This is a genomic window from Methanocalculus pumilus, assembly GCF_055382585.1.
On record NZ_AP042393.1, the window covers coordinates 1,811,481 to 2,042,166 of the forward strand.

Here is a 230,686-nt window from a genome sequence, read left to right on the forward strand (position 1 = left end):
CATGGGATGAGTTTAAAGAGCGAAAAGCAGCAGGCGAGGATCCTAAAGAGATCCTCGATTCCCTCGGTTTGGAACGTTACTGTTGCAGAAGGATGCTCCTCTCGCATAAGGAGATTATTAATGAGCTGTATCCCTACCAGTAAGGGGGGGGGGTCGTGGGGTAGCCTGGACTATCCTATTGCGTTCGGGACGCAGTGACCTGAGTTCGAATCTCAGCGACCCCATTTCTGTTTAAAAAAATTTTAAGGATGATTATCATGATATCCTACACTCGATATGAGCGAGCCAGGATCATAGGAGCACGAGCTCTCCAGATATCGATGGGAGCCCCGGTTCTTGTGAGAACAGGACGCATTGATCCCCTGGAGATTGCACTTGAGGAGTTTGAGCAGGGACTTATTCCCATCACCGTCAAGCGCCATTTCGGGGAGAGGGAAGTCGTGGTGACATGACGGCAATAGAAGCAGTCACACTCAGAAGCATCCTCGACAGCCGGGGAAACCCGACTATTGAGGCTGATATATGGGTGGAAGGGGGATTTGGTCGTGCAGCTGCTCCAAGCGGCGCAAGTACCGGAACCCATGAGGCTGTTGTACGGCCGCCTGAAGAGGCGATTCCTTTCGCATACACCACCGTCATCCCCGAGCTGATCGGCCTTGACTCCCATGACCAGAGGAACTTCGATCGTATTCTCCGCGAATGTGACGGAACAGGCAACTTTGGATCAATCGGTGCAAATATCGCCGTTGCGCTCTCTCTTGCAAATGCAAAGGCGGCTGCATCGGCATATGGCATGGAACTCTTCACGTATCTCGGCGGAGTCTTTGCCGAAGATGCACCACTTCCGCTTGGTAATGTCATCGGTGGCGGGGCACACGCATCAGGTGCAACTGAGATTCAGGAATTTCTGGTCATTCCGATCGGGGCATCCTCCACAAAAGAAGCCGTCTTCACGAATGCCCTCGTCCACAAGGAGGTCAAAAAACTCCTGACTGCACAGGGGATCACCTGTGGGAAAGGTGATGAAGGGGCCTGGGCGCCACAGATCAGCGACACGGAAGCTCTTGACCTGATAGGCTCAGCCATCGACACCGTCTGCGATGAGACCGGCGTTACCGTTGCCATCGGCCTTGATGTTGCGGCGACCGAACTCTGGGACGGGGAGCGGTACATCTACCGTGAACGGAGCCGGACCACCGAGGATCAGATCGCCTATATCGCTGATCTCGTCGATGAATACGGTCTTGTATATGTCGAAGATCCACTCCACGAGGAGGATTTTGAAGGGTTCTCCACCCTCACAGACCAGGTTAATGACAACTGCCTCATCTGCGGAGATGATCTCTTCGTCACAAATCCTGAGCGAATCCAGAACGGCATCGAAATTGGATCTGCCAGTGCCGTTTTAATCAAGCCAAACCAGATTGGAACACTCACCGATACCTTCGAGGCAGTCCACCTTGCAGAGCGGTTTGGCCTGGAGACGGTGATGAGCCATCGGTCAGGAGAGACGACAGATGAAACCATCGCCCACCTCGCTGTTGCATTCGGGTGCATCTACCTGAAATGCGGCATCGTTGGAGGCGAACGAATAGCGAAACTGAATGAATTAATACGTATTTCGGAGAATTTTGAATGAGCGAGAATGAACTTGATATCGAACTGAACGAACCTCTTGTACCGGTTGAGGAGTACCTTGCAGCAGGCGTTCACATTGGGACACAGCAGAAGAGCAATGAGATGATGAACTTCATCTACCGGGTTCGTGGAGACGGACTCTACATCATTGACATCAGAAAGACAGATGAGCGGATCAAACAGGCAGCAACATTCCTCTCCAGGTTTGAAGCACCAAAGATCCTGGTAGTTACCTCACGACAGTACGGCCAGTATCCTGCACGCAAATTCGCTGAGGTAATCGGCGCAATGGCCTCAACCGGACGATTTATTCCCGGAATGCTGACAAACCCGGCCTTAAACGAGACCACGCTGAACAAGTATATCGAACCGGATGTCGTTATTGTCACTGACCCGATCGGTGATGCACAGGTGGTTCGTGAAGCAGTTCAGAGCGGGATTCCGACAATCGCCCTCTGTGATACAAACAACAGCCTGCGGAATATCGATCTCGTCATTCCAACAAACAATAAAGGCAGAAAAGCTCTCTCCATGATCTACTATCTCCTTGCAAAGGAGATGCTCAGGATTCGCGGTGTCACAACATCGCTCACCCCGGAAGACTTTGAGACCGATATTTAAATAGTCTGAAGAACAACTGCCAGATGAGGTGGGGGAGACCTATGGAGATCCGTAACTGTAGAATGGCAGGGATGTTTTATCCGAAAGAGCCCGGGCACCTTGAACAGGTGCTCGAGATGTTCTTTAAGACGAAAACAGACCGGCTTCATCCCCTTGGCATTGTTGTACCTCATGCCGGGTATCCATATTCAGGTGCTGTAGCAGCCCGTGGTTATGGGTGCATCGATCCGGGTTTTTCCGGAACCTTCATTGTCATCGGCCCAAGTCATCGCGGATACCGCACCTGTGTCTCCACACGGCCATGGGAGACGCCACTTGGGATCATCACCAATGATGAGAGGCTCTCTCTGGCACTTGAAATCCCGGTTGATGAGGATGCTCACCAGGAAGACGAGAACTCGCTCGAGACACAGATGCCATTCATAAAATACCGGTTTCCACGTGCCAGAATCACCCCGATCCTGATGGGCGATCAGTCTCCGGAAGAGGCAGAAAGACTATCTGGTCGGATACTCTCGGCACTTCAGACAACGAAAAAAGAAGCAATCATCGTCGCATCAAGTGATTTTTCACATTATATCCCACGAAGCGAGGCTGAAAAACTCGATTCAAAGGCAATCGAAGCAATCCTTTCACTCGACAGCGATGAACTCTACGAGCGTATCATAAAGCTCGGCATATCAGCATGTGGCTACGGCCCCATTGCCACGATGATCCGTGCCACTTCCGATCTCGGTGCCGAGAAAGGTATGCTCCTCTCATATATGACAAGCGGCGATGTGACCGGGGATCCTGAAGTCGTTGGTTACGCAGCCATTGCGGTGGTATAGGTTGGCAACATGGAGCGCGCCAGGTAAAGTCTTCCTCTTTGGTGAACACGCGGTCGTCTATGGGAAACCCGGGATCGCAATGGCGATCAAGCCCCGTGTCATGGTTACAGTCAGGAAGGCGAAACGGCAGAAGAAACCAAACTCCACCTATATAGCCGAATGTTTCAGGCAGATGGGTGTTTCGGGTTCGGTGTATGTCAGGTCCCAGCTTCCAAGCTCTTCCGGGCTTGGCTCATCTGCCGCTGTGACGGTTGCCACCCTTTTTGCTATCAACGATGAATTTGATATCGGAAAAAGCCCGGACGAACTTGCCCTGATCGCCCACACAGTCGAGAAGAATGTCCAGAACGGGCGGGCGAGTGCAACAGACACCTATGTCTCAACAGTCGGGGGCATGGTGCTCATCACCGGCAACACAAAACGGAGGCTCCCCCCGCCGCAGATCCAGCTCGTTATCGGAAACAGCCTCACCCACCACAGCACCTCAGGGATGGTGGCACGGGTTGCAGAACTGAAGAAGACCCGGCCGCAGATCGCCGATCCGATCATCGATGCAATTGCTGCTGTAACAAAATGTTCGATGCACCATTTCAATAACCCGCGTGAGCTTGGTAACCTGATGAATATGAATCATGCGCTTCTTGAGGCACTCGGAGTCGGCCATCCGCAACTCTCCCGTCTTGTCCTTGCTGCACGGGCAGCCGGTGCACTCGGTGCAAAAATGACCGGTGCTGGCGGTGGCGGATGCATGTTCGCACTCTGTTCAAAGAGTGCCAAGACCAGGGTCGCCGGTGCTATCGAGGCATGTGATGCCCGTGCAATCATCACCAGCATCGATACCCAGGGTGTACGGAAAGAGAAAGATGAATAATATGCTTGTACTCAAACTCGGCGGATCTGTAATCACCGAGAAGCAGAGTGCCGGTGTGATCGACCATACCCGGCTCACCGCGATAGCGGAGACGATCGCATCTCATCACGACCATCCGCTCATACTCATTCATGGCGCAGGCTCATGCGGCCATCCCGAAGCAAAAAAATATGGAATTCAGGGTGGAGTCGGGCAGACAAATGCGATAGGTATCGGAGAGACCCACCGGGCGGTAGCAGGCCTGAATGCCACAGTAGTATCGGTCCTGCGGGATGCCGGACTCGATGCGATCGGCGTCCATCCACTCTCCGGATCACTCGCCGAGAACGGCAGGCTTATCTCTTTTGAGACAGGACACCTGGCAAAGATGGCAGAACTCGGGCTCGTTCCGGTGCTGCATGGCGATGTGGTGATGGACCGGGCACAGGGGGCATGCATTGTTTCAGGAGACCAGCTTGTGCTCAGGATAGCAGAAGGTGTGGCACCCTGCCGTGTCGGTCTTGCAACAGATGTTCCCGGTGTCCTCTCGGGCGGGAGTGTTGTCAGGACGATCAGCCGCGGTACTTTGAACGGAATTGATCTTGGCAATTCACATAAGACCGATGTCACCGGCGGGATGCGGGGGAAGGTGGAGGAACTCCTCATCCTCGCAGATGCGGGGATCATCTCTTCAATATTCCATGTTGACCGCCTCGGAGCATTTCTTGCAGGAGAAGAACATGGAGGGACCACCATTATGAGGGCAGATGTATGATCCGGAATGAAACCACCACATCACGGAAGCTCGATCACCTCAGGATTTGCAGTGAAGAAGATATCGAGGCAGGATCAAGTGGGTTTTCTGATATACGGATCGTCCATGCCGCCCTTCCGGAATGCGATATAGATGGAATCGATCTCTCGTGTCAGTTCCTTGGACATTCTCTCTCTTCCCCCCTCTTCATTGCTGCAATGACGGGTGGCCATCCCGGCACAACAGAGGTTAACCGCCGCCTGGCACGGGCAGCGGAAAAGTATGGGTGTGCCATCGGGGTCGGCTCCCAGCGTGCGGCACTTGAACGACCAGATCTTGCCGGTTCATTCAGGGTTGTCCGTGAAGAGGCGCCAACAGCATTCATTGCAGCCAATATCGGGGCTGTCCAGCTTCGTGAACAGGGAACCGGATGGGCAGAGCAGGCCATCTCCATGATCGATGCTGATGCAATTGCAATCCACCTGAATTTTCTTCAGGAGGCAATTCAGCCGGAAGGGGATCGTGATGCGGCCGGGTGTCTCGATGCAATCGAAGAGCTCTGCTCCGATGCATCTGTCCCGGTGATCGTCAAAGAGACTGGATCAGGTATCTCGCGTGAAACCGCACGCCTTCTCTGGAATGCTCGCGTGAAGGCGATCGATATCGGCGGCCACGGGGGAACTTCCTGGGCAAAAATAGAAGGAATACGGGAGAGGGAGATGAACGATCCCAGACTCACCCGTCTCGGTGATGACTTCATTGATTGGGGTATACCAACGGTGGTTAGCCTGATCGAAGTCAGAGAGACCGGAGGGCCGGTTATTGCAACCGGCGGCGTCAGAAGTGGCGTTGATATTGCAAAGGCCCTCGCACTCGGAGCTGATATGGCAGGGATGGCACTCCCGCTCCTTGCACCCGCGATGGAGAGTGATTCTGCACTCGCAGCTGCCATCGACCATATCCACAGACAACTGAAAGCAGCGATGTTCCTCTCGGGGGCACGGACAGTACGCGAGATGCGGAGAGTCCGGACCTATATCACCGGAGAGACTCGCACAATGATACAGAAATACGATTAGAGGTACAATTTATGGAGATAGAAGTAATTACCGTCGGCGGATACGAAGAAGTCGGTCGGAATATGACCGCAGTTCGTTGCGGTAAGGATATTGTCATCTTTGATATGGGCCTGCGCCTTGACCGGATCATGATCCACGAGGATGCCGAAGTTGAGAATATGCATTCTCTTGACCTGATCCAGATGAAAGCAATCCCTGATGATACTGTGATGAACGGGATCGAGGGAACAGTCAAGGCTATCGTCTGCACACACGGGCATCTTGACCATATCGGTGCACTTCCAAAGCTTGCACACCGGTACAATGCCCCGATCATCTCAACACCGTACACCACCGAGCTGATACGGCAGCAGATTGCAGGAGAGCAGAAATTTGGTGTGAACAACAAGCTCTTTGCCCTGAAGTCAGGCGGCAGGTACACCATATCACAGAACCTGACACTGGAGTTTGTCCGGACACAGCACTCGATCATTGATGCTGTGATGGCGGTGCTCCACACACCCCATGGTGCGGTCATCTATGCAAATGACTTCAAGCTCGACAGAACACCGGTCATCGGGGAGCCGCCGGACTTTGCCCGTCTCACCCAGATCGGAAAGGAGGGCGTCCTCCTTCTCATCACCGAATGCGTCAACATCACCTCAAAGGGAAGGGCACCAAGCGAGCGGATCGCCCGCGATCTTGTACGCGATGTGATCACCAGTTTTGAGGATGATAAAAATGCGATCCTGGTCACCACCTTCTCCTCCCATATTGCCAGACTGAAGACACTCACCGAGTGCGCCCACGAGATCGGAAGAAAACCTGTTCTTCTTGGCCGTTCGATGGAGCGGTACTCAACGACTGCCGAACAGATGAAACTGGTTGCATTCCCACGATCCACCTCCGTCTTTGGAAACAGGAGGACGGTTGACCGCATATTCAGGAGAATGATGAAGGAAGGGAAGGAGAAGTTCATGCCGATCATCACCGGCCACCAGGGTGAGCCGGGATCGGTTCTTACCCGGATTGGTGCAGGAGACACGCCGTACCGTCTGGAAAAGGGGGATAAAGTCCTCTTCTCAGCAAAAGTGATACCAAACCCGATGAACTACGGGCAGCGGTACCTCACCGAGACACGGCTCAGGATGACCGGGGCACGGATCTTTGACGAGCTCCATGTCACCGGACATGCATACCGGGAGGATCATTATGATTTCATTCATATGCTCAACCCCCAGCATATCATTCCCTCACACGGAGGTCTCGAGATGACTGCCGCATATGCAGAGTTTGCATCAGAACTCGGGTACACACTCCAGAAGGATGTCCACCTGATGACGAATGGCCAGCGACTTCTGGTCCACAAATAATCCGAGGAGAAAAGAATGGATCTACAGGAATACCTTAAATCAGTTGAGAGTCTCGTAGACAAGTCCTTATTCAGGTACTTCGGGGATGCACCCGGAAGACTGGATAAGGCAAGCGCCCATCTCCTTCTTGCAGGGGGAAAACGGCTCAGGCCTGCAATGGTGATGCTCGCAGCCGAAGCTGTGCAGAAGAGATCATCAGATCGGATCTTCCCTGCTGCACTCGCACTTGAGCTGACTCATACCTTCACACTCGTCCATGACGACATCATGGACAATGACTCATTCCGCCGGGGTGTTCCAACGGTACACACGGTATGGGATGAAGCAACAGCAATTCTGGCAGGCGATGTCCTCTATGCACGTGCATTTGAACTGATCTGTAAGGCAGAGGCAGAACCGGCTGCAAAGGTGCGTGCTATCTCGATGCTTGCCAAAGCATGCGAAGAGATCTGCAGCGGCCAGTCTGATGATATGGCATTTGAGATGCAGGATGAGGTCACACGCGTTGAGTACCTGGATATGGTCAGGAAGAAGACCGGAGCATTGTATGCAGCTGCTGCCGGGATCGGAGCAATCCTCGGCGGAGGTTCACCACAGCAGGCCGAAGCGCTTCATAACCTTGGCATGACGACCGGGATCGCATTCCAGATCCAGGACGATCTGATCGATCTCCTGACACCAAAGGATGCAAGCGGGAAAGATCGGGCATCTGATCTCAGGGCCGGGAAGAAGACCCTGATCGCAATCGTTGCAGCGGAGAAGGGGATCGAACTTGCTCCGTACAAGAGGAGTCTCACTGATGATGAGATCGATCGTGTCATCAAGGAGCTTGAGGCAGCAGGTGTCATTGATGAGGTCCGGCAGATCGCTCTTGATCTTGTTCATAAAGCAAAAGCAGGATTATCAGTCCTTCCCGAGTCCGAAGAGAAACAGCTGATCATCGAGATGGTCGATTTCTTCGTGACCCGGGGGTTCTGAGATGGACGGAGAGATCCGCCGGATCCTCGAAGAGTATGCACTCCAGAATGCAGTAAAGCATAAGAGTGTTCCGCGGGCCGGGGCTGTGATCGGGGCTGTCCTCGGATCGCATCCCGAACTCAGGAGCAGGGCACAGGAACTGAACGGAATTATTCAGTCGGTGCTTGCCGATGTCGAAGCACTCTCCCCCGAGGAGCGGGAGGCGAAGCTGCTTGCTCTTGCACCCGATCTTATCGCCTCGATGCACCAGAAGAAGGAGCGGTCCACCGAACTCCCCCCGCTCCCTGATGCCGATGGCGGGGTGGTGATGCGATTTGCACCAAACCCTTCAGGCCCACTCCATCTCGGTCATGCCCGTGCATCCATCTTAAATGATGCCTATATCCGCCGATATGGCGGGAAGTATATCTACCGGATCGAAGATACCGATCCAAAGAGGGTTGATCCCGATGCCTACCAGATGGTAAGAGAAGATCTTGAATGGCTTGGAATTGGAATATCGGATATCATATACCAGAGTGACCGGCTCGATATCTACTATGAGTATGCCCGACAGCTGATCGAGCTCGGGGGGGCCTATGTATGCACCTGTGAGGCTGAGCGGTTCCGCGAGCTGAAGATTGAGAAGAAAGCATGCCCATGCCGCACCCTTACACCTGAAGAGAATCTTCTCCGCTTCGGGCAGATGTTCGATGGTACCTTCGTCGAGGGGCAGGCAACAGTCCGGATCAAGACCGAGATCGACCACCCCGATCCGGCGATCAGGGACTTCTCGGCGATGCGGATCGTAAACAGCACCATCCATCCCCGTGTCGATGCAACCGTCTACCCCCTGATGAACTTCTCAGTGGCAATAGACGACCATCTCCTCGGGATGACTCATGTGATCCGGGGAAAGGATCATATTGCCAATACCCGGCGGCAACGGTATATCTTTGATTATTTCGGGTGGAAACCACCACACTATCTCCATTATGGGCGGATGTCCATCGAAGGGCTTGTCCTTTCGACCTCATCGATGCATCAGGGAATCAGTGAGGGAATCTACTCGGGATGGGATGATATCCGGCTTGGAACGCTCCGTGCTCTCGCACGCCGCGGAATCCGTCCTGAAGCGGTGCGTGCTGTGATCACCGAGATCGGGATCGGGGAGACCGATATCTCGTTCTCATGGGATAACCTCTTTGCAAAGAACCGCGACATTATCGACAAGGAATCGAACCGCTACTTCTTCGTTCCTGAGCCGGTATCTCTCCGGGTTGAAGGAGCCCCAAACCAGATTGCTGAGGCACCCCGCTATCCGGGTGATGAGGAACGGGGATTGCGGAAGCTTCACTTCACGGGAGAGGTGCTCATCCCTGCATCCGAGATAAAAGATGGTGGCGGGATGATCAGGTTAAAGGATCTCTTCAATATCAGGATCACCGGCGATCAAAATGCTGAGTATGCCGGGGATTCGCTTGCCGATGCGAGGGCTGCGAAAGCCCCAATCATCCAGTGGCTCCCGCCGGAAGCGGCAGTTCCCTGCCGCATCCTCACTCCGGAAGGAGTTCTTGAAGGATTTGCCGAGGCTGAGGCGGCAGACTTTGCAGGCAGAACCATCCAGTTCGAGCGGGTTGGTTTTGTCCGGATCGATTCTGTGGAGAAGAACTCGATCACTGCCTACTTCACCCACAGGTGAACTCTTTTTCCATGGATGCCATCTGCCTGCTGAGAGAGACAGGAATGGACAGGGAAGAGGCGCTTCGTGCACTCCGGCACCTTCCGCTTTCGATGCGGGACGCGCTGCTCTCACCCGATCATGAAACACGCAGGCGGGCTCAGGGGAGGTTCTTTGAGGCGGCAGCCTATGAACTCCTCAGAAAAGCGGGAGACAAAAGCCGGTGTATCGAAAGAATCGCTGCGTGGGGAGCTGATGTTGGTGACTATGGCGGATCAAAAAAAGGGATCTGGTACTCACGGGATGGCGGGCTCCGGATCTGCGCAGATGGTGCGATTGCCGCTGAAGTCGATCTCCTCTTTGAAGATGATTGTGGGGTGGTATTCTTTGCTGAAGCAACAATCTCCCACCCTTCTGCATCTGCGTTTTTCGGGGAGGTGGAGAAGAAGAGAGCGCTTCTCTCTGCTCTCGCCAAAGGACGTACGGTGCAGTTCCTCTATATCACTCCTACTCCTCCGCCACAGGGACTCTCCCCCCTCTTTGCAGCAGGCGGGGAGGTTATTGTCAGGCCAGATCTCCTTGCCCTTGTCGCTGAGGTTGAAGACGTGCTTCAAACACCCCGGAAGAGGCGGGCGGTTTTCCATCCAAAGGTGGTTTCCGGAACTGCGTTCTTCCGTGAGGATGCAGGGGCCGAAAAGAGGAAGAGAAGAGATCTCCTCTCCTATATCCAGCGTTTCTTCCTGAAATAGCCGAGCATCAGAAGAGAGAGACAGAGCATCAGGAGAAGGGTTGCCGGGTACCCGATCTCCCAGTCAAGCTCAGGCATGTATGCAAAGTTCATCCCGTAAATTCCTGCAATGAAGGTGAGCGGGATGAAGATCGTCGCGATGATGGTGAGCACCTTCATCACTTCGTTCATCTTGAAGGAGATGGTGGAGAGGTAGAGATCGAGCATGCCTCCGGTGAGATCACGCTGGGTCTCAACAGCATCAATCACCTGGATCGTGTGATCATAGATATCGCGGAAGTAGATCCCGGTTTGATCCGAGATGAGCGGGGTATCGGATCTCTCAAGTGAGGAGAGGGCTTCCCTGAGTGGCCAGACCGCTTTTCTAAGGGCGATTAGATCACGTTTGAGGCGGCGGATCGAGACGACGGTATCGGGACCAGGGTTCTGGATAAGGGTATCTTCAAGCACCTCGATATCTTCGCCAAATGATTCAAGAACCTCAAAGTATGCATCGACGATCGTATCAATAAGGGAGTGGCAGAGGAAATCAGCCCCATATTTGATCATCTTCCCTTTGTTTCGGATCCGCTGCCGGATGGGATCGAAGACATCGCCGACCCGCTCCTGGAATGAGAGGACACAGGTTTTTGTTACGATCAGGCTCACCTGTTCGGATCGGATCTCGCCATCTGATCGTGTGAGCATCCTCTGGACCAGGAAGAGGTATTCGGGGTACTCTTCGTACTTTGGCCGCTGGGTGGTGTTCATCAGATCCTCAAGCGTCAGCGGATGGATCGAGAAGATCTCGCCTATCATCCTGATGATCTTCGTGTCATAGATACCATTGATATCGATCCAGGTGACCGACTGGCTATCCCGGTACCTGCTGATGATCGCGGGATCACGGGTACACAGTTCGGTAACATTGCCTCCTGCATCGTAATCCATCACTGTTATGGTGATGGGATCACCCGTTTCTTCGCCGATATGAATGAGTGAGCCGGGGGGCATCCCGGCCTTCTTTGAGATCCTTGGGAAGAGGGGCATGATCATCTCCGGTTGTAAATTGTACAGGAGTTACTCTTCTGTGACCTCGCTGATGTACGCCACCCCGATCTTTCCACGGCGGAACCGGGTGCTGTTTAAGAGGTGGCGCATATCCGCAACCTCAGCTTCCTGGAGCAGGGTCTGGATCATCTTCTCAAGAGGTGCGTTTTTGTCCCATGGGACTCCCCGGAAGATAACGCCATGGTTATGGAGTATTTGATCGGCGGTGCCTTTGTGTGCCGGATGGAGATAGGCGAGGGAGTGGAGGGCAACCGGATCATAGAACGAGAGATCGGCGGTTGTATCCACCCCAACCCCGAATGAGACGAGAGTATCACCGGTATGGTGGGGGATCGAATTCACCGTGCACCAGTCTTTGATTGTATCCTCATCCATGATCGTTCCTTTGAGCCCGCCGGAGTACTCTTTAAGGGGAGAGCGGGCAAGCCCTGAGCCGGTCATCCCGGCGGTGACTCCGGCGATCGCAAGGGCGATGATGCCTCTGAAGTCCTTCTGTTTCTCCTTTGCACGCGAGAAGAGCTGCCGGTAGAGATCTTCAAGGGAGATGCCATCCGGATCCTCGGACTCAAAGGAGATGTACTCATGGAACGGCCCTTCCAGCGTGATATTAAAGACGGTATAAACAGGTATCCCAGAATCCTCTCCTGCGGGTGCGAGGAAATCCGGGGTATCATTTCCATCGGTCGGAAGCCAGACCATCGCACCATGGAGGGTGATCATCTCCCCAAGGAGCGGGAGTGCGGATTCTGCATCAGGACTGAGCGCACCAAGACCGATTGAATACCGGATCGACGAAAACATGGATTCCACCAGATCATCCCCCGTGATCCGTGCATGGAGAAGGGTGGATAAGCTCCCCCGCACCTTCAGGCGGGCGGCGGTGCCGGTTCCTGCACGCTCCACCTGGTATGAGACAGTGCCGTGCTTCTCAGACGATGCAGAGAGTTCATCGATGAGGGAGAGGACAATCCCGTCTTTCCCGCATGCCAGAAGACCCTCAGGAACGGTGGATACGATTCGAAAGACCGAATGAAAACCCGCCATCTTCAGTACTTTCATCGGATACTCCTGTACCCCGGCAAGTGCCATGATACCTCCACGCCTTTTCACCTCCTTTGCAAGGGCAAGAAGGGTGCGGATGCCTGCACTTGAGAGATACTCAACCGACGACAGATCCACAACAGCCGCCGAATCGTCGTCATGGAATCCCGACTGTATCGCCTCATCAAAGATCCCGGAGCCGTGTCCGTCAAGCCTGCCATCCGGTGCAAAGACGACCACCCCATCCTGTCGTGAGATTGCAATATTCATCGTTATCATGGTAGCTTGGAGAGGAAGAGATAAATAATTCCCCTTCACTTTCGCACTCCGGACATTGCCTCTCAATACCCCGGGCATCCAGATCTGTTGGTATGGAGATCAGACTTGCACCATATATCACCCTTGGATCCGGAACATTTGCAGCGATTGTTGCCCCGGAAAAGGATATTTTAAGGCTCTTTACAGAGCATCCCGAACTGAAGCGGTACCTGTTCCTGTATATCTCAGGCAATGGCTCCCGCCTGCTGACACGGGCCGGAGACAGGAGCGCCACCTTCGATGTCAGGCGGGCATTCACCGCTCACCAGCTCCTTACGATCCTCAGGGAGGCAGGCCATACGATCGTCTTCATCGAACATGATCCAACCCTCTTTGAATCCGGGGGAAGGGGTATGGCTGCTGCAATCGGGAAGGTGATCGCGGAGGTGGCCATGGGATCGCTTGTGATCCTGTACACACCTGCTCCGGATCGGTTCTTTGGCGAGATGGCAGCCTATGCTGACCGGATCATCACCCTTGCACCCGAAGCAGCACCGGTGCGGAAACAGAACATCCGGGCCCGCCGTGTAGGTCAGGCGACACTGGAGGCATTCTGATGGGCAGGAGCATCGGAAGCGTCCGGCAGGGAGTCAACGAGATTGCCCGGCGGTGGGAACGGGCAGGCCGGGCACTGCGGAGAGAAGATCAGCCCTATGCTGCCCGGCTCGCCGCTATGGCCCGTGCCCATACGGGTGAGGGGTTCTATGCATTTGATGACCCGCTTGAGGCGGCGGTCTTCTCGGTCTTTATCGAGCTATTGAAGGAGTGCGATGTGGATCCTTGATGCCTCGGCAGAGAGGGGAGGTATCCGGTTCTGGGGAAGGGGCGGTGAGTCGAAACGGGTTGCCTATACTCCTTCATTTCTCTTCACCCTTGATGATCCCCATCTCCACCGGGATATGTTGGATGGACTTGAGGAGCGGTTTGGTCTTGCCCCATGCCGGGTACAGACGATCTTCTCAGAGGAAGAGGGATATTCGATCGCTGCGTCCCGGAAGGTTGCCGGACTGATCGAGGAGCAGAGCGGGTACAGCGCAAAGATCTACAACCTTGATCTCCGACCCGAACAACGGTTCCTTGCCGAAAAAGGGCTTACCGCCTGCTCACTCCCGGGAGAGGACCGGTTTGCCACCTCCTTTGACCGGAGCCTTGCGGGGATGGAGATCAGTGTGGCTGATCCCCCGTACCGGAGCCGGGTGGTGAGCAGGATGGCAGTGGATGGGAAGACGATCACCGGATCTCTTCCGGAGATGCTTCAGGAACTTGCCACAGCCCTTGATGATAGGAACCCGGATCTGATCCTCTTTCCCCATGCCGACTACTGGATGCCGTTGCTCGTCTCTTCCTCAGAAGAGCATGGGATACTGCTCCCGTTCAGCAGGACAGGGAGATACAGCCGCCTCTCGGCACGGTCATACTGGAGTTACGGACGGATGGTCCACCGGGAAGGGGCGCTCATCCCGGAAGGACGATGCCTCATCGATTCGTCCCGGAGTTTCACATACCGGGAGAGCGGGATCGCCGGGGTGCTGCTTGCCTCCCGGATGACGGGGCTTGCCCCAAACCTCACCGCCCGGCTCACGCCCGGCACCCTCATCTCCGCATATGAGAACTACGAGGCGATCAGACGGGGTATTGCAGTGCCATTCCGGAAATGGGATCCTGAAGAGAGCCGACCGATTGCCCGCCTCCGTGAGGCTGATAAAGGCGGGATGATCTTCCAGCCGCATCCGGGGGTCTATGATGATGTCATGCAGGTCGATTTTACCTCGATGTACCCCTCGATCATCGTCGGCAGGAACCTCTCCCCCGAGACGGTTGGCGGGGGTGGGGAGGCGGGGTTTCTCGCATCGGTGCTTGCGCCGGTTGTAGGGCTCAGGCTGAAGACAAAAGCCATGAAGAAGGAGGATAAGCGGTATGCGGGTATGGACAGCCTCCTGAAATGGATGCTGGTCACCAGTTTTGGCTACACTGGATACCGGAACGCGAAGTTCGGGTGTATTGCAGTGCACGAGGCGATCACCCGGCATGCCCGCGAGATCCTGATTGCGGCAAAAGAGTGCGCCGAGGAATGCGGCTGCCATGTCCTCCACGGGATCGTCGACTCGCTCTGGGTTGCGGGTGGTGATATTCCACGGTTTGTCCGGGAGACTGAGGCTGCCACCGGGATTCCAACCGAGTCGGAGGGATACCGCTGGATCGCGTTCCTCCCGATGGCTGATGGGACCGGTGCCTATAACCGCTATTTCGGGAGGCTTGCAGACGGTACCATGAAGATCCGTGGGGTTGCCGCCCGCCGGGGAGATACACCCCCGTATGTGCGATCGTTTCAGGAAGGGATCTTCTCGATGCTTGAGCAGGCGGAGTGTGCAGCAGAATTGGACGATCGTGCCGGGGACGTGCAGGAACTTTTCAGTGAGGCGGTATCCGGCCTTTCATCTGCGGCGATTGCGGATCTCGTCATCACCCGGCGGGTGAGCAGAACCGAATACAAAAACCGGTGCATCGAGGGATCGGCGATCCGTGCATATGGAATGGCGGGTGTTGCTGTTGAAGCCGGGATGGAGATCGGGTATGTGGTGCGGGACGGGAAGCGGCTGATTGCTGATCCCCCCTGGGAGGCGACGACTGCGGATCCTGCATATTACCGGGTGCTGCTGGAACGGGCATATGAGGAGGTGATGCCGGTATTCTCTCCGGAGATATCCCCCTCTTCGAAAGGTGGCAGTTCATAGTATGTACGTTTATTTTCAGAAGAGGGCTGCGACCCGGAAGGTGATGGTGATAAGGAGGGCAACCGGGATCACGTACCTGCAGAGGATAGGTACTGCCCGGATGAGGGGAGAGCTTTCTGACAGGTCCCCCCAGAGGGCTTTCTGGTCAAAGAGCCAGGCAAAAGCGATCGAGAGGAGAAGGGCAGAGGCAGAGAGTCCTATCGTCCCGAAGATCTCGTCCATTGCATCAAGGATGGGGATTCCCTGGAATGAAAGGGAGAAAGCGCTATAGCTTGCAGCAGCTGGCAGGCCGAGGATGATCAGAATTGCGGTGACAAGAGCAGCCATTGATCGTCTGGATCTCCCAAAGACTCCTGCCAGGGCGGCTGTTGGAACCTCAATGAATGATATGGCAGAGCTTGTTGCGGCAAAGAAGAGGAGAAGGAAGAAGAAGACCGCAAAGACAGCACCAAACGGCATCAGTTCGAAGGCATAGGGGAGGGTGGTGAAGACGAGCTCGGGGCCGGCTGCTGGTTCGAGGCCATAGGTGAAGACGATCGAGAAGATGATGATACCGGCTAACAGGGAGACACAGATATCTGCGATGGTGACGATTGCCGCAGATACCGGGATCTTCTCAGCCGATCCCAGATATGCCCCATAAGTGAGGAGTGTTCCATACCCGACCGATAGCGAGAAGAAGGCCTGGCCAAGGGCTGCCCCCCAGATGAGCGGGTCTGTTAAGACCGAGAAATCAGGAGTGAAGAGATACGCAAGGCCAGATGCAGCACCTGGGAGCCTGATTGTGACGATAAGCATGGTAAGGAGGAGGATGAAGAGCAGCGGAACGAGGATGGTCGTCGTCCGCTCGATCCCTTTTGTGACGCCGGCTGAGACGATCGCCCCACAGAAAATGGCGGCAAGAATGAAGAAGAAGATTGGAAGGTACGATCCCGTAAAGTCTGAGAAGGACTCGATGGTTCCGGTTGCGGAGAAGACAAGGTACCCACATGTCCATCCCGTGATGACAAGATAATATGAGATAACCCCGATCACCACGAATAAGACGATCCAGCCCGCCCACCTGAAGGAGGCTTTCTCGAAGGCAGCGATGACGGCACTCCGTGTATGCTGGCCCGCCTGCATCTCAAGGATCATCAGCGGCAGGCCGACGAGGAGGACGGCGGTGAGATATGGTATAAGGTAGGCGCCGCCGCCGTTCTGGCCGACGACGGTTGAGAAGCGCCAGATGTTCCCGATGCCGACAGCTGATCCTATTGCTGCGAGGATGAAGCCGGGGCGGGAGGACCACTCTTCCATAATGAGGAGATTAGTATTTGGGGAGATATTTGTTGTGTCATGGATGAACTGGAATTGAGAGTATCACCTCACAAAACATTCTTATGTGAGGATTTCTTAAGTAAGGGTATGCCACTATCGTCGATCATAAACACAATCAAGAAAGCAGTAAAATCCGGGGGCGGAGGAGGCGGACAATATGATCCGTACTATGACGAGTCCCGGCCGCCGGCTGTTGAGTATGCAGAAAATGAGCCCTCGGAAGAGCCAGATGTCGAAGAAGACGACCAGGACGACCCCATTGATGACGACTGAGGTCTCAGTTACAAAAGCCTGAATGCTTTTACAATTTTTTATCTCTTTTCGTCGTTATAACCCAATTCAAGACTGAGATGTGACACCCGGATCCGGCAGGGCCTCCAGAACCAGAAAAAGAGAGTGATTGTTTTTATCATTCCAGCCGGAAAAGTACCCGTCATGGAGATACATGCGGATATCCTCACCACCTTCCCCGGACTCTCCGTAGCTGAAGGCGATATCGGACCACTCACTATCGGAACAGAAAATGCCCGGCTTAAAGTCCTCTCAGATGGGATCATCAGATGGATAGAGGAGCGGTATAGCTTGGATGGTATCAGGGACGAACCGCTCTTCAGGGCATACCGCGACTTCTTCTGGAGTGTCGGCGTTGATCCGACAAAGACCCGCCCCGCATCTGAAGCCCTTGTGCGGAGGGTGCTTGCAGGAAAGCCGCTCCCCACCATCAATTGCGCAGTTGATGCCTATAACCTGGCATCAATCCGATCAGGGATCCCACTCGCTGCATTCGATGCCGATTGCTTAAAAGGCGATCTTACCATGCGGTTTGCCGTAAATGGAGAGAGATTCCTTGGAATCGGCATGAAGAATCCTGTCATCTTAAAAAGTAACCAGATTATTCTGGCTGATTCAGATGATATCGTCGCAATATACCCCTATCGCGACTCGGATGCAACAAAGATCACTCAACACACCAAGACGATTCATCTCGTCGCCTGCGGGGTGCCGAAGGTGGAGCCCGGGCAGGTGAGAGAAGCATATGATCTGGCCAAACGGTTTCTGGAGGAGTATGCATCAGGGGAGTGAGTGAAAATGATACATCCATTCATCAAATACAGAGGGCGTTAGCGTCTTGAATCACGTACATACAAGTCAGTTTTCACTTTCGCACCCCGCTCCTTTTATTTATATACCCCCAAGTCAGAGTAGTATATGCCGGAGCATTACGGGAGTTCCGCTTCATTGATCCCGTGCTCTGGTCAGGGTTTCCCGCTGAACCCAAAACAAAAATCGACCCCTCTTTCTTTTCTTTTTAAGCACTGTATTTCAGTAAGTCCTACAGTATTGGAGTCGCCAGGTATTGCATCCGGCATACTGTATCCGTCATCCGGGATACAGTATCAGGAATAATACATGACTGATATCATGAGAGAGAAGAATAAAGAGACGCAGGCGTCTTGTGTGTAATCATGTGAGAAGAGTTGTTTCATAATAGGGGGGTGGTATTGGCAGCGTTGAATAGTTCCCGGGGACTCTCGTACCTCAGTACCGTATTCGACGCAGGTGGGCTTAACTGCCGGGTTCGGAATGAGTCCGGGTGTATCCCCACCGCTATGGCCGCCATTACCACAAGCCAAGGCCCAGATTTGAACTGGGGTGTAGCTGATCTGCAGTCAGCCGCGTGGCCGCTCCGCCACCTTGGCGCTGTGTAATCTGTGGAGTATTAGTATATACTCTGCAGATAGTTAAGGTATTGCATCTGGATTTCGTCTGGGTTCAACAGTAACGGTCTGTAACTGTTCCTGGATTTGGGCGTTAGTACCCGCCGGACTGAACACGTCGTTGCCTTCGTGCGTACATCCCGGGCCTATTAACCGGGTCTTTTACCCGTGCCCTATAACGGAGTCTCTTTTCAGGCTGAGTTTCAAGCTTAGATGCTTTCAGCTTTTATCTCTTGCCGCGTAGCTGCTCGGCGCTGCCCTGTCGGACAACCGATACACCAGAGGCGACGAAAGAAAGTTCCTCTCGTACTATTTCTTTCTTGCCCTCAGACTCCGAACACTCCTGATAGATAGTAACCGACCTGTCTCACGACGGTCTAAACCCAGCTCACGATCCCCTTTAATAGGCGAACAACCTCACCCTTGGCTGCTGCTGCACAGCCAGGATGGAAAGAACCGACATCGAGGTAGCAAGCCGCCGGGTCGATATGTGCTCTTGCCGGCGACGACTCTATTATCCCCGGGGTAGCTTTTCTGTAGTCAATAGCCCTCATCAACAGGGCGTATTGGTTCGTTAGACCCGAGTTTCCTCTCGCCATGACTTGCTTTGCGTCATAGCGTCAGGCCAACGTATGCTCTTGACACTCTTCTGTGAGTTTCTGACTCACATGAGTTGACCTTAGGGCACCCTTGATATTTTTTCGAGGGTGTGGCGCCCCACCCAAACTGCCCACCTACCGATGTCCTCTTCATTGAAGAAGAGTGAGTAGTACAGCAGAGCAAGGATGGTGTCTCATTGTTGACTCCCCGTTCCCCGGAAGGAACGGATCGACATCTCCCATCTACTCTGCGCATGCAATACCGTACTACAACGACAGGCTGCAGTAAAGCTCCACGGGGTCTTCACTTCCCATCAGGAGTCCCTAGCCTCTGCACTAGGATAAAAGGTTCAACGGATTTGTGGTAGGGACAGTAGAACTCTCATTGTTCCATTCATGCAAGTCGCCAATTAAGCGACAAGGTACTACGCTACCTTAAGAGGGTCATAGTTACCCCCGCCGTTTACGGGTCCTTCGTCCGATTGAACTCGGTGTTCAGATACCCGCACTGGGCAGGATTCACAGACTATACGAGTCCTTACGGAGTTGCAGTCTGCTGTGTTGTTATTAGACAGTTGGAGTTCCCTGGTCACTGCGACCTGCCTGATCACCAGGCAGGCACCCCTTCTCCCGAAGTTACGGGGCCATTTTGCCGAGTTCCCTTACCACAATTAGCTCCGATACGCCTTGGTCTTTTCAACCAGGGGCACCTGTGTCGGTTCTCAGTACGGACATACATTCCCTTTTTCACGGGCTCCAGGAGTCGACCATGTTACCTCATCACGTCTTCAGCGGTTTCTCACCATGACGGTACTCCACCGCTTTGAACGCTTGAACGAAACGACAATTTCGCATGGTATATCCCGAAGCGTCAGGGTCTTACGACTACGAATGTATGGTACAGGAATATTAACCTGTTTCCCATTTGACATGCTCGAGTTACGGCACATCTTAGGACCGACTAACCCTCGGCTGACGAACATTGCCGAGGAAACCTAGCCCTTTCGGCGGAACGGATTCTCACCGTTCTATGCTTCTACTACTGCCAGAATTCTCATTTCTGCACGGTCCACAGGACCTTACGCCCCTGCTTCTGTCCATGCAGAACGCCCCTCTACGCGATCACCGGGTTAACCGGTGCGCCGTGGTCTCTGCAGTAGGCTTTAGCCCCGTCCATTTTCTGCGCCCCAAACCTTGACTGGTAAGCTGTTACGCACTTTTTAAAGGGTAGCTGCTTCTAAGCTCACCTTCCAGTTGTCTTCGGCCTGGGACCTCATTCAGTGTTGACACTTAGCCTACATTGGGGGGCATCAACCACGGTCTGGGTTGTCTCCCTTACGGACTACAAGCTTACCCCGTAGTCCGGACTACCCGTCATCTCAGACGTTGGGGAGTTTGGAGTTTGACAGAAGAGCGAGGGATTTCTCCCCCGGGATCCTCAATCAGTGCTCTACCTCACCAACCATCTCCGACGAGGTCATGCTGCGGCATGTTTCGAGGGGAACCAGCTGATTCCCGGTTCGATGAATCTTTCACTCCTATACGCAGGTCACGCGAATGATTTGCATATCAAAACCGCCTGCGGTCCTCCACGCACCTTTCGGCACGCTTCAACCTGCCCACGCATAGATCACCGGGTTTCGGGTCTTACCCTATAGACTCCACGCACGTTGAATACGCCGTTCCATGCATAAATGCTACGAACCTGTTGCTTTCGCTTCGGCTCCCCTTCCGGGTTAACCTCGCCTATAGAATAAACTCTCTGGCCCGTTCTTCAAAACGTACGTTATGACATCGGCAACTGTCGCCCATACTACCGCCTCGCGACGGGTTCTTTCGCGCAGAAGTTCCTTGCATGCCATAACACACTGTCACCGGTTAGTTTCAGGCGCTTTTCACATCCTTTTTAGGGATACTTTTCAGCTTTCGCTCACGCTACTAGTTCGCTATCGGTTTCGAGAAGTATTTAGTTTTGGAGGTTGATGACCCCCGGATTCATGCGAGAATTCCGACCCGCACTACTCAAGACACTCCCAGGAACAGATATCGGTATACGTACGGGTCTTTCACCCTCTCAGGAACACCATTCCAGGTGACTTCCGTTTGAGATATCTGCACCAGACGGGAGGCTTACAACACCACATCTCCCCAAAGGGATTCGGTTTGAACTCCGTCGTTTTCGATCGCCTCTACTCACGACATCTCGGTTGATTTCTTTTCCTGCCCCTACTAAGATGTTTCAATTCGGGGCGTTCCCCATCCTCAACGGATTGATACCGAAGTATCGGGATGTCCTATTCGGGGATCTCCGGATCACAGACTCCATGCATCTTCCCGGAGCATATCGCTGCTTGGCACGCCCTTCATCAGCTCTCGAACCGAGCCATCCACTAACCGGCATATAGACCAGGTTCAGATACTACGTTTTATGTTGAACCCATTTAACGTCCAGATGCAATACCTATACACAGCATCGTCAGGTTTTTTTGCGAAAACCTTCAGCCCTTCCCCGGTGACTCGCATCTCCGGGTGCATTGGAACCCTTCACATCTCTGTTAAACAGATGTGAGGGGAGTGGACCCAAGGGGATTTGAACCCCTGGCCTCGGCGTTGCAAACGCCGCGCTCTTCCAGCTGAGCTATGAGCCCTAATTCCTGTTGGTATTGGCAATTGTACGGTTCATTGAACGACCGCTGATGGTTCGAAAAGTGATCATTAGGAGGTGATCCAGCCGCAGATTCCCCTACGGCTACCTTGTTACGACTTAACCCCCCTTGCGGAACCTAGATTCGACAGCAGCATAAACTGCCGCCTCATCCAGACCCCACTCGGGTGGTTTGACGGGCGGTGTGTGCAAGGAGCAGGGACATATTCACCGCGCCATCGTGAGACGCGATTACTACGGATTCCAGCTTCATGCGGGCGAGTTGCAGCCCGCAATCCGAACTACGGGTGGGGTTAGGAGATTACCTTCACCTTTCGGTGTCGAAACCCATTGTCCCATCCATTGTAGCCCGCGTGTAGCCCGGATAATTCGGGGCATGCTGACCTACCGTTGCCCATTCCTTCCTCCCCTTTAGCAGAGGCGGTCCCAACAGTGTCCCCATCAATCCGGAGATTATGCTGGCAACTGTTGGCGTGGGTCTCGCTCGTTGCCTGACTTAACAGGATGCTTCACAGTACGAACTGACGACGGCCATGCACCTCCTCTCAGCTAGTCAAGCAGAGTCTTCAGCCCGGCTATCATTCCGCTGTCGTATCCGGTGAGTTGTCCGGCGTTGAATCCAATTAAACCGCAGGCTCCACCCGTTGTGGTGCTCCCCCGCCAATTCCTTTAAGTTTCAGCCTTGCGACCGTACTTCCCAGGCGGTGCGTTTCACGGTTTCCCTTCGGCACCTCAGCGACTCGTGGTCACTGACACACCTAACGCACATCGTTTACGGCTGGGACTACCCGGGTATCTAATCCGGTTTGCTCCCCCAGCTTTCGTCCCTCACTGTCGAAGCCGTTCTGGTAAGATGCCTTCGCCATCGGTCGTCCCTCGGGGATTACAAGATTTCACTCCTACCCCCGAAGTACGTCTTACCTCTCCCGGTTCCAAGATCGTCAGTTTCCCTGAGACGCCTTTTGGTTGAGCCAAAAGATTTCCCCAGAGACTTAACGACCAAGCTACGAACGCTTTAAGCCCAGTAAAAGTGGCTATCACTCGAGCAGCCGGTATTACCGCGGCGGCTGGCACCGGTCTTGCCCCGCCCTTTCTCCTGGTGTGTGTTAGACACCAGAACAGCCTGCATTGACAGGCACTCAGGGTTTCCTTATCACGATTGCTCGCATTGTAAAGTTTTCGCGCCTGCTGCGCCCCGTAGGGCCTGGATTCATGTCTCAGAATCCATCTCCGGGCTCTTGCTCCCACAACCCGTACCGATCAAAGGCTTGTTGGGCCGTTACCCCAACAACAACCTAATCGGACGCAGACTCATCCTCAGGCGGCGGACCTTTCGGAGACAGAGCATTCCAGCACCCGTCTCCTATGAGGCATTAGCCCCAGTTTCCCGGGATTATTCCTCACCTGAGGGCAGATTATCCACGTGTTACTGAGCAGTATGCCGAGGTCTTTCACCTCTCGACTCGCATGGCTTAGTCAAACCCTGATAGCAATAGCCTCTGGCAGGATCAACCAGAATGTAAATTGTTAAGCACACTTTGTCTTTCGACTGACTGTAACTTTTCGGAATCAGCGGTCATTCAATGAATGTCCGCATTGCCAATACCAACGTCAGAACCAACACCGGCAAATCCGGGTGCGTTGGTCCTCCACTGAAAGAATCTTGGAGTTATCATATTCGCAGTGTTCCTATTTATACACTGCGGATTGCGTCCACAGACAACGGGTTTGACCCCGAATCTGTGTCTCGTTGCAAGCTACAATCATTGTCTCTGAAGAGTTATATAGGTTCTCATTCAGCGGCAACAACCCCTGCAACCATCCTCTCTGAGGCACGGCAACCTTGATACCGGGCCCCGGGAACTGCTGCCATATCCAAAGCAGCTGTCCCCACACGGGCATGTCACCACCAGACCGGTTTCCCGGCGAGATGGCCGGATACGCGAATCGTTGGGAGAATTGTTCCCGGATTCGTTGCACCCCGTTGCCCTGCGACTTAATTAGATACGCAGAAGTCCCATTTATACCCTCTCTTTTGATCACCAGAAAACTGGCATTCAGACCGATGCCCGACCCCCGGAATACCACAAACCGGGGAGATAGCTAACGATCATACCAGTCCCGGAGGCGATCGCGCAGAGAGGATGCATCTGAACTGACCACCAACACCATCACAAACGCGGCTCCGCGCATCCGGGATCAGATCTGAACCATCCATCTCAGAGGGCAGGAACCGGAACCCGTGCAACCAGAATCTCCCCATAAAAGTCCTCCTGAATGAGATCGACGCGATCATCAAGCATCAGAAAGAGCGTGGGGATATAGACATCATACAGGTGGCACCCGATCTCAGATGCTATACGGGAGAGAGGGACCGGAGTACATCCATCAGGATCGAGGAAAAGGAGCGTCGCATAGATCATGGATGAAGCCTCCTCAAAAGCCTCCTCATGGGCGATCTCGACAACATCCTCGGCGATCACAAAGAGGTCATCATCATCTGCCAGATGCCGTCGCCTCTGCCGCCTTCGCTCCTCCTTCTCTGCCAGTTTCAACTGGGTGATCAGTTCATAGAGGGTAACAGGGCGTGTCCGGTACTCCTTCCGCTTGATCCGCCGCTGGATTTCGCGTTCAAGCACCTCGATCGGACCGAGATGTGACTCGATCCCCTCTCCATCCTGATCCCCGTCAAAGAAGAGATCATCGCCAAAATCTTCACCCCCTTCCTCTTCAACATCCGGATCAGGCACCCGTTCGATCAGGGCATCGGATTTCATCCTGAGAAGAATGGAAGCATAGAGAAGTGTCCGGCCGGAGATGCGGAGATCGAGTTCTCGCCTCCTCTCAAGCTCGCCGAGGAAACGATCTGTTAAAAGAACAATATCAACATTCCATGGATCAATCTCCCCGCTTTCTGCCATACGGACGAGAATCTCAATCGGCTCTTCGTTGATCGATTCGTCAGGCATTGCACTTCACACCGGTAACAAGGGTACTCTTGTCCGGCCGTATGGTCACCCCGATGATACGGTCTGCACCCTGAATCATCGGCTTCCGAAGAGATATAGCAATAAACTGTGAGGTCTCGGAGAGACTTCTGATCATCTGCGAGATCCCCTCAACATTGGATCCGTCAAGATGCATATCCACCTCATCAAGACCATAGAAGGGGGCAGGCATATGCCGTTGGATCGAGAAGATCAGGGCAAGTGTCACAAGCGACTTCTCCCCACCACTCATCATATTCAATCTCCGGACATCCTTATCCTGTGGATGCACCTCAAACGTCAGGCCACCGGCAAAGGGATCCTCCTCATTTTCCAGGATGAGCCGACCCCAGCCCCGCGCAAGCCGCCCATATATCTCCTTGAAATTCGAGTTGATAGCCTCAAATGTCGAAAGAAATGCCTCGCGTTTCATCCGCTCGAACCCTTCGATCCGCTCAATAAGATCTGATCGTTCACGGGAGAGGATATCTTTTCTCTCAGTCCGCTCCTCCACCCGTGCCACAACACGATCATACTCCTCAATCGCAAGCATATTGACCGCCCCGATCTTTCTGATCTGCCGCTCGGTGATCGCAATCCCCTCCTCGATCTCCTCAGGAGAGAGATCACATTCGATCTCCTCTGTCTCCGGGGCGAGCGCGGCAATCTCAGCGGCAATAGACTGTGCCCGCTCTCTGAGCGCTTCTGCATGGATCGTATGCCGTTCTTTCTCATTGGAATGGCGGATGAGCTGTCGTTCGATATCGGCAACCTGTTCGTCAAGCGCACTCCTCTTCTGGCGGAGCGCCTCTATCTCATCCGAGAATGTCCGCTGCTCCTCCTCAAGCTGAAGAATCCGTTCGCGGGAGATCTTTATCTCCTCTTCATATGATTTGTTTTCTGTTTCAAGCCGGATATTAGCACCGACTAATTCCTCCTTCTCTTTAGTCATCTCTTCGATGCGTTTTGAGAAGTACTGGCGTTCGCGCTGGAGATCTGCAATATCCGCCTCTTTATTCCGGAGACGCCGCTCGAGATCCTCGATGGACCGTTTCAGATCAGAGATGATCTCAGCAAGCCTGACCGCCTCGGATGCCTCCATCCGCTTTTTGATCTCATCCACCCGTGCATTGATGGTGTCGATCTGATCGGTGATCGCATCAAGGGTCTCTTCCAGGGCAGCGATCTCGGCCGCTATCTCGGCTTCACCGCCTTCAAGTTCGGAGAGGGCGCCAGCGAGAACTGAGATATCAGTATCAAGCTGTGCTATCCGCTTCCCGTATTCCTCCACGATCAGCTCAAGCCGTGCCGCCTTCTGCTCTGCCTCCTGTCGGTCTGAGCGAAGTGTTTCAACCGCAGCATTCTGTCGTGCAATCGATGCAGAAAGTTCCTCTTCTTCCTGCCTGAGTCCGGCAAGCCGCTCACGGAGTTCCACCATCTCCCGATCGACGGCGGCTCCAAACCCTTTAATATCACGTTTCACCGAGCCGCCGGTCATCGCCCCGGTACGTTCGAGGAGATCGCCCTCAAGGGTGACCATCCGGTGCCTGCCGAGAAGTTTTCTTGCATGCTCCATCGTATCGACGACGATCGAGGTTCCAAAGACAAGAGAGAAGGCCCGTTCATATGCGGGATCGAATTCTATCAGCCGGATCGCATAATCGATGACACCATCACCTGAAAGCGGCGGAAGCGGGGGCGGCACCCTCAGTTTTGAAAGAGGAAGGAACGTCGCCCTTCCCAGGCGCTGTTCCTTGAGAAACCGTATCGCATCGGCTGCAATGGAATCGTCCTGGCAGACGACATGGTTGAGCCTCCCTCCGGCAGCAATATTGAGTGCGGTTGCATATTCGGGGGGTGCTTTTCCGAGGTGTGCGATAGTCCCATGCACCCCGTCCATCCCGAGTACCGCCTCAACAGCACGGCCCCCTGCCTCGCCATGCGCCTGCTGCCGTGCCTCCAGCTGCATAAGTTTCTGTTCAAGCGATCTGATCTCCGCCCGAACCTCTTCATATGATCCCCGGAGAGTCATTGCTTTCTTCTCGACAGCAGATAGTTGCTGATCGTGGGCCTTCTGAACGGAACGGATCTGCTCGAGATCGGCTGATGCCGCCCGGATCTCCCGTTCCTTTTCGCTCCGTTCATCGCGTGCTGCCTGAAGCCTTGGAGCAAGCCGCTCACGTTCCGAAACCCGGATCCGGCTCCTTTCAATAACCGTATCTTTTTCAGAGAGGAGACGGGAGCGCTCTGCCTTTCGTTCTTCGAGCTGTTGCATGCAGGAGAAGAGCTCGACCTGCGCACCCTCGGAGTCCTTGCTAGCGGCCCTGAGATCAGCCTCAGCCTTCTCCATCTTCGTTTTGAGAGTTGAAAGCTCCATCCCGAGGTTTGCCCGGTCAATTGAGAGATTCCTGATACTCTCGGTCCGCTCCTTTACTGTTGCCTCTGAACGCCTGATATCTGCAAACTTGCGGTTGATCGCCTCAAGGTTTGCTTCACGATCACGGGTATTTCGCTGGATCCCCTGTTCGGAAGTCCGGATAACACCTTTTGCCTCTTCAATCTGTGAGAGAAGACGGAGATATTCAGGTCCGCTCTTCTGACGGATCTCTTCATCAACCCCCTTCATCTCGTCGCGGAGAAACGCCTTTTCATGCTCGTCATGGGCGATATCGTCATTTATTCTGGAGAGTGCACGATCGGTATCAGCAATCATCCCTGTGATCTCTCTCTCTTCCCGCTTCTTCTCACGAAGTTTCACGACATTTCTCTTTGCAATGAAGGAATCCAGCTCCTCCTGAAGGCGGCGGAATGCAAGCGCCGCTTCCCGCTCAACTTTGAGGAGTTCCTGCCGCTCGATGAGTTCGTGGAGAAGGATCTCTTCCCGCTCGATCCTCCATCTCACCACTTCAAGCTCGGCCATCGACTGCTCGCGCTTCTGATCGAATTCAGAGACCCCGGCGATCTCATCAACGATCTTTCTCCGCTCGATATCCGACATCTCCATGATCCGGGCAACATCACCCTGCATCACGATATTGTAGCCCTGGGGTTTGATCCCATGTCCGGCAAGGAAAGAGAGGACATCACCCTGTTTGCAGAGCCGTCCATTTAAGTAATTATATGAATAATAGCCGTTTGCAGTCCGCTTGATCCGGCGCGTTATCCGGGTACCATCTGAAAAACTGACATGCACCTCGGCGGTATTTTTATTTGACCCGGTATTGATGAGATCGGTCAGCCGTTCAGCTCGGAGTCCACGGGCCGATGTGATCCCAAGCGCAAAAAGAATACTGTCTAAGATATTGCTCTTCCCCGAACCATTCGGGCCGGAGACGACTGTAAAACCCGTTTCAAGGGGGATTTTCGTCTTTCGTCCGAATGATTTGAAGTTGTCGATCTCAAGCAGGGTTATGTGCAAACGATCATACCTTCAATATCGGTTATTTTTTCCGCTGGATCGTCTTTGGAGAGGTATCATCTTCCTTCTCTTTTTTAGAGATCGTCACTCCGCTCTTCGGATCAACATCGGGGGCTTCATAGATCTTGCTTTCAATCCTACCCTTCTTCATTCTGGTTGCAGGAGCATAGCCGCTGCTCGCCACAATGTAGTCATTCCGGTTTCGCTTCTCTGGCCTGAGAGTGCCATCCGGCTGCATGATCAGTTCCATATCCGATGCGTCTACCGGAGGTTCTGCCTCGGGACCCGGAGTTGCCACCGGCGGTGGTGGCGTGGCTTGCCGCTCACGGACACGGACAGGTTCCTCTTCAGGAACAATCCTCGAACGGGAACGCGTTTCTTTCCGAAGCGGAGCTTCGGAAGCGGTGTCGCCGCCACGCATCTCCTGATCCTCCAGATTCCGGGTCAGTTTCCGTGTGACTGATTTGAGATCCAGCATCTCAGCAGTCACTCCCTTGAGCAGGGCATCCAGCTCATGGACCTTCCGCTCGAGTGCGGCGATCCTCTCATCCTCATCTGCTGTGGCGGTATGTACCGGTTCTTCCTCGCGCTTCACCATCTTCAACTCCCGTTCCTTCTCTTCCAGCTCATGTTCAAGAAACTTCATACGTGCATCCATTTCCCGCGCACTCCCCCTCTTCTGTACGATCTGACTCACTGATGATAATGGTTTGCCTCACTAATTACAAGAAAGGATATTACCTTTTTACCGCCATTTCTATTTATATGTCATTCCTTCAACGCGACGATCCAGAGGTCGCCGGTATTATCGAAAAAGAACACCATAGGCAGGTCTTCGGGCTTGAACTGATCGCATCTGAGAACGTGGTGAGCCGGGCTGTCATGGAGGCAACCGGTTCAATTATGTGTAATAAATATGCCGAGGGGTATCCGGGCAAGCGCTACTATGGCGGATGCGAGTTCCATGACGAGGTCGAGAACCTTGCACGCGACCGCCTCTGCGAGCTCTTTTCTGCAGAACATGCAAATGTCCAGCCTCATTCCGGTAGCCAGGCAAATCAGGCAGTATACTTTGCAACCATCCAGCCGGGCGATGTGATCATGAGCCAGAGCCTGACCCAGGGCGGCCACCTTTCCCACGGTTCACCCGTCAATATCAGTGGAAAGCTGTATGAGGTGCATAGTTATGGTGTCGATTATGAGAGTGAGACACTTGACTTTGGTGCAATCGCCGAGATGGCACGGAAGACACAACCGAAGATGATCGTCTGCGGCGCATCCGCCTACCCACGCGAGATAGACTTCAAGGCATTTGGTGAGATTGCCGAAGAAGTCGGCGCGATCTGCATGGCAGATATTGCTCACATAGCAGGCCTTGTTGCAGCCGGCATCCACAACTCCCCAATCGATGTCTGCCACTATACCACAACAACCACCCATAAGACGCTCCGCGGCCCCCGCGGTGGCGCGATCCTCTGCAAAAAAGAGGATGGACCAGGAATCGATAAATCCGTCTTCCCAGGCATGCAGGGCGGTCCGCTGATGCATATCATCGCTGCAAAAGCCGTCTGTTTCAAAGAGGCGCTCCAACCCTCATACAAGGAATATGCAAAGCAGGTCGTGAAGAACGCCCGTGTCCTCGCAGAGACCCTTGCCGAAAATAATCTCAGGCTCTGTTCCGGTGGAACTGATAACCATCTCGTCCTCCTCGATCTTTCAGACCATGGAATTACCGGCCTTGAAGCGGAAAATGTCCTTGGAGACGCCGGTATCACCGTGAATAAGAATACCATACCACGCGAGAAGAGAAGTCCGTTTGTCACATCAGGCCTCAGGGTCGGAACCCCGACTGTCACCTCCCGCGGGATGAAAGAGGATGAGATGAAACAGATCGGAGACTGGATTGGTCGTGTGATTAACAATATTCAGGATGCAGCCACCGTCAAAGCTGTGAGGGAAGAGGTTGTTGAATTCGCAGGCAGATTCCCACTCTACCCTGATGCAGTATGATCCTTGACGGAAAGAAGACCTCGGAGAAACGGCTGGCGCTTCTTGCTGAGAAGATCGAGGAGTCAGGCCTCTACCCCCGGCTTGCCACCGTTCTTGTCGGGGAGGATCCGGCTTCGCAGCTCTATGTAAAGATGAAACATAAGGCATGTGAGCGGGTCGGTATCGGGTCAATCGGAATTGAACTTGAGAGTGATGTATCCACACAGGATGTGCTGGATGCTGTACACCGGCTGAATCTTGATCCGATGATCAGCGGGATCCTGGTTCAGCTACCGCTCCCAAAGCAGATCGATACCCATGCTGTAATCGAGGCAGTAGATCCCTTAAAAGATGTCGATGGCTTCCACCCGACAAACCTTGGGCGGCTCTTCTCCGGATCCCCCCAATTCTCTCCCTGCACCCCTCTTGGAGTGATGACGCTCCTCTCCGAATATGGAATCGATCCGGCCGGAAAGAATGCCGTTGTTATCGGACGGAGCATTGAGGTCGGCCGGCCGATGGCCGCACTCCTGACAAATGCCGATGCAACCGTCACCATTGCCCATTCAAAGACACTCGACCTGGCATCGATCACACAGTCAGCCGAGATTCTGGTGGCTGCTGTAGGGCGACCCCGGTTTGTCACCGCCGATATGGTCGGCTGGGGCGCGACTGTCATCGATATCGGGACAAATTATGATGAGAATGGAAAGCTCTGCGGCGATGTGGACTTTGCGATGGTGGAGACAAAAGCAAAAGCGATCACACCGGTGCCGGGTGGTGTTGGGCCGATGACAATCGCCACCCTGATGGAGAATACCTTCGCCGCGGAAACGATGAGGTCATGCGGGCAACTTGTATAGGAAAAACCGGAATCGGCGGAAATAATCCGGTCCGGCTGATGGGCGTCATCAATACAAGCCCCGAATCTTTTTTTTCAGGATCATTTGTTCCCCCTGGCGGTGTACTGGCTGCCGCTGAGAGGATGATTGAGGGTGGTGCAGATGTCATCGATATCGGTGCACGGAGCACCGCACCGGGAAGCCGGGAGATCCCTGTTTCGGAAGAGTGTGAGCGGCTAAAAAAATGTCTTTCAGAGCTTGAAGGGCTGGGCATCCCGATATCGGTTGATACGATGCATGCAGAAGCCCTTCAGGTCGCCCTCAGGTATGATATCGATGCAATAAATGACATTCATGGACTTGCCGACGAGAGATATGCAAGGTTTGCCGCAGAGAGTGGGCTCCCGGTGATCGCAATGGCAGCCTTGCATGCGCCCGGAGATGCACGCGGTACTGACGAGACGATGCGGACATTGGGAATCGTCATTGAACGGTGCAGACAGTATGGAATCCGCGATCTGATACTCGATCCGGGGGTTGGCCGCTGGGTACCGGAGCGGACCTTTGAGGATGACTGGGATATATGCCGCCGTTTCAGTGAATTTGCAACGTTTGGCAAACCCCTCCTCGGTGCGATCTCACGGAAGAGTTTCATCGGCGATCTCCTGGGGAAGCCTGCCGAAGAGAGGCTTTCCGGGACTCTCGCGGCAACCGCCCTCCTGATCGATTCCGGAGCAGATATGATCAGAACCCATGATATCCGGGAAACAGCTGACCTGATTAAAGTCTGTGGGGAGATGAGGAGACGATGAGCATCTCCTTTTCTGTCTTTGGATGTAAAACGGGGTTGATACAGCCGGGAGACGATATTGTTGAGCGGATCCTCGCATCGGTCGGTGAGGCAGGAGAAGTTCAGGATAACGATATCATCGTCATAGCAGAGTCTGCACTCGCAACATCAGAAGGGCGTGTGATAACGCTTGCCGATGTGGTGCCATCGGACGATGCCCTGCGATATGCTGAGCGTTATACCATGGATCCACGGGTTGCGGAAGTGGTCATCTCCGAATCCGATGAGGTGATCGGCGGGATACCGGGATTTCTCCTCTGTTTAAAAGATGGGACACTTCTGCCAAATGCCGGAGTAGACGGATCAAATGCCCCGGATGGCACCATCATTCCCCTGCCCCTTGATCCGAATGCCTCGGCATACCGGATACGGAAGGAGATCTTTGAGAGGACAAACAGGAAAGTGGCGGTTCTCGTCATCGATTCAAGAACCCATGCAATGCGGCTTGGCGTCTCAGGCGTTACGATCGGGTGTTCGGGTATGGCAGCTGTCGGCGACTGCCGGGGCACAAAGGATCTTTTTGGGCGGGAGCTCGAGGTGACCAGGCGTGCTGTCGGGGATTGTATTGCATCGGCAGCCGAGCTTCTGATGGGCGAGGCCGATGAATGCATCCCGGCCGTTCTTGTCCGTGGTCTTGCTATTGAAACCGGTGAGGGCGAAGGGATCGAGACGATCACCCCGGATGAATGCCTCTTTATGGGCGCTGTCAGAAAAAGAGGTTGAAAGGATCAGGTGCGGGAGGGATCGCCCCTCACCACCCCGACCCGGCCCTTCTCATGCATCACGGAAAAACCAAGCAACTCCAGGTACTCCCGTGCATGACCCTTTCCATGGATCAGCACCTCGACGAGATCCTCCTTCTCATCTATATCGGTTGAGAGGCGGAACGAGTCGATCACATCCACCGAAAAACCGCACTCTTCTGCCATTGCCATATGCTTCTGAAAACTCGACCCATAGTACCGGGCATGGAAACACTGCGGGCGTTTCAGAAAGATCACATTCGTCCCTCCCCCACGGCCGGGGACAATTGCCATATCCGCATCAGTTGAGAGAACCCGCTGGAGTGATGTTGCGGTCACGAGCGGAAGATCGGCCATGATGATCAATGCCGGGCAGTGAAACTGCGGAAGCGCCCAGTCGATCGCCTCGTTGAGTCCTTCATCCCTGACAGCTACCAGCGCACTCTCGCAGGCATAAGGGGAAGTCGAGAGGAGGGTTGCCGAGCACCCGGTCCGGTTCACGGCAGATACAACATCCTGAAGCATGGCATATGCAAACCCTTCACGCTCCTGCTGATCCATCACACATTGGAGCCGGGTCTTGGGGTTGATCGGCTTGAAGGGAATCAGGGCATGGAAGTACATTGATCAGGGTATAGCAATCAAGGATTAATACCAATCGATCCGGCTCTCATTCCCATTGGTGGAGATACCCTCTGTGCGGAAGGGGAGTGCCGCCGGAAAGAATAGCCATATCCTCTGTTACAACCCCGATAACCGTTGCATCCACTCCATTAACCGGGAAGCTTTCAGGCGGCACTGTTGCGATCAGTTCAAAATCACCGCCGCCGAAGAGGAAGAGATCAACTGCCCTATCTTTGGGGATACCCGGTAAGAGCGGGAAGAGAGAGAGATCAAGCGAAAAGCCCACTTTCGATGCCCGCCCAAGATCGGCAAGCGAGAGAGCAATGCCATCTGAGATATCCATCATTGCCGTTGCCCCCCCTTCAGAGAAGGCTTTTCCTTCCACAACACGGGGAATTGGAGTGATCAGGTTCTTCCAGAACCGGAGATCTCCCCCAAGACCCGCTTCTGCGCTCCCCGGCATACCGGTGACACAGACGAGATCGCCGGGTTGTGCACCAGATCGCCTGAGGATCTTCTCCGGCTCCACAAAACCGATCGCAGTTGAGACGATCGTCAACTCACTATGGCGATCGATATCACCCCCCGCAAGCCGTGCATCAACAGATCGGCAGCAGGCGTCGGCACCCCGGGTAATACCGGGGAGGCGATCAGGATTATCCAGCCCGACTGCCATCAGGAGATCGGCAGGAGAGGCTGCCATCGAGGCAATATCTGAGAGGGTGACAGCTGCTGTCATCCATCCGATCTCATAATCGGTCATTCCTTTCGGAAAGTCGGTTGTTTCATGGAGCATATCGGTGGTCATCACGAGGAGGCGGTCGCCGAGATCGAGGACTGAACAGTCATCTTCAGTCTCCTTCTCACCAACAATTCCCCGAATCCCATCCAGCAGCATTCGATCATCCACCCCTCTTCACCTCCAGTTCCCGCATCGAACGATACGACTTAAAGAGATCCTCGATCGACTCGGCTTTCCTGCTCCGTTCATACTGCTCCTGCTCCTCCCGCCATCTGGCATGCCGCTCCAGAAGGATGCTTTTTGGGCATGCCCCGAATGATCCCTGAACCCGGATACGAAGTCCCTCTCCCGAAAGGAGGGGAATACCAAGCTCCCGGAAAGCCACCTCAAGATCCTGCGAAGGGGGAGACTGGCCAGTTACGATCACTCCCGCAATCGGGGCATCAGCAAGCTCACGGATCGCATTCATACCCCATCCATCAGTTCTCAGGAGGTAGATCCAGTCGTCTGGTGCCATCCCCATCTCAGACCGCATCCTCCGGATCGCATCACGGGAGAGGGCATCAAGCACCTTCAGCGGTACAAGATCCTCGCCCTGTTTCAGGTCAGCATAGGTCTTCAGCCTCTCGAGCTGTTTCCGCATCCCTTTATTTCTTCTCTCCTCTTTCCGGAGATATCTCTTCTGATTGGCAATGATCCCCTGGAGACGGATCACCTCGGCATCACGCTGTACCGTCTCCTTCTTCTTTGATCGTTCCGCTTTTAAGAGGCGACGGAGGCGGGAGATCTCCTCATCTTTCTTCTGTGATTCCTCATAGAGTTCAGAGACAAGCCCCCGGAGCTTGCAGATCATCTCATCCTGTTCACGGGACTGTTTTGGTCGTAATGGAGCCTCTTCCGCTGCTTCGGCCTCATCAGGTTCTTCGGGATATTCCTTCCCCGATAAATCGGTTAACGCCTGTTCGAGGGAGAGGCCGCGGACGACCCGGGCACGGACCTCATCAAGTGCAATTCCCGGCGGCAATCGTTTGGAGAGGCTTGCAAACTTATTTTTATAATGGCGATATGCCATCATTGCAGCCGCATAGGCATCGCGTTCATGATCGTTTGAATAATTGATATCAGCGGCAAGTTCGTACTTCTCGGGAACCGGGATATCACTTTTGGGAAGGAAGGAGACGGCGTTAAAGGACCTGCGGATCTTCTCCACGGTTCCCGGCATCTCTTTCTTATCAGAAGCGATGATCAGCGGGCGTCCATAGGTTGTGATTCCTGCTATTGCTTCTGCAACTGAGGTGACCCGGGAGCTGGAGAGGTGGATGAGATCTCCATCAAGGCTCAGAAGTGCAAGTGCCATTGTAGTTCCGGGATCAATTCCTGCAATCAGGTATCCCGGCTTGCTGGTCTGGGGAATAAAACGGATCCGCTCAAGCCGCGGCCGGGTGACAGAGACCTGTACATCGGATCCGCGGTAGTTTGAGATCGGAACCTCTGATCGTCTGGCATTGACATGAAATATCACCCGCGAATTGCCGCCAAATGCCCGGAATTCCTTTTTATCATATGGTACGCCTGCTTCAATCAGGGTCATCTCGATCTCCCGGCCTTTTGCCCGGACTGCGCCATGGATCTTCCGCGTATAGCGGTTCTGGCTCCAGCCGCCTTTGCCGGGAGAACGCCTTCGCGAAACGGTGATCAGGCATGCATCGGCAAATGCCACAACCCGGCTCCCGGCACCAAGAGAGGCAACCTGGGCGGATGTCCTCGCCTCTGCAAAGGGATCAAAACGGTTGAAGGTGAGGTTGTACCTGCCTGCAACCTGTGCCAGGCTCTCACGATGGTCACCGGCGCCGGTGACGCAGACGAGCTCGGTCTTTGGGGGGAGAGACTGGAGGAAGAGATAAACTTCTTTTGTATCTGCTGCCACCTCCTGAAGACTGTCAACTGCAAGGATATCGGGCTCTTCTGCATCGAGTATCCTGAGCAGGCGGAAGAGCGAGACCTCGGTCTCAGAGACGATCTCACCATCTTCAATCCGGCAGAGTGCAAATGACGGGCGCCTTGACTGGGAACGAACCGAACCCCTGACGATATCGATCCCATAGACCCGCATACCTATCACCCGGTGATGGCAGAGAGTGCATCATCCGGATCGATACCCATCCGGTATTTCCGGTTAAAGAAGGTGACGATCGTCTCGACATCCCGCCTGAGGAGTTCGTCTGCATTCGGGTGGGAGCATTCAACCCATTGCGGCCAGTCGATGATCCAACAATGATCTTCATTCACCATTACATTGTATTCGGAGAAATCTGCATGGATGATTCCCATCGAGTAGATCTTCTGCATCTCGCTGATCAACTCCTCATAGACGGGACGGGGATCTGTCAGGGTGCACTGGTTCAGGTTCACACCCGGGATATAGGAGATGGCTATTGTGTTTCTGCTCCTGTCAATTGGAACGGGCACCCTGACCTTTCCGGTAAGACGCAACAGTGCTTCGTACTCCTGCTCTGCAGAGAGGGTAGAGGCAAAGATCCAGGGGCAGTGGGAATTATCTGTCATATAGTCCCTTTTCAGCCTGACCGACTGGAATGAGTGCTGGCCAACACGGTGGAACTTCAGGACGATCACCCCAAGGCCAAGGGCTTCGTAGACTTCAGACTCTTTCCCCACCCCGATAAGGGAGCCAAGTGCCGAGATCGTTTTTCTGCCAGCAAGGGTATGGAGGGCAAGGCAGTCATATCCTGCAAAGACGAGCCCATAACCGGGGTAGGGGACGGCATTGTAGCTGATGAGATCTTTTTTCATCAGTTCACCCAGCCGATATTCAAGTTCGTTCTTTGAGAGGCGGGTGATCCGTTTCAGATCATCAAACGGAACCCACCGGTATCGTTTCATGAGACGTTCTATTGCATAGAGGATCGTGTATTCGTACTTGTGGAGATCCCGCACTATATCGGCAGAGGGTGGCATTGTATTTATTATTGGATTGCTGAGATGAAAAATATCATGATACCTGCTTTTTCGAGTATCGTCTGACAAGTTCGACTGCTGTCTGATATGTTTCATCGTTACAGCAGATCAGAACGGGATTTACAAGGGCCTTTCGGGCAATGTAGATCTTCTTCTCATCCGGGATCAGTCGGACAGATTTCACTTCCTTCCAGCGGATTCCTCCGGATGCCTGTCCCCGGGCTATGAGGCCGGCACCTGCGGCCGTTACATTGCCAGAAAGAATACCGAGAACCGCCATAGTATCCGTCATCTTTTTGGCATCCTTTCCCGGCAGATACGCAGCACCATCCGAATCGATGATGAAGTGGTAGAGATGTCCACCCCGTGTAATGGTATGGAGAAGAAGAACAGCAATTCCTGCCAATAACAGGATAAAACCTGTCATGACAATTCCGATTATGAAGTAATCGAAGACAGATGCGGATGTCGGGCTTGCCAGTTCAAGGATAACCAGAAAAAATGTGAGTGCAAGACCGCCGATCCCGATTCCAAGAAATATATGGCGTATCTCTGTCTTCCCGATAAAGGGCATCTTCGCATCCCATTCGATCCTGTCGGGGAGAGAGGCAGATTCCATACGATTGTATTTACTGGTGATGAGATACACCTTTCTAATCAGGGTGTGATCAGGTGTGGTGATGGAGGAGGAGTGTCTGCGCTGTACAAAGTGCAAAAATGATGCGATCATCAGCCAGCGCTATTCAGGACAAATGCTCTGTAAAGATCACTTCATACATGATCTGGAAGCAAAAGCAAAACGGGAGATCCGCAGAAACCGGTGGCTGAGATCAGGGGATCGGATTTGCGTTGCCCTGAGCGGAGGAAGCGCATCCGCTACTGTCCTTTCCATCCTTCTGAAACTCACTGAAAAGAGACGTGATATCAAACTATTTGCCCTTCATATCGATTGCGGCACAGGCGTTGCTCGCAGAAGTGCAGAAGAGATCGCGTCGTCTGCGGGGGTTTTCCTTCAGATCGAAAAGAGAAACCCAGAGCATACAATAGAAGAGGATATTGCAGCATGTGCATCAGGTGCCGGGATCAGAACTGTTGCCTGTGGAAAGACCCTTGATGATGAGGCTGAAGCTGTCTTCAGGGCATTTATATCAGGAAATATCAGATCTCTTGGATCCGAATCCGGAACAGAGGAGATCCGCTGGATATATCCTCTTGAAACCATCCCCGCGCCTGAAGTCCGACTCTATGCCACTCTCCATTCTGACTGGTTTTTTGTTGAGCAGGAGGAGAAAGACAACCTGGGGAGAGATATTCAGGCAGTTCTCGGAGCATACACCGCCCGTCACCCCTCAACACTCTATGCAGTGTACCATATCGGCAAGAGGATTCGATCCTGCATACCCGATACCAAACAGTAGTATCAGAGTACAACCTATCCCTGATCATCATGCAGTGTGATATCGGCTGTGAAATAACCCGAATCGAGAACCTCATCCGGCAGGGGATCTGGTCTTCAGGAGCAGACGGAGTGGTCCTTGGAATATCAGGCGGGATCGACTCAGCGGTGGTTGCCGCTCTGGCGACAGCAGCTGTCGGCAGTGAGCGCGTATTCGCATTTTTCCTCCCTTCTGCTTCTACACCTCCGGCAGATGAAAGGGATGTCCGGGAACTCTGTACCAGGCTTGCACTTACACTTCAGGTCATCCCTATTGATGGTATCATCGAGGCATACCGCCGCACGGACGGCTTTGTTGACAAGCCGCACCTGACCGGTAACCTGATGGCACGGACGCGGATGGCAATGTTGTACTACCAGGCAAATCTCAGGAATTGTCTTGTCATTGGCACCTCAAATAAAACAGAGTATTTCATCGGATATTGTACCAAATGGGGAGATAATGCAGCAGATATCCAGCCAATTCTTCATCTTTTTAAAAAAGAGGTCTATCATCTGGGAGAAGAGCTTGGGATACCTGATGCAATTATAAAGAAGGAGCCGTCTGCCGGTCTCTGGCAGGGCCAGAGTGATGAGAAAGAGATTGGGATCTCATATGCAGAGCTTGATTCTGCACTTGCATTTCTTGAAGGCAATACCTGGAAGGCAGAGAGTGAAATCCAGGAGCAGGTACTTTCACTGGTGAAGAAGAGTGCTCATAAGCGGCTGCCCGCGCTCAGTCTCGCAGGCACTGAACCCAGATCTCCGTGAACAGTTCGGGCCGGTTCATCAGGTCTGCAATCGTCTGATCACCGATGAGGCTGTAGAGCGGCTGTCTCCTGACGATCCCAATCTCAGGATGGTCAACTGCCTCCAGAACACGAAGGTCGGCAACACGGGTATAGAGAGGATTTTTGACAAAGCGGCCATCGTCTGTCTCATAGTATGCTGCTCCCCGGTATGCCTGAAAGAAGGCATAGTCGCTTGAGAAGGTATCTGAGACTATATTTGCCATCACCAGGGGATCGTTACCAGGGTTGATGGTCACGTGCCCAAAGCCGGGGGGGATCAGGACTTTGTCACCCTCAACTGCCGGATGCAGGATAACGTCTGTTAGATCAGCTGCCTGAAGGAGGAAGTGACCCCTGCCGGAGAGGACTTCGTAGACTTCCGGGTACGGAACGCCGGCAGCGTTCTCTGGATGATGGTGCCCTTTTGTCTTGATGAACTCGCCACAGACAGACCCGGGGGTGATCATGGTGATATCATACCTGATCTGCCGTAACCGAAGAAGCGCACGATCTTCATCACTCATGGCCAGATCCCGGTACATATAGTAGAGAGGACCTGAAGCATCACAGGAAGGATTAGCAAGCACCATCCGCATATCATCCACTGTCCTGACATCGGGTTCAGGAAGGGTGCCGTTCCAGATATCCATCAGTGTTCTCTTCGATGTAAGAATATTTAAAAAGCGGGATTGTGGGTGAGGGATATGTGGCATCAGGTGAGGGTGGCGGGATTAGGTAGCCTCAGGGAGCCCCTGTGGATGAGTTGGGATCAGACGGCAATGCGGGCGGTTGCGGATGTATCAAAGAAAGGAGAGCGGAAGAGCTCGTTACTGTTCTTCTCTTGCATGTTGGAAGAATTAACAGGCAGATCTTGTACATTGGGTTGAATCGAAAGAATTGTCTGCTCATCAGAAGTGTGAGATCGGTTCCATCAGCCTGCAATCCATCAGACCTTTGATCGCAAGGGTGGTTACCGGATGACCATCCTCTTTCATTGCCGCAAAGGGGTTGGTGCCCCCCAGGGCGACGATACCAAGGTACTGTGGGCTCACAGAGACGCCAAGGATTGATGCATTGGGCATCCCGACCTCAAGGATACCGGAGAAATGGCTGTCCACGCATTCGTCAAGTACTTCAGCAAGGAGCGTCTCGGCCTCCATATGGCATTCACGAACATTGCCAAGGATATTTCCATTCCCTTCCTTCATCACACGGTTTACTGAAGTGAGATTCTGTGATGCCATCACCTGAAGCGGGTCGAAGGTGGTAGCTTCATAAAGGATCATATGCGTGAACCTCCGGGGAAGATTTGACTCCACCTCAATAATACCGCCACCGATAGGGTTTGTAATAATTCCGCGCCTGAGGAGGATCCCATCCAGCGTGATACTGCAGAGAGTACATATCCCAAGCATTCCTTGTGGTATTGTATACCCGTCAAGAGTCTCACCCGGTTCGACAAACCGGATCATATCCCCGACTGTAATGCCTGCTGCTGCCACGCGCTTCAGGATCTGGATCGCATATTCTCGTTCGGATTTGGGGATTAAAAAGAGATTATAGACAACAATCCCCTCATTCTCCAGCGGGTTATAGGTTACCTGCATGGAATATTCAACAATCTGGTTATGGATGAATTTCAGAGGGGTATCCATTATGTACTAGTCGAGCCGGTTCAATAAAACCCTTCGCTCGCCTGTGAAGTGAATCGAAATATTGTTCTATTTACGGGCACCTGTATGGGTATGGATGAATCAGTACGGAGGCGTGCCATCCGTGAGATTACGCTGATCCTCGAAACCGCAGGATATGATATCGAGGAAGAGGGCGATCCCTTCGATCTCTCTGCAGTTGCAGGAAAAGAGTGTATTCTTGTGATGTGCACCGATGATCCCACGCAGGCACGGATCTTTGATAATAAACCTTATATCCTTGAAGAGGATGGTGAGAAGATACCCTGTAAAAAGCTAATCTTCACCCAGAACGAGAAACTGAACACCTATGAAGCCTCAATCTGGATGCCTGAGGATCTCGGGAGATATGCCGGGGAGGCCGCTGTGGCGCGGATTGAAGGGAGACGCTATCGGATCCAGCCGGGAGAACCACCAGCACATAAACAGCAGAGAAGAGAAAGGCTTTTTCAGGAGAGGGAGATTGGGCATCAGGCACCAACCCCAGGTTCCATTGCCTGCCTGCCGGTGCATGTTGGCCAGCAGGAGGCAACCCGTATCTCCGGGCAGAAAGGAGAAGCGCGCCTCAGGTTGATCCCACACTGGGCATACCAGTACTCCTGTATGGGGCAGGCCACATTCAAGGGAAAGCAGATCTGTTTTGATGGAGAGGGAACAGGTGCTATCAGCGCCATTAATGGTCTGCGTCAGGAGATTGATCCTGAAGGGGCAATCTCAATTGAGATCCCTGACAATGCGGAGGTTGTCAGACCATCGATCCCCGCAAAAGATGCAGAATCCCAGATTCTCCAGTCATTGACAGCCGCACTCTCCCAGCGGATCCGCATTAAGACCGAGAGTGGCGATGCGATCTTTTCAGAGGAGAAGACCTTCAAGCCGAATCGTGAGCAGATCAATCTGAAGGTCTGGCTTGTTCATGTGCCGGTCTGGCAGGTCCGGGGAAGGAATATTGTTGAGGTGAATGCCACCACTGGTGAGATCCTCGCAGAACCAATGGATGAGGGAGTAGAGCTCCTCTAGGCTGGACACATATGATGCTGGTAATCGGAGGAGGACCGGCGGGTCGGATGGCAGCTATGGGAGCTGCCATGGCCGGGGAAGAGGTCACCCTTATTGAGAAGCGCAGCCTCGGTGGCCAGTGCCTGCATGATGGCTGCATGCTGGTCTGCGGCCTGAATGATTGTGCCCGGATGATCCAGTCTGCTGCCCTCTGTGAGAGAGCAGGAATCACCCATGGCATGCCTGAAGTAAGGTTTCCTGAGCTTATTACAGGCATTCATTCCATACAGCAGACAATTGCCACAATACTTGATGAAGAGACGAAGCATGCCGGAGTACAGGTAATCTATGGAGCGGAGGCTTCAGTCATCGATGGGAAGGCGGTTGTGAACGGTGAGATACAGAACGCCGACAGGATTATCATCGCAACCGGTTCAAGACCGCATATTCCAGCAATCCCCGGGATCGCCCTTCCTGGAGTATATACCCCGCATACTCTCAAAGAGATGAACGAGCTGCCGGAGAGGATAGCTATCATCGGAGGCGGGGTGATGGCAGCTGAATTTGCCTATATATTCTCTTCATTCGGAACAGACACCCATATCATCAGCAGAAGCGAATTCCTTCATCAGATTCCCCCCCGCCTGAAGGCAGCAGCCAAAAAGGATCTCCGCGATGTCACCATTCATGAAGAAATAACCGTTTCAGGTATTGCAGGAGATGATACCGCTACAGGAATTGATGGAGATGGGTTTCACCTCGATTGTGACTGTGTCTTCATTACCGCGGGACTTGTGCCAAACAGCGGGATGATCCATGGAATCGATAAGGGAAAGAAGGGAGAGATCCTTGTCAACAGCAGGTTTGAAACCAGTATCCCCGGTATCTTTGCCTGTGGTGATGTGATCGGGGAGCCGGGGCTCACACCGGTTGCACGGCTTCAGGGATTTGCAGCAGCCGATGCTGCTACCGGACGCGATCATCAGGTTGATCTCTCGTACCTCCCCCGTTCGATGAGTCTTGGATATGAATATGCCTGGATTGAACCAATCAGCGATGAGGGGATCACCTATACGCTTCCGGGACCGGCAGGGCCGGGAACATTCTGGTCCCTGCCCGAGAGGAGGACAGGGATCAGCAGCCTGATGGTTGATGAAGGATCTGGACGGATCCTCAGTTTTGCTGAAGCCTCCCCTGATGCCGGGGCAATGGCGATGTACCTTGCATTTATGGCAAAGAGGGGGATACCTGTCGGGGAGCTTGCCAGTATCTTTGAGGTCCATCCAACAGCAGGTGGCATGTATCCGGCAATCCGGTATGCTTCTGCACATCTGAAAAAGAAGCAGAAAGAGAAACCCGACTAGTCCCGGTAAGATTCGTGTTTCTTTGGGAGGACGAGCGAGAGATAGAGGCGTTCGAAGTAGCGGTCCGTCATGCCTGCAATAAAGTCGCGGACCGCACCTGCCGGGGAGATTGAGGCACAGTACTTTTCTGAGAGCCAGGGGGTATCGAGGAAGTCCGTAAATATTTTTGATCTCTTTTCTTCATCTTCCAGATCGTCCTTGAGTGAATAGAAGACCACCTCAAACATCTTCCTGATGATCGGATCCTGTGACCGGGTTTTTGGATGCTCGTAGATCTGATTGTAATTGAACCATTTCAGGCGGATTAATGCTTCTCCAATCTCTTCTGAGAAGCCAATAATTCCACCCTCACTGCCTGCACTTGATGCCATCAGATCAAGGGTGAGCCGGTTGATGATCTCTGTCTCATCTTCGCCAAGAACAGATCTGATATCTTCAGGAAGTGCACCAAAGCCTTCGATGAGCCCGACTTCGGTTGCATCACGTAGATCACGGGCAATATAAGCGATAGTGTCAGAGAACCGGACAACACAACCTTCAGGGGTGGACGGGATCATCTCGTCCCCGGCAGATGCTGCCCTGCATCTATCTTCAAGCAACTCAAAGGCATGATCGCGAGGCACCAGGATGGGTGAGAGGGTTGTTGCATTTGACTCGCCATCATGGCAGAGAATACCATCGAGAACCTGATGGGTGAGATCGAGGTTCTCGATCTCATCCAGAAAGCGGACACCCTGAATATTATGTTTAAATGATCCAAGCTTTTCCCGTTTGCAGATTGAAGTTAGGCATTTCTCCCCGAAGTGACCAAACGGGATATGCCCGATGTCATGGCCAAGTGCAATCGCCTCAAGGAGATCCTCGTTTAAATGGAGGGATCGTCCGACTGTCCGGGAGATCTTTGAGACGAGCTGAACATGGAGGACCCGATGGGTGATATGATCGTTTTCTAGGAGCGAGAAGACCTGGGTCTTATCGATATAGCGGGCATATGCCCGCGAATGGAGGATCCGATCCGCGTCACGGGAGTACGGTGAACGGATATCTTCCTTCTTCCGATCATATCTCCGGATGGCATCACTGCTCCGTGTCGCATTCTTTGAGAAGAGGGCTTCACGTCTTTCAAGGTAGGCACGGGTGCTTGCCAGGAGCTCGTCCGGAGTGATCATTGATGGGAAGAGATCTGTTCTCAGTGATAATCAGGATGCCGGATGGGCTGACATACTCCCACGACTAAAGTCATGGGGTTCTGACGTTGCTTAGGCATTCTTCAAGCATTGCGTCGTGGGGTATCAGTGCTCCCATCGTGTACATCTCTTTCTGTACACGATCAACCATGCCCTTTTGACGGAGTGCGATATTGAATGCTGCATTCACATCGGCATGATCAACGTGCCCACAAACCGGACACTTAAACTCCTTTCCTCGTCGTTGACCCTGTACACCACACCAAGAACAATCTTGCGATGTGTATGCCGGGTCAATGTAGAGAACAGGGACGCCGAGCAGCTTGGCTTTGTATTCTACAAACTGTTGTAGTTGATAGAACGACCAACTGTGCAGGGCGTATTTGAACGAACGGTGTTGTTTCCTCGTTTTACGGATACCGTTCAGATCCTCAAATACGAGTGCTGCGTCTTGGTCTTTTGCCATATCAACCAGTTTTCGACTGATCTTATGATTCAGATCCTTGACGATACGGGACTCGCGATCTTTGTTTGCTTTCAGTTTTCGGAACTTTCCCTGCTTCTGAAGACGTTTTCGGATCACGGAATATTTCCGGTGCGTGTGGAGTGCTTTCTTGCCAAGTTTCTCGATCTTCCCGGTATCGGGATTCGCTGCTACCGCCACATGCCCCGTTGTGTTCCGATCAACCCCGATGAACTGTCGAGGTATCATCTCCGGTTCTTCCAAGACGGTACATGATACATAGGCGTAGTCGGCATCAATCTCAATCTGGTTAACCTTCTCGAACTCTGGAAACTGGTAGTTAAGAGTCAATTTCAACGGGACGATCCGGATTGTCCGAGTATCCCGATCCACTTTAATTGACTGTCCCGGTACGACCAGATTGACGTTCCGTACTCGTTTGATTGCCTTCTGGCTCCCATACTTCTTGAGGATCTGGTTTGAGATGGCTGATTTTAACCCAATCTCCTTGACTGCAGCAGAGGAACGGCATTTCGGATTTCTAACTGCAAACTCCGCTACAGCAACCGCTTTCTTTAATTCATCGCTGAAATCGCGGTTGTGTCGGAGTTTGTAGGTCAGGATCATGTCAATTCCGCTTCTGGTCTTCGATGTATTTTTTGACAACGTCTTCGGAGATGTGTCCGCATGATTCGACATAATAGCTACGAGTCCACAATGACGGCAAACGGGTTCTCAACGGATCGAACTCCTGTCGGAGTACCCTCGACGTATACCCCTTCAACTGTTGTACAATCCAGTGTGGACTCGCGGTAGGTTTTGCTTTGACAAACAAATGGAGATGATCGGGCATTATCTCCATTGTTTCGATGACAACCCCGATCTCATCTGCCTTCTCTCTGAGAAGAACTTCTAATCTACCAGATACCGGATATTGGAGCACTTTACGTCGATATTTCGGGCACCATATGATATGGTATCCGATGTTGTATACCGTTGTATTCGAGTGCGTCCATCGTTCTTTTGCCATCCATATAATTATATGAGTGGATATTAGATAAGGTTTATGGGTCGGCGTTGACGCATTCATCCCATGACTAAAGTCGTGGGCTTTCTGCTGCTATGGTCGTAAGAAGAGAAGAGAAGAGACTTCTTTGATGTTGACACGTATCGGATAGAGACAAGACGTGCAGTTTTTAATTATTCACACCAGCTCTCCCGAGGTCAGATGGCTTCTCGTAACAGATGACTATACGAGGCATCTCAGCAGGAGGATATCAACCGATTGAACTACTGGTGTAAGAGAAGGACGTAAGCAGATACTTTTACCTCTGATCAGGGCAAGTAGAAGTTGATAGGGAGGGGATGGCATCTGGATATCAGGGAAGATGATGAGATGGAGGTCCTCCAGAGGAGAGTGCTCCGGGATGGGAAGAGCATCAATATACTGGTCGAACAGCTCACCCATGTCAGTATACCGTACCGTGTGAAGGCGGCAACAGAACTTGGAAAGATCCACCATCCGCATGCAGCCACCGCCCTGATCCGATCCCTCTCCGATCCAGAGAGCGATGTCATCTTTGTTGTCATCAAGTCGCTTGGTGCCATTGGGGATCCTATTGCAGTCGAGCCGCTGATCAGCTGCCTCGATGGTGCTGATCGCTGGGTTCGAAGGGGTGTGGCCGTGGCTCTTGGAGAGATTCGGGACGCTCGTGCGATACCTCCGCTTACAGGACTGCTCGGGGATGAACGGGCGGAAGTCCGGGCAGCCGCTGCTGAAGCACTCGGAAAGATCGGTGATCCGGCTGTTGCAGAACAGATCCGGCCCCTGCTCGACGATGAGAAGGATATCGTGCAGGACGCCGCATGGGAGGCGCTCAGGGTGCTCTCTGAAAGGACGGAAGGGTGAGGAAGCGGTGTCCCAGTGCCCGGGGTTGGTTCGGTGATAAGAGTAAGGTGCAAAACCATAAAAGCCTCAAATATATAGTATAGTATATGGCATCTGATAGCGCCAGAACAACGCTCTCTATCTCCCATGAAACCTGGTTGAAACTATCAAAATTGCGGAGAGTCAATCAGAGTTACGACTCCCTCATTTCAGAAATCGCAGATCAGGCTCTTATGGTATCGGATAACGATGATGATTGGGATGTTGATAAGATTATCACTGATTTAAAGAAAATCGATAAACAGACCCGTTATCACTCGATTGACGAGGTCTTCTCGGATGTATGATATTATTTTCAGTGACGAAGCAATGAAATACATATCAACGCTTCCAAAGAAACAAAGAGCCCATATCAAAGATATTATCGAATTGTGTCTTGATAGATATCTTCTGCAAGTTCATAAAAGATGCAATAAGAAACTCCTGAAAGGATCCAACCCGAAAACGTACCGTCTCCATATCTCTATGAAACACACCCTTTTTTATTGGATTGATGCAGAAGCCCGATTGGTTAAGATAATAAACGCTATGAGCATAAACCAGGCTCATCAAAGATATAAGCGATTTTAAGATTGGTTTTCACGTATAAACATAGGGAAATTCTCATTTTATCCCACATTCTGATTATCATTGAGTGCTCTTACAGATTCCTTGTTCTAACCCGCAAGACCTGTTCTGTGACATCCGGTACCCAAGGCAACCCCCCTTTGATCCCCCTCTCCTGAGGGGGGCAGAAGGATAGCAGGCAAAAGCAGGCATCGCCAGCTGGCGCCGGTGGGAAATGAAAGAAATGGGTAAGCCCAACAATACGACTGTATCCGGTGCGAGATAAATGGGCGATGCGGGTGGCTGCGGATCCATCGAAGAAGGGGAATGGCAGGGCGCGTTACCGTCCCTCGCATCATCTAATGAGATGCGAATGACAGCAAATCTGGCGCGATAGCGCCATAATCCTCATAGCGGGGCGATCAGCCCCGCGAGGTGACCGCAGGTCGCCCACCCCGACAGGCGAAAGGGGGCAGGCGGTGCCCCCCCTGGAGCCAGGAGGGGTCAGAGCAGGAGATAAAAGAAAAGGAAGGATCAGTGTAGAGGGTACTAACCAGTCACTTAGAAGGTATATTGGACATTTCACGGTTTCCGTCTTGCATTCTCCCGGACATATGCCACCCCTTCCTCATCCTGCACCCGGAGAAGGTAGGTCCCAAAACAGGGCTTTGTATAAGGGAGGATCACCGTATCCCCCCCTTCAATGGCAAGTGCAATCGGAGGCACCCCTATCATCCGTTTCTCAAAGAGGAGGAATCCGGGATCGACATAATAGACCTCGGTATAGTGCTTCTCGATGTATTCCCGGCTCTCCTTGAATGAGGTGTATTCCAGGATCACCTCATATCCAAGGTTCTGTACACAGCTCATGATAGAATGCTCCCCGGAAAAGTTCTTTCTGCTGGAAAGAAGACCCCCTTTACTTTCATCGCTTCTCCCACCCCATCACCAGATCGAGTTTTCTTCTGAGTTTACCGGGGTTATGGACTGCCGGCTCCATGATGAGATCGCAGGAACAATCAAGATCTCCTGCACGGGCTTCTGCATCCCTCCCAAAGATCAGGACAACAAGACGGCCGTGGAAGAGGTACCGGATCGTTGATGCATATGAGATCCCGGCATCGTTATGGATAAAGGCTAAGACCAGAGAGGGCCGCCTTATCTCCTGCGAGAGTTCATCGATACACTTTTCAAGCTCGACAAGCTCCCGAAGATACATCTTTTTTGGATCTGAGATCCTGAGCAGGTTCAGAACAGAGGGATTCCCTGCGATGGTGAGCGTGTATCCATCATCATTCAACCGGTCTGCTGCATAGAGGGCAAGCGCCTGCTGGACAGGAACCTCGGGACAGCCAAGAACGATCAGTGCCTCATTCGCGGTTTTATCCATCAGATCCCCCCGTGATGCCACTCCCTGGCTGAGCATGACTGGAGATTGTTTTCCTGCGATACTTGATGGCATAGCTTTCACTGTTGCTTGGTGCTTCTGATGGATAAACGCTGCTGATCCCGGAGTGAGGGTTCGGTCTGATACGCGGGGGAGAGAGATGAGGGTCACCCATCAGGAGCTTTATGATATTCTATGATCCAGATCACTATGGAATGCAGGTAATTCTCCCAGACAAAAGCCGCCATACTCTCCCGCCGGATCCATTGGATATTCGCAAAATACTGGATGGGTTTGGCTGTAACCCGACAAGCGTGATCGTGATCAGAAATGGAACTGTTGTACCGGAAGATTACATTGCTCGCGGTGATGATGAGATCAGAATCGTTTCCGTCTCTCATGGGGGATAAGAGATGAGTGCGGGTGACAGAGGGGATATTCCCGGCAAGGATGAATCCTGCTCATTCTGCATGAAGCCTGCTGTTGCACGGCTCACCGATCCAGATCGCCGCCTCTGTGCAGACCATTTCATCAGGGACTGCGAAGAGCGGGTGCGAAATACAATCATAGCAGAGGGCATGATTTTAGATTCCGACCGGATCGCAGTCGGGCTCTCAGGCGGAAAGGACAGCACAGCCCTCCTGATGATCCTCTCCCGGATCCTTGGTTCCGCTTGTGATGATGCATCTTCAGAAACCGGTATCGGAGAGATTGATGCTGTCAGGCAAACTGCGGATCTCGTTGCAATAACCATCGACGAGGGTATTTCAGGCTATCGTGAGGAGACGATGGAGGCAGCAGATGCACTTGTCGGGCGCTTTGGAATTCCGCAGCAGATCATCAGTTTTCGTGAGCTCTTTGGATCCGACCTCGACTCCCTGCTCAAAGGCCGCGAAGAGGAGGCATGTACCGTCTGCGGGGTGCTCAGGAGGAGAGCGCTTCTTGAGGGTGCCCGGCGTGCAGGTGCGACGAAGATCGCAACCGGCCATAACCTGGATGATGAGGCACAGTCAGTACTCATGAACCTGCTTCGGGGTGATCTTCCCCGGATGGTTATGGATACTGCATCGGGATACCCGGACTGTTTTATCCCCAGGATCAAACCGCTCCTCCCGCTCTCAGAGAAGGAGATTGTAATCTACCTGATGGTACAGGGGGCATTTACCGATCTCCCCGAATGCCCGTATGCACACACCGCACTCAGGGGAGAGGTGCGTGAGATGCTCAGCTCTCTTGAGTTGCAGTATCCCGGGACACGGCAGAGGTTGATCTCTTCACGCGATGATGTACGGGAGATCATCGGTGCAGGAGAACCGGGGGTGCGGGGAGAAGGAGCGGTGACCAGATGTCGTCGTTGCGGTGAGATCTGTAGCGGGGAGATTTGTGCTGTGTGCCGGGTGATTGGCGAGAGTAGGTTAGTAAGAGAATAAGAGTTTTTTGGGAGGTTTTCCCCACTAATATTCAATCAATTGGTTATTATCGACTGCTAACAAGTGCCCATCCGGGCTTTCCATAAACCGATCCAAGATTAACGGTAATATATGCATCTGAGATACGCATACCAAATGGGACTTCAAAGAGGATTGTGCCTTCAGAAAGTTCATTTCGGTTCAGTGTTTTCTGAACATACATCTCACCAAGTGAAGTATATGCCGATGTCTTAAGTGGAGTGAACTCTTCACCAACTCCATAGAGAGTAAATGCCGAGAGTGCTGGGGTCTGTATCGTGTATGACTTTGCATCACGGTTTCCACTATGGGCAATCCGGAAGTGGACAGAGAGAAAAGACGTTCCTTCAGGAGCATCTACATATATCGTATTGCCAGTACCCTCATCTTCATACCAGTAGCTTGAATGAATGTGGGCATACCGTGGAGAGATAGTGATATCATTGCTCTTTCTGGAATCCATGTATTTAAAGCCCCTTCCCAGGGGGAGGAGATCATCTGGTAGAGGATAGAGTTGTGAATAATCAAGCTCACCATTTGCACGATTGAGCTCCTCGGTTCTATCGACTCGTATCTGATAGACGCCATATGCAGGATGGCTTCCATTCAATTTAAAGGCTTTTTTAGAGATATCAATTCGGACATCATTAAACTGATCGCATACATCCTGAATATCAGTAACCATTTTTTTTTGTTCACCTTCAGAACCTGGGAGGCCACGTGTGAGTAATGAGGCAGTCGCTATCATTCTCACCATTGCCTGTTGAAAACTTCTCTTCTCGGTTGTGAGATGCTCTGAGACATTCAAAGCCTCAACATCATCCCATGTTTCCTCTGAGAGACTTCGGAGCTCCTCACTCTGCTCAATCAGCAGCTGACGATTTCCCCCCTGAACTGCCTTAGTGCAGAGCAGAGCAAGAACCGAAATTTTTTCACCCCTATCTTTGATGATCTCCAAGAATAGATCATCATCATACTCAACATCCGGTTCGGGTTCTTCAGTTTTTGGATTATTTGCCTCTGGCGGAGTCTGAGTTGGTTGTAAGGTTATTACCGTGGTTCCAAAATAACGGTTGAGTGTATCAAAGGCGAGTGGCGTATTATTATTCATAGAATAGATCTGACCAGAATCATGAGACTCAAGCCCCTCTTCGGGTCCATTCTGTGGGGAGGTTCCGATTATGACAGCTGAGATGAAAGCAATACCGATTATAAGAACAATAATATTCAGATACTTTTCTTCCATCAATGAGCACCCATATACCACTTAATCTAATCTAAACTGGCTGGAAAAGTTGCCTGAGCAATACATAGATATATTTCATTTCGTAAGTATATCGTTTTTGTGTTTTGTCGAATAAAAAGGCGGGAGGCTGTCAAAACAATAGAGATCAAATACAAAAAATGATATGATCTCTCCCCTCATACAGACACTATCCAGAGGAAAGAGCCGTGCTTTCACCAGACGAACAGAGACGCTACTCCCGCCAGATCATGCTCTTTGGGGAGGGGGGGCAGGAGAAGCTCAAACAGGCAACCATCTTCATCGCAGGAGCCGGGGGCCTGGGCTCACCAATTGCATTCTATCTCGCAGCAGCCGGGATAGGAAAGATCATTATCGCGGACAATGATCTCGTTGAGCTCTCGAACCTAAACCGTCAGATTGTCCACTCAACCCCGGATATCGGGGAGAGGAAGGTCGAATCAGCACGGCAGAAGATGGAGGCAATGAATCCCGGGATTATCATAGAAGCACATCATACCACCATTGATTCTGAGAATATCTCCACCTTGATCAAAGATGCAGATGGGATTGTGGATGCGATGGACAACTTCGAGACGAGGTACATCCTGAATGAAGCAGCTTTTGAGAAAGGAATCCCGCTCTTCCATGGAGGAATCCATGGCTTCTCAGGGCAGGCAACAACGATTATCCCGGGCAGAACCGCCTGCCTCAGGTGCATCTTCCCCCATGCCCCGCCGAAAGAAAGGTTTCCTGTGCTTGGAACAACTGCCGGATTCATCGGAGTCGTACAGGCAAACGAGGTCATCAAATACCTGACCGGTACCGGGGAATTTCTTGAAAACCGCCTCCTCCTCTGGGATGGTGAGAGGGCGGAGATCGACACAATAGCAGTTGAGAAGAACCCCGCCTGCCCGATCTGCAGGAATAGGACTGAATAGGCAGGCGTATGTACTCTCAGGAGAAAAAATGCCAATGAACAAAAGGAACGATAGTATCAGTAATTTCCTGTAAATTTATTTAAGGCTCTGTACCCAGTTAGAATTGAGAAAGAGGAACAGAGCCATGGATATATCTGAATTAGCACAAGATTATCTTTCCGATCCAAACGGTGCGATACAAACCCTGCTGACCGTGTTCCTGAACATGGTAATGCTCTGTGAAGCTGAACAACAGGCCGGTGCCGGGTATTATGAGCGCTCAGAACACCGTACTGCAACACGAAATGGATTCTCTGAAAGAGGATTTACAACGAGATTTGGCGATTTAACTCTTCAAAAACCTGAATTTCGTGAGAAGCCATTTCAGACGATTCTCTTTGAAAGGTATGCACGAGTTGAACGCGCGCTTATTCTTGCGATAACGGAATCGTACATCCAGGGAGTCTCTACCCGGAATATCAATAAGATGATGAAACATTTCGGGATCACAAACATCTGTCCTGATACTGTGTCCAGGATGGCTACAGAACTTGATTCGGCTGTACAGGAGTTCCGTAATCGCCCAATTGAGCAGCCATTTCCGTATTTAATTGTTGATGCAACCTATCTCAAGGTCCGTCGAGGCACTCGTGTCATCTCCCAGGCCCTTCTCATCACTGCAGGTGTCCGCCAGGATGGATATCGTGAGATCCTCAGCATTGATCTCATGGATAGCGAACGAGAAGGGTTCTGGTTTGACCATTTTGAGATGCTCAAAGAGCGTGGTCTTCATGGAGTAGACCTGGTCATTTCAGATGGACATAAAGGGATTCAGAACGCTGTGAGGCGAGCATTCCTCGGGTCAAGCTGGCAGATGTGTCACGTTCATCTCCACCGTATAATCCAATCCAAAGGGATCAAGAAGAGCGATAAAAAGAAGGTCTCTGAAATCGTCCGTACAGGAATCCAGGGTGATATGGATGATCTCAGAAATGCTATTGCACAGCTGACGGAGATGGGCTACCAGAAAGCTGCCTCAAGTCTTGAACGATTTCTTCCGGATCTACTCAATTATCAGGCATTTCCTGAAGCTCACTGGAAACGGATCAGAACCACAAATATGCTTGAACGGGTTAATCTTGAGATTAAAAGACGTGTAAGGAGTATTGGAGCGTTTCCAAACGGTGATTCAGCGATGCGTCTTATTGGCTCAATCCTGATTGACATCAACGAGGAGTGGATCTGTGGAAAACGGTACCTTACGATGCCACCTGTTGATGAGAAAGTCATATCAGCCAAAGAGTGTTCTGTAGCTGCCAAATAACATTACATGGTTTGAACCGTCGTTGAATCCCGTATAGAAAGAAATACGGTTATCTGGTGCCCTGTGGCTGCGGTCGGGGAGGGGTAAACCCCTCCCCTTGTCATCAGGATAGCCAGTAGTGCCGACATAGGATTTGCAGCAGACGATTGTTGACCATTACTTTTAATATAGAAGATATCCTATTGATGTTAGGTACAGGTCTTACCCAATTCACAGCTAAATACTGACACGACCAAAGGAACAGACCAGAGTAATCAGGTGATAAACAGATGCCGACACAACAGGACGAACATATCATTGAGGCAAGCGGACGGGCACGGATTGTGATCAGAAACGGTATGGTGGTGGAGGTAGGTGATCCGCTTATCCGTGACTGCCCCCTTGCAAAGCGGTTTGCATACCCGATCCCGGAGATGACAAAGGAGCATATTGCCGCAAACATCACCCACCGGATACAGGCATTTGGGATGTGCACCCCGGATCGCGAGGTCGAAGATGACCGGGAGTTCGTCGGGTTCGGGGCATCTGAAATCATCAGTTTCGGGATGAGGGCAGGGATGCTGGATGCCGCAGTCATCGCCTGTGATGGAGCGGGAACCGTGATCGCACCAACACCTTCACTCGTACAGGGGATCGGCGGCAGGATGTCCGGACTCGTCTCAACCACTCCGTATCCATCAGTCATCAGGAGAATTGAGGCGGCAGGCGGTATCGTCGTCTATCCCGAGACAGGAGCGATGGATCAGGTGGGCGGCGCCGCCCGTGCGGTCGCAGAAGGATTCACCGGGATCGCCGCCACCGTGGCACTCCCGCAGGATGCAGAGGCGATCCGGGGCCTGTACCCGAATGTCCTGATCATCGGCGTCCACACAACCGGCCTCACAGTAGATGAGGCGCAGGCCCTCGTGGGTGCAGCGGATCTGGTGACCGCCTGCGCATCCGGACCAATCAGGGAGATCGCAGGTGCAACCGCACTCGTCCAGGCAGGCGTCTCGGTGCCGGTCTTTGCGATGACAGAGAAAGGAAAGGAGATCGTAATCGAGAAGATCCGGCAATCTGATGAACAGATTCTTATCAAGCCGACAAAGCTTCCGGCAGTCGGCGGAATACAACCGGAGCCCTTGATCTGAAGAGAATTACTCTTTTTTAAGGTGCTCGTTTCTGAAACTTACGAGCTCTTCACAGAACTCCCCGAGATAGTCGTCCATCGAGAGGCTCCCTTCCTGGAAGGCACACTCTCCTTCCTCTATCACCTTGTTGATGATATCCCTGGTCGGGAGAATGAGATCGATTCTTACCCCGGCCTGCTCAGCTCCACGGATCAGAGCCTCCCGGAAGATCCCAAGGCAGTAGGCGATCCGGTACCGGTAGACCCCTTTCGTCTTGGCAAGGTACCCGGCAACGCGGCCGGTCTCGATCCTGAGAAAATCATCAAGGACTTTCTGGTCTTTGACCTTGCCGAGCATGTACTTATAATGGGCATAGGGGTACATCTCCTCAAGCTCAGACGGCACGATCCCGCAGGTTCCAAAGACGACGATATGATACTGATCATCTGAAAAGACCTGTGAGATGACCATTTTGATCAGCTGGTGGCTCGGGCTCTGGCTGTAGGGTTTCCGCATCGCACAGGGGAGGAAGATCCCGATATCCTTTGGTTCGACATCATACTCATCGATGATGTACCGATAGGACTCCTCAAACTCCGGCAGGTAAAAAGGAGGGTCGGTGAGGAAGGGCTTTTCAGAGGGGTTATTGCTGGCGCCCATGGTTGTCCCATAGATGTTTGTTGCAGAGGAGGATGAAGGGTGCGGGTTGCCCACAAAGAAGTATCGGTTAGAATGTTCTGTATACTGTTCTTCGAGGTCCCACCTCAACCACGACAATGATCAGACGCTCATTATGGATCTTCAGAATAGCGCGGTATTTTCCTACCCTGAGTGAGAAGAACGGAGGGTTATGGTTCCCTTCCAGACGTTTGATAAACCTGTATGGATTCTCCTCATTTGCAAGATCTGTAAGCGCCTTTTGGATGCGCTGAGCCGAGGGTGGATCGAGCCTGGCAAGATCCCGTTCTGCTGGAGGGATGATGACAATGTCAAAAGGTTTCACAGGAGATCAAGATCCCTCATAGCGTCGTCAAGAGGCCTGAACTTTCCTGCTTTTATATAGATCTCTGCCTCATCCAGACGCCTGAGGGTTTCTTCAGAAAGGGGTTCATCATCACACATTACATCAATCAGGCGCTCAATACAGTCATTATAGGTTTCACGGGGATGGATCTTCAACCTGGTCAATCGCTCTTTTGTTGAAGATTCAAGCTTAATCGTCTGGGATGTCGCCATGATACTATAGTACACCCCAGTATACCATAAAGATTACTACCACTCAAACTCAGGAAGGTAGAAGGGAGGATCGGTAAGGAGGGGCTTATCAGAGGGGTTATTGCTGGCGCCCATGGTTGTCTTTTAGATATTGGTTGCAGAGGAGGATGAAGGGTGCGGATAAGGTTAACGTTGGTCTGACCCTGTTGTCATTCCAGAAGATTTATATTCGCAAACATCCGAACATAATTCATGTCAATCAAATGTGGTGACAAGCCCGGAGAGGGCAGGTATGTATGCAAGAAATGTGGAAAGTCGATCACCCTCGCAAGCAAGGACGAGGCAATCTATCCCTGCCCGCTCTGCCAATTCTGCGAATATCGGCAGGGTTGATCCAGGGATAACGTATCAGAACCAACCCCCATTTTTATTTCCGGCTCAATCAGGAAGAGCTGTATCCTGTCTATAGAAGGCAGAGAGGTCAGCGATATGAATTATACCACTGCTCATATTCCTTATGATCTGCAAAACAGTGGAGAATATACATGGTATCTTCATGAATCTCATATATAATCCGTGCCTTTCGCGTCACCTTCTCAACATGAGAGGGGGTACCATACCTCAAATGACGGCGGGGAGGCATGGATTGTATCTTTTCAAAATGCGAAAGGAAGAGATGCTGAAGATCGTTTGGTAACCTTTCAAACTCTTTCCGTGCTGCATCAAGGAAGAGGATCTCCATTCGATCACTTCGTAATGAGCCGTCTCATCTCATCCAGAGAGGTGAGATGAGTTGTTCCGGCCAGAACCTCACCCATCTCTATAGAGACCCCTCTATGAACCAGCATCAACTCTTCCTCTTCAATCATCCTTTCATATGCGAGTATAGCCTGACGAATAACCTCCGTCTGATTCCCCGCATATCCCTTATCGATGATCCTCCGGATTGCCTCTTCATACGGTCTTCCAATATTAATGTTCATAGAGATCACCCTTAAACATACAATAAATGTATACCCAATAATATATTAATTGATCATTAACCGATTGAGAGAAGGATCAGATATACATTCTGGAACGGCTACCCCTCACAACCCACATAATACACCCATACACCCCAAGGCCAACCAGGCTTGCCCATAGGGGCAATAGCAAAACAAACGCACCCACTCCCCCGGTAGCAATCGCCACCAGCACAACAGAGAGACCAAGGAGCCGGGCAGCCTGCACCCGTCCCCGATCAAGCGGCTCTTTTGTCCGATCACCCACAGACAGGATCGGGCTCTTCCTGAAGAGGACTGAACTGAAGAAGAGAGGGGCTGCAAGCATCCAGATGAGGAGCCATGATGAGGCCGGGAGAGGGAGGGGAGAGAAGATGACACCGAATATGGCTATGTAGGCAACCACCCCGATGATCAGAAGGGCGGCGAACCTGAGCTGCCGGGGATTTGGATCATTCAGATGCCCGTCGAGGATGAATGCCGCTACAGCTGCCGGACCTGCCAGCCAGAAACCCCCAGAAACCAGCCATCCGGCAAGAAGGAGAAGAGCAGCTGAATCAAGCACCCCTGCCGGCTGCCCGGTCGTCCGGTTCACTATCCGGAGAAGGAGCAGCATGAAGAGTGAAGTCATGAAGAGTGAGGTCAGAAGACCGGGCTCTGGAGCAATGAGAAGGAGAGGAATACAGATCAGAGCAGGCAGAAAAGCAGCATACTCTGAGTCAGGGTCAAGCTCACGCGAGATGGCCCATGCAAAGAAGATGGCAAGACAGGCGACAAAACCCTGAAAAATGGCGGAAAATAGGGTTTCACCCAGATAAAGAGACGAAACTGCAGCCCCTGTCGAGACGAGGAGTGTCATGATGATGATCGCACGGTTCGTCTGGTACATTGGATCAATGGGGCGTGCGATAGTCGTCAACTGGTGCATTGTATCCTCTCTTCTATTCAGATGAACTCACGGTGAACCGCAGGAGATGAAATAGCCTTCCCACGGAGATGAGGGGAGCACCCCCAATTCAGCCACCACAACACCAATCCTCGTCACGAAAATTCCCTATGATAGCCACTTTTCCCACCAAGAACACTTATAACCATTAATGCCGTACAAGGAGACAGGGCTCGATAAACAGCCCATAGAGAACAGGAGGAATTTTATGCCTGAATTTGCAAATCCATTCGCAGGAAACAATATCAACCGAAAGATCTCCCATGATGAGCTCATCCGCACCATCCGCTACAGCATGGCAGCCGAGTTTGAGGCTATCCAGCTGTATATGCAGATCGCAGATGCAACCGATAACCCTCTTGCAAAAGAGGTCTTAACCGACATCGCAGACGAGGAGAAGGTCCATGCAGGTGAATTATACCGCCTCCTGATGGAACTCGATCCAAAAGAGGGAGAGTTCTATGCAGAAGGTGTAAAAGAGGTTGAGGAAGAGATTGAAAAGTTAAAAGCGAAGAAATAATTCGCTTAATATCTTTTTTCATTATCAGGAATGCAGGAAAGAGTTCTCTCTCACTCTCGCAATCCGCCCGAAACCGTGATCGTCTTCTCGATGATCGGGATATCCACACCGGCTTCTTCAAGTGCCCGTTCAACCACATACCTGACACCGGAACAGCAGGGCACCTCCATATGGGCGACGGTGATCATTTTGATCTTGTGCAGGGTGAAGATCTCAACCAGAATCTGGATATATCCTTCAATATCCGAATCCAGTTTCGGGCAGAAGTTCACCAGCACACGGTTCTTCAGGAGATCGGCATGGAAATTCCCGTATGCAAACGGGACGCAGTCTGAGGAGACAAGGAGATCCGCATCATCGAAACAGGGTGCTGCGGGATTGATGAGCCGGAGCTGAACCGGCCACTGCCGGAGTTCTGATGGTGTTGGGGCACCACCTCCCATCATTTCATCCCGGATGATGGTGTGTGGAGCAGTTCCCGGGCAGTCCGGGTGAGTGCAAGGTGATTCTATCGGCCCTTTCTCCTTATAGGGCACCGGAATATCATGTTCCTGGAGGAAGGCAACAGCCCGTTCATAGAGATCCATCCGGTCATGTGAATCCAGATGTTCAAGATGTGCCCTGATAACAGAATCACCCTTGGAAACGAGCGTCCTCATCACCTCCCATTCATCATATGGCTCAGCTTCGCGTTCGATAACCGAGATTGCCCCTTCGGGACAGGTGCCGATACAGGCGCCAAGACCATCGCAGAAGAGATCGCTGATCAGCCGGGCCTTTCCATCGATGATCTGGAGCGCACCCTCGGGGCAGTCAGGGATGCAGTTCCCGCAGCCGGTGCAGAGATCCTCATTAATCCTGATGATCTGTCTTTTCATGGTTATTCCCACCTATAAGATGCAATCCTTACAATCCTGCTCGCCACAGGGAAGGTTATCTATCTTCCATTTGAGTGCCCAGCGCTTAATATCTCTGATCACGCCAACCAGGTCAAGGCCGCTTTCGGTCAGGGTGTACTCAGATCTGACCGGAAAGACGCTGGTATCGATACAACGGGTCAGAATTCCCTCATCCTCAAGCTCCCTCAGCCGCTCGGAGAGGACTTTTGGGGTGATCCCATCAAGAGAAAGCCGCAGCTCGGAAAAACGCCGGGTGTACGCTTCACCTTTGTACAGCTCAAGGATGATCAGAAGCATCCATTTCTTTGAGAGGTATCTAACAGACTGGTTAACCGTGCATCCTTCCTGCATGGTATAGTATTGGAAACTCACCCCTATTTATATCATAGTATGTAATAGATATTTTATATCAAAAAGATATCAAAAGGAGAATGGATATGTTCTGTAACCAGTGTGAAGAAACAGCCAAAGGAACCGGATGTACCGTAAAAGGAGTCTGTGGAAAAGAGGATGATATCGCAGTATACCAGGATCTCCTGATATACCTCTGCAAAGGAGTCGCTGTCAGAAACCTTGCGGCGATGGAGATTGGCACAGATGATCCGGATGCGGGAAAATTTATCGCTGATGCCCTCTTTGCCACCCTCACCAATGTAAACTTCGATAAGGCGAGGTTTGTTGATCTGATCAAAAAAGCAATCACAATCCGTGATGCCCTCCCCCCTGCAGGAGATGATGAGCCGGATGCCTGTACCTGGAAGCCTGCTTCCGAGGGCGAGATGTTGGAGAAAGGGAAGACTGTCGGGCTCCTTGCAACAGAGAACGAAGATGTGAGATCGCTCCGCTCCACCCTTCTCTTTGGAATGAAGGGGATCTCGGCATACTACACGCATGCAGAGGTGCTCGGAAAGACCGACGCGGATATCGAGCTATTCCTCCAGAAAGGGCTCGCCTCGACCCTCCAGGATCTCTCTGTTGACGAGATGGTGGGGCTTGTCCTCGAATGCGGGGAGTATGGTGTGAAAGTCCTTGCACTCCTTGACACAGCAAATACCGGCGCATATGGAAAGCCGGAGATAACAAGCGTGAAGACCACCGTTGGATCCCGCCCCGGCATCCTGATCACAGGGCATGATCTGTTGGATCTTGAGATGCTCCTTGAGCAGTCCAAGGATGCCGGTGTCGATATATACACCCACGGCGAGATGCTGCCTGCGCATGCCTATCCCTCATTCAAAAAATACCCGCATCTCTATGGAAACTACGGGGGCTCATGGCCACACCAGAAAGAGGAGTTTGAGAGTTTCAATGGACCGGTTCTTGTCACAACAAACTGTATTGTGCCACCAAAGGACTCCTACAAAGGAAGGATATACACCACAGGAATGGCCGGCTACCCCGGTGTTGCCCACATCCCGGCTTCAGCCGACGGAACCAAAGACTTCTCAGCAGTCATCGCAGCAGCAAAGGCCGCTCAACCTCCCCAGGCTCTTCCGGGGAACGGTATGGATCTCATCACCGGCTGCGCCCATGATGCCGTCCTTGCTCTTGCAGGAACCGTTATTGATGCAGTAAAGAACGGCGACATTAAGAAGTTCATCGTGATGGCGGGCTGTGATGGCAGGCGGAAAGACCGCGAGTACTATACACAGTTTGCAGAAGCACTCCCAAAAGACACCATCATCCTCACCGCAGGCTGTGCCAAGTATCGGTACAACAGCCTCGGACTCGGAACTATCGGCGGCATCCCCCGGGTGCTTGACGCAGGACAGTGCAATGACTGTTACTCGCTAGTGGTCATCGCACAGGCTCTTGCAGAGGCATTCGGTGTCGGGATCAACGACCTTCCGATCGCATACAACATTGCATGGTACGAACAGAAGGCATGCCTCGTCCTCCTCTCCCTCCTCTCACTCGGAATAAAGGATATCACCCTCGGTCCCAGGCTTCCGGGATTCGTCTCCCCGGCAGTTCTTGATGTGCTGGTAAAGAACTTCGATCTGAAACCAAACACGACTGTTGAAGACGATATGGAACAGATGCTTCAGGCATAAATGTTCTGAGGCACATCCCCTCACTTTTTCAGAAATGATTATCAGGATTATCGATGAATTGAGGAGTGGCATGAAGAGCTATGAGAGAGTGCCTTTTCCAATTGATACCATCAGGAGGGCAGCCAATGCAATTTACATGTCCGGGAACAGCAAATCTCAGGAACCCCACACTTGAACTACGAACCTGCCCGCAATGCGGAGAGGAGATTGAGATCTTCTCGGATGAGATGAAAGCCTCATGCGGGAGATGCGGTTTTGTCATCTATAACGACATCATCTCCTGTGTCCGCTGGTGCAGATATGCAAAAGAATGCGTTGGCGAGGAGATGTATCGGAAAATTACCGGGAAAGAAGGAGGAGGAGATAAGTGGTGACGAACACTTGTATTGCTCCCTGACAGACACTTACCAGATGAGTAAGCATCCCTTATTATCGAGAAGAGAAGTGATTTGCCATGCCTCCACATTGTGATACACGAGATGGCCCTGTTGTAACAGCGGCAAAGAAAGCGCTGGAAACGGAGAACCTCCACAAAACGCCGAAGTCATCAGATCACTCAGATACAACTGCTCCTCGTATCCTTTCTGCACCTGAGTAGATATTCATCTTGTTTGATCTGACAAAGCCGATAAGTGTCAGGTTTGCCTGTTTTGCTATCGCAACTGCAAGCGTTGTTGTAGCACCTCGTGAAGCAACAATCGGGATGCCGGCAATAAGACACTTTCTCGCCATTTCCGAAGAGATTCTCCCCGAGCAGATGACAAAGGTTTCTGAGAGATCGATTCCGGCTTCAAGAGCAAAACCTATCGCCCGATCAAGGGCATTATGGCGGCCGATATCCTCAACGATCCGGATCGCCGCCCCCTCTTTATTGAAAAGTCCGACGATATGGATGCCTCCTGTTTCGGTGTGAAGATCAGAGGTGAGCCCCGCCTTCACTGCTGCCCGGATAATATCCGGAGAGAGCACAAAACCTTGCGGTGCATGGGGCAGGTGTGTGGAATCCAGAAACGAACTTGTTCCCCCGCAACCGGAGAGAACAGTCTTCTTTGAAACAAGGATCTCAAAAGGATTCTTCGTCAGAACACTTATCTTCGTATCCTCAATCCGGATCGACTCGATATCTTCGAGTGAGCTGATGATCCGCTCGGTATAGAGGTACCCGATCACAAATTCGCGCAGCATCACCGGGCTTGTCATTGCAGTGAGGATATGCCTGCCATTCACAAGGACGGCGATCGGCACCTCCTCGATGACCGGGTGAAGGATCTCAGTGACAGTATCATCTATGACACGAAGTGTCGGAAGTTTCAGAAATATCATCTCACCATCCTTGTTATCTCTTCAAGCGTCTTGAGAAGGAGATCTATCTCTTCATCTGTTGTATAAATATAGGTGCTTGCCCGAACCGTTCCCTCTGGAAGAGCAAGCAGATCCATCAGAGGTTTGCAGCAGTGATCTCCTGATCTGACCATAATATCCGCTGCCTCATCAAGGATATGGGCAACATCATGTGGATGCATTCCGGAAATAGTAAAGGAGACGACACCGATCCGATCATTGGGATTCTCTGATCCATACACCGTTACTCCATCAATATCCAGGAGACCATTGAGAAGCCTCCGGGATAAATGTTCTTCATGACGTTTGATATTCTTCATCCCGATCGACTCAAGATACCAAACCGCCTTTCCAAGACCGATTGTGCCTCCGATCGGAGGGGTGCCTCCCTCGTACCGGCGGTAATCCCCGAGATACGTATATCCATCAACTGATGCCTGCTCAACAGACCCTCCTCCAGTCAGCAGAGGTTCAAGAGCCATCTCTTTCATCCAGAGTACACCTGTTCCGGTTGGTCCGAGCATCTTGTGTCCTGAGAAGCAGAGGTAGTCACATCCAAGATCTTTCACATCTATTGGGAGATGAGGAACAGATTGCGCACCATCCACGAGGAGTTCGGCACCATGTTCCTGGCAGATCTGAGCAATTTTCCTGACAGGAAGAAGCGACCCGAGCACATTTGATGCATAGGTGATCGCAACGAGGCGGGTTTCATCAGTTATAGCAGCCTCAAATGCTCCTATATCGATCAATCCATCTGCATCCGGCATGATTACGTCAACGATAACACCCCTCTTCCGGAGCCGTAGCCAGGGAAGGAGGTTTGAATGGTGTTCAAGTGCCGTCGTTACGACCCGATCCCCCTTCTTCCAGTGAATACCAGAAGCGACAATTCCGATTGCCTCAGTCGTATTTTTTGTGATCACGGTCGTTCCTGATTCTCCACCAATGAAAGAAGCAATACGATCATGTGCATCAAGGTATCGCTGGGTTGCAATGACAGAAAGCCGGTGGACACTCCTTCCAATATTTGCCCTGTACCTGAGATCGTACTCAGAGATCGCCTCTGCAACCTGCCGGGGCATCAGGCTGGTTGCAGCAGAGTCGAGATAAATAAGGTCATCAGTGATTGGAAAGTCAGAACGGATTGTATCGGCAATCATGATTATTCATCCATACTCCCGCTCCGATATCCCATAAGATCAAGGGTGACATAAAGAAAGCCAAGACGCCTGAAAGCATCGGTTATCTTCTCACGGCAGGAGATGAGATTCAAAAGCTCATCTTCAGGGACTTCAATTCTGGCGATATCGCCATGAACACGGAGACGCAGTTGTGAAAAACCACATTCAGAGAGGATCTCCTCCCCCTCCTCGATCATCCTGAGTTTCTGAGGAGTGATCGGTTCATCATAGGGAATCCTGGTGGCAAGACAGGCATTTGAGGGTTTGTTCCAGAAGCTCAGATTGCATTCGCGTGCCATCTCACGAATTCCCGCTTTATCGACACCTGCCTCAATGAAAGGATGGACGACTCCTTCCTCATCAGCGACGGCAAGACCGGGGCGGTACTCCCCGAGATCCGAGAGATTCGCCCCGTCAGCTATTGTAGCACCAGCTGAACGCTCCTTGAAGATACGTGACGAATCGCGCTTACAGATGGCACACCGATCTTTGGGATTACGGCAGAATGCTTCATTTTGAAGAATTGGGAACGGAACGACCTCACAATCAATATCAATCTCCTGAGCTACCCTGAGTGCATCAGCAACTGCCCGCCGGGGCACAACAGGTGAGTCAAGGAGGATATACCGAACCCGGCCCGGGATTGCCTCCTCTGCAATGGCTGCCAGAAGAGAGCTATCCACACCGCCTGAGAAGGCAATAACAAGTGGAGACTTCTTTCTTAATACTTCCCTGACGTTCCTCTTCAGATTATCCATTTCATTCCACATCCTCATAAGAACCGCAGGCCTGTTCACCTTCCCGCATCTTCACGCAGATTTTGCAAATTTGTGATGCCAGATCTATCTCTTTTCCCGAATGGAGATCAGATGCAAGATCCCTGATCAGGGTACGGATATCCTCCTCAAAAACAATTCTATACCCTCGCTTTCCCGAGAGGTACTGCGATATGGCAGAGGGAGCACAATCAAGAATTTCAGCAGCTTCCTGCTGGGTTGAACCGCACGAAATCAGCTCCTCTGCGATCGCAGCCCGGATAGCCGGGAGTACATCCCATACGATCATCTGACAGGGTAACTTCAGAACCATCACTTCCCACCATAGTTATTTCACAATTGTTAAGTCAATGAGCGATAAATAGCTTCGCCAAAGAGCCGGAACAATAACTTTTTTATAACCCTCGGTTCATTCATGTATAGAAGATTCACAATTGTGAAATATCGGGAGAAGAGATATGGCACGATCATTATCAACAACGCACACGATGACAGTCACCTTTGATGAGCCGCTTCTCCTTGAATCAAAAGCGACTCTCAGCCCATTCACCATCGCATACCAGATCTATGGAAAACTGAATCGTGAGAAGAGCAATGCAATCCTCATCTGCCATGCCCTCTCAGGGGATGCCCACGCAGCCGGAGTCGATCCGGAGTCCGGTAAGAAAGGGTGGTGGGAGACGCTTATTGGGCCGGGAAAGGCTTTTGATACCGACCGGTACTTCGTCATCTGTTCAAACGTTATCGGGGGATGCAAGGGATCAACTGGACCCGCGTCAATCAATCCGGAGACTGGGAAGCCATATGGACTGAGTTTTCCTGTTATAACCATTCAGGATATGGTCAGGGCTCAGAAGAGGCTTATCGACCATTTGGGTATCAGGAGACTTGCTGCTGTTGCAGGCGGATCGATGGGAGGCATGCAGGCACTTGCCTGGTCGGTTCTCTACCCGGAAGCGGTCAGTAAGGTAATTGTGATTGCAACCACCTCCCGATCATCACCCCAGCAGATCGCCTTTAATGAAGTAGGACGGCAGGCGATCATGGCGGATCCTGCATGGAAAGGGGGAGAGTATTCACCAGCGGATCCTCCAACGCGCGGTCTTGGTCTGGCCAGAATGATCGGCCATATCACGTACCTCTCGGATGAAGCCATGCATGAGAAGTTTGGAAGGAGATTCTATGGACCAGAAGGGATCAGCTATGAATTTGCAACAGAGTTTCAGGTAGAGAGTTACCTCCATCATCAGGGGGACTCTTTCACCCGCCGGTTCGATCCAAACAGCTACCTCTACATCACACGGGCTCTCGATTATTTCGATCTCTCCCTGGAGGGATCGCTTGCAGACGGATTTACCAATGCTACATCATCGTTCCTCGTTGTCTCGGTATCAAGCGACTGGCTGTACCCGCCATACCAGTCAGAGGAGTTGGTAGCAGCACTCACAGAAAACGGGATAGATGTGCAGTACTGCGAAATTCGATCGAAGTACGGGCATGATGCCTTCCTGCTCGAGTCCGGGCAGCTTAATTACATTATCGGGGATTTCCTCGACCGTCTCCTCGTCAGAAATGTAATGGGGGGCGGAATACCCACTATCGAAGAGTCGGCTTCGATACTTGAAGCATCCAAAATTATGATCAATGAGGGCGTCAATCACCTCCCTGTGCTTGGAGAAAAGAAGCAGATTTCCGGGATCGTAACGTCATGGGATATTGCCAAGGCTGTCGCCTGCGGCTACAGGACCCTTGATGAGATCATGAGCAGGGATGTTCTCACCGCTTTGCCGGATGAGCCGGTTCGGGAAGCAGCACGAAGAATGCAGGAGAGCTCCATCTCAGCACTCCCGGTCATTGATGAGAAGAAGCGGGTCATTGGCATCATCACCAGTGAAGCGATCAGCAGGCTTGTTGGCAGATGCACATAAGGAGGAGAATTATGGGTAAGATCTATAGTGATATAACAGAAACAATCGGAAATACTCCCCTCATCCGTCTGAACAGGATCACGGAGAGGTTATCGGCAATAGTGGCTGTTAAGGCCGAGTCCTTCAACCCGATGCACAGCGTCAAGGACAGGATCGGGCTTGCGATGATTGACTGTGCAGAGAGAGAAGGCAGACTCGGTAAGGGGCAAAGGATAATGATCGTTGAGCCGACAAGCGGAAATACCGGGATAGCTCTGGCAACTGTTGCTGCCGCACGCGGACACCCCATTACCCTCGTTATGCCTGAGACGATGAGTGTTGAACGACGGCAGGTTCTCTCTGCTCTTGGAGCGGAACTGATCCTGACGCCGGGTGGCGAAGGGATGGGCGGAGCAATCCGGAAGGCGACCTCTCTTGCAGAAGAAGGGGGCTGCTTCATGCCCCAGCAGTTCGAGAACCCGGCAAACCCGGAGATCCACAGAAAGACAACAGCTGAAGAGATCTGGCGGGACACAGACGGAAAAGTCGATATCGTTGTTGCAGGGGTTGGAACAGGAGGGACGATAACCGGGATTGCAGAGGTCATCAAAGAGCGGAAACCATCTTTTAAGGCTATTGCAGTCGAGCCCGTAGAGTCACCGGTTCTCTCCGGGGGAAAACCGGGTCCACACAAAATACAGGGGATCGGTGCAGGTTTTGTTCCGAAGATCATCAGGATCGACCTTATTGATGAGATAATACAGGTCACCGCAGACGAAGCGAAAGAGATGGCACAGAAGCTTGCCCGAAATGAAGGCATTCTTGCAGGGATATCATCAGGTGCTGCACTTACTGCGGCCCTAAGGGTAGCAGAACGAGAGGAGAATGCAGGAAAGCTGATTGTTGTTATCCTGCCGGATACTGGAGAGAGATACCTTTCAACTGGTCTCTTCACACCATAGGAGAAAGAGTATGAGCATACGGGAAGATGTCAGGACGGTCTTTGAGAAGGATCCGGCAGCACGATCCACCCTTGAGGTAATCTGCTGCTATCCGGGGATGCATGCCCTCTGGATACATAGAATTGCACACCGTCTCTGGAGTTACAGGCTTCGTTTTCCTGCCCGCCTGCTTTCACATATCTCACGTGCCCTTACCGGAGTCGAGATACATCCCGGCGCAATGATCGGTAGAAGGGTCTTCATCGATCATGGCTCAGGTGTTGTCATCGGGGAGACAGCAGAGATCGGCAACGATGTACTCATCTATATGGGGGTTGTTCTCGGAGGGACATCGCTGACGAGGGGTAAACGTCACCCGACTATCGGAAATGACGTTATTGTCGGATCAGGTGCCGCAGTCCTTGGACCGATCGATATAGGAGAGGGTGCCCGGATTGGTGCGGGATCGGTTGTTGTCCGGCCGGTTCCGGCAGGAGCAACCGTGATTGGGGTTCCTGGAAGAATTGCCGGGCCTGATGAGCAGAGGACCCCCGGAATCCTCGATCATGGAGATCTGCCGGATCCTATGCTCAGGGTAGTGAGCCGCCTCCTCGATCGGCAGAGCAGGCTTGAAGAGAGGATCTTTGAGCTTGAACGCGACCATATTACAAAAGAGGCGAAGAAGCATGAACTGATCAGGGAGGAGGAGGTCAGAAACGCACTCAGGACGGTTATCGATCCCGAGGTAGGGATTGATATCGTCGATCTCGGTCTTGTAAAGGAGGTGCATGTCGAGGATGATTCAGTTCTCGTCTCGATGGTTCTGACGACAAGCGCCTGTCCTCTCGTTGATTATTTAAAAGATCAGGTGAAGAGGACTGTGCTTGGACTCGGCGGAATCTCACATGTCAATGTCGAGATCCTAGACGAGCCCTTCAACTGGGATCGGTTTGTTGCACAGAAAGGAAGACTTGAAGATCTTTAAATTTCAAGCATCCGGGAAATTGCAACCCGTGCTCTCGCAGCTATCTCATCAGGAACCAAAATCCGCGGTGTCAGAGTTTCAAGTGATTGGAGAACCTTATCCAGGGAGGTCTTCTTCATATTCATACATATGGCTTTTTCAGAGAGGGGATAGACCCGCTTGCCGGGGCACTGTTTCTCTATCTGATGAATAATGCCAGGCTCCGTTCCGATGATAAAATCATGTCTGTCGGATGCACAGATATGCCGGATCATCCCGGAGGTTGAATGGACATAATCTGCCAGATCGATCACCTCAGGCCGACATTCAGGATGAACAAGTAACTCGCTATCCGGATGAGCAGATCTCGCCTGTTTGACATCCTCAATACTCATCCTGTCATGGACATAGCAGTACCCTTTCCAGGGCAAAATCTCTTTTTCCGTGAATCGTGCCACATAGCGTGCAAGGTTTCTGTCAGGGAGCATGATCACCTGATCGGTTTCGAGGGATTCGACGACTTTAAGGGCATTTGCCGATGTACAGCAGATATCACTTTCTGCCTTCACCTCAGCTGTTGTATTCACATATGCAACGACGGCTGCGTCAGGGAACCGCTCACGGAGGATCCTCACCTCACCTCCGGTGATCATCCCTGCCATCGGGCAGTGGGCATCAGGTGCCGGGAGGAGGACAGTCTTTTCAGGAGAGAGGATAGCAGCAGTCTCAGCCATAAAATCAACCCCGCAGAAGATGATAGTCTCTTCTCCTCGCCCTGCTACTGCCCGGGCAAGCTCGAGCGAGTCCCCGACGATATCAGCAATATCCTGTACCCCGGCAACCTGATAGTTATGGGCAAGGATCACTGCATTTTTCTCTTCAGCAAGAGAGCGGATTTCTGTTGATATATCCTGTACAGTCACTTCTGGCACCTCTCTTCAATCTGATGAATACACCATCCACATGACTGATACAATCCTGAAGCCTTATGGCTTTTCCCTCCCTTTCTTTTGTACCATCACTACATCTTCTGAGGATATGACACGGAGAAGATAGGTGCCTTGGCAGGGTTTTGTATAGGGGAGGATGACCGCATCGCCATCGATACCAAGAGGAATGGGAGGAACACCGATGATCCGTTTCTCAAAAATTTTAAAACCCGGATCAACATAATAGACCTCTTTGTAGTGTTTTTCAACATATTCCCTGCACTCTTTGAATGAGGCCATCGAGAGGAGAACCTCATAGCCGAGATCTTCTACACAGCCCATCAAAGCACCTCATCCAGTTTTTTACGGAGTTTACCGGGATTATGGACCGCCTTCTCGACGATCAGCTCGCAGGGAATCTCAAGTTGACCTGCAAGATCCTCTGCCTCCCTCCCAAAGACAACGACGATAAGACGGCCTTCAAAGAGATACCGGATGGTGGTTGCGTAACTGATCCCGGCATCATTGTGGGCAAAGACGATACAGGTCGATGGAATTCGTTCCCCTGATGCCAGTTCCTCGATACACCGATCGAGTTCCATCATCTTCTTTGCGTACACCTTCTTCGGATCTGAGACCTTCAGGAGAACCAGCACCGCGCTGTTCCCGGCAATCAGTACATCCTTTCCAGCTTCATTCAGGTGACCTGCTGCATAGAGTGCAAGCGCCTGCTGCACCGGAACCTCGGGGCACCCGAGGATGATAAGCGTTTCATTTCTTTCCTCTACCATACTATACCTCAACTACTAAACATCCCAAAACGGCGTGATATCACAGCCTGTGCATGGGAGGCACATGGTGCGGGCTTTTGTGGCATCGAGCCCATGCTGTTTCAGTATCTCTTTTGTCTCCTTTGAAAGGTACAGGAGACGTTCCTGTGAGGGCCGTTTCATCGTGATCTCACCTTGACGAAGTGGGGATGGTGAGATCGGACGGAGATTTGGGATTACACCCATCTGCGCAAGAGTCATGACACCATCAAGTACTGTGTTATCATCCTCACCAAGGCCGATGATGAAATTTGTAAAGACCGCATTTTTTCCAAAGATTGATACCGCCTCCCTGAGTGCATCAAGGATCTCAGGTAAGGAGAAATCAGGGCAGACAGAAGCGAAGATCTCCGGATCCATCGTCTCCACATTATACTTGATCTCAACTGCACCGGCATCGTGGAGGAGCCGGCTTGAATCTTTCGTCGGATAAACCGAGACGCCGATTGGGAGGTCAAAACGGCTTTTTAACGCCTCCACAACCCTAACCATCCTTTCCACCTCCTCTTCAGGAGAGACGGCGACACCACTTGTCAGGGAGATTGCATTGAGCCTGCCGGTTGCCGATGCCTCTTCAACCATGCCGATGATCGTCCCGATACTTTTTATTCCGCCATGAAGTTTTGGAACCGGGCAGAACCTGCAGTCAAAGATGCAGCATTCGCTGACCGTGATATATGCCTGTTCCGGGCAGTGGCAGAGCGGTGTTTCGAGTTTTCCCCAGATAAACGGCTCATTATTATGAAGAATGAGAACACCATCTTCATCTGGAACAACTTTTAATGGAGAATGTTCCTTTACCGTCAGGCGCACTCTGTGATCCCCTGACCGGATGAAGATCGACGTCCCTCCGGCTCCGGGACCGGCAGTTGCCGATGTCTTTGTTGCAATCGGAACAAGCCGCTCATCAAGCTCCACGGTTCCAATAGCAACAAGAAACGCTTTTCCTTCTGGCGTCATTACAGACATTTCCATCACAGAGTCCTTTTCACAATTGTGAATTATACGATAATTTGTTCTGTGGAGTATTATACCTTCGGATTGAAGATACAAAATGAGGTTTTTTTTGCCGGATTCGAAGCCATTAACGTATCAGAGGGAAGAGTAGATTATGGCAATGTCACAATTGTGAATGCCTGTGCCAAGGTGGCGGAGTGGCTACGCGGTTGACTGCAGATCAACTACATCCCGGTTCGATTCCGGGCCTTGGCTCTTCTTATAATACCCTGTAAAATCCATTTGGAGGGACTCTATGTTTTCGGTTCAGGAACTCGATCGATACAAACGCCAGATCATGCTCTTCGGCGAAGAGGGCCAGGAGCGGCTGAAGGAAGCAACGATATTCATCGCAGGTGCCGGTGGTCTTGGTTCTCCCATCTCCATCTACCTTGCAGTTGCAGGGGTGGGACAAATCATCCTTGTTGATAAAGACAGCGTGGAACTAACAAATCTCAATCGGCAGATACTCCACTTCAACCAGGATATCGGAGAGAGGAAGACGGTATCTGCAGCAGCCAAGCTCAGAGAGATCAATCCCGATATAAGGATTGATGTTATCGATACAACCATTGATGAGACAAATGTCCTCAATCTCGTCGGAGATGCAGATGGTATTGTCGATGCGATGGATAACTTCCCAACCCGGTATCTTTTGAACAAGGCAGCATATACAAAGAAGATCCCCTTCTTCCACGGCGGAATACGTGGTCTCTGCGGGCAGGCAACAACGATAATCCCCGGAAAAACTGCCTGCCTCTCATGTATATTTCCACACCCACCACCTGCTGAAGTCTTCCCGGTCGTAGGAGTAGCACCCGGGTTCATAGGAATGGTACAGGCAACCGAGGTGATCAAGTACCTCACCGGCACAGGGGAACTTCTGGAGAACCGACTCATGCACTGGGATGGAGAGCGATCTACGGTTGATGAGATCGGGCTTGAGAAGAACCCAGGATGCAGGGTTTGTGGTGTGAATGATGCATAAACTGAGAAAAATACATTGAAAAGGATATTCGATCATTATCCCTGAAAATTGTAAAAGAGAGGACATCCGGTCGGTCATTTCCAGCCAGTAGAAACCGGAGTTGAAACTGAAAAACAGGATGATTTCGCCGCTTGAAGAAGATATATATATTTACTGGTTGATGTTCATTATGGCTTTCACAATTGTGAATTATTACCTGGGTTGGAGGAGATGACCATCCGCCATCAGATCAGAATAGATTGAGCGAATAATGCAGTAGAGTCTTAGGAGTGATCATGAATATCAGAGTACAGAAGTTATTCGAGGCGATCTTCACCCTTGAAGATATGCGGGAGATCTATCGCGGATCGATACCCACAGGTCTTGACAAGGTGGAAGAGACGGCATTTGATGAAAAGATCGCTGAACTGAAAGCGATAATACATGAGCTGGAAGAAGACAAAGGGACCGCACGGATCACAAAGATTGCCGGAACCCTTGACATTCGGTCACGGGAAGAGGAGTTCATCAACATCCAGCCGATTCAGGCAGCAGGACGGCTGACTCCGGAGGCAAGGAAGGCAATAGCCGCCTACGGTGACGGCTACTCAACCTGTGACGCCTGCCGAAAACCCTTCCGTCTCGACAAGATCACAAAACCCGGGATTGCTGATTTCCATGCTGACCTTGCATCGTATGTCAATATGGATATTGCCCGTGTGGTGCCGGGAGCCAGGAGGGGATTCCAGGCAGTCGCCCAGAGCCTTGTTGCAAAAGGAGACAGTGTCATCGTCTCTGCTCTGGCTCATTACACCGAGTTCCTCGCAGTCGAGGGGGCAGGAGGGGTTGTCAGAGAGGTGCCTCTCAATGAAAAGAATCTCGTCACCCCCGAGGCAACCGCAGTGAAGATTGAAGATGTGATCCGCGAGACAGGGAAGACTCCCTCCCTTGTGATGATGGATCATGTCGACTACCAGAATGCAAATGTTCATGACATCGCTGGTATTGCCAAAGTAGCACACCAGTACGACATCCCGATACTCTACAATGGCGCCTATACCGTCGGTATCATGCCGGTGGATGGGAAATCGCTTGGCGTTGATTTCATCGTGGGTTCCGGCCACAAGAGCATGGCATCGGTTGCTCCATCCGGAGTACTTGCCACAACTGATGAATGGGCTGAGAAGATCCTGAATACCACTGCAATGACAGGGGACCTGACGAAGAGGAAGTTTGGAATCAAAGAGGTTCAGATGCTCGGGTGCACACTGATGGGTGGAACGCTTCTTTCGATGATGGCGTCCTTCCCCGCAGTGAAAGAGCGGACACTCCACTGGGATGAGGAAGTGAAGCGATCGAACTACTTCATCGATAAACTCCTCTCGATCTCCGGAAGTCGGGTTCTCTCCGAGTACCCACGGAAGCATACCCTTACAAAGGTGGATACAACAGGGAGCTTTGACACCATCGCAAAGACCCATAAACGCCGGGGATTCTTCCTCAGTGACGAGTTGTCAGAGCGGGGAATCATCGGTGAATTTGCAGGTGCCACACGAACCTGGAAGCTGAACACCTACGGCCTTTCAGAGAAGCAGGTACAGTACCTCGCTGATGTCTTCATCGAAATTGCAGAGAAATACGAATTACCGATAACAGAATGAGACGATACCAATGACAGAAAAAACATTCCGATTAGGAACACAGGCACTCCATGCGGGGCAGGAACCAGATCCGACAACCGGATCAAGAACTGTTCCACTCTACCAGACGACATCGTATGTCTTCCGGGATACTGAACATGCAGCGAATCTCTTCGGGCTAAGAGAGCTTGGAAATATCTATACCCGGTTGATGAATCCAACCACCGATGTCTTTGAGAAGAGAATTGCAACAATCGAGGGTGGGACAGCCGCCCTTGCATTCGCCTCGGGAATGGCAGCGATCACCAATGCCCTCCTGACCATAACACAGCCGGGAGATGAGATCGTCTCAGCAGATAATCTCTATGGCGGCACCTATCAGCTCTTCAATTATACCTTCCCGAAATTCGGGAGAAAGGTCATATTTGTCGACTCAACCGACCCGGAAGCATTTCGAAGAGCAATTACCGAGAAGACCCGTGCCATCTATGCAGAGACGATCGGAAATCCGAAACTCGATATCCCTGACTTCGAAAAGCTTGCTACAATAGCACATGAGCATGAGATACCGTTAGTCGTTGACAACACAACAGCAGTCGGACTGGTCCGTCCAATCGACCATGGTGCAGATATTGTCGTCCTCTCAGCCACGAAGTACATCGGTGGCCATGGAAACTCGATTGGGGGTGTTGTCGTTGACTCAGGAAAGTTCGACTGGAGCCGCGGGAAGTTCCCGGAGTTTACCGAACCTGATCCAAGCTATCACGGGGTGAAGTACTGGGATACCTTTGGGAACTTCCCGGGACTTGGAAATGTTGCAGTCGCCTTCAAACTCAGGCTTCAGCTCCTCAGGGATACCGGTGCTGCACTTTCTCCATTCAATGCATGGCTCTTCTTAATCGGCCTTGAGACACTCCATCTCCGGGTTGAGCGGCACGGAAAGAATGCACAGGCGGTCGCAGAGTTTCTGAGCAGGCATCCAAAAGTTGCCTGGGTCAATTATCCGGGGCTTTCGAATCATGAAAGCCACAAAAAGGCTGCGAAATATCTGAATGGAAATTTTGGTCCCCTCGTCGGATTCGGGGTGAAGGGAGGAGTTGAAGCCGGACGCACTGTTATTGAGTCATTAGAACTCTTCTCGCATCTTGCAAACATCGGAGATTCAAAGAGTCTGGTGATTCATCCGGCAACAACCACCCACCAGCAGCTCACCGAAGAGGAGCAGAGAGCAACCGGCGTCACTCCTGATTACATCAGGCTTGCAATTGGAACCGAGGATATCGAAGATATCATCTTTGACCTCAATCAGGCACTGGAAAAAGTCACAGTGTGATGGAATCACTCCTGATTCACATTCAAACTCATTTTTCTAAACATTATTGTGAGATGAAAGCATGGCAACTGAATGGTTGATCAGGTATTCTGAGATATTTCTCAAATCAGATCCGGTAAGGAAACGCTGGGAGAATATTCTGATCTCCAATATCAGAAGAGTCCTTCCCGATATTGACATGAAAAACGAACGGGGGCGTATCTGGCTTACCGGCGGGATAGATCCGGATATCCTCTCCAAAGTGTTTGGGATCGTTTCGTTCTCAAAGGTGGAGACATTTCCCCTGGCCGATCTGGAGAGAGGGGTTCTTGATTTCTGTAGAGAGAAAGGGCTCAAAACCACAGGATCATTTGCGATACGACTGAAGCGTGTCGGCAATCATTCTTTTACATCCCAACAGATGGCAGCTCGTACCGGCAGCATTGTTCTTGCGAAGTATCCCCATCTGAAGGTTGACCTGAGCAATCCTGATAAAGAGCTGTTCATCGAGATACGGGGAGAACAGTGTTACATATACGATACCATTCTAAAAGGTCCGGGAGGTCTTCCCCTCGGATCGGCTGGCTCGCTTGTGGCACTCGTATCGGGAGGTATCGACTCGCCTGTTGCATCCTGGATGATGATGAAGAGAGGCTGCCGGATTATCCCGATCTATGTCGCACTCGATCAATTTCTGGATGAGACGACACTCGCACGGGCAAGAAAAGTAATCGAGGCTCTTCGGCCATACCAGCCAGATATCGAGCTTATTGTCATCTCCGATGGATATCTTGCATCCGCAAAGAAAGAGTTAATCGAGGGCTGGAATGAGAAATATACCTGTTTATTCTGTAAACGAAGGATGTACAGGATAGCAGAAGCTGTCGCACAAAATATTGGAGCGGCAGGGATTGTTACCGGGGAGTCTATTGGCCAGGTTGCATCCCAGACGCTTGATAACCTTATCGTTCTCAATGATGCAGCTGCCATCCCGGTATACCGCCCCCTCATCGGGTTGGATAAAGAAGAGATAATGAATCTGGCACGGGATATCGGGACTTTCACCCCATCGATAGTGCGAACGACCGGTTGCAGGGCGGTGCCAAAAGGCCCGTCTACAAAGGCAGATCTTGATAAAATACTCGAAATAGAGAGGAAAATGATATCATCCACCATCCCGCTGCCAATGATGGAGATCAGGTAATGGAAACCATCACATAAAGTTCATCAAGGGATCGGGTAGACCACCAGAACCCCCTTTTTGATGAAAAAGTTGAATAACTATCCAGTTACTGAGAAAGATTCCTTATGCCGTCGATGCCTGAAGGACACCCTCATCGAGGCTATACAGGCTCTGCCTTGCATCGGTGAAGTAGTATCGTTCAACGATGAACCCTTCTTCTTTCAGACGTTTTATTGCATACCGGATTGTTCGCCCGGACAGCGATGTCCTGGCGACAAGCTCTTTCTGAGTCATCTGCTCTCCTGATTCCAAGATCTTATACAGAAGCTTGGCTGAAGGCGGCAGATGCCGAATACTCCGGGAATTGCCTTGATTCATTGTGGTACTCTCAACAAAAACGATCCCTCATAGTGGAATCACCATAGATCTATTGAACTTCACAATTGTTAACTTTTTCGACCATGATGATATAGCCATCAGGTGAATACTCTGCCGGGAAGGATTCCCATCAATGGACATGATTGTCTGCCAGATGAATAATCACATAACTGATTTAGGTGATCTCTTCCGAAATACTCGATTATAAAGGATCATACGAAAAATACGTATGGAGGAGAAAGGAAAATGATGATCACAATCAAGGCATTTGCACGTTTCAGGGAGATACTCGGATCAGAGACCACCCGTGAAGTAGCTGACGGAACAACACTCGCGGCACTGATTCAGGAGATCGCCCGGAAAAACCCGAAGATGAAGGCATCACTCTATGATGATGACGGCACCCTGCGCCGCTACATCATCCTGATGCAGAACAAAAAGCGGGTGAACCACAGTGAGGTTGAGTCGATCGTCCTCAATGACGGTGATGAGATTGCACTCTATCCACCAGTTGCCGGAGGCTGAAGAGAATGGTTGTTACAGTTACCCAGGAAGACTTTGATATCAACAGGCTGATCGAGGAGAGAAAAGCCCCCGATATGGGTGCAATGGTCTCATTTATCGGGATCGTCAGGGATGACGGGATCGAGCGGATCGAGCTTGAGGCACACCAGGAGGTCGCCGTGGAAGAACTCGAAGCGATCCGTGACGAGGCATTCGCGAAGTTTCCGATCAAATCCATTGATATCATCCATAGGATAGGGGATCTGAACGTCGGTGACAATATTGTCCTAATCCTTGTCGGGGCAGGTCACAGGCGGGAAGCATTTGAGGGATGCGAGTACATCATCGAACGGCTGAAGGAACGGGTCCCGATCTGGAAGAAGGAATATACAAAAGACGGAGAGCGGTGGGTGCCGGGAGAGCACCATTAACCATCCCTACTCCCCTTCACCAGAGCGTCCCGTCTGCCATCTCCGCATACTCGCATTCCTCGCACATACGCCCCAGGGCATCCCACTCACGATCGGTATAGGGTCCAAGTGAACCCTTCCCGCAGTACTCACAGGTGCGATACCGGCAGGGCGAGGTGTCGGTTTTTGGCGAAAGGGTCGAAAGAATGCGTTCAAGGATGCCCATTCGTCACTCTCTCAAGGGGATAGTTTCTCATCCAGAATACGCTTCATTCTTTGGAACGCCACAAGATGATCTTTGAGAACCTCGGGATTGAGCTCCCCTACCAAGTCAAAAGACACTTTGCCCTTTGAATATGGTTGGGTAGTATTTCGTGTGGCCTGCATCAGTTGATCCTGTATGTCATGGCGATTTCGCCCCTCAATCCCTGAGAGGGGCGGAAGAGCAGATTCCTGAAGGGTTCCGCGCCTCCTGTAATACTCCTTCAGAGTATCACGATCTGAAGTGATCCACGTCTCCATACAGGTAGTCATCAGGAGGACATTCTCGTCATCCGAACAATCAGGCCTATCCCAATCATCACGTCCCTTAAGGTGTTCCCAGGGTTTTTCTGGATTCTTCACCGGATCTTCGCTATCAATCAGCATAGCAACATAATCCAAACGGGGCTCTTGTAATCCTATTGTAAAATCAGTATATGTGCTATTACGACTGCCACAGGCCACTAACCTTGGCATCCTGCCTGAATACCCCATTTTTCTGAATAATCTATTGAAGCCTTCCTGACACTTTATCTTCAGAGCCTTTGAATCCTGCCTCCCGCCTCCCCCTTCAAGATAGATTTTGACACTCACCAGCGTTTCCCTCCGATCTCTCCCTTAATCCAGAGGTCACCAAGACTATAGCGTTCAAGCCATTCTTTCAGATCATCTTGTTTTAGTCTCTGCATTTTTGTACCTTTATCTCTCTTCTCACAGACGATTACAGACTCAGGAGTATCAGTAAGCGCATCAACCAGAATCTCAGAATGGGTGGTCACGATCAACTGGCATCTCGTTGATGCAGACACCAGTAAATCCGCAAGTGTCGGGAGAACATCAGGATGCAGACCAAGCTCGGGTTCTTCAATACAGATGAGTGGTGGGGGATTGGGATGACAGAGAATAGCAAGGAGACAGAGGTACCTGAGAGTTCCATCCGATAGCCTTGTTGCAGGGATGTCAATTGATCCTTCTTTCAGGTACACCTGTACACCGCCTCCATCGACAATCTGAACATGATAATCATCGATCTCGGGATACAGAGCATTAAGGGCCGCAAGAATTACGTTTTTATCATTTAATTCAAGTTTATTCAGGATCAGAGCAAGGTTTTCACTACCAGCAGTCAGGTATTGTGATGGCAGGTCGGTCTTTTGTGGCTGGCGTAGAGGAGTATAACGTCCAAACGTCCAGTCACGATATATATGAAATCCGCCATATAAATCTGTCAGAGCAGTCAGAACAGGGTAATAATAGGGATCTTTTACCTGAGAGAGAACTGATCGTTCAGGATCTATTGTATCTCGGGGAAGCTCGCGCACATCTCCACCATCAACTTCAGAGACCTGCATCGATTCGGATCTGGCTCTTCCCTTTAGCCGGATAAATCCTGCATCATTCCGATAGTAATAGTACGGTTCATTATATCCAGAATAGGGTTCATTTGTCTCGATTCGCTCAGCTGTCACTTCAAACCGGCGTCCATGTTCCCGAAATGATATGCTATGGCGAATAGGCATCCTGGGATGATCAGGTAGGGAAACTGTTGCTTCAATAGTGGCTGTCGGGCTTGTTGCACCCTTCCATAACCAGTCTCTGACACCACCTGTCTCCCTGACCGGAGCTGAGAGATCCTTTGGAGCAGCCGCAAGCAGGCTGATTGCTTCGATAAGATTGGACTTCCCGGAGCCATTTGGCCCAATAAGAACATTCAGTGAAGATAAAGGGATAGGTTCGGTATCCGGACCAAATGAGAGGATATTTTTCAGGTATAATTCTCGTAAAACGGGTTCTTTCATATTCGTTTATTCACCCTCCATACACTCTTATAAGATGCACGGATTATAAATAGTCCGCCTCATCATCCCAAAGAGGTGATCTCTCTCCATACCTCCAATCCGAGACCACAACCCTCACTATCGATCCCCTCCAAACACCATTCCAGGCAGACACACCTCCGCCTCATCCTCTATGGAATCCTCACCTGGCTCATCCCCATCAGAATCTCACTCTTCCTGTATGGGCCGGACGGAAACACTCACTATCGGAATATTCGCCTTCAAAAGCCTGATGATCATCTCAGGTGCCGCAACAGGCGCACTACTCATATACCTGTACCTGAGAAGCCTCCCTTCTGGCACGAACTGGCTTACTGCCGGGGCAACTATCGGCATTTCCTGGCTTTTGATCAACTGGGCACTTGACCTTGTTGTGATGGTCGCTCTCTTTGGGATGGGTGGTCCGGAGTGGTTTATTGAGATCGGCTCCCGGCACCTGGTCATCCCTGCAATGGCAATCCTTGCCGGGGCTACGGCTGAGCCTGTTAGAGAGAAGGAATAAGGAGGAGGAGAGTGTGATCGGCTTTTAACCCGATCCCGCAGGAATGCCCATGCTTCCTGAAGTACTGCTGGTGGTACTCTTCAGCTGGCCAGAAGTGAGCGGCAGGCAGAATTTCTGTCACGATCGGCCTGCCAAACCTCCCGGATCGATCCATACGTTCCCGCGACGCTGTCGCTTTCTCCTCCTGCTCTTTGGAATGGGTGAAGATGGCAGAGCGGTACTGGCTCCCGATATCCGGCCCCTGCCGATCCTTTGTCGTTGGGTCATGGAGGGACCAGAAACAGATCAGCAGGTGATCGTACGTGACAAGAGCCGGATCATATGTCACTTCGACTGCCTCTGCTTGTCCGGTTCTCCCGGTACATACCTCCTCATATGTCGGGTTGTCAACGGGTCCACCGGTATATCCGACACGGGTCGATATGACACCGGCAAGATCCGCAAAGGCTGCCTCCACCCCCCAGAAACAGCCCGCAGCAAATGTTGCTATTTCATGTTCAGACATACTAACATTCAGGCGAATCGTTCAAAACGCTCTTTTGACACCTTGCAGATGGGACAGGTCTCGGGCGGTTTCTCCCGTGCACAGAGATATCCACAGACCCGGCAACGCCAGACCGGCAGAGAAAAACCACCCGCCAGACTCCCCGATCCGGCCTTCTTCCGCTCACTCCGTGGAGGGCGGCGTTCCGGGATAGCTCTCAGCTCTTCGCTGCCGCTTCGAACCGCTTCTGTTACATAGAGTGAGCAGTAGCAGGCACCAAAATCATCGAGATCAGAGTCCCGGTAATCACAGGGGCAGATGATATCAAGATCCTCCTCTTTCCTTCCAAAGGAGAGGCGGCAGGGGCAGGCAGGATATCCATACCTTTTGGTATTCACGATCAGCCCTTTGACAAGTGCCCGCACCCCATCCCGATCAGGGCTCAAATGATACCCATGACTCTCAGCATCTTTTGTGAGCTCCTGTTCTAGAGCGTCAATCTCCTCTTCTGTAGGATCATATGTCATCGTCCAAACACTCTCCGAATCTCTTCTTCCTTATACCCGATAATGGCATCTTTTCCATTGATCACCAGCGTCGGAAACGATCCCGCAGGGTTGAATCGCTCAACTTCATTGATCGCCGCCTCAATCTCTTCTGGAGGGAGGAGATCTGCATAGACATACCGAAACTTCACCTTCAGGCTCTGGAGGAGTTCTTTGGTCATCGCACACCAGCGGCAGGTGGAGAGGGCATAGAGCACCAGATCCCCCCGGTCTTCTCCGTCAACAACGGTATATTGCATAATTATCCAGACAGATGTCAGAAGCCTTAAGAATTTCGGAAGAGACAAAACAGTATGACGAAGAGATCGCAGGATGATGCCATCACCGTCCTCTCAGTTATTCTCATCATCCTTGCAGGGGTGGCAGGGACCATCGTTCTCATCCATATCATTGCCCCCCATCACACCGGCACCCCGCACGGTCTTGTCGCAATGGCAGTTCGCGAATCCGGGGACTCGGTTCGTTTGGCCGGAGATCTGGTCGGCTACTCTTCTATTCCACGCACCGTATCAGGTTTTGATATCAGGCCACGGAAGACTGATGAACATGCAATAGGGGCCATACAGGTATCGATCTCACCGATCATCGGAGATATGGCGATCGACATGGATTACACCCGGATCAGTATCATATCCGGCACCACTGAGACGCACCTCACCCGGAAGAAAGCATCACCCCTCAATCCAGGAGACTGGGCGATCATCTCCCGGTATGGCTATCTCCCGTTTGGATCGGCAAATGATGATGATATCCTCCATGCAGGCGAGGCATTCGATCTCCTCATCACCCTGCCAGAACCACTCTATCCCGGGGAGCGCTTCACCCTTGTGATTGCACCCGCCGGGGGCATGCCTCTTCGTATCACAAAAACGGTGCGTGGGAGAGTGACTGCTGTCACCACTATCTCAAACTGACTGACAATCCAAAGGGTTATCAGATATAAATCCGATGCATAATCATACCAGAGGGATCCGATTGACCGATACGAACAAGCCAGGAATATCAGAGTATGAGATTCTGAAACGAACCTTCAATGCAATAGAAGATCCAATCTTCTTCCTTTCACCCGATAGTACCATCCTCCATGCCAACCCGGCATCAGCAACACTTCTCAATATACCGCTTGAAGAGATAGTCGGATCACACTGCTATCAGATCGTCCACCATACACCAGCAAATATCCGCGGATGCCCCTTCATCCAGGCGAAGAAGACAAAGAAGCGTGAGAGCTACACAGTGAATCTTGGATCTCACTGGTATCAGTTTTCAGTCGATCCGGTCTTAGACAATGATGGGGAGTTCATCGGTGCTGTACATATTCTCACAAATATCGACTCAATCAAAAAGATCCACGAACTGAGGGCTGTTCTTGGAGCGGTCATCGAGACAACACCTGATCCGATCATCGGCGAGACACCTGATGGGCATGTCATCTCATGGAATAAGGGTGCTGAGGAGACATTCGGATACACTGCTGAGGAGATGATAGGGGAGAGTATCCAGCGTATCATCCCGGAAAAACTCAGGCAACAGCACCTGGATTATCTTCGAAAAGTGCAGAGGGGAGAGCGGGTTGAGGAGATCGAAACCCGCCGGATCAGGAAAGATGGGGAAGAGATCGAACTCTCACTCTCACTCTCCCCAATCCTTGACGAACGCGGGATCAGCACAGGGATCGCCGTTATCATGCATGATCTGACCGAGATCAAAAAAGCGCAACGGGCACTCCTTGCATACATAACAGAAGCAGCACTCCGTTTGAAGAACCCGATCGAGATCATCGCACGCACGATTGAGGAGATCACCGATCTTCACACAGCAGGTGAGATCGATGATGAAGAACTCAATACAAGCCTTATGATCCAGGTACGCCACGCCGAGAAAGTAATAGAAAATGTCAGGGAACTTCAGCAGGCGATTGTACTTGAACTCGATGAGATCCCACAATCATATCGGAAATTCCTTATGGACGAGGAGTAATCGGATGGATATAATAGAATCAGATGACTCGGCGATATTCCTCTATATATCAGATCCCGCCCGGATGAAGCAGACCAATCTGGATATTGTTGCAAACCTGACAGCCAGAGATAAATCATGTATCATCATTACCACAAACATCCCCTCATCGATTTTGACGAAACTCTATTCAAAAAACGGGATCCCGATGGATAAGATCTATTTCATCGATGCGATCACCAAATACTCGCTTGGCTCCATACCAGCGGGAGTTCCAAACACAACCTTCACCTCAAACCCGGGAAACCTTACAGAACTCGGCATTGCCATCTCGGAAGCCCTGAAGACGAGAAAAGGAGATACTGCACTCATATTTGACTCGATCAGCACCCTCCTTATCTACCTCTCCTCACCAAATATCTCAAAATTCATACATTTTATCTCCAACAAGATCCGGCTCCTCGATTTAAAGGGAGTCTACCTGAGTGCCGAGAAAGGACTTGATCCACTTCTTTTAGCACAGATCAGTTCAATTGTCGATGAGGTCATAGAGCAGCAAAAAGAGTGAGAGGACGAAGGGAGCTCTTAGCCAAAGAGCTCCCATGATGCCTCAAGTGCCGCCACCGCAGGGAGTTTTTTGCCGGTAAGAAACTCGATACAGGCGCCCCCGCCTGTGGAGAGATGTGAGTAGGATGATTCAAGCCCCATCTTCTCGATCACTGCCGCCGTATGCCCTCCGCCAACAACTGAGAACTCGACTGTTGAAGCGGCACGGATAAGCTCATAGGTGCCGATCGCAAAGTCCGGATCCTCAAAAACACCGGCGGGACCATTGAAGACAATTGTCCCCTGTGTCTGGATCAGGGAGACCATTGATTGGATCGAGCCACTCCCGAGATCGAGGATCGGCACATCATCTGGTATCTGATCAACAGGATACTCAACCCGCTGCCCATCTTCCCGGACGGCAACAGACTCCGGCATCACCACTTGATCACCATATGATGAGAGGATATGCTTTGCCTTCTCGATCTCACTGGAATAACCAAGACTTTCGATCAGCTGGCGGGAAGGGCGGCCGATCTCGATTCCGGATGCCGCAAGAAAGATATTCCCGACAACCCCTATTGCCAGGATCTGATCAGCAATTCCGTTTGTAAGCACATGCTCTGCAACTGCAATCGAGTCATCCACTTTTGTACCACCCAGAATGAAGGTGATCGGGTGAGGTGCACCTGAGAAGACCTTTGAGAGCATCAAGACCTCGCGTTCCATCAGGAGTCCGGCAACCGACTTCATCGCCATCGGGAGTCCTACCATCGACGGTTGCGACCGGTGCGCGGTGCCGAAGGCATCATTGACGAAGAGGTCACCCCTCTCCGAAAGCATACGGACGAGATGTGTCTTCTTTGCCTCTTCAGGCTTCATCGTGAGGTTCTCCTCTGCATTGAAGCGGAGGTTTTCAAGCATTATTACCTCGCCATTCCGGAGTGAAGAGACCGCCTCACGGGCGGATCTCCCGATAATATCATCAATATACGTAACCGGCCTCCGGATAAGCCGCTCGAGTTTTTCTGCATGGGATTTGAGTGTTGTAAAATCCTTTTTGCCGGGACGGCTCTGGTGGGTGAGGATCACCACTTTCGCATCTTCAAGAGCCAGAATCGTCGGGATATGCTCACGGAACCGCTTATCGTCAAGAATCGTCTGCGATGAAGGATCCATCGGGGAGTTGAAGTCCACCCTGACGAAAACTGTCTTTCCCTTCGTCTCAACATCCTGCAATGTACCAAATACCATGAAAGAGCCTCCCGAACTCCATGTATACACTATGAAGAGGAAGACATTATTAATTGCGCATTTGTTCCAATACCAGTTATAGAACCAATCCACCAGAAGATCTCTGGAGGTTCTAGGAAGAAGCCTGTCCAGGGATTGAGTCTGTTGAAGAGAGGATCCTGGATGCAGAAGCAGCAGGATATACCGTCATCAGCACCAGGCGTGTTCCGGTGAAGGCATGGGGGATTACTACCGGCCGGTTGAAGCCAGGATCAACGAGTGGAGAGAATGATATATGGATACCGAAACAGCCTCGTTCCTGGAGAAGGAGATTGAAATATTCAGGAACCATGGCTCATACTACGGTTATACATTCTTTATCCTGAAAAAAAGGGTTGATCAGGCCTCTGATCTGGCCTTGATCTTCTTTAAGCGGAAGAGTTCTTCACGCTCCATCTCATCAAGACGCATCTTGATGAAATCGCGTGCCTCGGTGAGTTCAGGGATCACCTTGAACTCCAGCGCATTCACACGCCGCTTGGTGCTCTCGATCTCATCCAGCAGCCGCTTCATCGTCGTCTCGATCTCGGCACTGTGAATGATTGACTCGAGGAGATCCTCGAAGGCATCTGCTGCCTCATCGATGACCGAGGAGGTACCGATAATACCATACCCACGCTCGGTCGGGCCCTTTCGTACACTTGATGATTGGATCTCAGGTACGACAACGCCCATGATGTTCTTGCTCTTCAGCTCGATCCGGGGGACATCCCCGACTGAGAAGGCAGCCGCCTTGACACCGATAGCGCCTTCGACTGTATCTGCGATGGCGATCATCTCCTGCGCCCGCTCGTACTTTCGGGCAAGCTCGTCACGGGTATCCTTGGCCTGTTCAAGGATCTTGAAGAACTCAAGGATGAGTCCATCACGCTTCATCTTCAGGAGCTTGTAGCCGCGCTCAGAGAGCTTGATACGCCGTTTCAGGGCGATCAGTTCAGATCTGGTCGGCTTTACATCGCGGAGCGCCATGGCAGGTTACTCCTTCCGGTATTTCGGATGGTACTTCCTGATCAGGTCACGGTCAATCCTGACGAGCTGCTCCTCAGGCAGTGTTGCCAGAAGCGACCAGCCGACATCAAGGGTATCTGCAATCGATCGGTCTTCATTGATTCCCTGGCGGACAAACTGATCCTCGAAGTAATCCGCAACCTCAAGGAAGAGCCGGTCACGTTCAGAGAGCGCATCCTTTCCGACGATGGCGACAAGACCACGGAGATCGTTTCCTTCTGCATATCCTGCATACAGCTGATCCGAGACCTTCTTATGATCGTCACGGGTCAGACCTTCTCCGATACCAAGGTTCATCAGACGCGACAGCGACGGAAGAACGTTGATTGGCGGATAGATACCCTTCCTGTGAAGTTCACGGGAGACCACGATCTGGCCTTCGGTAATGTATCCGGTCAGGTCAGGAATCGGGTGGGTGATATCGTCACCAGGCATTGTCAGGATCGGAATCTGGGTAACTGAGCCCTGGACTCCCTTGATGATACCGGCACGCTCGTAAATGCACGCAAGATCGGTATACATGTATCCCGGATATCCACGGCGTCCAGGCACCTCTTCACGGGCTGCACCGATCTGGCGGAGCGCCTCACAGTAGTTGGTCATGTCTGTTAAGATAACGAGCACATGGTATCCAAGCTCATATGCAAGGTACTCGGCGGTTGTCAGTGCGAGACGTGGCGTGATGATACGCTCGACCGCAGGATCATCTGCTAGGTTCAAGAAGACAACTGCACGCTCAAGTGCACCGGTCCGCTCGAAGTCCTCCATGAAGTGGTTTGCTTCTTCCTTGGTGATACCCATCGCAGCAAAGACCACAGCGAACGACTCGGTTGATCCCGGAACCTTTGACTGGCGGGCAATCTGAAGCGCAATATCATTGTGCGGAAGACCGGATCCTGAGAAGATCGGGAGCTTCTGACCACGGACAAGGGTGTTTGTACCGTCGATAGTGGAGATTCCCGTCTGGATGAAATCCTTTGGATTGCCACGTGCATACGGGTTGATCGCAGCACCGGTGATGTCAAGCCGCTTCTCGGGAACGATCTCGGGACCGCCGTCGATCGGCTTTCCGCCTCCTGAGAGGATACGCCCAAGCATATCTTTTCCGACCGGCATCTTGATCGCTTCGCCGAGGAACCGGATGCCTGAGTCCCTGCCGATACCGGCAGTCGTCTCAAAGACCTGAACCACAACAAGATCATCGCTTGTATCAAGAACCTGACCACGTTTCACAGTTCCATCGGAGAGCACAATATTGACCAGTTCCTGGTACCCGACCGGCTCGGTCTTCTCGACGAAGACGAGCGGGCCTGCGATCTTTGTAACTGTCTTATATTCCTTCATGCTCCTGCCCTCAGTGTTGTGAACTCAGATTCCATGCCTTTCAGAATCTGTTCAAGCATTGGCTTGTAGTCGCGGACGAACTTGATCTGCGGGAGATCGGACTTTGCCTTGACAGAGATGATCTGTGCAGGGGCAACACCGGCTGCCTGTGCGGCATATGCTGAGTCGGCATAGACCTTGATCGTCTTCATGATATCGAACTGCTTGGTCATGTCACAGTAGGTATCGACATCATCGAATGCATTCTGCTGGAGGAAGATCTCACGAAGCATACGTGCCACTTCGATGGTGATCTGTTCCGATTCAGGCAGGGCATCGGATCCGACGAGCTGAACGATCTCCTGAAGCTCTGACTCCTTCTGAAGAACTTCCATCGCCCATGAACGGAGCTTGTTCCATTCGGGTGAGACATGTTCGTCATAGTAGTCATGAAGCTGGTCAAGGTAGAGCGAGTAGGAGTTCAGCCAGTTGATAGCCGGGAAGTGACGCCGCTGCGAGAGCTTGGCATCAAGTGCCCAGAAGACCTTCACAATACGGAGGGTGTTCTGGGTAACCGGCTCGGAGAAGTCACCACCGGGCGGGGAGACCGCACCGATAACAGAGACAGAACCTGAACCGCCTGCCAGCGTCTCGACAAGACCTGCACGCTCATAGAACTCAGAGAGCCGTGCTGCAAGGTATGCGGGATACCCTTCTTCACCGGGCATCTCTTCAAGACGGCTTGAGATCTCACGCATTGCTTCTGCCCAGCGGGAGGTCGAGTCTGCCATCAGGGAGACGTCATAGCCCATATCACGGAAGTACTCCGCAATGGTGATACCGGTATAAACCGATGCTTCACGGGCAGCAACTGGCATATTCGAGGTGTTGGCGATCAGAACAGTCCGCTCCATCAGGGGCTTTCCGGTCTTTGGATCGTCAAGATGCGGGAACTCTGTCAGTACCTCGGTCATCTCGTTGCCACGCTCGCCACAGCCGATGTAGACGACGATCTCAGCATCAGACCATTTTGCAAGCTGCTGCTGGGTAACCGTCTTTCCTGAGCCAAATGGCCCTGGAATTGCTGCTGTTCCACCCTTTGCAATCGGGAAGAGACCATCAAGGATACGCTGTCCGGTGTTCAGCGGGATCTTCGGGTTCTTCTTCTCTTTCACAGGTCGTGGCACACGAACCGGCCACTTCTGCATCATCGGGTATTGGGATCCGTCATCAAGAACAATCACCGTCTCGTCGACAGTAAATGATCCGGATTTGATCTCCTTCACAACACCGCCGGCTACATTTGGCGGGATCATGACCCGGTGCATCTTGTTCGTCTCCTGTACCTCACCGATGATCTGGCCGGGCTCGACACGGTCACCAGCCTTCACAACAGGCTTGAAATCCCACTTCTTTGAGCGGTCAAGGCCAGGTGCAGTGACACCACGTTCGATGAAGTTCCCCATCTTCTCGACGAGGACCTCAAGAGGCCGCTGTATACCATCGTAGATACTGGTGAGGAGACCGGGGCCAAGCTCAACTGCGAGTGAGAGTCCCGTGTTTGCGACCGGCTCACCCGGTTTGATGCCGGAGGTGTCTTCATAGACCTGGATGATGACGTTATCACCATCGATCTTGATCACCTCACCCATCAGCTCCTCATCACCAACCTTGACCACATCGTACATGTGTGCGTCAAGGTTCACCGCAGTGACCACAGGTCCTGCGATTCTTTTGAGAATTCCTGATTTCTTCTTTACTTCCACAGATCAACACCCACTGATCGCTTTATCCGCTCTCTCAGGGAGAGGCCGCCCGTCTCGCCGCCAATGGAGATAACGGTCGGTTTCACCGAGTTCTCAAGGGCTATCTGAAGCCTTCTTGGAACCTGTTCCATATCAGTGCTCTGGAGGACGAGGATACCGACATTGGGATCTTCCAATGTCCGGCCAATCACCTCCGTGAGTTTCTCCGGAGTCTCTGCCGCATAGGTCTTCTGAAGACCGGCGAGCCTGAAACCCAGAATGAACTCTTCTCTTCCGATAACTGCGATCTCCATCATATCACCAGATAGTTTTCGATCCGGTCAGCCGGAAGATTTGCCTGTTTTCCACGAGCAAGCGCCCTGAGATTGGTCACTTCATACTTCTTCTTCTCAAGGTAGACGAGGATCGGGTAGATCGAGAATGGATTCCTCTTCGAGAGCCGATCCATATAGTCCAGCTGTGCCCTGGTCAGGGAGTTCTCTACTTCATGAATGGGTTTCTCTTCACGAAGTCCTTCGAGTGCATCAACGAGTGCCGGACTCTTCACTTTCTTCCTCAGCGTATCGACAAGCTCATCGATCGTCTCGACCTGAGAGATTCGTTTGAGCTCATCGACTGAGAATGAGGCACCAGGGATCCAGACATCAGCTGTCTCTTCACCTGAAACCGGCTGGCCCCTGAGCCTGAAGATCGTCTTGATATTCCTGATATCGATATCAAGCTGTATCGATTTAAGGAACTGGTTTCCGCCTTTCAGTCCGCTCCGTGCCTCTTCAATGAGATCGGCATAGAACTGGCGGTACAGCTCGTTCTCAAGCCTTCCAAACGATCCCGTTTCAACTGCACCTGAGTACTCGCGTTCAATGACTGAGTAGAGGGGGAGGTTCTTGAGCATCTCGATAGAGCGCTCTGCCGACTCTTCTGCAATCATCCGGTCCAGAAACAGGACATCAAGAGATCCGGCCGGAACAACCACTTCTTTGATCTTTCCGGCAGACATCCCCTGTTTCTTACCACGGATGATGGTGAGGATATTCTGGATATCCCACCTCCGAAGGTACGATTTTGTGAACTGTTTGAGAATGCCGGGGGTGATCGCAAGGATTGCCTGGAATTCCTTTGCCAGGTTCCAGGAGAGCGCCTCTTCGACGAGATCGATGCCGTCAAATGATGACGCAAGCTCATCGATCTCTTTTTTGTACTCCATCTCTTCAATGAGACGGGTGATCTGGGGAAGGCTCATATTCAGCATCCGGAGATATTCTTCCCGCGGAAGCAGTTTGGATTTGCGTACACGCATACGCGTGCAGACATAGACATAGGGGGCCGGACCGCCAATCACCACAGACATCAGCACATACCTCCTATCCAAAGAGAATATCCGAGGCATCTTTCAGCCCGGATTCCCAGACTTCGTCCAGGAAGGTCTGATAGCTGAGATCCACAGTTAATTGTCCGTCTGCACTCTTGACGATGACGCCGCCGGAGATTTCGACGATGCCACCAAATGAGTATCCGCTCAGGGTCTTCAGTTCAGAGAGGGCTGATTCTACAGCCTGCTGATCGCGGATGTTGCAGAATACAACACCGTCCTTGATCTCTTTTGCAACCTTCTTCAGAAGCTCCCGGATCACCTTCTCATGGAAGGTGGCGGGGAGTGACGAAATGGATTCTTTTGTCGCATTGAAGACCTCTTCGAGAAGCTCTTTCTGCGCATTGAGGACTTCACGTCTGACAAGGAGTTTCGCAGCAGAGACCTCCTGGGCCTCCATCTGCTGAACCTGCCGATCCACCTCTGCCTCGGCTTCCTGTTTGATCGATGTTGCACGCTCTTCTGCTGCCGCCAGGATCCGCCGGGCCTCTTCATTGGCCTCATTCCGGATAGCAGTGGCTTCTTTCTGCCCTATCTCCCTGATCTCTTCAACGACAACTTCTAGTCCCATTGTAGACTCCATTTAGAACAGAATCAACAGCGAGACAACAAGGCCGAAGATAACGATTGTTTCGGGAATAACGGTAAGCAGAAGTGCCAGACCAAAGATATCCTTGTTCTCGGCGGTTGCACCGACAGCTGCTGATCCAATACCCATCTCAGCAACACCTGCACCGATACCGGTGAGGCCTACTGCAAGTCCGGCACCAAGTGCCTTTAATCCCATCTGCGATTCAGCTACCATTTCAATTGTTAATCCTGCGACTCCTAAATCTACCATTATTAATCCTCCGTTAAATGACGTTTCTTTCCAAATGGATTGTATTTCTCTCCACCACCTTTGTAAAATTTGGTGAAGAACTCAACATACTGCAACCTCAGGGACTGCAGACCTCCTCCAAGGAGACCAAGTGCCGTATTGAGCAGGTGCCCGAAGAGGAGAACGAAGATCCCTATGATTATGAGAACAATACCAACAGCCGTCAGTTCTTTAAACTGTGGCTCAATCAGCATCTCAATTGCGATAAAGTTGACCACCATTGCAATTGCGACTGATGAGAGGCCAACAGCTGCCAGACGCGTATAGGAGAGCGAATGGCTGATGACTGATGGAAGTTCGATTAGTTCGAGAGGTGACTCAATTCCGATACCAATGACACCCGCAAGGACAAGAACCACACCAACGATTCCGGCGATATTTAATCCCATCACGATCGGTGGAAGCATTGTCAGATCGGGCATCAGCGGGATCGCCGCAATCGACCAGATAAGAAGCAGGGCACCCCACATGAATGCGATCCAGCTCACCTGACCCATAACATGGAGCATGTTTCGGTGTCGTGCATGGTTGTATACACCCATGATCCTGCCGAGGGTCATCTGGATAATACCAAGCCATACCGCAAACACAAGCAGTACTGCAATATCTCCCTGATGATACGCATGAGATCCGATCAAAAGATGCCGGCTGATGAGCGGGTGCCAGAGCTCGATATTAAGGGCACCTGGATGAGCTCCGAATATCTCGGCATACACGAAACCGAAGATGATGGCTGAGATGCTTGCATTTCTCAGAACTTTAAGAAGCTGCTGTATAGTCTCTCCCTTCAGCACCCTTTGAAGACCAAGAGTAAGAATGAGCAGAATAGCACCATACCCGATATCTCCAAGTATAATACCAAAGAATAACGGGAATATGATCGAGACTATGAGTGTCGGATCAAGCTCATCGTACCGGGGCCGTGAATAGATATCCACAATCGACTGCATTGGCTTTGCAAAACCCGGATTGTCATACTCGACAGGCGGTTGGTTCTCAGGGTGATCATGGCTATCATGATGACCATCAGTCTCTTCGACCTCCATGACGAGGATTTTGTCCCCTGTCGCCTGTGCAAGTCCTGATTTCAGTTTTTCAACCTCAGATACCGGTACCCATCCATCAGCGACAAAGATGAGATCGGTTGTGGCAAATCGAAGTGGTGCTTCCGCCTGTTCGACATCAGCTGAGAGCACTTCGTCACAGGCAGCAAGAAAATCACCGTATTTTTCTTTTAAATCAGCAATTTTCTCATCGATATCAGCAATAGTCGCTTTCAGCTGAGAGATCTCGGACTCATAGGTATCGATTGCCTTTCTGACTGATCCTTCTTCCTCTGGAATCGGGATCGGCTGAAACTGTGCTTCTGCAAGTGCGTGTTCAACGGCAGCACGATCTGCTTTTTTAAAGAAGATGACCGTGGTGTTGTTCGCCTTGTCAGATGCGATAAACTTCTCGTGTGGGACAGTGATCTCGATTTCACGGGGTGCTTTCCCCGCAACCACCGATACCGATTCATACCCCCTGTATAGTCCCAGTTCAAGAGGTATGCCAAAGAAAGGTGTAAGTTCGGCGATACGCTGTTCATTCACCTTTATACGTGCTTCTGCTGCCGATCGCTGTGCCGTGAGATTGCTGACTTCCTGTTCGATTGCAGGGAGTTCACGCTCTATAATCTCTTTGATCGAACGCGAAGAACGCTTTTTTGTATCGAGGTAGTCATCGGGAGAGAGCCCAAAGATGCTCTCGATCGAGCGGATCTTGATCAGATCTGTCGAGAGTTCTGTTGCACCCTCCATCGGTTGCCCGATGCGAAAGCCCTCATATCCCTCTTTCCCCTGGTCGGTATAATCGGTGATATGGTATACGTGGTGACGGTAAAGTTCGGTCACAGCTGACGGCATCTGCTCTTTCGATCCTACGATAAGCAGACGCGTCATCGTCTTAGGCTGTAACATGAACTCTCTCCTTGAACCGCTCAACCAGCAGCGAGACGGCTTCATTCATCCGTTTCCGGCCTTTTTCTTTGAGGATAGATGCCTGATGCTTTCCTTCCTCCAGGATCTGGGCGCGTTTCTTCGCTGCGTCATTTCGTGCATCCGCCAGACGCTTCTTTGTGTACTCATCGGCAACGGTTGTTGCCTTGGCAACCAGATTGTCGGCTTCAAACCTGGCATTTGCGATAATCTGCTCACGCTCAAGTTTCGCCTTCTCAACCTGCTGACGATACTCTTCTTCGGTCTTTTTGATGCTCTTCAGAACCTCAGTTTTCATCCAACCCTCCTCTCACGGCAACAGAATAATTGGTTTATCGTATCTCTTATAATTGTTGTTCTGTTTCGGGAGAGTTATCCAGGAGATATTCCCATTTTAAGGCATCTGTAAGCCCATTAATCTGAATAACGCCATTTTCACCGGACAATTCCAATCCGGCGAGTTCTGCCGATGAGCAGATGAGATGTTGCTCCGGATGCGTGCCTCGCACAATTTCACAGGAGAGTAAAATATTCGGCCCTGCCGAGATGACATACCGAAGCCTTCCCGATCCCGGGTGTCCCCTTGGAAGCACCAGCACCGGCTGATCATATCTCCGGACCAGATCGAGAAGGTAGCGTGCCGGAGTCAGCTCCCCCCCTTCCGGTGCCGAGACGGCGATTATATCGTCAGGGTGGATACCCTGGACATATTCGGAATCAAAGGTTTCTATCATGAGAGGGAACTTCCTGCCGGCACGGGCACAAAGAAGAAAAGAAGATTGTCCCCTGATCAGGACAATACGGTCACCGGGGGTGAGGATCATGCCGGAGTAACATCTTCTGACTGGCAGGAGGGGCACATCGGGCGTTTGCCGACGGTCTCGAACTTTTCGCCGCAGGTATTGCAGATGTAGCTCTTTCCCTGCACTCCCTCTTCAATCTCTATATCTGCCGGACCACCAACGCTGCACATCTCTGTATCACCTGATTTTCATTGAACGCGGTCTCACTTAAAGGTTATCGCATCTGGGTTCAGATTAGAGCAAAGATCAGAAATGCTGCAAATACCATGATGCAGGCATGCTTCACACCGGCGGATAACGATGACTCCCCCATCAGGCCGGCAATGAGCCCTGAGCAGATCGCCTGGATGACGACTGCATGATAGAAGAGGCGGCCATAAGTGAGGGCAGATATACCTCCAATGCTTGAGAAAGCCCCGGCACCGCTCATGGATGAATCGACCGGCTCTGCCATCTCGATGACAGGGAGAAACTGCGTCCCGATAACAAGCACAACAAAGATGAAGACGAAGAATGCAAGGTAGACGACCGCGGTATAGAGGAACATCTCCCCCTGCCGCTCCCGTTTGAGGGTCTCGTTCATATCGGCATCACTTGCCGCAATCATAAGTACCTGGCCGATCTCACCGCTCATCGCACTTGCCCGGGTGATCAGCGTCACCGTACGCGAGATGGATGGTGTGGAGAGACGTTCTTCAAAGCGGACGAGTGCATCCTCCACATTTGCACCCCAGTCAAGATCACGCTTGATCTTCTTTATCTCATAGCTGAGGAGGCCGAGATTCGTCCTCACCAGTATGGAGAGAGCCTTTGCAATGGTTAAGCCAACTTCATTGATCCCTGCAAGCCTCTGGAGGAAATCAGGGAGCGATGCTTCAATCTCACTTATCCGGCGACTCCATATCAGTTGCGCAATTGCATAAGGAACAAAGACGATGAGGAATGTTGCGATAACATAATCGTCAAGGACGGTCAGGTAAAACTCGAAATTACCGTAATCGGGGATCTGAAAATACCAGAAGATAAGGTATATGATGCCTGCAGGAATCGAGACGAAGAAGGTGCGGTGGGGGAGGATCAGGAAATAATGGAGGGGATCGGAGACGAATTCACGGAACCGTGTCCAGCGATCATATTTTTTCAATGTCGCGATCAGTCCGGTTTCTGTGGCTTCATCTCCCTCATTGATCTCAATATCAGGATATTCCCTGAGTTCCTGCATAAAGGTGTACCGCTCCACATTCTCGGGCTGGGATGAGATCATATCGATAAAGACGATGAAAATGGCAGTTCCTATCGGAATTAAGGCATAAATGACGATATTTAGCTGCATCAGGGCACCCGGACCCATCAGTCCCATCACCACCATCACGATGATCAAAAAGAGCGGGCCTGCCACAAAGAGCGTAACATACCCCTCGGCAACCAGAGATAGGGTGTTTAAGAACTGTTTCTGTTCAAATTTTGCCTCATCCTGATACAGGCCCACCTTCGCCTTCAGGAAGCCGGAGAGATCGCCGCCACTCTCGATGATGGAGAGGAGATCCTGGATGAAATCCTTCATCTTGGCTGAAGGAGTTGTCATCTGGAGTTCGCGGAGTGCAGAGACGATATCGTGGGCAAAGAGATCACAGTCCCTGACAACCTGCCGGAATTCCAATGCAACTTCTCCATAGACATGTGAGTTCTCTGAGAGGGAACGGAAGATCTCTATCAGTTCGGCTCCACCCCTTCGCATCGCATACATGTATGCAACTGCGTTATGGAGGGTCAGGTTGATCCTGGTTGCACGGGAAGACTTCATGACGCCTGGGAAGGCAAGGACGATCCGGTAGGTGAGATAGGAGATGATGAAAAATATGATGACTGCGATGATTGCCCTGAAAAGGATATCTTCAAGCGGAAGATCAGAGAGCCACGCTATTGCAAGCCGGTTCTGCCGGGTAAACTCATAGGCGGCACTGGGGACGATGATCGGCTCAAATACCCCTGCGATAAAATAGAAGAGTATACCAACAGCAGCTCCTATGCCAGTTCCGAAGACGAATGCGTAATAGTAGAGCCGCTCAACAGTGATACCCAGGCGTGCAGATATAATATCATTCCGCAGGTTTTGGAAACGCATCGGATCGCGCCTGGAAAACCGCCGGAACCGTTCATACATCGGTATCATGAGAGGACCTGTCTGAGATCGCCGATATGGTCAAAGATGAGATCAGGGGTGATGGCAAAGATCGAGAAGATCTCGGATACGGATTTAAAATCCTTGATATCCTGTTCATGGAGCGCGAGGATCACCTGCCTCCGCCTTTCAATTTCAGCATTGAGCTCTTCCCTGCTCCATCCGCGGTTGGCGGCGATGGCCGAGTAGACATGGGATCTGCCGGAGTACCGCATCTCATCTGAGACCGGATCGTACTCAAAGACATTGTTCACAAGAATATTCCCTGAATTCGGTTCAATACCGGTGATCTCAACGATCTCCTGGCAACGCCTGACCCGCTCTGAGCCTCGGAAGATCAGGCCCTGGACCGAGATGATATTAAGTGCCTGGAGCATGTTTCGCGGCACATTTAAGGGTTCGCTCTCAAGACGGTGGATTGTGGCATCCACCCCTCCCGCATGCATCGTAGAGTAGGTGGTATGGCCGGTATTCATTGCCTGGAAGAGGGTCTGCGCCTCAGGCCCCCTCACTTCTCCGACAATAATAAACTCGGGCCTCTGCCGCATGCCTGCTTTCAGGAGATCGAACATATTGATGCTCCGGCTCCCTTCTGAGGTGAGGGATTCACGGGTGACGCTTGCAATCCAGTTCTCCCGGTACAGCATGATCTCACGTGTATCTTCGATCGAGACGACTTTTGCAAGCGGCGGGATGAAGAGGGACATTGCATTCAAGGATGATGTCTTGCCGGATGCCGTCCCGCCGATATATATCAGGCTCTTGTTATTCTCAATTGCAAGCCAGAAGTAGACGAGCTGATCGACATTGAATGTCCCTTTCTCCATCAGCTCGATCGGGGTGAATGGTTCGGGGCGGAACTTACGGATTGTAAAAGAAGAGCCCCTGCTCGTCACCTCAGTTCCAAGCGTCAGCTGGAGGCGGGAGCCGTCCGGGAGGGTGGCATCAAGGATGGGGCTTCCGATCGAGATATGCTTGCCTGAACGCTGTGCAAGCGATATTGCCAGCGAGTTTAACTGCTGTTCAGGAAACTGGATATTGGTTCTTATATTCCGATGTTGACGGTGATAGAGGAAGAGGGGGATTCCATGTCCATCACACGAGATATCCTCTATCTCAAGATCTTTCATCAGGGGATCGATCCGTGACCAACCAAGGAAATTTCGTTTCAGGTAGTACCGTAGTTTATATGTCGTCTCCGGTGTCAGCGAGAGGCCGTACTGGCTGATTAAGGCTTCTGCCTTTCTGAAGAGGAGCTTCTCTGGTTGTTCCCGGATCTCCGAATCCGTCATAATAAGAATATCACGGAGATCCTCGTAGAGCCGTTCGAGGAGTTCGTATTCAAAACGGGTGAGGATTGGCTCAAAGAGGTGGTACTCCTTCAGCCGGGTCACCCTGTTATAGGTGATCATGACAAGCGAGAGACCTTTCTCAACCCAGTAGCTATCAACCTCCTCCTCATTTTCGGCAAGTCGGGGTGTGACAAGCGGACCGGCAGTATCATAATGATATTCCGGCACCACCAGGTCTGCTTCCTTCTTCCGGAAGGCCGAGAGGAGTGACCGGCGTTCGGGGATCTTGTCCTTTGGTGCGGCAGCAGAGACGGGATCTTCTGTTTCAAACGGCAATACCGACTCTTCTGTCTGGGATTCGGTCCTTATCGGATAGCCGGTTGTTTCCGGCATGGATTCTTCTCCTGTATTCAGTAGAGAAGGAGCAGGATGATCAGGCGTCTTCTCATCAGGCTGCGTGAGATCGATGCCGGTATCAGCAGCAGGTGTTTTGCTCTCCTCAGCCGGGATCTCTTCTTCATGCAGTGGCTCTGGTACATCCTCTGGAGAGGGGGTCTCCGGGATCTCATCATGAGTATCGGGCTCCCTTTCTGGAATATGCGTCTCCTCTTCCCCTTCATCCAAAGCGATATCATCCCCGGCTGGGATGCTCTTCTTCTGATCCGGCATCCCGGATGTCTCTTCATATGATGGCGCCTCACCGGCTTTTGCGGAACCAGATGCATCAGATTCTTCCTCATCAGCCAGGCCGACCATTGGGGTGTTCCAGAAACCCGGAGGTGTCCGCGCATCAGTATCACCAACAGGCATGTCAGGCTGCTTTGGATCACCGATCTTTTGGGATTGTTTATGTAGCGGATCCGGGAGAGGGGCAGCATCCCAGGGATTGGTTACCGGCAGAGCACGATCAGAATCCGATCTCCTCTTCAAAAATGAGAGGAAACCGGATTTCTTCTTTTTTTCACTCTTCTTTGATCCGAAGTGATCACTCTCCGGTTCGAAAAGATCACGTTCTTCCTGCTGCTTATCGTCACCATCCACCATAGAAAACCCCATTGAGCTGAAATAATCGCCTGAGCTATTGGTTACCTTACACGGAGAAGAGATATAGCTTATGCATATGAGGATACTACATAACCTTAATTCATTGAATGGAGAGATGAAGTATGGCTGATCAGACGACACGCAGGATGCCAACTGGGATCAACTCACTTGATCCCGTCCTGGACGGAGGAGTTGTACCGGGGTCCCTTATCCTTCTGCTCTCGGATATCGGTGCGGGAAGTGCCGAGTTTGCATACACCTCACTCATTGCTTTAACCAGAATGGGGAAGAATGCCGGGGCAGGAAGAATGATTCCGGAAGATATCCGGTATATCAGCATCACCAGGACGAAAGAAGACGTGATTAGTGAGATCATCGAATCATTCAAGAGCGATCTGACGGCCGGTATCGCAGATCGCGTCACATTTCTGGATCTCTCAAGCGGATACTTCGACAGGAGTGTCGTCCCTGCAAACTGGTATGATGGAGAGGGGGGCATCGTCGCCCGGATGCAGCGGAAAAAGCCTGAGCATGATAGTATTCTTGCCGACCTCATTTCGGTACTGGAAGAGGGAAAAGATCAGAGCCTTATTATCATCGACTCCATCACCGATATCTCCGGACTGCATTACAGCCCGGAGAAATGGAACAGCCTTGTTGCATTCCTCAGGGGACTGCAGCGGATCGCAAAGACCTGGAACTCGACAATATACCTCCATCTCACCAAAGGGATTCTTGATTCGTCCCGCGAACTGGAGATCTGCGACTGTGCGGATGCGGTCATCCACTTCAAATGGGAGGAGGGATCAGGCCAGCGGAGGCAGAGGATCATGTATTTCATGAAGTTCCGCGGGGTGATGCCGTATCTTGAGGAACGTGATCTCGTGAAGTTTGCGGTTCGGATCAGTGCAACAGCCGGGTTTGATGTCGAGAATATCAGGATGGTGATTTAGGTGAGTGATGACTTCTCGGCACTTGTTGACGATGATGATAAACAGCCTCCGGTGCGGAAGATCCCTCCGATCCAGGCAGGAACGCCGCCTGCACGAATGGGAGGCATCATCCAGCAGGCAGATCCTGTAGAACCTGAGTGGGAACCTCCATCTGATGATGAGTGGATACCGCCTGCTGAAGATCAGTGGGAGCCGTCCCGTGATGAGAAGAAAGAGATACCGGAGCCACCGAGACGGGAGAGTGCTGATGACGTAAGAGCTCCTCCCGGTAGAAGGACCGATCAACGGATTAAGCTCGGTATTGAAGGGCTTGACGAGATGCTCGGCGGTGGACTGATGAAGAACTCGGTCACCGGCATCATCGGGACCTATGGTACCGGGAAGACGACATTTGCAATCAATTTTATCTTTGAAGGTCTGAAGCAGGGAGAGACCTGTATCCTGATCAGCCTTGACGAGCGGGCCGAGATGCTGAAAGAGAGTATCAGGCGGCGGGGATATGACCTTGACGCATACCTTGACAAAACCTTCTTTTTGATCAAACTTGATCCAACAGATTTTACGCTTGCGGTAAACAGCATCAAAAATGATATTCCTGACCTCATCAGGGAGACGAAGGCATCCAGAGTCGTCATAGACCCGATATCACTCTTTGAAGGGCTGCTTCCGGATGAGGCGAGCAGGAGGCTTGAGATGTTTAAGTTCGTCGAGAGGATGCGGGATGAAGATTGTACCTTCGTGATGACGAGCGAGACAGATACCCAGATCCCCTATGCAAGCAAATACGGCCTGGTAGAATATCTCGTTGACTGCGTTATCCTGCTCCGGTATGTGAGGACGAGCGACCTCTCCGGCACCCATCTTGCTGTCGAAGTCGTGAAGATGCGGAGATCCCAGCACTCACGGGAGATCAAGCCATATGAGATCCAGCCCGATGATGTGGTCGTCTATTCTGAGGCAAGCGTCTTCTAGAGAGTGCCATGGGATCTGATATGATCCCATGCCCTTTTGAGCGGACTATCGGCTGCATCTTCCCGGTATATCCCGACATCCTCCCGCCCATAGAAGGTGCGATCTGATCCGATGGGACAGACCTTGATGCAGATACCGCAGGGGGAGATCGCTTTTTTATCGAGGCCGGCACTGTATTTGGCGCAGGCGGTTTTATGGGTGAGGCCCTCAGGGTAGCCGTCCGGGCTGACTGCTTTGACCGGGCATCGGTCAACACATTCCATGCATCGTGTGCAGAGATCATCAGTCCGGATGGAATCAGGCTTAATCTGAGCAGTCGTGAAGACCGAGCCAAACCGCACCCGTGGGCCGTATTCGGGGGTGAGGAGCATATTATTGAGGCCGAATGTCCCAAGTCCAGAAAGGTATGCGGCATGCCGGTGCGAGAAGAAAGCTACCGGGTTCTTCACCAGTGCCCCGATACCGCCATACCCATCCCGGGGGATAGGAACAGACTGGTATCCGCCCCGGTTCAGCCATATGGCAATACGGTAGGTGTACTGATCGAGAAGAGCGTTTACTGTTCGGTACATCTCCCGGTACTGGACCGAGGGGGACGATTCAAGTGATGGGAGCGGAATGGGAAGGCCGATGACAATGACCGATTCTGTGCCGGGGAGGATCGAGGCCGGGTGGTATGCATCCGGAATCCAAGGATGAAAGAGTGGTTCTTTCCAGGCTTGTGCAGAAGCAATCCCAAGAAGCGGGATCTCATAGCTATCACACCATGCACGAAGAGCAGCTTTCATAGGTCAGACAGTGATCCCTGCGATTGCAAGGAGTATAAGGATGACGGCACCAGGGATTCCGCCAAACGCACAGATCAACACCGTCGCCCAGGTGATCGGGATATCAGGAACACCAAGAAAAGAGAGGAGATGGAAGGTATTTGTGATGAAAAGGAGGATGAGACCTGCTGCTGCATTTGCAAGCAGTGTCATCCCTTTCTTAAAACAATAGTAGAGTGTGGCGATCAGCGCCACAATGACCAGAAGTGGAATGATGATCTCAAACATGACCCGGCATCACCCGACAAGGCGCATCCCGCTGATCCTGACCGGTGGAACGATCACCGATCCAACCCGCCGCGGAGTCGGGCCCATACCTGTGATCTGGCTGAGCATCTCAAAAATATTCCCGGCGATCATCGCCTTTCTGACCGGCTGCTGGCAGATACCATCCTCCATAATAAAAGCATTCTGAACCTCAACCGAGAAGTCGCCGGTGAGCGGGTTGGCGGTATGTGCGCCGATCACATCGTGAATTGATATGCAGCTGCCTTCACCCGGCTCCTGCATCGTTTCAGCTGAAAAAACCATGTTATGAAGGCCAATGGAGATCCCGCCTGCAACTCCCCCGCGTTCGGCATTGCCGGTACTCTCTTTGCCAAACCGGTATGCGGTCTTCAGATCATAGACAAATGATTGCAGGACACCATCTTCAATGAGAATGTTCTTGCGGGTGGGGACACCTTCGGCATCGAACCGGCAGTTGCCAAGCCCACCGGGATAGAAGGGATCGTCGATTACTGAGAGATCTTCTGTTCCGATCACTTCGCCCAGCTTCTCTGCCAGAAACGATCTCCCCATATGGACCGATCTCCCGTTGACTGCTGATTGAAGCAGTGAGGCAACGAGCCCCGAGAAGGCAACCGGGGAGAGGAGGATATCATAGGTCCCGGTCGGAATCGGAACCCCGTTTCTGGATGTCGAGGCAAGTTCAGCCGCTCTTCGTCCGATCTCAAATGGATCGATATCAAGGGAGAACGAGCGATCATATTCAAAACCGGTCGAGTGATCCAAAATCGTCTCCAGAGATGCTGATACGGAGCTGTGATCCTCTTCATACCAGATGCCTTTTGAGTTTGCAAGAAGAACCGATCCCAGTGCGAGACCAGCCCCACCACCGACAACTTCGGCATCAGGATACGCAGACGCCCCTTCAAGGAGCCTGTTGCAGAATGAGAGGGCGATATCAGGATCGGTTTTAACAGCACTGTCAAATGAAAGGGATTCGCCCTTCAGGGGAACCGGGTCGGGCAGCCCGCCCCAGGGTACCGGTTCTGCAAGATGTGCACTTGAAATTGCCGAATCCAGGCAGACTCGCCAGTCTGCTATGGTGCTTGTACTTGATGATCCGATCCGGCCGGAATCGATTACGCGGATGATCAGCCCTGTTCCAAATGATTCACCTGCATGAGCAGGAACAGAGCGCTTCATCTCTATTGAGACGCTCTCACTGGTAAGGAGGGCAACTTCAACCTCATCTACAGAGGAGAGCCCTGTCTCGATGATCTCAGTTACGATCTCTTTATACATCGCCACTACCTCCGATGATTGCCTCAGAGAGGAGGATGTGAGGAGATCCATCAGAAACAGGGACACTCTGTCCACCTTTTCCGCAGTATCCCGGATGCATTTTGAGATCATTCCCACATAGGGTGATCGCATGCAAGGTCGAGAGGATCTCGCCGGTGAGCGAGACATCCCTGACCATCTCTGTCAGCTCGCCCCCCTCGATCAGGTACCCGAACTCGGCATTAAACTGGAAGACGCCACGGCCGGGATCCACCTGGCCGCCGCGTGAACCGCCAAGGAGAATACCATCCCGGCATTCCTCGATCATCTCATCGTACCGGGCATCGCCGGGGGCGATATAGGTGTTACTCATCCGCACAATCGGGAGATCGCCGGGCATTGCACGTGCATGGCCTGCATCGCCATTGCCGACTGCTGCAAGGGTTTCCCGGGAATGCAGGTACCGCTTCAGGATACCATCTTCGATGATTGCGGTTCTCTTTCCGGCAACACCCTCGGCATCGACGGGCTCAAACCCGAATGCATGCATGGTCGGATCGTCGATGATGGTGACGATCGGGCTCCCGATCGCAGTGCCGATTTGGTCTTTTAAGACCGAAGCACCCTCTTTCACAAGATCCCCCTCGCTTGCATGTCCGACTGCCTCATGGGCAAAGACACCGCCGAGTTCCGGGTCAAGAACTGCCCGCATCCTGCCTCCTTTTGCCGCACGGGCATTCAGAAGAGCCACCGCGCGGGTACCTGCCCTGATACCCTCATCGGTTCTGCCCCTCAGGTTGAGGCCGTCGATCCTGTGATCGCGGACATACCCCATCTGCATCGCACCATTCTGCTTTGCAATCGCCATCACGGAGAATCCTGACCGGCACGTCGTATAGGATGCCTCGAATCCGGTAGAGTCGAGGAAGGTAACCTCTTCAAAGCGTTCCGAATAGGTGCCGCGAGTGTTTGATACACCGGGTACTTTGGCAGCTTCAGTAATCTGCATCAGGAGCGTTCCCTTCTCTTCGAGCGGGATCTCTGTCGGGTCCTCTTTCACCGGAGGCACCGGGAGAAGTTGCCGATCGGGCGCATCCGCAAGCACCACATCTTCTGCAGTCACCACGGCGGCTTTTTCGGCACGGAGGAGGTAATCACGGAGTGCTCCTTTATCATCGGGATTAAATGGTGAAACTGCGACAATTCCCCAGCCGCGTGGGCCGAGTGCCCGGATGATGGCTTTTGAGAAGAAGTTGACCCCGGCTGATTCGATCTCACCATTATCGATATCAATGCCGGTATGTTCTCCGCTGACATGGCGGAGATCCCAGTACCTGAGTCTGGAATCCACGCTTAAACAACTCCCGGTTCACTCTGGATCGGTGGGTTGGGTGGAATAATTGCATGTTCTGCAAGTTTCTTCAGCTTGGCGAGGAATCCTGCACGGTTTGCCGGAACAAGTGCCTGTTCGAGGATCTCCTCGATATGGGAGACCGGGATAATCTCAATCATCTCCCGGTACCGCTCCTCAATCAGTACATCACCTGCATTTGATCTCGGGATGAAAACTTTTTTGATCCCGGCTTTTGCAGCCGCCTCGATCTTGTAGGTGACACCGCCAACCGGGAGGACGTCGCCCCTGACCGAAAGTGAGCCGGTCATCGCAACATCCTGCCTGACAGGAATCCCTTCGATTGCCGAGATGACCGCAGTTGCAACCGAGACTGACGCGGAATCCCCTTCGACACCCTGGTAGGTGCCGATGAACTGGACATGGATATCGATATTTCTGATGTCCTTGCCGGTGAACTTCTTCAGGATTGCCGAGACGTTCTTGATCGACTCCTGTGCAATCTCCTTTAAAAGACCGGTTGCGATCACGGTGCCGGACGCACCCTGCGCAGGAGTGACTTCGGCTACAATCGGAAGCACCGATCCCGAATCACTTCCCATGACTGCAAGGCCGTTTACTTTGCCGACCGCAGTCCCTGAGACGATCGTGAGATCATAATCCCGGCTCCGGCGAATGTATTCATCAGATATCTGGTCTTCGACTGATCGGGCGGTCTCTTTTGCGGCAAGGACATGATGGAGGCTTGTTACCTCGGATCCCTCGCTACGTGCAATATCACCTGCCACCCGGACAAGACCGCCGAGATCACGGAGCTTCAGGGTGAGGTGGCCCTTCCTGTTCGAGCGCCTCCGTGCCTCACGGATCACTTCAGTCATTGCACCCCTGTCAAACGGAGGGATCTTCCCGTCGTTTTTGACCTCCTGTGCGATGAAACGGATGAACTTCTCACGGTTTGCGCGAGTATCGTCGATCGTCTCCTGCATGAAGACCTCGTATCCATATCCCCTGATACGGGAACGGAGTGCCGGGTGCATCCCCTGCATTGCATCGAGGTTCCCTGCTGCGATCATCACAAAGCGGCAGGGAACCGGCTCGGTCCTGACCATCGCACCGCTTGAGCGTTCGCTCTGGCCGGTGATCGGGAACTCGCCTTCCTGGAGGGCGGTCAGGAGGTTCTGCTGGGAATGGGGGGTGAGGGTGTTGATCTCATCGATGAAGAGGACACCTTTGTGTGAGCGGTGGATGGCACCTGCCTCCACTCGGTCATGCGAGGGGGTTTCCAGTCCGCCGGACTGGAAAGGATCGTGGCGGACATCACCGAGGAGGGCACCTGCATGTGAGCCGGTTGCGTCAATGAACGGGGCTTTTGAATCCGGGGATGTCGAAACGAGGAGCTTTGGAACCATCACATCATCCCGCGGCATCATCGTCCTGAATGCGAGGAAGATGAAGGCAACAGCGATGATACCCATCAGGAGCATACCCGAGATAAGAGCATACCCGATGATACCAAATATGAGCATCAGCATCAGCATATTCCGCATCTGTGCCCGTTTCCGTGACTCCATCTTATGGGCGGCTACGATCTCCTTGCCCCTTCCGGCGGGGACAGTCCGCACGAGCGGATTATTATTGTCATCGGAGTTTGGATAGACGAGGATGTCCTGCATCTCTTCTTTTGGAAGGAGTTCGGCCATTGCCTTGGCGAGCATCGATTTCCCGGTACCCGGTGTCCCGATCATCATCACATGCCGACGCTGGATTGCAGCTTTTTTAATTACCTCGACGGCATGTTCCTGCCCGATCACCTGGTCAATGAGGCCTGGCGGCACCTCAATGTCGGCGGTTGTTGCTATCTCGATATCGCCAAAGAGAAGCTCTTCGTTGAAATCTTCTTCTGAAAGCACCATAGTCTCTGTCTCTGTACCCATTCTGAAATATACCTCACACATATGTTGAATGCTTATATATCGGAGACCGATAGTTTAAGTAGTTTCAGTACCGGGAGATACAAGCAATGAAGGTCATATACACAGATAAAAGCCAGATTATCGCTTCAAGAGTGGCAGAAAACCTGGGGGCACCCCTGGGGGAGGTAAAATTGTCCCGGTTTCCTGATAATGAGTTATATCTCCGGGCAGCGGGTCTTGATGAGAGAACGGTAATTGTATCGTCCCTCCCCGATGCAGAATCCATTGTCGAGCTGCTGCTCCTAATCGATGCCTGCGAAGGATCAGAGGTCACCCTTGTGATCCCGTATATGGCATATGCACGGCAGGATAAGCGGTTCAATGCAGGGGAGCCGATCAGCATTCGTGCAATCTCAACAGCACTCAGCAGAGGGGTTGCCCGGATCATCACGGTGAATATCCACGAACCCGAAGTGCTGAAGTACTTCGGTGCTTCTGCTGAAAATATCTCGATCGCACCTGCAATCGGTGATTATCTGGCAGGGACAGGGATTGATGATCCCCTGATACTCGCCCCGGACGATGGTGCATGGGCATTTGCGAAAGGAGTGGCCGCAGCCAATGGCTGGGATTGTAATTATCTCAACAAGACGAGGCATTCAGGTTTTGAGGTTTCGATCGAGGAGAAAGATGTCGGGGTTTTTGGGAGGGATGTCGTCATCGTTGACGACATCATCTCAACCGGAGGAACACTTGCAACTGCTGCACAGATGCTTGCGGCTGAGGGGGCAGAGAGCATCTCGGCCGCCTGCGTCCACGGTGTCTTCTCGGGGGGAGGGTATGCCCGCCTGATGGCAGCCGGATTTTCAGCTATTGTATCGAGCGATACGATAGAGCGGGGCTGTTCCCTCATCTCCGCAGCTCCGGCAATTGCAGAGGCGCTCAGGAGATGATCAGAATTGACGGTGGCATCCTTGAAGGGGGAGGCCAGATCGTCAGGACCGCTATTGCCCTCTCTTCTGTTTCGGGAGAGCCGGTCACTATTCTGAATATCCGTAAGAACCGATCGGCTCCCGGCCTCGCCGCCCAGCATGTCGCTGCGGTAAAGGCGGCAGCCGCGATTTCGAATGCCACAACCAGCGGGGTTTTTATTGGATCTGGTGAGATCACCTTCCTTCCCGGAAGACCAGAGAGGAAGGATATTACTATTGATATCGGGACAGCCGGGAGTATTCCGCTTGTCCTTTCAGCCTGGCTTCCCCTCGCACTCCGAACCGGGGGCAGCATCACCATCACCGGCGGAACCGAGGTGCGTGCTGCCCCGACGATCGATTACTGCGATCGTGTCTTCCTCGAGTTCCTGAGATCGCACGGGGGCCGGATCTCGCTTGAGATACTGGCACGGGGATACTACCCGGAAGGGGGCGGCAGGGTCAGGGTTATGGTTGAGCCATCCCGGATCACCCCACTTGGGACGGCAGACCCAGTCGGCTTTGGGATTGTATCTGCCTCATCTGGACTCCCCGATCACGTGGCATCAAGGCAGGCTGAGGCAGCTGTATCGGTTGCCGGAGATCTGCCGGTTCGTATCTACCGGCAGGAGGGGCCTTCGGTTGGATCATCCTGTACGGTCTTCTCAGGAGGACATGGGGGATCTGCTCTTGGAAGACGTGGGCTTCCTGCCGAAGCCGTCGGGAGAATGGCAGCAGAATCTTTCCTTCAGGGGAATTCATCTGATCTCGATTTCCATGCCGCGGACCAGCTCCTCCCCTACCTTGCACTCTATGGCGGATCATTTGGCACAAAATCGCTCACCTCCCATGCGAGGACCATTATCTCACTGCTTGGGCATTTCGGGCACTCGATCTCTGTTTCCCGGCGGGAGGGTTGTGTGGAGGTATCGGGATGAAGATCGTCTGTGATGCATCTTTTTTCTTTGGGGAATACCCGTTTGAAGGCGTTCTCTTCACCACCCCCGGGGTCGTTACGGAACTCTGTGATCTGCGATCGAAATGCCGCTTTGATACCCTGAAAGAGTCCGGGCTGACTGTTGCTGAGCCGGCACCCGAATCGATTATACAGGTTCGGGAGGCAGCCGGGAAAACAGGGGATCGTGGTGTACTCTCTGAAACAGATATCAGCATCCTTGCCCTCGCCTCTGAAATCGGAGGAGAGGTGGCAACAGATGACTTTGCAGTTCAGAATGTTGCATCTGCTCTTGGAATCAGGGTCAGGCCGATGCTTCAGCGGAAGGCAAAGCAGCGTGCCTGGAAGATGGTCTGCACCGGCTGCGGACGGGATGTTGAAGAGGGAGCAGACTGCCCGGTTTGCGGTGCGTCGCTGAAACGAAGGCATAAATAGATCGGTATCACTTTTACAGATATGTCATCCCTTGAGGATCTGAAAGAGCGGGCACGCCTGCTCCTCGAAGAGGGGCATAGCCCCGGCCAGATAGCCGATGAGCTCTCCCTCTCCATCGAGACGGTCACCTGGCTTTTAACCCAGCCAAAGGGAGATGCCGCCCCACGTGATGTGCATATAGACTGGACACGGGTCAGTTGTGATGCGCAACTGATTGAGGCCGTGGCAGGGATGATGATCGATGCATACATCCCACCAGCAGATCGTACCGAGCCCCTTGATGCCGATGTGATCGTCGGGATTGCAATCTCGGGCATCCCGCTTGCCACCCTGATCGGGGCACGTGAGGGATGCAGCCTTGCCGTATACCATCCTGCAAAACATGCCACATCAGAGACACCGATTGGTTCAATCTCAGGAAACTTTGCAACTGTGAAGGAGAAACGCTGTATTATCGTCGATGATGTCATCACCTCTGGCAGGACAATCCAGGAAGTTGTTGCCTATCTCAGGAGACATGGCGGAGTTCCGGTGGCGATCTGGGTCCTCTTCGATAAGCGCGGTATCACCGAGGTTGAGGGGGTTCCTGTACACTCACTCTTCAGAATCTCCAGAATCGACTGAAGGGGTTCCCAACACAGGATATATTTATATAGAAGTTCAATTCAATTTTTATCACTACAGGAGGATTACAGAGTGGCAAGTCAGAATCAATTAACCGGACAACCTATCATTATTTTGCGGGATAACGTCGAACAGACCCGCGGACACGAAGCACAGCGATCAAATATCCTCGCGGCAAAAGCGATCTCAGAAGCAGTCAGGACGACCCTTGGGCCACGAGGCATGGATAAGATGCTCGTTGCCGGAGACGATATCACCATCACCAATGATGGAGCAACCATCCTGAGCGAGCTCTCTGTTCAGCACCCCGGCGCCAAGATGGTGGTCGAGGTAGCAACCGCACAGGATGACGAATGCGGCGACGGAACTACCACCGCTGCCATCATGGTCGGTTCATTCATGGAGCAGGCCGAACGGATGCTCAAGATGGGAATCCACCCGACAAATATCTCAAAGGGCTATTCCCTCGGTATGAAAAAGTCGCTTGAGATCCTCTCGGAACTCGCCATCAATGTCACCCCCGACGATAAGGAGAGCCTGAGGAAGATCGCAAAGACCGCAATGATCGGAAAGACGATCGAGGCAGTCATGGAGAAAGCAGCTGATATCGTCGTTGATGCGGTTGCAACAGTCGCCGATGGTTCATCAGGTAGGATCATCATCGATGAAGATGACATCCTTGTCAAGACCCAGAAGGGTGACGCGATGGATGATATCGAGCTTGTTCGGGGCGTTATCATCGGGAAAGCCCGTGTGGACGAACAGATGCCAAAGATCGTCACCGGTGCAAAGGTTGCGATGATTAGCACCCCCCTTGAGATCACAAAGACCCAGACCAAGGCAAAGATCAAGATCTCCTCATCCGAACAGGTTGCGGCATTTGGCGATGCTGAGAGAGCTTCTTTGAAGAAGATTGCCGATCAGATCATCGCATCAGGTGCAAATGTGGTCCTCTGCCAGAAAGGCATCGCCGATTCTGTGCAGTTTTACCTCGGAAAGGCCGGTATCTACACTCTCGAAGATGTGCCTGAGAAGGAGATGAAGTATGCGGCAAAGGCACTCTGCGGAGAGATCGTCAACAAACCGGAAGACCTGACTGCCGAGACCCTCGGAACCGCACACCAGGTGGAGCAGATGGAAGGAGAGGATCTGACAAAGATCTCCGGGTGCGAGAACGCAAAGGCAGTGACAATTCTGATCCGGGGTTCCACCCAGTACCTCATCGATGAGCTTGACCGTGCAATCAATGATGCAAAGCGGGTCGTCCAGGATGCAATGGAAGATGGTAAGTATACCATCGGTGGAGCCGCTGTTGAGACTGAGATGATCGTCCGTATCCGCGAATACGCAACAACCATCGGTGGCCGTGAGCAGATTGCTGTCGAGGCATTCGCAAACGCCTTTGAGATCATTCCGATCACACTTGCCGAGAATTCAGGTTTCAACCCGATCGATAAGCTGGTGGAACTGAAGAAGGCGCACTCAAACGGACAGAAGAATGCAGGCCTGAATGTCTTTTCCGGAAAGATCGTTGACATGAGTGAAGAGGGTGTCTTTGAGCCGATGCGTGTGAAGCGCCAGGCAATCCAGAGCGCAGCAGAGATCGCATCACTCCTGATCCGGGTCGACGATATGATGGTCACCCAGTCCCACGCACCAGGGCAGTAAAACCACCACCCTTCTTTTCCTTTTACAGAATACTACAATTCCTTTTTAGAGATTGGGTGACACTAACTCCCGGATCTCATACAGATCGGAGACGACCCGCTCAACACCGGGTTTTCCTGAGAATCTATCCCGATCACCCGGCGCCACCCTAGCAATGAACCGGACACCGGTTTTCAATGCTGCCTCATGGTCCTGTGGAGCATCACCGATGAAGAGGGTTTCTTCAGGTGAAACGCCGTTTGTAGAGAGGATCTCACGGATACAATCAGCCTTTGATCGTGGAGATCCATAGATCCCGTCAAAATACCCTGCAAGCCCCCGCCGATCTGCAATCTCCAGCATCTCTTCCCCGGGTGTTGCAGAGACAACATAGAGAGGGATTCTGCCCTTTACGTCGTTTAAGAGCTCAAGAGCACCAGGAACAAGCGGGATAGAGAACATCTTCTCGCGGACAATTCCCGCATACCGCTCTCCGAGCCACTCTTCCTGTTCAGAGGTGAGTTCCTCATGGAGCATCTCTTTGTAGATATAGCGGAACTTCACAAACCGGCTCATCCCCCCGTTATCAAGATGGTACTGCACGATCTCATCCTGGTGTTCTGGTACAAACGAGAAGGTCTCACGGAACGCTTCTGCCTTCATGGCGATGGACTCGGCGATCACCCCGTCGAAGTCAAAGATGATCAGTCGGAGAGGACTGTGCTGCATATAGTGAGTGTCTGTATTGGGAGTTCTTAGTCGTGACTATAGAAGTCTGGTGGCTGGCGGGTGAGAAGGTGTGCTCAGGGATGTGCCAGAGTTAAGAAATCCACTCCGTCAAAATCACGATCATTTGTGGCGAATACACCATGAAGGGTTTCAATTTTCTATACCCCCTTGAACAGGTTTTTATCATTTGCGAGGAGAGGAGAGACGATGAGTGCCAAAACATTGCAATAGATTCAGCGGGAAGGGCTTGATGTACTCGTTAAAGCGGCTTGGACCGGATGATGCCATTCGTTTCCTTCAGATCTATGAGCCTGGATGCGGTGATTGGACAAAGGAAAGGAGAGCGATACTGGAAAATGATCCAGATACAATCATCAGAAATATCCTTGAACGAAGAAAGAAGGCGGATGAAATTTAGACGTAAGTTCTGCGTGGAACTTCGGATCCATAGGGCGGAGGGGCAAAAGCAATGCCTGGCAGTGATTACGAGATAGTAAACGCAGAAGATGACCCTTCAGAAGCCTTAATACAGCACAAATGAAATTCTATATCCCGATCTATGCCGAGGTAGTCTAGTCCGGGAAGGCGGTGGCCTCGAAAGCCACTGGTGTTCTGCACCTCGGGAGTTCAAATCTCCCCCTCGGCGTCTCAACCCTTTTTCTGAACCCAAAAATTCCCCAAAAGACTATTGGATCTCCATGAATGGAACATCCCCTGCAACGTAACCGGGGAAATCCGATGCCCTTATAGTGCCCTGGCACAGAATACTCATGATAGATCATGACAGTCCTGACACCGATGCAGGTGGATGCATTGAATGAACTTGGGAATATCGGATCATCCCATGCTGCCAATGCACTCTCAGCCCTGCTGATGCACCAGATCCAGATGACCGTACCGGCTGTTGAGATCGTGGATCTGGCGGATATTCATGGGTATGTCACTGATGATCTCTTTGTAACAATCCTCTTTGAGATGCAGGGGGAGATCGATCATGCCGGATACATTATCTTCCTGCTTCCGCTGGATTCAGCCATCCGGATGACCAATGTGCTCCTTGGAATAGCTGAAGAGAAGCGGGAGTTGACTGAGATGGATGAGAGCACACTCCAGGAGATAGGAAACATCATGTCTTCTGCATTCCTGAATGCAACCGCTGAGCTGCTCAGTGTCGTGATGCTCCCCTCTCCACCAAATCTCGTCATTGATATGGGTCATTCGGCGATCGAGGAGATCCTTGCAGAACTGGCAGTTGAGGTGAACGAGGTGATCATCTTCCATACAACCCTCACCTGCGATCAGTATTCGATCAACGGCAACCTGATGATGATGCCCGCCATTGATACACTCTCAGAGATACTGACGATTATGGATCAGCTGCTGGAAGATACAACCTGAAGAGGCTAAAAACGGTTTTATGTTTCCGGAAGAGAGAATAGAAGAAATAATTATCTTCAGACCTACTTATCGATCCGGTACGCTCCCTCAGGCACAGAAATCTCAAACCTCGCCCCCTTTCCTTCCTCGCCTGTTTCGGTGATGGTGATTCCCGTGATCGCAAGAATTTCACGCACCAGAAAGAGCCCCATACCAGTGTTCTTGCCAAAACCACGCTTGAATATCTCCTCTTTATCATCCTCGGGAACGCCTGTGCCATCATCCTCCCAGACGATTATGAGACCGGATGATGATGGGTGACAGGCAATCTCAATCCTTGTTGCCCCTTCAGCATGCCTGAGAGCATTGTCATAGAGGTTGTAGAAGACCATCTCAAGCATCGGATCGCAATAGATAGAGACACCTTCGCACGAAGAATGTATTGGAAGACGCTCTTCTGTTTCGATCCCCTCAATCAGAGTATCTATCGCAAACCAGGAGGGCGCCTCGATTCCAAGCTGTTCGTAATGGCGGTTGAAAACCAGGATATTCTGGATTACCGTTGCTGCTGCCCTGACATGCCCGAGGTATTCTGCCTGTGTCGGATCAGTCGCCATCTCCTCGGCAAACCCGAGGAATCCGTCAATGACCATGATCTTGTTGAGGATATCGTGCCGGGTGACACTTGAAAGGAGGTTTAACTTGGCATTTAGTTTTTCCAGGGCTTTTTCCGCCTTTTTCCGTTCCTGTACCTCCAGAAGAGCCTGATCTTTCATTTTTCTGACAGATCGTATCTCGGAATCAAGCTCGGTGACATCCTCGATTATGATCATTGCACAGGAGTTCTCCTGATCGCTTCCGGGATACCTGATAACAGATGTCTGCTGGACTTGGAGCATCCCGTCAGTTTTTCTACAGGGAATAAATGATGTATGGAGCTGGGAAGAGAAGACTGCCGGAGGGCCGCCATCCAGCACCTGATTGATCCGGGTGCGGTATGCCGGAGTGTTGAGATCCGGGTACAGATCAAGGAGGTTTTTCCCAACCACCTCCTCAAAAGAGCGCCCGCACCATTCAGCAAGGGTTCTGTTCCAGAGGACAATGGTCATCTCACGATCAAGAACACAGATCCCAACAGGCAGTGCATCAGAGAATTCTCTAATAACAGACAGATTTTTCTGCTTGTTCACGACCTTTCATCCCTTGAAATCTCTCTTACCCGCCATATAAGAGTTTCAAATGATTGAGCTCCCATAATGATGAGGATCTTCCCCTCGATATCAAGGCTCCTGATGAACATATGAGTCTCTGCAAGCAGGATTGCCTCCCGGTGCTCCTGCCCGACATTCTGAATAAGGGTAGGAATATCCGCTTCACTGTATGTGGGAAGCGAATAGGTGAGCTGGCTTTTAAGTACATTGGTGATCGAGCCCATAACACCGTTGATCAGAATATTTCCAACCTCTTTGAGTGTTTCTGCCTGAATCGAACTGAAGGGCTGCTCTGGCCTGTCCTCAGACAACTCTTCCCCGGTGATCGCATTAATAAGGATATGGGCACTCTCTGTCGGGAAGATCGAGTACGTCATTCCGGAAAATGATCCCTTAAAATCAAGAGAAATAGCAGAATATCGCTCTGTACCTATCTGGGAGATGATCTGCCCGTACTCTTCCCGCGAATATATGCTGATATTTGGTATCGTGAGCTCGATTGTTGATCCGGTCATCTCAGAGAGGATGCCTGCGGCTTTCCCGACACCGATATTCACCAGTTCACGGATACCATCCAGATCCAGAGGGTCGATCTCCATCATTCATCACCGGGCGATTCCAGCACCTTTCGGATTGCCGGAATAAGCTCGTCCTGCCTGAGCGGCTTATTCAGGAAGCTGCGTGCTCCAAGTTTCAGACAGAGATCCCGTGTGGTATCCTGAATATCAGAGGTGAGGACAAGAACAGGAATTGTGATTCCCTTCTCCTGTATTGTTTTTAGAAATTCAATCCCATCCATATCCGGCATCAGGAGATCGACGATAATAACGTCAGGACTCTCCCTCTCCGCCATCTCAAGCCCGAGACGACCGTTGTCAGCCTCGATACAGGAATAGTTCTCGTTTTTGAGCGTCTTTTTGATAATGGTACGCTGGAAGGATGAGTCATCGATTATCAGAATGGTTGGCATAGACATCTGTTGAATTATACGTAATCCAATCAAGAAATAATTATGCTTAGGGTTGCCAGAAATTAGATTTTTCGGGTTGATGAACATCCAAAAATGTACATTATTCACACATTCCATGATCTGCGTTCTTCTCCTTGAAAATAGGGGGTTCCTGCCGATGAGATACCCCATCCTGCCGTGATTTTGTTGATGCAAAAACAAAGGGTTTTTAAGTACCGCTACCTTTAGAAATACATTTAATCCTGTGTATTCCAAACAAAAATACTCAGAATTAACATGGAGATATCAAAGCCGGATTACTCAAAAGAGTAAGTAGTAATTACGCTTTATTTGGCTGAAAAACGATTATTCGGCCAATGTATTTGGAGGAGATGGTTATGAAAGAGGGGAAAGCCTCAAAAATCGGCAACATGAAGATCGGGACGAAGATCCTGCTCATCTGTCTGGCACTCGTCATCGTGCCGACGACTCTTCTTGGCCTCATTGCATATAATAGTGCAAGTGCGGCTTTGGAAGAACAGGTAGAGACTGAATTTGAAGTTCGTGTCAGTGAGAGCGCAAAACAGGTAGATGCTGTCTATACGCTCACCATGGATATACTGGAGGTCGGGCTGAACGTCCTCAGATCAGAATTCCAGAGTTATGGAACACCACAGATTCAGAATGACCAGATGGTTCTTGTTGATGCGGCAGGCCAGGTCACTGTGGTGAATGACAACAACGCAATGGTTGATGATGTGGTAAACCAGGTCGGCGGTGCGGCAACCATCTTCCAGGTGCAGGGCAACCAGGCGATCCGGGTTGCAACAACCGTTATCGGTGCAGATGGCAGGCGTGCCCTCGGAACACCGGTCTCGCAGGCGGTCTATGATGCAGTCGTTGTACGTGGAGAGACCTTTTATGGAACCGCAAATGTCGTCGGAGTCGACTATATCACTGTGTATGAACCGATCCGGGGTCCGGGCGGTGCGGTGATTGGTATCCTCTTCACCGGTGTCCGTGAAGATGCAACACTCGGTGTCCTCATTAACGACTTCAGGAGAACAGTGATCGGCCAGAACGGATATATTTACGTCTTTGACTCTACTGGAACCGCAGTCGTTCATCCGACCCTTGAGGGGCAGGATCTGTCACAATATGATTTCATCAGGGATATGCTGAGCCAGAAAGAAGGGCTCTTGAGATATGACTGGGAAGGTGAGGATAAGATCGTCGCATTCACCTACTATGAGCCTCTTGACTGGTATATTGCAGCAGGTGCTGACTGGGCAGACTTTACCGGGCCGATTGACGATATCAGGAACGCTATCCTGATCATCGTGATCGGTGCAGTCCTCATCGGCGGTGCAGTTGCTGTTCTCTTCGGGAGGAACATCGCAAGCAGGATGGATGACCTCGTCAATCTCGGCAGGCGTGTTCAGGACGGGGATCTCTCCGGAACTGTCACAACGGACGGGAGCGGGGACGAGATCGGCCAGGTAGCAGGTGCATTTGGCGGCGTTGTCTCAATAATCCAGCAGTTCGGCTCCGAGATGAACATGATCAGTGCCGCTGCCAGTGACGGAAAGCTGGATGTCAGGGGCGATACCTCGAAGTTCAAGGGCGATTATGCAAATATCATCCACGGCGTCAATGATATCCTTGATTCTGTTATCGGGCCACTCAATGTGGCAGCAGAATATGTCGACCGGATAAGTAACGGCGATATCCCCGAGAAGATTACAGACGAATATAAAGGCGATTTCAACGAGATCAAGAACAACCTCAACAAGTGCATTGATGCGGTGAACCTGCTTGTCAAGGATTCACACACACTTGCAGAGGCCACAATTGAAGGACAGCTTGATACCCGTGCAGATGCTGAAAAGCATGACGGCGACTTCAGGCTCGTCATTGAGGGACTAAATAACCTTCTGGATGCTGTTGTCAAGCCCGTCAAAGGTATGGGCGGAGCGATGAACAAGATCAGCAAAGGTGATATCCCCAAGAAGATCTCCAGTGAGTTCAAAGGCGAATACAATGAACTGAAGGAGAGCGTGAACAGGTGTATCGATGCAATCAACATGCTTATCGATGATGCAAACCTGCTTGCCGGGGCAGCAGTCGAAGGAAAGCTCGCCACACGTGCGGATGCATCGAAGCACCAGGGAGACTACCGGAAAGTCATCGATGGATTGAACAATACCCTTGATGCGGTTGTCCAACCCGTTAACGAAGTGATTCGTGTTGCCGACGCCTTTGCTAACGCTGACTTCAGCACCAGGTTCTCAGATGATGTCGCTGCAAAAGGCGATATGGAGAGGCTGAAGAACGCACTGAACAATGTCTCCATCAAGGTCTCACAGTCGATTGGTGAAGTCAACCGGATGATGGGAGAACTCGCTGCCATCTCTGAAGAGGCGAATGCCAGCATTGAGGAGGTATCTTCCGGTGCCCAGCAGATCGCAAAGAACACCAGTCACGTGAGCGAGAACTCCGAGAAGGCAAACAATGGTGCTGTGCAGGTGCTTCGGGCAATGGAGGATCTCTCTGCAGCAGTTGAGGAAGTCACCTCGAATGCCGAGTCGGTTGCCTCGCTTGCCCGGAATGCAAACGATCAGTCGAAAGAGGGGGCAAAGCTTGCTGCAGCAGCCGAGCAGGGTATCGGTGAGATCAGCCAGTCTGCGGCGGATGTTGATACAATTATCAAAGGCATCAACGAGCAGATGGAGCAGATCGGAAAGATCGTCGGCCTCATTGCAGATATCTCAAACCAGACGAACCTGCTGGCACTCAATGCCGCAATCGAAGCGGCACGTGCCGGAGATGCCGGCCGTGGGTTTGCTGTTGTCGCAGCAGAGGTGAAATCACTTGCCCAGGAGTCCGGATCATCTGCCGAGAGTATTGCGAGCATGATCGGAGAGCTGCAGGTTCAGGCAAAGAGGGCGGTCGAGGCGATGGGAACCGCAAATAACGCTGTTCATGCCGGATCTGATCAGATGGAGAAGACGATTGTCGCATTCAACGAGATCGTCCAGTCTGTTGAGCAGATCTCCCGTGCAATCGAGGAGGTTGCAAGTGCTTCTGAGGAGCAGGCGGCAACTGTCGAGCAGATCACCGCAAGCGTCCATGAAGTGACAAGCTTAATCGACGAGAATGCACGTGAGGCAGGAGATGCAGCAGCGGCAACCGAGGAGGCATCTGCCGGTATAGATGAGGTTGCACGGATGGTTGAGAACGTGAGCACAGTCGCAAACAAGACCCTCCAGGCGAACCAGCAGTTCAAACTGGCTAAGTAGGGGGATGAAACCATGGCAAGTGACGTGCATAGCGATGATAGCCAGGTGATGTCGGGGTCAATTCAGGTCGTCGAGTTTGTCCTCGGTGATGAGAAGTTTGCAATCGATCTCTTCGATGTCCGTGAGGTGGTGGAGTACACACGGATATCCGCCCTCCCCAACTCCCCTTCCTATATCAAAGGAATCATCGATCTCCGGGGCGAGATCACCACCATCATCGACTTAAAGGATCGCCTGAACATAACGAGAAAGAACGACCGGCCTGACGAGGAATCCAGGATCATCGTTCTTGACGAGAATATAACAAAGAAGAAGGTCGGGATCATGGTCGACGATGTCCTCTCGGTCTCGACATTCGAGATGAACCAGGTCGACAGAACCGGTGCGGCTGATGTCGATGACGATTCAAGTATCCTCGGCATCATCAAGAAGAAGACCAGGGTGAAGGATAAGGATCAGACAGATCTGATCATCTGGATCGACATCAAACAGCTCCTCGGTGATATGCTGAAGATGTAGGATAGCCCCTATCCAGGCTATCTTTTGAGGGATATCTTCTCCATTCATCCAAACCTTCTTTTTTGCATAGAGATCGGGATACAGGATACTCAGATGAAGATTGATACGAATGAATACCTCCCTCTCCTCCTTGTTACAGTCACAACCACGCTGTCAATCATCATCGGGTTTCTGGCGCTCAATTCGGGTATCTATTTCATCTTCCAGAACCTCTTCTACATCCCGATCGTAATCGCCTGTATCTACTATACACGACATGGGCTCCTCTTCTCCGTTCTTCTTTCAGCACTCTATCTCGGCATGCTCCTCTCCTATGCAGGAGCCGGATACCTGACTGAAGGCCTGATCCGGTTTCTGCTCTTTGTGGCAATTGCCTTCATCGTCACCCTCCTTGCGGAGAAATCAGAGGGGATCGAGGAGAAACTTGAGACGATGAATGAGGAGCTTCTTGATTCAAACACCATCCTGCTTGAGATGAATGAGCGGCTTGCACGGACAGAAGAGGAGATACGATCCCAGTTTGAAGAGCTCGTGATAACCCAGAATGCTCTGAAGGATGAGCTCGAGCGGAAGACAGATTTTGTCATGATCGCCTCCCATGAACTCCGCACACCTCTTCAGCCGGCGCTGGGCTATCTCAGCCTCCTCACCTCCGATCCAAAAGGCTTTGGTCTCTCTGAAGAGGTTGTCGAACTCCTCAACCGTTGCCAGAAGAATATCGATCAGGAGCGTAAAATCATCGATCGGGTCCTCGAACTCTCGCTTGTTGATTCCGGCAAGATTGAACCGGTATATGATCCCATCCTCCTTCACGATTTTCTTAATGATATCATAGAGACATCTGGATATGGATCAGATGCGGAGATAACCAATGAGATTCCACATGATCTAATCCTTCAGGGTGATCCATCCCTACTCTACCAGGTCTTTTCAGTCATCCTCTCAAATGCAATCCGTTTCAATGAACCTCCCCGCAAGGTTTCCCTTCTCTATAACGGGGAAGATAGCGGGCATTCAATCGGGATCAGGGATAACGGGATTGGAATTCCCGTAGATGCACAGGAGAAGATCTTTGAGCCGTTCCATATCGCCGATCATAATACCCTGAGCCGGCAATATAACCGTCTTGGACTCGGCCTTCCTATCGCCAAACGGTATGTTCAGCTTCATGGCGGGAGGATTACTGTTGAGAGCAGACCGGGGGAGGGGAGTACTTTTACGGTATGGCTTCCTGAGAAGCAGGCAGTTGCAGAAGAGCCCTCTTATAACAGAAATGATACAACATAACATAATTTTATCTATTTCCGATGCTACCATAGCTTGATGGTCGATACTTCCGATCAAATCCTCTCAATCCTCTATGTGGATGATGAGCCCGGACTTCTTGAGATTGGAAAGATTTTTCTCGAAAAAACCGGGATGTTCACCGTCACAACAGCAGGGGGAGCAGATGAAGGGATTAAACTTCTCAAAAAACAGCCTTATGACGCGATCATCTCAGATTACCAGATGCCAAAATGCGATGGAATCGCGTTTCTAAAATATCTGCGAGCAAGAAAGGACACAACACCCTTCATCATCTTCACCGGAAAAGGGCGTGAGGAGGTCGTCATCGAGGCACTGAACGAAGGTGCCGACTTTTATCTTCAGAAAGGAGGAGATCCGAAGGCACAGTTTGCAGAACTTGCAAATAAGGTTTCATATGCCATAATAAGGAAGAAGGCCGAGACTGCACTTCGTGAGAGCGAAGATCGTTACAAAAACGTCGTTGAAACCCAGTCCGAGTTCATCTGCCGCTTCCTGCCAGATGGCACTTTTCTCTTTGTCAATGATGCTTATTGCCGTAGATTCAAAAAGTCTGCTGAAGAACTGATTGGAACACGATTCAAACCACTCATCCACAGAGACGATCAAGATAAAGTCACTCGTCAGTTTGCCTCGCTCACCCCCAAAAACCCTGAAAGCATCATTGAACAGAGGACAATTCTCCCCGATAATAAGATCGTATGGGATCGCTGGAGTACACGGGCATTCTTTGATGATTACGGCAAGGTCCGTGAATACCAGTCTGTTGGCAGGGATATCACTGAACTCATGGAACGTGACAGGCTCTTGCAGAAGAAGAATGAAGAGCTGGCAGCATCTGAAGAGAAGATCCGAGAACAGCTTGAGGAGAATATTGCCGCACAACGGCAGCTTGTACTCTCCGAGGAGCGGTATAGGGCAATCTTTGAAAATACTGAAGCAGCGACGATAATTATCGAGGAAGATACCAGCATATCGTTAGCAAATAGTGCATTTGCAAAGCTCTATGGATATCCACAGGATGAGTTGATTGGAATCAGCTGGACAAAGTTTGTGAGCCGGCAGGATATCGAGCAGATGATCGCCTTCCACCGGCAGAGGAGGGAGGAGGGAGGAGAGCCGCCTAGACAGTATGAGTTTACCTTCATCAACCGTTACGGGGAGTTACGTCCCATCCACCTGACAGTTGGTATGATCCCGGGGACACGCCAGTCTGTTGCCTCATTTCACGATCTCACTGATGTGAAGCAGACGGAACTGGCACTCCGACAAAAGAACGAGGAGCTGGCTGGAGCTGAAGAAGAGCTCAGAACACAGCTTGAGGAGATTATCAGTATACAACAGATGCTGGAAGAGACCAATGAATATCTTGAAAACCTTATTACTCATGCCAATGCCCCGATCATTGTCTGGGACAGGGATCTCAGGATAACAACATTCAATGATGCATTCGGGAGGCTGACGGGCATACCACCGGAACAGGCGATAGGATCTCAGATCGAACTGCTTTTCCCGGAAGAGAGACGGGAAGAATCGATGGATCTGATCAAAAGAGCCATGGCGGGGGAGATGTGGGATGTCGTCGAGATACCAATCCTGAACCAATCCGGGGAAGTGAGAACCGTCCTATGGAATTCTGCTAACATTCGCAGTAGCGACGGGGAGATGATCGTTGCCACGATTGCCCAGGGGCAGGATATCACTGATCGGAAAGAAGCCGAACAGATCCTTCTCCAGAAGAACGAAGAGCTTCATGCTGCATATGAACAGCTGAAGGCATCCGAGGAAGAACTCAAAGATAGCATCGATGAGCTGACAAGGCATGAACAGTTCATTCGTGAGAGCGAGTCACGGCTCAGGTACCTCCTCGGTTTCTATGAGAGGGCACACCTGCCGGAGAAGGAACTGCTTGCCTATGCCTTGGAAGGAGCATCCGTGATCACAGGGAGCCAGCTTGGATACCTCGCCTTCCTGAATGATGATGAGAGCGAACTCTCGATGTACGCATGGTCTGAGACTTCCATGAAGGAATGCTCCATGCAGGAGAAGCCGATCGTGTATGCAGTGGAGAGGACAGGGTTATGGGGAGAGGCGGTGCGGCAGCGGCGTCCGGTGATCACAAATGATTATGCTGCTCCAAATCCGGGGAAAAAAGGCTATCCTAAGGGACATCCGCAAATCATCCGACATATGAACGTCCCGATCCTTGACGGGGAGCAGATCGTAATCGTCGCCGGGGTTGCGAACAAGCCACTGGATTACACCGATAACGATACCATTCAGCTCACGCTCCTGATGCAGGGGCTCTGGCAGGTCCTTAAAAGACGCCGGATCGAAGAGGAATTCCGGAGGCAGGAGGAGCAGCTTACCGAGATTACTGAGATGGTTCCAGGAGTGGTCTTCCAGTTTTATATCCGGCCGGATGGAGAGAAAGGATCATACTATATCAGTAGCCGGGCAGAGGAAGTGTTTGGTATCAGAAGCTCTACCGAGGAATTCTTTGAAAGGTTCACAGAGCAGGTGGATCCCCGTGATCGTGATGCATTCATCGAGTCGATTGAGGATGCTGCAAAGGCCGACCTCACCTGGAACTATGAAGGGAGATTCATCAGACCTTCCGGAGAAGAGATCTGGTTCCAGGGAATGTCCCGTCCGATTCAGCGAGGATCTGAGCTTCTATTCAACGGCATCCTGCTGGACATAACCGATCGGAAAGAAGCAGAGGTAGCATTATCACAAACCCACAAGAAACTCAGGATTCTCTCATCCATAACGAGTCATGATATAGCCAATAAAATTATGACAATCCGGGGGCTGCTTGAGATCGCTTTGGATCAGGAGGATAAACAATATACGGGCATCTGCCATGATGAGATCCGAAAAGCCACTGATGCCATTGAGCGCCAGATTGTCTTTATGCGGGAATATGAGCAGATTGGGATACAGGAATCCAGCTGGATAGAGCTTGCTCATCTCATTTCAAGGATAGACGACAGTCAAATCCCGGTTCAGAATACCTGCCCGGAGATCTCATTCTATGCCGATCCGATGGTTGAGAAGGTCTTCCAGAACCTCTATATGAACACCATCCTGCACGCACAGACTGCAAGATGGATCGTCATCTCATGTGAGGAGAGGGAAGGGGCTCTCGCAATCATCTGGAAAGATGACGGCCCCGGCATCCCTGATGATCAGAAAGAGGAGATCTTTGTACGGGGTTTTGGCAAAAACACCGGTTTTGGACTCTTCCTCGCCCGCGAGATCCTCGCCATCACCGGGATTACAATTCAGGAGACCGGAACCTACGGCAAAGGGGCGAAGTTTGAGATTGTGGTGCCGGAGGGGGCATGGCAAAGAATTTGATTCTCCAGTCAATACAGTGATTATCTAAAGATTCTGCAGGAGAAGCAATGTGAGAGAGGGGGAACCGTTTCCCTCATAATTCAAGGTATTTTCATGAAGGTCATCAACCCGACTGAAGAGAGCGATATCTACACCTCGAATGTCTATCCTGTCACCGGCGACTGGAAGACGCTGGATGATCAGAATACGCTGGTTGATGCTGGGCGTGATCCAAAGATTATCGAGAAGATTACCAGATCAGCTGCCGGTGTCGGGAAGCGGAAGCTTGACCAGGTGATACTCACGCACGATTACTATGATCATGCATCGCTAACCCACGAGATCAAGAAGCTATTCTCCCCGACGATCTATGCCTTCTCGGATTCAAAGGGCTGTGTAGATATCGTCCTCAGAGGAAAAGAGATCATTCGTGTTGGCGATCGCTTCTTTGAGGTGATCCACACACCCGGACACACCGGGGACTCAATATGCCTCTTCTGCGAGGAGGAAGGAGTCCTCTTTTGTTGGCGAGACCATTCCGGTCCATGGGGGGCCGGGTTGCAGGTACGATGAGAGATTTATCCATGCTCTCTTCTTATTGCCACAAAAGATGTGATGGCGATCTACTATGGACATGGCAGACCGATGTTTGGAAGGTGCAACACAATCATCGAGAACTCGATTAAGAGTGTCAGAGAAACAGGAAGACCCCGATAAATTCGCTGAAGAAGGAAGATACAGAGTTGTTGCACAAGCATCCATGGCAGACTCTCCTCAATCAATGGTGCAAACCCCGGTTTTATCATCCCTCCCATCAAATATTTAGTGGACCAAAGCATGGCATTCACCTACTTCTTTCGGGATCTCCAGACGCTCCAGATGATAATCGATCATATGCTCCCCTCCATCCGTGGGAGGACGCATATCAATATCTGGAGTGCCGGGTGTGCGATGGGACAGGAGCCCTACACAATCGCCCTTCTCCTGAAAGAGCATATGGGGGCGATGATCTTTCGGAATGTCAGGATACTTGCAAGCGACATCGATCATTCAGACCTCTTTGGAGAGATAATCGGAAAGGGCAGCTATCCCTATGTGGAATTAAAAAGGATTCCGGAAGAGTTCTTTACAAAGAATTTTACTCCGGATCCAAAAAAAGACGGACATTTCATCATAGCTGAGGATGTCAGGAACCGGATTACCTTTAAACGGCATGATCTCCTCACATACATTCCTCCCGGCAATAATTTCTCACTGATCAGCTGCAAGAATGTCCTCCTCCATTTCACAGAAGAGCAGAGGATCAAGGTGATCAGGATGTTCCATGAGACCCTTGTTGACGGCGGCTTCTTCCTTACAGAACAGACCCAGAAGATGCCTCCCGAGGTTGCAGATCTCTTTGAGCAGGTCGTCCCAAATGCCCAGGTCTTCAGAAAACTGCCTGCCGATTCCCGTTCCTGAAAAATAAGGATAAATCATTTGTTTTCGACAAGAGAAAGAGGCTCAGATCACCATGAAGATTCAAAACCTGACCGGCAATAGTAGCATGTACACCTCGAATGTGTATCTGGTCACCGGAACATGGAATGCACTTGCTGATCAGAACACGCTCATTGATGTCGGACGTGATCCATCGATCATCGAGGTGATACAGAATGCCCATAGCGGTGTTGGGAAGCGGAAGCTTGACCAGGTGATACTCACCCATTCACATTATGATCATGCGTCACTCCTTCCGCAGATCATAGAGAACTTCCAGCCAACGATCTATGCCTTCTCAGAAGCTCTTAAGGGCGTCAACACCTATCTGAGGGGCGGAGAGATCATACGTATCGGAGATCGCCGGTTTGAAGTCATCCATACACCAGGTCACACACAGGACTCAATCTGCCTGTACTGCGAGGAGGAGGGTGTTCTCTTTGTAGGAGATACACCAATCATCATCAGGACATCCGGAGGCACATATGAAGAGAGGTTCTTCAATGCAGTGCGGTATATTGCCACAAAAGAGGTTAAAGCGATCTATTTTGGCCATGGCAAACCGATGCTTGAGTATTGCAACAACACTCTTCAGAACTCTCTCAGAAATATACGAAACAGCAGAATACTCTCTGAGAATCAACCAGGCAATCCATGATCATCGGCATCCTCGCTGACACCCAGGACAGCCTGCGATGGCATTTGCCATCTAACCATCAGTACTCCCTGCCTCTTTTAAATACCTCAATAACCCTCACAGAAGTAGCATCCACGGCATAAATAATACGATACTCCCCAACCCGTAGACGGTATTTTTTCGGATCGAAATCAGTAAGTACTTTTATATCAAGACCGGAACGTGGAGTAAATGGATCCGCAGATAAATGAGTGAGTGAATTTCGTATTCGATTGCGAGTATCCTCACTGAGCGTGTAAAATTGTTTTTCAAAGGTTCGTGAAACCAAAACCGGGTATATCACAGTGCATCAAGAGGAAGGAACTCTTCTGTTTCTAATATCGTATTCCAGCGTTCATTCAGATTCTTCCAGTTCACTTCACTGAGTAATTTCCGTATGATGGTATCATAACTCTCACCTTCTTTGCCAGCGCTCCGAAGCAGTTCTTTTGTATCGGAAGATACTGTTATGGTCGTTATAGATCCCATAATAATTGTATATTATCCTCTCAGACATAAGAGGCTTCCTTCACGATTTCAACACAGAGGAGGCCCATGGCTTTTGATTATGGCCTTGATGAGCCAAAGATCGAGACTTCAGAAAACTGGTTTACCATCACCTTCCCGTGAACAGGTAGAGAACACAACAAAGAGATACAGGTATTATGGTTCAGATGCAAAACACGTCTAAATCATGATAGGCATCCTCGCTGACACCCACGACAACCGCCCCGCCATCCGGGAGGCGATCGATTTATTCGTCTCACTGGATACCGGCCTCGTACTCCATGCAGGCGATATCACCACACCCCAATCACTTGAGATCTTCTGCGATCTCCCCTGTGAGATGATCGGGGTCTTTGGAAACTGTGACCGGCAACAGAAGTGGCTCAGGGACGAAAGCAGGAGATGCGGCACGATACGGGTAGAGAACCGTGTCGCCGAACTCTCAATTGATGGGCTCAGGATCGGGATGGTGCATGGGGATGATCCCGGATCTGTTCTGGCACTCGCTGAGGCGGCTGTATTTGACGTCATCATCTCCGGACATACCCACCGCCCGGTGATCAGGAAGTCAGGAGAGAGTATCCTGATCAATCCGGGCGAAGCCTGCGGTGAGCGGTACGGGAAGGCAACGATCGCGATCCTTGATACAGATACTTTGGAAGCAGAGATCCTTACGCTCACTTTTTGATGTTCGGAAGGGCACCATATGAGCAGCATACACTCAAACAGATACAAAAGTGATACAATTGGGAATACAGGCAATCTTTGAATGGTTTAAGAGAAAGATCTCCGGCGGGGAGAAGAAACAGGATCGTTCATCAGATGAAGATATACATGCCCTGCTCATCGACACCTATGCAGATTCTGAAGCAGGGGATCTCACCACAGAGATAAGGACTATCGATCAGATCGCCCTCTCCTGCCGCCGGATGCAGCATGCAGAAACGAAGGGAGATCTGATCCGCCTCCTTGCAACAGAGGTGAAGAGATTCTCTCTTCATGACCTTGAGATGATGTATGCACGATTCGAGGAGAAGACACGCAATCTGCCCAATCAGTACCGGGATCTCCTCCTTCCAAAAGTGAAGGAGCAGATCTTCCCAGCCCACCATCGGCTCCTCCTCCTTGCCCGAAACGGAGCCGGTGACGAAGAAGAGGCACCCCTCCAAAAAGCGGCTGGATTGTACTTCATAATGGTTGAAGCTGCTGTAAGGAAGAAGGCAAAAACAAATGAACCGACCTTCCTCTATCTCAAATATCTCCTCGCCGGATTTTGGATCTTTGTGATGGAGGAGCCGGCACATCCAATCGGCACCCCGTTTCCGGGAGGCCAGATCGTTGATGCATGGGAAGGAGAGTACCTCTGTCCTGTCCGGGACAAAGCAGACGGGATACCCTTTGCACTCTGTCCATTCTGCCCTGCAAGGCAGAGCGATGAGCCGACGTACCCTGAGATGAGAGAGGTGCGGAAGGAGCGGAGACGAAAAGAGTCACTGAATAATTACTGGACCAACTACAAAGGCTGACCATACGAAGGTTAATTATCGGCGCCCAACAAGCTCTAGCACATGAAGATCGTTTCTGTTGCCGATGTGCACTCCGCACCAAACCCGCATCATGTCGATGCACGAAAGATATACGATACCGAACATGCAATAGCCGTGGTCATCACGCTCGAACCGGGTGAGGCACTGAAGAAGCATGCCACTCCGGTGGATGTCTTCTTCTATGTGCTTGAAGGAACCGGTGTTGTCGAGATCGGAGAGGAGAGGAAAGAGGTTCTGAAGGATATGCTGGTTGAAAGCCCGGCAATGATCCCACACCGATGGATGAATGAGAGCAGGGAGATCTTCAGGGTGCTTGTTGTGAAGATCCCACGCCCCACCACGGAGACAAAGCTGCTCTGAGCCATTTACCTCCCAATATTCGTTCTTTTCAGCCTAAAACTCCTTTATAACCAGCAGTCTCCAATCGGTTCCATGGAGGGAGACGGTATCCCAGACGATATGTTTCTTCACACCCGAGAGACCGATGATGGCTGCTCCTTTTGGTTCGGTCAGTATACGGGATCTGAAATGCCTCACATCAGGGTAGATTTCATATTCCGGATCCGGGAAGATCATCGCCCCAATCTCCTTTGGATCTTCTGCATAGAGGACTGTGCCATCCACCTGAATCGCCCGTGCCGAGTATGGCGATCCGATTTCCGCCTTCTCTGCTGCCCCGCCAAGAAGAACTGACGGAAGAATGATCGCGGAGATGCCACCTGCAATTCTGCCATCAGCAGTTACAACCGGGTACGCGATTGAGACTCCATCCTGCCCCTCAACGGCATGGAGCAGATGTGAGAGTACCGGCTTCTTCTCATCCAGTATAACACGGATATGTGGCTGGGCTGAGATATCCACCCCGATAGCCGATGCATATGCTTCGGGATAGACATCAATGATCCGGCCTTCTGGATCAAACGAGACAACATCATAAACCGCTTCCGAGGTGCCGGCGACATACGCGAGCACCTCATGGGTGGAGGGGTCATCAAGCCCGACAGCGCTTGCATGAGCTCCTGCAAGCAGCACCTCGTTATCGAGGGAGTTGAGCTCTGCTTCTGTCTCTTCATGATACCGGGAGAGGAGAGCCTGCATCACGATCTCATCTGAAAACGTGCTTTCACCCGTATAGTAGATGCCTGCTCCAATCCAGTAGGTATCATCCACCATCCTGACATAGCTCACTTTTGGTTCAAGCTGCATCCCTCTCCCGGGGTTTGGATAATGGTAATAGATGAAACCGCCACCAAGCCGGGAGAGGGCGATCTCGATACGCGTTACATTCAACCCATGGTGATCGGTGAGATCGAGCATGCTTGTCCCGGAAAGCTCGGGCTGGTAGGGGAGGGCAAGCGCAATTCCATCCATATCAAGGGCATAGATGTAGAGATCACCCCGGACATAGGGGCCTTTTAGATCATTGAAGGTGGCAAGCGCCTCCTCTTTCCCGACACGCTCTGCATAGAGTGCGGCATCGTCAACAAAATCAGAAAGGGCCGCTGTCACGTCGGGATCCGGCATCATCGTATCATCTGTGGAATAGAGACCTGATCCAAGCACCCATCCATCACCGCCTTTCATCACATAGCTGATCTTGGGTTCCACGGCAAAGCCATGTGTTGGGTTTGCGTAGAGATACCTGACAAAACCACCACCTGAAAGACCGGTTTCTATAATTTCCCTGATGAAATAGCGGCCCTCTGCATCCTGGAGATCAGAGCGGCTGGTTCCTATCTGGTCTGGTTCAAAGGGAAGGGCAAGTGTGGTACCATCCTCTTCATAGGCAAAGATATAGAGATCTCCTTTCACAAATGGTCCACCCGGATCATTGAAGGCGAGGAGTGCAGCCTCTTTCCCATGCATATCAGCATACTCAAATGCAGTCTGTACAAACGCCACCATCTCTTTTGGGGATGCATCAGACACCACTTCCGGTTCAGAATCAGAAAGACAGCCCGTTACAGAGATCAGAAGAAGGAGACAAAGTCCAACAATATAAAAACCCTTTTGCATAACAGATGATAGTTCATCGGAGAAGGGGAAAAAAGGTTTCTTTTCCGAAGAATCACCGCATCTTTCCGGCAACCAGGATCTCCCGGCCACCTGCCCCGTACATCATCAGGATATCGCCATCAATCTGATACGAGCGGACCTGTTCAAGCAGGAAGAGAAAACGACCCTCCTGTTCCATAACATCCTCATCAGGGCAGTACATCAGGGTAGAGAGAGGCGATCTGAAGGCAATCTCTGTTTCACTGGCACGATACTCAGCAGAATAGCTGTTGCATCCGGCAGTTCCACTGGCTTTGCCATCTTCTGAGAAATGGAGGGTGGCATACGTATCTGCCCGCACCATCTCACCGTCAATGCCCTCATAGGCAACAAGTGTCCATGATGTTCCCGACAATCCGCCTGTCACCATGGAGCAGCCAGCGGTGACAAGAACGGCTGCGAGGAGAATGGCGATTATGAAGAAACCAGATCTCATGCAGGAGAGATTGGAGGGAGAGAAGATAACCCCTCACCCGTACATGAAACCAGGCCTGCCAGATAAGAGAAGAGGATTAAGAACCCTGCTCAGCAGCAAGGAGCCGATCAAGCACCGACTTGCATCGCCTGAGCTCCTCTTCATTCTCCACCTGGCGCGTGACATCAATCCCGGTGCTGACGATATGGGTGACGTTCCCGCCGTCATCGCAGACAACCGAGTTCGACCAGTCAATTATTATGGGAGTCTGATTCCTGCATGTCAATGTGCCCCGTATACGTGAACCACGCCTTGTCTCAACCAGTGTTTGGATATGGGCACGCACAGCCTTGATCATATCCTGAGAGGTAAACATCTCCCAGATATGCTTCCCGAGAACTTCTTCTTCACGGTACCCAATCAGCTCTTCTGACCTTCGGTTGAACCGGAGGATCCGGCCCTTTGGATCGAGAACAAATATGGCAGCATCCACTGTGGCAAGGATCGTATCAGAGAGATCCCTCTCTCTCCGAACCTTCAATCCGGCCTCCATCCATTCGATTGCAAACCCAATCTTCTCAGCAAACATGGAGAGGAGCCGCTCTTTACCCTCATAGTACTTAGGCTCCTCGTCCCTGCCGCCAAAACCAACCTCGAAGGAGCCGACCTCCTCTCCGCCAGCATAGATTGGACGTGAGAACACAAAGGGAAGGCCTTCTGGAATTCCGCTCTCATAGATATCATGCCCGTAGGTAATCCGAACTCCTGTGGGACCCCGTTTCGACCAGCATTTCCCAACCACCCTGACAAGTTCATTGAGAAGTGCCGGGAGTGTCATCTCGGAGTTGATTGTCCCTGAAAACCGCATGATGCACTCGATCTCCTGAAAACCCCCCTCAAGCTGATCCTTCTGCGAAAGGAGTGCAAGCTCTATCTCTTTTCGATCGGAGATGTCATTGCCGACCGACAGAACTCCGATCACTTCACCCTCATCATTTCTGATCGCCCGGTTAGACCATTGAACCCAGACGAGGCGGCCATCTTTTGTGATATTGGCGTTTTCATTCCGCCTGTATGAATCGGTATCGGTGCAGACCTCTGCAATCAGCTCTTTCAGATCACGGCCTGAGAGTTCTTCGGGGGGAACAATTGTCCCGATGGCACTTCTGCCGAGGACCTCTTCCTTGGAATACCCGAAGAATGTCTCGGCAAACTCATTAAAGAAGATTATATTGCCATTTTTATCAAGTTTAATAATGATTGCATCGGCCATCTCCACAAGCTCACGGTACTGGTGTTCCCTCTCCCTGAGCTCTTCGATCATCCGGACTTCTTCGGTGATATCCACCATGACAATGACATACACTGCATGATGCGCCTCATCAACTGATGGGATGATATGAATATGGAGATGGATAACCTCTCCTCCATCCAGATGAAGGGGATACTCAAGCACCTCCTCGGAGTCGCCAATTTTCCCTTCAAGGACGGACAGAAGATCGTGCACACCGGAATCGGCAACCTCCACATACCTGAGATCCCGGCCTATCAGATCACCGCTTTGTTTCCCCATGAGTTCAAGGCACGCATCGTTGATCACGAGAAGACGGAGATCAGAATCCAGAATCATGATCCGTTCATTCATTTTTGATATGAGTGATGCGAGAGGTACGCGATATGCTGGCGAATAAATCTTGGCCTTCCCAAACATCCTCATCTCGACAAGCCCTGCCGCATACATGCCATCGAGATATCGTCCGGTAGAGTGCTTGTTTTTCCCAAGTGCCTGCGCTATCTCGGTAACGCTCATACCATGCGGGTGTTTCCTGAGAAGTTCGCGGATTTCAATATATTCATCCCGGAGAGGTTCCATTGAGTGTCACTATTTGTTCCTAATATTTAAAAATATTTACTATAGGATACACATAACCCGGAGATGTATTTTGCCAAGTGCGACCTATAAGAGACATTCTTAAATATGATACGAAGCAAACGATAATACTCAAAAATTTATGGTGCAATCAATGAACCAGAACCATCACATTCAAAGAAACTGCCTCAGAGGAATTCTTATCCTCTCTCTGATTCTGGCAGCCGTCATCACACCGGCAGCAGCCGGTGAGAAGTATCTCTACGGATCCCCCGAACTCAGGGTTGCGATCAGCGGGACAAATGAGTTTTCTCCGGGAGAAGAGGCAACCGTCGCTATCATGGTTGAAAATACCGGACTTACCAGCGTCAAGATCATACGGAGCGAGATCATCTCACGGGATGATCGCCCCGATACCGCAAAGATGGCAGTCGTAAGCCTTGTCCCAGGAGATGCGCCACTCACCATTAAGACCGATCCACAGATGATCGGAGACATCAATGGGGGGAGTAGCGCCACCGCATCATTCACCATCCAGTTTGATGAGGATGCCAAAGCCGGAGCCTATACCATACCAGTCAGCATCGAATATACCTACCTCTCAAGTGCTGAACAGCATGGAGATGATTTCATCAGGTATTATTACAATAAAAAAGTGGTTCACGAAGAGCTTCAGGTTGTCGTAAAACCGGATGTCAGGCTCCTCGTCACCGATATACAGACTGATGCAATCAATGTCGGAACCGAAGGATATGTCACGCTGACTGTCAGGAATGCCGGATCCGAAGATGCCCGGTCTGCCTCACTCAAGATCGATCGGAGCGGAACAAGTCCGCTCATCCCGACTGATAGCAGTGCATTTATCGGCGACTTCCCTGCAGGATCGACCGTTACCCGGACATTCAAAGTTTCAGTATCCACAAACGCCGAACCTGGCGACTATCCCCTCTCAGTCTATGCAGAATATAAGGACAGGAACGGCCAGATACAAACATCAGATCCACGGACCTTCGGAGTCAGTACCGGCGGAAAAATTGAGTTTACTGCCATCTCCCCTCCGGCTGTTGTGAGACCGGGGCAGAAGACCGTCATTGATGTCGAATACAAAAATATCGGCGAAGCACCGGTTTACCGGGCCACCGCACGGATATCAGCAGTCGATCCCTTCACCTCAAATGACGATACCTCATACCTCGGTGACCTAGCCCCCGGAGAGACGAAGGTGGCACGGTACATCCTGAATGTCGATTCTGGTGCAACCGAGAAGATCTATGGGCTCGACTCGGAGATCCGGTACCGCGATTCCCTCGACAATACCCAGATCTCAAAGACAATGAAGGTTGAGGTGGAAGTTGTCCCGCGTGAAGCGACAATTCCACCAGTACTGATTGCAGTCATCCTGATTGTTGTCATCGGCGCAGGATACTGGTACTACCGGAAACGGCAGTAATCACCTTTTTTTTAAGGAGACGACTGCTACCATGCAGATCTACGAAAAAATCTCTGATGCAATAAACCGGCACCCGGCAAAGATAGCCGCAGCAATAGTCCTGCTCCTCATCATCGGGCTCTATGGGATGACCATGACCGAGATGGAGACGGGTGCAGAAACCTATATCGATCCGGATACCCCCAGGTACATTCTTCTCGATAAGTACCAGAGCACCTTCTCTTCTGACTCAATTATGATCCTCGTTGAGACCGAGGATGTGACAAATCCGATTATTCTCGACTATATGGCGGATCTTAAGAGAGATCTTGTACGTGAACGGCATGTCACCGGCGTTATCGGGATAACAGATTATCTCACAAATACCAATGGCGGGGAGATACCCGCCTCGATTGCCGAGGTAGAAGCCGCAAAAGAACAGATTGATCCTGCTCTTTATGATCGGCTGGTTCCGGCCACCTCGATGACGATCATCCAGATCACCCTTGATACGGGCCTCACACTGGATACCCAGTTTGAGATCGTCGACTCAATCGATACGCTCATCCAGATATCTGATCCCCCACCAGGAACTACAGTCTCGCTCACCGGCAACCCTGCCTTTGCCAAACAGATGATGGATGAGATGGGTACCTCGATGGGGAGCCTCATCGGCATTGCAATGCTCCTGATGATACTTGCAGTCGGCATCCTCTTCAGTGCTGTCCGGTACCGCCTCCTCTCTGTTGCAATCGTTGCAAGCGGCCTCATCTTCACGTTCGGATTCATGGGCCTGACCGGGATCAAGATCAATATGGTGACGATCGCTGCGTTCCCGGTCTTAATCGGGATCGGGATCGATTACGCGATTCAGTTCCATTCCCGGCTTGATGAAGAGGTCAGAAACACGTCATTACCCGAGGCTATCAAAATAACGATGACCAAATCCGGACCATCGATCCTGTACGCAATGCTCGCCACCTCAATGGGGTTCCTCGCAATGTGGACATCACCGCTTCCGATGATCAGGAGTTTTGGAGAAGTCTGTGTGATCGGGGTTGTCTGCTGTTATCTTGCGGCACTCTTCATCGTCCCGGTCTTTGCCACCCTGCTGAAGTACCAGCCAAAACCAGTCCCCGAAAACAAAGGGCTGGCACTTGGGGACCGGTACAATCTTGGTATCGGAAAGATGGCAGGCGGTATATCCCGATTCCCGCTGATCATCCTTGGTATATGCGTACTCCTTGCTGTGGGAGGATTCTCGGTGGACGATCAGATCATCGTCAATACCGATGAAAACTCCTTTGTTCCACCAGATATGCCCGCAAGGGTACAGATCGAGAAGGTAACCCGTGCAATGGGGCCAGCATCTGCCACCCCAATCTTTGTGAGGGGTGATCGGGTATCGGCTCTGGATTCGATCACCTGGATGCATAGTTTCCAGCAGTACCAGGAGGAGAGTAACGAACTTATCACTGGTACACGGAGCATCGCCGATCTGGTGATCCAGTACAATGGCGGCTCCCTCCCTGAAACTGATGCTGAACTCGCGGTGATCCTTGAGAGAATACCACCTGAGCTCCGTGACCATTATTTAAGCGGCCATTCAATGGCGCTCATTGAGATCTCCACCCTCGAAATGGATGCAACAATTGCTATGTCCTTTGTCGAGCGGCTCCAGCATGAACTCACCTGGCACCAGCCGCCGCCCGGGATCACCGCATCGCTCACCGGGATGGGAGAGATGTTTACCGATCTTGATCACCCAGATCCGGGAGACCAAGACCACAATGACCATCCTTGGGTTCGTGATGATCTTCGTCTTCCTCTTCATCGTCTACAGGAAGAGCCTGAAGGCGGCAACGCCCCTTGTTCCGATCATCCTGATCGTCGGGTGGAACAGCCTGATCATGTATGAACTTGGGATCGACTACTCGCCCATGACCGCAACGCTCGGATCGATGACGATTGGTATTGCCTCAGAGTATACCATCCTGATTGCAGAGCGGTACTATGAGGAGCGTGAGAAGGGTTTGCTGAAGATGGATGCAATCCGCGAGAGTGTCCAGAAGATCGGAACCGCAATCACCATATCCGGTCTTACAACAGTCTTTGGGTTCTCTGCACTGATCACCTCCAGCTTTGGGATCATCAGCAACTTTGGTATCCTCACAGTCATCTCAGTCGGTTTTGCGCTGATGGGTGCCATCATCGTGATGCCCGCAATCCTCTCACTCATAGGAAACGGTGTAGAGGAGAATACTGAAGAGAAAGCAGTTGCATAATCCCCACACCCCCCCTCTTTTTCAGATCTCCCGGACAACAGGTACATCAGAATGAGACATCCAAAGACAGGCGACACGGTCTTTGTTCATTTCATCGCACGGCTTGATGATGGCAACGTCATTGAGGAATCAGAAGCAGATCATCCTGTTGAAGCGGTGCTTGGCGCAGGTACGATCAATCCCTCCTTTGATGAAGCACTCAGAGAGATGAAGGAAGGGGAGAGCCAGACGATCACCCTTCCACCCGAAAAAGCATACGGGAGATATAATAAGAGGCTCGTCTTCAGGCTGAAGCGCAAAAAGCTTGAACTCATAGGAGAACCGAAGGAAGGGGATTTCGTAAAAGTCGGTCTTCCCGGCGGAAAGAATGCGCTTGTCATGATCCTTGCAATCGATGAGAAGAAAGTCACAATCGATGCCAATCACCCTCATGCCGGGGAGACGATCCACTATACCCTTACACTTGAACGGATCGTTTTCGCAGAAGAACTGGAGGAGCCAGAGCCATGAAACCGAACACAATCTATCAGATGGACTGTATCGAAGGGATGGAAGGAATGGAAGCAGGCTCAGTCGACCTGATCGTCACCTCGCCGCCATACAACATCGGAAAAGCCTACACCACCTATGATGACACAATCACCCGCTCAGAGTACCTGGAGTGGATGGGAGAGGTAGCAGAAGCCTCTCAGCGGGTTCTGTCGGACTGTGGATCATTCTTCCTGAATATCGGGGGCACACCGACAGACCCCTGGATACCGATCGATGTGGCAAATGAGTTCCGGAAGAAGGGGTTTTACCTCCAGAATATGATCCACTGGATCAAGTCCATCGCAATCCCACGCCCCGATATGGGATCGTACAATAATATCACCGGAGATATCGCGGTCGGCCACTATAAGCCGATTAACAGTAAGCGGTTCCATCATAACTGCCACGAGTTCATCTTCCATTTCACAAAAACCGGCGATGTCCCGCTTGATAAGCTGGCGATCGGGGTTCCTTATCAGGATAAGAGCAATATCGGGAGGTGGAAGAATGCAGGATCAGATCTCCGGGACCGGGGGAACACCTGGTTCATCCCGTACGAGACGATCAATGAGAAGCGGCCCCACCCGGCAGTCTTCCCAATCGGTCTTCCCACCCTCTGTATCAAAGACCATGGTCTTGATCGATGCCGCCTTGTGCTCGACCCTTTCATGGGGATCGGATCGACCGCCATCGCCTGCATCCGGCTTGGTATAGACTATATTGGCTTTGAGATCGACTCCTCGTACCGGGAGATTGCAAGTGAGAGGATACGGGAGGAGAAAAGGCAGATCCGCTTCACATAGGAGAATAACGCTCTCTGACAGCCGCAACCACCTCCGGCAGGGAATAGATATCCACTGCCGCCATCCTCTGCCGGATCTCGTCAGGAAGCAGCCTGCCAAATGCCCAGGTCTCAGGCGGCAATGGGGGTAGCTGCCGGATAAGCTCCTCCTCTGGCATTCTTCTCAATTCCATCAGGGCATCCCGGATCTCTTCTTCTCCATCCTCACCCAAAGGCACCTCGACGGTGACGGCAGCATATGTGCTCCGAACCCGCCAGCGGGGGGGCAGGAGATGCCTCAGCAGGTGGGCGAGAGTTGCATTCTGCCGCTCCCCAAGGAATGTCCAGACTGAGATGAGCTCTCCTGCCAGAAGCGGCTCTGAGATGACGCAGATCTTCTCCGGATTGATCCCATGTGGCCAGGAATGGATCTCGTCATTGATCGCCTCCTGCATCCCTTCCGGGAGCATTAGATCTGATCCCCGCCTTGCTGCCATTCTTCCCACCGCGTGTGCGAGGAGGGGCGATACCCCTGCCCTCCCACCGCCTGTCCAGAAGGGACGGGGGCCATTCCGATCGGATTGAATGACAAGAAGCCCCCGCCGTGCATCATCACGGGAGATCACCCGCCACCCCCGTCCGGCGAGGGTGAAACCTTCTTCAGCTGCGATCCCGACGAACGAGGGATCAAGGGTTCCGACCGCCTGCCCATCCGGCGTCACTGCCCGGTATCCGCCGCCTGCGGAGAGCACCGAGCAGAGGGCGATCCAGTGCGAACGTGAAAGTTCAGCCTCGGCAGTTATCCCGATCACAACCAGATCCCCATCCATCGCGAGGTACCCATTGGCAAGCAGGTGATCGAGGATCAGATCCAGATCCTCCTCAGAGATACCGGCAAAAGGAGAAAGATTCAGGAGCTCTTTCTTAAGAGGGCGCCTCCCAAGGCAACGCCTCTTTCTCAGGAGTATAAAGAGCTGTTGCAGAAGGACATTGCAGGGAAAGCGAAGCGGCCGCAGTGGTTCTGCTTCATGGTTCCGGGCAGCTTCTATTGCTGCGGCAGCCAGCAAGGCCTCTTCACCAGATGCCAGGATGAAGACCATCTCCTGCGGCATATTCCTCCTGCCGGATCGTCCGAGCCGCTGAAGGAATGATGAGACTGAATCCGGTGCACCGTACTGCACCACAAGATCGAGGCCACCGATATCGATCCCGAGTTCGAGCGTGCTGGTGCAGACGATGCACGCAGGACCGTCCCCCTGCATCGCCGTTTCTGCTTCAGACCTGAGATCGGACGAAACAGCCGAATGATGGATAAAAACCGGATGCTTCCGCTGCATAAGCACAGCATGGAGTTTCTCTGCCTCATTCCTGCTCCCGGCAAAGACGAGCGCCTTTCTATTGGCGATGGTCCCTGTCAGTGACCGGATCCGCACATCCTCCACAGGATCAATGGTAAACGAGAACCGCCTGCCTTGTGACGGGGGATCGAAGACAACAAGGTGCTGTCTCCGGCCCTCTTCCGAGAACCATTCAAGCAGTGCCTCGGGATTTCCTACCGTTGCAGAGAGACCGAACCGCCGCACCTGCCTTCCGGAGCTGAGATCGAGACGATCGAGAAGGCAGGCGAGCTGAACACCGCGATCTGAGCCCATAAATGCATGCACTTCATCGACGATCACCGATCTGAGATTGGTGAGGGCAGATCCATAAACCGGATCCAAAAGGAGTATTTCGAGTGATTCGGGTGTGGTGAGAAGAATATGAGGGGCTTCACCATCCTTCCAGGTGCGATCCGATCGCCCGATATCACCATGCCATGCACGCACCTCAAGGCCGAGTGGTGCCGTCATCCTGGTGATCCGATCGAACTGATCGTTAATCAGTGCCCTGAGCGGAGAGAGATAAAGGATGCCCACCGCCTCAGTACCTGCCTTCAGAAGATCGTCAAGCGCAGGCAGGAAGGCAGATTCGGTCTTGCCACCGGCGGTTGGCGCAATGATGATCAGATCAGCACCGGCTAATTCCGGGGAGAGTGCCGCTTCCTGGACAGATCGGAGATCATCCCAGCGGAGTGTCGAGGAGAGTATCTCACAGAGCCCGGGATGGATACGGGAATAAGCACCTGCTGGATAAGATGGGGATTTTTCCGGCATAAAGACCGGACAGACCTTCAGACGGGTTCTGCTCCCGGCGGCAGTCCGAATGCCCGGAGGATCACCGAACGGAGGGTCTCTTTTGGCACTGCTCCGGTGACCCGGTCGATCATCTTTCCGTTTGCATAGAGGATGATAGTCGGGATCGCCGTGATATTGAACTGCCTGGCAATACGCGGGGCTTCATCGGTATTGCATTTGGCAAATGCAACAAGCCCCGCCATCTCATGGGAGAGGGCTTCGATGACCGGTGCAACCCGCCTGCATGGACCGCACCATTCTGCCCAGAAATCCACAACAACAAAGCGGTTTTCAGAGAGGAAGGTATTGAACGTGATCTCACTCACCGGCACAACACCCTGAAACGATGCCTTCCGCTCTATCTCTGCGAGCCGTTCCTGGGCGCGTTTCTGCCGGAGAAATTCCAGTTCATCATCCATACAATCTCTTCTCTATCCATTCAGATAAGGTTTCGCATCAACATCTGCTGGGGAAAGGGAGATTGTATCCGGCAAAAGAGCGTGGCACGGAAGCTGTTACTGAATCGATTGACTGCCCTTTTTTTGGCAGTAATTCGGTAAGGTATTTAAAGAAATAATTGGAATATTAATACTCCGAAGCGAGGTGGGGTAGTCAGGAGATCCCGACGGGCTCATAACCCGTAGATCGATGGTTCAAATCCATCCCTCGCTATCTGTTTTAATGATTTTTTTTGGAGAGGCAGACCTCTCCGATTGGCAAAAACGATTAAAAAAAAGAGATCAGAAATCCAGCCGTGTCTGGTACGACCCGTGGATAAAGTCCACATGGCGGCATTCTGATTTTTCGTGAGGAATGGCAACAGGATAACATCCTGTAAGGCATCCTGTACAGAAATCTGACAAATCGATTTCTGTTGCCGCAATCAGCGCCTCAAGCGAGATATGATGGAGCGAATCTGCGGAGATACAGGAACAGACCTCATCAGTTTCCCGGTTATGTGCGATCAGCTCTTTCCGCGTCGGAAGATCAACCCCCAGATAACAGGGGGCGGCAACAGGCGGTGAGCCTACCCTGAAATGAACCTCGCGGGCACCGAACTCCCGAACCAGTTCGATGATCCTTCTGGACGTTGTGCCACGGACTATCGAATCATCGACAAGCACAACCGATTTTCCTTTGATATGCCCACGTACCGGGTTTAGTTTCATCCGCACCGCATTCTCGCGCAACTTCTGGGTTGGCATGATGAAGGTCCGCCCGATATAACGGTTCTTGATCAGCCCTTCCTTGAATGGAATGCCGGATGCCTCAGAGTATCCGACTGCAAGCGAAGTCCCGGAGTCTGGTACCGGTGAGATGATATCAGCCTCAACCGGTGCTTCCTTATGGAGCATCTCACCAATCTTTCTCCTGACATCATAGACGAGGACCCCGTCGATCACCGAATCTGATCGTGCAAAATAGATATACTCAAAGAGGCAGAATGCGGTATGGTTGGTTTTGGTGATCTGGCGGCACGAGATACCACCTTTATCGATTTTGATCAGTTCGCCGGGCCGGAGATCACGGATGAATATTGCACCAAGGGCATCAAGTGCCACACTTTCAGACGCAACCATATACCCGTTATCGGTCTTCCCGATACAGAGCGGCTTGATACCCAATGGATCACGGAACGCAAAGAGGGTGTCATCCAGCAGGGTGATAACAGAATAGGATCCCTCGAGTTTCCTCATGCAGAGGACAATGGCATCCTCAATGGATCCGGAGAGCGTCAGTTCACGCGCGATAACTGCAGCAATCACCTCGGAGTCCGTGGTTGTAGCAAATATATGACCGTGTTCTTCATATTCTGATACAAGCTCGTTATTATTGACGAGATTGCCGTTATGAACAATAGAGAAGTGATGCCCTTTCAGAGAAAAGTTCAATGGCTGGGTATTTTCCGGGCGGTTCTCACCGGTTGTCGGGTACCTTACATGACCGATCCCAACCGATCCGGGAAGCTCTTCAAGAATATCACGGTTGAAGACCTCTGAGAGAAGACCCTGAGACTTATGTTTAAAGAGTGTTCCGGCATCAAATGTGCTGATTCCGGCACTCTCCTGCCCTCGATGCTGAAGGGCATAGAGGGCATAATACAGGGGAAACGATACCCCCCCTGTGTCAACAATGCCGACAATGCCGCACATGATATAAGAGCCTTAATGTGTTGCTCTCAATGGTTTCTTGCTGGTCCAGGCATACGAGCGCATCCGGGCGCTCCGTCCGAATCCACATGCTGAACAGATCTTATGGCGTGCATGGTACGAATTCCGGCCACAACGCCTGCATACAATATGGGAATGCTTGTTGCGCAGACCCTTCGATGGAGTTCCTTTCGACATGGTAAATCACCTTTATTATTCGATTGAAGGGGATATATAGATCACATTGTCACCACGGACGATCAGCGTTCCCAGTTTGACAACGCCATCTTCCGTCTCTTCTTCTGCACGATCAAGAACGAGGTTCATATGAACATCATATCCCTGAAGTATTCCACGGATTTCTCGTCCGCCTTTCAGCGAGATGAACACCGGTTCCCTGTTTAAGACCTGTTCCAGAATATCAAGCGGTCGTTTGGTCATAAAAATCCCTTTGCATCTCCCTGGAGAGTAACCATATATGCGCCCCGGTTCGACTTAAAGATAGCGCACCCATCGGAAATCCTTTAGTGGCCTGGGAGTGGATAGTACAGGAGAATCCATCATGGCTGATATCACGATTCGAAAGCGGCATGCAATTAAAAAGAGCCAGGTTGCCGGGATAAAACAGATGATCGAAAGAGCCCTTGGAGAAGAGGCATCACTCTTTGACACCACATCCATCGAACGTGCCGAGACCGATGCAGATCTCTCCATTTTCCTAATCGATAAAAAACCGCTCCTGATCTCCCGTGATAACTGGGCATTTCCAACATTGAGGGGTGCGCATCTCCGGCCATTCACTGCCCGCCGCATCACTGTTGATTCAGGTGCTGTCTCTTTCATGGTCAATGGCGCCGATGTGATGCGCCCCGGTGTCGTATCTGTGACAGATGACATCAGGAAGGGCGAACCTGCATTAATTGTCGAGGAACGGCATGGAAAGCCGCTTGCAGTTGTCATCGCACTCTATGACGCCGATGAGATTCGCACAATGGAGAAGGGGAAGATTGCGAAGAATATCCACTATGTGGGCGACGCGATCTGGAACCTCGAGATATAAGGATAGAATTAATAACTACCAATAGAAAGGATTCTACATGGGATTTCTTGATTCCATCATTGGCGGAAAGGGTGCGACCCCTAAGGAAGAGGAGTACATGGACCTCGACCTCGCTGCATATGAGGATGCAGCGGCAGGGGAGGAGCCTGCTCTGATGTATGTCAAGATTGCAACAATTAACGACCTCAAGGATACACCACGAATCAAAGACGAGGTGTACAACAACAACATTGTGATCATTGATATCCAGAAGCTCAAGCTCGACAAGATCACCTTTGAGCGGGTGATGAAGGACTTAAAAGATGTCGCACGGGACGTGAACGGCGATATCATCGGCATTGGCGACCAGCGCTATGTCGTCATCACGCCAACATCGGTGAAGATATCACGGGAGAAGATCGGTGGAGGCAACTAGGTGAAGCAGGCCCTCTCAGGCCCCTGCCCGCTCTGTGGAGAAGAGATAGACTATATTTACCAGACCGAGAATATCCCCTTCTTCTCCGATATTCTCATGATGTGTGGTCTCTGTGAGGCGTGCGGCTTTCGTCTAACGGATACGTTGATCCTCACCGATCGCGGCCCGGTACGATATGAGTTTGATGTCAGAACAGCAGAGGATCTCTCTGTCCGTGTCGCCCGGTCGACCTCAGCAAGAATCGAGATACCTGAACTTGGCATATCTATCAACCCGGGACCCGCATGCCAGGGGTTCGTCTCGAATGTCGAGGGTGTACTGGCACGTGTCGAGGACGCAATCAAAACCACCCTTCTTTCAGCAGATGATGAGGAACGGCGGGCTGCACTCGATGGGCTTGAAACCCTCGCAAGTGCAAAAGAGGGAGAGATACCGTTCACCCTGATCATCGAGGATCCTTCAGGGAACAGTGCAATTGTATCTGATGCGGCAAGAATTGCGTCATTTGTCCCCGAAGATGAGTGAAAAATAGGTGGAGACCCTCTCCGCTTTTCTCATCTGTATCCTTGCTATTACAATAGCAACCGCATATTTTCGAATACCTCCGTTTCCTGTTCTCTTCAGTGCAGCCATAGGATTTGGGTTGCTTGCCGGACTTCCTATTGAGACTACCATCAATGCCGCAAGTGCAGGTGCCGGACGGATCTTTGCCATCCTTGGTGTCGCAGTCAGAGGGCGGCTCGATCATCGCCTTTTCATTGGTGAAAGGGGGTGGGATAGAGAGGATACAAGCAGATCTGGCCACGATATCACGACGCCCTGCGATGCATGCCGGGCTTGCCGGATGGCTCCTTGCAGTCTCCTTTATGTGCGCGATCACTCCTTTCCTTGTCCTTGCACCACTGATGAAAGGCAGATCAGCTGATCCGAAGAGGACAGGGGTACTCCTCTCCCTCGTCGCATGCGGATCGGTTCTCTCCTTTGTCCTGATCGCACCGGCACCGGTGATGACAACTCTCATGCAGGTCTTCTCAACGGATCCCGGATTAAACCGGATCACAATTCCCCTCTCCCTGATCCTCCTTCTGCTGATGATCGTTCTTCTGGGGCGTGGAATACGGATGGAGGAGACGCAGGAGAGAGAAGACGGAGGTTTTCGAAGGGCAGGGGCATGGGCACCCCTAATCGTGCCGATCGGAATCATCGTCACCGGATTTATGATACCCGGGGTGGGTGCAGACGTGATCCTTCCGGTTGCTCTCCTTGCGGGAGCGGCAGTTGCGGTGCTCCTGATTGCGAGAAGTCTGTGTAGAGAGGCGGTTTGGTGAGGGGACAAAGCATGCAGGTGTGATCATCTTTGATCTCTGTGGCGCCGGTGCCCTCGGAGGGGTGATCGCGGCCAGTTCGTTCCCTACAGATGTCGCTGACCTCCTTGGAGTAATGATCCCACTTGCCGTCATCCCATTCATCCTGGCATGCTTCATCCAGACCGCACAGGGCTCCCGGCTCGTCACCGTTGTCATCACCGCGGATATCATTGCGGGAACTGCGATCCCGCACCTGATCCCGGCATCTGCCCTCTTCCTGATGATCGCCGCCGGAACGATGGTGATCAGCTATGCTAGCGATCCCTTCTTCTGGCTCATGAACAGAACAGCATGCCAGAGCGTCCGCAGAGACAGTAAAGACATTCACCATCCCGCTTGCTGCTGCCGGGTGTGTGGTTTTCGGGGTTGCTGTGATGCTGATCATCTGATTGGAGATTCACTGAACGCGCATTGGAGATATCCAGGAACTTCACGAGTCTGCTGCACCAGTCATCATCAATTAGTAAATGGGGGGGCACCCAAACAGTCGGATGGGTTTGATCCGGGTGCATTCAGCCGGAGACCTTCCTATAGATTTCGCCAGAATTAAGGCGAATATTAGGTTATACAAAGATATAGCTGAGTAGAGAGCCGAAATAAGCCAATTATTATGAGGTTTGGGGCTGATTAGGAAGATGCATCAGCAAGATGGAGTAGATCAAAAACAGGCTTCTCCTGAGTATTCGATGAACAAATGATGGATTTCCCTGAGAGAGAAACCAAAAGCATTAATATATTGAATAACATGATTTTATACATGCGGATTTTGATAGTTACGCCCATCTCTCTCAACGGGCATATCAACGCATTTACAAGATGGAGGAATCGGTGATGATTAAAAAATTTGGTATTCTCATCTCTATTATGGTGCTTGCACTCCTTGCATGCCAGGGAGTCTCGGCAAGTACAACGTACCAATACTATACAGAGTTTGGTACGGGCTATCTGAATGGCCCATCAGGTATTGTACCGGTTAACAATCAGATATTTGTATCAAATGATGGTACAGATAATCTCGCATACTTTGGTAATTTCGGTCACAGTTTTGGAGGATATATCGGCAACACCGGGAGTGGTGATGGCGATTTCATTTCACCACAGGGACTGGCGGCGGCAAACAGCCCCTATCTGTATGTGGCAGATAGCGGCAACAACCGGATCCAGAAGTTCCAGCTGATCGGCAATACAATGGTCTTCACCACCAAGTGGGGAAGTACCGGAGCCGGTGTCGGCCAGTTTAACAACCCGCTGGGTGTTGCAGTCGATGCAGCAGGCTATGTCTATGTAGCTGACTCCAATAATCAGCGGGTTCAGGTCTTCAGTGACACCGGGACACACCAGCGCACGATCACCGGGAACTTTGACAACCCAATGGGTCTGGCAGTCAGGGGTAATGCAGTCTATGTAACCGGATCTAACGATCAGGTGCAGATTATAAACAAGGATACCGGAGCAGCAATTGGTAACTTCGGCGCAACGGGAACCGGAGCTGGCCAGTTAAACGATCCAATCGGGATTACCTTCGATGCAGCAGGATATGTTTATGTTGCTGATGCAGCCAACAACCGTGTTCAGAAGTTCCAGCTGATCGGAAACTCTGCAGTATATATCACAACAATCGGACAGGGATCCTTCAATTATCCGACTGATGTCTTTGTTGATGCATTAGGGTATGTCTACGTAAGCGATTATCTGAATAATAAGGTCCAGGTCTGGAAACCATACACACCATCACCATCACCAGGTGGCGGCGGCGGATCAACGACACTCCCACCGGCAGTAAGCGTCGGGACAGCATCACTCATGACCAATACCGCAGGACAGGTACTTCAGACTGTCTTGCTCGACAGCCCATCAAAGAAGGCACGGCTCTCAGTTAGTACAGGTACGTATGTACTCGGCAGTAATGGCAACCCACTCTCGCAGATCTCAATGGATGACCTCTCCGCTGCAAACCTCCCGGCTGTTCCATCTGAAGGGACATTCGCATTCGGCGGCTATGCAGTCCAGTGTTCACCAGCAGGTGCAACCTTCAACCCATCAGCACGGCTCACCTTCTCCTTCACCGAAGCAGAATGGAACACCCTGATGGCACAGGCACAGAATACGCCCGGCCAGCTCGTCGTGAAATGGTATGACAATGCCAATGGCGTCTGGGTGAACATGCCGACAACCGTAAACGAAGGTGCACGGACACTTACCGCAACGATCACGCACTTCAGTGTCTTTGCTGTCTTCGCTGACACCGCAGAGCCTTCAGTTGTGCCAACACCCACCCCGGTGACACCGGTTGTAACCCCGGTTGCAACGCCAGTTGTGACACCTGAAATCCCGGTAGCTCCTGAACCAGTCAGTGAGTTCCCATGGGTTTATGTAATCGTCGGTATTGTGATCATCATCCTGATTGCAGGCGGTGCCTACTACTATACCCAGAAGAAATAATATCCACTCTTTTTTAAGAGGAAATACGGGGGATATCCTCCGTTAAAATATTATTTTTTTACCGGTTTTGAACCGGTTCATCTTCACCGGTAGATTAATCTCCGGATCTGTGTCTTCTGGAATTTGACCAAAGGCATATAAAGCCCAAATGATATGTATTCTTTCTATAGCGGGTTATGAAACAAATTTGAGATCGTCTCTATACCGGCTGGAGGAGTCAATGACAATAGGAAGAGCTGAATTTGGATTTATAATGCTCCTGCTTCTGTTCCTGGCCTGCCCAGGTGTTGCGGCTGGAAATTATGCATATCTTGATCAATTCGGATCTGCTGGTCCCGGCCAGATGGATCATCCCTGGGGAGTTGCCTCCTTTGGGACGGATGTCTTTGTGGTGAACGAGTACCTGCACAAGACCCAGATCTTTGGGAACTTTGGCGGGACCTATGATGGTTACTTTGGCAACTTTGGATCGGCCGCCGGTGAGTTGAGGTATCCCCGCGGGGTTGCGGTTGATGCTTCCAGGTATGTCTATGTTGCCGATGCCCAGAATCACCGAATCCAGAAGTTCACTTCAGATGGCGCGTATGTTACCGGGTGGGGATCCTATGGATCAGGAGCCAGCCAGCTGAATGAGCCGAGTGGAGTTGCAATCGATTCAATGGGTCGTGTGTATGTTGCCGATGCCCAGAATCACCGGGTACAGGTCTTTACTGGTGACGGAAGCCATATCCGATCGATCACCGGGAACTTCAACAATCCACAGGGTGTCGCCCTTTCAAATAGCTATCTCTATGTGAGCGAGTATGGGAACAACCAAGTCAGGATCTTTGGAAATTACGGTTCCACCGTTATCGGGAACTTCGGTTCATTTGGTTCAGGTGACGGTGAGTTCTTCCGCCCCCATGGCATTGCGGTTGATTCTGCGGGATATGTCTATGTAGCCGATACCAACAACCACCGGGTACAGAAGTTCACCTCTGGTGGAGTCTTTGTCGAGGCATTCGGGTCATATGGAACAGGTGACGGGGAGTTCGATGCCCCACGCGCTATTGCTATACTGGATAGTGGCACCAGCCAGCAGGTGTATGTCTCTGACTGGAACAATAACCGGGTTCAGGTCTGGAAGAGACTGCCACAGCAGACAGGCGGTGGCGGCGGAACTACCTCGATGCCGGTTGCACAGAGCATTGGAACAGCTACACTGCTGACAAATACCCTTGGCCAGGTGCTCCAGGAGATCCAGCTCGACAGCGTCTCGCGGAAGGCCCGACTCACCATCGATGTCGGCGTCTATGCTCTGGATCGGGATGATAAACGCCTTCCTGGCATTACCATGAATGATCTCCCGGCAGCCGGTCTGCCTCACGTCCCACAGGCGGGAACCTTCAGTTTTGCCGGATATGCGGTCAAATGTTCACCGGAGGGTGCAACCTTTGCACCAGCAGCAGAACTCACCTTCACCTTCACCGATGCAGAATGGAACCTCCTGATGGCACAGGCATACCAGACGCCCGGGTACCTGGCGGTAAAATGGTATGACCATGAGAGCGGTGACTGGGTGAATCTGCCGACCGTAGTGAACACGCGGGATCGCACCGTATCAGCTGAAGTGGCTCACTTCACCGAGTTTGCCCTCTTCGCTGACACGGCGGCCTCATCTACGGTGATACCGAAACCAGAACCGATTATACCGCCTGTGGGAACACCTGAGGTCACTCCTGTCTCAACACCCATTCCCACTACACCAGAGGTGCCGGTAAGCCCGGAGGAGCCGGTGAGCGGGTTCCCCTGGACATACCTGATCATCGGGGTGATCATCATCCTGATTGCAGGCGGTGCCTACTATTACTCTTCTACACAGAGGAGATGAAGAATAACCCATCCCTGCCACCATTTTTTTGAGATGAACCTGCCATAGAGGTGTTGTCATCGTAATCGAATCAATCGCAGTGTTGACAGGAAGCAGTAAATCCCTACCATGTATTTCCATTGGAAGGAAAGGGGTATCACAGAAGCTGGAAGAGTCGAATCGTGAGATCGGGAAAGCAGCGCCGGTAGTTTCATTTCATGAATGATAGTACCCTGTCAGGAGTGGGAGTATCGTTAAGGAGATGAGTCCAATACCGGAAGAGAGCACCATCCCGTAGTGTAAATGGCGGGATCAACGTGCGGACACCGCTGTCGGAGTCGATCGGGGCGAGGTGAGATGAGGTGAGGAGGGAGTGTCGTATCGTCAGATTAACCAGAATCATCAATCATCAATCATCAATCATCAATCGGGCAGTGTGATCTCATATGCTGCCAGGGGGCGGCCACATTCGCCGAGGGTGCCCTGGTGTACCCTGTCCATCACGTGTCCATCACGATATCGATCATTCGTGATGTTTCAGCTGAAACGTATGCCTCATCACACTGCCTGCAGACATATGCCGGAACATCCCGGATGGCGATGACGTCATAAGCGAACCTGAATGGCACGAACCCTGACAATGAGATCAGTTCTTCCTAATGCAAGGGTTCCTTTGCAACACTGGCAGGTGGAGGGGATCATGGTTATTCATTCCGGGTATGTGATGTGATCAGCTCAGAGAAGGATGAATCTTTTGGTTTTGGGATCAGTACCCGTAGAGAGCGGCTAGAGAGCGATCACAGAAACGCTGAGCCGGTTTGAATATCTCTTCAATCTCAGTGAAGAATTCAATATCGAATCCATGTTCATTGTGCATGAGTCGTCCTTTAAATACTCCACCAGCAATCTCTTCCAACCCCCTCTCCACATAAACTGCGACATGCTGATCCTTCTTAACTCCATAGGAAATACAATCCCGTAGATGCTGGAATTCCATAGAAACTGACTGTATAAGATAATGTTCAGCATCATATTCTTTGACGAAGGTGAAGATATGAATGGTGCTCTCTTTCATGAGCAGATCACTTAATGTAATATCCCGAATCGGATCTTCGGGAAGAGCGTATACAAGAGCATCTGGCAGCAGAGAGGCGCGAGAAAGGGCTGTGTGGTGCTCCATATCCTGAGAGATTCTCGCCTGTTCATATCCTTGATCCCGAAGAAACGAACGCAGTGAAAGGAGATCATGCTTCCGCGTTCGATGAAAAGAGCCATAAATACCAATTGCAACATTTCGTTTATAAGAGTTGAGCAGATTCAGCCGGTTTGCTAAAATATCCAGTATCTGAGCCCCATTATCTATTCATTGTATATGAAGCCAGATTATGCTTAATAATTTTGGTTTTCTCTGTGTATCCAAAAAGTAGAAAGATTGATATTAGTTACAAATAGAGAACTATTATGAGAAGGGGTTGGTAACTGATGGATGAGCTCATACAGATGCAGTACCTTGAAAAGGTACCAATTGAGATCCGCGATGCGATCCAGAGTCTATCAACAGATGCCGTCTGGGCAGTTTTTGTTGCAATAACGCTTGAAGGCGAGAGTTATTTTACTGAACTTAAAAACAGGTTCGCGGCAAACCCCCGCCAGATGGATCGGATCCTGAAGAAGCTCGTCGATAGCGGCCTGGTTGCAAAAAAGATACAAAAACTTGAGGATATTGGCGACCGGAGGAAGGTGTACTATGAAACAACCCGGTTTGGCAGAAAGCTCCTCTCTACTCTCTATGACATAGTACTCCCACCGGAGAAGCCGACATCCATAGCAGCTGGTACAAAAACGAGTGAAAAAACAGGTACAAAAACTCCTTATTCAACGAAAAGCATCACCATACTGGTGAGCGAAGAGGCGGAACATAGGAAGTGGGTGATGTGAACCCTGAGAAGAGAAAGTGAATCGATCTCGTATGAATAGTATACCTGGATACCTGCCCTGACAAGTGCATCTTCGATAGAGGAGAGCTTCTTTTTTTATCTCCTTAAACTCATCTGCAGGATAGTGTCTGGTATCCTTTCTCAGCCCGAAAATCTCTTCTTTCGTCTCTTTTCCAATCTCAAGCAGCTGATTCAGTGTCAGATAGCTGTGAGCGAAAACATCGTTATCCTGAGAAATTATCAGAATTCCGAGAGATCCAGAATCTTACGATATTCCTTCTCACTGATTCGAAACCCGGCTTCTCGAAGTGCTCTAAAATCCTCACGGAAGTTAATAAGACCGCCTTCGGCTGCCATAAGGAGAATACCAATAGTCCCGGTTATCTGTAGATTAACCGCGAGTGCAGCATTTCTTCCCTCCTTATCATCAATAATCAGAAGAGCATCTTCCTCTGTTGCCAGAACAATTGCCTCTGCCTCACCGCGATCTATGTTTAAATAGAGAGCATCGACCGCTGTTTTGTTCCGGGCGGGAACCACAGAAATCCAGGACGCACTCCTGACATCTTCGGCACCAAAGAGTAAACCTCCCCGAGTGACCACTTCATCATAGACCTCTTCAGGTATCAGGAGATTCTCACAAAGGCATTCAAGAATATCGAGCCTGTTAATTTTGGATAAGGCAATAAGAGGAGTTGAATTTGAAACGAACTTCATTCTTTCTGCCGTCCCAGGTATGAACGAAATGTTATGAGATCTGCTTCTGCATCCACTGCATCATAGTCAAGAGGCACCCCTTTCTCATCCAGCAGGAGGATCATCTCCCATTTGTTCCGGACACCGGCTAACTCGGCAGCCTTGCCCAGGGAGAGGCGTCCTTCCCGGTACAATGCCACGGCTAACGTCCGGCGAAGAAATTGGTTCAGATCAGATTTCCTGATTTTGATGCTGGACAAAATCGTATCCGGAAGTGTGATAACAGCCTCCATACAGTTCCCTCACTATTTGAAAGTGTCAACCTCAGATACCATAATTCTTCCCTACAACGACCATGTTCGTTAGTTATTCCAGGAATCACAACCTCATTTCTCCATCGGAATCATGTCTGGTTCACTCGACACCCTCCCACCATCCACCCGCACTATCCGTAGACGATCCCGGCTCCCGGCACCCCCATCTCCGGGACATACCAGATCCCCACCACCACGCTAGATCCCCACCACCACGCTCCCGGACTGGCACCCACCTCCACCAGACAACATCCTCACCCCTCAGATCACCACACCGCCCACCAGTCCCCGTGCACACGAAATGACTGCCCAAGCCTGCCCAAGCTTCAGACACAAAAAATAACGGCGAATTCAACGATATAGGGGCACATAACAGCTCAGGGGCAGCCTCCCCTCCCATCCCACCGGACACACGAGCGAGCCTGTCCTCGCCTCAGACACAAAACCCACCGCGAAATGACTGCCATAAGGACATAGAGAGGGCTTCAGGACAGCTTTTCTCCCCCACACCACCCCCACCCCACCGTGCCGGTGCAGGTGCCGCCAGCATACACCTCTCCCGTGCATACACCTCCCCCATGCATACCTGCCCCTCTCGCAGATACTCACACCACCCTGCCATACGCGACAGACCGATCAGGGTTTCCTACAGGATCAGGATCAGGCTCATCGCATACCCTGCCGCCCGCACACAGACGAAGCCGCGGGCTACCCGAATCAAACAAAAAAAGGACGCCCGGCAAGCCCCTGATAAATCAGGGGAGGGGCGGGGGCGGGGGCGGAAGGATATTTGCCTTAGGCAGTAAGGTCACTTCCCCTGCCGCATACGCATGAACACGGGACGAGCCGCCCGCTCCCGGGTCAGGCACCGATCACCCAATTCCGGACAACCGCCTCAACCGATCCCCCGGCATGGATACAAGACGTTCCGGCATACTGGCACATCCCCGCCGGGGGCTGGATATCAGATCCGTCACTATTGCCCCTTGAGTAAACCAGATCGATCCTGTATCCACAGGAACGATACCCAGTACCTTCTGGTATGTAATAGGACATTATAACAGATATCCGGCAAAATCATCTGGATCAATCTTTGCCAGTTTCAGAACATTTCGTAAAGTGCCAACTCTCAGCTCAGCATGCAATGGCATAACAGTCACCACCTTGCCTTCATATGTCAGCTTCGAGAGCCGGAAATGGCTTCCTGATTGTCCGCTGACGGAAAATCCATATTCTTTTGAGAGTATTTTGATTACCTTCTCACCAGAGACAGGTTTAAGCCTGGATCCCATCTGCTACCTCAAATGTAGTGAGTATGGGTCGATACCTCTCTTCAAGAGGACACTCTTCTAGAGGACACTCTTCCAGATACAACTCGGTTGCTTCTTTCAGGTTAGCAACAGCCTCTTCAACCGTATCTCCCTGACTGGCAGTTCCAACTTCCGGACACTCGGCGACATAGACTCCTTCCTCTTTATAAACCAAGGCTGTCAGCGTTCTCATACTATCTTCACCAGATTATCATCTTCCCGAGTGATGATAATCGTATCGCTCCTGGGACAGCCTGTTCTATCAGAATCGACATTGAAAAGATCACCACGGGCACCCGCCGCCCACTACACAGCCGCCCCGCCACCCAGCCACACAGTCGAAGCCGCGGGCTGCCCGAATTAAACAAAAAAAGAAGGACGCCCGGCAAGCCCCTGATCACTCAGGGGAGGGGCGGGTGGTTTGAGAAGGGGGGACCCACTTCTCCCCCCTTCAGACCACCGGGATGAATCCCTGTGATGAAAAAGGGGATTGTAGAGGAGTGGGTATCAAGCTTGTACGTAGAACTGTATCGAGATCGGAGCAGCCAGCGTTTCGCCGCTTGTTCCGAGAACATTCTGAACAGTTAATGTGTAGATAGGTCCTGCGGAAAGGTTGCCACCGGGGATTTGTAACTGGATTGTGTCACTGCCTTGTACTGTGATCAGTCCTGCAGTGAATGCGACCCATTTCCCATCAGAGTCGTCATAGAGTTTGACATTGGTTGGAGTTACAGTGGTTGCATCGAGATTCTTGTCGAATGCAAGTTGGAGATAGGTTGTGTTTGTCTTATCAACTGTACCTGTACCATCAGTTGCAATTGTGTCGTATACTGCGAAGTCATCGGTTGAGTTACCGGCAAATGCTGAGGTTCCAAACGCTGTGTCATTAAGTGCTAAAACATTCGGGTCAGCTTCTGTGGTGAAGTTGATAACGTATCCTGCGGTTCCTGCAATGGTGTCTTCGTTCGACATCAGGTTACCGACTGTATCTTCGACACCCGTGATCATGACAAAGTACTTTGTCGAGTATGCAAGGGTATCCTTGGGGATAGTGACGTTGATTGCGGTTGCTGCTGGAGAGGTTTCGATCTCCCATGCGGAAGAGTCAACCAGGGTGTTGGTTGCATCAAAGACTTTCAGGTTTGCTGCGGTTGTTGTTGCGAATAAGGATTTATCTACTGCATCATTTTCGTAGCCGATGTTCTGTTCTGTATCGACTGCAACACCAGTTTGTCCAAGTGTAATTCCGGATGTCCGGTTTACAACGGGTGCGGGACCGGTTATGAAGGTGAACTCAACAGCTTCGGCTTCGTTACCTACGGCATCTTCCAGTCCGACGAGGTTAACTGTGAATTGCGTGTGGTTCACTAAGACAGAGGCTCCATCGCCGGCTGAGGCGCTGAAGTTGATGCTGACCTGTTTGCCATCACCGGTACGGTTGATGAAATTAGCTAGCGCTCCGGCTGGAATTGCAACTGGTACCTGATCGGTGTTATTGGTGATAGTGATGTAAGCCGAGTAATCCGTGCCACTTGTGGTGTTGATAGCATCGGTGAGCTGTTTATCATACTTCACCCGGATCTCGGCTATATCTTTGGATATACCGGTTGCACCATCGATATCAACCCAGTCATCTCCATCCTTATACTGGGCACTGACGAAGTTTGGTGCTACAGTATCTTTGATAGCTCTGAACCGGATCGCGGTTGTCCATTCATCTTTGGTACCAAGGGCGTTCCCGGACGTGTCCCGAACCTGGCTTTCGTTGAGCCGTAACACGTACCGCTGTTCTGATTCAAGAGCATGGGTGAATGTTAACGTCTTCGTGTTGATGTTGTAGGTAAAGTTCGTACCTTGCAACCCGGCAAGTTCGTCACCGGTTGGTGCCCACTCTGAAGTGGCTCTCTTAAACGAGACGATACTTGTATCGTTTAACCTGGTCTGATTCATCGGACGGTTGAACGTGAGTGCAAGTTTCTTGTTCAGAGCAACATCTGTTTCAAGGTCGGCGATGTTGGACGTGTAGCTGACAACGGTCTTTGTGGTGAAGTATTCACTAGCTTCAGTTGCTGAATCATATGCTGTTATAGAGTTCCCATTGACGTCTTTGAGACCGGTTGTCACAACAACTTTGTAGTTGGTGCTCTCTGCGAGATTTGCGGTCGGCGTAATGGTTACCGTCTTCTTGTCACTGCTGAGTGTGTAGGTTGCGGGAACGGGGACGCTACCATCGATCTTTACCAATCTGATCGTGTCCTGCGAGATGCTTGACTGACCGATTGTCTTGTTCACAAACTCGACGGTTACTGGTTTGTCCAGTGCAATCTTCTCGGTTGCCGGAGTATTGGCTTCGAGCGTCTGAACAGTGCCGTTTGCGAGTGTGGCTTTAATGTATGTTGCGTTTGTAAATCCTGGGTATTGAACAGTGGTGAAGGTTATCTCAAACTTCTCGTCCAGAGGGTTGCCTTCATCAGACACAAAGGTATTCTCGAATACAACCTTGTATTTTTTGTTGGCTTCAAGTTTCGATTCAGCCATGCTGAGGTTGAAGAACTTGTTGTCACCAACATCTCTACCGGATTTGGCAGGAGAGTCGAGATCCACACGAGTGGTTCCACTTGTACCGATACTATATAACTTAACAGAGGTGTTCAGGGTGTTCTGTGTAGCGTTTGAAATACCAATATTCTTGTCAAACTGGAAGTAGACATTCCGTGATTCGTTATACGGGACATCAAACGAGTTGTCAGTGATCAGTTTGTAACCAGTAGAACCAGCCTCAGAAGCAGTGTCGTTTCCAGTGAAAACCTTTTCAACACTGGGTGCGCCGGTTGCAACAGTGAACGTGAACGTGAAATCGTCGATCGGGTTCTCGTTGACAGTGTTGTCGGTTATACCCGCCATGAAGAGTTCGTATTCTGTCCCGGCTGCAAGAGATGCGCCGAGTTTGGCATACACAATCTTATCATCAGCACCTATGGTTAAATCAACCGATTCGCTTGTTGCGAGGTTTGTTAATAAGACGTTTCCTGGTACAGAATCAGCTTTGATTGCTCTGTCAAAGGTCGTGTTGATAAACTTGTTCTGAGCGACATCATCGATCGGGATACCAACGTCTCCATCTTCGACTTCAGTACCGGCGATCTCGACTTTCTCGACGACGGGTGCGTCAGAGGCAGCGGTTGTGAATTCCCAGATGTTGTTTGCGTTTTCTCTGAGGTAGATACCTGCAGTGCTCTTGATATCACCGTGGACGAAGGTCACACGATACTTGGTCTCGCCTTTCAGCAATGATGCCTGTTCGAACGTGACTTTCCTGAAAGTTGTGCTGTACAGAACAGTTCCTGCAATCTGGTCAACAACTTCGCCCTGGTCATCGAGTTCTTCGACGATAACGGTATCAGTGGTTAAGGTTGACTGATCGAGCTGGACGTTAAACCGTGCAGAGATCTCACCATCAACAGCTGCGGTAGTGTTACCTGGGGTGGGTTCACGTGTTCCTGCATCAAGTACGGGTGCGGTACCAACGATGAATTCCTTGGTGACAAGGTTACCAAGTGCGTAATCCTGGGCGCTCCGGATTGTCTCTGAGAGTTCCAGACGGTACACATGGTTGGCTGTCAGCCTGTTCCCGGTTGTGGTTGGAACAAACCTGATTGTGTCTTCAGTAACTGTTGTTTTCTGAGGAGTTACCGTACCTGGCAGGTATGCGCCTGCGGTGATGTCAAACAGCCGAACCGACTGAGTGTTCACGGTGGATGTTTTCAATCCTTCGTTGAAGACAACTTCAAGTTTAACTGAGTCTGTGACTGTGACGTGGTCGGTAATTTCGTTAGCTGCATTGTCCTTGTATTTGAGAACATACGGAGCCTGGTTTCCAGCAAATGTTGCGGTGTTCAGGTCACCGATGACAACACCCTGGGTGTCTTCGACATTCTCGACTGTGACGGTATAGGTCAGCAGTGCGGACTGGGCATCGGTTGTCAGTTTAACGGTCTTATTGTCATCTTCAAGTGCTGCACTGGTGACGCCGAGTGTTGTTGTTGCAGCGGCGATTGCGTAGTTGGTTGCGTCTGTTGCAGTGGTTTCATCGAGTTCACGGTTGAATTCAACGAGAACAGTGACGGAGTTGTATGCGGTTGCGCCTACGACTGCGAATTCAGGTGCTTCAACGATAACATCGACTGCAGCTTTTACACCGGCAGGGTTGGTGACACCGGTCGGAAGAACGAGGTCGCCTTCAAGCGCATAGGTTCCTGCGGTTTCGCCATCGTAGTCAGCTTCAGCAGCAGACCAGTCGATCTCGAGATCCATTGTGGAATTGTCAGAGAGTGTTGCTTCAACGGTCTCGGGTAATCCGAGGTCTGCAAATGCTGTGCCGTATGAGACAGTTATGTCGGTAATAGCCTCAACACTGACAACTTCGAGTGGTGTTGGCTCAGTGGAGATAACCGTCACCGGCCTGTCGCCAGGCATTCCATAGCTGATCCTCGTAGAGACTTCACCAGGATTTCTGATGATGTAGGTGCCATCCCTATAGACTGCTGCACGTCCGTCATGCCAGACAACCGGGATATCAGTTGGAAGTCCAAATGGGAACCTTTCAATAACAGAGTTATCAGCTCCACGGACGATCCACTCGCCATTCCGGAAAACAGCACCGTAGTCACCATAGGCGACAGGCTTGTCACCAGTTGTTCCAAAAATGAACCTTGCTGGACCATCTTTTATGATCCACATGCCGTCTCGGAAGACAGCGGGTTTGCCATCATAGTAAAACGGCTTGTCTGTTGGAAGTCCGAATTGGAACCTTTCCGGACCATCTTTTATGATCCACGTACCGCCCCTGTAAACAGCGGCTAAATCACCATAAACAACCGGTACATCTGTTGACATACCAAAGTTGAATCTGTACTCACCGGTGCCAGGTGGGAAAATCCACTGGCCATTCCGGTAGACACCATATTCGGCATCATCAGGTATAGCCATGGCTGGAACAATGAATAGAGCCAGCGCAAGGAGAAATACCAGTGCCGAAGTAATCGTTTTGCTTTTCATCATAAATTCACCTAAATAAACCTAAATCCCCTCTTTTGTATCTCCATCATTCAACAATACACGACTACCCCTCACTGGTACCCCGCGGGGATTGAGATGCCATTGCAGAACAGGAAACACCTGAGATGCAGACCCCTCAACGACGAAAGGATACGCTCCAGTAAGAGATTGTGCAAGGATATGCTATGTATTATCTCAATATAAATCATTCGGTATCGCCTTACAGCTTTTAGGGGAATTTAAAGCAATATTTCAAATAATACGAAGCTGCAGAACTTCATCCGGTTGAACGCCCATCAACCAAAACACCAGAAAATCAATCGCATATTTTCACATCTGCTCTCCTGAAATAACAATACAAATGCGATAATGACGTCAATAGGAATCAAAAACTGAACAGATGGTCACCACCCACCAACATAAATTGAATGGAAGAAGTGCGTGAGTACTTCCTGTATTATTTTGCGCGTTTTCATTTTTATCAACAGATAAATAAACCTGAAGATTAACCAGAAAACAACAAAACCATTTATTCAATACAATATTTAATGAGATTGTTTTTCTAGTATGATCACCTGATACAGCCAGATGAAGATAGAAATAGAAACCGTTTACAATATTATCAGAGAAAGAGCAGAACTCAAATGCGTTAGCAATCATATAAAACAGAAAAGAGCAGGCACCAATAGATCTTCAGAAGGAATTTTAATCTGGCCCTTACAACGATAAAGGAGAATCAGAACCAAAGTCACGGAAGCATGGAGAAATAGTACATTAATAATGTAGAGACATGCACACACGAACTCAACAATCAAAAAGCAGCACTGAAACATAACATACCAGCCAGATCGAAAACATGAAGATAATTATCCAGAGGTAAACAGGATGGATCTCTCGATCATAATCCCGATCTATAATGAAGAAGAAAATATCAGTCCGCTCTATGAGGAGCTCAAAGAAGTACTCTCTACCATTGATAAAAGCCATGAGATCCTCTTCGTCGACGACGGATCAACCGATTCCACCTGGAGCCACTTACAAAAAATCCAGGACTGTGATCCGGCAGTCACCCTCATCAGGTTCAGGAGCAACTTTGGCCAGAGTGCCGCGATGAAAGCCGGGTTCGATCATGCAGAAGGCAACCTCATCATCACCATGGACGCAGATCTCCAGAACGATCCCAATGATATCCCGGATCTTCTCACGACCATGGAAAATGAGGATCTCGACGTTGTCTGCGGATGGCGCTTCAACAGGCGGGACAATATCTCAAAAAAGCTCTTCTCGAAAGTTGCCAACCGGCTCAGAAAAACCCTCACCCACGAAACAATCCATGATTCGGGTTGCACACTGAGGGTATATACAAACGAGTGCACCCGCGATCTCGAACTCTATGGTGAACTCCACCGCTATATCCCGGCGATGCTCCTCTGGAAAGGATACCATGTCGGGGAGATGAAGACCAATCATCGGGACAGGCACGCCGGGAAGAGCAAATATAGCTGGGTCAGGCTGACGAAAGGTTTCTTTGATCTCCTCGTCATCACCTTCTGGCAGCGGTACTCATTTCGGCCAATGCATATCTTCGGAGGGGCAGGGCTGATCATGGGAATACTCGGCACTATTATTACACTCTACCTTGGCACGATGAGAATCGTCTTTGGAGTACCGCTCTTAGAGAGACCTCTCTTTATTGCCGGGCTGATCCTCCTCGTCCTCGGCGTGCAGTTCTTTGCAAGCGGTATACTTGCAGATATCGCATTGAAGATCTATTATGGCCAGAATAACCGGAAAAACTACCTGATCGAGACGATCATCAAACACCGGGAGTAACAGAATGGAGGCAGAGAGAGAGGGAGAATACGAGGAAAAGGGAGACTACCACAAGGAGCTTGATCCCGGTTGGAAGTACTATCCCATTTATCTCGCAAAGATGGAATATATTACTCGTTTCCTTCAATCAGTACAAAAAGAAACAGAGATCCTTGATGCCGGTTGCGGGGAAGGCGTCCTCGTTGAAGAGTATCGAAACGCGGGATATGCAATCAGGGGGCTTGATCTCAATTACTCTTCAGTATATGTAACACAAGGGGATCTTCTCAACATACCCTTTGAGGATGAGACCTTCGATCTCGTACTCTGCCTGGATGTAATCGAGCACCTCAATTGTGAAGACCAGGGACCAGCACTCAGCGAAATACACCGTATCCTCAGGAAAGACGGACAGGCACTTCTGGCAATTCCAAACCTCGCCCACTTCGCATCCCGACTCTCATTCCTCGTAACCGGCAGGCTGATCAGGACATCAACGGTGGATCGCCACCGGGGAGACCGGCCGATTCAGGAGTACCTCGAGCTGATCAAAGATGAAGGTTTTACGATCATCAACAGAACCGGGATCTTTCCGACACTCCCGATCACCGCGCTCCTCACCCACCTCTATCCCGGTCGCGTGATGCCGCTTCACCGCCTCCTCAACAGGATAGTTCCCTATGCAAACTGGTGCTTCCTCAACATCATTCTCTGCCAAAAGGATGACTCCTCAGGAGGAGAGAGCCAGAGCCTCCAATGATGATCGTATAGACAAGCAGTACTATATGGTACCCAAAACCTGAGATGATCGCTTCATTCACGCTCATACCAAGCGGGACATAGATAAGCGTCCATATCGCCTCGGTCGTCCCAAAACCGGCCACCCCGTGGATCGGGAGGACCGATGCAAGCAGAAGAAACGTTCCACCAAAAAGAATGGTCTGGAACGGCAGGGAAATCCCCATGCCGGCAACAATCAGATAAAGAGCCCCGAAATTGCAGAGCCAGAGCAGACAAGATAAAAACAGTATGGGAATCGCATTCAACCTGATATCTATGCGATCAAAACTCTCCACCGTCTCCATACCCTTTCGTAAAAGATAATCTCCGCCTCGCGTCGTATCCCACCTGAAATAGGTAAGCACCCGTTGGACGAGCCTCATGCAGAACCAACCTGATGATACAAGAGCAATCAGGAATGCAAGCAGGCAGAAGAGCAGAATATACACCAGCCAGAGAAGCTCCGATATCGCCTGTGGGATATCCGATATGAACAACCCAGCTCCAAAGAGGAGAAGGATTATCATAATGAAATCAAAGATCCGGGCAACAACCAGAGTCGCCACCCCTTCTCCAGTACTCCGCTGATGCATCTTCTTGAGAAGATAGACATACGACAACTCACCAGTTCGTGCCGGAAGGAGATTATTCATCATCACATGGACAGCGGTGATCGGGAGGAGATCGCGTATACGTATAGTCCTGTTGAGAAGGAGGGAGAAACGGAGTGAGCGCAGAATATAGGTACATAAGTACAGAACAAAACCACCAGCCAGATACACCGGATGGATCGAAAGGATCGCAAAGGCAACTTCCTCGAGTGAGACCTGCGAGAGAAGGAGGACTACGAGCACCACAGTGATGACGAGGGTTACGATCCTGATGAGAGTATTCTGCTGCATGAAACGAGTCCGGATCTATTTGTAGATCTGGTTACTCAGAGCGTATAAGCATGTCCACACAAAGGATCGGTCCCCCCTCAATCATATTATGGTTATGGGAAAGGCCATTGAAGAATCAAACCACCCAATCTTTTTCTACCTAACCAACAGTAACATTTGATGAAGAGACCCGGGCTCGATATTGCATGTCAACTACCCCGCCCTAAAGAGCGTGGCTTGCAATAGCGGTGTTACCACAGACATTGCAATTTATCTGCACGAAGGTTGCTCGTAGTTGAGCCTTATTCGTACTGGTTGGTTGACGCGACCGCTACTGATTATCGGCGTCATAACCGAATCACCAGCTACATTTCTCAAATGGTTTAACGCACCATTGACATCCGCATTGATCACGATACCGGAACTGCTCTGATACAGTCCCCGGCTGATACAACGGCATCTTCCATACCATGGTTTCTGGATCGGATCGAGTGCCAGAGCATCAACCTGCGATGTGTACCGTTCATCATGGGAATCGTCAAAGTGTATCCCGAACAGCTCGCATTTTGACTGTAATTTTCGTCGAAATTTCGCATAGGGGATCTGGACGAAATTCTGGTTGTTTCTCGCACCATGATTGATCTCTTGTTTGATCCCATCCCATCGTGGCACAATAATGGTACCGATTTCGTGATCACATGCAAATCTGATGAGATAGGCGACGAACCGGTTCATCGCTTCGTCGATTTTGTTATTTCGTCTGATGAGGAGGCGTGACTGGCGGTGCGTAAACTCCTCGGTTAATCCCTGTTTATCTTTAATCGATTGTAATCGGGCGTTTTCTTTGTTGTACCACCGGTTGATTGATTTTAGATACGTACCATCGATAATCGAGGCAGTCCCGGTAGCAGTGTCAACGATTGTTGCAAAATTGGTAACGCCGAGATCAATCGCAAGATAATGGTCAGGATTAAGACGTGTTGGTTGAAGGGGAACCGTATACGCAAATTCGATCGTGTATACCTTCCCGTTATGGTGTGGCACAATGGTCACCTCACGGATCTGGTTTGGTTGAATCTGTGGCGGAATTTTGAATGTCAGTTCTTTCCCGGTTAATCCATGCTTTTTTTTTAACATCCGTGACATGCCGAGAGTGACATACCCATTCCGCATTGTGATATGCGATGCAGGAAATGCCAGTTTGTACCGTCCATCCTTCTCCAAATAGCGTGGAGGTCGTGGTTGACTGCTGAGTTCGCCACAGTGGTACATCCGTATGAGTGCAAAATACGAGGTGTACGCTTCTTCAACACTCCTGATCGTCTGTTGAGCAACATCACTATGGAGCAGCGGATAGTTCTCATTCTGGCGTGATTGGACATAATTTGAAACATCTTTGTAGGGAAAGTCTTTCTTCCGGGTATAGGGGAGAAAGGAACCGATACAGATAGTGATGCTGGATGCAATATCCGGTCGAACCGTTCGAAAGATCGCAGCGTTTTCACAATACTCCTGGTAATGCTGCCGGGTAGTGTACAATGCAACATTGTACAAATTCTTTGAATGATATGCGAGGGTGTCGATAATGTGATACTGCCGTTGTGACAGTCGTAGATAGTTTGACACCGTTCGAATTACCATTTGATGGATATGGGTTGTACTACAGGATATGGATTATGGTTCAATTATGGGCGATTCCTCCACGGCATGAATACCGGGGAGGAATCGCCCTTTTAGATGAAAGACATATACGATCAATATTCAGAAGAGTTTGCAAAAAGGATGCTATGAGATTACAAAGAGAGCATACCGTCATTGATGTAGGATGTGGAAGCGGGCGTCTTGCCTATCAGCTATCAGGTTTTTAACAGGAAAGTACATAGGTATGGATGTCGTCAAAGAACTCTATCGATATGCAGAGAAGATCTGTGGCCGCGACGACTGGCTTTTTTTACAAAGCACCTGGTTTCACCATCCCCGAACCCGATAACTTTGCAGATTTTATCTGTTTCTTTTCGGTATTTACCCACCTTCTCCACCAGGATACCTACAGATACCTCAGGGATGCACACCATGTACTCAAGCCGTGAGGTAAGATCATATTCTTGTTTTTGGAGTTTAAAACCCCTCCCACTTTCACCAGTTCGAAACAATGCTGAATACCGATACACTTGAGTTACTAAATCAGTTCATCAGCAGGGACGCTATTGATGCATGGGCATCCCATTGTGGCCTTGAAATTCTTGGCATATATGATGGGGATACACCATATATCAAATTCAATGATTCTGTTCACTGGGAGAATGGCATGGTAATGACAGGTGAAGGCTCATTTGGACAGTCCTCTTGCATACTCACAAAGCGCCATTGACCAACAAGAGATACAAACAGAGAACCGCAACTGCATCTGTTATCATAATAATCTTCCCGGGTCATCTTTTCAGGGAGGAAAACCAGGATACATGCATCTCCATGGAGAAGAGATGAACCCGATCAAGCCCATCAGCATACATATGTAGTGAGAACACCAAATCAAGTATGTATAAATCCCCCGGAACACTATAGTCCAGCGATATAAGATGGTTCCCCGGGGATTCAGATGAGCATATGTGATGGTGCCTATGAGCAGGACTAAATGTGCGAGCTTCCGTATGCAATTGGAAGAGAAGCTCTTCCCCAGATCAGTCAGAGATGATGCAGCCATCATCTCCATGCTCTGGAAATTTTTACTTATCGGGCTTCTGATCAGGTTCCTGTTTATGCCCTTTGCCTGCCATGCGGATATCCTCTCCGAATACTGGAGAGCCCACATGATTGCCTATCATTTTGAACTGGCTCACCCCTACAGCTTCATCGATATCCTCCATGGCATCATGCTCTTTGGATTAAAAGGGCTGATGCCAGGCAACATAGATCTCTACTTCCATCCATGGGGCCACTCAGCAGAGATTATTGCCCGGGTAGAGGAGATCGCCTGGGGCACGGCCTCTGTGAACAACTGGCTCACCTTCATCTCACAGGATTCAATATTCCGGATCCTCTTCCTCTTCAAACTTCCATACCTATTATTTGACCTTGCAGCGGCATTCCTCTGCCTTCATATCTTTGAAAAGGATGGCAGGGGGGAAAAAATATTCATCTACTGGATGCTGAACCCCGTTATCATCTACTCAGCCTATATCTTCGGGCGTTTCGATGTGATCATCCTATTCTTCATTCTGATGATCTTCTACTCGATCAAGCGGTGGAATATAGGGATAGGCTCCCTCTTCCTTGGCCTCTCGATACTCTCACGCGGCTTCACATTACTCCTCCTGCCCCTGTATCTCCTTCTGGAAAAAGAGCTCCTCGGAAAGCTCAAGATTCTGATACTTGCATTGAGCCCGCTTATTCTCTGGAAGATACTCTCCGGAATCTTCTTCAGCGGAGGTAGTGAATCCGGAATTAGCTCACTAACAGGCTCCGGGCTATCATTTCTTACGCCAAGGTTCGTCAACAGTGTACTTGCCACACAGGTAGATTCAATCGCACTATTCATTGTCGGCTACATTCTTCTCATCCTCTTCTTTTACCCACAGGCAAATAGCATTCACGATAAGCCAATGGCAACGGTTTACTACCTCAACGATCTCTTCCTCATTGTCATGTGCCTGCTCTTTGCCTTTGGCAGCATGTCAATGCACTATTTCGTCTGGATAGTACCCTTCCTGGTGATCAAAGCCTCAGAATCCAGAGAGCTCTTTTACGCTCATCTCTTTGTCATTATCGGATGGCTCCTCTTCTGGGTCACGTACATGACAGAAGAGATCGGCAGTGCAATTCTGGGCGCAGGATTGTTTGCATCCATAAACCCGGCATTTACCGAATATACAACCATTGGAACCCTTATAATCGAATGGACTGGCCTCCCCCACACCTCGCTTGTAGTCATTGCCAGATCTCTCTGGGTTGCAACCCTGCTCTACCTGATCTATAAAACCATGCAGGGAAGGAGAGCCGCATATGGATAAAAGAGGATTGTTGCTTCTCTGTCTGGTACTCTGCCTACTGTCAACGGGTTGTTTTGAGCTGGAAGGGCAGATACAGGATCGGCAAAATAATACAACAGGAGAGATATATGACAATCTAACGGTTGGACAATCTTTTCTCGCAACAAAAGACAAGCTCAGCAGAATTGATATCAGGCTTGCTACCTACGCACGAGAGAACACCCATGAGATTATTTTTGAGCTCCGGGAAGCAGGAGCTCAGGAGCCAGTCGTCTCCCAGATAATCCAGGCACAATCTATCAAAAATAATGCATATCACAGCTTTCACTTTGATCCAATCACAAACTCACTCGGACGAACCTATATCTTCACCCTTTCTTCACCAGAATCCAAACCAGGGAACGCAATCACCGCATGGTATCATACCGATGATCTGTATGAAAACGGAACAATCTTCCTTGATGAAAAACCCGGGGAAGGAGATCTCCGCTTCCGGATTTTTTACACAAAGTCACTTAGAGAAGTGGCAGTTCTCATCTTTAAAAGGATCACAGAGGACTGGATCTTCTTCATCTTCTGGTGCCTGCTGCTTATGGTTACTGCTTCCACAATCCTCTGGCTCCATAGAAAAGAGAAGTGAAATTATATTCTGATTGAGAAGTCATCTTTTTCCACGGTCAGGTTCGGATTATAGTAAGGGTCGCCAGCATCAAGAACCTCACCCCATCGCTTCCGTATACAATCGACTTCACCCAGGAACCGGGCCTGTTTCTCAGGAGTATCTTCATATCCTCTGCTCAATGACTCGTGATGATAGAGTAATGCATATGGAGTATAGATGAGGCGGTATCCTCTCTGGCGGATCTTCAGGCAGAGGTCGACATCATTGAATGCAACTGCCAGTTTTGGATCAAAACCGCCCACCTCGAGGAAGACGGCTCTTCTCATCATCAGGCATGCTGCCGTGACAGCACTGACATCAGCTATATGGCTGGCTCTCCCGAAATATCCCGGATGCGAACCCGGCAGGTGCCGGTGTGCATGGCCCCCGACAGGTGGTTTTCCAACAATCCCAATAACAATACCGGCATGCTGAACAGTATTATTTGTATAGAGAAGCTTGGCACCAACTGCACCAATATCAGGCCGCTGCGAATGTTCGAGCATGGCAGACAACCATTCATCCGAGATGATCTCGATATCATTATTCAGGAAGACAAGATGAACGCCCGCGGCATGGGATACCGCGAAATTATTCATATCAGAGAAATTAAAGGGATGATTATATTCAATGATCCTGAACCGGTTATCTCCCTCCAAACTCCGGTAATAATCAAATGTCCCCTTCTCCCGGCTCAAATTATCAACAATTATTATCTCATAATTCTGATATTTTGTCTTCTGAAGAATTGACTGCACACAGGCCTTCAGCAGATCAACCTTATCTTTTGTCGGGATTATGATCGAGACGAGTGGATCACCATCGATCTCATACCTGACCCGATAGGAGCCATAGAAGAGCCCATCAGTCACCGATCCGCGTATACCCCGTCTTCGGAGGGCATCTGTCAGGGCAAGCTTCGCTGCATTAATCGCATAAGGCTTCGCCTCGACGCTGTCAGCGGCCGAACCCGGAATAATCCTCCAGTGATAGAGTATCTTTGGGATATGAATAATCTCACTCTCATCCAGCAGCTCGGTAACACGGAGAAAGAGATCATAATCCTGCGAGCCATCATACCCTTCACGAAATCCACCAGCATGAACGATGAGATCCCGCCTGATAACCGAGAAGTGGCAGATGTAATTATGTGAGAGGAACATATCCGGTGCAAAATCCGGTTTGAAGAACGGGCTACTCCGTCTTCCGGCACCATCAATCTTATCCTCATCCGAATAAATAAATCCAGCATCAGGCTTGGAGTTGAGCTGTTTTACGACCTCATAAAGTGCATATGGTGCCAGCTCATCATCATGGTCGAGCAGCCCAATCCATTCACCGGAAGCCATTGCAAGCGCTTCATTCGAATTTCCAGATATTCCTTTATTTTCACCAAGAATGGCTATCCTGATCCTCGGGTCACGATCAGCATATTCCTCAAGAACCTGGCGGACATGGGGACTAGTTGAGCCCCCATCGGCGAGGCAGAGCTCCCAGTTCTGATAAACCTGACCGATAACCGACTCGATTGCCAGACGCAGCCATTTTTCATCTGTGTTCCAGACAGGCGTCAGAATGCTAATCTTTGGCTGGTATGAGAAGGTAGAACACTCATCCCTCATCTCGTCCAACCGGATAATACCCGGCTCATGGTGCAGGATCCAGAGATCATAAGGATCCCTGATCACCTCTTTTGAATAACAGCAAAGCCCAACCTGGCCATTAATCTCACATCCGCCTCTGAATAGTTGCTGCTTTTCATGTAATAAGCCAGGATTATACCAGATTGCAGCTGTCGGGAGACCCTTTGATACGAGCTCAAAAGAATACTTCTTATCTTTGCTATCCGGAATTGGTTTGAATACCCACCGGCTATAGGCATTGTTGGCAATGCGGCTTCCCTTGATTATCGCTTCCCTGATCACAGAACCCTGTTGATCCCCTTCCCTGAGAGTAAGGGTCACATCCGCATTCCGTCTCTCGTACGTCGCCGTTAAAAATTCAATTGCATGTAACTGATCAGCCGGTGAAATGAAGCATCCGGTAAGAGGCGTATCCAATGGCAAGGGAACATTCCCGTCATACATCTCAATTTGCATCCGGACTACCGGCCGTGTTGATACTCTCCGTGAATATGGAAGCTTCATCTTTCCCCGCATCCAGAGGGCGCGTGGCCCTTCACGGATAAGAATACGAAGACCAAGAAGACTCCGATCATAGAGACGCCGTCTCCCGGTTCCATGGGGAAGCAATCTATTCATAACGCTGTCAAACTTCGTAACTGCCATCCAGGTCGCACTGTTCTCTATTGAAGAGAGAGTAGAGGAGAGGTGGATGATTTTCTGATCCTGCTCCCTGATCATCGCCTCCTTTCTCTTCAGATTTTCGGAGAGAATGGACATTTCAGCTTCATCTGCCCTTTTCCGGGTCTCAAGGCTCTCGATAATGCCTTCAAGGTTTGTAATATGTGTATCCTTACTTCGAATCTCTTCCCTGAGATTTTCCATCCCCAGTTCAAATGCACGTGATTCGACACGGAGACTTTCGATGATACCATCAAGATTCGTAATATGGATTTCCTTACTTTTAACCTCGTCCCTGAGATTTTCCATCCCCAATTCAAATGCACTCGATTCGGCACGGAGACTTTCGATGATGCCATCAAGATTTGCAATATGTGTCTCTTTCAGATCCAGTTCTGTAGAGAGACGGGCCATCTGCTCAACCAGATCGTGGGTTTCAGCATCGATGATATCCCTTATAACTCCCTGAAAAAGTGCATGAAGATCCGGCTCAAAGAGATCGGTTGCGGCCTCCGGATGATGGGAGGGGACCGCCTTAAACACGTACTGATACACATCGGCATTAGGAAGAGAGGCAACAAATGTGAGAAGAGGCTTGGGAACGAGATCAGGATCGACCCTCTGCTCAGTACTTCCAATCTCCGCCTTCGTGGTATGGATAGCAGTAATGGAATATCCACAACCAGAGAAGAGATCAATAATGTTCTTCAGTCCAAAGAAACGAAGATGGGTGGTATCAAGAAGGCCCATTGAGGTGTAGTGGAAGTTCCCCATGAGCATGTTTAAAAGTATATCACCATGACAGATATTTGGAAGGGAGACAACCAGATATCCATCAGGACGAAGATATTTCATGGTTTTTTTGAGCACCTCTTCCGGAGAGACCAGATGTTCCAGAAGATCCCCAAACATGATGACATCAAAGGATGAGGGTACGAGTAGGGAGTCGAGATCCATTTTTTCGATATCACCAATGAACATCGAGTTGCAGTGACGGGCAGCTATCTCGCCTGCAGCGGAATCGATCTCAATACCGGTAACAGAATTCCCCCGCTCTTTCAGAACCCGGCTTATATAGCCTGTTGAGGTACCAACCTCAAGAATTGTATTATTGCTTCCTGAGAGTTCAATCAGCAGGGTGTGGCTGTTGTTTCTGTTCTCCAGATCGATAACCGGAGGTTCATATCTCTGTGAGTCATATTCCTCAAAAAATGGACTTATCTCTTCCGCCTCCAGGTGTTATTGGGATGCATTCAGATCTTGGATCCTCAGATATAATAAATATGCACCAGCATAGAAAAGAAAGCCCGTGAGCGAGATATATTAAGGGTGATTATCAAAGAATAGACTAACAAAGCCGTGATAGAATGAGCGACAATACAAAACTCTTCAAAGTTGATATAGGGTGTGGATCCAATAAGAAAGAGGGCTGTCTTGGTATCGATTACGAGAAGTTTGAGAACGTGGATATCGTCCTTGACCTGACAGCTGGAACAATTCCACTTGATGATCGTTCTGTTGGATATATCCATTCAGCGCATTTCTTTGAACATATCCGAACACCAAACCATGTCTTCTCTGAGATAAGCAGGATTGCAGCAGATGGGGCGGAACTCGAGATATGGACACCCTATGCCTATTCAGACGGAGCGTTCTGTTATGGTCATGAAGTCTTTCTCACAGAAGAGCACTGGCAACATATCTGCGTAAAATTCCCTGATTTTTACCAATCCATTATCAATGCACGCTGGCTTTTAAAGAAGATCGTATACATTGTTGAACGGAATGTCTATGATGATATCAGAAAAAATGGGTTTGAAATAGCATTCGCAATCAATTATTTCAAAGGCATTGTTTCGGAGTTCGGAGTTTTTATCGAGATTAAACATGAAAAAAACCTCCAGTCCACAATCCCAAAGAGGTATTATTCCTTTGAAAGAGGGGGGGAGGTATTCCCATTGGATTATAATCCTTCCCGAACCATCAGCAGACTAAAAAGCATTAAACCTCCGGTCCGTCGGTTCTGGCAGAAGCTTGCTGCATCGCATAATAATCCGCGATAACATCCTGTGTATCCCCAAACGATCGAATCACCCCATGATCCAGCAGCAGACACTGCCTGCAGGTCTCTTCAACCATCTGGAGTGAGTGTGATACCAGCAGAATGGTCTTCCCTTCACGCCTGATTCTCTCAATTCGATCTTTACACTTCTTCTGAAACGCCATATCACCGACAGCCAGCACCTCATCAACGAGCAGAATATCAGGATCCGTCTGGATAGCCGTTGCAAACGCCAGTCGGACAGTCATCCCTGAAGAGAAGTTCTTCAGCTTCATATTCTCAAATCTGGCGAGCTCAGCAAAATCAAGGATCTCATCGTACCTCAGGGCGATCTCCTTTCTGGAGAGGCCCATGATCGAGCCATACAGGAAAATATTCTCCTTTGCAGTCAGATCCGGCTGGAAGCCGACACCGAGTTCAAGGAAGGGGGCAATCTTACCCTGTACCCGGACAATCCCGGAATCCGGATAGAGAACACCGGCAAGAATTTTTAATAAGGTACTCTTCCCACTCCCGTTTGCCCCGATCACCCCGAAAGTCTCACCTTTCCGGACAGAAAAACTGACGTTCTGCAAGGCCCAGAACTCCTCATAAGAGTCATTCCTACCATGCAACAGACCAATAAGATGATCATATGTAGTACTTTTTCTCTCTTTTGGAATCCGGTACTGTTTTGAGAGGGCATGAACACAGATCGCATCATCACCATGAAGCAGAGGATCCATGGTTGTTCGCCTCAGCATTCAGATCACCTCGGCAAACCGGCGTTCAAGACGATGAAATACAACTGTACCCAAAAAAACCATCAGCAAGCTAAAGCCAAAGAGAGCCAGAAGTGAGGCGAACGGAGGCGCCACACCATACAGGAGAAACTCACGGTATGTCTCGATAAGAACCGTCATCGGGTTGAGCATATAGAGATCAAAATACTCTGCAGGGATGATCGAAACCGGATAGACAATCGGCGAAAGGAATAACCCTGCCTGAAGAATAACCTCCCATATCTGATTGAGATCCCGATAATATACATAGAACGAAGCCAGGATCAGCGATACACCATAAACAATCAGGAAATATATGGCATGCACAAGGGGGAAGAAGATAAGATTCACTGTTATACCTGCACCAAGGATGAAGAGCAGCGGTATAAGTACAAGGAACTCAAGTATCGAACTGATAAACGCAGAGAGAACTGTGCTCATTACCAGGATCTCACGGGGAATCGAAATTTTTGTCACAAGTCCTGGCCTTCCAACTATAGAGTTGAGTGCGACACTGGTTCCGTTCGCAAGAAAACGCCAGCTTATTAAACCGATAAGAAGATAGAGCGCGAAATGCTCCTGATCGAACCGGAAGACATTGCTGAACACAAAATAGAGTACCAGCATCATCAGGAGCGGGTTTAACAAAGACCACGCAAATCCAAGCACCGAGCTCTGGTACTTCACCTTCAGATCGCTTATCGTCAGGTTCCAGATGAGATCCCGGTACTCAACAAACCACATCCTGATACCTCCCAACAGAACTCCAGGTCGACATAAACCTCATGATCTCACTATCCAACACAGTCTGCCGGACCATCTTCCGCTTCCCTATCATCGCTGGTACACCACGGAGTGCACCAATCTTGGATTTAAGAATAGCCAATCCCCTTCCTTTGATCATATAATACGGAATCACCGCAAGATTCCTCCCGATGATCCAGGGAAGTGAAGTGATAAGGATACGAGCAGGATAATCCTTTAGAACATACCAGAGAATGTTCCGGTTTCCATAATAAACCGCAAGCTCAGACCCGATACCAGCGGTTCCCCCGTGAATATGGTACACCCGCGCATGATGTGTATATACGCATCTCCAGCCTAAAAGCCTGGCACGGAACGCCAGATCAACATCCTCCATATACAGGAAGAAATCTTCATCAAAGAGCCCGACCTCTTCAAGCATCAGCCTCCGGTAGAGGGCAGCACCCCCACAGGGTCCAAAGACCTCTTCAATGCGATCATACTGACCTGTATCCTCCTCATACATGCCACGATCCCAGGCAGCCCCGCTCCGGGAGATGCAGATCCCGGTTGAGTTAATCCGGCGATCAAAAAAGAGCATTTTTGCAGCAACCATCCCAACGCTCTCATCCTGATCCATCGCGGCAAGAAGCTGGAAGAGGCAGTCCGGATCGACCCGGGTATCATTATTCAGGGTCATGATATACTCTCCGGACGCCACCCGGATTCCCGCATTTACGCCCCCGGCAAACCCGAGGTTTTCCCGGGATTGTACAAGCTTCGCATCAGGAAAATATTCCTCAAGATACGCAAGACTCCCATCTGAAGAGGCGTTATCGACGACGATCACTTCATAATCGCAGAACGTCTGGAGGGAAAGCGATGAGAGGCACCGCTCCAGGTACTTCCTCCCATTGAAGTTTACGATGATCACGCTGATCATCAGCCCATCCCTTCCCACAATGGCTGCTTACTCCTGCATCTTTTCTTTCTTCAGCTGCTGGGCAAGGAGACTTGCACGGATCAGGCTGTCAAAGGTTCCTGCATCACTCCAGTGACCTTCAAGAAGGCTATATTTCATCTCACCAAGCCTGATATACTCGTTATTCACATCAGTTATCTCAAGCTCGCCCCTGCCAGATGGTTTGAGCGTTTTTACGATCTGAAAAACCTGTGAATCATACATATACATCCCTGTTACCGCGAGATCAGATCGTGGTTGTTTTGGTTTCTCCTCTATTCTTGTGACTCGTCCATCCTGAACTTCAGCAACCCCGAACCGATGAGGATCGGGAACCGGTTTTAAGAAGATATGTGCCCCGGATGAAAAAGCAGAAACAGGATTTTCGATAGAATCCTGGAAGATATTATCTCCAAGGATCACAACAACACTCTCATCACCCACCCAGCGTTCTGCAAGCCCGAGTGCCTGGGCAATACCGCCTGCCTCTTCCTGGATCTCATACGTGATATGCACGCCATACTCGGCGCCTGACCCAAGAAGCTCAAGAAAATGTCCGGCATGCCCTCTGCCAGAAACGATCATAATCTCAGTGATCCCCGCATCAATGAGGGTCTGCAGGGGATAGCAGATCATTGGTTTATCATACACAGGCAACAGGTGCTTATTCGTCACCTTGGTCAACGGGTACATGCGGGAGCCGGTACCCCCGGCGAGAATTACTCCTTTCATTTCATATCACCAGCAAGATAGTCATTCAGTGCTTCCTTCCAGTGACGGAGAGGCATCGTCTTTGTAGTATTCAAAACAGAATATTTCGGCCGAACCGCCTTCCTCGGAAATTCTTCAGATGAACAGGGAACAGCATTGTGTATAAAAGCCTCTGCAAACTCAAACCAGGAACAGGATCCATCATTTGTAAGATGATAGATCCCGGGTTCAAGAGAGATGATCTCTTGCGTCTTCTCTGCAAGATCAAGCGTGTAGGTAGGTTTTCCAAACTGATCATTCACCACCTTCACCTGATCCATCCGGGAAGAAAGATCCCGGATCGTATCAACAAAGTTCTTCCCATGTTCTCCAAAGAGCCATGACGTCCGGATAATCCGGTAGTTTTCCATCTCCTGGACAATCCGTTCTTCACCAAGCAGTTTGGATCTTCCATAGGCATTGATCGGATTTGGCGGATCCGGCTCTGCATATGCTTCCCGTGAGCCATCAAAGATATAATCTGTACTATAATGAACGAGGACAGCACCCACATCCCTGCAGGCACGGGCGATATATCCTGGGCCCTCACCGTTCACCGCAGTGGCAATGTCGAAGTTATCCTCACATCCGTCAACATCGGTATATGCAGCAGCATTGATCACCACCTCGGGCATTAGATCCGCAACACAGGCATACACCGCCTCTTCATCAGTGATATCCAGTTCACGGCCCCGGAATTGAGCACCGGGAAACACCCTCCGGAGAGCATGCCCGAGCATCCCGTTTGCCCCAAAGATCAATACCTTTTCCGGATTTACTGTTTTAATGGACGCCACCACCACTCGTTCTCTGCATACCAGGAGACGGTCATCTCCATTGCCGCCTCAAAAGAGAAAGCAGGACTCCATCCCATGGACCGTAGCTTTGCCGTATCAAGGGAATAGCGCCAGTCATGGCCGGGCCTGTCCTGCACATACTCAATCATGGATTCATCTTTTCCGGAATGTGCAAGGAGGGAGTGAGTGATCTCAAGGTTCGTCAGCTCATTCCCGCTCCCGATATTATAGATCTCTCCCGGCACCCCGTGATCGAGGAGGAAGGCAATTGCCCGGCAGTGATCAATAACATAGATCCAGTCACGCACGTTCTTACCGGTACCATAGACAGGAACCTTCTTCCCATCCAGCAGGTTTGTTGCAAAGAGAGGGATCAGTTTCTCAGGATACTGGTATGGCCCGAAATTATTGGTGCACCGGGTAATGATCACCGGGAGGCTATGGGTGATCCAGTATGACCGTGCGAGGAGATCAGATCCTGCCTTACTGGCAGAATAGGGGCTTGAAGGGTTGAGATTATCCATCTCGGTAAATGAACCTTCAACAGTACTCCCATAAACCTCATCTGTTGAAACATGGATGAAACGGGAGACCCCGTTCTTCATGGCACATTCCAGTAGCACATGGGTCCCAAGGACATTTGTCCTGACAAAGACGGATGCATCAGTAATCGATCGATCAACATGACTCTCGGCAGCGAAATGGACAACCACATCGATCTTGTGATCGGAGAATATTCGGGATACAGACGCGGTATCGCAGATATCACCCTGAACAAACGTATAGCGGGGATTCTTCTCGATATCCCTGAGATTGGCCGGGTTGCCGGCATAGGTGACTAAATCAAGATTGACGATCTCACAATCCGGTTTTTCTGTGAGCATCTCACGGATAAAATTACTCCCGATGAAGCCAAGGCCGCCAGTTACAAGGATCTTCATGGAATCATCACCCGTGCTTCAGACCGGGCAGGAGACCCCAGTCATAGGGGATCTCGTCGCTGTCCGGAGCAAGTCGGAATTCATCAGGATCGGCATAGTTGTAAGGGAGAGTAGGAACGCTGACAAAAAATGCAGTCTCAGGCCCAATTGCCTTGAAACCATGGTAGACACCTGGTGGAACCGAGACGAGCATCGGGTTCTTCTCACCCACAAAGAGCTCCATTATGGCACCATGGGTTGGAGAGTCAGGCCGGGCATCATAGAGCACCACCTTCATCATCCCATGGACACAGGTGAAGTTATCAGTCTGCTTCTTATGGTAATGCCAGGCTTTCACAACCCCGGGATAGGCTGTGGTGAGATAGACCTGGCCAAACTGCTGGAACAGTTCGTCATCAGACCTGAGAATCTCCATGAGCCAGCCCCGCTCGTCAGGGATGACACGGAGGCTCTTTTGGACGACGCCTTCTATTGATGCAACCATAGGATAGTATGGGAGGGAAGCGAGGATAAGGGTTCTGCTGTTCTTCAGGAAGGGTCTGGAGATCACCTCACCTGCAGTACCCAAAACCAAAAGGAGGAGATGTTGTGACAGAATCACGCAGGCTGGTATTCGAAGATCTTCACCGCATTGGTTCCGCCGAGGATCGATTCTGATCGGTACACAAGCGAGTACTCAGGAAGCATTGCGGCATCAAAGTAATGGATCTGGTAGTAGACTGAAGATTCAAGGATCTCCCAGAATGCATCAGACCTGATGAGATCCTGATCCACTCCGCTGATCAGCATGAGATTGGCAAAAGAACCCGGCCTGAATGACTCGGTCACCAGATACCGGCTGCCACGCCGGTCTAGGATCTCCTGAGCTAGTACCGGATCATCTGTTGTGAAGAAAGTTGCTGAGTCGACCATTCCTGTCTGGAAATTGTTTGAGACCACTGGCCGCTCACCAGAATAGATGATCAGGTTCCCCCAGTACCAGAGGCTCATTACACTGTATTCAGGGGTTTGAACGGGAGCATCAAAAAATGAGGTCATCGGAGTGTCTTCCCTGAGAAATGCCATAGCATCCATCCAGTCATCAGTTGGGGTTCCGGCAACGGCAGTCTGGATATGTGCAGCAGAATAGACAGTCGGAACGAGTATGATCAGGGCTGCAACAGAGAGTACAAGATACGGCGAAAGGTTTGCCGGCCTCTGATCCAAAGGCGTTTTTTTCTTCTTTTTGACTGTAGCCGTATCCTTCTCCCGTGGTTGTGAAGCGTTCAGAAGATCTCCCAAACCAAGATACCGAAGCACCCGGATGAGGCCATATCCCCCGGCTATTGCAACCGGTAATGCAAATACATAGAGGAACCGCATCTGAAAAGCAATAAGTACGAATGATACCAGCAGAAGGACCGAGAAAAGGAGATCACCATCATCAAATGCATCCCTTCTCCACTTTTCAAGAATATAAACACTATAACCCCCTATTGCAAGGAAGAGAGGAACCGAGAAGAGATCCCATATCGGAAGTAAGGTGAAACTTCCTGCCGGGAAGAAGATGGAATGTGCCTCTACAATCGTGCCGAGGATGGGGTCCCCACGGATAACATAGGTAAGCCCGGAGATGATCGCATCAAAGAGCGTGCGGGCAGCAAAGAACAGTGATAGAAGGCCTGCAATTCCAATTCCAATAAGGGACCCGGCATAGACAGGAAAAGGACGATCTGCAAGATATGTGCCAAGAAGGCCTGCTATTCCCAGGATAGAGAGCCAGGCACCAAGATATGCAGGCGGGAAGAGGGAGAGGAAACCGGCCTGAAGGTCGGTTGCCCCAAATGCCAGGAGATTGATCAATGCCGAGATCAGTCCAGCCATTCCAAAGGAGAGCATCCCGAAGACAAGGAGATCACGTGATGGTTCACCCTTCCATTGCCTCATTACCATTCCTGCAAAAAGAGCGATTCCGATAATCCCGAAGTAGATTGGAGCTGAAGGAAACGAATAGAGAGCAACAAGGAAGATACATGCCTGGAGTGCACCCATATGAAAGAGCCATTCGGGGCGGCGAACCATCAGGAGATACACAAGGATCATCACTGAGAGGAGGAAGGTCTCAAAAACATGGTGATCCACAAACCCAAAGAGTGAGACGAGGACATGTGCCGGGAGAATGGCAGTGATCAGGGCGGCGGCAAGCCCGTATTCTGTCCCTTCAAATAGCATTTTTCCAATGAAAAACGCCGGGATGATCATCAGAACACCGATTATGACCGGAGATGCCGCCCCTACCAGTTCAATGAGTTCTTTACCCGGATTTCCAAGACCAGACACCCAGGCAACTGCGGCTATTGTCTGATCAAAGAGCGGGGGCCAGCCAATCTCAAAACCATAGGGATAGTTGATATAGCTGTCATGGAGGATGATATCCGGAAAATGCTCAGCAGCATGGGTTATCCTCCGCATATGGTAGTATGCATCAGGTTCCAGAAACCGGATAGAGCCCTGGTAGAAGACGGTAGAAAGGCTCGATAATCGGAGAGTGAGCGCAGCAATAGCGATCCCAAGAAGCGCACCTATCGTCCATCGGCCCTGAATATTCATGATTCAGTATTGTGCGGATTGTCAAGATATACCTTTAGTTTTATTGCAGGATATGCCAGAGAAACACTATCATCAGATATACAATCAGTGCACCATGGATAGAAATGAGATAGATTCATCAAAAAAACACAAAACCTCTTCGATGAAAATTAATCAAGAGAATTCATTATTGTGTATCAGCCACCAATCATCAGGTATACTTCAAATGAACATCGCCTATATCTATGATGCCATCTACCCGTATGTAAACGGTGGGGTGGAGAAGCGGATCCATGAGCTTGCCATCCGCCTGGTCGGAAGGGGGCATCAGGTACACCTTTATGGAATGCAGTTCTGGGAGGCTGAACCGACACTCCAGAAAGATGGAATCTGGTATCATGGCGTATCTTTAGCACGACCATTCTATACAAAGGGACGGCGATCGATCATACAACCTTTTTACTTTGCATACAATCTGGGAAAAGAACTGAGAGGTAGTGACCACGATCTCATCGATTGCCAGAACTTTCCCTACATCCCGTCTTTTGCTGCCAGGTGGGCGACCCGGAAAACTCCCCTTATTATTACCTGGCATGAAGTCTGGGGAGATTACTGGTATGAGTACCTCGGATCATTCGGTATCATCGGGAAATTCCTTGAAAAGAGGGCGATAGGACTTGCCGACAGAATGATCGCCGTTTCACCGATGACGAAACGTGCACTCCATGAACTCGGCGCTCCAGGAGGGATCAACTGCATCCCAAACGGAATAGATACAAGAGCAATAGAAGCGATCGAACCATCAGGTGAAAGAAGCAATATCATCTTCGCAGGGCGGCTCATCAAAGAGAAACACCCCGACCTCATCCTCAGGGCAATGTCGATCCTCAGGGAAGAGAGACCAGATCTACGAGCAGTCTTCATCGGTGACGGACCGGAACGGGAGAGGCTCCTGGAAGAGAGAAAGAGGCTGGGGCTTGAAGAGAATGTATCCTTCACCGGTTTCCTCCCCACCTGGGAAGCGGTCATTGGGATGATGAAAGCATCATCTGTTTTTGTCCTCCCCTCAACCCGTGAGGGATTTGGGATCGCTGCACTTGAAGCAATGGCATGTGGACTCCCGGTGGTAACAATCAACCATCCGCAGAACGCAGTGAATGATCTGATCAAAGGCGGCTGTGGAACATCCTGCCCCCTTGATCCCGGCGATCTTGCTGAGGCGATCGAATCAGCTTTAATGAATACAGATATTCTCGGGCAGGCCGGGAGGGAGAGGGCTATTGCCTATGACTGGGATCTGATCGTAGACAGGATAGAAGAGGCCTATCAGAAGACTATAGAAGAGGTTAAACGAGCATGAGAGTGGCAGTCTTCCATGACTACTTCGGATCAGTCGGCGGGGGGGAGCGGGTCGCCCTTGCGCTCGCAGAAGTATTCGGGGCAGATATCATCACCACCGATACAGACAGCCTCAGGATGCTCCCCTCACACCTAAGGGTTATAAGTCTCGGAAGAACGGTCAAATCACCCCCATTTAAACAGATGTCAGCAGCATACCGGTTCTCAATTTGCGATTTCAGAGAAGACTACGATCTCTTCATCTTCAGCGGCAACTGGGCACATCATGCAGCAAAAAAACATCATCCGAACCTGATGTACTGCCACACCCCGGTTCGAGCATTCTATGACCTCTATGAAACGTTCTCCTCCCGCCTTCCTTTACACAAGCGACTCCCATTCCGCCTCTGGGCTTCGTTCTATCGCCGTCTCGACCAGGCTGCCATCTCTTCAGTAGATGCCATTATTGCAAACTCTGAAAATACCAGAAAACGGATACAGACATACCATGGCCGGGATGCAGAGGTGATCTACCCCCCAATCGATACGAAACGGTTTACCTGCAAATGCTATGGCGACTTCTGGCTCTCGGTAAACCGCCTCTATCCCGAGAAACGAATAGAACTGCAGATCGAAAGTTTCAGAAACCTCCCGGATGAACGGCTGATCATCGTCGGGGGATATGCAGAGGGCGATCATGCGGGGAGAGCATATGCACAGAAACTCTATAGCAATCTTCCTGAAAATGTCGAGATAAAGGGTGAGGTGAGCGATTCGATACTCCTCGATCTCTATGCCACCTGCAAAGGTGTTATCTGCACCGCAATGGACGAGGATTTCGGGATAACGCCGCTTGAGGCGATGGCAGCAGGCAAACCAGTTGTTGCAGTGCGTGAAGGCGGATTTCTCGAATCGGTGACGGAAGGAACCGGTCTGCTGGTCGATCCAGTTGCAGAGAAACTATCAGATGCGATTGTGTTCATTTCAAATGAGCCAGATCGATATAGGGAGAACTGCCGGGCCAGAGCAGCGCTCTTTGACAGATCTGTTTTTGAAGAGCGGGTAAGGGCAGCGGTTGAAAGGATTATAATCCGATAGTTAATCCGATCTATTAACATAACACCAAGTATGCAAATTAGGGAGATATACATTACCCCGAGCATAAGAATATTCTCAAAACACTCACTAATGGTAAGTGACTAACCGGAGTAAGCAAAAAGCCACAGTAAGATATAAGTAAAAAAAACGCATTCATTTTTTTATCCGTATCCCGATTACCGGGTCTGTATCCAAACCAGGCGACGTTTTTATGTAAAAGGGAGAAGGTGAAATACATTCATCAACTTCCAGACACTCCCAAGAGGGTGTTATTGAAGTCAATTAATTGATAGTTTAGTGAGGTGTATAGGAGTATGAAGATTGACAACAAGGTTTTTTTCCTCATCCTTCTCCTTTCATGCGTAATCGGTGTCGCATACGCGGGAACAGGAGAGCAGGGAGATGAAGGATCATTTGTATGTGAAGCATGTCTGGGGATACCATCCGGCAATCTGCCGGATACAGGTTCCGCGAATGCAACCGATATCGCATATATACGGATGGACAATCCGGATGAAAGACCTCCGGCATCCCTTCAGGTTGATTCGATGCCGGTTGCCAGAAGAGAGTTCGTCCAGGGAACACAAACACTCACCTTCGGAACGTATTCAGGATATAATCTTGATCAATATCTCTTTTATCCAAATACCATAGACTTCCCAATCGAGGTGGATCTCCAAGGCTCCTCAATTGAGAGTGCAAAACTTATCCTTAGGGTATGGGATGTGGATGCGTTGGGAACACCTACTTATCCACCAGAGGTTGATAACGTCTATGTCAATGGCGTCTATGTAGGCAGGCTCGATGGGGCGAATGACCAGTGGAGTATAAATACATTCACCCTTGACCCGGCACTTCTCCAGAATGGGGCAAATCAGATTCATATTGAAATCGATGTTCTTACGAAGAAAGAGTGGGCTGTTCAATGTGATTATGGTGAACTTATTCTCGACGTATCAGAAGGCCCAACCATTAATGAAATCACATTTTCACCCAGCATACCGGTTACTGATAAAGAGACCACATTTACTGTAACGGTCAATGAGGTTCCCGGTTATGAGATTACCGGTTATGAATGGGACTTTATGGAGGACAATCAGTACCCTTCACCTCTTGATGAAAGGCTTGGAGGAAAGAACGATCCCACCAACCCCCAGAAAAAGATCTGGAAATCAGGAAAATATGGTGAAAAAAGGCTGGAGGTAAAACTCTTTGGTAAAAAGACTGACGAAACCGAACCCTATGAACTGGATCGACAGGAGATCGTGTTTAAGGTCTTCTTCCCAATGGGAGGACCAGCCGATTATAAAACAAATACCAGAGCATCACCCCTGAACTGGGCCAAGGATCAAACAATTACTGCTAATGAACCAAACTGGTATCATTACTGGAAAGCAGATGGTGCAGTTGAGAAGATTGACGAGACGATATATGATCCAGCAACAGATGGCGCCGGCTATTACGATTCATCTTCAGATACGTTGGCCCTTGGCAAGATGGCACCGCGGTTATGGAAGACGGTTACGCTCACCACAGGGCTTCATCCATCTGGAGAGACCATAGGTGGAACAGTAGGTATCACCGGTGCAACTGCCACAGTCTTCCATGAGATTCATCACCAGACGATCAGTGATGAAGCAAAATTCTCTGGACTTGCGGATTCAGACTATAATCTGACGGAGTTGAGATATAACTATATCAGAAATGGAGTACGGTACTACTCAAAATCAAATGACAAACTGCCGGATGCATTTGAGAACGGGACACTCACAACAACCTGGGAGCCCAAAGGTTCGCTCACGAATATCTCGCACACCGACAGCTATGGAATGCGAGGCCACTTTGGAGGGAGTTATCTCACATACGGGGACAATGAATACCTCTGTTACCGCGAAGAGAATAGAGCTATTGGACGGGTTCAAGGTACCAGTGCTAAGTATGATTATACAAAAGACTGGTCAGATGGTAGCAGGATGGCAGAAGAGCAGGCAGCAGCATACTCAACTGCATCCATTGAACAGATCCAGTCTATTAACAGAGATTCAACAGAAGAAATAATTTTAATTACAGAAGAAGCTGGCATCTCAGAGTTTATCAGTTATAATGACTATGGTGTTGACACGACAGGAGACGGATTATTCAATACACTCAATATTGATGTAACATATAGTGTGGAATATCCGGGAGTCTATAGCATTGCCGGAGATCTTACAGCAGATGGAATGGTGATTGCAGGAACTGCACATCTTGCCGAACTTGAATCGGCAGGAACATATCAGGGAACCCTAATCTTTGATGGAGCAACCATCCAGTCATCAGGAAAGAATGGCCCATATCATCTGAATGTACGTCTATCTGAATCAGGAGGAAGAGAGAAGTTCCTTCTGGATGATCGAATTGATGCACATACCACAGCAGCTTATCTCCTCTCCCAATTCGAGGGAGCACAGATCGGCCTCTCAGGATCATATACAGATTCCGGTATTGATCTCAATGGAGATGGTGTGTATGATACCCTAAGAGTAACAAGCGGACTTACCGTAACAGAACCAGGCACCTATCAGATATCGGCAGAATTGTACAAAAATGACGATTTTATCACCACAACATACACCGAAGCCACATACAGTATCGGTAGCCAGACTGTTGATCTCTCATTTGGTGGAAAAGTTATTGGAACAAAAGGAATTGATGGCCCTTATGAACTCCGCAATGTTGCTGTGAGAGACAGCGGAGATGTCCTGATGGATTATGCCGCATCGCCCTACACGACCGGCATCTATTCAGCAGCAGAATTCAGATCTGGTTTTCTCAGTTTTTTAGGAAATTATTCGGATTCTGGTATTGATGAAACCGGAAGTGGAAAATTTGATAAACTCAGAATTGTTGTTCCGGCTCAGGTCACAGATGCCGGAACATACACAATAACGGCGCTCCTGCTGGATCAAAATGGCAATAAAATTAAAACTGTAACCACCAATGTCCTTCTTGGAACCGGAGAACAGACAATTCCGCTTGATTTCAGCGGAAGAACCATCAGCAGCCATGGAGCTGATGGCCCCTTCATCCTTGCCTCCCTCTCTGCTGAGACTCAGACCGGAGCCATTGCAGATAGTATAGCAACTGCATATACAACCAACCCATACCTGGTCACCGACTTCGAAGGATCTGACATCTACCTGACCGGTCATTATTCAAGTGTGGGCGTTGATACCGACGGAGATGGCTTATATGACTATCTTGACATTACACTTGGCGTATTCGTCACCACTGGTGGTACCTATCGTGCAAATGCCGTCCTTGTCGCTCCGAATGGAAATGAGATTGAATGGGTTGCGATAAACGAATATCTCCCCGCCAGCTCCATAAACAACATGACATTCAGGTTCAATGGACAAAAGATAAATGGAGCTGGAGTAAGTGGATCATTCAGCCTGAATGATCTGAGCATCTACCATTCAAGCGATCAAACGCAGCGCTTCACCAAAGATCAGGTTTATTCTACTGGAATCTATGCATATACAGACTTTGAACAGGCAGGAGTGATAACAGGGGTTGTGAAAACAGAGTATGGGGTGCCGGTTGGATCTGCAAACATTGTCATTTCAGGTGTCTCTTCAACGACATCGGATGCTGATGGTTACTACTCATTAGGGGTCACATCAAGTGGAACCTATACTGTCACCACTAATCCGATTGAGACATATCTCTCCGTCAATACAACCTCAATCATGGTAAGTGCCGGAGAAACAACCGTGCACAATCCAATACTTGCCTCAAGTCTTGATAAACCGACCATTCTGTCAGTAACTCCAGAGGTTGCTCCGAACACCGATTCAACTGCCGTTACCATCGAAGGTACCGGGTTTGTATCAGGTGCTACAGTAAAACTCACCAGGGCCGGGGAATCAGATGTTGCGGCAACCGGCGTTACTGTTTCTTCCGGCACTGTGATCACCTGCACACTACCCCTGAACGGAGTAGAAACCGGAACATGGAGTCTGGTGATCACAAATAAGGATGGACAATCCGGTGAGCTGACTGATGGATTCACTGTAGAAAGTCCTCCGTTAACCGAGTTGAACGGGGTCTATCGGGGTGGGCAATGGATTATACGAAACCCGGACACTGGGCAGGTTCTGCAAAGATACTCATTTGGAACACCAACGGACATCCCGGTCGTAATTGACGGAAAAACAGCAGTATATAGAAACGGACAGTGGATTGTAAGAAATCCGGACACTGGGCAGGTTCTGCAAAGATACTCATTTGGAACACCAACGGACATCCCGGTCGTAGTTGACGGAAAAGCAGCTGTCTATAGAAACGGACAGTGGATTGTACGAAACCCGGATACAGGGCAGGTGCTCCAGAGATACGCATTTGGAACACCAACGGACATACCCATCGTAATTGACGGAAAAGCAGCTGTCTATAGAAACGGACAGTGGATTGTACGAAACCCGGATACAGGGCAGGTGCTCCAGAGATACGCATTTGGAACACCAACGGACATACCCATCGTAATTGACGGAAAAGCAGCAGTATATAGAAACGGACAGTGGATTGTACGAAACCCGAATACTGGACAGGTTCTACAGAGATACTCATTTGGAACACCGACTGACAAGCCTGTCACTGGTATCATCGTCTGAGAAAAAGAGAGAATATCCTTCTTCTCTTATTTTTACTATACCGCTCCAGTCATTATCTCACAATTGGTTTAAGTATGCCAGAATAGAGAATTAAAGATAAAAGAGAAGGGGAGATCGAAACATCCACTTCAGGGATGCCCCTTCATTGAGAATAATTTATCTATCGAATTCCGGCCACCGGAATATCTGAGGGGAGACCATACTGTTCTCTGACTCCATCTTTGATGAGCCAGAAACCGTTTCGGTAGACACCGATCTTACCATCCACTACAACAGGGATGTCTGTCGGAGTACCCCACCGGACTCTCTCATCGACACCTTTGATGATCCAGAGACCGTTTCGGTAGACACCGATCTTACCATCCACCACAACGGGTTTGTCAGTTGGTGTCCCAAACTGTTCCCGTGTACCATCTTTGAGGAGCCACCAGCCGTTCCGATAGACGCCGATTGTTCCATCCACCACAACAGGGATGTCGGTTGGTGTACCCCACCGGACTCGCTCATCAACACCTTTGATGATCCAGAGACCGTTTCGGTAGACACCGATCTTACCATCCACTACAACCGGAATATCAGTTGGTGTACCGTAGTTTGTTCTGGTTCCATCCTTGAGTATCCACCAGCCATTTCGATATACTCCATACGTGCTTGTGACCGGGACATCTGTCACCGTAATGTAATCTACCTTCGTTTCACTATCACTCCCACCGGCATTGGTTGCCGTCAGCCGGATCGAGTACATCCCGGCGGAGGTGAACTGATAAGAGGGATGTTGCGATGTCGAGAACTCAGTCCATCCACTCCCGGTAGTATTGTATTCCCATTTCCAGGAGGTTGGAGTGTTCGTGGACTGATCAGTGAACTGCACCGTCAGTGGAGCGGTGCCGGTTGTCGGGGTGGCGGTGAACGCGGCAGTGGGAGCTGGCGGCGGTGCAGTAATGAAGTTCGCTTCAAGATTCCGATCTCTGGTGACGGTGAATGTATATGAGGGTTGTGAAGAGATTAAGGACCCCCCCTCTCTCCATTCTTTAAACTCCCATCCAGCATTCGGCGTGGCCGTGACAGTTACCTCTCCACCAAGGGTTACATTACCGCCACCTGTGACAGTTCCAGCACCAGTAGGAGTGGCTGTAACTGTAATCGTAGCCATCGGGCCCGGTGTCACCCTTGTCAGATACGGATATCCATCATTCCTGGACTGTGGATAATCGATATCCTCTGCCCAGACTGCGGTAAAATCCCAATTTCTATATGTTGTCGACCCATCGTGGGGGTAGGTCATCTGGGCAGTTGTTCTCCCCATAACCTCATCGGCATTTCCGGCACTCGCACTCTTTTCAGAGGATTCAGTATCCCAGTAACAGCGAGAGTACGTCACTCCCGCGGTGCTTGCACCAATAAAACCGCCACCGGATCCGATAACCTGGCCAGTACTGTATGAGTGGGAGATCCAGGTCGGAGCTGAACGAACATTCCCGACAAGACCACCAACATCCACCCCTCCGGTCACATCTACCCGACTATAACAGTTATTAATTATCGTCCCGGTATCTGATATCGCACCTGCAATTCCACCGACATAACGATTACCCAGAACAATCCCGTTTACGCCGACAGATCTGACTTCGTTACCAAAACCAAGATTTCCTGCCATAGCTCCAGAATAATCATCTCCCTGAACAACGGCACCATCTATAAAAATATCTCTAAAATCACTATCTTCAGCTAACCCGGTTACAGCGCCGCAATAGTCTCCAGCCTGTAGAGACAGGTTCTCAAAAGCAATCCGCTCAAATCTGGCACCATCACTCATCCCGAAAAGCCCCATGTAATCAGTTCCCGGACGGCTGATAACGAGATTGTTCAGGCCATGCTTATTATGAACCTCACCAAACGGGTTTTCGAGCGAACCTGTGAATGGATCACCAGGTGAGCCAATCGGCTCCCAGCCACGCCCAAGATCCCAGGCAACTGTTGGTGTGAGATCAACATCGCATCCGAGCCGGTAATCCGCTGATACATCCTTGCGGATTGCATTGAGTTCATTGACATCTGTGATGATGTATGGGTCAGCAGGAGTTCCGCTACCATCAAGTGAGCTCAGGGACACATCCACCAGACCAGGATAGCTCATCAGATCCATAAACTCAGGATATCCATTATTCATCTGCCAGAGGGAGAAGAAGTTGTAGTGTGGGAATGTCGCCTGCTTCTGCATCACAGCAGTTGTTCTCCCCATAACCTCGGCACCCCCGGCACTCGCACTCTGTCCGGAAGATTCGGTATCCCAGTAGCAATCCCTGGCTGAGCCAGGAGATTGAGCCAGGAAGCCGCCTGTAATCGAGTCCCCGACCACCATTCCCGCACTATATGAGCGGTAAATCGACCCCGCAGACTCCCCGGCAAACCCGCCGACAAAAGTGTCACCCCGGACGGAGGAGTGGCTATAACATTCAGAAATGATACTGCCAGACAATATAGTCCCTGCAACTCCACCAACCCGGCTACTACCACTCACCGATCCTTTTGTGTAACAGTGACGCATCTCTCCCTGGTATTTTCCGATCATACCCCCGGTCGAGGCGCCTCCCAGAACAATCCCATCATACGAAACAAGATGGAGAATACCATCATCAAATATCCCGGCGAGACCACCCGATGTATCCCCCCCCTGGATATTTGAATCCTCAATAATGAGCTTCTGTATCGTTGAACCATTACAGACTCCAAACAGACCCTGATCGGGAGTATGGGGTTTGTTCAGTGCCAGATGTAGAATCCGATGCCCGTTACCATCCAATGATCCGGTGAATGGATCACCAGCTGAGCCAATCGGCTCCCAGCCACGCCCGTAATCATACCTGACATATGATGTAAGATCCAGATCATTCCAGATCCGATAATGTGCTGTAAGGTCCTGGCGAGTTGCATTGAGTTCATCGGCTGTGGTGATAATGTATGGATTTGCCTGAGTGCCAGAACCTGCAAGTGAACTCAGAGGCACATATACCGGGTCAGGATAGCTCATCAGATTCATAAACTCAGGATATCCGCCATTCATCTGCCAGAGGGAGAAGAAGTTATAGTTCTGGAAGGTCGCCTGCTGCTCCATCTCGGCACGGGTTTTCCCCTCTCCCCCGTCACTCGTCATCTTGCCAGAGCCCTGGATATCCCAGTAACAGTCCCTTACATCTCCATAGTTATTACCGATAAAGCCACCAGAATCGGTTAGTCCAACCACTCCTCCCGTGCTGTACGACCGATAGATGGATCCAGAATTCTGGCCGACAAAGCCGCCGACATATCTCTCACCCTTGACAATCCACGCATGGCTATAACAATCCGAGATGATGGAGTCCCCCGACGTTGTTCCTGCAAACCCACCAACAGATGAGATCCCAGTTATAAAATCAATATTATTTACAGAACCTCCAGAGTATGAGTGCCGCACCTCGCCATCGATATGCCCCGCAAGACCTCCTGTCGGTGCTATACCTACCACATCAACAGCGGCTGATACATAGTGAAGCCTACTCCTCTCAATTCTCCCGGCTAAACCGCCGATATTTCCCATATCCGACTCAACCCTCCCCGTCACCCGGATATTTTCAGCTTTCGTATTCTCCATCAGCCCTGCAAGGCCGCCACTGCGCCCCCCCGCTTTCACCGAAACGTCCTGAAGATGGATATCTCGAAGGGTAGCACCACGTGTAGACCCAAAGAGCCCCTGATACCAGGTATCCGGCCTATTGATGACCATACCTTTGATGGTATAACCATTGCCATCATATGATCCGGTAAAGGCATTCGGATATGTCCCGATAGGAACCCAGCCATCTCCCGTGGCATATCCAATAAGATCAATATCTGCAACCTGCCGGAAGTGCTTATCAGGATGGTTGCGCACCTGATTCAGATCAGCCGCTGTGCTGACAAGATAAGGATCTGACAGTGTGCCACTACCGCCGGAAAACTGATCAATCATTATCGCTTCATCATCCTGAATCGGCTGAACTGGAGATCGGCTATCTCCACTCAAAACAGATTCATTGGCTGTTGCTTCTGCCGATACGATCCCGATGAACATGCAAATGGCAAAAAGACAGACAAGACAGAGTACCTTATTCATGATAGACAAGATATTCACCCATAGCTATTCCGGTATCCCAGTCATACATCAGTACAACGACAGCCGGAATCATTACGCTTTCATATGGCGTAGCTCAATATAATATTATTGAGAGAGAGTAATTCATTAATTGGCACCAGCCACCAATCATCAGGTGATAGTATCCGTAATCCCCTGTAAATTTAATTAAGGCTCTGTACCAAGTTAGAATTACAAAAGAGGAACAGAGCCATGGATATATACGATTTAGCAGAAGATTATCTTTCCGATCCAAACGGTGCAATGCAGACCCTGCTGACCACCTTCATGAACATGGTTATGCGCTGTGAGGCTGAGCAGCAAGCCGGAGCAGGGTATTATGAGCGTTCTGAACACCGGACCGCCACACGGAACGGGTATTCAGAACGAGGTTTAAAAACACGATACGGCGACATACGGCTTCAAAAACCTGAGTTTCGTGAGAAGCCATTCCAGACAATTATCTTTGAGCGATACTCACGAGTTGAACGCGCTCTTATTCTTGCAATCACCGAGTCGTATATCAACGGTGTCTCGACCCGAAAGATCAATGAAACGATGAAACACTTCGGGATCACCAACATCTGTCCGGATACCGTCTCCAGGATGGCCAAGGAACTTGACGGTGTTGTACAAGAATTCAGAAATCGTCCAATCGAGCATTCTTTCCCGTATTTAATCGTTGATGCAACGTATCTCAAGGTCCGTCGCGGTACCCGTGTCGTATCTCAGGCTCTTCTCATCACAGCCGGGATACGGGAGGATGGGTTCCGTGAGATACTCAGTATCGACCTGATGGACAGCGAAGGTGAAGCCTTCTGGTACGAACATTTTGAGATGCTCAAGGAGCGTGGTCTCCACGGAGTACAACTTCTCATCTCTGATGGACACACAGGGATTCAGAATGCAGTTCAACGAGCTTTTCTCGGTTCTAGCTGGCAGATGTGTCATGTCCATATGCACAGGATCATCAAATCCAAGGGGATCAGGAGGTGCGATATAAAAATCGTTGTTGAGATTGTCAGAAATGGAATTCAGGGAGATTTCCAGGCTCTCCAGAGTGCCATACAACAGTTGGAAGAGATGGGATACAAGAGTGCTGCGGCAAGTCTTGAACGGTTCTCTACGGACCCTCTCAACTACCAGGCGTTTCCTGAAGAGCACTGGAAACGTCTCAGGACAACGAATATGCTGGAACGCGTGAATCTTGAGATTAAGAGGAGAACACGAAGTATTGGGGCGTTTCCAAATGGTGATTCAGCGATGCGTCTTATAGGGTCGATCCTGATTGATATCAATGAAGACTGGCTCTGTGGCAAACGATACCTGACGATATCGCCTCCTGTCGATGAGATGACCAGATCGCCCAGAGAATGTCCTGCAGCCGTTCAATAGTCCTGTCCACGAACTGCCGTTGAATCCCCGCAGAAAAGGAATGACGGGTGACTGGTGCCCTGTGGCTGCATGTGGTCGGGGGTGGGTGAGCCCACCCCCTTGTCGTGAGGATAGCCCGCTGTACTGGAAGAGAATTTGCGACAGCCAATTGTTGCACATAATGTTTAATATAGAAGAGATCGAATTGGTGTTAGGTACAGGTCTTGCCTAATTTACAGGGTGATACTGACGTGCGACAAGAAAGCTATATCAGGGATTGCGGGCAAATCCGCCGTCCCATCTGTCTGGGAATGTTCCTACCATGGCATGCGCCCCTGGTAACGGGGGTGTGTGAAGCCCATGGGACAACGTGGAGAAGAATAGAACCCTGATCTGTTTAATCTGCCAGGAAAAGAGCGCCATGGAGAAGCAAACGCTGAATCATTGTGAAAGGGTCGTTACGCCCAACAGGCGAAACCAGGGTGATACCACGCCTGAACCAAAAAGGTAGGGAACACGGTCATTATGGTGTCAGTGCAGAATGACAGACAGACAAAATGTTCCCGGCTCAAAGATGACTCCTACAGCGTTCACAAGTATCTCTGATATGGAACTTGGAAACCCGTATGCACTCCTCAATCGGGGTATGGAGGTCGTGAGGCCAACAGAAGATGTAGACGGAACAGGATATCCCAAGAAGTGAACGCCCGCTTGTAATGAGCGGGATAGAGGCGATTGCCTCGACCTGAAAGGGTGCTGACGTGGGACAGGTATTCCGAAGCAATGAAGGAAGGTATAATGATGAAAGTATGTCATTCAACGACGCACAATTTGCGAGAAGCATACTGACAGGGATCATACCCGGCAAGGGAACTCCATCGACTGGGATAGAACTAAATCCACTGTTAATCGAATACATATCCGGATTGCAAAGGCAACACAAGGAGGGGGAAAAAAACCTACTTTGCGTTACCGCCCAGCAATGGGTAAAGGAATGCGTGAGCCGGATGCGATGAAAGTCGCACGTCCTGGTTCTTGGAAGACGGGGCGGGAGTAATCCCGCCCTGTTTTTCAACACAACCACCATGTCCGGGTGAAGGAGATCTGTGTGCACGATGAACGCGTGAGAAAATTCAGAGAGAAGAAGAAAACATTCGCTCTCCTGACAAATCATCACGAATCGGATATGGATGACAGGTCCGTGCTCCGGCATTACAAACAGCAGCACATTGTCGAGAATATTTTCCGGACAATGAAATGGTCGGTTATGGCAGACCGGATCTATCTGAATAACCCAAAACGGATCGATGCCATGATGACGATCCTGTATGTTTCGTATCTTGTGATGGGGATTCTGCAGATGGTTGCACGGATGAATATCAGGAACCTGCCGGAGCCGCCCAGGATCTATATCGATAATAAACCCCTGAAATCTCCAACCGCGGCGTTTCTGATACATTCTCTCGGCTTATTCAATATTCTCACCGAAGATGGAAACCGCCAGATCACAGGTGTTACTGAACGGAACAGGTATCGTCTTTCGGTTCTGCTCTATCTGATTGGCATGGGTTCAGAGGAAGGAGTATCCTGATTACTTCCTGAGTACATCCTAATCGCTCCCGGTGATGCACACGACGATAGCTGACGGCATGGATGTTCTGCAGGGTTGAAAAGAGGCAGAAGTCATCAGGATGGTGAGAGTGAGTGTTTATCTTGCCGGGAGAGAGATGAGAAGGGATCGAATGTCGGACTAATTGACTCTTTTTAGCCTTTAGGGGATTCTAATTCAGCTCTTTTGCCTCAGAGGGTGCGGATTCTAAATTTTACTATACCGCTCCAGTCATTATCTCACAATTGGTTTAAGTATGCCAGAATAGAGAATTAAAGATAAAAGAGAAGGGGAGATCGAAACATCCACTTCAGGGATGCCCCTTCATTGAGAATAATTTATCTATCGAATTCCGCCACCGGAATATCTGAGGGGAGACCATACTGTTCTCTGACTCCATCTTTGATGAGCCAGAAACCGTTTCGGTAGACACCGATCTTACCATCCACTACAACAGGGATGTCTGTCGGAGTACCCCACCGGACTCTCTCATCGACACCTTTGATGATCCAGAGACCGTTTCGGTAGACACCGATCTTACCATCCACCACAACGGGTTTGTCAGTTGGTGTCCCAAACTGTTCCCGTGTACCATCTTTGAGGAGCCACCAGCCGTTCCGATAGACGCCGATTGTTCCATCCACCACAACAGGGATGTCGGTTGGTGTACCCCACCGGACTCGCTCATCAACACCTTTGATGATCCAGAGACCGTTTCGGTAGACACCGATCTTACCATCCACTACAACCGGAATATCAGTTGGTGTACCGTAGTTTGTTCTGGTTCCATCCTTGAGTATCCACCAGCCATTTCGATATACTCCATACGTGCTTGTGACCGGGACATCTGTCACCGTAATGTAATCTACCTTTGTTTCACTATCACTCCCACCGGCATTGGTTGCCGTCAGCCGGATCGAGTACATCCCGGCGGAGGTGAACTGATAAGAGGGATGTTGCGATGTCGAGAACTCAGTCCATCCACTCCCGGTAGTATTGTATTCCCATTTCCAGGAGGCTGGAGTGTTCGTGGACTGATCAGTGAACTGCACCGTCAGCGGGGCATCGCCGGTTGTCGGGGTGGCGGTGAAGTTGGCGACAGGGGCGGGTGTGGGAGGCAACGCAACACTAACCTCTACTTCATCAAATAACGGTCCATAAGCTAACGGCACAGGTTCCTGAACACGGATTGTGAAGGTCTGATCTTGCGTGGTTGCCATTGTCTCAAAACCAACTGTTCGTACACCTGCATTATTGGTTGTGACCTCAGCATAGAATGGCGAGTTAGCGACAATGCCGTTCGGGGTATCCCCTCCAACAGTCTGACCAGTGGTGAAGATATAATTACCTACTATATTACCTGGAGAACCAACTCCGGCATCAAGATGAACGCCCTGCTGACCAGCTTTAATCTGTGGTACTTCATTTACAGCAAGTGTTGAGGTTCCCTTTGTCCATAGAGCATACGCCGTATTGGGTCTGCCAGTGATGGTTACTGCAAAGTCGTTACCTCTGATAACCGTATCGGTATTGGCAGTTATAATAAGGTCATCTTCTGCAACTGTGATTGAGTAAGTCCTCGATATGGTTTTACCAACGATATCATAATTGTCATTCATCCCGTTCGCATTACAGGAAACTGTAACTGTATATGTACCAGGAATATAAATTGAATTACCTGTATCCCAGATACCTGTTGCCCAGAAAACGCCCGTAATTAATTGTGGATTGCTTACGATATTGACAGCCAGGGGGTTTATGAATCCAGTATCATCAATCAATGATGTATAAACGACACCTAATGGATCAGTGACCTTTACGGTGACTGGAGCACCTGTCGATGCTGGATCTGTGTTTCGCTGTATGAAAGCATCCAGATTCGAGTCGATTCTGAAACGCAATACCTCGCCCTTTGAAATAATACCGTCATTCTTAATATTGCCACTTGTATCGAGGATTTTAATATCAAGCGAGGGATCAGCAACAATGAACCGTTGTGTGCGGGTATGTAAATCATACCAGAGCCCAACCTGCATGCTCGTAGCAACATAGAAGTGTGTAGTGCTACCTATAACCTTCGTTGCTGCTGGAGAGTCAAATCTCGGATCCGATCCTGCTGCAAACCAGGCAATCGTATCCCCAACCACAGCACCGGTTGCAACGATATCCAGCCCCCCCTCACCACGGAAAACGGTGTCGCCTGGTGCTGCAATGACATTAATTCCTGAAGTTTGGGGTGAGTGAGCCGTAACTACAATATAATCATCCCATATCAGGGTGTTACTCCCCCCGGCATTCGTTGCCGTCAGCCGGATCGAGTAGGTTCCAGCAGAGATAAACTGATAAGACGGATTCTTCGATGTCGAGAACTGTGTCCACGCACCTCCGGTGCTGTACTCCCATTTCCAGGAGGTCGGGGTGTTTGTGGACTGATCACTGAACTGCACCGTCAGTGGAGCGGTTCCTGTGGTGGGTGACGCGGTGAAGGCGGGAGTTGGTGGTGTTGGTGAAACACCCGGATAGATATATCTAATTCCATCTCTATCACCGCTATGCAGGGTTCGTTTGCTTTCTCCGGCACCCCCCCTCCCATACATTACCTTGGAGGTATCGGAAGGATAGCCAGCCAGATTGCCATAAAGATCAGCAAGGCCAACCCAGTGACCAAGCTCATGGAGAGCGATCGATTCGATATCATATTGCCCGGATCCGGGGTTTGTTGACCAGCTGTATTGTGTATTGAATCTGATATCAGTTTCAAGGATCGTGGAACCACTTGACCATGTGGAAGCCTGTGCCAGAACTCCCGCCGGTACAGTAGATGTCCACATAATCTCATTCTTTCCGTTCCTTGAAAGATCAGTTGCGGTAGTTGGACCTGCATATTCATACACAAATGATGAGCCCTGAACACCCGTCCATGTTGATGAAGCAGCCTGAACCGCAGTAAGAGCATCTGAAGATAGGGGATTCACATAGTACGGTACGACCGGTGATGTTCCAGCCCACTTAATCCGGCTCCATCCAAATGGAACAGAGAGAGAATATGGTCCAAACTCAGTACTACCATCATCATGAAGAATGTACACAGGACCGCTGCTCGCTGATCCGCGGTAATAGTACCCCCTGTAGGCGGTTCCGGTAGGAACATTACAGACTACCTGTGTATCTGACCAGGAAACGATCGCATCGGGGTTGAAATCCTGCCATCCCGAACCCGGAACCCATCCAGTACCATAAATCCAATAATCGGTACCAGAATCGGTGACAAAATAAAAAGCGAAATCCGCGTAACTCTCGCGTGAAGCTTTCGTTCCAAATCCCGATCCAGTAATTGTTATTGCTGTCCGGGTTCCTGCCGATGCTGTTGTTGGGGATAGAGAATCAATTGTCATCTCTGCCGTACCAATCGGCTCAGGAAACGCTGGTTGGATAATCCATGTAGCAGTTTCATCTCCATCCAGAACGGCATTCACCGCCTGCTTGAAGAAATCCTGCGTTACCACACCCATCTCCTCTGCATCTATCGGTGACCGCTTTGTAGTCACAGAGTGTTTATAGAAATGCACAACTCCCTGTGACAGGCCTACTGTCTGATAGCTGCCATCCGGCTGCTGTTTTAGAAATAATCCGACCTCCTCTCCAGGGAAGAAGATCGGGACATGAGTTACAGTCTGCGTAATCTCACCAACTGTTCCACCTTCAAAGACCATAACCTGAGGGGCTGACAGATCACCTGCAAGCATATTATTAACCGAGAAGGAGACAATCGTCTCAATCCCGGTTTTATCCTCATTCCATCTGCTCTCAGCAGAAGTGATCGTTCCAGTGAGAATGGCATCCGACTGGCTGACCATATAAGATGGAGATAGGTCAACCATAATCGCGTGCACAGGAAAAGCAATCATTGTGAGAGCACAGAATAAAAGAGTCAGAACAAAGGTCCTTCTCACTCTCGATTGGTGTATTTTGTCTATTATCATCATATACAGCCTCCAATCCAATAAGAAATCAGTCAATTCCAGATCAAGATACTATACTGCTTATAGAGACTTTGATTCAAATTTAGATTTCCCCAGACGCTCATGATCTTTCGAAGGATATTGCCATCTTCATTATAAATTAAAGCAGGATTAGGCAGTAAAATGGACTGAGAATTATCATTGTAACCTTTGAGAATTGTATAGACTTGTTGTTCAAACAAATCAGGGGATGCTCGAGTATGCCTCCATGACTTTGACAATGATTTTTCTGCAAGAGGAATGAGCCCCTGGGATAAACCAACTGTTCTGTATGTGCCATCTGGGTGTTCATTCAAGAATAATCCCAGATAATCGCCCTTAAAAACAATCGGCACCCCCTCAACCCACTGGGTAACATTGCCCACAGTTCCCCCATCAAATATAAGAACAGGATCGTTCGGCAGATCGCCAAGGATTATTCGATCAACTGAAATGATCACCTCGGTTAGAATACCAGTACCATTATCATTCCATCTACTCTCAACCGATATGACATTTCCCGTCACTATCGCGTCTGAATGCTCAATAAGATATGAATATGGGAGATCGATCATCATACCGGTTGCGGGAGATGAGACCATCATAACAACAAATAAAAGAATAAATGCCATGAGCATGGCTTTCATGCATCTGAGATACGACATACCAACCATCAGTATCACCCATCCTATTACCAATCCAGGAACAATTGAAGCGTATTTGGAGGTACAGAGAACTCCAGTTATTATTAAGGTAAATATTGCCTTAAACCCTGATAATACCGATAATTCAATAATTCCTCCTTGACCCGGGAGAAGATAAGCATATGGGGCCATCCAAAGCCCAACCGAAAAAGAGTGGTGAGAAAGAAATTACACACAAAAAAAATGATTATTCCATCCCCCTTCACTCCCGCCGTCTGTATCCAAACACAAGGAGCCCTGCAGCAACCAGACCAAACGGTGCAAAGATGAGCGGGGCAGGGGTCGGTTTTGGCATGTCAGGCAGAGGAGTTGACGGGAGAGGCGTCTCCTCAACGATGATCACATCAATCTCATCGCTCTCGATCACAATCCCGGGCTCCTCCTCCACCACAGGTATCGGTGTCGGCTCAGTCAGCTCTACAACAGCCCCATCCTTCTGGAGCACAATGGCAAAGAGCGAGAAGCCGGGTGTTGTCGCCCGGTACCGTGCCAGATCGCCGTCCATACCGATAAAGACTGTCGGGAGCTGCTCCCACTCGCCATCCACAAACCGCATCAGCGCAACATCAGTCCTCTCCATTCCCATCGCAGTCAGATATCCGCCAGGAAGATGGAACACAATCTCTGCCCCCTTTTGAATATGCGGCAACGTATTTGGGTTTGGGGTGATATCGAAGTACTGGTAGACTCCGGGCTTGGGTGGTGCAACGCCATCCGGGAGGAACCGAACCTGATCCACGGCGATGATTGCAGTTGTGAGATCTGCATCAGCAGTAAACGAAATCGATTCGATCGGAAGACCCGAGTAGGTCAGAACCGTGCCGGAACCTGCCATAACGTTAGAGGCAACCGCAGTCCCATGACCTCCAGGATCATCTGATGGTGTTGGTGGAGCCGGAGTCTGCTGGAGTGAGTACCCGGAGAGTGTTGTAAAGACCAAATCAGACGTCCCGCCCCCGATCTCCCACCAGAGATACCCATCTTCAGGAATATTCATCCTGAGAGTCGCGGTCCCGTCTGCCATGGTGCTTTTGATATCCACACCTCCGTAATCTGAGAATTGATCGACGTCAGATAAGAAATAGGGATTAATACTGGAATAGGTCAGGTAGACGGGAACACCCGCTTCACCACCGGCCATCCTGACCCGCACATCAACAGAACCGGGCCGTTCAATAAATTCGGGGGGCGGATTCGAAACAACAAGCGGAGTAGCCCCAATCAGCATATAATATGACCACCAGTTCCCCTGGCTATATGCACCCCGGTAAAAGTAATCTTTTATACTAACAGTGGTCTGATAGGAGCCATAGGGCTGAGCATCCATATACCTGCCTGATCCGGTGATATGCTCAGAGAGGAGAGAGGCTGATTGTGAGAGATACTCAATTGGGAGACCAATCTCCCCAGCGATATTCTTCCGTGACACTTCAAATATCGCAGGCCAGTCAGTCACTTCAGGGCCAAGAATTGAGACACTGGCAGTGAGGAGTCCTCCACCCTCAGGTTCAGCATACTGACCGGCCATGACCACACGTTCATACGGGGGATACACAAACGCATAGTCATAAGTATCTCCAGAAAGCCCTATGATCTGGATTTCATTCTTCTCCCATGCATCCTCAAACCGGATTCTGACAGGGAGCGTCGCATACCCGTACCCATCAGACCCGGTCATCACAACAGCAGACTGATCAGCGGTATATAGGTACACCTGCCCCTGTACCGGCAAACCTGTCAGTGGGTCCTCAAGATAACAGGTGACATGCACCCGATCTCCGGGGACGATACTCCGCAACTCCGGCGAGTAGCTCCCTTCCCATTCAGCACTGACAGAGAGGAAGCGGGATGCTTCAGATGAGGGAGCGATCCCATGATATAAAAATGGCCAGAGATCGGCGACAATGAAGGTAACACTCTCACCATACAGGGCATACCCCATATATGCACCAGCAGGTACCGGCAGATCTACCTTTCCGATACCATTCCTCAGCTCAAAAGGAACAACGGTGATATCCAAGTCCATACTCTCAATCTCAGCAGAGAGCTCTTCAAACTCATTGATCCCCCCTCTGATATCACCTTTCATAAGGCGGTTCATCTCAGCGGGGAAGCGCTTTGAGAGAGAATGGACATCTGCTTCAGAAATCCAGATGACCGGAAGCACCCGATCCCCATCAGGAGCCGGTCCGGCATTCAGATATGAATACTCCTTCACCAGAAGCCGTGCATTACCACCGGAAACTGCTCGTGTTATAACAGGGCTCAACACGCTGATGGTCTCGTCAGAATCATAGAGATCAAGGCGACCTGCAGAGAGAACCTGTGATTCATCAGCAACCGGTAAGATCTCGATTACGCCCAGGTGTGAGGTGATTGTTGATCCATCGATAACAAGCTGAATCATTCCATTGAGAGGAGTGAGAACCTCATTTACATACTCCTCATCATTATGGCGAATAATAACACGCAGATCACCAGCATAAGGTTCCATTGTCTCTGGATTGACGATTGTATAGCTGATCGGAATAACCGAATCTGCAAGCGCTTCGTATACCTTCTCTGGCGTATCGATCAGGAGCGTCTCCACGGGATCCAATGCTTCAGCATGTATCCATCCGGAGACTGAGTTGCCATGGGCATCAGTCACCAGGTACTCATACGTGGTCTCATACGGAACAAACGATGCCATCGCCATACCAGAGACGTCTGTTGAAACAGTTCTGTTGAGGGACTCACCGTTTTCATTCCAGACACGGAAGTGGATCGCTTCACCGGAAACGGGCAGCTGATCCCATGATAGTGCAGTGATGGTATTGGGCTCACCAATCTTCAGGCCACCATATCCAAACCCGGCATGAAGACGCGGGCCTTCATAAACAGGAGGATCAAGCGGAACAACTGCATTCACTGCCGCCCATGCACTCACCCTTCCGTACCCATAACTCATATCATGGCCTTCCTCACCAGGATCAACCGCTGTCGTCGTCAGGAGAGACCTGATCTCATCAGGGATCAGATCCGGATCTGCCTGAAGCAGCAGAGCCGCAATCCCCGAAACATGCGGGCAGGCCATTGAGGTGCCGGAATTAAAACGATAGATCTCACCCTCCCTTGTCGATGCCGATATGATAGAGGAGCCGGGTGCAACAACATCCGGCTTGATCCGCATATCTGCCCCCCAGCCCGAGGGTCCGCGGCTGCTGTAATCTGCAATATAATCTTCTTCAAACCCTGTTGCACCGACCGCAATCACCTTCTCAGCTGCAGCAGGGCCACCGATTGTCCGAAGACCATACTCTCCTTCGTTTCCAGCGGACGTTACAATAGTGGTTCCATCAAAGACGATCTCATCTGCCGCACGGGAAAGAATACTTGCTCCATTATCAGCATAGAGGACAATCCATTCAGTGTCGATAGGTCGCTCTTCATGTATCCGGACCCATCCATCTTCAGGATCAGCTATCCAGCCGATCTCCTCTGAGGCATCATCATAAAACCCAATCTCGGGGATTGCCATCCTGTCAATATACCACCCCGGCCACACAACCGATTCATCTGTCTCATACCGGAGCCTGAGATCAAGAAACACCTGCTCATTACAGGTCTGGTTTATGTAATCCATCAGGTCAACTGAATAGAGATCTTCACCAACACCAGTATATTCGATTACCGAAACCCATTGATCATGCTCATCTGACCAGACCTCGACAAAACCATAATCCCACCCGGTTTCGATTGAGTACCAGGTGTATAACTCAAACGTGAGGCTCTCCAGGGTATCGATCTGATCGGTCAGGTTGAACCTCTGGTAGAGAGTATTATCGAGATTATTGCCTTTCCCCGAATACCAGACCAGATTGCTCTCATTCACAGGGGTTCCGGCAAGGTGCAGTGTCCATTCACCTTCCTCAAGAGGCTCTTCACCAATGTATTTCAGCAGAACTTCGTCAGAAGAAAGTGCAAAATCAAACCAGTCACAGCTGACACCAGGATAGACGGATCCATCCGGTTTTTTCATGGTGATGGTAAGATCATCATGGAATTGCGTATCTGCCCATAACAGAATAAATGAGGGATCAAAACCGTCATTTTCATTGATGATCTCAAAGGATATGTCGATCTCACCCGTACTGTTAAGTGAACCGGACCACGAATATTCATCATATCCTATCACGCCCCCACTGAAGGAGATGATATCGGCGCCAAGAAGAACAGCGGTTTCAAATCCTTCAATAACCGTGGACAGTGATGCGGATCCTTCCTGTGAAAAGACTTTAATCCCGATCAGATCCGCACCCGGCGCAACACCGGTGATGATACCCCCAGCACCGGATCCTGCAATCGTTCCTGCACAATGGGTGCCGTGCCCATGATCATCATAGGGATCTTCCCTGCCATTCACAAGATCGGCCCAGCCAACCACTTTTCCTGCAAGATCCGGATGTTCAGCATCGATACCGGTATCAACAACCGCAACCGTCACCCCGGTACCATCGACCCCGTTTGACCAGACTTCGGGGGCCTCAATCCAGGAGACACCCCAGGCAATATCCTCTGTATCATAGCCGGATGGATCTATCGAATCAACGTCACTCGAAAATGGAGTGAAAAACCGCAGACTGCCTTTCATATCCGCAGATCCAGCCACCCGATCAAGTGTGACGATTCTATCAGGTACTACCCCTGCAACATCAGGCCGGGCAGAAACCTTCTGCTGCTCTTCAGGGGTAAGAGCTGTTGCCAGCGCATTCACCGACCAGAGCGTGGTCACCTCCCTGGCACCCATGCGTGTAAGAGAAGAGATCACATCCTCCTGGGATTCAACAGCAAAGAGGGCAAGATCAACTGGCCTCTCCATTGAATGGGGCTGCTCTTTCATAAAAACAATTACGTTCTCTGCCTCAGAATCAGACGGCAAAGCAGCCCCAATTCCCACAAAAAGAGAGAGAAGAAGCAGAAGGGAAACAATAAGCAGACGTGTGACCATTGGAATTATACCTACAATATACATTCCACCATCCTATTTAAATAATGATAGTGGAGATTGACGATCGTCTTCCGGTCAGGTTGGTTATCCGCAGTTTCCCTCGCAGAGAAGGTAAAAGGATTCAATCTGCAGTATCTGAAAAAAAAAAGGTTTTTTAGGATATCGTTTTATTCACTCTGGTCTGAACTCAACGACCAGCCGGATGCCTGTCCTGTCTTCTCCATTGATATCAATATCAATGAAAGACGGGCTGCAGATGAGATCTCGTCCATTCGGTGCAACGATGCCACGTGCAATGGCAATCGCTTTGATAGCCTGATTCTGTGATGAGGCACCGATCGTCTGGAGTTCAACCTTCCCTCGTTCTTTAATAACAGCGACCAGAAGACCTGCAAGATTCTTTGGAGATGACTGGGCTCCAACTTTAATCTTCCCGTCCTTGATATTCTGCGGCAGCGAGTTATTTTCTACACTGTATCTGGTCTCGTCACTTATAGGGTGTTCTTCAGTTTCAATATCATTTGTCATGATTGTTACCTCCAATGTGTCTGGAACAGTATCATCTTTTTATGTTGTTTCAGCCTTTCCCACCCACCATGCATACAAGCATCACCGGGAGGCTGAAATCACAATACATGATAGTTTTTGATTAAATAAATAGCTTCTGGACGGATTACAGGGGGAAATAATGCCGGGATATTCATAAAAGTAAGCTCTCACCCCCGTCACCATCAATCACCATTACTGTTTAGAAGCATCATACTTATCAAAACGGTTGAGAAGACAATCTGCACCCCGACTAAAAGGAAAGCTAGTGACCAGACGGCATTTGCAATCTGGAATAAGTGTCCGTATCCTGATGCAACCCACTGTCTGAAGATATCAAAGCCGATGATAAGTCCTCCGAGAATACTCATCCCACCTATGATAAAACCCCTCTCCAGTGTATGATAATCCATAAATCTCTCGATGAAGCCGCTTCGTTCACTATACCCATAGAGGGCAGAATAGACCCAGATAACAATTCCCATCAGCATCGTCTGCACACCTCCTATGAATGCAAGAGATGCCAGAATGAAAGAGTGGAGATACGATGTCTCGATATCACCTTTAAGAAGGAAGAAGAACATCATTGATATGCCAAAAATTGCAAAGAAAAGACCTGGCAAGGCCAGGAATGGCCCTGGACGATAGAAGAGCATAAACCTGATATGCCGCCATCCATCCGAGAAGCTATCGAGTTTTGATGGTGCAACACGTGGATAATAGTGAATCGGTACTTCTGTTATTGAAAGATCTGCCTGAGCTGCCTCAATGATCATCTCAGACGCAAATTCCATCCCACCGGTTTTAAGATTCAGCCGATCAAGTGCGTCCTTCCTGATGATCCGAAATCCGGAGTGCGCATCAGATATGCCGATGTGAAAAACCCGGTTCAGAACCCATGTGAGGAACGGGTTGCCGACATACTGGTGAAGCCAGGGCATTGCACCCGGTAAGATTTCACCCCGTAGGCGGGATCCCATAACCATATCTGCCCCTTCTTCTTCAAGCGCATCAAGAAGCTTTGGGAGTTCGAGAAAATCATAGGTATTATCAGAATCACCGATGGCAATATATCTCCCCCGTGCCTCTGCAAGACCGGTCAGATAGGCATTACCATACCCGTGTTTCTCTGGATGGACAACAATAGCTCCAAGCTCCCTGCTAATTTGAGCTGTTTTATCTGTGGAAGAATCGGAAACGATGATCTCGCCGATGATACCGCGATCAGAGAAGACCTTCTGGATCTTTTTGATACAGTCTCCAATAGTCTTCTCCTCATTTAAGGCAGGAAGAACAACCGAAAGATCAATCTCCTGATCAACTGCTGGTTTATAGTCACGATATGGTGTCGAATCCATCTTCAAAGCCAAGTATCTTGTTTCTCTATTCTTCTTTCATCGTGGACTAATAGAAGCTTCCGATTATGATCATACCATTATGCCAGATCATGATTATTTCACAAAATGAACAAGAAATACCATATATTCACGCAATCAGATTGGAAGCAGAAAAGGAAATAATAGATATGAATTGAGAAACATTCAATGAATTACTGCCGCTTTTTTCCAAGCATTATGAGAGCCGAAACGGCAAGAGCTCCCGGAAGTGCATAAACCAGTGGAGACTGCTGCTGTTGTGGCTGTTCGCCCATTCGTTCAAGTGCAGCATCACGATTTATCTTCGCCTGCTCATGACCAGGTTCCAGCCTGATGGCTTCTTCATACGAGGCAACAGCTTCGGAATAACGACCAAGGTTTGCAAGTGCCACCCCGCGATTATCCCAGGCAAGGTAATAGCCCGGTTGAATCTGAATTGCCCTGTCAAAGGATGAAAGAGCGGCATCATACTGGCCAAGCTCGTTCTGGGCAACGCCTTTTGCAGTCCACGCAAGGAAATGGTCAGGGTTGGCAGCAATTTCTTTATCAAATAATTCAATTGATTCAGCATAGTTACCCTGATTCGCAAGTACCAGTCCCTGGTTATAATACTCACTCATAGGAGCACCGGATACTGCCATCGGAATGCACATAAGTGCGAAAAATACCAGAAAATAATAGATTCGTGAACCTTTACTCAAGCACTGCATATATACATGTAGTTAATAGGGCATTATTAGGATACCGGTATTGAGAGAATAGGTAGGTTTCATCACTCCTGCAATCCGATTGTAGAGGAGGGTAAGATGACAGACGAGACGATACGGAAGAAGTTCATCAGGTGGACCGAGGAGCGGCCGGAATTTTCACTCACCTCATTCTTTAAAGAGGCAAACGATCCACGAGGACACCAGCATATGCTCAGTGAGATCCTGCCACTCCTCTCGGGATGTGGGTGCGAGATGGTGAAGGAAGATCTGGATCTGATCATCAGGTGGAAGCAGGCAGATCCATGCCCACCACCGGCTACGCCTGAAATACGGAAGGTTGAATCTCCCGTTCAGACCGCCATAGAATCATTCATCACCGCAAAAACCGGAAAGCCATGGAGCGATCCTGCCACCCTTGACCGGATACGGGAGGCGATCATCGCCCAGAAAGATTCCTACTGGAAGGAGGGGGATGAACGTGTCATCAGGTACACAACCGGATACAGCATCTTCGCCTATCTCGCCTATCATTTTCCGGTCTATTACATCCAGATGCGCCACCTCCTCCGGGAACTGATGAATGACGGCCTGCTTCCCCAGAGGATGGCAGTCCTTGATGTCGGATCCGGTCCGGGAACAGTAACACTCGCCCTTGCCTCACTCTTAAACGATATGCCGGGATGCCGGGCAACAGTCCACGCAATCGAGCATGCAGGCGAGTTCATCGAGGCATATAAGCATATTGCAATACCCATTTCAGAGAAGAACAGAGGAATAACAGCTCCCCCGCCATCGGCAACCGATATTACAAACCCTCAGTCACCCCTCCCTGAAGGCCCCTTTGACCTGATCGTCTGTGCCAATGTGCTCAACGAGATCCATGATCCGGCGGTCCGTGAAGAGACAGTCATGCGGCTTGCCGGGAGGCTCCGGGAGAACGGAACGCTCCTCATCTGCGAGCCCGCCGATCTCGCAAACGCAACCGCGCTCCGCGATCTCTCCCGCCGCCTGAAAGAACGTGGCCTTCCCATATATGCACCCTGCAATGATATCCGGGGTGTGCCCTGCCAGGTGGAGCGGTGCTGGAGCTTTATCGCCCTCCCCGAGGTGGCACCGACACGGCTGATGAACGCAGTTGCAGATAGCGATGAGCCGTTCCGTTTCTATAACACCGATATCAAGACTGCGTTTGCGATCCACAGAAGAGATGGAAGAAAAAAGATTGGCTACCGTGTCCCACCCGGCACCAAAGCTGAGCGGATATCCCGGCTGTCACGTCATGAAGAGAAGAAGATCAATATCATTGCATCAAAGATCTCAGAGAATATCGGCGATTCCGGCACCTTCCTCTACCGGATCTGTGACGGCACCGGAAGACGCGAGGCATATGCCGCACTCCCCGCCTACCATATAACCGAAGAGAATGCGGCACTCCGTCAGGCAGCATACGGATCGGTTCTCAGGTTCAACCGGGTGCTTGTCAGGCATCATAAAAAATACGATGCATACCATCTGCTCCTGACAAAAGAATCCTCGGTTGAGCTGATCGAAGGGGAGCTGCCGGAGGGGGAACAGGCTCCCGTGCGGGAGGCAAGGCAGGAGACAAAGAAGGCAGTTAAACGCAGGAAAGAAGAGAGCGCCAAGGCAAAAGGGAAGAAGACTGCCCGGCGATGAACGGATTTGTCCGGAACAGGCCGACTGCACCATCACTTTTTTTGCGAATCCATTATCTATACCGATCCAGATACAGTAGCATCAGCGAGGAAGAAAGATGGTTATGGAGAAAGGAGAGGGGGGGAGAGGGCAGATCGAGACTGCACTTGCCGCAGGAAGTCTTGCATGGTGGATATGGGATGTGGCAACAGGCAAGGTCGATTACAGCCCTGAAAAGGCAACGATGCTTGGGTATGACCCATCTGATTTTCCCAATACCGTCTATGAGATAACCGATCTGATCCATCCCGATGATCATGAGAAGACAATGGATGCCATGCAGGATCATCTCACCGGAAAAAAAGCATTGTATGAAGCCGAATACAGGATAAAAACGATAGATGGGGGGTACATCTGGTATTATGACAGGGGGATGATCACACAGCGGAATCCTGACGGGAGCCCGGCAACCCTCACCGGGATCGTGATCAACTTCGATCCCTGGAAGAAGGCAGAAGAGGCGATCCGCCTTGCCAATACCAAATTAAACCTGCTCTCAAGCATCACCCGGCATGATATCCTCAACTCGGTGACCGCCCTCCTTGGATACCTGGATTTTGCCATGGAAGAGGCAACACCGGCAACAGAGGAGTTCATTCAGAAATCGCTCACCCAGGCAAAGACGATCCAGCGGCAGATCGAGTTCACCCGTGATTACCAGAATGTCGGGATCACGAAGCCCGGCTGGTTCAATATCCGTGATCTTGTGGAGAACGCATCGTCCCAGCTGAACCTTGCAGGAATATCCATAGAGGTACAGGTTCAGGATATTGAATGTTATGCCGATCCACTCATCGAGAGGGTCTTTTACAACTTAATCGAGAATGCCATCCGACATGGGGGGGAGATCACGCGTATCGCCTTTTCGAGCCGCAACCAGGATGGCGGAATCGCCATTCTCTGTGAAGATGATGGATCGGGAGTCCCGGAAGATAAGAAAGAGGCGATATTTGTGAGAGGATACTATACCAATACCGGGTTTGGCCTCTTCCTCTCACGCGAGATCCTCTCAATCACCGGGATGAGTATCACCGAAGAGGGTATCCCCGGCAAGGGGGCCCGTTTCGCCATCCATATCCCGAAGGGATCGTATCGCCGGGTCTGACGTGGAGCTAAGGGGTTTTCCCAAAAGACCGTCCCATATTACCTGACGACCCGTTCAACCTCGAAATCATCCATATCAGGGAAGATCCGCTTGACAGCATCGCGGGCGGATGCGAGATAGACCACCTCTATATCGGCAACAGTCCTGACGGACTCATTCAACACCTGGGGTGATTCGATCGGAGGAACCATAGGATCCTTCCGGTAATACCGGAAGACACGTCCTTCACCACCAAGGCCGAAGAGGACGCGGTTTAAGGTTGCTTTTGAGACCGACTGATCGATCTTCGGGTGGATGGCAGCAGCGATCTCATGGATGGATCGTGGCCGCTTGTCCTTGAAGAGAGCAAGGATCTGCTCAAAGATCTGGGTGCGGACAGCCCGATCACCGATGAAACGGAGGCGGGAGGTCAAACAGGTCGCCAGGCATTCATCTGCATCGACATGGACGGAGTTGATCTCATCCAGATCGCGGAGGGTGACAAGGGGATGGCCGGTTCTCCGGTCGGTGATGATCCCCTCCACCACATCACCTTCGAGCGATTCTATGAATTTCTTGAATGAGGAGAACCCGATCTTCTTCTCTGAGAAGGCGGGATTGATCCTGATCAGCTGGTTCTTCAGATCCGAGAGAAACACCGGGCCTTCATCAGTTCTCGTCTTCACAAACCGTATCAGAAGTTCACGTGCTGCGATCCGGTCGCCCTCGATGATCGCCGGATCGTCATCCAGTGCTGGATCAATGCCGGAAGCGGCATTCAGGCCGAGGAGCTCGTCAAGCGACTGGAACTTCGTACAGTTCTCCTTGATGACGCTCCCGACAGAATTATCAAAACCCATCACATAGACCATCTTTCCCCGTGCACGGAGCCTGCGGATCAGGGGGATGAAATCGGTGTCGCCTGACCCGATGATAAAAAGACCGATATGCGGAAGAAGGATCATATCCTCAAGGACATCAAGGGCCATATCCATATCCGCACCGTTCTTTCCCCGGGCACTCGTCTGGGGGAGATGCCGCATCTCAAACCCGTACTTGACGAGCTTCTTCACATCAGCCGCACACTCACCCACCGACCAGTCCGCATAGGCTTTCCTGATGCAGATATCCCCAAGCGATGCAGCATAATCGATGATCGGGCCGAGCGAGAGGGGAGTATCCAGTGCAGGATACGACTGCCCGGCAGAGACTGCGAGGTTCTCGTAATCAAGATAGATGGCACAGAAGAGAGCCCCCTCTTCGGCAACATGTTCTTTTTCCATGGTATCAATCCCCAAAAATGCAGTATTTCCTTCCTGTTATTCTTACGGGAGACAAGAAAAAGGAGTATGGCGGGTTCCCTGAGATAAAAGGGATTTCAGGGAGGGAGTTATGAGCGGATCTCTCTTCCCTTCAGCCAGATGCCACGCTCAGAAACAACACGCCCGACAACGGCTGAGCCGGGGACCATCTTCAGGATCGTTTCGACACTCGCCTCCGGGACGATTAGGGCATAACCCATCCCCATATTGAAGGTCCGGTAGAGCTCCTCTTCAGTGACATTACCCTTCTCTGCAAGCCAGGAGAAGATCCCGGGAACCGGCATCGGTTCATCGAAACTGAAGCCGAACGGCCCGACCCTGAGGAAGTTCAGGAGCCCGCCGCCTGTCACATGGCACATCCCATGCACCTCGCAGGTACGGCAGATGGAGAGCACCTCAGCATAGATCCGGGTGGGGGTGAGGAGGGCTTCACCAACAGTTCTGCCATCCGGGAGAACCGCATCGTAACCACCATTCTCAAGTGCAATCTTCCGGGCAAGCGAGAAACCGTTCGAATGGACGCCACTTGACGGCAGGCCGACGATCAGATCCCCGGGAGCAACGGCTGATCCGGTGATCACACTCTCGCGTTTCTGAACCCCAAGACAGGTCCCTGCGAGATCGAGGCCATTCACAAGCCCTTTGAGGGTTGCAGTCTCGCCCCCGACGATATTCATATTCGCCTGCCGGGCACCCTCGTTCAGGCCGGATCCGATCTCCTTCATCTTCGAAGGATCAAGGGAGTCGGTGGCGATATAATCGACAAATGCCACCGGTTCAAGGTTCATCACATAGAGATCATTCACATTCATCGCGATACAGTCGATTCCGACTGTTGACCAGTCCGAGAGGGCATCGGCAACCAGCATCTTGGTGCCGACACCATCGGTTGCGAGGGCGAGAAGATAGGGGCCAAAGTCGATGAGGCCTGCGAAATGGCCGAGATCCCCGGCCATCCCGAACTCTCCATTCCGGCGGAACGTAAGCGATCCGATCAGTGCTTTTACTGCTTCTGCTTCAAGATCGATATCGACACCGGCATCACGGTATGTTGCGTTACTCATTACAAGCCTCCGATAAGCGGTACTCATCATGGAGCACCTTGACGGCACGCTGACCATCTCCTTCCTTCACGACAAACGAGACATTCACTTCAGATGACCCTTGTGTGATCATCATCACATTCACCCCTGCCTCTCCAAGAGCAGAGAAGATCCGTCCGCTTGTGCCGGGGGTGCCCGCCATTCCCGCACCGACGACAGCGATGACGACGATATCCTTGTCGAAGGTGATCTCCCGGACATATCCCTGTTTCTGGATCTCGGTGAGCCCTTCAATCGCATTCATCAGATGATCCTCGTCGATCACGAGGGTGATGTTCGCTTCTGACGACCCTTGTGAGATGAGCATCACATTCACCTCGCGTTCTGCAAGTGCCGAGAAGATTGCCCTTGCAACACCGGGGCGCCCAGCCATCTGCGCACCGCCTATTGTGAGGAGCGCCACCTTCCTGATGATAGAGATCGCCTTCACCACACGTTTCTCACGGTGTGCCGTCTTCAGAACGGCTGTTCCTGCGGCAGACGCATTGAAGGTATTTTTGACCCGGACCATGATATCGCTCATCATCGCAGGTTCAATCGATTTCGGGTGGAGCACTTTTGCACCGAAATAGGAGAGCTCCATCATCTCGAGGAACGATATGGAGGGTATCACCCGTGCTTCGGGGATCATCCGCGGATCAGTCGTCATCACGCCATCGACATCGGTCCAGATCCAGATTTCATCCGCATTGATACCGGCACCGATGATCGAGCCGGTATAGTCTGAACCGCTCCTGCCGAGAGTGGTTACATATCCCTCTTCGCTGCATCCCATATATCCCATGATCACCGGAACACAGTCCGGAAGGAGGGGCAGAACACGGCTCTTAATGCGGGTATAGCTTTCAGGAAGGGCAACCGCGCCCCCATGGCAGGAGTTCGTAACGATCCCCGCCTCGCACCCATCCAGCACCGTTGAGGGGATCCCCGCCTGATTCAGTGCCGCCGAGACGACGGGGGCAGAGAGCCGCTCACCAAACGATACGATATAATCCCGTGATCTCGGTGTCAGTTCCCTGAGCGTATGAAGGGCTGTCAAGATATGCTTCAGCTTCAGAAGCCGATCATCGATGTATGCCCCGACCTCTTCAAGCGAATCCGGGGCAACCACCTCGAGTGCCTTCATATGCCGTGATCTGAGCGCGTGAATCAGTTGCTCGATCGGGGGGTTTTCTGAAGTGGTGACGACCTCCTCAGCAGTGGCGATGAGCTGATCTGTTACACCGGTCATCGCTGATACGACGACCGCAAGTTCATCTCCCCTCTCCCGGTGGGTCTTCAGGATATCGACCACGCGGGCGATAGCCTGCTCATCTCCAACCGATGTGCCGCCAAATTTCATTACAAGCCTCATTTCTGGCTCACCAAACCCCACGATGTATTTTAAGTTATTTCACGGCAGATCATTATAATACGATGGGTGTGATTACGACGGAGGATTGCCACGTTCTTGTAATAGGAAGCGGAGGTGCCGGAATCAGGGCGGCACTTGAGGCAGCGCAGTATGGAGAGACGATCCTGATTGGAAAGACAATCGCCGGGAAAGGCGGCTGCACCGTGATGGCGGAAGGCGGCTATAACGCGGTTTTAAAGGAAGCAGACACGATTGTCGGCCATTTTGAGGATACGCTCAAAGGCGGCGCCCACTTAAATGACAGGACATTAGCAGAGGTGCTCGTGAATGAAGCGCCGGATCGGATAGCTGATCTCATCAGGATGGGTGCAGTCTTTGATGCAGAAGAGAGCTGTATGATCGCCCAGCGTCCCTTCGGCGGTCAGCGGTTTCCCCGTACCTGTTATGCAGGAGACCGAACCGGACACGAGATCGTGATGACGCTCCTTGAGCGGCTCCGCGCATCTGACGTGATCATCCGAAACGAGATCACCGCCCTTGAACTTGCAACAGAGGGGGGGCGTATCTCTGGTGCGATCACCTCGACACGGGACGGCGAGATCGGAGCAATCACAGCAGATGCAGTGGTGCTCGCAACCGGCGGTGCCGGGCAGATTTACGATATCACCACGAACTCGACTGCCGGAACCGGGGACGGCTATGCACTCGGGTACCGGGCGGGGGCTGAACTTATTGATATGGAGATGGTGCAGTTCCATCCAACAGGTGCAGTCCATCCCTATGATGCCCGGGGAAGGCTGATCACCGAGGCGGTGCGGGGCGAAGGAGGCATCCTGAAGAATGTCCATGGCGAGCGGTTCATGTCCAGGTATGATCCAGAGAGGATGGAGCTCTCTACAAGGGATGTGGTGGCACGCTCGATCGCAACCGAGGTGCTCGAAGGAAGAGGGACAGAGAGAGGCGGAGTCTGGCTTGATGTCACCCATCTTGCGCCGGAAGAGATCGAGGCACGCCTCCCCTCGATGCTCGAACAGTACCTTGCCTTCGGCGTTGATATCCGGAAGGAGGCAATGGAGGTCGCCCCCACAGCACACCATATGATGGGCGGACTCAGGATCACACCCAACTGTGAGACAACCGTTCCGGGGCTCTTTGCCTGTGGAGAGGTAGCTGGCGGCGTCCATGGCGCAAACCGGCTCGGCGGCAATGCCCTTGCCGAGACACAGGTCTTTGGGCGGCGGGCAGGAGAGGCGGCAGGGCGATCCCAAAAACAGAAGAAGAGGATCGATCCAAAACAGTTTGAAGCTGTTGAAGAGAAGATCGCCCGATTCGGAGAGGGTGAGATGAAGCCCTCTGAGTGTGTTGCAAGGATGAAACGGGCGATGTGGGATGGTGCCGGGATCTACCGGACCGCCGCTGCCCTCACCACCACCCGCGAGGCGATCCTGGATCTGGCAGCCTCGCCGCTCGCTGCATCATCGGGGCGTGAGATCCTTGACGCATGGACCGCACAGAATATGCTCCTTGTTGCCGGGATGATCCTGGACGGGGCACTGTTGCGGCAGGAGTCGCGGGGGGCCCATGTCAGAACTGATTGCGCTGTCCGTTGGAGCGTTGAAGACTCACCCTATGGCCATACCCGGATATCGCCATCATACCGGGGAATTGAACTGCACGGGAGGATAGCATGAAAGAGATGATACTCACCATCCAGAGGTTCGACCCCTCTAAGGAGGCAGAACCACACCAGGAGACCTACAAAGTCTCGGTAAATGATGGTGCACGGGTACTTGATGCACTGGATGAGGTCAGGCGAATCCACGACCCCTCGCTCCTGTACCGCTCATGCTGCCGTGCCGGGCAATGCGGCTCATGTGCGGTGCGGGTGAACGGGAACCCGACCCTTGCCTGCATGGAAGAGGCAACAGACGGGATGATCGTGCTCCCGCTGGAACTCCCGGTGATCCGGGATCTCGCAACCGATATTGCACCGGTGCTTGAACGGCTGGCAACAATCCTCCCCTCTGATTCACCGCAGGGCCTCTCCAGAGAGGAAGTGGCATTGATCAAGCCACTCCGTGAATGTATCGAGTGCTTAAGCTGTGTCTCAGCCTGCCCTGCACTGAAGGTCGTTGATTTTGCAGGACCGACTGCGATGCGGCAGGAGATGCGGTGTGCCCTTGACCCCCGGGATTCAGAGGATCGGATCACCGAGGCGATAGGCAGGGGGCTCTTTGCCTGCACCACCTGCCACCGGTGTGTCGAGGTCTGCCCCAAAGAGATTGAGATTCCCGGAAAGGCGATCGAGAAACTCCGTGAACGGGCAAACCGTGCCGGGCTCACCCTCCCACGCCACCAGGCAGTTGCCGGACTCATTGAACGGACAGGCAGGAGTGTCGAGAGGACAGAGGAAACCTTCCTCGAACAGGTGCCCGAGGTGATCGAGCCGGATGGCCCTGTGAAGATGACGGTCGGGTTCTTTGTCGGCTGCATGTTCAACGGGCGTGTCCCGCAACCTGCACTGGATGCAATGGAGGTCATGAAGAGAAACGGCATCCGGGTGATCATCCCTCATGAACAGGTCTGCTGCGGATCACCGCTCATCAGGACAGGGCAGACAACAATTGTGTCGGACCTGAAGAAGAAGAATATCGAGGCATTCACCTCACGCGGGGTTGACATTGTCATGACGATGTGTGCCGGGTGCGGGGCGACCCTGAAGAAGGATTATGAGACGCCCTTTACCGTGATGGATATCACCGAGGTGCTGATGAAGGCCGGGATCGAGCCACCGGCAAAACTCCCGATCTCGGCGACCTATCACGATCCCTGCCATCTGCTCCGGGGACAGGGAATAAGCGAGCCCCCACGCCACCTCCTCTCGATGGTTGTGGAGAACTATATCCCGATGCCAACCCAGTGCTGCGGGGCAGGCGGGGGGGTCCGATCCGGCCAACCTGAAGAGGCAGCGGCCCTTGGAAAACTCCGGGGAGAGGCGATTGCAGCAACTGGTGCTGATATCGTCGTCACCATCTGTCCCTTCTGCGAATTCCATATCCAGGAACAGACCAATAAACCGGTGAAGAATCTGGCGACGCTGCTGCTTGAAGGATACCGGAAGAAGGATCTGGAGAAATCCGGAGATTGATTGCCCGGCTTAAATCAATACTTTTTATGAGTCGTCCGGCGATCCGGAGAAGCCAGTCAACTCTCCAGAAGCCGGGAGGCCAGAGCTTCAAGATCCAGGAGATCATAGCAGATAACCCGCTCATCTGGTTCTGGCCTGCGTGAGAATGTTTTTGCAACAATGCAATAATACTCCCGTCGCTTCCCATTCTGCCAGGATACCTTGCCAGCCTTTTTTACAAGTTCTGCATAGAGCTTCTTTCCATCAACACTATCCTGCCATTTGCATTCACAGAAGAAGATTGAAGGAGGGTCCTCGCTCATAGAAACGATATCTATCTCTTCTCCCCTGTACCACCAGCTGCCAATCCGGGTATAGACAAAAGGAAGGAGATGATGTTCATTAAAGAGATCAAAGAGATCCATCACCATCGCCTCAAAATGCCGGCCTACATACCTTGAGAAACGTGGCCGGACGAACTGATCCACAATCAGGCGGGTGTTACCACGCTCAAGCGATTCAATATTGGGATGAACGAATGAGAACCAGAAGTCGAAGAGATTATCTGAGAGGAAATAGAGACCTCGCCTGCTCTTATTCCCCTCTGTTACCGGGATGCGGCGATATATCAGATGGAGATCGATCAGTATAGAGAGATATTTATTGACAATACTCTTTGATAAGCCACAATCGTTGCATATCAGCCCGATTGTATGATTTCCCTGTGCGATTGAGAAGAGAATGGAAAAATAATAGCGCGGTTCAACCAGTTCTGATCTGAGAACAAAGTCAACATCCCGAAAGAGAAATGCATCCTCCCGCAATACTTTTTCTTCAATATTGTCAGAGATATCCGAATTCGGATCGGCACTCATAATATATGCAGGAGTTCCGCCAAAAACCGAATAAAACTCAACTGCTTTCTGCATATCCTTCAGGTAATCAAGGATATGGATGAAACGGAGGGGCTGAAGGAGGATCTGACCGGTCCTTCTCCCAAAGAGAGGACTTGTATGATCCATCGTTGACTCTTCCATCATTGAAATACTGGAACCGGAGAGTATCAGAAATATCTGACTATCCTTCAGATGCGTATCCCAATAATCCTGAAGAATGGAGGGGAGGGAGGGATCCTCCTTGACAAGATAGGGAAACTCATCGATGGAAAGGACAAAACGCTCGTCTGAACGCTGGAGAATGTACTCAAAAAAACTATCCCAATCAGCAAATGAGGTTTTTTTCAGGAAATTATCATTAAAATATTCCCCAAGCTTTAATGAAAAGCGCCGGAGCTGGAGAGTCCTTGACTCCTCACGTGCAAGGAGGCGAATGCCTTTCTCTCTGGCGATGAACCTATCGATAAGTTCACTTTTTCCAATCCTCCGTCGTCCATATATTATCAGCAGTTCAGCTTTCTCCCCCCGGTAACGGCTCTCAAGCATTGAGGTCTCCCGGTGCCGATCAAGGAATATACTCATAAGTAATATACTACAGAGTGTACTATTTAGCATTTATGATGAATGGATCGGTAGAAAAAGACCTGGCCGCCAAAGGATATATGGTACTATAAATGAAAGAGATGAACACAGATTGCAGAAATGCAGATCTTCATCACATTCGAATACCGGGGAATATCCACAATCAGATGAAGGGCATCTCTTTTTGGATACCATTTTACAGCTGCCGTGAGAACCAAAGAGAATAGCGGGTGAGATCATTTAATGAGGAAGAAAGGTACCGTCTCCGATGAGTTTTATGCATTCTCCGATGCGATGCCAAGCGGCATCTGTGTCATTGACCGGGAGAAGAGGATCCTGGTCTGGAACAAGACGCTTGCCGAATGGAGCGGTTTTTCTGCAGAAGAGATGATCAATAGAGACCTGCTGGAGGCTTTTCCCCATCTCGCCTCGCCAGCATACCTGATTCGGATCGAACAGGTACTCGATGGCGGACCACCTGCCATCTTTTCATCCCGGCTCCATGGATCTTTTCTCCCGTTCACAAAATCAGATGGAACACCCCGTATCCAGCAGACCTCTGTTATCGGGTATCCGGGAAGGGAAGGGGAGCCACTGCATGCGATGATCATCATCGAGGATGTAACCGAACTGGATAGTGAGATCCGCTCAGCCCGGGAACTGAGAGATCAGGCCCTTCGGGAGGTACAGGAACGAGAAAGGGTGGAGAGCGAGCTCAGGAAGAGCGAGAGGAGCTATCATGCCATATATGATCAGTCACCGATTGCAATTGAGCTCTATAACCAGGACGGGAGACTGGTTCACACAAATCCCGCCTGCCTGAAACTCTTTGGGATCGAGAACGTTGAGGAGATCCTGGGTTTTTCTCTCTTTGATGACCCGAATGTCGGAGATGAAGAGAAAGCAAAGCTTCGTGCAGGAGAATCCGTTCGGTACCAGGATCTTTTTGATTTTGAGAAGGTCAAAGCCCACAGCCTCTATAGAACCAGCCGGAATGGAACAATCTGGCTGGATGTGCTGATCACACCAATGCAGGATCCAGATGAGGGCATAACAGGATACCTTGTCCAGATCATGGATATCAGCGAGCGAAAGAAGGCTGAAGAGGCACTTGAGCTGAGCAGGAACCGGTACCGCTCCCTGGTTGCAAATGTTCCCGGTGTCATTTTCCGATGCCTGCCTGATGAAGATTGGACGATGCTCTACATGAATACCCGGATCGAAGAGATCAGCGGGTATCCATACACCGACTTCATCAGAAATTCCATCCGGACTTATGAGAGTATCATCCATCCCGATGACAGGAGAGATGTCCGGGATTCGATTAACAGATCACTCTCTGCCAGAGAACCATGGGATATCCAGTATCGGATCATCCACAGGGACGGAAGCATACGATGGGTGCAGGAGCGGGGGCGGATATTCTCTCCGGATGCCGGGATCAGGTATCTTGATGGTTTTATTTTTGATATCACCAGCCGGAGGCAGGCAGAGGATGCACTTGAGATCGTGAACAGAAAGCTCCAGCTCCTCTCAGGGATCACCCGCCATGATATCCTGAACCAGATTATGATCCAGAAAGGGTTTCTCTCTTTTGCTGAAAAGGAGGCAGAAGGTGATGAAGAGCTGCTTTCCAGGTTGGAGAAGATCCATAGGGCTTCGGATAATATCCAGCGCCAGATCGAGTTTACCCGGATGTATGAGAATCTGGGTGCTGAAAAACCAGCCTGGCTGGATATCAGGGAGATTGTCGAGGGGATCGGAGGGGATCAGATCCCGATCAAACAGAACTGTGGAATGTACCTGGTGCTTGCCGATCCGATGATCGAGAAGGTCTTTTCGAACCTGATGGAGAATACCATCCGCTATGCAGAGGGGGCAACCGGAGTGAAAATACAGTGTGAAGAGCAGGATGGTATGCTGGTGATCACCTGGGAGGATGATGGACCCGGAATCCCCGATGATCAGAAGGAGAAGATCTTTCAACGGGGTTATGGTGAAAATACCGGTTTAGGACTCTTCTTCTCACGCGAGATCCTCTCAATAACCGGCATCTCCATCGCCGAGACCGGAGTCTATGGCGAGGGGGCGAGGTTTGAGATCAGGGTGCCGGGGGGCATCTGGCAGAGAAAGGCAGAGGGGACGGGATGAAAGGTGAAGAGAAAAAAGCCGGATCAGCCCTATAACTGATCATGCCGCCTCATAAACTTCCGAATCGACTCGGATTCCAGCACCCCCTGATCGAGGAAGGTGACGATCCGATCAATTGCCTTCACCTGCTCGATGATCTTCTCCATATTTTCTCCTCCTTCGAGATCCGCGAGTGCCATGATGATTGCAAGGGGATTTCTGATCTGATCATTTAAAACAGAGAACTTCACCATATCATCCTCGATCTGGGTATAGGCTTTCTTCCATGCCTCCTCAGCCTCTTTCATTGTGGTGATATTGACAACAAGCCCGACCACCTTCAGGGGAGCACCTTCCTTATTCCGCGCTGTTACCGCTCCGACATCCCGGAACCAGAGGTATGCATCATCGCTGCTCTGGATTCGATATTCGACCTCATACCGGTCTGCTCTCCCCTCCAGGTGATCCCGCATCGCCTGCATCGCCTTCTCATAATCGTCGGGATGCAGGAGTTCTGTGAAATCGGTGTAATGGGAGAACCGATCAGGAGAGTAGCCGAGCATCTCTGCTTTCCGCGGGCTGAATGCGACCTCTCCTGTAAGGCAGTCCATCTCCCACCAGGCGATACTGCCTACCTCCATCGCAAGCTCAAGCCGTGCCTGGTTCTGCTCAAGCTCAAGGCGGGCAGTCTTCTCCTCGGTGATATCACGGCACCCGCCATAAATACGGCTCCTGCCGGTTTCATCACGGATACACCTGGTTTCCGCAGAGAGCCACCTGACATTTCCATCCTTTGTGATGATCCTGAGATCACATTCCGAGGACTCGCCTTCAGGGAGGGAGAGGATCGAATCTTCAAAGATCTGCCTGTCATCAGGATGGATCATGAAGCCCCAGCAACCTTCTCCAATCACCTCGTCGATCTCATACCCGGTGATCTGCTGTGTAGCACCTGCCATCCAGTCTATCTGGTAATTGCTTCCATCTTCCTTCAGGCATGAATAGACAAAATCCGTGATGATGGTGGATACGTACCGGTACCGTTCTTCACTCTTCTGGAGAGCCGCCTCGGCACGCTGCCGATAGATCAGCTCCCCCATCAGATTCCCAAGTGTCGTCAGTGCAGAGATATCATCGTCCCGGTAAACATCTTCTTTATTGGCAACCGCAAGAACAGCGATGATCCGATCACCATGCTGAATAGGAACACCAAGGTAACGTGAGATCGGAAGATGCCCCTCCGGCAATCCATGTTTTGCGGGATGAGGGGCTTCATAGACATTGATGAGAGTTGGAGAGCGGGTAATTACACATTCCCCCCAGACACCCCCGGATTCGATCGGGAACTGAATGGGCGTATCTCTGACGCGACAGTTCTCCATCACACCTTCAGACCAGACATGAACGGTCATCACCGACTCATCATCATTCATGAGCCCGATGAGGGCATACCTGCTGTCGGTCGTCTGGAGGGCAGCATCCAGGGCATAATCCATCAGCTCCTGTTCTTTCGCACCGGCCATCCTGTGGAGTGTAAGGAGCGCTTCTGACCGCTTCAAATGGAGGAGTAAACGGTTCTCCGCCTTCACCCGGTCCGTCACATCCCAGACTATTGAGATCGCCAGATCTTTTCCCGGAACCGGGATATTCATCGCATTGATGTAGGTCGTCTCTTCACCCTGCCGGGTGATCGGGATATCCTCCCAGCGCATTCGCACCGGATCACCACTTTGTATATCGGAGAGAACCCGTTCTCTCAGCTTCCTCCGGAATACAGGATCCAAATAGACGACATCCCAGAAGGCATCCGGGTTTTGGAGGGCCTCTGCAGTTGTCCGGTAGATCAATAGGAAATTCTTATTAAAGTACTCAAAGTTCACCTCGGGATCAACCGAGTTGACGGCAACTCCTATAGGGAGATTGTCAAGTACAGTTCTGATATATTCTTCATTCTCCCGGAGCTGCTGCTGGGTTGCCACCAGCTCATCAAGCTGGGATCGAAGCTCTTCTTCAGCGGTTGCGAGTTCTTCATTCTTCTCTTGAAGCATCTCAACTCCCCGTATCCGCTCGATATACCGGCCGATCTGCTCTGCAATGATCCTGAGCATGACCGTTTCTTCTGTGAGGGGATCATACTCATCATCGAAACAGACGGTGATCGTACCACCAGCCTGCTGGTAAATGGGTATCTCGTGGACAAGAGAGCAATTCGTCAATGTAAAGCCTGGAGCCGGGTAGGTGGAATCGTCGATTGTGATCCTGACATGAGTCTTCTCCGGGTGCTGGAAGCCTTCCGGAATGATCTCCGGGATCTTCCTGAGCACCTCTCTTTCCGTGAGATGAAGGTGCTCAATTGTAGCAGAGATACGGTACAGGCAGGAGAGTTCCTTGATCCGCTCATGAAGCGCATCCTCTGCCTCCTTCCGGTCAGTAATATCCCTGATGAGAGCTATTACCTCATCTGCTGCATAGGGTGCGATGCGTGCCTCAAAATGCCGGTGCCCTGCCGGAACAGAGAGAGCATATTCGATCGTCTGCATCTCCCCGGTCTCAAGGGCAAGAGCGATCGCCGAAAGAATCATCTCACCGATCTCCTCAGACGTCACCTCGGCGATAGTCTTTCCAATCACTTCTTCTCTTGGGAGCACAAACCGGTCATCATCAGGTGTCAGGATATCAAGATACCTCCCCTCGGCATTGCACCGGATCAGGATATCCGGCATCGCCGTGAGAATAAGACGCTGGAGAGATTCACTCGAATTGAGGGCAGATTCAACCATTTTTCGAGCAGTTACATCCCGGATATTGCACTGGATGACAGAGTGAGCATTGATCGAATAGCGGTTGCTGATGAATTCAACAGCCATCTGCCGCCCGTCTTTTGTCTCAAGCGGAAGGTCTTCGTACCGGATATACCCCTCTTCCTTCAGCCGAAGAAAAGCCTTTTCTGCGAGTTTTTTGTCCTGGAGGAGTCCAATCTCAGGGAGCGTTCTTCCAAGGAGCTCATCAAGGCGATACCCGAGCATATCCAGAATGAACGGATTTGCATCGATGATCTCACCATCATCATCAAGGATCAGGATCCCATCCTGTGCAGCTTCAAAGAGCCGGCGGTAACGGATCTCACTTACCTTTAATAATGCTTCAGACTGCTTCCATCTGGTTATGTCGCGGATCGTCTCGATCGCACCACCACACTCCCCATTCCGGTTGTATAGAGGCGACACACGTGCCCAGAGGATACGCTCCTCTCCCTTTGGCCATGCATGCCTTGTTTCCACCTCGATTGCACCCGGCATCTCCTTCAGGAGATCATACCGGGATCGAAGCTCAGGATCATCCTTGAAGGCGAGATCTATCAGCATCGGCCGGCGTCTGCCATAGAACGGGACTGCATACGCATAGTCGCCTTTCCCGATCATCTCCGCTGCAGAAACACCGGTCATCTCCTCGATCGCATGGTTCCAGGCGATCACCACCCCGTTCTCATCAATTGCAAAGGTGGCATCGGGGAGGAAGTTGATGATATCGGAGAGCCGGTGCTCGCTCTCGATGAGGGCGTCATGTCCTTGGGCTTTTGCAGCCTCTGCATTGTGCGGTCCGGTCATATCCTCATCCCGGACTGGTCGCCCTCTCTCCTCTTCCTGCAAGCGCCCGGCTCCCGGCTTCCCTCATCCACCAGTATCAGTCCAGATGAAAGATACACCCTCAGGCTTACATAAAGGTATGGATGACTGTTCCCCATATCTGAGATTATTGATATAGAATACGCCATCTCAGGAGGAAGAAAGGAGAGGATGAATTTCGCTGAAGAGTTATTGATCAACTGACTCTGTCGGCAGACGATCGGTATCAGAGAACTGATCGTGTTTTCTCATAAATGCCCGGATCGACTCTGATTCAAGCATCTCCTGATCAAGAAGGGTAATGATCCGGTGAGGAGGCGGCCTCCGTGATTGGGTATCCCCGGTAAGAGGAATGCATACCTGAGCCATCAGATCACAAAACCCGATACCTATGAGGGAGGAACGGTCAGCTATCACATAATCATCTCGTGTCAATTCGCTATCAACCCTGTTTCATCAGAAATTCATGTGCTTCAAGCGCTGCTTTTGCACCTTCTCCTGCTGCAATAATAATCTGTTTCCCTCGAATCGAGGTGACATCACCGGCAGCATAGACCCCCTCCACGCTGGTATGGCAGTCCTGATCGACGATGATCTCACCCAGCTCATTCATCTGAAGGAATCCATTCAGGAACCCGGTATTTGGGATAAGCCCGATCTCGATAAAGATCCCCTCAACCATGATACGTTCCTCCTCGTCTGTCGATCTGTTCCTGATAGTAATTGAACGGACAAACTTATCTCCGCCGATCCTGGCAACCTCATAGCCGGTATGGATCGTCAGGTTCGAAAGACTATCCAGTTGGCTCTCAAAGACTGCATCGGCCCTGATGGTGCTCCTTACAATCAGATGTACCTCGGATGCGATCTTTCCCATCTCAAGAGCAGTCTGCACCGCCGAATTTCCGCCACCTACAATCGCAACTGCCTTATCCCGGTAGAGAGGGGCATCACAGGTGGAGCAGATCGAGAGCCCCTTTCCAAGATACGTGCTCTCCCCCTCGACACCGAGCATCCGGGAGTGTTTGCCGGAGGCAATCACGATGGTTTTGGCAGTGTATGCAATTCCCGATTCGGTGGAGAGGGAAAAGATCCCATCATCCTGCTTATGGAGGGCTGAGACACGATCCAGTTCCAGGTTGACACTCTGGGATCTGACCTGCTCCTCGAATTTCGCCATCAGATCGCTGCCTGTGATCATCAGGTACCCCATGTAGTTCTCAATAGCCCAGCTCTCATTCGACTGCCCTCCGATATTCTCAGAGATGACAAGAGTCTTCAGCATTTTGCGTGCCGCATAGACGGCAGCCGTCAGCCCGGCAGGCCCGGCACCGATGATGATCAGGTCATAGAGACCGCCACCTTCCTCTGCTCCGAAGATCTCGTTGAAAGCGGCGGTATCAAAGCCGACGATCACCTTGCCGTCGATGACCGTCACCGGCACCCCCCGTTGGCCGGAGATCCGGATCATCTCCTTTGCCGCTTCGATATTCTCCGGGTTCCCAACATCTATGGCGGTATACTCAATCCCCTTCTTGCCCAGGTACGCCTTAACCATCGCACAGTATGGACACCGTTCCGTCGAATAGACGATGATCTCGCTCATGGTTTCTGGATAGACACGGATACCAGTTATTCTTTGCTATAGATCAGCATCCATCCCTGGAGCAGGCACCCCTCCAAGCTCCTGGACGGCAATCTGGTATCCGCCGATCAAGAGAGAGAGGAGGAGCGGGCCGATGATGAATCCCACAAGCCCCATCGTCGCCATACCACCGAAGAACCCGATAAAGATGACGACCGGATGGATCTCTATCCGTCTGCCCATCATCACCGGCCTGAGATAGATATCAGTGAACACACCAAGGAGGGGATATCCGATGAAGATGAGCATAAGCACTGCCCGGAAATCACGGATTGAGAGGGCATAGAGTGCAAGGAATGCAAGGATGACCACAGGTCCAAGGAAGGGTATCAGTGCAAAGAGAGCACAGAGAACCGAATAGAAGAGGATATTGTCGAATCCGAGAATCCAGAAGAATGGAAGTGCCAGGAAGAATGTCAGGATGGCAATTGAGAAATGCACGATATAGATCGAATAGAGCGTATCATAGACGCGCTTCCAGATCACCATGACATTTTTCCGGGAATTTTCGGGGATCATCTTCTGAAAATCAGTTTTTAAACCCGGGCCTGAATAGATGAAGAGAGAGAGTGCGAGGATAAAGAGGAGAATATGGACTGCAAGTGTCGGGATCATAGAGAGATACATAAAGAGAGCATCTTTAACCGAGAGAAGGAGGTTATCAATCATCCCCTCAAGGCCAAGACCCGATAATAGAGCAGGGAGATCAGATATCGCTTCAGGCTTCAGCCCATCCAGGATACTGGAGATGATAGTGATTAAATAATCCATATTCTGGTACAACACATTGAAGGTGATGAGAATGGCAAGGAAGCCGACCGTAACAACCATCAGTGTCAGGAGAAAAGCTGAAAGGGCAGGACTGAACCTTTTTGAGAGACATTCCTGAAATGGGATAAGCACAACAGCGACCGACAGGGCAAGGACAACCACCTGTAACAGCGGAAAAAAAGCGATAAACGTGATGAGTGCTATCAGGGCAATAATACCAAGCGAAACACGATCAGCCGACTTCCAGTTCAGGCTCATATCAAAAGACGTTCGGGGGGAGGATATTTGAAACTTTGCTGAAAAAGAAGGAGGGTCCTATTCCACTACCTGGAAACTGCCTGCGGGAACCCCACAGATCGGGCATTTTTCCGGAGGAGTGGTGATGAAGAGATTGCCACATACCGGGCAGATCTTCACTTCATCTGCCTTGAGATCAGAACCGCCCGTTACTGCCGCAAGTGCCTCTTTGTACAGGCCGGCATGGACCTCTTCTGCCTTCATCGCATGGGTGAAGGTGATCTCGGCGTCCTTCCTCCCCTCAGCCTGTGCCCGCTCGACAAACTCCGGGTACATCGACATGAACTCATGGGTCTCACCCTCAATTCCGCCTTTCAGGTTCTCAGCAGTCGACTGGATCAGCCCTGCCACCCTGAGGAGCCTGCGTGCGTGGATCTCCTCTGCCTTTGATGCTGCACGGAAGAGCTTTGCCACATTTGAAAACCCATCTTCCTGCGCTTTCTCAGCAAAAATTGCGTACTTCCGGTTCGCCTGCGACTCGCCTGCGAATGCTTCCATAATATCCTGTTCAGTTGCCATACCAGTTCAATGGCAGTTCAAGAGGAAAAAAGTTTTGGCTCAACCGAACGACATCCTTAACCACAACCACCTATAAAACAGAATACCATGAAAGTGCAGCCAAAGGCACGCCTGATCCGTGAGACACCTGAGATAGATCGGCCACGGGAGCGGATCCGGACGCGGGGTGCGCCCACCCTCTCAAACGGCGATCTGATTGCTGCGATCATCGGGCGGGGAATTGCAGGGCGTGATGTCACCACACTCTCAGAAGAGATCAGCACATGCCTCGATAGAAAAGGCCTGGCCGTAACCTGTGAAGATCTGATCGCAATTCCAGGGGTCGGCGAGGCAAAAGCCTGCCAGATACTGGCTGCATTTGAGCTGGCACGGAGGATGCAGGAGAGAACATACCGCCCAAAGATCACCTCCCCCGAAGACGCACTCCCCTATGCCGAGGATATCAGGTTGGAGAGGCAGGAGCATGTCATCTGCATCACCCTGAACGGGGCACATGAACTGATCAAAAAACGAATAATAACAAAAGGGATCTTAAATCAGAGCCAGATCCATCCACGTGAGGTCTTTGCAGACGCAATAACGGATCGTGCTGCCTCGATCATCATCATGCATAACCATCCCTCAGGGAATGTTACACCCAGTTCTGATGATATTTCCGTGACAAAGAAGCTTGCAGAAGCAGGCGAGGTTCTTGGGATCAGGCTGATCGATCATATCATCGTCGCTGAGAACGGCTTCTGCTCACTCCATGGAGAAGGATATTTCTAATTCCGGACTTATTCTGATTTTGCCCTGCGGACTGCCTCGCCGAGTGCATACCCTTTTGCATATGCCTCTTTCAACAGCTCCGGCCGCGTGTTGAGATCCTTTATCGTATCCATATCATCCCGAAGCAGGCTGTCCCAGAGCGGACAATCGATGATCTCACCGAATGCATGCATCGTCTGGAGAAGGCCTGAGAAGAGATCTTTAATATTCATCCCGGCAATCGAGAGGAGGAGCATCTTCCGCACCTTCCGCTCAACAGGTGTGATCAGCGGTTCCTTCCGCTCATATTTTGCCATATAAAAGACCTGGAACCGGTCAATAAACGACTTCAGGGCTCCGGGCACACCCATCGTCATGACAGGAGTTGCAACGATCAGTCCGTCTGTATCCCTGATCAGATCATAGTACTTCTGCATCTCATCCTTAATCGCACACCGGGGTTCTGCCTTGCAGACAAAGATCTCCATGCAGGGCTTAATCGAAAGGCCGGGCACCCAGACAACCTCGACAGTGCATCCTGCATCCTCTGCTCCACGGATCGCTTCCCTGAGAAGAATAGCAGTATTCCCTTCTCTTCTGGGGCTGCCAAGCAGTGCCACAAGATTGCTTTCCATAGGGAGCATTCTCGCAATCAGAATAGATAAAAGTGTTCTTTAATGCCTCAGAAAAGAGGAAAAACAGTACCTTCACAATGGTTAAATAGGGTCAACACCCATTGAGATTTTGGTGAAACACCAATGTCAAATCCAGAAGAACGTTGTGAAATTGTAAAGGCAGGAACAAAAGCAAACCCCGGCAAGTACGTCTGCATTGACTGCGGTGCCGAGATGACCCTGACTCATGCCGAAGAGGATCTCAGGAAATGCCCGGCCTGCGAATGTGCAGAGTACCAGTGCTTCCCGATGACCCACATCAGGCCTGATGTCAAGACTGCTGAAGATGTGAACAACCCTCCAAAACGCGGCGGATCAAACGTCTAACTGCTGCATATCATATGCAGCCGGAACCGCGGTATTGGACAGAAGAATGAGGTGATGAACAATGGTAAATGTATCCAGTGAAGGGCAGATCTTCACCTGTGAGATCTGCGGAAATGTCGTCGAGGTCAAAGAGGCCGGCGGTGGCGAGCTGATCTGCTGCGGCCAGCCAATGGAACTTGAGGAGTGATCTTGTATGAGCAAAAAGAAAGAAGACCTCAAATCTCTTGAGGAGAAGATCGGGAAGGTCCCAATCTTCTTCCGCGGGCTGATGGAGAAGGAGCCCGAGATGTTTGAGATGGTCATGAAATTCGACCAGCATATCTGGGCAGACGGTGCTCTTGACAAAAAGACGAAGAAAGTACTGGCCATTGCCATTGCAGCAGCCCTCAGGGACGAGCATGCAGTACGGGCCCAGCTTGCCGGTGCAAAACAGCTTGGCGTAACCAAAGAGCAGATTGAAGAGGGGCTCAGAGTCACCTTCATGCTCTCCGGGATGCCCGCATATGTCTATGGCAAGAGTGCGATGGACGAGATAATGGGAGAGTGATTCTGATGTGTGATGACCAGGATATGTACTGTGACTGTGGACCTCGCATGCCAACAATCGGCCAGGAGGCCCCTGATTTTGAGGCGATAACAACCCATGGTCCGATGAAGCTCTCCGACTTCAAAGACAAGAAATGGGTCGTCCTCTTCTCACACCCCGCAGACTTCACCCCGGTCTGCACGACAGAATTTATCGCATTATCCGAGGCAAATCCAGAATTTGAGGCATTAAATGCACAGCTTGTCGGCCTCTCCATCGACAGCATCCATTCCCATCTCGCCTGGGTTCGGAATATAAAAGAGAAGATGGGAGTGAAAATCCCATTCCCGGTTATTGCCGATCTTGATATGAATGTAGCATCGCTCTTTGGTATGGTTCATCCGGGCCAGAGCACCACCGCTGCGGTTCGTGCAGTCTTCTTCATCGATCCCCAGATGATCATCAGGGCCATCCTGTACTACCCCCTCACAAACGGACGGTATATCCCTGAACTGATTCGTCTCTTAAAGGCATTCCAGACAAGCGATACCCACGGGGTTGCGACACCTGCGAACTGGCAGCCGGGCGACAAGGTTGTTGTTCCTGCACCAAAGACCGTGGAACAGGCAGAAATCCGTGACACTGAAGGGTACGAATGCAAGGACTGGTACCTCTGTTTCAAACAGATCTAACTCCTTTTTTTTAACAGATCCTTCCTTAAAACCCCAGAATATGGATCTCTCCGTTGAAAAGAGATGAAGAGAGGGGAGCAGAGATGTGTTCACGCTATACCATCATCGGAACCCATATCCTCAGGGAGCGGTTTGGTGAGCCCGATATCCACCCCCGGTATAATGCAGCACCCGGCCAGCGCCTTCCGATCATAACGTTGGATGAGCACCTGATAGAGGCAGTCTTTGGGATCGTAAGAGAGAGCGGCGGCCACCGGATTAATGCCCGGATCGAAGGGCTGGAAGAACAATCAGGGTTTTGGGAAGAGCGGTGCGCCATCCCGGCAAGCGGTTTTTATGAATGGAAGACCGAAGGGAGCCACAGACAGCCCTATTACATCTCATTTTCGGAGAGAGAGCTGCTTGCATTTGCAGGAATCTATGACAGGGAAAGAGATGCGTTCTGTATCGTGACAAAAGCAGCAGTCGAACCGGTGAGCAGCATTCATCCGAGGATGCCCTATGTTCTGACAGAGGTCGGGGAGAGGGAATGGCTCACGGGGAGGACACCTCCCCTCTCAGATGAGAGAATTGAGATATATCCGGTATCAAGAGAGATCAACAATCCCGCTGCCCCGGATGAACCCTCCCTGATCCGGCGTCCGGAGCAGCATGACTGGTGGTGAGTAATAAAATTGGAGAGAAAAAGAGCGACTGGCACTCTCACATAATATGAATAAATTCTTCGACAATTGCCCGGATCTCCTTCTCTTTCGCATAGATCCGCTCGCTCAGCCCTTTATCCTGGAAGTTTTTGAGCTGATTGATAGTTGAATCGATGAGTGCGGCAGGGAATATGCCGTCTGATTCAAAGATTGTACGCTTTTCCTCCAGAATATCCGCAGACTCGACACAGGAGGCGGGAAGCTGTTTCAGTGACTTCAGTTTCTCTGCATTCTTTGGATCGAAGATATTGCCATCAACATAGAGATCGGCTGCCCTCTCAAGAGCATCCGGCATCCGGATACCATGGAGCGATGCCACAACAAGCCCTGCTGCAATATTATAGACATCGGCCGAACCATCAGGCGTCCTGAGTTCAATCGTCTGTTTCCCCATCCTTTTTATCTCAGCAGGTGGAGCGTCGGGATTTGCATCACGGATCATATTCCCATCACCAATCCAGCCAAGCGGCACCCGGACGACAACGGATCGGTTCCGGTCTCCCCAGCAGATATTGGTTGGTGCCTCCTGATGGGGCACCAGACGCAGGTACGATGTAGGGATGGTATTGCCAAATGCGGTCAGGGCATCTGAACATTCAAGCAGGCCTGCAATCATCTTCTTTGCAAAGTCCGAGAGCCCGTTCTCCCCTACCATCAGGTTCACACCATCCCTGACAGCCATCATATGGAAGTGGAGACCTGAACCGGCTTTTCCAACGGTGATCTTTGGCGCATAACTCACCTGCACACCATATGCCTCTCCAAGCATCCGAACGATCCATTTTGCAATCACCAGCTGATCGACTGCATCCTCTATCGGGGTGGGAAGGAACTCAATCTCGTGCTGCTCATAGAGTCTGCCATCCTGCGTGAAACATCCGACTTCTGCATGGCCATATTTCACTTTTCCTCCAGCCTGTGCCACCAGCCGGAGTGCTTCGATACGGAAATCCTCAAACTGGGTGAAGGGACGTGACTCATGGTATCCCCGCTGATCAGAGACAGGGTACAGCGGATCAGGCTCTGCGATCACATAGTATTCCAGTTCAGCTAGAGCGAAAAATTCTGCACCAGTCTCTTTCCTGAACAATTCATGTGCCTTTCTCAGGATATAGGAGGGGTCGTTTGGGAGCGGCTTCCCCTCATTTGTATAGAATGAACAGAGGATCTCAAGTGTCGGCACTTCTGAGAAGGGATTTACAAATGCTGTTCTGTACCGGGGAACCACATATAGATCGCTTGAACCAGCTTCAATGCATGAGAAAAGCTGCGATCCGTCAATCCGCTCTCCATCACTTAATATTGTATCCAGATGCTCCTTTCCCGTTATTACAAAATTGAGTGTCTTCAGCTTTCCGTCTTCTCCAACGTAGCGGAAGTTGATCATCTCAATGCCATTCTGCACAACAAACCGGATTATATCTTCTTTACTGAACAATGCAGCAGGTTTCCCAAGAAATCGTTCAAGTTCATTGGGGTTCTGGGGGGAATCGTCTATCTCCATGTACAGGTACGGTGTGATAAGTTTCATTAAAATGGTTCTTCAGGCAAAGGGAGCTTTATTTTTGCACCCCTATATGGAAGACAACTTCCTTCCAACTCTTACGCCGACCGGCAAGGGTTATTACCTCGAAGAACAACCCTCATCTGATGCTCGAACAGTATAAAGGATGTCTTCTTGGTGCCGCACTTGGAGATGCGCTCGGCATGCCGAATGAAACCGCACCTCCCCGTCTCCATGCACCACTCAGAATGTTTCGGAAGGCCTACAAGGGTCACCCAAATGATAGACTGGCACCCGGTCAGTTTACCGACGATTCCCAGATGATGATGATTGTCGGGAGGCTCATTGCCGATCGTGAATATTCCGAAGATGCTTATGCTGCTGCTCTGAAGGACACCTATAATGCCGGCCGGCTCAGGTTCCCCGATAGTGCTGTCCATGCCGCCTGCGAACGCTTAAAGAAGAGTTCCTGGAAAGAGGCGGCGGTTAATTCCAGTACTGCCGGATGCATTCCGCTTGCAGTCCCTTTTGCACTCGCTTTTACCGATCTGATCGAGTGTTCGGAGCGGCTCG

218 protein-coding genes, 6 tRNA genes and 3 rRNA genes (2 of these 227 only partly in view) are annotated in these 230,686 nt (G+C 50.9%); 108 read left to right on the top strand and 119 right to left on the bottom strand.

Annotated features, from left to right (window positions below):
• From ACZ44I_RS09590 to ACZ44I_RS09650, 13 genes are all read left to right on the top strand, one after another.
• Nucleotides 1-143: the 3' portion of a DNA-directed RNA polymerase subunit N gene (locus tag ACZ44I_RS09590; protein ID WP_300333725.1), read on the top strand. 46 nt of this gene lie to the left of the window's left edge; 143 of the gene's 189 nt are visible here — the last part of the coding sequence; its start codon lies off the left edge, out of view; its stop codon occupies nucleotides 141-143.
• A gap of 6 nt (nucleotides 144-149) precedes the next feature.
• A tRNA-Pro gene (locus ACZ44I_RS09595) sits at nucleotides 150-224 on the top strand.
• Between the two features lie 33 nt (nucleotides 225-257).
• Nucleotides 258-452 carry a DNA-directed RNA polymerase subunit K gene (locus ACZ44I_RS09600; RefSeq protein WP_300333730.1) on the top strand — a complete coding sequence of 65 codons (195 nt, stop codon included), beginning with the start codon at nucleotides 258-260 and terminating at the stop codon, nucleotides 450-452.
• Complete coding sequence (gene eno, locus ACZ44I_RS09605) at nucleotides 449-1,639, top strand: phosphopyruvate hydratase (RefSeq protein WP_464550450.1); 1,191 nt, start codon at nucleotides 449-451, stop codon at nucleotides 1,637-1,639. Before ACZ44I_RS09600 ends, eno begins: the two co-directional genes overlap by 4 nt.
• Entirely contained in the window at nucleotides 1,636-2,259 is a 624-nt protein-coding gene (gene rpsB / locus ACZ44I_RS09610; protein ID WP_464550448.1) for a 30S ribosomal protein S2, read from the top strand. The genes eno and rpsB overlap by 4 nt, the downstream gene beginning before the upstream one ends.
• Nucleotides 2,260-2,300: 41 nt before the next feature.
• Nucleotides 2,301-3,089: an AmmeMemoRadiSam system protein B gene (gene amrB, locus ACZ44I_RS09615; RefSeq protein WP_464550446.1), complete on the top strand. Its 789-nt coding sequence runs from the start codon at nucleotides 2,301-2,303 to the stop codon at nucleotides 3,087-3,089.
• Nucleotide 3,090: 1 nt separating this feature from the next.
• On the top strand, nucleotides 3,091-3,960 hold the full coding sequence (mvk, locus tag ACZ44I_RS09620; RefSeq protein ID WP_464550444.1) for a mevalonate kinase: 870 nt from the start codon (nucleotides 3,091-3,093) through the stop codon (nucleotides 3,958-3,960).
• A gap of 1 nt (nucleotide 3,961) precedes the next feature.
• Entirely contained in the window at nucleotides 3,962-4,714 is a 753-nt protein-coding gene (locus tag ACZ44I_RS09625) for an isopentenyl phosphate kinase (RefSeq protein WP_464576504.1), read from the top strand.
• Nucleotides 4,711-5,772, top strand: a complete 1,062-nt coding sequence (gene fni / locus ACZ44I_RS09630) for a type 2 isopentenyl-diphosphate Delta-isomerase (RefSeq protein ID WP_464550440.1) — start codon at nucleotides 4,711-4,713, stop codon at nucleotides 5,770-5,772. Before ACZ44I_RS09625 ends, fni begins: the two co-directional genes overlap by 4 nt.
• An 11-nt stretch (nucleotides 5,773-5,783) precedes the next feature.
• Nucleotides 5,784-7,124, top strand: coding sequence for an RNase J family beta-CASP ribonuclease (locus tag ACZ44I_RS09635; protein ID WP_464550438.1), 1,341 nt, complete (start codon nucleotides 5,784-5,786; stop codon nucleotides 7,122-7,124).
• 15 nt (nucleotides 7,125-7,139) lie between these two features.
• Nucleotides 7,140-8,102 (top strand): polyprenyl synthetase family protein, encoded by a 963-nt coding sequence (locus ACZ44I_RS09640; RefSeq protein ID WP_464550436.1) that lies wholly within the window; start codon nucleotides 7,140-7,142, stop codon nucleotides 8,100-8,102.
• 1 nt (nucleotide 8,103) lies between these two features.
• A complete protein-coding gene (locus ACZ44I_RS09645; protein WP_464550434.1) occupies nucleotides 8,104-9,783 on the top strand; it encodes a glutamate--tRNA ligase in 1,680 nt (559 codons plus the stop codon).
• Between the two features lie 11 nt (nucleotides 9,784-9,794).
• Nucleotides 9,795-10,511: a hypothetical protein gene (locus ACZ44I_RS09650; protein ID WP_464550432.1), complete on the top strand. Its 717-nt coding sequence runs from the start codon at nucleotides 9,795-9,797 to the stop codon at nucleotides 10,509-10,511.
• On the opposite strand, the gene corA is transcribed toward ACZ44I_RS09650, so the two are convergent.
• Both corA and ACZ44I_RS09660 read right to left on the bottom strand, forming a co-directional pair.
• Complete coding sequence (gene corA, locus ACZ44I_RS09655) at nucleotides 10,484-11,539, bottom strand: magnesium/cobalt transporter CorA (RefSeq protein ID WP_464550430.1); 1,056 nt, start codon at nucleotides 11,537-11,539, stop codon at nucleotides 10,484-10,486. The genes ACZ44I_RS09650 and corA overlap by 28 nt on opposite strands.
• Nucleotides 11,540-11,569: 30 nt before the next feature.
• Entirely contained in the window at nucleotides 11,570-12,880 is a 1,311-nt protein-coding gene (locus tag ACZ44I_RS09660) for an STAS domain-containing protein (RefSeq protein ID WP_464576506.1), read from the bottom strand.
• A gap of 92 nt (nucleotides 12,881-12,972) precedes the next feature.
• Between ACZ44I_RS09660 and ACZ44I_RS09665 the strand changes: the two genes are divergently transcribed.
• From ACZ44I_RS09665 to ACZ44I_RS09675, 3 genes are read left to right on the top strand one after another with little or no spacing between them, the layout of a single operon-like run.
• Complete coding sequence (locus ACZ44I_RS09665; RefSeq protein ID WP_464550426.1) at nucleotides 12,973-13,476, top strand: hypothetical protein; 504 nt, start codon at nucleotides 12,973-12,975, stop codon at nucleotides 13,474-13,476.
• Nucleotides 13,476-13,703 carry a DUF8156 family protein gene (locus ACZ44I_RS09670; protein ID WP_464550424.1) on the top strand — a complete coding sequence of 76 codons (228 nt, stop codon included), beginning with the start codon at nucleotides 13,476-13,478 and terminating at the stop codon, nucleotides 13,701-13,703. The genes ACZ44I_RS09665 and ACZ44I_RS09670 overlap by 1 nt, the downstream gene beginning before the upstream one ends.
• Nucleotides 13,690-15,654 carry a type B DNA-directed DNA polymerase gene (locus ACZ44I_RS09675; RefSeq protein ID WP_464550422.1) on the top strand — a complete coding sequence of 655 codons (1,965 nt, stop codon included), beginning with the start codon at nucleotides 13,690-13,692 and terminating at the stop codon, nucleotides 15,652-15,654. Before ACZ44I_RS09670 ends, ACZ44I_RS09675 begins: the two co-directional genes overlap by 14 nt.
• A 15-nt stretch (nucleotides 15,655-15,669) precedes the next feature.
• Here ACZ44I_RS09675 and ACZ44I_RS09680 read toward each other — a convergent pair whose 3' ends face one another.
• Nucleotides 15,670-16,953, bottom strand: coding sequence for a sodium-dependent transporter (locus tag ACZ44I_RS09680; RefSeq protein WP_464550420.1), 1,284 nt, complete (start codon nucleotides 16,951-16,953; stop codon nucleotides 15,670-15,672).
• A 108-nt stretch (nucleotides 16,954-17,061) separates the two neighbouring features.
• On the opposite strand from ACZ44I_RS09680, the gene ACZ44I_RS09685 reads away from it, so the two are divergent.
• Nucleotides 17,062-17,247 carry a hypothetical protein gene (locus ACZ44I_RS09685; protein ID WP_464550418.1) on the top strand — a complete coding sequence of 62 codons (186 nt, stop codon included), beginning with the start codon at nucleotides 17,062-17,064 and terminating at the stop codon, nucleotides 17,245-17,247.
• A gap of 162 nt (nucleotides 17,248-17,409) precedes the next feature.
• Nucleotides 17,410-18,057 carry a B3/B4 domain-containing protein gene (locus ACZ44I_RS09690; RefSeq protein ID WP_464550416.1) on the top strand — a complete coding sequence of 216 codons (648 nt, stop codon included), beginning with the start codon at nucleotides 17,410-17,412 and terminating at the stop codon, nucleotides 18,055-18,057.
• A 417-nt stretch (nucleotides 18,058-18,474) separates the two neighbouring features.
• Here the strand turns inward: ACZ44I_RS09690 and rrf are convergent.
• From rrf to ACZ44I_RS09730, 8 genes are all read right to left on the bottom strand, one after another.
• Nucleotides 18,475-18,596: ribosomal RNA gene (rrf, locus tag ACZ44I_RS09695) — 5S ribosomal RNA — on the bottom strand.
• Between the two features lie 6 nt (nucleotides 18,597-18,602).
• Nucleotides 18,603-18,674, bottom strand: a tRNA-Cys gene (locus ACZ44I_RS09700).
• Nucleotides 18,675-18,768: 94 nt separating this feature from the next.
• Nucleotides 18,769-21,706: ribosomal RNA gene (locus ACZ44I_RS09705) — 23S ribosomal RNA — on the bottom strand.
• A gap of 160 nt (nucleotides 21,707-21,866) precedes the next feature.
• A tRNA-Ala gene (locus ACZ44I_RS09710) sits at nucleotides 21,867-21,939 on the bottom strand.
• Between the two features lie 69 nt (nucleotides 21,940-22,008).
• A 16S ribosomal RNA gene (locus ACZ44I_RS09715) occupies nucleotides 22,009-23,475 on the bottom strand.
• The 16S, 23S and 5S rRNA genes sit together here with 2 tRNA genes alongside, the layout of an rRNA operon.
• A 700-nt stretch (nucleotides 23,476-24,175) precedes the next feature.
• A complete protein-coding gene (locus tag ACZ44I_RS09720) occupies nucleotides 24,176-24,925 on the bottom strand; it encodes a segregation/condensation protein A (RefSeq protein ID WP_464550414.1) in 750 nt (249 codons plus the stop codon).
• Nucleotides 24,918-28,361 carry a chromosome segregation protein SMC gene (gene smc / locus ACZ44I_RS09725; RefSeq protein ID WP_464550412.1) on the bottom strand — a complete coding sequence of 1,148 codons (3,444 nt, stop codon included), beginning with the start codon at nucleotides 28,359-28,361 and terminating at the stop codon, nucleotides 24,918-24,920. Before smc ends, ACZ44I_RS09720 begins: the two co-directional genes overlap by 8 nt.
• A 22-nt stretch (nucleotides 28,362-28,383) precedes the next feature.
• Complete coding sequence (locus ACZ44I_RS09730; RefSeq protein WP_464550410.1) at nucleotides 28,384-29,058, bottom strand: hypothetical protein; 675 nt, start codon at nucleotides 29,056-29,058, stop codon at nucleotides 28,384-28,386.
• Nucleotides 29,059-29,126: 68 nt separating this feature from the next.
• On the opposite strand from ACZ44I_RS09730, the gene glyA reads away from it, so the two are divergent.
• The 4 genes from glyA to cofE are packed head-to-tail and all read left to right on the top strand — an operon-like array spanning nucleotide 29,127 to nucleotide 32,765.
• A complete protein-coding gene (gene glyA / locus ACZ44I_RS09735) occupies nucleotides 29,127-30,371 on the top strand; it encodes a serine hydroxymethyltransferase (protein ID WP_464550408.1) in 1,245 nt (414 codons plus the stop codon).
• Nucleotides 30,368-31,213 (top strand): bifunctional methylenetetrahydrofolate dehydrogenase/methenyltetrahydrofolate cyclohydrolase FolD, encoded by an 846-nt coding sequence (gene folD / locus ACZ44I_RS09740; protein ID WP_464550406.1) that lies wholly within the window; start codon nucleotides 30,368-30,370, stop codon nucleotides 31,211-31,213. Before glyA ends, folD begins: the two co-directional genes overlap by 4 nt.
• Nucleotides 31,195-32,004, top strand: a complete 810-nt coding sequence (gene folP, locus ACZ44I_RS09745) for a dihydropteroate synthase (RefSeq protein ID WP_464550404.1) — start codon at nucleotides 31,195-31,197, stop codon at nucleotides 32,002-32,004. The genes folD and folP overlap by 19 nt, the downstream gene beginning before the upstream one ends.
• Nucleotides 32,001-32,765 carry a coenzyme F420-0:L-glutamate ligase gene (gene cofE, locus ACZ44I_RS09750; protein WP_464550402.1) on the top strand — a complete coding sequence of 255 codons (765 nt, stop codon included), beginning with the start codon at nucleotides 32,001-32,003 and terminating at the stop codon, nucleotides 32,763-32,765. The genes folP and cofE overlap by 4 nt, the downstream gene beginning before the upstream one ends.
• A 5-nt stretch (nucleotides 32,766-32,770) precedes the next feature.
• Here cofE and cofC read toward each other — a convergent pair whose 3' ends face one another.
• The 5 genes from cofC to ACZ44I_RS09775 are packed head-to-tail and all read right to left on the bottom strand — an operon-like array spanning nucleotide 32,771 to nucleotide 37,746.
• Nucleotides 32,771-33,409 carry a 2-phospho-L-lactate guanylyltransferase gene (gene cofC / locus ACZ44I_RS09755; RefSeq protein WP_464550400.1) on the bottom strand — a complete coding sequence of 213 codons (639 nt, stop codon included), beginning with the start codon at nucleotides 33,407-33,409 and terminating at the stop codon, nucleotides 32,771-32,773.
• 46 nt (nucleotides 33,410-33,455) lie between these two features.
• Complete coding sequence (thiL, locus tag ACZ44I_RS09760; protein WP_464550398.1) at nucleotides 33,456-34,319, bottom strand: thiamine-phosphate kinase; 864 nt, start codon at nucleotides 34,317-34,319, stop codon at nucleotides 33,456-33,458.
• Nucleotides 34,312-36,264: a DUF460 domain-containing protein gene (locus ACZ44I_RS09765; protein WP_464550396.1), complete on the bottom strand. Its 1,953-nt coding sequence runs from the start codon at nucleotides 36,262-36,264 to the stop codon at nucleotides 34,312-34,314. The genes thiL and ACZ44I_RS09765 overlap by 8 nt, the downstream gene beginning before the upstream one ends.
• A 5-nt stretch (nucleotides 36,265-36,269) precedes the next feature.
• The gene (locus tag ACZ44I_RS09770) at nucleotides 36,270-37,127 is read right to left on the bottom strand and encodes a serine/threonine-protein kinase RIO2 (RefSeq protein ID WP_464550394.1); all 858 of its coding nucleotides are present in this window, start codon (nucleotides 37,125-37,127) and stop codon (nucleotides 36,270-36,272) included.
• Nucleotides 37,128-37,161: 34 nt separating this feature from the next.
• Nucleotides 37,162-37,746, bottom strand: a complete 585-nt coding sequence (locus ACZ44I_RS09775; protein WP_464550392.1) for a hypothetical protein — start codon at nucleotides 37,744-37,746, stop codon at nucleotides 37,162-37,164.
• A gap of 61 nt (nucleotides 37,747-37,807) precedes the next feature.
• Here ACZ44I_RS09775 and ACZ44I_RS09780 point away from each other — a divergent pair, with 61 nt between their 5' ends.
• Nucleotides 37,808-38,545, top strand: coding sequence for an adenine nucleotide alpha hydrolase family protein (locus ACZ44I_RS09780; protein ID WP_464550390.1), 738 nt, complete (start codon nucleotides 37,808-37,810; stop codon nucleotides 38,543-38,545).
• Between the two features lie 29 nt (nucleotides 38,546-38,574).
• On the top strand, nucleotides 38,575-39,333 hold the full coding sequence (locus tag ACZ44I_RS09785) for an NAD+ synthase (RefSeq protein WP_464550388.1): 759 nt from the start codon (nucleotides 38,575-38,577) through the stop codon (nucleotides 39,331-39,333).
• On the opposite strand, the gene ACZ44I_RS09790 is transcribed toward ACZ44I_RS09785, so the two are convergent.
• Nucleotides 39,299-40,003 (bottom strand): glucose-6-phosphate isomerase family protein, encoded by a 705-nt coding sequence (locus tag ACZ44I_RS09790; protein WP_464550386.1) that lies wholly within the window; start codon nucleotides 40,001-40,003, stop codon nucleotides 39,299-39,301. The genes ACZ44I_RS09785 and ACZ44I_RS09790 overlap by 35 nt on opposite strands.
• Nucleotides 40,004-40,261: 258 nt before the next feature.
• A complete protein-coding gene (locus ACZ44I_RS09795; protein WP_464550384.1) occupies nucleotides 40,262-41,008 on the bottom strand; it encodes an NrpR regulatory domain-containing protein in 747 nt (248 codons plus the stop codon).
• A 90-nt stretch (nucleotides 41,009-41,098) separates the two neighbouring features.
• Here ACZ44I_RS09795 and ACZ44I_RS09800 point away from each other — a divergent pair, with 90 nt between their 5' ends.
• Together ACZ44I_RS09800 and ACZ44I_RS09805 are read left to right on the top strand one after the other, a co-directional pair.
• Nucleotides 41,099-42,064 (top strand): hypothetical protein, encoded by a 966-nt coding sequence (locus ACZ44I_RS09800; protein WP_464550382.1) that lies wholly within the window; start codon nucleotides 41,099-41,101, stop codon nucleotides 42,062-42,064.
• Between the two features lie 11 nt (nucleotides 42,065-42,075).
• The gene (locus ACZ44I_RS09805; RefSeq protein WP_464550380.1) at nucleotides 42,076-43,407 is read left to right on the top strand and encodes an FAD-dependent oxidoreductase; all 1,332 of its coding nucleotides are present in this window, start codon (nucleotides 42,076-42,078) and stop codon (nucleotides 43,405-43,407) included.
• On the opposite strand, the gene ACZ44I_RS09810 is transcribed toward ACZ44I_RS09805, so the two are convergent.
• The 3 genes from ACZ44I_RS09810 to tnpA all read right to left on the bottom strand — a co-directional run bounded on the left by ACZ44I_RS09810 (nucleotide 43,404) and on the right by tnpA (nucleotide 46,087).
• Nucleotides 43,404-44,576 carry a deoxyguanosinetriphosphate triphosphohydrolase family protein gene (locus tag ACZ44I_RS09810; protein WP_464550378.1) on the bottom strand — a complete coding sequence of 391 codons (1,173 nt, stop codon included), beginning with the start codon at nucleotides 44,574-44,576 and terminating at the stop codon, nucleotides 43,404-43,406. The genes ACZ44I_RS09805 and ACZ44I_RS09810 overlap by 4 nt on opposite strands.
• 70 nt (nucleotides 44,577-44,646) lie before the next feature.
• Nucleotides 44,647-45,684, bottom strand: coding sequence for an RNA-guided endonuclease InsQ/TnpB family protein (locus ACZ44I_RS09815; protein ID WP_464550376.1), 1,038 nt, complete (start codon nucleotides 45,682-45,684; stop codon nucleotides 44,647-44,649).
• Nucleotide 45,685: 1 nt separating this feature from the next.
• The gene (gene tnpA, locus ACZ44I_RS09820) at nucleotides 45,686-46,087 is read right to left on the bottom strand and encodes an IS200/IS605 family transposase (protein WP_464550374.1); all 402 of its coding nucleotides are present in this window, start codon (nucleotides 46,085-46,087) and stop codon (nucleotides 45,686-45,688) included.
• Nucleotides 46,088-46,453: 366 nt separating this feature from the next.
• On the opposite strand from tnpA, the gene ACZ44I_RS09825 reads away from it, so the two are divergent.
• Nucleotides 46,454-46,966 (top strand): HEAT repeat domain-containing protein, encoded by a 513-nt coding sequence (locus tag ACZ44I_RS09825; protein WP_464550373.1) that lies wholly within the window; start codon nucleotides 46,454-46,456, stop codon nucleotides 46,964-46,966.
• A gap of 1,167 nt (nucleotides 46,967-48,133) precedes the next feature.
• On the opposite strand, the gene ACZ44I_RS09830 is transcribed toward ACZ44I_RS09825, so the two are convergent.
• Together ACZ44I_RS09830 and ACZ44I_RS09835 are read right to left on the bottom strand one after the other, a co-directional pair.
• Nucleotides 48,134-48,421, bottom strand: a complete 288-nt coding sequence (locus tag ACZ44I_RS09830; RefSeq protein ID WP_464550371.1) for a DUF1894 domain-containing protein — start codon at nucleotides 48,419-48,421, stop codon at nucleotides 48,134-48,136.
• 55 nt (nucleotides 48,422-48,476) lie between these two features.
• Nucleotides 48,477-49,013, bottom strand: coding sequence for a DUF1890 family protein (locus tag ACZ44I_RS09835; RefSeq protein ID WP_464550369.1), 537 nt, complete (start codon nucleotides 49,011-49,013; stop codon nucleotides 48,477-48,479).
• Between the two features lie 140 nt (nucleotides 49,014-49,153).
• Here ACZ44I_RS09835 and ACZ44I_RS09840 point away from each other — a divergent pair, with 140 nt between their 5' ends.
• Both ACZ44I_RS09840 and ACZ44I_RS09845 read left to right on the top strand, forming a co-directional pair.
• Complete coding sequence (locus ACZ44I_RS09840; protein ID WP_464550367.1) at nucleotides 49,154-49,348, top strand: MoaD/ThiS family protein; 195 nt, start codon at nucleotides 49,154-49,156, stop codon at nucleotides 49,346-49,348.
• A 3-nt stretch (nucleotides 49,349-49,351) separates the two neighbouring features.
• A complete protein-coding gene (locus ACZ44I_RS09845; RefSeq protein ID WP_464550365.1) occupies nucleotides 49,352-50,368 on the top strand; it encodes a TIGR00269 family protein in 1,017 nt (338 codons plus the stop codon).
• 46 nt (nucleotides 50,369-50,414) lie between these two features.
• Here ACZ44I_RS09845 and ACZ44I_RS09850 read toward each other — a convergent pair whose 3' ends face one another.
• Nucleotides 50,415-51,632: a hypothetical protein gene (locus tag ACZ44I_RS09850; protein WP_464550363.1), complete on the bottom strand. Its 1,218-nt coding sequence runs from the start codon at nucleotides 51,630-51,632 to the stop codon at nucleotides 50,415-50,417.
• A gap of 206 nt (nucleotides 51,633-51,838) precedes the next feature.
• Here ACZ44I_RS09850 and ACZ44I_RS09855 point away from each other — a divergent pair, with 206 nt between their 5' ends.
• The 3 genes from ACZ44I_RS09855 to ACZ44I_RS09865 all read left to right on the top strand — a co-directional run bounded on the left by ACZ44I_RS09855 (nucleotide 51,839) and on the right by ACZ44I_RS09865 (nucleotide 55,003).
• Nucleotides 51,839-52,570 carry a HesA/MoeB/ThiF family protein gene (locus ACZ44I_RS09855; RefSeq protein ID WP_464550361.1) on the top strand — a complete coding sequence of 244 codons (732 nt, stop codon included), beginning with the start codon at nucleotides 51,839-51,841 and terminating at the stop codon, nucleotides 52,568-52,570.
• Nucleotides 52,571-52,694: 124 nt separating this feature from the next.
• Nucleotides 52,695-53,873, top strand: a complete 1,179-nt coding sequence (locus tag ACZ44I_RS09860) for an IS256 family transposase (protein WP_464550360.1) — start codon at nucleotides 52,695-52,697, stop codon at nucleotides 53,871-53,873.
• A 269-nt stretch (nucleotides 53,874-54,142) separates the two neighbouring features.
• Nucleotides 54,143-55,003 (top strand): methanogenesis marker 8 protein, encoded by an 861-nt coding sequence (locus ACZ44I_RS09865; RefSeq protein ID WP_464550358.1) that lies wholly within the window; start codon nucleotides 54,143-54,145, stop codon nucleotides 55,001-55,003.
• 6 nt (nucleotides 55,004-55,009) lie between these two features.
• Here ACZ44I_RS09865 and ACZ44I_RS09870 read toward each other — a convergent pair whose 3' ends face one another.
• The 3 genes from ACZ44I_RS09870 to ACZ44I_RS09880 form a co-directional block, all read right to left on the bottom strand.
• Nucleotides 55,010-55,642 carry a DUF5591 domain-containing protein gene (locus ACZ44I_RS09870; protein ID WP_464550356.1) on the bottom strand — a complete coding sequence of 211 codons (633 nt, stop codon included), beginning with the start codon at nucleotides 55,640-55,642 and terminating at the stop codon, nucleotides 55,010-55,012.
• Between the two features lie 67 nt (nucleotides 55,643-55,709).
• A complete protein-coding gene (locus ACZ44I_RS09875; protein ID WP_464550354.1) occupies nucleotides 55,710-55,985 on the bottom strand; it encodes a type II toxin-antitoxin system RelE family toxin in 276 nt (91 codons plus the stop codon).
• Nucleotides 55,982-56,218: a DUF7557 family protein gene (locus ACZ44I_RS09880; protein WP_464550352.1), complete on the bottom strand. Its 237-nt coding sequence runs from the start codon at nucleotides 56,216-56,218 to the stop codon at nucleotides 55,982-55,984. The genes ACZ44I_RS09875 and ACZ44I_RS09880 overlap by 4 nt, the downstream gene beginning before the upstream one ends.
• Before the next feature lie 231 nt (nucleotides 56,219-56,449).
• On the opposite strand from ACZ44I_RS09880, the gene ACZ44I_RS09885 reads away from it, so the two are divergent.
• Nucleotides 56,450-56,590 carry a zinc ribbon-containing protein gene (locus tag ACZ44I_RS09885; protein ID WP_300330388.1) on the top strand — a complete coding sequence of 47 codons (141 nt, stop codon included), beginning with the start codon at nucleotides 56,450-56,452 and terminating at the stop codon, nucleotides 56,588-56,590.
• Between the two features lie 353 nt (nucleotides 56,591-56,943).
• On the opposite strand, the gene ACZ44I_RS09890 is transcribed toward ACZ44I_RS09885, so the two are convergent.
• Nucleotides 56,944-57,180 carry a hypothetical protein gene (locus ACZ44I_RS09890; RefSeq protein ID WP_464550349.1) on the bottom strand — a complete coding sequence of 79 codons (237 nt, stop codon included), beginning with the start codon at nucleotides 57,178-57,180 and terminating at the stop codon, nucleotides 56,944-56,946.
• Nucleotides 57,181-57,256: 76 nt separating this feature from the next.
• The gene (locus ACZ44I_RS09895) at nucleotides 57,257-58,126 is read right to left on the bottom strand and encodes a hypothetical protein (protein WP_464550348.1); all 870 of its coding nucleotides are present in this window, start codon (nucleotides 58,124-58,126) and stop codon (nucleotides 57,257-57,259) included.
• A gap of 226 nt (nucleotides 58,127-58,352) precedes the next feature.
• On the opposite strand from ACZ44I_RS09895, the gene ACZ44I_RS09900 reads away from it, so the two are divergent.
• On the top strand, nucleotides 58,353-58,664 hold the full coding sequence (locus ACZ44I_RS09900; protein WP_464550346.1) for a ferritin family protein: 312 nt from the start codon (nucleotides 58,353-58,355) through the stop codon (nucleotides 58,662-58,664).
• Between the two features lie 50 nt (nucleotides 58,665-58,714).
• On the opposite strand, the gene ACZ44I_RS09905 is transcribed toward ACZ44I_RS09900, so the two are convergent.
• Together ACZ44I_RS09905 and ACZ44I_RS09910 are read right to left on the bottom strand one after the other, a co-directional pair.
• Entirely contained in the window at nucleotides 58,715-59,542 is an 828-nt protein-coding gene (locus tag ACZ44I_RS09905; protein ID WP_464550345.1) for an ATP-binding protein, read from the bottom strand.
• A 12-nt stretch (nucleotides 59,543-59,554) separates the two neighbouring features.
• Nucleotides 59,555-59,914, bottom strand: a complete 360-nt coding sequence (locus ACZ44I_RS09910; RefSeq protein ID WP_464550343.1) for a winged helix-turn-helix transcriptional regulator — start codon at nucleotides 59,912-59,914, stop codon at nucleotides 59,555-59,557.
• Nucleotides 59,915-60,000: 86 nt separating this feature from the next.
• Between ACZ44I_RS09910 and hcp the strand changes: the two genes are divergently transcribed.
• Together hcp and ACZ44I_RS09920 are read left to right on the top strand one after the other, a co-directional pair.
• Nucleotides 60,001-61,617, top strand: coding sequence for a hydroxylamine reductase (hcp, locus tag ACZ44I_RS09915; protein WP_464551685.1), 1,617 nt, complete (start codon nucleotides 60,001-60,003; stop codon nucleotides 61,615-61,617).
• Between the two features lie 125 nt (nucleotides 61,618-61,742).
• Nucleotides 61,743-61,991 carry a hypothetical protein gene (locus ACZ44I_RS09920; protein WP_464550341.1) on the top strand — a complete coding sequence of 83 codons (249 nt, stop codon included), beginning with the start codon at nucleotides 61,743-61,745 and terminating at the stop codon, nucleotides 61,989-61,991.
• Between the two features lie 178 nt (nucleotides 61,992-62,169).
• On the opposite strand, the gene fdhD is transcribed toward ACZ44I_RS09920, so the two are convergent.
• From fdhD to ACZ44I_RS09940, 4 genes are read right to left on the bottom strand one after another with little or no spacing between them, the layout of a single operon-like run.
• Nucleotides 62,170-62,940, bottom strand: a complete 771-nt coding sequence (fdhD, locus tag ACZ44I_RS09925) for a formate dehydrogenase accessory sulfurtransferase FdhD (protein WP_464550339.1) — start codon at nucleotides 62,938-62,940, stop codon at nucleotides 62,170-62,172.
• The gene (locus ACZ44I_RS09930) at nucleotides 62,937-64,121 is read right to left on the bottom strand and encodes an aminotransferase class V-fold PLP-dependent enzyme (protein WP_464550337.1); all 1,185 of its coding nucleotides are present in this window, start codon (nucleotides 64,119-64,121) and stop codon (nucleotides 62,937-62,939) included. The genes fdhD and ACZ44I_RS09930 overlap by 4 nt, the downstream gene beginning before the upstream one ends.
• 2 nt (nucleotides 64,122-64,123) lie before the next feature.
• On the bottom strand, nucleotides 64,124-64,900 hold the full coding sequence (gene larE / locus ACZ44I_RS09935; RefSeq protein WP_464550335.1) for an ATP-dependent sacrificial sulfur transferase LarE: 777 nt from the start codon (nucleotides 64,898-64,900) through the stop codon (nucleotides 64,124-64,126).
• Nucleotide 64,901: 1 nt separating this feature from the next.
• A complete protein-coding gene (locus tag ACZ44I_RS09940) occupies nucleotides 64,902-65,231 on the bottom strand; it encodes a transcriptional regulator (RefSeq protein ID WP_464550333.1) in 330 nt (109 codons plus the stop codon).
• A gap of 145 nt (nucleotides 65,232-65,376) precedes the next feature.
• On the opposite strand from ACZ44I_RS09940, the gene metX reads away from it, so the two are divergent.
• The 3 genes from metX to cysE are packed head-to-tail and all read left to right on the top strand — an operon-like array spanning nucleotide 65,377 to nucleotide 68,751.
• On the top strand, nucleotides 65,377-66,846 hold the full coding sequence (gene metX, locus ACZ44I_RS09945) for a homoserine O-acetyltransferase MetX (protein ID WP_464550331.1): 1,470 nt from the start codon (nucleotides 65,377-65,379) through the stop codon (nucleotides 66,844-66,846).
• A gap of 11 nt (nucleotides 66,847-66,857) precedes the next feature.
• The gene (cysK, locus tag ACZ44I_RS09950; protein ID WP_464550330.1) at nucleotides 66,858-67,787 is read left to right on the top strand and encodes a cysteine synthase A; all 930 of its coding nucleotides are present in this window, start codon (nucleotides 66,858-66,860) and stop codon (nucleotides 67,785-67,787) included.
• Between the two features lie 10 nt (nucleotides 67,788-67,797).
• Nucleotides 67,798-68,751: a serine O-acetyltransferase gene (cysE, locus tag ACZ44I_RS09955; RefSeq protein ID WP_464550328.1), complete on the top strand. Its 954-nt coding sequence runs from the start codon at nucleotides 67,798-67,800 to the stop codon at nucleotides 68,749-68,751.
• Here the strand turns inward: cysE and nadA are convergent.
• The 4 genes from nadA to ACZ44I_RS09975 form a co-directional block, all read right to left on the bottom strand.
• Nucleotides 68,748-69,653, bottom strand: coding sequence for a quinolinate synthase NadA (gene nadA / locus ACZ44I_RS09960; RefSeq protein ID WP_464550326.1), 906 nt, complete (start codon nucleotides 69,651-69,653; stop codon nucleotides 68,748-68,750). The two genes, cysE and nadA, sit on opposite strands and share 4 nt — an antisense overlap.
• Before the next feature lie 63 nt (nucleotides 69,654-69,716).
• A complete protein-coding gene (locus ACZ44I_RS09965; protein ID WP_464550324.1) occupies nucleotides 69,717-70,001 on the bottom strand; it encodes a DUF1894 domain-containing protein in 285 nt (94 codons plus the stop codon).
• Complete coding sequence (locus ACZ44I_RS09970; RefSeq protein ID WP_464550322.1) at nucleotides 70,001-70,450, bottom strand: DUF1890 family protein; 450 nt, start codon at nucleotides 70,448-70,450, stop codon at nucleotides 70,001-70,003. Before ACZ44I_RS09970 ends, ACZ44I_RS09965 begins: the two co-directional genes overlap by 1 nt.
• 15 nt (nucleotides 70,451-70,465) lie before the next feature.
• The gene (locus ACZ44I_RS09975; RefSeq protein WP_464550320.1) at nucleotides 70,466-71,458 is read right to left on the bottom strand and encodes a radical SAM protein; all 993 of its coding nucleotides are present in this window, start codon (nucleotides 71,456-71,458) and stop codon (nucleotides 70,466-70,468) included.
• Nucleotides 71,459-71,629: 171 nt separating this feature from the next.
• On the opposite strand from ACZ44I_RS09975, the gene ACZ44I_RS09980 reads away from it, so the two are divergent.
• From ACZ44I_RS09980 to thiI, 5 genes are all read left to right on the top strand, one after another.
• Nucleotides 71,630-71,701, top strand: a tRNA-Cys gene (locus ACZ44I_RS09980).
• A 40-nt stretch (nucleotides 71,702-71,741) separates the two neighbouring features.
• On the top strand, nucleotides 71,742-72,473 hold the full coding sequence (locus ACZ44I_RS09985; RefSeq protein WP_464550318.1) for a HesA/MoeB/ThiF family protein: 732 nt from the start codon (nucleotides 71,742-71,744) through the stop codon (nucleotides 72,471-72,473).
• A gap of 275 nt (nucleotides 72,474-72,748) precedes the next feature.
• Entirely contained in the window at nucleotides 72,749-74,113 is a 1,365-nt protein-coding gene (gene pscS / locus ACZ44I_RS09990; RefSeq protein WP_464550316.1) for an O-phospho-L-seryl-tRNA:Cys-tRNA synthase, read from the top strand.
• A 10-nt stretch (nucleotides 74,114-74,123) separates the two neighbouring features.
• Nucleotides 74,124-75,425: an O-acetylhomoserine aminocarboxypropyltransferase/cysteine synthase family protein gene (locus ACZ44I_RS09995; protein WP_464550314.1), complete on the top strand. Its 1,302-nt coding sequence runs from the start codon at nucleotides 74,124-74,126 to the stop codon at nucleotides 75,423-75,425.
• A 61-nt stretch (nucleotides 75,426-75,486) separates the two neighbouring features.
• Nucleotides 75,487-76,608: a tRNA uracil 4-sulfurtransferase ThiI gene (gene thiI / locus ACZ44I_RS10000; RefSeq protein ID WP_464550312.1), complete on the top strand. Its 1,122-nt coding sequence runs from the start codon at nucleotides 75,487-75,489 to the stop codon at nucleotides 76,606-76,608.
• A 102-nt stretch (nucleotides 76,609-76,710) separates the two neighbouring features.
• On the opposite strand, the gene ACZ44I_RS10005 is transcribed toward thiI, so the two are convergent.
• Nucleotides 76,711-76,881, bottom strand: a complete 171-nt coding sequence (locus tag ACZ44I_RS10005; protein ID WP_464576510.1) for a winged helix-turn-helix domain-containing protein — start codon at nucleotides 76,879-76,881, stop codon at nucleotides 76,711-76,713.
• A gap of 330 nt (nucleotides 76,882-77,211) precedes the next feature.
• Between ACZ44I_RS10005 and ACZ44I_RS10010 the strand changes: the two genes are divergently transcribed.
• Both ACZ44I_RS10010 and ACZ44I_RS10015 read left to right on the top strand, forming a co-directional pair.
• Complete coding sequence (locus tag ACZ44I_RS10010) at nucleotides 77,212-77,490, top strand: ubiquitin-like small modifier protein 1 (protein ID WP_464550310.1); 279 nt, start codon at nucleotides 77,212-77,214, stop codon at nucleotides 77,488-77,490.
• Nucleotides 77,491-77,495: 5 nt separating this feature from the next.
• Nucleotides 77,496-77,900, top strand: a complete 405-nt coding sequence (locus tag ACZ44I_RS10015) for a molybdenum cofactor biosynthesis protein MoaE (RefSeq protein WP_464550308.1) — start codon at nucleotides 77,496-77,498, stop codon at nucleotides 77,898-77,900.
• Nucleotides 77,901-77,916: 16 nt separating this feature from the next.
• Here the strand turns inward: ACZ44I_RS10015 and ACZ44I_RS10020 are convergent, their stop codons facing one another.
• The 3 genes from ACZ44I_RS10020 to ACZ44I_RS10030 are packed head-to-tail and all read right to left on the bottom strand — an operon-like array spanning nucleotide 77,917 to nucleotide 79,939.
• Complete coding sequence (locus tag ACZ44I_RS10020; protein WP_464550306.1) at nucleotides 77,917-78,105, bottom strand: hypothetical protein; 189 nt, start codon at nucleotides 78,103-78,105, stop codon at nucleotides 77,917-77,919.
• 11 nt (nucleotides 78,106-78,116) lie between these two features.
• Complete coding sequence (locus tag ACZ44I_RS10025) at nucleotides 78,117-78,734, bottom strand: DUF4276 family protein (RefSeq protein ID WP_464550304.1); 618 nt, start codon at nucleotides 78,732-78,734, stop codon at nucleotides 78,117-78,119.
• Nucleotides 78,731-79,939 carry an AAA family ATPase gene (locus ACZ44I_RS10030; protein WP_464550302.1) on the bottom strand — a complete coding sequence of 403 codons (1,209 nt, stop codon included), beginning with the start codon at nucleotides 79,937-79,939 and terminating at the stop codon, nucleotides 78,731-78,733. Before ACZ44I_RS10030 ends, ACZ44I_RS10025 begins: the two co-directional genes overlap by 4 nt.
• A 220-nt stretch (nucleotides 79,940-80,159) precedes the next feature.
• Here ACZ44I_RS10030 and ACZ44I_RS10035 point away from each other — a divergent pair, with 220 nt between their 5' ends.
• Nucleotides 80,160-80,480, top strand: a complete 321-nt coding sequence (locus ACZ44I_RS10035; RefSeq protein WP_464550300.1) for a hypothetical protein — start codon at nucleotides 80,160-80,162, stop codon at nucleotides 80,478-80,480.
• Here the strand turns inward: ACZ44I_RS10035 and msrA are convergent.
• The 3 genes from msrA to ACZ44I_RS10050 are packed head-to-tail and all read right to left on the bottom strand — an operon-like array spanning nucleotide 80,464 to nucleotide 81,769.
• On the bottom strand, nucleotides 80,464-80,985 hold the full coding sequence (gene msrA, locus ACZ44I_RS10040; protein ID WP_464550298.1) for a peptide-methionine (S)-S-oxide reductase MsrA: 522 nt from the start codon (nucleotides 80,983-80,985) through the stop codon (nucleotides 80,464-80,466). The two genes, ACZ44I_RS10035 and msrA, sit on opposite strands and share 17 nt — an antisense overlap.
• Before the next feature lie 8 nt (nucleotides 80,986-80,993).
• Nucleotides 80,994-81,491: a ferredoxin-thioredoxin reductase catalytic domain-containing protein gene (locus tag ACZ44I_RS10045; RefSeq protein WP_464550296.1), complete on the bottom strand. Its 498-nt coding sequence runs from the start codon at nucleotides 81,489-81,491 to the stop codon at nucleotides 80,994-80,996.
• Nucleotides 81,488-81,769 (bottom strand): glutaredoxin family protein, encoded by a 282-nt coding sequence (locus ACZ44I_RS10050; protein WP_464550294.1) that lies wholly within the window; start codon nucleotides 81,767-81,769, stop codon nucleotides 81,488-81,490. Before ACZ44I_RS10050 ends, ACZ44I_RS10045 begins: the two co-directional genes overlap by 4 nt.
• 54 nt (nucleotides 81,770-81,823) lie before the next feature.
• Here ACZ44I_RS10050 and ACZ44I_RS10055 point away from each other — a divergent pair, with 54 nt between their 5' ends.
• The 3 genes from ACZ44I_RS10055 (at nucleotide 81,824) to ACZ44I_RS10065 (ending at nucleotide 84,057) form a co-directional block, all read left to right on the top strand.
• Nucleotides 81,824-82,444 carry a hypothetical protein gene (locus ACZ44I_RS10055; protein ID WP_464550292.1) on the top strand — a complete coding sequence of 207 codons (621 nt, stop codon included), beginning with the start codon at nucleotides 81,824-81,826 and terminating at the stop codon, nucleotides 82,442-82,444.
• Nucleotides 82,445-82,505: 61 nt separating this feature from the next.
• A complete protein-coding gene (locus ACZ44I_RS10060) occupies nucleotides 82,506-83,510 on the top strand; it encodes a PAS domain-containing protein (protein ID WP_464550290.1) in 1,005 nt (334 codons plus the stop codon).
• A 4-nt stretch (nucleotides 83,511-83,514) separates the two neighbouring features.
• Complete coding sequence (locus tag ACZ44I_RS10065) at nucleotides 83,515-84,057, top strand: DUF7504 family protein (protein WP_464550288.1); 543 nt, start codon at nucleotides 83,515-83,517, stop codon at nucleotides 84,055-84,057.
• Between the two features lie 17 nt (nucleotides 84,058-84,074).
• Here ACZ44I_RS10065 and ACZ44I_RS10070 read toward each other — a convergent pair whose 3' ends face one another.
• From ACZ44I_RS10070 to ACZ44I_RS10140, 15 genes are all read right to left on the bottom strand, one after another.
• Nucleotides 84,075-85,289: a phosphoglycerate kinase gene (locus ACZ44I_RS10070; RefSeq protein WP_464550286.1), complete on the bottom strand. Its 1,215-nt coding sequence runs from the start codon at nucleotides 85,287-85,289 to the stop codon at nucleotides 84,075-84,077.
• Between the two features lie 112 nt (nucleotides 85,290-85,401).
• On the bottom strand, nucleotides 85,402-85,620 hold the full coding sequence (locus ACZ44I_RS10075) for a hypothetical protein (protein WP_464550284.1): 219 nt from the start codon (nucleotides 85,618-85,620) through the stop codon (nucleotides 85,402-85,404).
• A gap of 47 nt (nucleotides 85,621-85,667) precedes the next feature.
• Entirely contained in the window at nucleotides 85,668-86,297 is a 630-nt protein-coding gene (locus tag ACZ44I_RS10080; protein ID WP_460371843.1) for a V-type ATP synthase subunit D, read from the bottom strand.
• 6 nt (nucleotides 86,298-86,303) lie between these two features.
• The gene (locus ACZ44I_RS10085) at nucleotides 86,304-87,680 is read right to left on the bottom strand and encodes an ATP synthase subunit B (protein ID WP_464550282.1); all 1,377 of its coding nucleotides are present in this window, start codon (nucleotides 87,678-87,680) and stop codon (nucleotides 86,304-86,306) included.
• Nucleotides 87,677-89,425 (bottom strand): ATP synthase subunit A, encoded by a 1,749-nt coding sequence (locus ACZ44I_RS10090; protein WP_464550280.1) that lies wholly within the window; start codon nucleotides 89,423-89,425, stop codon nucleotides 87,677-87,679. The genes ACZ44I_RS10085 and ACZ44I_RS10090 overlap by 4 nt, the downstream gene beginning before the upstream one ends.
• Entirely contained in the window at nucleotides 89,416-89,718 is a 303-nt protein-coding gene (locus ACZ44I_RS10095; RefSeq protein ID WP_255332733.1) for a V-type ATP synthase subunit F, read from the bottom strand. Before ACZ44I_RS10095 ends, ACZ44I_RS10090 begins: the two co-directional genes overlap by 10 nt.
• Nucleotides 89,718-90,776 carry a V-type ATP synthase subunit C gene (locus ACZ44I_RS10100; RefSeq protein ID WP_464550278.1) on the bottom strand — a complete coding sequence of 353 codons (1,059 nt, stop codon included), beginning with the start codon at nucleotides 90,774-90,776 and terminating at the stop codon, nucleotides 89,718-89,720. The genes ACZ44I_RS10095 and ACZ44I_RS10100 overlap by 1 nt, the downstream gene beginning before the upstream one ends.
• Nucleotides 90,777-90,789: 13 nt before the next feature.
• Complete coding sequence (locus ACZ44I_RS10105) at nucleotides 90,790-91,368, bottom strand: V-type ATP synthase subunit E family protein (RefSeq protein ID WP_464550276.1); 579 nt, start codon at nucleotides 91,366-91,368, stop codon at nucleotides 90,790-90,792.
• A 12-nt stretch (nucleotides 91,369-91,380) separates the two neighbouring features.
• Nucleotides 91,381-91,638 (bottom strand): ATPase, encoded by a 258-nt coding sequence (locus ACZ44I_RS10110; RefSeq protein ID WP_464550274.1) that lies wholly within the window; start codon nucleotides 91,636-91,638, stop codon nucleotides 91,381-91,383.
• Nucleotides 91,639-91,640: 2 nt separating this feature from the next.
• A complete protein-coding gene (locus tag ACZ44I_RS10115) occupies nucleotides 91,641-93,635 on the bottom strand; it encodes a V-type ATP synthase subunit I (RefSeq protein WP_464550272.1) in 1,995 nt (664 codons plus the stop codon).
• The gene (locus tag ACZ44I_RS10120; RefSeq protein ID WP_464550270.1) at nucleotides 93,622-93,951 is read right to left on the bottom strand and encodes an ATPase; all 330 of its coding nucleotides are present in this window, start codon (nucleotides 93,949-93,951) and stop codon (nucleotides 93,622-93,624) included. The genes ACZ44I_RS10115 and ACZ44I_RS10120 overlap by 14 nt, the downstream gene beginning before the upstream one ends.
• Nucleotides 93,952-93,997: 46 nt before the next feature.
• Nucleotides 93,998-94,477 carry an alpha/beta hydrolase gene (locus ACZ44I_RS10125; RefSeq protein ID WP_464550268.1) on the bottom strand — a complete coding sequence of 160 codons (480 nt, stop codon included), beginning with the start codon at nucleotides 94,475-94,477 and terminating at the stop codon, nucleotides 93,998-94,000.
• Complete coding sequence (locus ACZ44I_RS10130) at nucleotides 94,474-94,626, bottom strand: hypothetical protein (RefSeq protein ID WP_464550266.1); 153 nt, start codon at nucleotides 94,624-94,626, stop codon at nucleotides 94,474-94,476. The genes ACZ44I_RS10125 and ACZ44I_RS10130 overlap by 4 nt, the downstream gene beginning before the upstream one ends.
• Nucleotides 94,627-94,685: 59 nt before the next feature.
• The gene (locus ACZ44I_RS10135; protein ID WP_464550264.1) at nucleotides 94,686-96,629 is read right to left on the bottom strand and encodes a type II secretion system F family protein; all 1,944 of its coding nucleotides are present in this window, start codon (nucleotides 96,627-96,629) and stop codon (nucleotides 94,686-94,688) included.
• Nucleotides 96,626-98,974: a type II/IV secretion system ATPase subunit gene (locus tag ACZ44I_RS10140; RefSeq protein WP_464550262.1), complete on the bottom strand. Its 2,349-nt coding sequence runs from the start codon at nucleotides 98,972-98,974 to the stop codon at nucleotides 96,626-96,628. The genes ACZ44I_RS10135 and ACZ44I_RS10140 overlap by 4 nt, the downstream gene beginning before the upstream one ends.
• A 122-nt stretch (nucleotides 98,975-99,096) precedes the next feature.
• Between ACZ44I_RS10140 and ACZ44I_RS10145 the strand changes: the two genes are divergently transcribed.
• Both ACZ44I_RS10145 and ACZ44I_RS10150 read left to right on the top strand, forming a co-directional pair.
• Complete coding sequence (locus ACZ44I_RS10145; protein ID WP_464550260.1) at nucleotides 99,097-99,927, top strand: RAD55 family ATPase; 831 nt, start codon at nucleotides 99,097-99,099, stop codon at nucleotides 99,925-99,927.
• Nucleotides 99,928-100,899: a KaiC domain-containing protein gene (locus ACZ44I_RS10150; RefSeq protein ID WP_464550258.1), complete on the top strand. Its 972-nt coding sequence runs from the start codon at nucleotides 99,928-99,930 to the stop codon at nucleotides 100,897-100,899.
• Here ACZ44I_RS10150 and ACZ44I_RS10155 read toward each other — a convergent pair.
• From ACZ44I_RS10155 to lonB, 5 genes are read right to left on the bottom strand one after another with little or no spacing between them, the layout of a single operon-like run.
• Entirely contained in the window at nucleotides 100,896-101,687 is a 792-nt protein-coding gene (locus ACZ44I_RS10155) for a 4Fe-4S binding protein (RefSeq protein WP_464550256.1), read from the bottom strand. The genes ACZ44I_RS10150 and ACZ44I_RS10155 overlap by 4 nt on opposite strands.
• 3 nt (nucleotides 101,688-101,690) lie before the next feature.
• Nucleotides 101,691-101,954: a pro-sigmaK processing inhibitor BofA family protein gene (locus tag ACZ44I_RS10160; protein ID WP_464550254.1), complete on the bottom strand. Its 264-nt coding sequence runs from the start codon at nucleotides 101,952-101,954 to the stop codon at nucleotides 101,691-101,693.
• Nucleotides 101,955-101,963: 9 nt separating this feature from the next.
• Complete coding sequence (locus ACZ44I_RS10165; protein WP_464550252.1) at nucleotides 101,964-103,256, bottom strand: TldD/PmbA family protein; 1,293 nt, start codon at nucleotides 103,254-103,256, stop codon at nucleotides 101,964-101,966.
• Nucleotides 103,249-104,586, bottom strand: coding sequence for a TldD/PmbA family protein (locus ACZ44I_RS10170; RefSeq protein WP_464550250.1), 1,338 nt, complete (start codon nucleotides 104,584-104,586; stop codon nucleotides 103,249-103,251). The genes ACZ44I_RS10165 and ACZ44I_RS10170 overlap by 8 nt, the downstream gene beginning before the upstream one ends.
• A gap of 2 nt (nucleotides 104,587-104,588) precedes the next feature.
• Nucleotides 104,589-106,520, bottom strand: a complete 1,932-nt coding sequence (lonB, locus tag ACZ44I_RS10175; RefSeq protein WP_464550248.1) for an ATP-dependent protease LonB — start codon at nucleotides 106,518-106,520, stop codon at nucleotides 104,589-104,591.
• 86 nt (nucleotides 106,521-106,606) lie between these two features.
• Between lonB and ACZ44I_RS10180 the strand changes: the two genes are divergently transcribed.
• The 5 genes from ACZ44I_RS10180 to thsA all read left to right on the top strand — a co-directional run bounded on the left by ACZ44I_RS10180 (nucleotide 106,607) and on the right by thsA (nucleotide 111,152).
• The gene (locus tag ACZ44I_RS10180; protein WP_464550246.1) at nucleotides 106,607-107,452 is read left to right on the top strand and encodes a ribose-phosphate diphosphokinase; all 846 of its coding nucleotides are present in this window, start codon (nucleotides 106,607-106,609) and stop codon (nucleotides 107,450-107,452) included.
• Nucleotides 107,449-108,408 carry an RNA 3'-terminal phosphate cyclase gene (gene rtcA, locus ACZ44I_RS10185; protein WP_464550244.1) on the top strand — a complete coding sequence of 320 codons (960 nt, stop codon included), beginning with the start codon at nucleotides 107,449-107,451 and terminating at the stop codon, nucleotides 108,406-108,408. The genes ACZ44I_RS10180 and rtcA overlap by 4 nt, the downstream gene beginning before the upstream one ends.
• Nucleotides 108,405-108,860, top strand: a complete 456-nt coding sequence (locus ACZ44I_RS10190) for an NOB1 family endonuclease (RefSeq protein ID WP_464550242.1) — start codon at nucleotides 108,405-108,407, stop codon at nucleotides 108,858-108,860. Before rtcA ends, ACZ44I_RS10190 begins: the two co-directional genes overlap by 4 nt.
• A 21-nt stretch (nucleotides 108,861-108,881) precedes the next feature.
• Complete coding sequence (locus ACZ44I_RS10195; protein ID WP_464550240.1) at nucleotides 108,882-109,484, top strand: orotate phosphoribosyltransferase-like protein; 603 nt, start codon at nucleotides 108,882-108,884, stop codon at nucleotides 109,482-109,484.
• 114 nt (nucleotides 109,485-109,598) lie between these two features.
• Nucleotides 109,599-111,152, top strand: coding sequence for a thermosome subunit alpha (thsA, locus tag ACZ44I_RS10200; protein WP_464576514.1), 1,554 nt, complete (start codon nucleotides 109,599-109,601; stop codon nucleotides 111,150-111,152).
• 45 nt (nucleotides 111,153-111,197) lie between these two features.
• Here thsA and ACZ44I_RS10205 read toward each other — a convergent pair whose 3' ends face one another.
• Complete coding sequence (locus ACZ44I_RS10205; protein ID WP_464550236.1) at nucleotides 111,198-111,860, bottom strand: HAD family hydrolase; 663 nt, start codon at nucleotides 111,858-111,860, stop codon at nucleotides 111,198-111,200.
• A gap of 250 nt (nucleotides 111,861-112,110) precedes the next feature.
• On the opposite strand from ACZ44I_RS10205, the gene ACZ44I_RS10210 reads away from it, so the two are divergent.
• The 3 genes from ACZ44I_RS10210 to ACZ44I_RS10220 all read left to right on the top strand — a co-directional run bounded on the left by ACZ44I_RS10210 (nucleotide 112,111) and on the right by ACZ44I_RS10220 (nucleotide 113,258).
• The gene (locus tag ACZ44I_RS10210) at nucleotides 112,111-112,278 is read left to right on the top strand and encodes a hypothetical protein (RefSeq protein WP_464550234.1); all 168 of its coding nucleotides are present in this window, start codon (nucleotides 112,111-112,113) and stop codon (nucleotides 112,276-112,278) included.
• Between the two features lie 143 nt (nucleotides 112,279-112,421).
• A tRNA-Ser gene (locus ACZ44I_RS10215) sits at nucleotides 112,422-112,506 on the top strand.
• Nucleotides 112,507-112,640: 134 nt separating this feature from the next.
• Nucleotides 112,641-113,258 carry a chemotaxis protein CheC gene (locus ACZ44I_RS10220; RefSeq protein WP_464550232.1) on the top strand — a complete coding sequence of 206 codons (618 nt, stop codon included), beginning with the start codon at nucleotides 112,641-112,643 and terminating at the stop codon, nucleotides 113,256-113,258.
• A 62-nt stretch (nucleotides 113,259-113,320) separates the two neighbouring features.
• Here the strand turns inward: ACZ44I_RS10220 and ACZ44I_RS10225 are convergent, their stop codons facing one another.
• The 3 genes from ACZ44I_RS10225 to ACZ44I_RS10235 are packed head-to-tail and all read right to left on the bottom strand — an operon-like array spanning nucleotide 113,321 to nucleotide 115,424.
• Complete coding sequence (locus tag ACZ44I_RS10225) at nucleotides 113,321-114,427, bottom strand: PAS domain-containing sensor histidine kinase (protein ID WP_464550230.1); 1,107 nt, start codon at nucleotides 114,425-114,427, stop codon at nucleotides 113,321-113,323.
• Nucleotides 114,424-115,050 (bottom strand): chemotaxis protein CheC, encoded by a 627-nt coding sequence (locus tag ACZ44I_RS10230; protein WP_464550228.1) that lies wholly within the window; start codon nucleotides 115,048-115,050, stop codon nucleotides 114,424-114,426. The genes ACZ44I_RS10225 and ACZ44I_RS10230 overlap by 4 nt, the downstream gene beginning before the upstream one ends.
• Complete coding sequence (locus ACZ44I_RS10235) at nucleotides 115,047-115,424, bottom strand: response regulator (RefSeq protein ID WP_464550226.1); 378 nt, start codon at nucleotides 115,422-115,424, stop codon at nucleotides 115,047-115,049. The genes ACZ44I_RS10230 and ACZ44I_RS10235 overlap by 4 nt, the downstream gene beginning before the upstream one ends.
• A gap of 371 nt (nucleotides 115,425-115,795) precedes the next feature.
• Between ACZ44I_RS10235 and ACZ44I_RS10240 the strand changes: the two genes are divergently transcribed.
• The 7 genes from ACZ44I_RS10240 to ACZ44I_RS10270 all read left to right on the top strand — a co-directional run bounded on the left by ACZ44I_RS10240 (nucleotide 115,796) and on the right by ACZ44I_RS10270 (nucleotide 125,999).
• Complete coding sequence (locus ACZ44I_RS10240) at nucleotides 115,796-118,696, top strand: Cache 3/Cache 2 fusion domain-containing protein (protein WP_464550224.1); 2,901 nt, start codon at nucleotides 115,796-115,798, stop codon at nucleotides 118,694-118,696.
• 12 nt (nucleotides 118,697-118,708) lie between these two features.
• Nucleotides 118,709-119,215 (top strand): chemotaxis protein CheW, encoded by a 507-nt coding sequence (locus ACZ44I_RS10245; protein WP_464550222.1) that lies wholly within the window; start codon nucleotides 118,709-118,711, stop codon nucleotides 119,213-119,215.
• A gap of 93 nt (nucleotides 119,216-119,308) precedes the next feature.
• A complete protein-coding gene (locus ACZ44I_RS10250) occupies nucleotides 119,309-120,502 on the top strand; it encodes a sensor histidine kinase (RefSeq protein ID WP_464550220.1) in 1,194 nt (397 codons plus the stop codon).
• 36 nt (nucleotides 120,503-120,538) lie between these two features.
• Nucleotides 120,539-123,883, top strand: coding sequence for a PAS domain S-box protein (locus ACZ44I_RS10255; RefSeq protein WP_464550218.1), 3,345 nt, complete (start codon nucleotides 120,539-120,541; stop codon nucleotides 123,881-123,883).
• Nucleotides 123,884-123,976: 93 nt separating this feature from the next.
• Nucleotides 123,977-124,435, top strand: a complete 459-nt coding sequence (locus tag ACZ44I_RS10260) for an MBL fold metallo-hydrolase (protein WP_464550216.1) — start codon at nucleotides 123,977-123,979, stop codon at nucleotides 124,433-124,435.
• A 264-nt stretch (nucleotides 124,436-124,699) separates the two neighbouring features.
• Nucleotides 124,700-125,323, top strand: coding sequence for a CheR family methyltransferase (locus tag ACZ44I_RS10265; RefSeq protein ID WP_464550214.1), 624 nt, complete (start codon nucleotides 124,700-124,702; stop codon nucleotides 125,321-125,323).
• A gap of 52 nt (nucleotides 125,324-125,375) precedes the next feature.
• Nucleotides 125,376-125,999 carry an MBL fold metallo-hydrolase gene (locus tag ACZ44I_RS10270; RefSeq protein WP_464550212.1) on the top strand — a complete coding sequence of 208 codons (624 nt, stop codon included), beginning with the start codon at nucleotides 125,376-125,378 and terminating at the stop codon, nucleotides 125,997-125,999.
• 58 nt (nucleotides 126,000-126,057) lie between these two features.
• Here ACZ44I_RS10270 and ACZ44I_RS10275 read toward each other — a convergent pair whose 3' ends face one another.
• Entirely contained in the window at nucleotides 126,058-126,321 is a 264-nt protein-coding gene (locus ACZ44I_RS10275) for a type II toxin-antitoxin system RelE family toxin (RefSeq protein WP_464550210.1), read from the bottom strand.
• Complete coding sequence (locus ACZ44I_RS10280) at nucleotides 126,318-126,506, bottom strand: hypothetical protein (RefSeq protein WP_464550208.1); 189 nt, start codon at nucleotides 126,504-126,506, stop codon at nucleotides 126,318-126,320. Before ACZ44I_RS10280 ends, ACZ44I_RS10275 begins: the two co-directional genes overlap by 4 nt.
• A gap of 205 nt (nucleotides 126,507-126,711) precedes the next feature.
• On the opposite strand from ACZ44I_RS10280, the gene ACZ44I_RS10285 reads away from it, so the two are divergent.
• The 3 genes from ACZ44I_RS10285 to ACZ44I_RS10295 are packed head-to-tail and all read left to right on the top strand — an operon-like array spanning nucleotide 126,712 to nucleotide 128,431.
• Nucleotides 126,712-127,212, top strand: a complete 501-nt coding sequence (locus ACZ44I_RS10285) for a metallophosphoesterase (protein ID WP_464550206.1) — start codon at nucleotides 126,712-126,714, stop codon at nucleotides 127,210-127,212.
• A 58-nt stretch (nucleotides 127,213-127,270) separates the two neighbouring features.
• Complete coding sequence (locus ACZ44I_RS10290; protein ID WP_464550204.1) at nucleotides 127,271-128,050, top strand: DUF2115 domain-containing protein; 780 nt, start codon at nucleotides 127,271-127,273, stop codon at nucleotides 128,048-128,050.
• A 42-nt stretch (nucleotides 128,051-128,092) separates the two neighbouring features.
• On the top strand, nucleotides 128,093-128,431 hold the full coding sequence (locus ACZ44I_RS10295) for a cupin domain-containing protein (RefSeq protein ID WP_464550202.1): 339 nt from the start codon (nucleotides 128,093-128,095) through the stop codon (nucleotides 128,429-128,431).
• 33 nt (nucleotides 128,432-128,464) lie between these two features.
• Here ACZ44I_RS10295 and ACZ44I_RS10300 read toward each other — a convergent pair whose 3' ends face one another.
• The 3 genes from ACZ44I_RS10300 to ACZ44I_RS10310 all read right to left on the bottom strand — a co-directional run bounded on the left by ACZ44I_RS10300 (nucleotide 128,465) and on the right by ACZ44I_RS10310 (nucleotide 132,414).
• Nucleotides 128,465-130,000 (bottom strand): cache domain-containing protein, encoded by a 1,536-nt coding sequence (locus ACZ44I_RS10300; protein ID WP_464576517.1) that lies wholly within the window; start codon nucleotides 129,998-130,000, stop codon nucleotides 128,465-128,467.
• A 139-nt stretch (nucleotides 130,001-130,139) separates the two neighbouring features.
• Nucleotides 130,140-130,562, bottom strand: coding sequence for an META domain-containing protein (locus ACZ44I_RS10305; protein WP_464550198.1), 423 nt, complete (start codon nucleotides 130,560-130,562; stop codon nucleotides 130,140-130,142).
• 76 nt (nucleotides 130,563-130,638) lie between these two features.
• Nucleotides 130,639-132,414 (bottom strand): PAS domain S-box protein, encoded by a 1,776-nt coding sequence (locus ACZ44I_RS10310; RefSeq protein WP_464550196.1) that lies wholly within the window; start codon nucleotides 132,412-132,414, stop codon nucleotides 130,639-130,641.
• 151 nt (nucleotides 132,415-132,565) lie between these two features.
• On the opposite strand from ACZ44I_RS10310, the gene ACZ44I_RS10315 reads away from it, so the two are divergent.
• Genes ACZ44I_RS10315 through ACZ44I_RS10335 form a run of 5 tightly spaced genes read left to right on the top strand, consistent with a single transcriptional unit; the run spans nucleotide 132,566 to nucleotide 137,459 of the window.
• A complete protein-coding gene (locus ACZ44I_RS10315) occupies nucleotides 132,566-133,861 on the top strand; it encodes a COG1361 S-layer family protein (protein ID WP_464550194.1) in 1,296 nt (431 codons plus the stop codon).
• Between the two features lie 31 nt (nucleotides 133,862-133,892).
• Complete coding sequence (locus tag ACZ44I_RS10320; protein WP_464550192.1) at nucleotides 133,893-135,758, top strand: efflux RND transporter permease subunit; 1,866 nt, start codon at nucleotides 133,893-133,895, stop codon at nucleotides 135,756-135,758.
• Nucleotides 135,652-136,125, top strand: coding sequence for an MMPL family transporter (locus tag ACZ44I_RS10325; protein ID WP_464550188.1), 474 nt, complete (start codon nucleotides 135,652-135,654; stop codon nucleotides 136,123-136,125). Before ACZ44I_RS10320 ends, ACZ44I_RS10325 begins: the two co-directional genes overlap by 107 nt.
• Before the next feature lie 51 nt (nucleotides 136,126-136,176).
• Nucleotides 136,177-136,635, top strand: a complete 459-nt coding sequence (locus ACZ44I_RS10330) for an FKBP-type peptidyl-prolyl cis-trans isomerase (protein WP_464550186.1) — start codon at nucleotides 136,177-136,179, stop codon at nucleotides 136,633-136,635.
• A complete protein-coding gene (locus ACZ44I_RS10335) occupies nucleotides 136,632-137,459 on the top strand; it encodes a DNA-methyltransferase (protein WP_464550184.1) in 828 nt (275 codons plus the stop codon). Before ACZ44I_RS10330 ends, ACZ44I_RS10335 begins: the two co-directional genes overlap by 4 nt.
• Here ACZ44I_RS10335 and ACZ44I_RS10340 read toward each other — a convergent pair.
• Together ACZ44I_RS10340 and trxA are read right to left on the bottom strand one after the other, a co-directional pair.
• Nucleotides 137,452-139,590, bottom strand: coding sequence for a DEAD/DEAH box helicase (locus ACZ44I_RS10340; protein WP_464550182.1), 2,139 nt, complete (start codon nucleotides 139,588-139,590; stop codon nucleotides 137,452-137,454). The genes ACZ44I_RS10335 and ACZ44I_RS10340 overlap by 8 nt on opposite strands.
• A gap of 17 nt (nucleotides 139,591-139,607) precedes the next feature.
• Nucleotides 139,608-140,030, bottom strand: coding sequence for a thioredoxin (gene trxA, locus ACZ44I_RS10345; RefSeq protein ID WP_464550180.1), 423 nt, complete (start codon nucleotides 140,028-140,030; stop codon nucleotides 139,608-139,610).
• A gap of 178 nt (nucleotides 140,031-140,208) precedes the next feature.
• Here trxA and ACZ44I_RS10350 point away from each other — a divergent pair.
• Nucleotides 140,209-140,283 (top strand) — tRNA-Met (locus ACZ44I_RS10350).
• Nucleotides 140,284-140,351: 68 nt separating this feature from the next.
• Here the strand turns inward: ACZ44I_RS10350 and purF are convergent.
• Genes purF through ACZ44I_RS10365 form a run of 3 tightly spaced genes read right to left on the bottom strand, consistent with a single transcriptional unit; the run spans nucleotide 140,352 to nucleotide 142,202 of the window.
• Nucleotides 140,352-141,764, bottom strand: coding sequence for an amidophosphoribosyltransferase (gene purF / locus ACZ44I_RS10355; protein ID WP_464550178.1), 1,413 nt, complete (start codon nucleotides 141,762-141,764; stop codon nucleotides 140,352-140,354).
• Nucleotides 141,765-141,776: 12 nt separating this feature from the next.
• Nucleotides 141,777-141,959, bottom strand: coding sequence for a 50S ribosomal protein L37e (locus ACZ44I_RS10360; protein ID WP_292737367.1), 183 nt, complete (start codon nucleotides 141,957-141,959; stop codon nucleotides 141,777-141,779).
• 15 nt (nucleotides 141,960-141,974) lie between these two features.
• Entirely contained in the window at nucleotides 141,975-142,202 is a 228-nt protein-coding gene (locus ACZ44I_RS10365) for an LSM domain-containing protein (protein ID WP_255333528.1), read from the bottom strand.
• 121 nt (nucleotides 142,203-142,323) lie between these two features.
• Between ACZ44I_RS10365 and ACZ44I_RS10370 the strand changes: the two genes are divergently transcribed.
• From ACZ44I_RS10370 to ACZ44I_RS10380, 3 genes are read left to right on the top strand one after another with little or no spacing between them, the layout of a single operon-like run.
• Nucleotides 142,324-142,821, top strand: coding sequence for an RNA-binding protein (locus tag ACZ44I_RS10370; protein ID WP_464550176.1), 498 nt, complete (start codon nucleotides 142,324-142,326; stop codon nucleotides 142,819-142,821).
• Nucleotides 142,822-142,858: 37 nt separating this feature from the next.
• Nucleotides 142,859-143,236, top strand: coding sequence for a cell division protein SepF (locus ACZ44I_RS10375; RefSeq protein WP_292737361.1), 378 nt, complete (start codon nucleotides 142,859-142,861; stop codon nucleotides 143,234-143,236).
• Entirely contained in the window at nucleotides 143,237-143,761 is a 525-nt protein-coding gene (locus ACZ44I_RS10380) for a ZPR1 zinc finger domain-containing protein (RefSeq protein WP_464550173.1), read from the top strand. It begins immediately after the preceding gene.
• On the opposite strand, the gene ACZ44I_RS10385 is transcribed toward ACZ44I_RS10380, so the two are convergent.
• A complete protein-coding gene (locus ACZ44I_RS10385) occupies nucleotides 143,738-143,950 on the bottom strand; it encodes a hypothetical protein (RefSeq protein ID WP_464550171.1) in 213 nt (70 codons plus the stop codon). The genes ACZ44I_RS10380 and ACZ44I_RS10385 overlap by 24 nt on opposite strands.
• Here ACZ44I_RS10385 and ACZ44I_RS10390 point away from each other — a divergent pair.
• From ACZ44I_RS10390 to ACZ44I_RS10405, 4 genes are all read left to right on the top strand, one after another.
• On the top strand, nucleotides 143,944-144,564 hold the full coding sequence (locus ACZ44I_RS10390; protein WP_464550169.1) for a hypothetical protein: 621 nt from the start codon (nucleotides 143,944-143,946) through the stop codon (nucleotides 144,562-144,564). The two genes, ACZ44I_RS10385 and ACZ44I_RS10390, sit on opposite strands and share 7 nt — an antisense overlap.
• Nucleotides 144,530-145,153: a GntT/GntP/DsdX family permease gene (locus ACZ44I_RS10395; RefSeq protein ID WP_464550167.1), complete on the top strand. Its 624-nt coding sequence runs from the start codon at nucleotides 144,530-144,532 to the stop codon at nucleotides 145,151-145,153. Before ACZ44I_RS10390 ends, ACZ44I_RS10395 begins: the two co-directional genes overlap by 35 nt.
• 281 nt (nucleotides 145,154-145,434) lie before the next feature.
• Entirely contained in the window at nucleotides 145,435-147,045 is a 1,611-nt protein-coding gene (locus tag ACZ44I_RS10400) for an NHL repeat-containing protein (RefSeq protein ID WP_464550165.1), read from the top strand.
• Between the two features lie 220 nt (nucleotides 147,046-147,265).
• On the top strand, nucleotides 147,266-148,915 hold the full coding sequence (locus tag ACZ44I_RS10405) for an SMP-30/gluconolactonase/LRE family protein (protein ID WP_464550163.1): 1,650 nt from the start codon (nucleotides 147,266-147,268) through the stop codon (nucleotides 148,913-148,915).
• Between the two features lie 479 nt (nucleotides 148,916-149,394).
• On the opposite strand, the gene ACZ44I_RS10410 is transcribed toward ACZ44I_RS10405, so the two are convergent.
• Both ACZ44I_RS10410 and ACZ44I_RS10415 read right to left on the bottom strand, forming a co-directional pair.
• Nucleotides 149,395-149,523 (bottom strand): YgiT-type zinc finger protein, encoded by a 129-nt coding sequence (locus ACZ44I_RS10410; RefSeq protein WP_464576520.1) that lies wholly within the window; start codon nucleotides 149,521-149,523, stop codon nucleotides 149,395-149,397.
• 137 nt (nucleotides 149,524-149,660) lie between these two features.
• Nucleotides 149,661-150,074, bottom strand: a complete 414-nt coding sequence (locus tag ACZ44I_RS10415; RefSeq protein ID WP_464550159.1) for a hypothetical protein — start codon at nucleotides 150,072-150,074, stop codon at nucleotides 149,661-149,663.
• A gap of 302 nt (nucleotides 150,075-150,376) precedes the next feature.
• Between ACZ44I_RS10415 and ACZ44I_RS10420 the strand changes: the two genes are divergently transcribed.
• Nucleotides 150,377-150,832 carry a hypothetical protein gene (locus tag ACZ44I_RS10420; protein ID WP_464550157.1) on the top strand — a complete coding sequence of 152 codons (456 nt, stop codon included), beginning with the start codon at nucleotides 150,377-150,379 and terminating at the stop codon, nucleotides 150,830-150,832.
• A gap of 239 nt (nucleotides 150,833-151,071) precedes the next feature.
• Here the strand turns inward: ACZ44I_RS10420 and ACZ44I_RS10425 are convergent, their stop codons facing one another.
• The 6 genes from ACZ44I_RS10425 to ACZ44I_RS10450 all read right to left on the bottom strand — a co-directional run bounded on the left by ACZ44I_RS10425 (nucleotide 151,072) and on the right by ACZ44I_RS10450 (nucleotide 158,212).
• Nucleotides 151,072-151,548: a PIN domain-containing protein gene (locus ACZ44I_RS10425; RefSeq protein WP_464550156.1), complete on the bottom strand. Its 477-nt coding sequence runs from the start codon at nucleotides 151,546-151,548 to the stop codon at nucleotides 151,072-151,074.
• On the bottom strand, nucleotides 151,545-151,820 hold the full coding sequence (locus tag ACZ44I_RS10430; RefSeq protein ID WP_464550154.1) for a UPF0175 family protein: 276 nt from the start codon (nucleotides 151,818-151,820) through the stop codon (nucleotides 151,545-151,547). The genes ACZ44I_RS10425 and ACZ44I_RS10430 overlap by 4 nt, the downstream gene beginning before the upstream one ends.
• An 882-nt stretch (nucleotides 151,821-152,702) precedes the next feature.
• A complete protein-coding gene (locus ACZ44I_RS10435) occupies nucleotides 152,703-152,897 on the bottom strand; it encodes a hypothetical protein (RefSeq protein WP_464550152.1) in 195 nt (64 codons plus the stop codon).
• Nucleotides 152,897-153,133 carry a type II toxin-antitoxin system HicA family toxin gene (locus tag ACZ44I_RS10440; RefSeq protein ID WP_464550150.1) on the bottom strand — a complete coding sequence of 79 codons (237 nt, stop codon included), beginning with the start codon at nucleotides 153,131-153,133 and terminating at the stop codon, nucleotides 152,897-152,899. Before ACZ44I_RS10440 ends, ACZ44I_RS10435 begins: the two co-directional genes overlap by 1 nt.
• Nucleotides 153,117-153,344, bottom strand: coding sequence for a type II toxin-antitoxin system HicB family antitoxin (locus ACZ44I_RS10445; RefSeq protein WP_464550148.1), 228 nt, complete (start codon nucleotides 153,342-153,344; stop codon nucleotides 153,117-153,119). The genes ACZ44I_RS10440 and ACZ44I_RS10445 overlap by 17 nt, the downstream gene beginning before the upstream one ends.
• A gap of 314 nt (nucleotides 153,345-153,658) precedes the next feature.
• Complete coding sequence (locus ACZ44I_RS10450) at nucleotides 153,659-158,212, bottom strand: Ig-like domain-containing protein (protein ID WP_464576522.1); 4,554 nt, start codon at nucleotides 158,210-158,212, stop codon at nucleotides 153,659-153,661.
• Nucleotides 158,213-159,094: 882 nt separating this feature from the next.
• On the opposite strand from ACZ44I_RS10450, the gene ACZ44I_RS10455 reads away from it, so the two are divergent.
• Together ACZ44I_RS10455 and ACZ44I_RS10460 are read left to right on the top strand one after the other, a co-directional pair.
• Nucleotides 159,095-160,042, top strand: a complete 948-nt coding sequence (locus ACZ44I_RS10455; RefSeq protein WP_464550144.1) for a glycosyltransferase family 2 protein — start codon at nucleotides 159,095-159,097, stop codon at nucleotides 160,040-160,042.
• A 4-nt stretch (nucleotides 160,043-160,046) separates the two neighbouring features.
• On the top strand, nucleotides 160,047-160,781 hold the full coding sequence (locus ACZ44I_RS10460; protein WP_464550142.1) for a class I SAM-dependent methyltransferase: 735 nt from the start codon (nucleotides 160,047-160,049) through the stop codon (nucleotides 160,779-160,781).
• Here the strand turns inward: ACZ44I_RS10460 and ACZ44I_RS10465 are convergent.
• Entirely contained in the window at nucleotides 160,726-161,703 is a 978-nt protein-coding gene (locus tag ACZ44I_RS10465; RefSeq protein WP_464550140.1) for a lysylphosphatidylglycerol synthase transmembrane domain-containing protein, read from the bottom strand. The two genes, ACZ44I_RS10460 and ACZ44I_RS10465, sit on opposite strands and share 56 nt — an antisense overlap.
• A 249-nt stretch (nucleotides 161,704-161,952) precedes the next feature.
• Nucleotides 161,953-163,323, bottom strand: a complete 1,371-nt coding sequence (locus ACZ44I_RS10470; RefSeq protein WP_464576524.1) for an RNA-guided endonuclease InsQ/TnpB family protein — start codon at nucleotides 163,321-163,323, stop codon at nucleotides 161,953-161,955.
• Nucleotides 163,324-163,595: 272 nt separating this feature from the next.
• Here ACZ44I_RS10470 and ACZ44I_RS10475 point away from each other — a divergent pair, with 272 nt between their 5' ends.
• The 3 genes from ACZ44I_RS10475 to ACZ44I_RS10485 all read left to right on the top strand — a co-directional run bounded on the left by ACZ44I_RS10475 (nucleotide 163,596) and on the right by ACZ44I_RS10485 (nucleotide 166,311).
• Entirely contained in the window at nucleotides 163,596-163,772 is a 177-nt protein-coding gene (locus ACZ44I_RS10475) for a class I SAM-dependent methyltransferase (RefSeq protein WP_464576526.1), read from the top strand.
• Nucleotides 163,773-164,303: 531 nt separating this feature from the next.
• On the top strand, nucleotides 164,304-165,692 hold the full coding sequence (locus ACZ44I_RS10480) for a hypothetical protein (RefSeq protein WP_464550133.1): 1,389 nt from the start codon (nucleotides 164,304-164,306) through the stop codon (nucleotides 165,690-165,692).
• On the top strand, nucleotides 165,685-166,311 hold the full coding sequence (locus tag ACZ44I_RS10485) for a hypothetical protein (protein WP_464550131.1): 627 nt from the start codon (nucleotides 165,685-165,687) through the stop codon (nucleotides 166,309-166,311). Before ACZ44I_RS10480 ends, ACZ44I_RS10485 begins: the two co-directional genes overlap by 8 nt.
• A gap of 2 nt (nucleotides 166,312-166,313) precedes the next feature.
• On the opposite strand, the gene ACZ44I_RS10490 is transcribed toward ACZ44I_RS10485, so the two are convergent.
• Nucleotides 166,314-169,871, bottom strand: a complete 3,558-nt coding sequence (locus ACZ44I_RS10490) for a glycosyltransferase (RefSeq protein WP_464576624.1) — start codon at nucleotides 169,869-169,871, stop codon at nucleotides 166,314-166,316.
• Between the two features lie 131 nt (nucleotides 169,872-170,002).
• Between ACZ44I_RS10490 and ACZ44I_RS10495 the strand changes: the two genes are divergently transcribed.
• The gene (locus ACZ44I_RS10495; RefSeq protein ID WP_464550129.1) at nucleotides 170,003-170,698 is read left to right on the top strand and encodes a class I SAM-dependent methyltransferase; all 696 of its coding nucleotides are present in this window, start codon (nucleotides 170,003-170,005) and stop codon (nucleotides 170,696-170,698) included.
• Here the strand turns inward: ACZ44I_RS10495 and ACZ44I_RS10500 are convergent.
• The 8 genes from ACZ44I_RS10500 to ACZ44I_RS10535 all read right to left on the bottom strand — a co-directional run bounded on the left by ACZ44I_RS10500 (nucleotide 170,637) and on the right by ACZ44I_RS10535 (nucleotide 178,240).
• Complete coding sequence (locus tag ACZ44I_RS10500; RefSeq protein ID WP_464550127.1) at nucleotides 170,637-171,440, bottom strand: ABC transporter ATP-binding protein; 804 nt, start codon at nucleotides 171,438-171,440, stop codon at nucleotides 170,637-170,639. The two genes, ACZ44I_RS10495 and ACZ44I_RS10500, sit on opposite strands and share 62 nt — an antisense overlap.
• On the bottom strand, nucleotides 171,441-172,202 hold the full coding sequence (locus ACZ44I_RS10505) for an ABC transporter permease (RefSeq protein ID WP_464550125.1): 762 nt from the start codon (nucleotides 172,200-172,202) through the stop codon (nucleotides 171,441-171,443). It lies immediately after the preceding gene.
• Nucleotides 172,189-173,145 (bottom strand): glycosyltransferase family 2 protein, encoded by a 957-nt coding sequence (locus ACZ44I_RS10510; RefSeq protein WP_464550123.1) that lies wholly within the window; start codon nucleotides 173,143-173,145, stop codon nucleotides 172,189-172,191. Before ACZ44I_RS10510 ends, ACZ44I_RS10505 begins: the two co-directional genes overlap by 14 nt.
• 27 nt (nucleotides 173,146-173,172) lie before the next feature.
• A complete protein-coding gene (locus tag ACZ44I_RS10515; RefSeq protein ID WP_464550121.1) occupies nucleotides 173,173-173,895 on the bottom strand; it encodes a sugar phosphate nucleotidyltransferase in 723 nt (240 codons plus the stop codon).
• Nucleotides 173,892-174,710 (bottom strand): dTDP-4-dehydrorhamnose reductase, encoded by an 819-nt coding sequence (rfbD, locus tag ACZ44I_RS10520; protein WP_464550119.1) that lies wholly within the window; start codon nucleotides 174,708-174,710, stop codon nucleotides 173,892-173,894. The genes ACZ44I_RS10515 and rfbD overlap by 4 nt, the downstream gene beginning before the upstream one ends.
• Complete coding sequence (gene rfbB, locus ACZ44I_RS10525; protein ID WP_464550118.1) at nucleotides 174,689-175,651, bottom strand: dTDP-glucose 4,6-dehydratase; 963 nt, start codon at nucleotides 175,649-175,651, stop codon at nucleotides 174,689-174,691. Before rfbB ends, rfbD begins: the two co-directional genes overlap by 22 nt.
• 7 nt (nucleotides 175,652-175,658) lie before the next feature.
• A complete protein-coding gene (locus ACZ44I_RS10530) occupies nucleotides 175,659-176,135 on the bottom strand; it encodes a dTDP-4-dehydrorhamnose 3,5-epimerase family protein (protein ID WP_464550116.1) in 477 nt (158 codons plus the stop codon).
• A 113-nt stretch (nucleotides 176,136-176,248) separates the two neighbouring features.
• Nucleotides 176,249-178,240 (bottom strand): STT3 domain-containing protein, encoded by a 1,992-nt coding sequence (locus ACZ44I_RS10535; RefSeq protein WP_464550114.1) that lies wholly within the window; start codon nucleotides 178,238-178,240, stop codon nucleotides 176,249-176,251.
• A gap of 205 nt (nucleotides 178,241-178,445) precedes the next feature.
• Here ACZ44I_RS10535 and ACZ44I_RS10540 point away from each other — a divergent pair, with 205 nt between their 5' ends.
• The 3 genes from ACZ44I_RS10540 (at nucleotide 178,446) to ACZ44I_RS10550 (ending at nucleotide 185,310) form a co-directional block, all read left to right on the top strand.
• Nucleotides 178,446-179,579: a glycosyltransferase family 4 protein gene (locus ACZ44I_RS10540; RefSeq protein ID WP_464550112.1), complete on the top strand. Its 1,134-nt coding sequence runs from the start codon at nucleotides 178,446-178,448 to the stop codon at nucleotides 179,577-179,579.
• Entirely contained in the window at nucleotides 179,576-180,655 is a 1,080-nt protein-coding gene (locus ACZ44I_RS10545; protein WP_464550110.1) for a glycosyltransferase, read from the top strand. Before ACZ44I_RS10540 ends, ACZ44I_RS10545 begins: the two co-directional genes overlap by 4 nt.
• Before the next feature lie 314 nt (nucleotides 180,656-180,969).
• Nucleotides 180,970-185,310 (top strand): hypothetical protein, encoded by a 4,341-nt coding sequence (locus ACZ44I_RS10550; protein ID WP_464550108.1) that lies wholly within the window; start codon nucleotides 180,970-180,972, stop codon nucleotides 185,308-185,310.
• 160 nt (nucleotides 185,311-185,470) lie between these two features.
• On the opposite strand, the gene ACZ44I_RS10555 is transcribed toward ACZ44I_RS10550, so the two are convergent.
• Nucleotides 185,471-189,442 (bottom strand): InlB B-repeat-containing protein, encoded by a 3,972-nt coding sequence (locus ACZ44I_RS10555; protein ID WP_464550106.1) that lies wholly within the window; start codon nucleotides 189,440-189,442, stop codon nucleotides 185,471-185,473.
• 231 nt (nucleotides 189,443-189,673) lie between these two features.
• Between ACZ44I_RS10555 and ACZ44I_RS10560 the strand changes: the two genes are divergently transcribed.
• From ACZ44I_RS10560 to ACZ44I_RS10570, 3 genes are all read left to right on the top strand, one after another.
• On the top strand, nucleotides 189,674-190,855 hold the full coding sequence (locus ACZ44I_RS10560) for an IS256 family transposase (RefSeq protein WP_464550104.1): 1,182 nt from the start codon (nucleotides 189,674-189,676) through the stop codon (nucleotides 190,853-190,855).
• A 520-nt stretch (nucleotides 190,856-191,375) separates the two neighbouring features.
• Nucleotides 191,376-191,537, top strand: a complete 162-nt coding sequence (locus ACZ44I_RS10565; protein ID WP_464550103.1) for a hypothetical protein — start codon at nucleotides 191,376-191,378, stop codon at nucleotides 191,535-191,537.
• Nucleotides 191,538-191,942: 405 nt separating this feature from the next.
• Nucleotides 191,943-192,425 carry a hypothetical protein gene (locus ACZ44I_RS10570; RefSeq protein ID WP_464576529.1) on the top strand — a complete coding sequence of 161 codons (483 nt, stop codon included), beginning with the start codon at nucleotides 191,943-191,945 and terminating at the stop codon, nucleotides 192,423-192,425.
• Between the two features lie 356 nt (nucleotides 192,426-192,781).
• Here ACZ44I_RS10570 and ACZ44I_RS10575 read toward each other — a convergent pair whose 3' ends face one another.
• From ACZ44I_RS10575 to ACZ44I_RS10600, 6 genes are all read right to left on the bottom strand, one after another.
• Nucleotides 192,782-196,324 carry a DUF3821 domain-containing protein gene (locus ACZ44I_RS10575; RefSeq protein ID WP_464576531.1) on the bottom strand — a complete coding sequence of 1,181 codons (3,543 nt, stop codon included), beginning with the start codon at nucleotides 196,322-196,324 and terminating at the stop codon, nucleotides 192,782-192,784.
• 134 nt (nucleotides 196,325-196,458) lie between these two features.
• Complete coding sequence (locus ACZ44I_RS10580; RefSeq protein ID WP_464550098.1) at nucleotides 196,459-197,280, bottom strand: hypothetical protein; 822 nt, start codon at nucleotides 197,278-197,280, stop codon at nucleotides 196,459-196,461.
• Nucleotides 197,281-197,350: 70 nt separating this feature from the next.
• Entirely contained in the window at nucleotides 197,351-202,030 is a 4,680-nt protein-coding gene (locus ACZ44I_RS10585) for a S8 family serine peptidase (protein WP_464550096.1), read from the bottom strand.
• Nucleotides 202,031-202,309: 279 nt separating this feature from the next.
• Nucleotides 202,310-202,666, bottom strand: coding sequence for a stage V sporulation protein S (locus ACZ44I_RS10590; protein WP_464550094.1), 357 nt, complete (start codon nucleotides 202,664-202,666; stop codon nucleotides 202,310-202,312).
• 203 nt (nucleotides 202,667-202,869) lie between these two features.
• Entirely contained in the window at nucleotides 202,870-204,042 is a 1,173-nt protein-coding gene (locus ACZ44I_RS10595) for a glycosyltransferase family 2 protein (RefSeq protein ID WP_464550092.1), read from the bottom strand.
• Between the two features lie 191 nt (nucleotides 204,043-204,233).
• Entirely contained in the window at nucleotides 204,234-204,680 is a 447-nt protein-coding gene (locus ACZ44I_RS10600) for a tetratricopeptide repeat protein (RefSeq protein WP_464550090.1), read from the bottom strand.
• A 186-nt stretch (nucleotides 204,681-204,866) separates the two neighbouring features.
• On the opposite strand from ACZ44I_RS10600, the gene ACZ44I_RS10605 reads away from it, so the two are divergent.
• Both ACZ44I_RS10605 and ACZ44I_RS10610 read left to right on the top strand, forming a co-directional pair.
• Nucleotides 204,867-206,444 carry a small ribosomal subunit Rsm22 family protein gene (locus tag ACZ44I_RS10605; protein WP_464550088.1) on the top strand — a complete coding sequence of 526 codons (1,578 nt, stop codon included), beginning with the start codon at nucleotides 204,867-204,869 and terminating at the stop codon, nucleotides 206,442-206,444.
• 97 nt (nucleotides 206,445-206,541) lie between these two features.
• Nucleotides 206,542-207,588, top strand: a complete 1,047-nt coding sequence (locus ACZ44I_RS10610) for a PAS domain-containing sensor histidine kinase (protein ID WP_464550086.1) — start codon at nucleotides 206,542-206,544, stop codon at nucleotides 207,586-207,588.
• 38 nt (nucleotides 207,589-207,626) lie between these two features.
• Here the strand turns inward: ACZ44I_RS10610 and ACZ44I_RS10615 are convergent, their stop codons facing one another.
• From ACZ44I_RS10615 to ACZ44I_RS10625, 3 genes are all read right to left on the bottom strand, one after another.
• Nucleotides 207,627-208,850, bottom strand: a complete 1,224-nt coding sequence (locus ACZ44I_RS10615; RefSeq protein ID WP_464550084.1) for an NYN domain-containing protein — start codon at nucleotides 208,848-208,850, stop codon at nucleotides 207,627-207,629.
• A gap of 107 nt (nucleotides 208,851-208,957) precedes the next feature.
• Nucleotides 208,958-209,953 carry a phosphoribosylformylglycinamidine cyclo-ligase gene (gene purM, locus ACZ44I_RS10620; RefSeq protein ID WP_464550083.1) on the bottom strand — a complete coding sequence of 332 codons (996 nt, stop codon included), beginning with the start codon at nucleotides 209,951-209,953 and terminating at the stop codon, nucleotides 208,958-208,960.
• Entirely contained in the window at nucleotides 209,946-211,346 is a 1,401-nt protein-coding gene (locus ACZ44I_RS10625; protein WP_464550081.1) for an aspartate kinase, read from the bottom strand. The genes purM and ACZ44I_RS10625 overlap by 8 nt, the downstream gene beginning before the upstream one ends.
• A gap of 62 nt (nucleotides 211,347-211,408) precedes the next feature.
• On the opposite strand from ACZ44I_RS10625, the gene tfrA reads away from it, so the two are divergent.
• Both tfrA and tfrB read left to right on the top strand, forming a co-directional pair.
• Complete coding sequence (gene tfrA, locus ACZ44I_RS10630) at nucleotides 211,409-213,037, top strand: fumarate reductase (CoM/CoB) subunit TfrA (RefSeq protein WP_464550079.1); 1,629 nt, start codon at nucleotides 211,409-211,411, stop codon at nucleotides 213,035-213,037.
• Nucleotides 213,034-214,494 carry a fumarate reductase (CoM/CoB) subunit TfrB gene (tfrB, locus tag ACZ44I_RS10635; protein WP_464550077.1) on the top strand — a complete coding sequence of 487 codons (1,461 nt, stop codon included), beginning with the start codon at nucleotides 213,034-213,036 and terminating at the stop codon, nucleotides 214,492-214,494. Before tfrA ends, tfrB begins: the two co-directional genes overlap by 4 nt.
• 56 nt (nucleotides 214,495-214,550) lie before the next feature.
• Here the strand turns inward: tfrB and ACZ44I_RS10640 are convergent, their stop codons facing one another.
• Nucleotides 214,551-215,951 carry an ATP-binding protein gene (locus ACZ44I_RS10640; RefSeq protein ID WP_464550075.1) on the bottom strand — a complete coding sequence of 467 codons (1,401 nt, stop codon included), beginning with the start codon at nucleotides 215,949-215,951 and terminating at the stop codon, nucleotides 214,551-214,553.
• Between the two features lie 243 nt (nucleotides 215,952-216,194).
• On the opposite strand from ACZ44I_RS10640, the gene ACZ44I_RS10645 reads away from it, so the two are divergent.
• On the top strand, nucleotides 216,195-218,102 hold the full coding sequence (locus ACZ44I_RS10645) for a PAS domain S-box protein (RefSeq protein ID WP_464550073.1): 1,908 nt from the start codon (nucleotides 216,195-216,197) through the stop codon (nucleotides 218,100-218,102).
• Nucleotides 218,103-218,131: 29 nt separating this feature from the next.
• On the opposite strand, the gene ACZ44I_RS10650 is transcribed toward ACZ44I_RS10645, so the two are convergent.
• The 6 genes from ACZ44I_RS10650 to ACZ44I_RS10675 all read right to left on the bottom strand — a co-directional run bounded on the left by ACZ44I_RS10650 (nucleotide 218,132) and on the right by ACZ44I_RS10675 (nucleotide 224,939).
• Nucleotides 218,132-221,689, bottom strand: a complete 3,558-nt coding sequence (locus ACZ44I_RS10650) for a PAS domain S-box protein (protein ID WP_464550071.1) — start codon at nucleotides 221,687-221,689, stop codon at nucleotides 218,132-218,134.
• Complete coding sequence (locus ACZ44I_RS10655) at nucleotides 221,686-221,907, bottom strand: hypothetical protein (protein WP_464550069.1); 222 nt, start codon at nucleotides 221,905-221,907, stop codon at nucleotides 221,686-221,688. Before ACZ44I_RS10655 ends, ACZ44I_RS10650 begins: the two co-directional genes overlap by 4 nt.
• Nucleotides 221,897-222,076 carry a hypothetical protein gene (locus ACZ44I_RS10660; RefSeq protein WP_464550067.1) on the bottom strand — a complete coding sequence of 60 codons (180 nt, stop codon included), beginning with the start codon at nucleotides 222,074-222,076 and terminating at the stop codon, nucleotides 221,897-221,899. The genes ACZ44I_RS10655 and ACZ44I_RS10660 overlap by 11 nt, the downstream gene beginning before the upstream one ends.
• A gap of 73 nt (nucleotides 222,077-222,149) precedes the next feature.
• Nucleotides 222,150-223,313 carry an FAD-dependent oxidoreductase gene (locus ACZ44I_RS10665; RefSeq protein ID WP_464550065.1) on the bottom strand — a complete coding sequence of 388 codons (1,164 nt, stop codon included), beginning with the start codon at nucleotides 223,311-223,313 and terminating at the stop codon, nucleotides 222,150-222,152.
• Nucleotides 223,314-223,349: 36 nt separating this feature from the next.
• A complete protein-coding gene (locus ACZ44I_RS10670) occupies nucleotides 223,350-224,381 on the bottom strand; it encodes an AI-2E family transporter (protein ID WP_464550063.1) in 1,032 nt (343 codons plus the stop codon).
• Nucleotides 224,382-224,438: 57 nt separating this feature from the next.
• A complete protein-coding gene (locus ACZ44I_RS10675) occupies nucleotides 224,439-224,939 on the bottom strand; it encodes a rubrerythrin family protein (protein ID WP_464550061.1) in 501 nt (166 codons plus the stop codon).
• A gap of 87 nt (nucleotides 224,940-225,026) precedes the next feature.
• Between ACZ44I_RS10675 and radC the strand changes: the two genes are divergently transcribed.
• Entirely contained in the window at nucleotides 225,027-225,707 is a 681-nt protein-coding gene (radC, locus tag ACZ44I_RS10680; protein ID WP_464550059.1) for a RadC family protein, read from the top strand.
• 8 nt (nucleotides 225,708-225,715) lie between these two features.
• Here the strand turns inward: radC and ACZ44I_RS10685 are convergent, their stop codons facing one another.
• Nucleotides 225,716-226,321: a flavodoxin family protein gene (locus ACZ44I_RS10685; RefSeq protein ID WP_464550057.1), complete on the bottom strand. Its 606-nt coding sequence runs from the start codon at nucleotides 226,319-226,321 to the stop codon at nucleotides 225,716-225,718.
• 123 nt (nucleotides 226,322-226,444) lie between these two features.
• Here ACZ44I_RS10685 and ACZ44I_RS10690 point away from each other — a divergent pair, with 123 nt between their 5' ends.
• The 5 genes from ACZ44I_RS10690 (at nucleotide 226,445) to ACZ44I_RS10710 (ending at nucleotide 228,570) form a co-directional block, all read left to right on the top strand.
• The gene (locus tag ACZ44I_RS10690; protein ID WP_464550055.1) at nucleotides 226,445-226,687 is read left to right on the top strand and encodes a zinc ribbon-containing protein; all 243 of its coding nucleotides are present in this window, start codon (nucleotides 226,445-226,447) and stop codon (nucleotides 226,685-226,687) included.
• Nucleotides 226,688-226,748: 61 nt separating this feature from the next.
• Entirely contained in the window at nucleotides 226,749-226,874 is a 126-nt protein-coding gene (locus tag ACZ44I_RS10695) for a desulfoferrodoxin FeS4 iron-binding domain-containing protein (RefSeq protein ID WP_292737317.1), read from the top strand.
• 6 nt (nucleotides 226,875-226,880) lie between these two features.
• Nucleotides 226,881-227,234, top strand: a complete 354-nt coding sequence (locus ACZ44I_RS10700) for a carboxymuconolactone decarboxylase family protein (RefSeq protein WP_464550053.1) — start codon at nucleotides 226,881-226,883, stop codon at nucleotides 227,232-227,234.
• A 47-nt stretch (nucleotides 227,235-227,281) separates the two neighbouring features.
• Nucleotides 227,282-227,905 carry a peroxiredoxin gene (locus tag ACZ44I_RS10705; RefSeq protein ID WP_464550051.1) on the top strand — a complete coding sequence of 208 codons (624 nt, stop codon included), beginning with the start codon at nucleotides 227,282-227,284 and terminating at the stop codon, nucleotides 227,903-227,905.
• A gap of 83 nt (nucleotides 227,906-227,988) precedes the next feature.
• Complete coding sequence (locus ACZ44I_RS10710) at nucleotides 227,989-228,570, top strand: SOS response-associated peptidase (protein WP_464550049.1); 582 nt, start codon at nucleotides 227,989-227,991, stop codon at nucleotides 228,568-228,570.
• A gap of 37 nt (nucleotides 228,571-228,607) precedes the next feature.
• On the opposite strand, the gene ACZ44I_RS10715 is transcribed toward ACZ44I_RS10710, so the two are convergent.
• Nucleotides 228,608-230,140 (bottom strand): glutamine synthetase family protein, encoded by a 1,533-nt coding sequence (locus ACZ44I_RS10715; RefSeq protein WP_464550047.1) that lies wholly within the window; start codon nucleotides 230,138-230,140, stop codon nucleotides 228,608-228,610.
• Nucleotides 230,141-230,259: 119 nt separating this feature from the next.
• Between ACZ44I_RS10715 and ACZ44I_RS10720 the strand changes: the two genes are divergently transcribed.
• A protein-coding gene (locus ACZ44I_RS10720; protein WP_464550045.1) for an ADP-ribosylglycohydrolase family protein crosses the window boundary here: on the top strand, nucleotides 230,260-230,686 show its 5' end (the start). 497 nt of this gene lie beyond the right edge of the window; the window shows 427 of its 924 coding nt (coding positions 1-427); it begins with the start codon at nucleotides 230,260-230,262; the stop codon falls past the right edge of the window.

Coding starts and splice junctions, on each gene's coding strand:
- ACZ44I_RS09600 (WP_300333730.1), top strand. CDS start 258: ATGATATCCTACACTCGATATGAGCGAGCCAGGATCATAGGAGCACGA.
- eno (WP_464550450.1), top strand. CDS start 449: ATGACGGCAATAGAAGCAGTCACACTCAGAAGCATCCTCGACAGCCGG.
- rpsB (WP_464550448.1), top strand. CDS start 1,636: ATGAGCGAGAATGAACTTGATATCGAACTGAACGAACCTCTTGTACCG.
- amrB (WP_464550446.1), top strand. CDS start 2,301: ATGGAGATCCGTAACTGTAGAATGGCAGGGATGTTTTATCCGAAAGAG.
- ACZ44I_RS09625 (WP_464576504.1), top strand. CDS start 3,962: ATGCTTGTACTCAAACTCGGCGGATCTGTAATCACCGAGAAGCAGAGT.
- fni (WP_464550440.1), top strand. CDS start 4,711: ATGATCCGGAATGAAACCACCACATCACGGAAGCTCGATCACCTCAGG.
- ACZ44I_RS09635 (WP_464550438.1), top strand. CDS start 5,784: ATGGAGATAGAAGTAATTACCGTCGGCGGATACGAAGAAGTCGGTCGG.
- ACZ44I_RS09640 (WP_464550436.1), top strand. CDS start 7,140: ATGGATCTACAGGAATACCTTAAATCAGTTGAGAGTCTCGTAGACAAG.
- ACZ44I_RS09645 (WP_464550434.1), top strand. CDS start 8,104: ATGGACGGAGAGATCCGCCGGATCCTCGAAGAGTATGCACTCCAGAAT.
- ACZ44I_RS09650 (WP_464550432.1), top strand. CDS start 9,795: ATGGATGCCATCTGCCTGCTGAGAGAGACAGGAATGGACAGGGAAGAG.
- corA (WP_464550430.1), bottom strand. CDS start 11,539: ATGCCCCTCTTCCCAAGGATCTCAAAGAAGGCCGGGATGCCCCCCGGC.
- ACZ44I_RS09660 (WP_464576506.1), bottom strand. CDS start 12,880: ATGATAACGATGAATATTGCAATCTCACGACAGGATGGGGTGGTCGTC.
- ACZ44I_RS09665 (WP_464550426.1), top strand. CDS start 12,973: ATGGAGATCAGACTTGCACCATATATCACCCTTGGATCCGGAACATTT.
- ACZ44I_RS09670 (WP_464550424.1), top strand. CDS start 13,476: ATGGGCAGGAGCATCGGAAGCGTCCGGCAGGGAGTCAACGAGATTGCC.
- ACZ44I_RS09675 (WP_464550422.1), top strand. CDS start 13,690: ATGTGGATCCTTGATGCCTCGGCAGAGAGGGGAGGTATCCGGTTCTGG.
- ACZ44I_RS09680 (WP_464550420.1), bottom strand. CDS start 16,953: ATGGAAGAGTGGTCCTCCCGCCCCGGCTTCATCCTCGCAGCAATAGGA.
- ACZ44I_RS09685 (WP_464550418.1), top strand. CDS start 17,062: ATGCCACTATCGTCGATCATAAACACAATCAAGAAAGCAGTAAAATCC.
- ACZ44I_RS09690 (WP_464550416.1), top strand. CDS start 17,410: ATGGAGATACATGCGGATATCCTCACCACCTTCCCCGGACTCTCCGTA.
- ACZ44I_RS09720 (WP_464550414.1), bottom strand. CDS start 24,925: ATGCCTGACGAATCGATCAACGAAGAGCCGATTGAGATTCTCGTCCGT.
- glyA (WP_464550408.1), top strand. CDS start 29,127: ATGTCATTCCTTCAACGCGACGATCCAGAGGTCGCCGGTATTATCGAA.
- folD (WP_464550406.1), top strand. CDS start 30,368: ATGATCCTTGACGGAAAGAAGACCTCGGAGAAACGGCTGGCGCTTCTT.
- folP (WP_464550404.1), top strand. CDS start 31,195: ATGCGGGCAACTTGTATAGGAAAAACCGGAATCGGCGGAAATAATCCG.
- cofE (WP_464550402.1), top strand. CDS start 32,001: ATGAGCATCTCCTTTTCTGTCTTTGGATGTAAAACGGGGTTGATACAG.
- cofC (WP_464550400.1), bottom strand. CDS start 33,409: ATGTACTTCCATGCCCTGATTCCCTTCAAGCCGATCAACCCCAAGACC.
- ACZ44I_RS09765 (WP_464550396.1), bottom strand. CDS start 36,264: ATGCGGGTCTATGGGATCGATATCGTCAGGGGTTCGGTTCGTTCCCAG.
- ACZ44I_RS09770 (WP_464550394.1), bottom strand. CDS start 37,127: ATGCCACCCTCTGCCGATATAGTGCGGGATCTCCACAAGTACGAATAC.
- ACZ44I_RS09775 (WP_464550392.1), bottom strand. CDS start 37,746: ATGGAATCTGCCTCTCTCCCCGACAGGATCGAATGGGATGCGAAGATG.
- ACZ44I_RS09780 (WP_464550390.1), top strand. CDS start 37,808: ATGGAGGAGGAGTGTCTGCGCTGTACAAAGTGCAAAAATGATGCGATC.
- ACZ44I_RS09785 (WP_464550388.1), top strand. CDS start 38,575: ATGCAGTGTGATATCGGCTGTGAAATAACCCGAATCGAGAACCTCATC.
- ACZ44I_RS09790 (WP_464550386.1), bottom strand. CDS start 40,003: ATGGATATCTGGAACGGCACCCTTCCTGAACCCGATGTCAGGACAGTG.
- ACZ44I_RS09795 (WP_464550384.1), bottom strand. CDS start 41,008: ATGGATACCCCTCTGAAATTCATCCATAACCAGATTGTTGAATATTCC.
- ACZ44I_RS09800 (WP_464550382.1), top strand. CDS start 41,099: ATGGATGAATCAGTACGGAGGCGTGCCATCCGTGAGATTACGCTGATC.
- ACZ44I_RS09805 (WP_464550380.1), top strand. CDS start 42,076: ATGATGCTGGTAATCGGAGGAGGACCGGCGGGTCGGATGGCAGCTATG.
- ACZ44I_RS09810 (WP_464550378.1), bottom strand. CDS start 44,576: ATGATCACTCCGGACGAGCTCCTGGCAAGCACCCGTGCCTACCTTGAA.
- ACZ44I_RS09815 (WP_464550376.1), bottom strand. CDS start 45,684: ATGATCCTGACCTACAAACTCCGACACAACCGCGATTTCAGCGATGAA.
- tnpA (WP_464550374.1), bottom strand. CDS start 46,087: ATGGCAAAAGAACGATGGACGCACTCGAATACAACGGTATACAACATC.
- ACZ44I_RS09825 (WP_464550373.1), top strand. CDS start 46,454: ATGGAGGTCCTCCAGAGGAGAGTGCTCCGGGATGGGAAGAGCATCAAT.
- ACZ44I_RS09830 (WP_464550371.1), bottom strand. CDS start 48,421: ATGAGCTGTGTACAGAACCTTGGATATGAGGTGATCCTGGAATACACC.
- ACZ44I_RS09835 (WP_464550369.1), bottom strand. CDS start 49,013: ATGCCATCAAGTATCGCAGGAAAACAATCTCCAGTCATGCTCAGCCAG.
- ACZ44I_RS09840 (WP_464550367.1), top strand. CDS start 49,154: ATGCAGGTAATTCTCCCAGACAAAAGCCGCCATACTCTCCCGCCGGAT.
- ACZ44I_RS09845 (WP_464550365.1), top strand. CDS start 49,352: ATGAGTGCGGGTGACAGAGGGGATATTCCCGGCAAGGATGAATCCTGC.
- ACZ44I_RS09850 (WP_464550363.1), bottom strand. CDS start 51,632: ATGGAAGAAAAGTATCTGAATATTATTGTTCTTATAATCGGTATTGCT.
- ACZ44I_RS09860 (WP_464550360.1), top strand. CDS start 52,695: ATGGATATATCTGAATTAGCACAAGATTATCTTTCCGATCCAAACGGT.
- ACZ44I_RS09865 (WP_464550358.1), top strand. CDS start 54,143: ATGCCGACACAACAGGACGAACATATCATTGAGGCAAGCGGACGGGCA.
- ACZ44I_RS09870 (WP_464550356.1), bottom strand. CDS start 55,642: ATGGGCGCCAGCAATAACCCCTCTGAAAAGCCCTTCCTCACCGACCCT.
- ACZ44I_RS09880 (WP_464550352.1), bottom strand. CDS start 56,218: ATGGCGACATCCCAGACGATTAAGCTTGAATCTTCAACAAAAGAGCGA.
- ACZ44I_RS09885 (WP_300330388.1), top strand. CDS start 56,450: ATGTCAATCAAATGTGGTGACAAGCCCGGAGAGGGCAGGTATGTATGC.
- ACZ44I_RS09890 (WP_464550349.1), bottom strand. CDS start 57,180: ATGAACATTAATATTGGAAGACCGTATGAAGAGGCAATCCGGAGGATC.
- ACZ44I_RS09895 (WP_464550348.1), bottom strand. CDS start 58,126: ATGCACCAGTTGACGACTATCGCACGCCCCATTGATCCAATGTACCAG.
- ACZ44I_RS09900 (WP_464550346.1), top strand. CDS start 58,353: ATGCCTGAATTTGCAAATCCATTCGCAGGAAACAATATCAACCGAAAG.
- ACZ44I_RS09905 (WP_464550345.1), bottom strand. CDS start 59,542: ATGAAAAGACAGATCATCAGGATTAATGAGGATCTCTGCACCGGCTGC.
- ACZ44I_RS09910 (WP_464550343.1), bottom strand. CDS start 59,914: ATGCAGGAAGGATGCACGGTTAACCAGTCTGTTAGATACCTCTCAAAG.
- hcp (WP_464551685.1), top strand. CDS start 60,001: ATGTTCTGTAACCAGTGTGAAGAAACAGCCAAAGGAACCGGATGTACC.
- ACZ44I_RS09920 (WP_464550341.1), top strand. CDS start 61,743: ATGCAATTTACATGTCCGGGAACAGCAAATCTCAGGAACCCCACACTT.
- fdhD (WP_464550339.1), bottom strand. CDS start 62,940: ATGATATTTCTGAAACTTCCGACACTTCGTGTCATAGATGATACTGTC.
- ACZ44I_RS09930 (WP_464550337.1), bottom strand. CDS start 64,121: ATGATTGCCGATACAATCCGTTCTGACTTTCCAATCACTGATGACCTT.
- larE (WP_464550335.1), bottom strand. CDS start 64,900: ATGGATAATCTGAAGAGGAACGTCAGGGAAGTATTAAGAAAGAAGTCT.
- ACZ44I_RS09940 (WP_464550333.1), bottom strand. CDS start 65,231: ATGGTTCTGAAGTTACCCTGTCAGATGATCGTATGGGATGTACTCCCG.
- metX (WP_464550331.1), top strand. CDS start 65,377: ATGGCACGATCATTATCAACAACGCACACGATGACAGTCACCTTTGAT.
- cysK (WP_464550330.1), top strand. CDS start 66,858: ATGGGTAAGATCTATAGTGATATAACAGAAACAATCGGAAATACTCCC.
- cysE (WP_464550328.1), top strand. CDS start 67,798: ATGAGCATACGGGAAGATGTCAGGACGGTCTTTGAGAAGGATCCGGCA.
- ACZ44I_RS09965 (WP_464550324.1), bottom strand. CDS start 70,001: ATGGGCTGTGTAGAAGATCTCGGCTATGAGGTTCTCCTCTCGATGGCC.
- ACZ44I_RS09970 (WP_464550322.1), bottom strand. CDS start 70,450: ATGGTAGAGGAAAGAAATGAAACGCTTATCATCCTCGGGTGCCCCGAG.
- ACZ44I_RS09975 (WP_464550320.1), bottom strand. CDS start 71,458: ATGTCTGTAATGACGCCAGAAGGAAAAGCGTTTCTTGTTGCTATTGGA.
- ACZ44I_RS09985 (WP_464550318.1), top strand. CDS start 71,742: ATGTTTTCGGTTCAGGAACTCGATCGATACAAACGCCAGATCATGCTC.
- pscS (WP_464550316.1), top strand. CDS start 72,749: ATGAATATCAGAGTACAGAAGTTATTCGAGGCGATCTTCACCCTTGAA.
- ACZ44I_RS09995 (WP_464550314.1), top strand. CDS start 74,124: ATGACAGAAAAAACATTCCGATTAGGAACACAGGCACTCCATGCGGGG.
- thiI (WP_464550312.1), top strand. CDS start 75,487: ATGGCAACTGAATGGTTGATCAGGTATTCTGAGATATTTCTCAAATCA.
- ACZ44I_RS10005 (WP_464576510.1), bottom strand. CDS start 76,881: ATGACTCAGAAAGAGCTTGTCGCCAGGACATCGCTGTCCGGGCGAACA.
- ACZ44I_RS10010 (WP_464550310.1), top strand. CDS start 77,212: ATGATGATCACAATCAAGGCATTTGCACGTTTCAGGGAGATACTCGGA.
- ACZ44I_RS10015 (WP_464550308.1), top strand. CDS start 77,496: ATGGTTGTTACAGTTACCCAGGAAGACTTTGATATCAACAGGCTGATC.
- ACZ44I_RS10020 (WP_464550306.1), bottom strand. CDS start 78,105: ATGGGCATCCTTGAACGCATTCTTTCGACCCTTTCGCCAAAAACCGAC.
- ACZ44I_RS10030 (WP_464550302.1), bottom strand. CDS start 79,939: ATGAAAGAACCCGTTTTACGAGAATTATACCTGAAAAATATCCTCTCA.
- ACZ44I_RS10035 (WP_464550300.1), top strand. CDS start 80,160: ATGGGCCGGACGGAAACACTCACTATCGGAATATTCGCCTTCAAAAGC.
- msrA (WP_464550298.1), bottom strand. CDS start 80,985: ATGTCTGAACATGAAATAGCAACATTTGCTGCGGGCTGTTTCTGGGGG.
- ACZ44I_RS10045 (WP_464550296.1), bottom strand. CDS start 81,491: ATGACATATGATCCTACAGAAGAGGAGATTGACGCTCTAGAACAGGAG.
- ACZ44I_RS10050 (WP_464550294.1), bottom strand. CDS start 81,769: ATGCAATATACCGTTGTTGACGGAGAAGACCGGGGGGATCTGGTGCTC.
- ACZ44I_RS10055 (WP_464550292.1), top strand. CDS start 81,824: ATGACGAAGAGATCGCAGGATGATGCCATCACCGTCCTCTCAGTTATT.
- ACZ44I_RS10065 (WP_464550288.1), top strand. CDS start 83,515: ATGGATATAATAGAATCAGATGACTCGGCGATATTCCTCTATATATCA.
- ACZ44I_RS10070 (WP_464550286.1), bottom strand. CDS start 85,289: ATGGTATTTGGTACATTGCAGGATGTTGAGACGAAGGGAAAGACAGTT.
- ACZ44I_RS10075 (WP_464550284.1), bottom strand. CDS start 85,620: ATGGTTCCTGAATATTTCAATCTCCTTCTCCAGGAACGAGGCTGTTTC.
- ACZ44I_RS10080 (WP_460371843.1), bottom strand. CDS start 86,297: ATGGCGCTCCGCGATGTAAAGCCGACCAGATCTGAACTGATCGCCCTG.
- ACZ44I_RS10085 (WP_464550282.1), bottom strand. CDS start 87,680: ATGAAGGAATATAAGACAGTTACAAAGATCGCAGGCCCGCTCGTCTTC.
- ACZ44I_RS10095 (WP_255332733.1), bottom strand. CDS start 89,718: ATGGAGATCGCAGTTATCGGAAGAGAAGAGTTCATTCTGGGTTTCAGG.
- ACZ44I_RS10100 (WP_464550278.1), bottom strand. CDS start 90,776: ATGTCTGTGGTGATTGGCGGTCCGGCCCCCTATGTCTATGTCTGCACG.
- ACZ44I_RS10105 (WP_464550276.1), bottom strand. CDS start 91,368: ATGGGACTAGAAGTTGTCGTTGAAGAGATCAGGGAGATAGGGCAGAAA.
- ACZ44I_RS10110 (WP_464550274.1), bottom strand. CDS start 91,638: ATGGTAGATTTAGGAGTCGCAGGATTAACAATTGAAATGGTAGCTGAA.
- ACZ44I_RS10115 (WP_464550272.1), bottom strand. CDS start 93,635: ATGTTACAGCCTAAGACGATGACGCGTCTGCTTATCGTAGGATCGAAA.
- ACZ44I_RS10120 (WP_464550270.1), bottom strand. CDS start 93,951: ATGAAAACTGAGGTTCTGAAGAGCATCAAAAAGACCGAAGAAGAGTAT.
- ACZ44I_RS10125 (WP_464550268.1), bottom strand. CDS start 94,477: ATGATCCTCACCCCCGGTGACCGTATTGTCCTGATCAGGGGACAATCT.
- ACZ44I_RS10130 (WP_464550266.1), bottom strand. CDS start 94,626: ATGTGCAGCGTTGGTGGTCCGGCAGATATAGAGATTGAAGAGGGAGTG.
- ACZ44I_RS10135 (WP_464550264.1), bottom strand. CDS start 96,629: ATGATACCGATGTATGAACGGTTCCGGCGGTTTTCCAGGCGCGATCCG.
- ACZ44I_RS10140 (WP_464550262.1), bottom strand. CDS start 98,974: ATGGTGGATGGTGACGATAAGCAGCAGGAAGAACGTGATCTTTTCGAA.
- ACZ44I_RS10145 (WP_464550260.1), top strand. CDS start 99,097: ATGGCTGATCAGACGACACGCAGGATGCCAACTGGGATCAACTCACTT.
- ACZ44I_RS10155 (WP_464550256.1), bottom strand. CDS start 101,687: ATGAAAGCTGCTCTTCGTGCATGGTGTGATAGCTATGAGATCCCGCTT.
- ACZ44I_RS10160 (WP_464550254.1), bottom strand. CDS start 101,954: ATGTTTGAGATCATCATTCCACTTCTGGTCATTGTGGCGCTGATCGCC.
- ACZ44I_RS10165 (WP_464550252.1), bottom strand. CDS start 103,256: ATGTATAAAGAGATCGTAACTGAGATCATCGAGACAGGGCTCTCCTCT.
- lonB (WP_464550248.1), bottom strand. CDS start 106,520: ATGGGTACAGAGACAGAGACTATGGTGCTTTCAGAAGAAGATTTCAAC.
- ACZ44I_RS10180 (WP_464550246.1), top strand. CDS start 106,607: ATGAAGGTCATATACACAGATAAAAGCCAGATTATCGCTTCAAGAGTG.
- rtcA (WP_464550244.1), top strand. CDS start 107,449: ATGATCAGAATTGACGGTGGCATCCTTGAAGGGGGAGGCCAGATCGTC.
- ACZ44I_RS10190 (WP_464550242.1), top strand. CDS start 108,405: ATGAAGATCGTCTGTGATGCATCTTTTTTCTTTGGGGAATACCCGTTT.
- ACZ44I_RS10195 (WP_464550240.1), top strand. CDS start 108,882: ATGTCATCCCTTGAGGATCTGAAAGAGCGGGCACGCCTGCTCCTCGAA.
- ACZ44I_RS10205 (WP_464550236.1), bottom strand. CDS start 111,860: ATGCAGCACAGTCCTCTCCGACTGATCATCTTTGACTTCGACGGGGTG.
- ACZ44I_RS10210 (WP_464550234.1), top strand. CDS start 112,111: ATGTACTCGTTAAAGCGGCTTGGACCGGATGATGCCATTCGTTTCCTT.
- ACZ44I_RS10220 (WP_464550232.1), top strand. CDS start 112,641: ATGACAGTCCTGACACCGATGCAGGTGGATGCATTGAATGAACTTGGG.
- ACZ44I_RS10230 (WP_464550228.1), bottom strand. CDS start 115,050: ATGATGGAGATCGACCCTCTGGATCTGGATGGTATCCGTGAACTGGTG.
- ACZ44I_RS10235 (WP_464550226.1), bottom strand. CDS start 115,424: ATGTCTATGCCAACCATTCTGATAATCGATGACTCATCCTTCCAGCGT.
- ACZ44I_RS10240 (WP_464550224.1), top strand. CDS start 115,796: ATGAAAGAGGGGAAAGCCTCAAAAATCGGCAACATGAAGATCGGGACG.
- ACZ44I_RS10245 (WP_464550222.1), top strand. CDS start 118,709: ATGGCAAGTGACGTGCATAGCGATGATAGCCAGGTGATGTCGGGGTCA.
- ACZ44I_RS10250 (WP_464550220.1), top strand. CDS start 119,309: ATGAAGATTGATACGAATGAATACCTCCCTCTCCTCCTTGTTACAGTC.
- ACZ44I_RS10255 (WP_464550218.1), top strand. CDS start 120,539: ATGGTCGATACTTCCGATCAAATCCTCTCAATCCTCTATGTGGATGAT.
- ACZ44I_RS10260 (WP_464550216.1), top strand. CDS start 123,977: ATGAAGGTCATCAACCCGACTGAAGAGAGCGATATCTACACCTCGAAT.
- ACZ44I_RS10265 (WP_464550214.1), top strand. CDS start 124,700: ATGGCATTCACCTACTTCTTTCGGGATCTCCAGACGCTCCAGATGATA.
- ACZ44I_RS10270 (WP_464550212.1), top strand. CDS start 125,376: ATGAAGATTCAAAACCTGACCGGCAATAGTAGCATGTACACCTCGAAT.
- ACZ44I_RS10280 (WP_464550208.1), bottom strand. CDS start 126,506: ATGGGATCTATAACGACCATAACAGTATCTTCCGATACAAAAGAACTG.
- ACZ44I_RS10285 (WP_464550206.1), top strand. CDS start 126,712: ATGATAGGCATCCTCGCTGACACCCACGACAACCGCCCCGCCATCCGG.
- ACZ44I_RS10295 (WP_464550202.1), top strand. CDS start 128,093: ATGAAGATCGTTTCTGTTGCCGATGTGCACTCCGCACCAAACCCGCAT.
- ACZ44I_RS10305 (WP_464550198.1), bottom strand. CDS start 130,562: ATGAGATCTGGTTTCTTCATAATCGCCATTCTCCTCGCAGCCGTTCTT.
- ACZ44I_RS10310 (WP_464550196.1), bottom strand. CDS start 132,414: ATGGAACCTCTCCGGGATGAATATATTGAAATCCGCGAACTTCTCAGG.
- ACZ44I_RS10315 (WP_464550194.1), top strand. CDS start 132,566: ATGAACCAGAACCATCACATTCAAAGAAACTGCCTCAGAGGAATTCTT.
- ACZ44I_RS10320 (WP_464550192.1), top strand. CDS start 133,893: ATGCAGATCTACGAAAAAATCTCTGATGCAATAAACCGGCACCCGGCA.
- ACZ44I_RS10325 (WP_464550188.1), top strand. CDS start 135,652: ATGATCTTCGTCTTCCTCTTCATCGTCTACAGGAAGAGCCTGAAGGCG.
- ACZ44I_RS10330 (WP_464550186.1), top strand. CDS start 136,177: ATGAGACATCCAAAGACAGGCGACACGGTCTTTGTTCATTTCATCGCA.
- ACZ44I_RS10335 (WP_464550184.1), top strand. CDS start 136,632: ATGAAACCGAACACAATCTATCAGATGGACTGTATCGAAGGGATGGAA.
- ACZ44I_RS10340 (WP_464550182.1), bottom strand. CDS start 139,590: ATGCCGGAAAAATCCCCATCTTATCCAGCAGGTGCTTATTCCCGTATC.
- trxA (WP_464550180.1), bottom strand. CDS start 140,030: ATGGATGATGAACTGGAATTTCTCCGGCAGAAACGCGCCCAGGAACGG.
- purF (WP_464550178.1), bottom strand. CDS start 141,764: ATGTGCGGCATTGTCGGCATTGTTGACACAGGGGGGGTATCGTTTCCC.
- ACZ44I_RS10360 (WP_292737367.1), bottom strand. CDS start 141,959: ATGTCGAAAGGAACTCCATCGAAGGGTCTGCGCAACAAGCATTCCCAT.
- ACZ44I_RS10365 (WP_255333528.1), bottom strand. CDS start 142,202: ATGACCAAACGACCGCTTGATATTCTGGAACAGGTCTTAAACAGGGAA.
- ACZ44I_RS10370 (WP_464550176.1), top strand. CDS start 142,324: ATGGCTGATATCACGATTCGAAAGCGGCATGCAATTAAAAAGAGCCAG.
- ACZ44I_RS10375 (WP_292737361.1), top strand. CDS start 142,859: ATGGGATTTCTTGATTCCATCATTGGCGGAAAGGGTGCGACCCCTAAG.
- ACZ44I_RS10385 (WP_464550171.1), bottom strand. CDS start 143,950: ATGGCAAAGATCCGTCCGGCACCTGCACTTGCGGCATTGATGGTAGTC.
- ACZ44I_RS10400 (WP_464550165.1), top strand. CDS start 145,435: ATGATTAAAAAATTTGGTATTCTCATCTCTATTATGGTGCTTGCACTC.
- ACZ44I_RS10405 (WP_464550163.1), top strand. CDS start 147,266: ATGACAATAGGAAGAGCTGAATTTGGATTTATAATGCTCCTGCTTCTG.
- ACZ44I_RS10415 (WP_464550159.1), bottom strand. CDS start 150,074: ATGGAGCACCACACAGCCCTTTCTCGCGCCTCTCTGCTGCCAGATGCT.
- ACZ44I_RS10420 (WP_464550157.1), top strand. CDS start 150,377: ATGGATGAGCTCATACAGATGCAGTACCTTGAAAAGGTACCAATTGAG.
- ACZ44I_RS10425 (WP_464550156.1), bottom strand. CDS start 151,548: ATGAAGTTCGTTTCAAATTCAACTCCTCTTATTGCCTTATCCAAAATT.
- ACZ44I_RS10430 (WP_464550154.1), bottom strand. CDS start 151,820: ATGGAGGCTGTTATCACACTTCCGGATACGATTTTGTCCAGCATCAAA.
- ACZ44I_RS10435 (WP_464550152.1), bottom strand. CDS start 152,897: ATGTCCTATTACATACCAGAAGGTACTGGGTATCGTTCCTGTGGATAC.
- ACZ44I_RS10440 (WP_464550150.1), bottom strand. CDS start 153,133: ATGGGATCCAGGCTTAAACCTGTCTCTGGTGAGAAGGTAATCAAAATA.
- ACZ44I_RS10445 (WP_464550148.1), bottom strand. CDS start 153,344: ATGAGAACGCTGACAGCCTTGGTTTATAAAGAGGAAGGAGTCTATGTC.
- ACZ44I_RS10450 (WP_464576522.1), bottom strand. CDS start 158,212: ATGATGAAAAGCAAAACGATTACTTCGGCACTGGTATTTCTCCTTGCG.
- ACZ44I_RS10455 (WP_464550144.1), top strand. CDS start 159,095: ATGGATCTCTCGATCATAATCCCGATCTATAATGAAGAAGAAAATATC.
- ACZ44I_RS10460 (WP_464550142.1), top strand. CDS start 160,047: ATGGAGGCAGAGAGAGAGGGAGAATACGAGGAAAAGGGAGACTACCAC.
- ACZ44I_RS10465 (WP_464550140.1), bottom strand. CDS start 161,703: ATGCAGCAGAATACTCTCATCAGGATCGTAACCCTCGTCATCACTGTG.
- ACZ44I_RS10470 (WP_464576524.1), bottom strand. CDS start 163,323: ATGGTAATTCGAACGGTGTCAAACTATCTACGACTGTCACAACGGCAG.
- ACZ44I_RS10475 (WP_464576526.1), top strand. CDS start 163,596: ATGCAGAGAAGATCTGTGGCCGCGACGACTGGCTTTTTTTACAAAGCA.
- ACZ44I_RS10480 (WP_464550133.1), top strand. CDS start 164,304: ATGAGCAGGACTAAATGTGCGAGCTTCCGTATGCAATTGGAAGAGAAG.
- ACZ44I_RS10485 (WP_464550131.1), top strand. CDS start 165,685: ATGGATAAAAGAGGATTGTTGCTTCTCTGTCTGGTACTCTGCCTACTG.
- ACZ44I_RS10495 (WP_464550129.1), top strand. CDS start 170,003: ATGAGCGACAATACAAAACTCTTCAAAGTTGATATAGGGTGTGGATCC.
- ACZ44I_RS10500 (WP_464550127.1), bottom strand. CDS start 171,440: ATGCTGAGGCGAACAACCATGGATCCTCTGCTTCATGGTGATGATGCG.
- ACZ44I_RS10505 (WP_464550125.1), bottom strand. CDS start 172,202: ATGTGGTTTGTTGAGTACCGGGATCTCATCTGGAACCTGACGATAAGC.
- ACZ44I_RS10510 (WP_464550123.1), bottom strand. CDS start 173,145: ATGATCAGCGTGATCATCGTAAACTTCAATGGGAGGAAGTACCTGGAG.
- ACZ44I_RS10515 (WP_464550121.1), bottom strand. CDS start 173,895: ATGAAAGGAGTAATTCTCGCCGGGGGTACCGGCTCCCGCATGTACCCG.
- rfbB (WP_464550118.1), bottom strand. CDS start 175,651: ATGAAGATCCTTGTAACTGGCGGCCTTGGCTTCATCGGGAGTAATTTT.
- ACZ44I_RS10530 (WP_464550116.1), bottom strand. CDS start 176,135: ATGGTTGCATCAATAGAAGGCGTCGTCCAAAAGAGCCTCCGTGTCATC.
- ACZ44I_RS10535 (WP_464550114.1), bottom strand. CDS start 178,240: ATGAATATTCAGGGCCGATGGACGATAGGTGCGCTTCTTGGGATCGCT.
- ACZ44I_RS10540 (WP_464550112.1), top strand. CDS start 178,446: ATGAACATCGCCTATATCTATGATGCCATCTACCCGTATGTAAACGGT.
- ACZ44I_RS10545 (WP_464550110.1), top strand. CDS start 179,576: ATGAGAGTGGCAGTCTTCCATGACTACTTCGGATCAGTCGGCGGGGGG.
- ACZ44I_RS10550 (WP_464550108.1), top strand. CDS start 180,970: ATGAAGATTGACAACAAGGTTTTTTTCCTCATCCTTCTCCTTTCATGC.
- ACZ44I_RS10555 (WP_464550106.1), bottom strand. CDS start 189,442: ATGAATAAGGTACTCTGTCTTGTCTGTCTTTTTGCCATTTGCATGTTC.
- ACZ44I_RS10560 (WP_464550104.1), top strand. CDS start 189,674: ATGGATATATACGATTTAGCAGAAGATTATCTTTCCGATCCAAACGGT.
- ACZ44I_RS10565 (WP_464550103.1), top strand. CDS start 191,376: ATGACAGACAGACAAAATGTTCCCGGCTCAAAGATGACTCCTACAGCG.
- ACZ44I_RS10575 (WP_464576531.1), bottom strand. CDS start 196,324: ATGGTTGACCTATCTCCATCTTATATGGTCAGCCAGTCGGATGCCATT.
- ACZ44I_RS10580 (WP_464550098.1), bottom strand. CDS start 197,280: ATGGCCCCATATGCTTATCTTCTCCCGGGTCAAGGAGGAATTATTGAA.
- ACZ44I_RS10585 (WP_464550096.1), bottom strand. CDS start 202,030: ATGAAAGAGCAGCCCCATTCAATGGAGAGGCCAGTTGATCTTGCCCTC.
- ACZ44I_RS10590 (WP_464550094.1), bottom strand. CDS start 202,666: ATGACAAATGATATTGAAACTGAAGAACACCCTATAAGTGACGAGACC.
- ACZ44I_RS10595 (WP_464550092.1), bottom strand. CDS start 204,042: ATGGATTCGACACCATATCGTGACTATAAACCAGCAGTTGATCAGGAG.
- ACZ44I_RS10600 (WP_464550090.1), bottom strand. CDS start 204,680: ATGAGTGAGTATTATAACCAGGGACTGGTACTTGCGAATCAGGGTAAC.
- ACZ44I_RS10605 (WP_464550088.1), top strand. CDS start 204,867: ATGACAGACGAGACGATACGGAAGAAGTTCATCAGGTGGACCGAGGAG.
- ACZ44I_RS10610 (WP_464550086.1), top strand. CDS start 206,542: ATGGTTATGGAGAAAGGAGAGGGGGGGAGAGGGCAGATCGAGACTGCA.
- ACZ44I_RS10615 (WP_464550084.1), bottom strand. CDS start 208,850: ATGGAAAAAGAACATGTTGCCGAAGAGGGGGCTCTCTTCTGTGCCATC.
- purM (WP_464550083.1), bottom strand. CDS start 209,953: ATGAGTAACGCAACATACCGTGATGCCGGTGTCGATATCGATCTTGAA.
- ACZ44I_RS10625 (WP_464550081.1), bottom strand. CDS start 211,346: ATGAGGCTTGTAATGAAATTTGGCGGCACATCGGTTGGAGATGAGCAG.
- tfrA (WP_464550079.1), top strand. CDS start 211,409: ATGGGTGTGATTACGACGGAGGATTGCCACGTTCTTGTAATAGGAAGC.
- tfrB (WP_464550077.1), top strand. CDS start 213,034: ATGAAAGAGATGATACTCACCATCCAGAGGTTCGACCCCTCTAAGGAG.
- ACZ44I_RS10640 (WP_464550075.1), bottom strand. CDS start 215,951: ATGAGTATATTCCTTGATCGGCACCGGGAGACCTCAATGCTTGAGAGC.
- ACZ44I_RS10645 (WP_464550073.1), top strand. CDS start 216,195: ATGAGGAAGAAAGGTACCGTCTCCGATGAGTTTTATGCATTCTCCGAT.
- ACZ44I_RS10650 (WP_464550071.1), bottom strand. CDS start 221,689: ATGACCGGACCGCACAATGCAGAGGCTGCAAAAGCCCAAGGACATGAC.
- ACZ44I_RS10660 (WP_464550067.1), bottom strand. CDS start 222,076: ATGGCTCAGGTATGCATTCCTCTTACCGGGGATACCCAATCACGGAGG.
- ACZ44I_RS10665 (WP_464550065.1), bottom strand. CDS start 223,313: ATGAGCGAGATCATCGTCTATTCGACGGAACGGTGTCCATACTGTGCG.
- ACZ44I_RS10670 (WP_464550063.1), bottom strand. CDS start 224,381: ATGAGCCTGAACTGGAAGTCGGCTGATCGTGTTTCGCTTGGTATTATT.
- ACZ44I_RS10675 (WP_464550061.1), bottom strand. CDS start 224,939: ATGGCAACTGAACAGGATATTATGGAAGCATTCGCAGGCGAGTCGCAG.
- radC (WP_464550059.1), top strand. CDS start 225,027: ATGAAAGTGCAGCCAAAGGCACGCCTGATCCGTGAGACACCTGAGATA.
- ACZ44I_RS10685 (WP_464550057.1), bottom strand. CDS start 226,321: ATGGAAAGCAATCTTGTGGCACTGCTTGGCAGCCCCAGAAGAGAAGGG.
- ACZ44I_RS10690 (WP_464550055.1), top strand. CDS start 226,445: ATGTCAAATCCAGAAGAACGTTGTGAAATTGTAAAGGCAGGAACAAAA.
- ACZ44I_RS10695 (WP_292737317.1), top strand. CDS start 226,749: ATGGTAAATGTATCCAGTGAAGGGCAGATCTTCACCTGTGAGATCTGC.
- ACZ44I_RS10700 (WP_464550053.1), top strand. CDS start 226,881: ATGAGCAAAAAGAAAGAAGACCTCAAATCTCTTGAGGAGAAGATCGGG.
- ACZ44I_RS10705 (WP_464550051.1), top strand. CDS start 227,282: ATGCCAACAATCGGCCAGGAGGCCCCTGATTTTGAGGCGATAACAACC.
- ACZ44I_RS10710 (WP_464550049.1), top strand. CDS start 227,989: ATGTGTTCACGCTATACCATCATCGGAACCCATATCCTCAGGGAGCGG.
- ACZ44I_RS10715 (WP_464550047.1), bottom strand. CDS start 230,140: ATGAAACTTATCACACCGTACCTGTACATGGAGATAGACGATTCCCCC.